The sequence below is a fragment of the Saccharothrix sp. 6-C genome (genome assembly GCF_016695385.1).
GTDB classification, from domain to species: domain Bacteria; phylum Actinomycetota; class Actinomycetes; order Mycobacteriales; family Pseudonocardiaceae; genus Actinosynnema; species Actinosynnema texasense.
Map to the genome: position 1 here is coordinate 8697110 of NZ_CP064192.1, position 229326 is coordinate 8926435.

At 72.2% G+C, this 229326-nt stretch carries 217 protein-coding genes, 3 tRNA genes and 1 riboswitch (2 of these 221 only partly in view); of the genes, 117 read left to right on the plus strand and 103 right to left on the minus strand.

Annotation, left to right across the window (positions count from 1 at the left end):
• On the plus strand, positions 1-1673 hold the 3' portion of the coding sequence (locus IOD16_RS38120) for an AIPR family protein (protein ID WP_201438182.1). 112 nt of this gene lie to the left of the window's left edge; only the last 1673 of its 1785 coding nucleotides appear in the window; the start codon falls outside the window, past its left edge; it ends in the stop codon at positions 1671-1673.
• A gap of 766 nt (positions 1674-2439) precedes the next feature.
• Here IOD16_RS38120 and IOD16_RS38125 read toward each other — a convergent pair.
• Positions 2440-2513: transfer RNA gene (locus tag IOD16_RS38125), tRNA-Pro, on the minus strand.
• Positions 2514-2537: 24 nt separating this feature from the next.
• Complete coding sequence (locus IOD16_RS38130; protein WP_201438183.1) at positions 2538-3497, minus strand: metallophosphoesterase; 960 nt, start codon at positions 3495-3497, stop codon at positions 2538-2540.
• 64 nt (positions 3498-3561) lie between these two features.
• Here IOD16_RS38130 and IOD16_RS38135 point away from each other — a divergent pair, with 64 nt between their 5' ends.
• Positions 3562-4029, plus strand: a complete 468-nt coding sequence (locus IOD16_RS38135; RefSeq protein WP_201438184.1) for a GatB/YqeY domain-containing protein — start codon at positions 3562-3564, stop codon at positions 4027-4029.
• 222 nt (positions 4030-4251) lie between these two features.
• Here the strand turns inward: IOD16_RS38135 and IOD16_RS38140 are convergent, their stop codons facing one another.
• The gene (locus IOD16_RS38140; RefSeq protein ID WP_201438185.1) at positions 4252-6723 is read right to left on the minus strand and encodes a penicillin-binding protein; all 2472 of its coding nucleotides are present in this window, start codon (positions 6721-6723) and stop codon (positions 4252-4254) included.
• 256 nt (positions 6724-6979) lie between these two features.
• Here IOD16_RS38140 and IOD16_RS38145 point away from each other — a divergent pair, with 256 nt between their 5' ends.
• Together IOD16_RS38145 and IOD16_RS38150 are read left to right on the plus strand one after the other, a co-directional pair.
• Positions 6980-7276, plus strand: a complete 297-nt coding sequence (locus IOD16_RS38145) for a WhiB family transcriptional regulator (protein ID WP_123744590.1) — start codon at positions 6980-6982, stop codon at positions 7274-7276.
• Between the two features lie 119 nt (positions 7277-7395).
• Entirely contained in the window at positions 7396-8394 is a 999-nt protein-coding gene (locus IOD16_RS38150) for an IS481 family transposase (protein ID WP_201438186.1), read from the plus strand.
• A gap of 14 nt (positions 8395-8408) precedes the next feature.
• On the opposite strand, the gene IOD16_RS38155 is transcribed toward IOD16_RS38150, so the two are convergent.
• The 4 genes from IOD16_RS38155 to IOD16_RS38170 are packed head-to-tail and all read right to left on the minus strand — an operon-like array spanning position 8409 to position 11122.
• Positions 8409-9524, minus strand: coding sequence for an ArsA family ATPase (locus tag IOD16_RS38155; RefSeq protein WP_123744589.1), 1116 nt, complete (start codon positions 9522-9524; stop codon positions 8409-8411).
• The gene (locus IOD16_RS38160) at positions 9521-10513 is read right to left on the minus strand and encodes an ArsA-related P-loop ATPase (protein WP_201438187.1); all 993 of its coding nucleotides are present in this window, start codon (positions 10511-10513) and stop codon (positions 9521-9523) included. The genes IOD16_RS38155 and IOD16_RS38160 overlap by 4 nt, the downstream gene beginning before the upstream one ends.
• Before the next feature lie 55 nt (positions 10514-10568).
• The gene (locus IOD16_RS38165; protein ID WP_123744587.1) at positions 10569-10820 is read right to left on the minus strand and encodes a hypothetical protein; all 252 of its coding nucleotides are present in this window, start codon (positions 10818-10820) and stop codon (positions 10569-10571) included.
• A gap of 32 nt (positions 10821-10852) precedes the next feature.
• On the minus strand, positions 10853-11122 hold the full coding sequence (locus tag IOD16_RS38170; protein ID WP_148088873.1) for a hypothetical protein: 270 nt from the start codon (positions 11120-11122) through the stop codon (positions 10853-10855).
• 95 nt (positions 11123-11217) lie between these two features.
• Between IOD16_RS38170 and IOD16_RS38175 the strand changes: the two genes are divergently transcribed.
• The 6 genes from IOD16_RS38175 to IOD16_RS38200 all read left to right on the plus strand — a co-directional run bounded on the left by IOD16_RS38175 (position 11218) and on the right by IOD16_RS38200 (position 14920).
• On the plus strand, positions 11218-12072 hold the full coding sequence (locus IOD16_RS38175) for a helix-turn-helix domain-containing protein (RefSeq protein ID WP_201438188.1): 855 nt from the start codon (positions 11218-11220) through the stop codon (positions 12070-12072).
• Positions 12072-12254, plus strand: coding sequence for a DUF397 domain-containing protein (locus IOD16_RS38180; protein WP_201438189.1), 183 nt, complete (start codon positions 12072-12074; stop codon positions 12252-12254). Before IOD16_RS38175 ends, IOD16_RS38180 begins: the two co-directional genes overlap by 1 nt.
• Before the next feature lie 69 nt (positions 12255-12323).
• Positions 12324-12479 (plus strand): hypothetical protein, encoded by a 156-nt coding sequence (locus IOD16_RS38185; protein WP_106616451.1) that lies wholly within the window; start codon positions 12324-12326, stop codon positions 12477-12479.
• A complete protein-coding gene (locus IOD16_RS38190; RefSeq protein ID WP_123744584.1) occupies positions 12476-12934 on the plus strand; it encodes a RidA family protein in 459 nt (152 codons plus the stop codon). The genes IOD16_RS38185 and IOD16_RS38190 overlap by 4 nt, the downstream gene beginning before the upstream one ends.
• A gap of 1 nt (position 12935) precedes the next feature.
• The gene (locus tag IOD16_RS38195) at positions 12936-13538 is read left to right on the plus strand and encodes a hypothetical protein (RefSeq protein ID WP_123744583.1); all 603 of its coding nucleotides are present in this window, start codon (positions 12936-12938) and stop codon (positions 13536-13538) included.
• A gap of 38 nt (positions 13539-13576) precedes the next feature.
• Positions 13577-14920, plus strand: coding sequence for a hypothetical protein (locus IOD16_RS38200; protein WP_201438190.1), 1344 nt, complete (start codon positions 13577-13579; stop codon positions 14918-14920).
• A gap of 58 nt (positions 14921-14978) precedes the next feature.
• On the opposite strand, the gene IOD16_RS38205 is transcribed toward IOD16_RS38200, so the two are convergent.
• Together IOD16_RS38205 and IOD16_RS38210 are read right to left on the minus strand one after the other, a co-directional pair.
• Positions 14979-15878: a Gfo/Idh/MocA family protein gene (locus IOD16_RS38205; RefSeq protein WP_201438191.1), complete on the minus strand. Its 900-nt coding sequence runs from the start codon at positions 15876-15878 to the stop codon at positions 14979-14981.
• Between the two features lie 8 nt (positions 15879-15886).
• Positions 15887-16243, minus strand: a complete 357-nt coding sequence (locus IOD16_RS38210; RefSeq protein WP_201438192.1) for a hypothetical protein — start codon at positions 16241-16243, stop codon at positions 15887-15889.
• Positions 16244-16310: 67 nt separating this feature from the next.
• On the opposite strand from IOD16_RS38210, the gene IOD16_RS38215 reads away from it, so the two are divergent.
• Positions 16311-17075: an NUDIX hydrolase gene (locus tag IOD16_RS38215; RefSeq protein ID WP_201441745.1), complete on the plus strand. Its 765-nt coding sequence runs from the start codon at positions 16311-16313 to the stop codon at positions 17073-17075.
• Positions 17072-17845 carry an MBL fold metallo-hydrolase gene (locus IOD16_RS38220; protein ID WP_201438193.1) on the plus strand — a complete coding sequence of 258 codons (774 nt, stop codon included), beginning with the start codon at positions 17072-17074 and terminating at the stop codon, positions 17843-17845. The genes IOD16_RS38215 and IOD16_RS38220 overlap by 4 nt, the downstream gene beginning before the upstream one ends.
• On the opposite strand, the gene IOD16_RS38225 is transcribed toward IOD16_RS38220, so the two are convergent.
• Positions 17831-18127: a hypothetical protein gene (locus tag IOD16_RS38225; protein WP_201438194.1), complete on the minus strand. Its 297-nt coding sequence runs from the start codon at positions 18125-18127 to the stop codon at positions 17831-17833. The two genes, IOD16_RS38220 and IOD16_RS38225, sit on opposite strands and share 15 nt — an antisense overlap.
• Before the next feature lie 25 nt (positions 18128-18152).
• On the opposite strand from IOD16_RS38225, the gene IOD16_RS38230 reads away from it, so the two are divergent.
• Positions 18153-18716: a winged helix-turn-helix transcriptional regulator gene (locus IOD16_RS38230; RefSeq protein ID WP_236594618.1), complete on the plus strand. Its 564-nt coding sequence runs from the start codon at positions 18153-18155 to the stop codon at positions 18714-18716.
• Positions 18717-18878: 162 nt separating this feature from the next.
• On the opposite strand, the gene dnaN is transcribed toward IOD16_RS38230, so the two are convergent.
• From dnaN to IOD16_RS38250, 4 genes are all read right to left on the minus strand, one after another.
• Entirely contained in the window at positions 18879-19985 is a 1107-nt protein-coding gene (dnaN, locus tag IOD16_RS38235; protein WP_201438195.1) for a DNA polymerase III subunit beta, read from the minus strand.
• 67 nt (positions 19986-20052) lie between these two features.
• Positions 20053-21288, minus strand: a complete 1236-nt coding sequence (locus IOD16_RS38240) for an MFS transporter (protein ID WP_201438196.1) — start codon at positions 21286-21288, stop codon at positions 20053-20055.
• Between the two features lie 440 nt (positions 21289-21728).
• Positions 21729-22403, minus strand: a complete 675-nt coding sequence (locus IOD16_RS38245) for a Crp/Fnr family transcriptional regulator (protein WP_033441932.1) — start codon at positions 22401-22403, stop codon at positions 21729-21731.
• A 199-nt stretch (positions 22404-22602) separates the two neighbouring features.
• Positions 22603-22854 carry a hypothetical protein gene (locus IOD16_RS38250; RefSeq protein WP_015097743.1) on the minus strand — a complete coding sequence of 84 codons (252 nt, stop codon included), beginning with the start codon at positions 22852-22854 and terminating at the stop codon, positions 22603-22605.
• Between the two features lie 279 nt (positions 22855-23133).
• Between IOD16_RS38250 and nth the strand changes: the two genes are divergently transcribed.
• Genes nth through IOD16_RS38270 form a run of 4 tightly spaced genes read left to right on the plus strand, consistent with a single transcriptional unit; the run spans position 23134 to position 26352 of the window.
• Entirely contained in the window at positions 23134-23901 is a 768-nt protein-coding gene (nth, locus tag IOD16_RS38255) for an endonuclease III (protein ID WP_201438197.1), read from the plus strand.
• Positions 23898-24500, plus strand: a complete 603-nt coding sequence (locus IOD16_RS38260; RefSeq protein ID WP_201438198.1) for a TlpA family protein disulfide reductase — start codon at positions 23898-23900, stop codon at positions 24498-24500. Before nth ends, IOD16_RS38260 begins: the two co-directional genes overlap by 4 nt.
• The gene (locus tag IOD16_RS38265) at positions 24497-25168 is read left to right on the plus strand and encodes an NUDIX hydrolase (RefSeq protein WP_201438199.1); all 672 of its coding nucleotides are present in this window, start codon (positions 24497-24499) and stop codon (positions 25166-25168) included. Before IOD16_RS38260 ends, IOD16_RS38265 begins: the two co-directional genes overlap by 4 nt.
• Positions 25165-26352 (plus strand): MarP family serine protease, encoded by a 1188-nt coding sequence (locus IOD16_RS38270; RefSeq protein ID WP_123744573.1) that lies wholly within the window; start codon positions 25165-25167, stop codon positions 26350-26352. Before IOD16_RS38265 ends, IOD16_RS38270 begins: the two co-directional genes overlap by 4 nt.
• 39 nt (positions 26353-26391) lie before the next feature.
• On the opposite strand, the gene IOD16_RS38275 is transcribed toward IOD16_RS38270, so the two are convergent.
• From IOD16_RS38275 to IOD16_RS38300, 6 genes are all read right to left on the minus strand, one after another.
• Positions 26392-27390, minus strand: coding sequence for an IS481 family transposase (locus tag IOD16_RS38275; RefSeq protein WP_201438200.1), 999 nt, complete (start codon positions 27388-27390; stop codon positions 26392-26394).
• Between the two features lie 119 nt (positions 27391-27509).
• Positions 27510-28436, minus strand: coding sequence for an alpha/beta fold hydrolase (locus IOD16_RS38280; protein ID WP_201438201.1), 927 nt, complete (start codon positions 28434-28436; stop codon positions 27510-27512).
• Positions 28437-28444: 8 nt separating this feature from the next.
• Positions 28445-28915 (minus strand): phage holin family protein, encoded by a 471-nt coding sequence (locus tag IOD16_RS38285; protein WP_201438202.1) that lies wholly within the window; start codon positions 28913-28915, stop codon positions 28445-28447.
• A 59-nt stretch (positions 28916-28974) separates the two neighbouring features.
• A complete protein-coding gene (nhaA, locus tag IOD16_RS38290; protein WP_201438203.1) occupies positions 28975-30174 on the minus strand; it encodes a Na+/H+ antiporter NhaA in 1200 nt (399 codons plus the stop codon).
• Positions 30175-30314: 140 nt separating this feature from the next.
• On the minus strand, positions 30315-32294 hold the full coding sequence (acs, locus tag IOD16_RS38295) for an acetate--CoA ligase (RefSeq protein WP_201438204.1): 1980 nt from the start codon (positions 32292-32294) through the stop codon (positions 30315-30317).
• A 202-nt stretch (positions 32295-32496) separates the two neighbouring features.
• Positions 32497-33066: a GNAT family N-acetyltransferase gene (locus tag IOD16_RS38300; RefSeq protein WP_201438205.1), complete on the minus strand. Its 570-nt coding sequence runs from the start codon at positions 33064-33066 to the stop codon at positions 32497-32499.
• Between the two features lie 91 nt (positions 33067-33157).
• Between IOD16_RS38300 and IOD16_RS38305 the strand changes: the two genes are divergently transcribed.
• Complete coding sequence (locus tag IOD16_RS38305; protein ID WP_201438206.1) at positions 33158-33883, plus strand: oxidoreductase; 726 nt, start codon at positions 33158-33160, stop codon at positions 33881-33883.
• A gap of 147 nt (positions 33884-34030) precedes the next feature.
• On the opposite strand, the gene kynU is transcribed toward IOD16_RS38305, so the two are convergent.
• Complete coding sequence (gene kynU / locus IOD16_RS38310; RefSeq protein WP_123744567.1) at positions 34031-35152, minus strand: kynureninase; 1122 nt, start codon at positions 35150-35152, stop codon at positions 34031-34033.
• Positions 35149-35964 carry a tryptophan 2,3-dioxygenase gene (locus IOD16_RS38315; protein WP_201438207.1) on the minus strand — a complete coding sequence of 272 codons (816 nt, stop codon included), beginning with the start codon at positions 35962-35964 and terminating at the stop codon, positions 35149-35151. Before IOD16_RS38315 ends, kynU begins: the two co-directional genes overlap by 4 nt.
• Positions 35965-36071: 107 nt before the next feature.
• Between IOD16_RS38315 and IOD16_RS38320 the strand changes: the two genes are divergently transcribed.
• Positions 36072-36521: an Lrp/AsnC family transcriptional regulator gene (locus tag IOD16_RS38320; RefSeq protein ID WP_201438208.1), complete on the plus strand. Its 450-nt coding sequence runs from the start codon at positions 36072-36074 to the stop codon at positions 36519-36521.
• On the opposite strand, the gene murQ is transcribed toward IOD16_RS38320, so the two are convergent.
• From murQ to IOD16_RS38350, 6 genes are all read right to left on the minus strand, one after another.
• Positions 36490-37425, minus strand: coding sequence for an N-acetylmuramic acid 6-phosphate etherase (gene murQ / locus IOD16_RS38325; RefSeq protein ID WP_201438209.1), 936 nt, complete (start codon positions 37423-37425; stop codon positions 36490-36492). The genes IOD16_RS38320 and murQ overlap by 32 nt on opposite strands.
• Positions 37422-38339 carry a MurR/RpiR family transcriptional regulator gene (locus IOD16_RS38330; RefSeq protein ID WP_123744564.1) on the minus strand — a complete coding sequence of 306 codons (918 nt, stop codon included), beginning with the start codon at positions 38337-38339 and terminating at the stop codon, positions 37422-37424. The genes murQ and IOD16_RS38330 overlap by 4 nt, the downstream gene beginning before the upstream one ends.
• A 109-nt stretch (positions 38340-38448) precedes the next feature.
• On the minus strand, positions 38449-40101 hold the full coding sequence (locus IOD16_RS38335) for a serine hydrolase domain-containing protein (RefSeq protein ID WP_201438210.1): 1653 nt from the start codon (positions 40099-40101) through the stop codon (positions 38449-38451).
• A 12-nt stretch (positions 40102-40113) separates the two neighbouring features.
• Entirely contained in the window at positions 40114-41361 is a 1248-nt protein-coding gene (locus IOD16_RS38340) for an exo-beta-N-acetylmuramidase NamZ family protein (RefSeq protein WP_201438211.1), read from the minus strand.
• Between the two features lie 5 nt (positions 41362-41366).
• Positions 41367-43094 (minus strand): glycoside hydrolase family 3 protein, encoded by a 1728-nt coding sequence (locus IOD16_RS38345; RefSeq protein ID WP_236594619.1) that lies wholly within the window; start codon positions 43092-43094, stop codon positions 41367-41369.
• A 590-nt stretch (positions 43095-43684) separates the two neighbouring features.
• Positions 43685-44497, minus strand: a complete 813-nt coding sequence (locus IOD16_RS38350; protein ID WP_201438212.1) for an HAD-IB family hydrolase — start codon at positions 44495-44497, stop codon at positions 43685-43687.
• A gap of 475 nt (positions 44498-44972) precedes the next feature.
• Here IOD16_RS38350 and ssd point away from each other — a divergent pair, with 475 nt between their 5' ends.
• The 8 genes from ssd (at position 44973) to IOD16_RS38390 (ending at position 51724) form a co-directional block, all read left to right on the plus strand.
• Positions 44973-46025, plus strand: a complete 1053-nt coding sequence (gene ssd, locus IOD16_RS38355) for a septum site-determining protein Ssd (protein ID WP_328809393.1) — start codon at positions 44973-44975, stop codon at positions 46023-46025.
• Positions 46026-46904: 879 nt separating this feature from the next.
• Positions 46905-48035 (plus strand): TadA family conjugal transfer-associated ATPase, encoded by a 1131-nt coding sequence (locus IOD16_RS38360; RefSeq protein ID WP_201438213.1) that lies wholly within the window; start codon positions 46905-46907, stop codon positions 48033-48035.
• Positions 48032-48793, plus strand: coding sequence for a type II secretion system F family protein (locus tag IOD16_RS38365; RefSeq protein WP_201438214.1), 762 nt, complete (start codon positions 48032-48034; stop codon positions 48791-48793). The genes IOD16_RS38360 and IOD16_RS38365 overlap by 4 nt, the downstream gene beginning before the upstream one ends.
• The gene (locus IOD16_RS38370; protein WP_201438215.1) at positions 48790-49359 is read left to right on the plus strand and encodes a type II secretion system F family protein; all 570 of its coding nucleotides are present in this window, start codon (positions 48790-48792) and stop codon (positions 49357-49359) included. The genes IOD16_RS38365 and IOD16_RS38370 overlap by 4 nt, the downstream gene beginning before the upstream one ends.
• Positions 49360-49390: 31 nt before the next feature.
• Positions 49391-49546, plus strand: a complete 156-nt coding sequence (locus tag IOD16_RS38375; protein ID WP_201438216.1) for a DUF4244 domain-containing protein — start codon at positions 49391-49393, stop codon at positions 49544-49546.
• Positions 49543-49893 carry a TadE family type IV pilus minor pilin gene (locus IOD16_RS38380; RefSeq protein ID WP_236594620.1) on the plus strand — a complete coding sequence of 117 codons (351 nt, stop codon included), beginning with the start codon at positions 49543-49545 and terminating at the stop codon, positions 49891-49893. Before IOD16_RS38375 ends, IOD16_RS38380 begins: the two co-directional genes overlap by 4 nt.
• Positions 49894-50518: 625 nt before the next feature.
• On the plus strand, positions 50519-50854 hold the full coding sequence (locus IOD16_RS38385; RefSeq protein WP_201438217.1) for an Rv3654c family TadE-like protein: 336 nt from the start codon (positions 50519-50521) through the stop codon (positions 50852-50854).
• Positions 50855-51121: 267 nt separating this feature from the next.
• Positions 51122-51724 carry a bifunctional DNA primase/polymerase gene (locus tag IOD16_RS38390; protein ID WP_201438218.1) on the plus strand — a complete coding sequence of 201 codons (603 nt, stop codon included), beginning with the start codon at positions 51122-51124 and terminating at the stop codon, positions 51722-51724.
• Here IOD16_RS38390 and IOD16_RS38395 read toward each other — a convergent pair.
• Positions 51694-54105, minus strand: a complete 2412-nt coding sequence (locus IOD16_RS38395) for a DEAD/DEAH box helicase (RefSeq protein ID WP_201438219.1) — start codon at positions 54103-54105, stop codon at positions 51694-51696. The genes IOD16_RS38390 and IOD16_RS38395 overlap by 31 nt on opposite strands.
• Positions 54106-54340: 235 nt before the next feature.
• Here IOD16_RS38395 and IOD16_RS38400 point away from each other — a divergent pair, with 235 nt between their 5' ends.
• From IOD16_RS38400 to IOD16_RS38440, 9 genes are all read left to right on the plus strand, one after another.
• A complete protein-coding gene (locus IOD16_RS38400; protein ID WP_123744521.1) occupies positions 54341-56644 on the plus strand; it encodes a sodium-translocating pyrophosphatase in 2304 nt (767 codons plus the stop codon).
• Positions 56645-56787: 143 nt separating this feature from the next.
• The gene (locus tag IOD16_RS38405) at positions 56788-57372 is read left to right on the plus strand and encodes a hypothetical protein (RefSeq protein WP_201438220.1); all 585 of its coding nucleotides are present in this window, start codon (positions 56788-56790) and stop codon (positions 57370-57372) included.
• A 40-nt stretch (positions 57373-57412) separates the two neighbouring features.
• Positions 57413-58024 carry a hypothetical protein gene (locus IOD16_RS38410; RefSeq protein WP_201438221.1) on the plus strand — a complete coding sequence of 204 codons (612 nt, stop codon included), beginning with the start codon at positions 57413-57415 and terminating at the stop codon, positions 58022-58024.
• Between the two features lie 90 nt (positions 58025-58114).
• Positions 58115-59125 carry a hypothetical protein gene (locus IOD16_RS38415; protein WP_201438222.1) on the plus strand — a complete coding sequence of 337 codons (1011 nt, stop codon included), beginning with the start codon at positions 58115-58117 and terminating at the stop codon, positions 59123-59125.
• 126 nt (positions 59126-59251) lie between these two features.
• Entirely contained in the window at positions 59252-62017 is a 2766-nt protein-coding gene (topA, locus tag IOD16_RS38420) for a type I DNA topoisomerase (protein WP_201438223.1), read from the plus strand.
• A 13-nt stretch (positions 62018-62030) separates the two neighbouring features.
• The gene (locus tag IOD16_RS38425; protein ID WP_201438224.1) at positions 62031-62537 is read left to right on the plus strand and encodes a hypothetical protein; all 507 of its coding nucleotides are present in this window, start codon (positions 62031-62033) and stop codon (positions 62535-62537) included.
• A gap of 85 nt (positions 62538-62622) precedes the next feature.
• Positions 62623-64650 carry a bifunctional MFS transporter/dTMP kinase gene (locus tag IOD16_RS38430; protein ID WP_236594621.1) on the plus strand — a complete coding sequence of 676 codons (2028 nt, stop codon included), beginning with the start codon at positions 62623-62625 and terminating at the stop codon, positions 64648-64650.
• Between the two features lie 20 nt (positions 64651-64670).
• Complete coding sequence (locus IOD16_RS38435) at positions 64671-65870, plus strand: DNA polymerase III subunit delta' (protein WP_201438225.1); 1200 nt, start codon at positions 64671-64673, stop codon at positions 65868-65870.
• Between the two features lie 187 nt (positions 65871-66057).
• A complete protein-coding gene (locus IOD16_RS38440; RefSeq protein ID WP_201438226.1) occupies positions 66058-67179 on the plus strand; it encodes a patatin-like phospholipase family protein in 1122 nt (373 codons plus the stop codon).
• A gap of 15 nt (positions 67180-67194) precedes the next feature.
• Here IOD16_RS38440 and IOD16_RS38445 read toward each other — a convergent pair whose 3' ends face one another.
• Complete coding sequence (locus IOD16_RS38445) at positions 67195-68790, minus strand: hypothetical protein (RefSeq protein WP_201438227.1); 1596 nt, start codon at positions 68788-68790, stop codon at positions 67195-67197.
• A 126-nt stretch (positions 68791-68916) separates the two neighbouring features.
• On the opposite strand from IOD16_RS38445, the gene IOD16_RS38450 reads away from it, so the two are divergent.
• From IOD16_RS38450 to IOD16_RS38460, 3 genes are all read left to right on the plus strand, one after another.
• A tRNA-Thr gene (locus tag IOD16_RS38450) sits at positions 68917-68990 on the plus strand.
• 102 nt (positions 68991-69092) lie between these two features.
• Complete coding sequence (locus IOD16_RS38455) at positions 69093-69986, plus strand: hypothetical protein (RefSeq protein ID WP_201438228.1); 894 nt, start codon at positions 69093-69095, stop codon at positions 69984-69986.
• Between the two features lie 153 nt (positions 69987-70139).
• A complete protein-coding gene (locus IOD16_RS38460; RefSeq protein ID WP_148088852.1) occupies positions 70140-70319 on the plus strand; it encodes a hypothetical protein in 180 nt (59 codons plus the stop codon).
• Here IOD16_RS38460 and IOD16_RS38465 read toward each other — a convergent pair.
• Complete coding sequence (locus tag IOD16_RS38465) at positions 70306-71256, minus strand: TIGR03617 family F420-dependent LLM class oxidoreductase (RefSeq protein ID WP_236594622.1); 951 nt, start codon at positions 71254-71256, stop codon at positions 70306-70308. The genes IOD16_RS38460 and IOD16_RS38465 overlap by 14 nt on opposite strands.
• 11 nt (positions 71257-71267) lie before the next feature.
• The gene (locus IOD16_RS38470) at positions 71268-71957 is read right to left on the minus strand and encodes a thermonuclease family protein (RefSeq protein ID WP_236594623.1); all 690 of its coding nucleotides are present in this window, start codon (positions 71955-71957) and stop codon (positions 71268-71270) included.
• A 291-nt stretch (positions 71958-72248) separates the two neighbouring features.
• On the opposite strand from IOD16_RS38470, the gene IOD16_RS38475 reads away from it, so the two are divergent.
• Positions 72249-72764, plus strand: coding sequence for a MarR family winged helix-turn-helix transcriptional regulator (locus tag IOD16_RS38475; protein WP_123744508.1), 516 nt, complete (start codon positions 72249-72251; stop codon positions 72762-72764).
• Positions 72764-74440, plus strand: coding sequence for an MDR family MFS transporter (locus tag IOD16_RS38480; protein ID WP_201438230.1), 1677 nt, complete (start codon positions 72764-72766; stop codon positions 74438-74440). The genes IOD16_RS38475 and IOD16_RS38480 overlap by 1 nt, the downstream gene beginning before the upstream one ends.
• A 105-nt stretch (positions 74441-74545) precedes the next feature.
• Here IOD16_RS38480 and IOD16_RS38485 read toward each other — a convergent pair whose 3' ends face one another.
• A complete protein-coding gene (locus IOD16_RS38485; protein ID WP_201438231.1) occupies positions 74546-75049 on the minus strand; it encodes an inorganic diphosphatase in 504 nt (167 codons plus the stop codon).
• Positions 75050-75163: 114 nt separating this feature from the next.
• On the opposite strand from IOD16_RS38485, the gene dacB reads away from it, so the two are divergent.
• From dacB to hpt, 4 genes are all read left to right on the plus strand, one after another.
• Complete coding sequence (gene dacB, locus IOD16_RS38490; protein WP_201438232.1) at positions 75164-76786, plus strand: D-alanyl-D-alanine carboxypeptidase/D-alanyl-D-alanine endopeptidase; 1623 nt, start codon at positions 75164-75166, stop codon at positions 76784-76786.
• Positions 76787-77014: 228 nt separating this feature from the next.
• Positions 77015-78028, plus strand: coding sequence for a zinc-dependent metalloprotease (locus IOD16_RS38495; protein WP_201438233.1), 1014 nt, complete (start codon positions 77015-77017; stop codon positions 78026-78028).
• On the plus strand, positions 78025-78936 hold the full coding sequence (gene tilS / locus IOD16_RS38500; RefSeq protein ID WP_201438234.1) for a tRNA lysidine(34) synthetase TilS: 912 nt from the start codon (positions 78025-78027) through the stop codon (positions 78934-78936). The genes IOD16_RS38495 and tilS overlap by 4 nt, the downstream gene beginning before the upstream one ends.
• A gap of 17 nt (positions 78937-78953) precedes the next feature.
• Positions 78954-79505, plus strand: a complete 552-nt coding sequence (hpt, locus tag IOD16_RS38505) for a hypoxanthine phosphoribosyltransferase (protein ID WP_123744502.1) — start codon at positions 78954-78956, stop codon at positions 79503-79505.
• Between the two features lie 70 nt (positions 79506-79575).
• Here the strand turns inward: hpt and IOD16_RS38510 are convergent, their stop codons facing one another.
• Positions 79576-81279, minus strand: a complete 1704-nt coding sequence (locus IOD16_RS38510) for a substrate-binding and VWA domain-containing protein (protein ID WP_201438235.1) — start codon at positions 81277-81279, stop codon at positions 79576-79578.
• A gap of 421 nt (positions 81280-81700) precedes the next feature.
• Between IOD16_RS38510 and ftsH the strand changes: the two genes are divergently transcribed.
• From ftsH to IOD16_RS38550, 8 genes are all read left to right on the plus strand, one after another.
• A complete protein-coding gene (ftsH, locus tag IOD16_RS38515) occupies positions 81701-83950 on the plus strand; it encodes an ATP-dependent zinc metalloprotease FtsH (RefSeq protein WP_201438236.1) in 2250 nt (749 codons plus the stop codon).
• A 17-nt stretch (positions 83951-83967) separates the two neighbouring features.
• Complete coding sequence (gene folE, locus IOD16_RS38520; protein ID WP_123748186.1) at positions 83968-84591, plus strand: GTP cyclohydrolase I FolE; 624 nt, start codon at positions 83968-83970, stop codon at positions 84589-84591.
• Positions 84588-85409, plus strand: a complete 822-nt coding sequence (folP, locus tag IOD16_RS38525) for a dihydropteroate synthase (protein WP_236594624.1) — start codon at positions 84588-84590, stop codon at positions 85407-85409. The genes folE and folP overlap by 4 nt, the downstream gene beginning before the upstream one ends.
• A 28-nt stretch (positions 85410-85437) precedes the next feature.
• Positions 85438-85800, plus strand: coding sequence for a dihydroneopterin aldolase (folB, locus tag IOD16_RS38530; RefSeq protein ID WP_201441753.1), 363 nt, complete (start codon positions 85438-85440; stop codon positions 85798-85800).
• Positions 85793-86275, plus strand: a complete 483-nt coding sequence (folK, locus tag IOD16_RS38535) for a 2-amino-4-hydroxy-6-hydroxymethyldihydropteridine diphosphokinase (RefSeq protein WP_201438237.1) — start codon at positions 85793-85795, stop codon at positions 86273-86275. Before folB ends, folK begins: the two co-directional genes overlap by 8 nt.
• 69 nt (positions 86276-86344) lie before the next feature.
• Positions 86345-87001, plus strand: coding sequence for a maleylpyruvate isomerase family mycothiol-dependent enzyme (locus IOD16_RS38540; RefSeq protein WP_201438238.1), 657 nt, complete (start codon positions 86345-86347; stop codon positions 86999-87001).
• Between the two features lie 17 nt (positions 87002-87018).
• Positions 87019-87471 carry a DUF3180 domain-containing protein gene (locus IOD16_RS38545; RefSeq protein ID WP_201438239.1) on the plus strand — a complete coding sequence of 151 codons (453 nt, stop codon included), beginning with the start codon at positions 87019-87021 and terminating at the stop codon, positions 87469-87471.
• 50 nt (positions 87472-87521) lie between these two features.
• Positions 87522-89219 (plus strand): DUF6779 domain-containing protein, encoded by a 1698-nt coding sequence (locus tag IOD16_RS38550; RefSeq protein WP_201438240.1) that lies wholly within the window; start codon positions 87522-87524, stop codon positions 89217-89219.
• A 3-nt stretch (positions 89220-89222) separates the two neighbouring features.
• On the opposite strand, the gene IOD16_RS38555 is transcribed toward IOD16_RS38550, so the two are convergent.
• From IOD16_RS38555 to IOD16_RS38565, 3 genes are all read right to left on the minus strand, one after another.
• Positions 89223-90287, minus strand: coding sequence for an NADH-quinone oxidoreductase subunit D (locus IOD16_RS38555; protein WP_201438241.1), 1065 nt, complete (start codon positions 90285-90287; stop codon positions 89223-89225).
• 44 nt (positions 90288-90331) lie between these two features.
• Positions 90332-90778: a DUF1203 domain-containing protein gene (locus IOD16_RS38560; protein ID WP_201438242.1), complete on the minus strand. Its 447-nt coding sequence runs from the start codon at positions 90776-90778 to the stop codon at positions 90332-90334.
• Between the two features lie 62 nt (positions 90779-90840).
• Positions 90841-91269 carry a MarR family winged helix-turn-helix transcriptional regulator gene (locus IOD16_RS38565; protein ID WP_201441754.1) on the minus strand — a complete coding sequence of 143 codons (429 nt, stop codon included), beginning with the start codon at positions 91267-91269 and terminating at the stop codon, positions 90841-90843.
• A gap of 64 nt (positions 91270-91333) precedes the next feature.
• Between IOD16_RS38565 and IOD16_RS38570 the strand changes: the two genes are divergently transcribed.
• Positions 91334-91657, plus strand: a complete 324-nt coding sequence (locus IOD16_RS38570; protein ID WP_123744492.1) for a cupin domain-containing protein — start codon at positions 91334-91336, stop codon at positions 91655-91657.
• A 3-nt stretch (positions 91658-91660) separates the two neighbouring features.
• On the opposite strand, the gene IOD16_RS38575 is transcribed toward IOD16_RS38570, so the two are convergent.
• On the minus strand, positions 91661-92572 hold the full coding sequence (locus IOD16_RS38575; protein ID WP_201438243.1) for an SAM-dependent methyltransferase: 912 nt from the start codon (positions 92570-92572) through the stop codon (positions 91661-91663).
• 30 nt (positions 92573-92602) lie between these two features.
• Between IOD16_RS38575 and IOD16_RS38580 the strand changes: the two genes are divergently transcribed.
• From IOD16_RS38580 to IOD16_RS38600, 5 genes are all read left to right on the plus strand, one after another.
• Complete coding sequence (locus IOD16_RS38580) at positions 92603-93775, plus strand: PrsW family intramembrane metalloprotease (protein ID WP_201438244.1); 1173 nt, start codon at positions 92603-92605, stop codon at positions 93773-93775.
• A gap of 90 nt (positions 93776-93865) precedes the next feature.
• On the plus strand, positions 93866-94756 hold the full coding sequence (locus tag IOD16_RS38585) for a Rossmann-like and DUF2520 domain-containing protein (protein WP_201438245.1): 891 nt from the start codon (positions 93866-93868) through the stop codon (positions 94754-94756).
• Positions 94753-95643, plus strand: coding sequence for a pantoate--beta-alanine ligase (panC, locus tag IOD16_RS38590; protein WP_201438246.1), 891 nt, complete (start codon positions 94753-94755; stop codon positions 95641-95643). The genes IOD16_RS38585 and panC overlap by 4 nt, the downstream gene beginning before the upstream one ends.
• 10 nt (positions 95644-95653) lie before the next feature.
• On the plus strand, positions 95654-96136 hold the full coding sequence (gene panD / locus IOD16_RS38595) for an aspartate 1-decarboxylase (protein ID WP_201438247.1): 483 nt from the start codon (positions 95654-95656) through the stop codon (positions 96134-96136).
• 28 nt (positions 96137-96164) lie between these two features.
• The gene (locus tag IOD16_RS38600) at positions 96165-96950 is read left to right on the plus strand and encodes a type III pantothenate kinase (protein WP_201438248.1); all 786 of its coding nucleotides are present in this window, start codon (positions 96165-96167) and stop codon (positions 96948-96950) included.
• 57 nt (positions 96951-97007) lie between these two features.
• On the opposite strand, the gene IOD16_RS38605 is transcribed toward IOD16_RS38600, so the two are convergent.
• Entirely contained in the window at positions 97008-97769 is a 762-nt protein-coding gene (locus IOD16_RS38605) for a class I SAM-dependent methyltransferase (protein WP_236594625.1), read from the minus strand.
• A gap of 62 nt (positions 97770-97831) precedes the next feature.
• Here IOD16_RS38605 and lysS point away from each other — a divergent pair, with 62 nt between their 5' ends.
• From lysS to IOD16_RS38630, 5 genes are all read left to right on the plus strand, one after another.
• Positions 97832-99343: a lysine--tRNA ligase gene (gene lysS, locus IOD16_RS38610; RefSeq protein ID WP_201438249.1), complete on the plus strand. Its 1512-nt coding sequence runs from the start codon at positions 97832-97834 to the stop codon at positions 99341-99343.
• A gap of 114 nt (positions 99344-99457) precedes the next feature.
• Positions 99458-99805: a histone-like nucleoid-structuring protein Lsr2 gene (locus IOD16_RS38615; RefSeq protein ID WP_033443198.1), complete on the plus strand. Its 348-nt coding sequence runs from the start codon at positions 99458-99460 to the stop codon at positions 99803-99805.
• Between the two features lie 261 nt (positions 99806-100066).
• Complete coding sequence (locus tag IOD16_RS38620; protein WP_328809394.1) at positions 100067-101056, plus strand: FecCD family ABC transporter permease; 990 nt, start codon at positions 100067-100069, stop codon at positions 101054-101056.
• On the plus strand, positions 101053-102102 hold the full coding sequence (locus tag IOD16_RS38625; RefSeq protein WP_201438250.1) for a FecCD family ABC transporter permease: 1050 nt from the start codon (positions 101053-101055) through the stop codon (positions 102100-102102). The genes IOD16_RS38620 and IOD16_RS38625 overlap by 4 nt, the downstream gene beginning before the upstream one ends.
• The gene (locus tag IOD16_RS38630; protein WP_201438251.1) at positions 102099-102905 is read left to right on the plus strand and encodes an ABC transporter ATP-binding protein; all 807 of its coding nucleotides are present in this window, start codon (positions 102099-102101) and stop codon (positions 102903-102905) included. The genes IOD16_RS38625 and IOD16_RS38630 overlap by 4 nt, the downstream gene beginning before the upstream one ends.
• Positions 102906-103045: 140 nt before the next feature.
• On the opposite strand, the gene IOD16_RS38635 is transcribed toward IOD16_RS38630, so the two are convergent.
• Positions 103046-103846 (minus strand): (2Fe-2S)-binding protein, encoded by an 801-nt coding sequence (locus IOD16_RS38635; protein ID WP_123744480.1) that lies wholly within the window; start codon positions 103844-103846, stop codon positions 103046-103048.
• Positions 103847-104207: 361 nt separating this feature from the next.
• On the opposite strand from IOD16_RS38635, the gene IOD16_RS38640 reads away from it, so the two are divergent.
• Complete coding sequence (locus tag IOD16_RS38640) at positions 104208-106766, plus strand: ATP-dependent Clp protease ATP-binding subunit (protein WP_123744479.1); 2559 nt, start codon at positions 104208-104210, stop codon at positions 106764-106766.
• Positions 106767-106829: 63 nt separating this feature from the next.
• Here the strand turns inward: IOD16_RS38640 and pcp are convergent, their stop codons facing one another.
• Positions 106830-107462, minus strand: a complete 633-nt coding sequence (gene pcp / locus IOD16_RS38645) for a pyroglutamyl-peptidase I (protein ID WP_201438252.1) — start codon at positions 107460-107462, stop codon at positions 106830-106832.
• Positions 107463-107480: 18 nt separating this feature from the next.
• On the opposite strand from pcp, the gene IOD16_RS38650 reads away from it, so the two are divergent.
• Entirely contained in the window at positions 107481-108452 is a 972-nt protein-coding gene (locus tag IOD16_RS38650) for an endonuclease/exonuclease/phosphatase family protein (protein ID WP_201438253.1), read from the plus strand.
• On the opposite strand, the gene IOD16_RS38655 is transcribed toward IOD16_RS38650, so the two are convergent.
• The 4 genes from IOD16_RS38655 to IOD16_RS38670 form a co-directional block, all read right to left on the minus strand.
• Positions 108424-109221 carry an SIR2 family NAD-dependent protein deacylase gene (locus IOD16_RS38655; protein ID WP_201438254.1) on the minus strand — a complete coding sequence of 266 codons (798 nt, stop codon included), beginning with the start codon at positions 109219-109221 and terminating at the stop codon, positions 108424-108426. The two genes, IOD16_RS38650 and IOD16_RS38655, sit on opposite strands and share 29 nt — an antisense overlap.
• A 10-nt stretch (positions 109222-109231) precedes the next feature.
• Positions 109232-109540, minus strand: coding sequence for an antibiotic biosynthesis monooxygenase family protein (locus tag IOD16_RS38660; protein WP_123744476.1), 309 nt, complete (start codon positions 109538-109540; stop codon positions 109232-109234).
• 10 nt (positions 109541-109550) lie between these two features.
• Complete coding sequence (locus IOD16_RS38665) at positions 109551-110162, minus strand: CGNR zinc finger domain-containing protein (RefSeq protein WP_201438255.1); 612 nt, start codon at positions 110160-110162, stop codon at positions 109551-109553.
• 87 nt (positions 110163-110249) lie between these two features.
• A complete protein-coding gene (locus IOD16_RS38670; RefSeq protein ID WP_201438256.1) occupies positions 110250-111725 on the minus strand; it encodes a M1 family metallopeptidase in 1476 nt (491 codons plus the stop codon).
• A gap of 17 nt (positions 111726-111742) precedes the next feature.
• Here IOD16_RS38670 and IOD16_RS38675 point away from each other — a divergent pair, with 17 nt between their 5' ends.
• Positions 111743-112489, plus strand: a complete 747-nt coding sequence (locus IOD16_RS38675) for an alpha/beta fold hydrolase (protein WP_123744473.1) — start codon at positions 111743-111745, stop codon at positions 112487-112489.
• Here the strand turns inward: IOD16_RS38675 and IOD16_RS38680 are convergent.
• The 3 genes from IOD16_RS38680 to IOD16_RS38690 all read right to left on the minus strand — a co-directional run bounded on the left by IOD16_RS38680 (position 112438) and on the right by IOD16_RS38690 (position 114445).
• Positions 112438-112935, minus strand: a complete 498-nt coding sequence (locus IOD16_RS38680) for a 2'-5' RNA ligase family protein (RefSeq protein ID WP_201438257.1) — start codon at positions 112933-112935, stop codon at positions 112438-112440. The two genes, IOD16_RS38675 and IOD16_RS38680, sit on opposite strands and share 52 nt — an antisense overlap.
• Positions 112936-112937: 2 nt before the next feature.
• On the minus strand, positions 112938-113813 hold the full coding sequence (locus IOD16_RS38685) for an A/G-specific adenine glycosylase (protein ID WP_201438258.1): 876 nt from the start codon (positions 113811-113813) through the stop codon (positions 112938-112940).
• A gap of 140 nt (positions 113814-113953) precedes the next feature.
• A complete protein-coding gene (locus tag IOD16_RS38690; protein ID WP_123744470.1) occupies positions 113954-114445 on the minus strand; it encodes a beta-class carbonic anhydrase in 492 nt (163 codons plus the stop codon).
• 140 nt (positions 114446-114585) lie between these two features.
• Here IOD16_RS38690 and IOD16_RS38695 point away from each other — a divergent pair, with 140 nt between their 5' ends.
• Positions 114586-115236, plus strand: a complete 651-nt coding sequence (locus IOD16_RS38695; RefSeq protein WP_201438259.1) for a hypothetical protein — start codon at positions 114586-114588, stop codon at positions 115234-115236.
• A gap of 773 nt (positions 115237-116009) precedes the next feature.
• On the opposite strand, the gene IOD16_RS38700 is transcribed toward IOD16_RS38695, so the two are convergent.
• Together IOD16_RS38700 and IOD16_RS38705 are read right to left on the minus strand one after the other, a co-directional pair.
• Positions 116010-117113 (minus strand): LacI family DNA-binding transcriptional regulator, encoded by a 1104-nt coding sequence (locus IOD16_RS38700; protein ID WP_123744468.1) that lies wholly within the window; start codon positions 117111-117113, stop codon positions 116010-116012.
• A 107-nt stretch (positions 117114-117220) separates the two neighbouring features.
• Positions 117221-118270, minus strand: a complete 1050-nt coding sequence (locus IOD16_RS38705; RefSeq protein ID WP_201438260.1) for a LacI family DNA-binding transcriptional regulator — start codon at positions 118268-118270, stop codon at positions 117221-117223.
• Positions 118271-118496: 226 nt separating this feature from the next.
• On the opposite strand from IOD16_RS38705, the gene IOD16_RS38710 reads away from it, so the two are divergent.
• The 3 genes from IOD16_RS38710 (at position 118497) to IOD16_RS38720 (ending at position 121632) form a co-directional block, all read left to right on the plus strand.
• Positions 118497-119753, plus strand: a complete 1257-nt coding sequence (locus tag IOD16_RS38710) for an extracellular solute-binding protein (RefSeq protein WP_123744466.1) — start codon at positions 118497-118499, stop codon at positions 119751-119753.
• Positions 119754-119818: 65 nt separating this feature from the next.
• The gene (locus IOD16_RS38715; RefSeq protein WP_425471235.1) at positions 119819-120739 is read left to right on the plus strand and encodes a carbohydrate ABC transporter permease; all 921 of its coding nucleotides are present in this window, start codon (positions 119819-119821) and stop codon (positions 120737-120739) included.
• Positions 120739-121632: a sugar ABC transporter permease gene (locus IOD16_RS38720; RefSeq protein WP_201438261.1), complete on the plus strand. Its 894-nt coding sequence runs from the start codon at positions 120739-120741 to the stop codon at positions 121630-121632. Before IOD16_RS38715 ends, IOD16_RS38720 begins: the two co-directional genes overlap by 1 nt.
• A gap of 40 nt (positions 121633-121672) precedes the next feature.
• Here IOD16_RS38720 and IOD16_RS38725 read toward each other — a convergent pair whose 3' ends face one another.
• Both IOD16_RS38725 and IOD16_RS38730 read right to left on the minus strand, forming a co-directional pair.
• Positions 121673-122077, minus strand: coding sequence for a type II toxin-antitoxin system VapC family toxin (locus tag IOD16_RS38725; protein ID WP_236594627.1), 405 nt, complete (start codon positions 122075-122077; stop codon positions 121673-121675).
• Entirely contained in the window at positions 122070-122348 is a 279-nt protein-coding gene (locus IOD16_RS38730) for a PhdYeFM domain-containing protein (protein WP_201438262.1), read from the minus strand. Before IOD16_RS38730 ends, IOD16_RS38725 begins: the two co-directional genes overlap by 8 nt.
• A gap of 251 nt (positions 122349-122599) precedes the next feature.
• Between IOD16_RS38730 and IOD16_RS38735 the strand changes: the two genes are divergently transcribed.
• The 4 genes from IOD16_RS38735 to IOD16_RS38750 all read left to right on the plus strand — a co-directional run bounded on the left by IOD16_RS38735 (position 122600) and on the right by IOD16_RS38750 (position 126468).
• A complete protein-coding gene (locus IOD16_RS38735) occupies positions 122600-123700 on the plus strand; it encodes an ABC transporter ATP-binding protein (protein ID WP_123744462.1) in 1101 nt (366 codons plus the stop codon).
• A gap of 161 nt (positions 123701-123861) precedes the next feature.
• On the plus strand, positions 123862-124806 hold the full coding sequence (locus IOD16_RS38740; RefSeq protein WP_201438263.1) for a metal ABC transporter solute-binding protein, Zn/Mn family: 945 nt from the start codon (positions 123862-123864) through the stop codon (positions 124804-124806).
• Positions 124803-125630 carry a metal ABC transporter ATP-binding protein gene (locus IOD16_RS38745; protein ID WP_123744460.1) on the plus strand — a complete coding sequence of 276 codons (828 nt, stop codon included), beginning with the start codon at positions 124803-124805 and terminating at the stop codon, positions 125628-125630. Before IOD16_RS38740 ends, IOD16_RS38745 begins: the two co-directional genes overlap by 4 nt.
• Before the next feature lie 7 nt (positions 125631-125637).
• Entirely contained in the window at positions 125638-126468 is an 831-nt protein-coding gene (locus tag IOD16_RS38750; protein WP_123744459.1) for a metal ABC transporter permease, read from the plus strand.
• 235 nt (positions 126469-126703) lie between these two features.
• Here IOD16_RS38750 and IOD16_RS38755 read toward each other — a convergent pair whose 3' ends face one another.
• The 10 genes from IOD16_RS38755 to IOD16_RS38800 all read right to left on the minus strand — a co-directional run bounded on the left by IOD16_RS38755 (position 126704) and on the right by IOD16_RS38800 (position 137215).
• Positions 126704-128182 carry a GGDEF domain-containing protein gene (locus IOD16_RS38755; RefSeq protein ID WP_236594628.1) on the minus strand — a complete coding sequence of 493 codons (1479 nt, stop codon included), beginning with the start codon at positions 128180-128182 and terminating at the stop codon, positions 126704-126706.
• Between the two features lie 236 nt (positions 128183-128418).
• Complete coding sequence (locus IOD16_RS38760) at positions 128419-129642, minus strand: MFS transporter (protein ID WP_123744457.1); 1224 nt, start codon at positions 129640-129642, stop codon at positions 128419-128421.
• Between the two features lie 361 nt (positions 129643-130003).
• On the minus strand, positions 130004-131425 hold the full coding sequence (locus tag IOD16_RS38765; protein WP_201438265.1) for an MBOAT family O-acyltransferase: 1422 nt from the start codon (positions 131423-131425) through the stop codon (positions 130004-130006).
• A 573-nt stretch (positions 131426-131998) separates the two neighbouring features.
• Positions 131999-132967 carry a 23S rRNA (guanosine(2251)-2'-O)-methyltransferase RlmB gene (gene rlmB / locus IOD16_RS38770; RefSeq protein WP_201438266.1) on the minus strand — a complete coding sequence of 323 codons (969 nt, stop codon included), beginning with the start codon at positions 132965-132967 and terminating at the stop codon, positions 131999-132001.
• A 4-nt stretch (positions 132968-132971) separates the two neighbouring features.
• Positions 132972-134363 (minus strand): cysteine--tRNA ligase, encoded by a 1392-nt coding sequence (cysS, locus tag IOD16_RS38775; protein ID WP_201438267.1) that lies wholly within the window; start codon positions 134361-134363, stop codon positions 132972-132974.
• Between the two features lie 45 nt (positions 134364-134408).
• A complete protein-coding gene (locus IOD16_RS38780; protein ID WP_123744453.1) occupies positions 134409-135020 on the minus strand; it encodes an HAD family hydrolase in 612 nt (203 codons plus the stop codon).
• A gap of 92 nt (positions 135021-135112) precedes the next feature.
• Positions 135113-135508, minus strand: a complete 396-nt coding sequence (locus IOD16_RS38785; RefSeq protein WP_201438268.1) for a PPOX class F420-dependent oxidoreductase — start codon at positions 135506-135508, stop codon at positions 135113-135115.
• A 5-nt stretch (positions 135509-135513) separates the two neighbouring features.
• Positions 135514-135987 (minus strand): 2-C-methyl-D-erythritol 2,4-cyclodiphosphate synthase, encoded by a 474-nt coding sequence (gene ispF, locus IOD16_RS38790; protein ID WP_236594629.1) that lies wholly within the window; start codon positions 135985-135987, stop codon positions 135514-135516.
• Positions 135984-136694 carry a 2-C-methyl-D-erythritol 4-phosphate cytidylyltransferase gene (gene ispD / locus IOD16_RS38795; protein WP_123744451.1) on the minus strand — a complete coding sequence of 237 codons (711 nt, stop codon included), beginning with the start codon at positions 136692-136694 and terminating at the stop codon, positions 135984-135986. Before ispD ends, ispF begins: the two co-directional genes overlap by 4 nt.
• 32 nt (positions 136695-136726) lie before the next feature.
• Entirely contained in the window at positions 136727-137215 is a 489-nt protein-coding gene (locus IOD16_RS38800) for a CarD family transcriptional regulator (RefSeq protein WP_012782996.1), read from the minus strand.
• A gap of 303 nt (positions 137216-137518) precedes the next feature.
• Here IOD16_RS38800 and IOD16_RS38805 point away from each other — a divergent pair, with 303 nt between their 5' ends.
• Together IOD16_RS38805 and radA are read left to right on the plus strand one after the other, a co-directional pair.
• A complete protein-coding gene (locus IOD16_RS38805) occupies positions 137519-138301 on the plus strand; it encodes a hypothetical protein (protein ID WP_201438269.1) in 783 nt (260 codons plus the stop codon).
• 255 nt (positions 138302-138556) lie between these two features.
• Positions 138557-139921, plus strand: a complete 1365-nt coding sequence (radA, locus tag IOD16_RS38810; protein ID WP_201438270.1) for a DNA repair protein RadA — start codon at positions 138557-138559, stop codon at positions 139919-139921.
• Positions 139922-139972: 51 nt separating this feature from the next.
• Here radA and otsB read toward each other — a convergent pair whose 3' ends face one another.
• From otsB to IOD16_RS38825, 3 genes are all read right to left on the minus strand, one after another.
• Positions 139973-142507, minus strand: a complete 2535-nt coding sequence (otsB, locus tag IOD16_RS38815; protein ID WP_201438271.1) for a trehalose-phosphatase — start codon at positions 142505-142507, stop codon at positions 139973-139975.
• Between the two features lie 56 nt (positions 142508-142563).
• On the minus strand, positions 142564-144000 hold the full coding sequence (locus IOD16_RS38820) for an alpha,alpha-trehalose-phosphate synthase (UDP-forming) (protein WP_123744447.1): 1437 nt from the start codon (positions 143998-144000) through the stop codon (positions 142564-142566).
• A 154-nt stretch (positions 144001-144154) separates the two neighbouring features.
• Positions 144155-145492, minus strand: a complete 1338-nt coding sequence (locus tag IOD16_RS38825) for a threonine/serine ThrE exporter family protein (RefSeq protein ID WP_201438272.1) — start codon at positions 145490-145492, stop codon at positions 144155-144157.
• Positions 145493-145774: 282 nt separating this feature from the next.
• On the opposite strand from IOD16_RS38825, the gene IOD16_RS38830 reads away from it, so the two are divergent.
• Positions 145775-145850 (plus strand) — tRNA-Thr (locus IOD16_RS38830).
• Positions 145851-146066: 216 nt separating this feature from the next.
• Here IOD16_RS38830 and IOD16_RS38835 read toward each other — a convergent pair.
• The gene (locus IOD16_RS38835) at positions 146067-147659 is read right to left on the minus strand and encodes a vWA domain-containing protein (RefSeq protein WP_201438273.1); all 1593 of its coding nucleotides are present in this window, start codon (positions 147657-147659) and stop codon (positions 146067-146069) included.
• Positions 147660-147829: 170 nt separating this feature from the next.
• On the opposite strand from IOD16_RS38835, the gene mgrA reads away from it, so the two are divergent.
• Positions 147830-148858, plus strand: a complete 1029-nt coding sequence (gene mgrA, locus IOD16_RS38840; RefSeq protein WP_201438274.1) for an L-glyceraldehyde 3-phosphate reductase — start codon at positions 147830-147832, stop codon at positions 148856-148858.
• Here mgrA and IOD16_RS38845 read toward each other — a convergent pair.
• The 3 genes from IOD16_RS38845 to IOD16_RS38855 form a co-directional block, all read right to left on the minus strand.
• The gene (locus IOD16_RS38845; RefSeq protein WP_236594630.1) at positions 148855-150252 is read right to left on the minus strand and encodes a sensor histidine kinase; all 1398 of its coding nucleotides are present in this window, start codon (positions 150250-150252) and stop codon (positions 148855-148857) included. The two genes, mgrA and IOD16_RS38845, sit on opposite strands and share 4 nt — an antisense overlap.
• Entirely contained in the window at positions 150249-150950 is a 702-nt protein-coding gene (locus IOD16_RS38850; protein ID WP_201438275.1) for a response regulator transcription factor, read from the minus strand. Before IOD16_RS38850 ends, IOD16_RS38845 begins: the two co-directional genes overlap by 4 nt.
• Before the next feature lie 299 nt (positions 150951-151249).
• Positions 151250-152302 carry an ADP-ribosylglycohydrolase family protein gene (locus tag IOD16_RS38855; RefSeq protein ID WP_123744442.1) on the minus strand — a complete coding sequence of 351 codons (1053 nt, stop codon included), beginning with the start codon at positions 152300-152302 and terminating at the stop codon, positions 151250-151252.
• Positions 152303-152488: 186 nt separating this feature from the next.
• On the opposite strand from IOD16_RS38855, the gene IOD16_RS38860 reads away from it, so the two are divergent.
• Positions 152489-155281: an AfsR/SARP family transcriptional regulator gene (locus IOD16_RS38860; protein WP_201438276.1), complete on the plus strand. Its 2793-nt coding sequence runs from the start codon at positions 152489-152491 to the stop codon at positions 155279-155281.
• Positions 155282-155754: 473 nt separating this feature from the next.
• Here the strand turns inward: IOD16_RS38860 and IOD16_RS38865 are convergent, their stop codons facing one another.
• The 7 genes from IOD16_RS38865 to IOD16_RS38895 form a co-directional block, all read right to left on the minus strand.
• On the minus strand, positions 155755-156519 hold the full coding sequence (locus tag IOD16_RS38865) for an SGNH/GDSL hydrolase family protein (protein WP_201438277.1): 765 nt from the start codon (positions 156517-156519) through the stop codon (positions 155755-155757).
• Between the two features lie 210 nt (positions 156520-156729).
• Entirely contained in the window at positions 156730-157719 is a 990-nt protein-coding gene (locus tag IOD16_RS38870) for an N-acetylglucosamine kinase (protein WP_201438278.1), read from the minus strand.
• Positions 157716-158987: a 6-phospho-beta-glucosidase gene (locus IOD16_RS38875; RefSeq protein WP_201438279.1), complete on the minus strand. Its 1272-nt coding sequence runs from the start codon at positions 158985-158987 to the stop codon at positions 157716-157718. Before IOD16_RS38875 ends, IOD16_RS38870 begins: the two co-directional genes overlap by 4 nt.
• On the minus strand, positions 158984-159844 hold the full coding sequence (locus IOD16_RS38880) for a carbohydrate ABC transporter permease (protein ID WP_236594631.1): 861 nt from the start codon (positions 159842-159844) through the stop codon (positions 158984-158986). The genes IOD16_RS38875 and IOD16_RS38880 overlap by 4 nt, the downstream gene beginning before the upstream one ends.
• The gene (locus tag IOD16_RS38885) at positions 159841-160821 is read right to left on the minus strand and encodes a carbohydrate ABC transporter permease (protein ID WP_201438280.1); all 981 of its coding nucleotides are present in this window, start codon (positions 160819-160821) and stop codon (positions 159841-159843) included. The genes IOD16_RS38880 and IOD16_RS38885 overlap by 4 nt, the downstream gene beginning before the upstream one ends.
• A 2-nt stretch (positions 160822-160823) precedes the next feature.
• Positions 160824-162152: an extracellular solute-binding protein gene (locus tag IOD16_RS38890; protein WP_201438281.1), complete on the minus strand. Its 1329-nt coding sequence runs from the start codon at positions 162150-162152 to the stop codon at positions 160824-160826.
• Between the two features lie 10 nt (positions 162153-162162).
• The gene (locus IOD16_RS38895; RefSeq protein WP_201438282.1) at positions 162163-163386 is read right to left on the minus strand and encodes an ROK family transcriptional regulator; all 1224 of its coding nucleotides are present in this window, start codon (positions 163384-163386) and stop codon (positions 162163-162165) included.
• Positions 163387-163544: 158 nt separating this feature from the next.
• Between IOD16_RS38895 and IOD16_RS38900 the strand changes: the two genes are divergently transcribed.
• Positions 163545-164180 carry a DUF3159 domain-containing protein gene (locus tag IOD16_RS38900; RefSeq protein WP_201438283.1) on the plus strand — a complete coding sequence of 212 codons (636 nt, stop codon included), beginning with the start codon at positions 163545-163547 and terminating at the stop codon, positions 164178-164180.
• Between the two features lie 171 nt (positions 164181-164351).
• On the opposite strand, the gene IOD16_RS38905 is transcribed toward IOD16_RS38900, so the two are convergent.
• Positions 164352-165293 (minus strand): N-acetylglucosamine kinase, encoded by a 942-nt coding sequence (locus IOD16_RS38905; RefSeq protein WP_123744434.1) that lies wholly within the window; start codon positions 165291-165293, stop codon positions 164352-164354.
• A gap of 91 nt (positions 165294-165384) precedes the next feature.
• Positions 165385-168606 (minus strand): S8 family peptidase, encoded by a 3222-nt coding sequence (locus IOD16_RS38910; RefSeq protein WP_201438284.1) that lies wholly within the window; start codon positions 168604-168606, stop codon positions 165385-165387.
• Between the two features lie 115 nt (positions 168607-168721).
• On the opposite strand from IOD16_RS38910, the gene IOD16_RS38915 reads away from it, so the two are divergent.
• From IOD16_RS38915 to IOD16_RS38925, 3 genes are read left to right on the plus strand one after another with little or no spacing between them, the layout of a single operon-like run.
• Positions 168722-169576 carry a fumarylacetoacetate hydrolase family protein gene (locus IOD16_RS38915; RefSeq protein ID WP_201438285.1) on the plus strand — a complete coding sequence of 285 codons (855 nt, stop codon included), beginning with the start codon at positions 168722-168724 and terminating at the stop codon, positions 169574-169576.
• Position 169577: 1 nt separating this feature from the next.
• Positions 169578-170897, plus strand: coding sequence for an enolase C-terminal domain-like protein (locus tag IOD16_RS38920; RefSeq protein ID WP_123744431.1), 1320 nt, complete (start codon positions 169578-169580; stop codon positions 170895-170897).
• Positions 170894-171643 (plus strand): SDR family NAD(P)-dependent oxidoreductase, encoded by a 750-nt coding sequence (locus IOD16_RS38925; protein WP_123744430.1) that lies wholly within the window; start codon positions 170894-170896, stop codon positions 171641-171643. The genes IOD16_RS38920 and IOD16_RS38925 overlap by 4 nt, the downstream gene beginning before the upstream one ends.
• Before the next feature lie 151 nt (positions 171644-171794).
• Here the strand turns inward: IOD16_RS38925 and IOD16_RS38930 are convergent, their stop codons facing one another.
• Complete coding sequence (locus tag IOD16_RS38930; protein WP_123744429.1) at positions 171795-172469, minus strand: FadR/GntR family transcriptional regulator; 675 nt, start codon at positions 172467-172469, stop codon at positions 171795-171797.
• 193 nt (positions 172470-172662) lie between these two features.
• Between IOD16_RS38930 and nagA the strand changes: the two genes are divergently transcribed.
• Positions 172663-173862, plus strand: coding sequence for an N-acetylglucosamine-6-phosphate deacetylase (nagA, locus tag IOD16_RS38935; RefSeq protein ID WP_201438286.1), 1200 nt, complete (start codon positions 172663-172665; stop codon positions 173860-173862).
• A gap of 194 nt (positions 173863-174056) precedes the next feature.
• Here nagA and IOD16_RS38940 read toward each other — a convergent pair whose 3' ends face one another.
• Genes IOD16_RS38940 through IOD16_RS38960 form a run of 5 tightly spaced genes read right to left on the minus strand, consistent with a single transcriptional unit; the run spans position 174057 to position 179667 of the window.
• Entirely contained in the window at positions 174057-175100 is a 1044-nt protein-coding gene (locus IOD16_RS38940; protein ID WP_201438287.1) for an SIS domain-containing protein, read from the minus strand.
• A gap of 43 nt (positions 175101-175143) precedes the next feature.
• Complete coding sequence (locus IOD16_RS38945) at positions 175144-176565, minus strand: glycoside hydrolase family 3 protein (RefSeq protein ID WP_201438288.1); 1422 nt, start codon at positions 176563-176565, stop codon at positions 175144-175146.
• Between the two features lie 6 nt (positions 176566-176571).
• A complete protein-coding gene (locus tag IOD16_RS38950) occupies positions 176572-177393 on the minus strand; it encodes a carbohydrate ABC transporter permease (RefSeq protein WP_201438289.1) in 822 nt (273 codons plus the stop codon).
• Entirely contained in the window at positions 177390-178376 is a 987-nt protein-coding gene (locus IOD16_RS38955) for a carbohydrate ABC transporter permease (protein ID WP_201438290.1), read from the minus strand. Before IOD16_RS38955 ends, IOD16_RS38950 begins: the two co-directional genes overlap by 4 nt.
• Before the next feature lie 7 nt (positions 178377-178383).
• Positions 178384-179667 carry a sugar ABC transporter substrate-binding protein gene (locus IOD16_RS38960; RefSeq protein WP_123744424.1) on the minus strand — a complete coding sequence of 428 codons (1284 nt, stop codon included), beginning with the start codon at positions 179665-179667 and terminating at the stop codon, positions 178384-178386.
• A gap of 241 nt (positions 179668-179908) precedes the next feature.
• Here IOD16_RS38960 and IOD16_RS38965 point away from each other — a divergent pair, with 241 nt between their 5' ends.
• Positions 179909-180667 (plus strand): GntR family transcriptional regulator, encoded by a 759-nt coding sequence (locus IOD16_RS38965; protein ID WP_123744423.1) that lies wholly within the window; start codon positions 179909-179911, stop codon positions 180665-180667.
• A 262-nt stretch (positions 180668-180929) separates the two neighbouring features.
• Here IOD16_RS38965 and IOD16_RS38970 read toward each other — a convergent pair whose 3' ends face one another.
• Positions 180930-181103, minus strand: a complete 174-nt coding sequence (locus tag IOD16_RS38970) for a hypothetical protein (RefSeq protein ID WP_201438291.1) — start codon at positions 181101-181103, stop codon at positions 180930-180932.
• Between the two features lie 143 nt (positions 181104-181246).
• Between IOD16_RS38970 and IOD16_RS38975 the strand changes: the two genes are divergently transcribed.
• On the plus strand, positions 181247-182671 hold the full coding sequence (locus tag IOD16_RS38975; protein WP_268957668.1) for an MFS transporter: 1425 nt from the start codon (positions 181247-181249) through the stop codon (positions 182669-182671).
• Positions 182672-182692: 21 nt separating this feature from the next.
• On the opposite strand, the gene IOD16_RS38980 is transcribed toward IOD16_RS38975, so the two are convergent.
• On the minus strand, positions 182693-183613 hold the full coding sequence (locus IOD16_RS38980; protein ID WP_201438292.1) for a threonine ammonia-lyase: 921 nt from the start codon (positions 183611-183613) through the stop codon (positions 182693-182695).
• A 529-nt stretch (positions 183614-184142) separates the two neighbouring features.
• On the opposite strand from IOD16_RS38980, the gene IOD16_RS38985 reads away from it, so the two are divergent.
• The gene (locus IOD16_RS38985; RefSeq protein ID WP_123744421.1) at positions 184143-185306 is read left to right on the plus strand and encodes a S1 family peptidase; all 1164 of its coding nucleotides are present in this window, start codon (positions 184143-184145) and stop codon (positions 185304-185306) included.
• Between the two features lie 99 nt (positions 185307-185405).
• On the opposite strand, the gene IOD16_RS38990 is transcribed toward IOD16_RS38985, so the two are convergent.
• A complete protein-coding gene (locus IOD16_RS38990; RefSeq protein WP_201441763.1) occupies positions 185406-186161 on the minus strand; it encodes a dioxygenase family protein in 756 nt (251 codons plus the stop codon).
• Positions 186161-186820, minus strand: a complete 660-nt coding sequence (gene thiE, locus IOD16_RS38995; RefSeq protein ID WP_201438293.1) for a thiamine phosphate synthase — start codon at positions 186818-186820, stop codon at positions 186161-186163. The genes IOD16_RS38990 and thiE overlap by 1 nt, the downstream gene beginning before the upstream one ends.
• A 44-nt stretch (positions 186821-186864) precedes the next feature.
• A riboswitch (TPP riboswitch) is annotated at positions 186865-186975 on the plus strand.
• Between thiE and thiO the strand changes: the two genes are divergently transcribed.
• The 4 genes from thiO to IOD16_RS39015 are packed head-to-tail and all read left to right on the plus strand — an operon-like array spanning position 186976 to position 189418.
• A complete protein-coding gene (gene thiO / locus IOD16_RS39000; protein ID WP_201441764.1) occupies positions 186976-187974 on the plus strand; it encodes a glycine oxidase ThiO in 999 nt (332 codons plus the stop codon).
• Positions 187971-188171 carry a sulfur carrier protein ThiS gene (gene thiS, locus IOD16_RS39005; RefSeq protein WP_123744417.1) on the plus strand — a complete coding sequence of 67 codons (201 nt, stop codon included), beginning with the start codon at positions 187971-187973 and terminating at the stop codon, positions 188169-188171. Before thiO ends, thiS begins: the two co-directional genes overlap by 4 nt.
• A 1-nt stretch (position 188172) precedes the next feature.
• Positions 188173-188928 carry a thiazole synthase gene (locus IOD16_RS39010; RefSeq protein WP_123744416.1) on the plus strand — a complete coding sequence of 252 codons (756 nt, stop codon included), beginning with the start codon at positions 188173-188175 and terminating at the stop codon, positions 188926-188928.
• 58 nt (positions 188929-188986) lie between these two features.
• Positions 188987-189418 carry a MarR family winged helix-turn-helix transcriptional regulator gene (locus tag IOD16_RS39015; RefSeq protein WP_123744415.1) on the plus strand — a complete coding sequence of 144 codons (432 nt, stop codon included), beginning with the start codon at positions 188987-188989 and terminating at the stop codon, positions 189416-189418.
• Between the two features lie 142 nt (positions 189419-189560).
• On the opposite strand, the gene IOD16_RS39020 is transcribed toward IOD16_RS39015, so the two are convergent.
• The 4 genes from IOD16_RS39020 to thiC are packed head-to-tail and all read right to left on the minus strand — an operon-like array spanning position 189561 to position 193075.
• Entirely contained in the window at positions 189561-190127 is a 567-nt protein-coding gene (locus IOD16_RS39020; RefSeq protein WP_201438294.1) for a VanZ family protein, read from the minus strand.
• Positions 190128-190161: 34 nt separating this feature from the next.
• Positions 190162-190590: a hypothetical protein gene (locus IOD16_RS39025; RefSeq protein WP_201438295.1), complete on the minus strand. Its 429-nt coding sequence runs from the start codon at positions 190588-190590 to the stop codon at positions 190162-190164.
• A gap of 17 nt (positions 190591-190607) precedes the next feature.
• Positions 190608-191411 (minus strand): bifunctional hydroxymethylpyrimidine kinase/phosphomethylpyrimidine kinase, encoded by an 804-nt coding sequence (gene thiD / locus IOD16_RS39030; protein WP_123748175.1) that lies wholly within the window; start codon positions 191409-191411, stop codon positions 190608-190610.
• A gap of 14 nt (positions 191412-191425) precedes the next feature.
• Positions 191426-193075, minus strand: a complete 1650-nt coding sequence (thiC, locus tag IOD16_RS39035; protein ID WP_201438296.1) for a phosphomethylpyrimidine synthase ThiC — start codon at positions 193073-193075, stop codon at positions 191426-191428.
• Positions 193076-193295: 220 nt separating this feature from the next.
• On the opposite strand from thiC, the gene IOD16_RS39040 reads away from it, so the two are divergent.
• Positions 193296-194057, plus strand: coding sequence for a hypothetical protein (locus tag IOD16_RS39040; RefSeq protein ID WP_236594632.1), 762 nt, complete (start codon positions 193296-193298; stop codon positions 194055-194057).
• Between the two features lie 345 nt (positions 194058-194402).
• Entirely contained in the window at positions 194403-196667 is a 2265-nt protein-coding gene (locus IOD16_RS39045) for an AAA family ATPase (RefSeq protein WP_201438297.1), read from the plus strand.
• 81 nt (positions 196668-196748) lie between these two features.
• On the opposite strand, the gene IOD16_RS39050 is transcribed toward IOD16_RS39045, so the two are convergent.
• Both IOD16_RS39050 and IOD16_RS39055 read right to left on the minus strand, forming a co-directional pair.
• Entirely contained in the window at positions 196749-197393 is a 645-nt protein-coding gene (locus tag IOD16_RS39050; protein WP_201438298.1) for a LytR C-terminal domain-containing protein, read from the minus strand.
• A complete protein-coding gene (locus IOD16_RS39055) occupies positions 197390-197686 on the minus strand; it encodes a DUF3263 domain-containing protein (RefSeq protein ID WP_053715184.1) in 297 nt (98 codons plus the stop codon). Before IOD16_RS39055 ends, IOD16_RS39050 begins: the two co-directional genes overlap by 4 nt.
• Positions 197687-197797: 111 nt before the next feature.
• On the opposite strand from IOD16_RS39055, the gene IOD16_RS39060 reads away from it, so the two are divergent.
• Positions 197798-198379, plus strand: a complete 582-nt coding sequence (locus IOD16_RS39060; protein WP_201438299.1) for a peptide deformylase — start codon at positions 197798-197800, stop codon at positions 198377-198379.
• A 258-nt stretch (positions 198380-198637) separates the two neighbouring features.
• Here the strand turns inward: IOD16_RS39060 and pssA are convergent, their stop codons facing one another.
• From pssA to moeA, 3 genes are all read right to left on the minus strand, one after another.
• Positions 198638-199609 carry a CDP-diacylglycerol--serine O-phosphatidyltransferase gene (pssA, locus tag IOD16_RS39065; RefSeq protein WP_123744406.1) on the minus strand — a complete coding sequence of 324 codons (972 nt, stop codon included), beginning with the start codon at positions 199607-199609 and terminating at the stop codon, positions 198638-198640.
• A gap of 4 nt (positions 199610-199613) precedes the next feature.
• On the minus strand, positions 199614-200327 hold the full coding sequence (locus IOD16_RS39070) for a phosphatidylserine decarboxylase (RefSeq protein WP_201438300.1): 714 nt from the start codon (positions 200325-200327) through the stop codon (positions 199614-199616).
• A 176-nt stretch (positions 200328-200503) separates the two neighbouring features.
• Positions 200504-201718 (minus strand): molybdopterin molybdotransferase MoeA, encoded by a 1215-nt coding sequence (gene moeA / locus IOD16_RS39075; RefSeq protein ID WP_201438301.1) that lies wholly within the window; start codon positions 201716-201718, stop codon positions 200504-200506.
• 54 nt (positions 201719-201772) lie between these two features.
• On the opposite strand from moeA, the gene IOD16_RS39080 reads away from it, so the two are divergent.
• The 4 genes from IOD16_RS39080 (at position 201773) to groL (ending at position 205968) form a co-directional block, all read left to right on the plus strand.
• Positions 201773-202417, plus strand: a complete 645-nt coding sequence (locus tag IOD16_RS39080; protein WP_123744403.1) for an AIM24 family protein — start codon at positions 201773-201775, stop codon at positions 202415-202417.
• 80 nt (positions 202418-202497) lie between these two features.
• Positions 202498-202704 (plus strand): cold-shock protein, encoded by a 207-nt coding sequence (locus tag IOD16_RS39085; protein WP_033443686.1) that lies wholly within the window; start codon positions 202498-202500, stop codon positions 202702-202704.
• A gap of 171 nt (positions 202705-202875) precedes the next feature.
• Positions 202876-204129 carry a serine/threonine-protein kinase gene (locus IOD16_RS39090; RefSeq protein WP_201438302.1) on the plus strand — a complete coding sequence of 418 codons (1254 nt, stop codon included), beginning with the start codon at positions 202876-202878 and terminating at the stop codon, positions 204127-204129.
• A 216-nt stretch (positions 204130-204345) separates the two neighbouring features.
• The gene (groL, locus tag IOD16_RS39095; RefSeq protein WP_123744400.1) at positions 204346-205968 is read left to right on the plus strand and encodes a chaperonin GroEL; all 1623 of its coding nucleotides are present in this window, start codon (positions 204346-204348) and stop codon (positions 205966-205968) included.
• A 997-nt stretch (positions 205969-206965) separates the two neighbouring features.
• On the opposite strand, the gene IOD16_RS39100 is transcribed toward groL, so the two are convergent.
• The 4 genes from IOD16_RS39100 to IOD16_RS39115 all read right to left on the minus strand — a co-directional run bounded on the left by IOD16_RS39100 (position 206966) and on the right by IOD16_RS39115 (position 211234).
• Complete coding sequence (locus IOD16_RS39100; RefSeq protein ID WP_236594633.1) at positions 206966-209566, minus strand: CHAT domain-containing protein; 2601 nt, start codon at positions 209564-209566, stop codon at positions 206966-206968.
• Between the two features lie 199 nt (positions 209567-209765).
• Complete coding sequence (locus IOD16_RS39105; protein ID WP_268997141.1) at positions 209766-210188, minus strand: carboxypeptidase regulatory-like domain-containing protein; 423 nt, start codon at positions 210186-210188, stop codon at positions 209766-209768.
• A gap of 59 nt (positions 210189-210247) precedes the next feature.
• A complete protein-coding gene (locus IOD16_RS39110) occupies positions 210248-210853 on the minus strand; it encodes an RNA polymerase sigma factor (protein WP_201438303.1) in 606 nt (201 codons plus the stop codon).
• A 183-nt stretch (positions 210854-211036) separates the two neighbouring features.
• Positions 211037-211234, minus strand: a complete 198-nt coding sequence (locus tag IOD16_RS39115; protein ID WP_123744396.1) for a hypothetical protein — start codon at positions 211232-211234, stop codon at positions 211037-211039.
• Positions 211235-211364: 130 nt separating this feature from the next.
• On the opposite strand from IOD16_RS39115, the gene IOD16_RS39120 reads away from it, so the two are divergent.
• From IOD16_RS39120 to IOD16_RS39140, 5 genes are all read left to right on the plus strand, one after another.
• Entirely contained in the window at positions 211365-212018 is a 654-nt protein-coding gene (locus IOD16_RS39120) for a copper homeostasis protein CutC (protein WP_236594634.1), read from the plus strand.
• Positions 212019-212114: 96 nt separating this feature from the next.
• Complete coding sequence (locus IOD16_RS39125; RefSeq protein ID WP_201438304.1) at positions 212115-213389, plus strand: extracellular solute-binding protein; 1275 nt, start codon at positions 212115-212117, stop codon at positions 213387-213389.
• Positions 213390-213391: 2 nt separating this feature from the next.
• Complete coding sequence (locus IOD16_RS39130; RefSeq protein ID WP_201441767.1) at positions 213392-214279, plus strand: carbohydrate ABC transporter permease; 888 nt, start codon at positions 213392-213394, stop codon at positions 214277-214279.
• A complete protein-coding gene (locus IOD16_RS39135) occupies positions 214276-215121 on the plus strand; it encodes a carbohydrate ABC transporter permease (RefSeq protein WP_201438305.1) in 846 nt (281 codons plus the stop codon). The genes IOD16_RS39130 and IOD16_RS39135 overlap by 4 nt, the downstream gene beginning before the upstream one ends.
• A complete protein-coding gene (locus IOD16_RS39140; protein WP_201438306.1) occupies positions 215118-216467 on the plus strand; it encodes a beta-N-acetylhexosaminidase in 1350 nt (449 codons plus the stop codon). The genes IOD16_RS39135 and IOD16_RS39140 overlap by 4 nt, the downstream gene beginning before the upstream one ends.
• Here the strand turns inward: IOD16_RS39140 and IOD16_RS39145 are convergent, their stop codons facing one another.
• Positions 216468-216689 (minus strand): PspC domain-containing protein, encoded by a 222-nt coding sequence (locus IOD16_RS39145; protein WP_123744392.1) that lies wholly within the window; start codon positions 216687-216689, stop codon positions 216468-216470.
• A 71-nt stretch (positions 216690-216760) separates the two neighbouring features.
• On the minus strand, positions 216761-217567 hold the full coding sequence (locus IOD16_RS39150; protein WP_201438307.1) for an NADP-dependent oxidoreductase: 807 nt from the start codon (positions 217565-217567) through the stop codon (positions 216761-216763).
• A 73-nt stretch (positions 217568-217640) separates the two neighbouring features.
• Between IOD16_RS39150 and IOD16_RS41165 the strand changes: the two genes are divergently transcribed.
• From IOD16_RS41165 to IOD16_RS39215, 13 genes are all read left to right on the plus strand, one after another.
• Positions 217641-218525: an AraC family transcriptional regulator gene (locus tag IOD16_RS41165; protein ID WP_201438308.1), complete on the plus strand. Its 885-nt coding sequence runs from the start codon at positions 217641-217643 to the stop codon at positions 218523-218525.
• Between the two features lie 37 nt (positions 218526-218562).
• Positions 218563-219441 (plus strand): AAA family ATPase, encoded by an 879-nt coding sequence (locus IOD16_RS39160; RefSeq protein ID WP_201438309.1) that lies wholly within the window; start codon positions 218563-218565, stop codon positions 219439-219441.
• Positions 219438-220523, plus strand: a complete 1086-nt coding sequence (locus IOD16_RS39165; protein WP_201438310.1) for a vWA domain-containing protein — start codon at positions 219438-219440, stop codon at positions 220521-220523. The genes IOD16_RS39160 and IOD16_RS39165 overlap by 4 nt, the downstream gene beginning before the upstream one ends.
• The gene (locus IOD16_RS39170) at positions 220516-221622 is read left to right on the plus strand and encodes an XdhC family protein (protein WP_201438311.1); all 1107 of its coding nucleotides are present in this window, start codon (positions 220516-220518) and stop codon (positions 221620-221622) included. Before IOD16_RS39165 ends, IOD16_RS39170 begins: the two co-directional genes overlap by 8 nt.
• Before the next feature lie 72 nt (positions 221623-221694).
• Complete coding sequence (locus IOD16_RS39175; protein WP_201438312.1) at positions 221695-222174, plus strand: (2Fe-2S)-binding protein; 480 nt, start codon at positions 221695-221697, stop codon at positions 222172-222174.
• Positions 222171-224618, plus strand: a complete 2448-nt coding sequence (locus IOD16_RS39180; RefSeq protein ID WP_201438313.1) for a xanthine dehydrogenase family protein molybdopterin-binding subunit — start codon at positions 222171-222173, stop codon at positions 224616-224618. The genes IOD16_RS39175 and IOD16_RS39180 overlap by 4 nt, the downstream gene beginning before the upstream one ends.
• Positions 224615-225469 (plus strand): FAD binding domain-containing protein, encoded by an 855-nt coding sequence (locus IOD16_RS39185; RefSeq protein WP_201438314.1) that lies wholly within the window; start codon positions 224615-224617, stop codon positions 225467-225469. Before IOD16_RS39180 ends, IOD16_RS39185 begins: the two co-directional genes overlap by 4 nt.
• Entirely contained in the window at positions 225466-226092 is a 627-nt protein-coding gene (locus tag IOD16_RS39190; protein ID WP_201438315.1) for an SRPBCC family protein, read from the plus strand. Before IOD16_RS39185 ends, IOD16_RS39190 begins: the two co-directional genes overlap by 4 nt.
• 74 nt (positions 226093-226166) lie before the next feature.
• Positions 226167-227189 carry a CapA family protein gene (locus IOD16_RS39195; RefSeq protein ID WP_236594636.1) on the plus strand — a complete coding sequence of 341 codons (1023 nt, stop codon included), beginning with the start codon at positions 226167-226169 and terminating at the stop codon, positions 227187-227189.
• 201 nt (positions 227190-227390) lie between these two features.
• Positions 227391-227579: a hypothetical protein gene (locus tag IOD16_RS39200; protein ID WP_123744381.1), complete on the plus strand. Its 189-nt coding sequence runs from the start codon at positions 227391-227393 to the stop codon at positions 227577-227579.
• 126 nt (positions 227580-227705) lie between these two features.
• Positions 227706-228320: a hypothetical protein gene (locus tag IOD16_RS39205; RefSeq protein ID WP_201438316.1), complete on the plus strand. Its 615-nt coding sequence runs from the start codon at positions 227706-227708 to the stop codon at positions 228318-228320.
• Entirely contained in the window at positions 228317-229219 is a 903-nt protein-coding gene (locus IOD16_RS39210) for a DUF6895 family protein (RefSeq protein ID WP_201438317.1), read from the plus strand. Before IOD16_RS39205 ends, IOD16_RS39210 begins: the two co-directional genes overlap by 4 nt.
• Positions 229216-229326, plus strand: partial view of a serine hydrolase domain-containing protein gene (locus IOD16_RS39215; RefSeq protein ID WP_201438318.1) — the start only. Its footprint extends 924 nt past the window's final position; only the first 111 of its 1035 coding nucleotides appear in the window; the start codon lies at positions 229216-229218; its stop codon lies off the right edge, out of view. Before IOD16_RS39210 ends, IOD16_RS39215 begins: the two co-directional genes overlap by 4 nt.

Genomic DNA, 229326 nt, shown 5'->3' on the forward strand with positions numbered 1-229326 from the left:
TCAGCTCTGTCGATACCCTGTTAAGGGTCAAGGGTTTGTCGAGTCGTCAGATCGAAGATGGCATCGTTGAAGGTGGTAACGATGGCGGAATCGACGCGGTGTACGTTTTTATCGATGGTCATTTGGTCGAGGATACTACCGACATAATCGCGAACGAGTCGCCACAAATCGAGCTCGAAGTAATTCAGGCCAAGGCCGAGAGAGGGTTCAAGGAAGTCGCTATTCAACGACTATTGGATCATCTTCCCTTGTTACTGCAGCTCGATGCAGATCCCGAACTGGGGATCGAAATAAACCCGCAAGTGCTTGAACGGTTCGAGTCGTTCCGGGCGACGTACCTTGCCGTCGCCGACAAGATGCCGGATTTGACTATTACGGTCCGGTATGCGACTAAGTCGGTGGAACCTCCACATGAAAAGGTACAGGCCAAGGTCGATCGACTGGAGAGAAAGATAAAGACGGACTATCCGAACGCGGCAGTATTCGTGGATCTTGTCGGTGCGTCTGTACTGAACGCGAGGACTCGTGACCGTAAGTCGGCGACGCTCAATCTGAGGCTGACCGAAGGGCCAATTTCATCTGAAAAGGGTGGTCTTATCTGCTTGGTGAGTTTGGCGGACTACTACCAATTCATCACCAATGGGCAGAATCGACTGCGTGACGAGATATTCGAGGAGAACGTCAGGGACTTCGAGGGTAACACTCTGATCAACCGTGGCATAGCGGACTCGCTGAAGCAAGGCGACAGCGCTAATCCTGATTTTTGGTGGTTGAACAATGGCGTGACTATCCTGGGTAGACGTGTGCAACCTTCGGGTAAGCGGCTTGATATAGAAGATCCGCAGATCGTCAACGGGCTTCAGACGTCAAGGAGTGTTTACCAGTACTTTCACAATCTCATCCGTCAGGGTGTGACTGTTGATGGCAACTCGGCAGAAGGTCGAGTGCGTCAGCTACTGGTCCGTGTCATCGAAACAACGGACGATGCCGTAGCTGCTCAAATTATCAAGGCTACAAACAGTCAAAATCGAGTTTCGGCTGCCAATCTGCGGTCTGCAGAACCCTTCCAGCGCGACATCGAAGAGTACTTCAAGCAGAGGGCACTCTTCTATGAGCGAAAAAAGAATCACTACAAGAATCTTGGCAAGTCGAGGCGCCAGATCGTGGAAGTGCTCGAGCTTGCTCAAGCGGTCGGATCGATCCTTCGGCAACAGCCCAATATTGCCCGAAGGATGCCTTCCGCTCTCCTGCGGGACCCCGAATACGGTCGTGTCTTCAGTACTAGCACGCCGCTCGAGGCCTATTACAACTGCTTGCAGATTGTACGTATCACTGACAAGTACCTTTCACTCCAGGGTGGAGTGACTGGTCGGCATGATCGGTCGAATATTCGGTTCCATCTGGCCCGTTCAGCGGCCTCTTTTGCACTCGTGTCATCACGGCCAAAAGCTTCGGCGGTCGCGAAACTTGACCTCTCTATCCTGGATGATGCTTTCCTGAAGAGGGTGCAAGAGTGGGTCTTGGTTGCCAGAAATGCTACGGAGAAGGCAACCGGGATAAGTGACGCAAGTATCCTGGCCAAAGGGTCGGAGTGGGCTTCGGAAATCGACCGGCGACTGAGTCGGTATACGCAGAAAGTTCGATGGCCGAAGGCGCTCATCGCTCCGAGATGACCACGCTGTTGCCTCGTTCGGCTCTCGTCATCAGACGACCGCTTGCCGATATGTTCTTCGGGCTGGTGAGCCGGCGCGTCAGCAGCGCTTGATGCATGGCGGATATGAGGTCGCGGTTGCGGGCATCGGTATGGAACATCGACGTCGGCTGGTCGGCAGCAGTCGACTGGCTCAGTTTCGGGGATGCTCACCCGGTCGGAACTGCGGTATATGAAATACAGAGTCGTTGTGGAAGCCGTTGTCGGCTCGCTATTTGTCTCGCTTGGTATACCGAGTTCCTGTGGCTAACCGACCTCAGAACGGGTCCCGCGTGCCCTTTCAAGCGGTTGTCGCCGGCACACTCGGGTGCCGGTGTTCGACAACCCGCAGCTTGGCATCCGGTTCGAGGACGGAACGCCGCAGGCAGGATGACGCGCTTGGTGGAAATCACCGGAGGTCTGACACCAGCAAGAGGTGTGGCCGGCGCAGGCCGCTTCTGCGGACCTGAGAGCGTCGATGCGACAGTTCCGGCTGCGTGGGGTCCGAGCCCGCGACGGTCTTCTTGCGGGGCGGCTTGGGAGGACCTGATGAGCCCGTGGGAGACGGCTCTCGATGCCCATGGATGAGGTGCGTGCCTTCGCCCGTTCGAGCCCAGGTCGGCTCCTCAGGGTCGCGCAGGAGCGAGCCTGAGGAGCCGACCGCGGTCTGTCGCGCCGGCTTGGGCCGCACACGAGTCAGGCCCCGTCCGCATCTTCTGCGGACGGGGCCTGAGCTGCACTTACCGGTGTCGGGGTGACAGGATTTGAACCTGCGACCTCTTCGTCCCGAACGAAGCGCGCTACCAAACTGCGCCACACCCCGGCTTGCTCTCGAACGAGGAGAACTCTACCTGACGTTCCCACCCACTCCGAACCGGGTATCCCTTTTCCCCTCGGGCAGGGCCTGACCTGCGTCGACGGGTCGCGGCACCAGGGTCAGCAGGCTGGCTTCCGGCGGGCACGCGAAGCGGACCGGGGCGTAGGGCGACGTGCCCAGGCCGGCCGACACGTTCAGCCACATGTGCGAGCCCCACCGCGAGACGCCGCGCGCCCGCGACCGGTCCAGTTCGCAGTTCGTCACGATCGCGCCGTAGCCCGGGATGCGCAGCTGGCCGCCGTGCGTGTGACCGGCCAGCACCAGGTCGTAGCCCTCGGCGGCGAACGGGTCCAGCACCCGCGGCTCGGGGGAGTGCGTCACGCCCAGGCGCAGCGGGACGTCCGGCACCGGGCCGCTGATCTCGTCGAACCGGTCCCGCTTGAGGTGCGGGTCGTCCAGGCCCGCGGCGAAGACCTCCAGGCCGTTCACCTCGAACCGGCGCCGCGCGTGCGTCAGGTCCAGCCAGCCGCGTTCGATCATCGCCGCGCGCAGGTCCTTCCACGGCAGCGGGATGCCGTGGATGCGCCGCGTCTTCGCCGACGGCAGCAGGTAGCGGGCCGGGTTCTTCGGGCGCGGCGCGTAGTAGTCGTTGCTGCCGAACACGAACACGCCGGGACGGCTCAGCAGCGGACCGAGCGCGCGCACGACCGCCGGCACGGCCTGCTTGTGCGCCAGGTTGTCGCCGGTGTTCACGACGAGGTCCGGCTCCAGCTCGTCCAGCGCGGCGACCCACCGCTGCTTGGACTTCTGGCCCGGCATCATGTGCAGGTCCGAGAGGTGCAGCACCCGCAGCGGCGACGAGCCGGGCGCGAGCACCGGCACCGTCGCCTCGCGCAACGTCCACCGCCTCCGCTCGATGCCCGCCGCGTACGCGAGCGTGGCGGTGCCGAGGGCGGTCGTGGCAAGCAGCGTTCGGCCGAGCGTGTTCACGTGGTCGAGGGTAGGGGGTTGACCGATTCGGGGTGAGACGGGCTTCCCGGTACCGTTCCGGCTCATGGCGGAGTTGAAGGCGCGGTTGCAGGCGGACCTGACGGCGGCGATCAAGGGCCGGGAGACGGTCCGGGCGGGCGCGCTGCGGATGACGTTGGCCGCCCTGACCACCGAAGAGGTCTCCGGCAAGAGCGCTCGCGAGCTCAGTGACGACGAGGTGCTGAAGGTCATCACCCGCGAGGTGAAGAAGCGCAAGGAGGCGTCGGAGGCGTTCGCCGGCGCGGGCCGCACCGAGCAGGCCGAGCTGGAGCAGGCCGAGTCGAAGGTCCTGGAGGCCTACCTGCCCGCGCAGCTGGACGACGCCGGGCTGGCCGCCCTGGTCGACGCCGCGGTCGCGCAGGTGGCCGAGCAGCTCGGCGAGAAGCCCGGCCAGCGGCAGATGGGCCAGGTCATGAAGGTCGTCAACGCCCAGGTCGCGGGCCGCGCGGACGGCGGCCGAGTCGCCGCTGCGGTCAAAGCCAAGTTGATCTAAGGTCGCGGGCAGGTCGTGGGGTGCTGCGGCTCAGCACTCCACGACTCCAGGGGTCGAGGACGGTCAGGTCGACACGATCGGGTGAACATCGCCCGAGAATGTACGGAAACACTGTTCTCGTACCTCGGTTGAAAACCAGCGGAGCCCCGAAACCACCCGACGACCCCCACCCCGAGGCCGACACGGTGGTGGCTTGGACAGGGCCGGGCCGGGTGGGACGGGTCAGCGGCGCGGTGGGTCGGTGGGAATGGTGATCTGCGGTGGCCCGGTCGGGTTGCCGGGATCGCCGGGGCGGCCCGGTTGACCTTGGCCCGGGTTCTGCGGTTCGGTGGTCGGCGGCGGCTCGGTCGCCTGCGGTGGCGGGACGTAGCCCGTGGAGACCAGCAGGGTGATCACGGTGCCCTTCAGGGCGCTGCCGCGGGGGGTTTGGCCGACCACTTGCCCCTTGGCCTGCTCCGAGTTGCGGTTCTGCGCGGAGACCTTGTAGCCGGCCTGTTCGAGGACCCGGGTGGCGTCGTTGACGTTCCGGCCGACCACGTCGGGGACGCGGATCTCGTTGCCGCCCTTGAGGTAGCGCTCCTCGACGGCCGGCATGCCGCGCACCGGCAGCCCGTCGTGGACCCTGGTCATCGTGTCGAACCACGTGCGCGCGGGCACCGTGCCGCCGTAGATGTCGCCCTTGCCGCACAAGCGCGGCGGGCCGCCGTTGACGCAGATGCCGCGTGGTTCGACGCCGTCGTTGAAGGTCTGCACGGCGCCGGCGAAGTCGGGGGTCGCGCCGATGAACGCGGCCGACTTGTAGTCCTCGGTCGTCCCCGTCTTGCCCAGCATCGGCCGGGTCCACTTGAACTGGCGGGCCGCGGCGGCGGCGGTGCCGCCGCCTTGGTCGTCCTTCGACATGCCCACGGCCAGGCCGTTCGCCAGGGGCTCGGCCACGACCTGCTCGCACGGCGCCTCGTTGACCGGCACGGGCTGGCCGGCGCGGTCCACGACCTGGGCGATCGGGGACGGCGGGCACCACACGCCGCCGCTCATGATCGTCGCCGCGACGTTCGCCAGCTCCAACGTGCTCACCGGCGCCGGGCTCAACGTGAACGAGGCGTTGCCGCCGTTGGACTTGTAGAACTCGGTTTGCGAGACCCGCAGCTCCTTGCTCTTCGCCTTCGCGTCCGGGCGCACGCCCGCGATGTTCGTCGCCATCGTCTCGCGCATCCCCAACCGGGACGCCATGTCCACCACCGGGTCCATGCCCAGCTGCTCTTCCAGGATCACGAACCCGGTGTTCGGCGAGGTCTGCAACGCCGTCTGCAACGACATCTGCGCCGGGTACGTCGACGACGCGTTGCCCAGGCAGTACCACCGCGTGTTCGGCTCGGGCGCCGGCGGGCACTTGTCGCCGCCTCCCTTGAACACCCGCGACACGTACGAGTTCGGCGTGGCCATCGTGTTCTCGATGCCCATGCCCTTCTCCAACGCCGCCGCGGCCGTGAACACCTTGTAGACCGACCCGGCCCCGAACTTGTTCTCCACCCCGGACGGCAGGTCGAACTGCGTCTGGAACTGGTCGGCCTTCAACCCGTAGTCGCGGTTCGCCACCAGCGCCACGACCTCGTGCCGCTCCTTGCCCGGCCGCACGACCGCCATCGTGTTCGCGATCCCGTCGGTCGACTTCGCGACCTGAGCCTCCGCCGCCCGCTTCGCGTGATCGGTGATCGCACGGTCCAAAGTGGTCCGGATCGTGTAACCGCCGGTCTTCAGCTGCTCCTGGCTGAAACCGTTGCGCGCCAAGTAGTTCAGCACGTACGAGCAGAAGAACCCGTGCTCCGGCCCGGCTCCGACGCACCCGCTGGGCGGCGTCCGCACCGGTGTCGCCAGACCGAGCGGTTCGGCTTTCGCGGCCGCGGCGGCGTCACGCGACAGCTTGTCGTTCTCGACCATCTTGTCGATCACCTGGTTGCGCCGCTCCAACGCCTTCTCCGGGAACACCTCCGGGTCCAGCGCCGACGGGCTGTTGACCATGCCCGCGAGCATCGCCGCCTGCGGCACGGTCAGCTTGTCCGCCGTGGTGTTGAAGTACGCCTGCGACGCCGCCGCGATGCCGTAGATCGTCGAGCCGAACGGCACCACGTTCAGGTACCGGGCGAGGATCTCCTCCTTGCCGAGCTGGCTCTCCAGCTGCAACGAGATGCGCCACTCGCGCGCCTTGCGCGCGACCGTCTGCTCCTGCGCCTTCTGCTGCTCGACCTGGTTGTTGCGCGCGACGACGTGCACGAGGTAGTTCTTCACGTACTGCTGCGTGAGCGTGGACGCGCCCTGCGTGACGGAGCCGCTGAACTGGTTCGTCAGCCCGGCCCGGATCGTGCCCCGCCAGTCCACGCCCTGGTGCTCGTAGAACCGCCGGTCCTCGACGGAGACCAGCGCGGCCTTCATCGTCGGCGAGATCATCTCGGGTGTGACGAGCACCCGGTACTGGTCGTAGAGGTAGGCGATCGGCGCGCCGTCCTTGTCCGTGATCGTGGAGATCAACGGCGGGTCGGTGGTGACCAGGTCGGCCGAGATGCTGTCGACCGTGTCGCTGGCGCTGTTCGACACGACTCCCAGCGAGCCGACGACAGGGAACAACATGCCTGCCAGCAGCACTCCGGCTAGCAGACACAGGCCGAGCAGTTTCAGCACGCCGTTCCTGGCTCGCATGCAGGTCAGCGTACGCGGCACCTGAAGGGGTGATCGGATTCGCGCACAGTTGATTACGCAGGATGAGTACTCGTACTCAAGACAGGTAACAGGTGGGCAACCCAGGGTTGGAGGTGGAACCGGAAGGCTCTACAGTCCGTCACTGTCCAAGACAGCAGCCGACGGCGCTACCACTCGATGGTGAGCCTACGGCATCCGCGGCAGGGGTGTGGCGGATTTAGAAGCTCTGGGCACTGTGTGAACTGAGGTGGGGGATATGCAGCAGGTGCAGGGGGATTGGCGGATCAAGGCCTCGTGCCGTGATGAAGAGCCGGACCAGCTCTTCGTGCGCGGGGCGGAGCAGCGCAAGGCGAAGGTGGTGTGCCTGGGATGCCCGGTGCGCACCGAGTGCCTCGCCGAGGCCCTGGACAACCGGATCGAGTTCGGTGTGTGGGGCGGCATGACGGAGCGTGAACGGCGGGCGTTGCTGCGGCGTCGCCCGGACGTCACCTCATGGCACGAGCTCCTCGACACGGCACGTCAGGAGCACCACGAGGAGTCCGCGGTCGGCTAGTTGTACTGCCCTGGGAGGTTGTGGGCGGTCCGACACGTAGTCGGATGATGTTGGAATGAGGGAGGGCCTCCGGGTTCGGTGTGGATTGCGACGTCTGCGCCTGACCGACGGAGGCCCTCGTGACCCACGCTAACGCACCCCTGACCCCGGCGGGCCGGCTGCGCCTGGCCCGGTGTGTCGTGCAGGACGGGTGGCCGCTGCGACGCGCGGCCGAGCGGTTCCAGGTCTCGCCGACCACCGCCGCCCGTTGGGCCTCCCGCTACCGCGAACTGGGCGAGGCGGGTCTGGTCGACCGTTCCAGCCGCCCGCACCACAGCCCGCGCCGCCTGCCCACCCGCCGTGAACGCCGGATCGTGAAGGTCCGCCTGGCCCGCCGCTGGGGTCCGGCCCGCATCGCCTACCTGCTCGGCCTGAACCCCTCCACCGTGCACCGGGTGCTGCGCCGCTTCGGCCTGGCCCGCCTGGCGCATCTGGACCGGGCCACCGCCGCCCCGGTGCGCCGCTACGAACACGCCGCACCCGGCGCCCTGGTCCACGTCGACATCAAGAAGCTGGGCAACATCCCCGACGGCGGCGGCCACAAGGTCCACGGACGTGCCGCCAGCGGCCGCAACAGCTCCGCCCACCGCGACCCGGACAGGCCCCGCAGGGTCCACGGCCGCCCCAACCTCGGCTACGCCTACCTGCACAACGCCGTGGACGACCACAGCAGGCTGGCCTACACCGAGATCCTGCCCGACGAGACCAGGGAAACCGCCGCCGCGTTCTGGACCAGGGCCAACGCGTTCTTCCGGGCCGCCGGGGTGACGGTGAAGCGGGTGCTGACCGACAACGGCTCCTGCTACCGCTCACACCTGTGGCGCGACACCCTCACCCACACCGGCATCACCCACAAACGCACCCGCCCCTACCGACCCCAGACCAACGGCAAGGTCGAACGCTTCAACCGCACCCTGCTCGACGAATGGGCCTACGCCGAGGCATACCTCAGCGAGACCGAACGACGAGCCGCGCTGCCGCGATGGCTGCACACCTACAATCACCACCGCGGCCACACCGCACTGGGCGGCCAACCACCCGCCACCCGCGTCCCCAACCTCACAGGACAGAACAGCTAGTCGGCCGGGCTTCCCTACTCGCCCGCCAACCGCCGACCGATCTCGTGCAGGCCGTCCAGGTCGTGCACGTCGGTGGGCAGCGCGGGCACCCCGATCAGCGGAACACCGGGGTGCGCACGGGTGAACCGCGCGAGCAGTCGCTTCTCCCGATCGGCGACGGCCACGCGATCCGCGTGCACCCGCAACACCGCGGCAGCCAGCGGAGCGTCCCCAGTGCGCTCGAGCCGGTCCGCCGCCGCCAACGCGCCTGGTGCCGGCAAGGGGGCCAGCACCGGGTGCGTCCGGTTCGCGACCAGGCCGGTCAACGGCATCCGTTCCGCGCTCAACCGCTCCACGAAGTAGCTGGCTTCGCGCAACGCGTCCGGTTCGGCCGCCGCGACCACCAGGAATCCGGTTCCGGGTGATCGCAGCAGCTCGTAGGTGGCCTGGGCGCGTTGCCGGAAGCCACCGAACATGCTGTCGAACGCCTGCACGAACGTCGACGCGTCCTGCAGGAGTTGGCCGCCGACGATGGTGGACACGGCTTTGGTGAACAGGCCGAAGCCCGCGCCCACGATCTTGCGGATGCCGCGCCCGCCCGCCCGGGCGGGCGCCGACAGCATCCGGATCAGCTTGCCGTCCAGCACCGTCGACAGCCGCTGCGGCGCGTCCAGGAAGTCCAGCGCCGACCGGCTCGGCGGGGTGTCCACGACGACCAGGTCCCACTCGTCGCGTTCGACCAGCTGGCCCAGCTTCTCCATCGCCATGTACTCCTGCGTGCCGGAGAACGACGTGGAGATCGTCTGGTAGAACGGGTTCGCCAGGATCTGCTCGGCCCGTTCCCGGCCGGCGTGCTGCCACACCATGTCGTCGAACGTGCGGCGCATGTCCAGCATCATCGCGTGCAGCTCGCCCTTGACCCCGTCCACGTCGACGCGCCGCGGCTGGTTGTCCAGCTCACCGAGGCCCAGCGACTGCGCCAGCCGGCGCGCCGGGTCGATGGTCAGCACGACGGCGCGCCTGCCGCGTTCGGCTGCCCGCACGGCGAGCGCCGCCGCCGTGGTCGTCTTGCCGACGCCACCGGACCCGCAGCACACCAGCACCCGGGTCGCCGGGTCGTCCAGCAACGCGTCCACGTCGAGCCGGTTCACCGGACACCCCGCCCGACCAGCACCTCGGCCAGCTCGTAGAGCGCGGCCACGTCCACCCCGTCGGTCACCTCCGGCAGTTGCAGCGTCGGCAGGTCCGCCTCGGCCAGCTTCTCCTTCGCCCGTTCCTCCATGCGCACGCGCAACGCGTGTTCGACGGTCTGCTCGACCAGCCCGTCGAGCACGTCGCCGTCCACGTCGAGGCCCGCCGCTTCCAGCCCGGCACGCACCCGGCCGAGGTCGACCCGCCCCTCGGAGGCCGACGCGACCGACCGCGCGGGCAGCCGCGGCTGGCTGACCCGGTTCACGAACACCGCGCCCGGACGCAGGTCCGCGGCGTCCAGGTCGGCCACCGCGTCCAACGTCTCCCGCACCGGCATCTCCTCGAGCAGCGCCACCAGGTGCACCGCCGTGTCACCGGAGTGCAGCAGCTTGACCACGCCGTCGCTCTGGCCCTTGATCGGCCCGACCTTGGCGAGGTCGGCCATGGCCCTGGTGACGTCCAGGAACCGCACCACCCGGCCGGTCGGCGGCGCGTCGAGCACGACGGCGTCGTACTCGTGCCGACCGGTCTTGCCCGCGCGGCGCACGCATTCCTTGACCTTGCCCGTGAGCAGCACGTCCCGCAGGCCGGGGGCCAACGTGGTGGCGAACTCGATCGCGCCCATCTTCTTCAACGTCCGGCCGGCGAAGCCGAGGTTGTAGAACATGTCGAGGTATTCGAGCAGCGCCGCCTCGGGGTCCACCGCGAGCGCGCGCACCTCGCCGCCGCCGGGCGCGGACGCGATCCGCTCCTCGGAGTACGGCAGCGGCGCGCGGTCGAACAACTGCGCGATGCCCTGCCGGTTCTCCACCTCCACCAGCAGCACGCGCCGTCCGCCGGTGGCCAGCGCCAGCGCGAGCGCGGCGGCGACCGTGGTCTTGCCGGTCCCGCCCTTGCCCGTCACCACGTGCAGCCGCGCCCGGGTGAGTTCGTCGGTCCAGCCGTTCACCGGATCAGCCTATGCGCGCTGCCCTGAGAACCGCTGGCCACGCCGCCCGCCACGGTCAGTCCCACATGGTGACGAACACCACCCCGATGGCGGTCGCCGCGACGACGCCCCAGGCCAGGACCGACGGCAGCACGTACGCGATCAGCACCGCCACGACCGCGACGGTCACCGCCCCGACCAGCAGGGCCCGCATCACGTCGGACCGCCTGGCGCCCTTGCGATCCCGCGCCTGCGCCATGCCGACCAGGATCATCACCAGCCCGCCCAGCAGGAACGCGCTGGTGGCGACGATCCGCCACGTTTCCACGTGATCAACGCTAGCGCCGTGTGATCGCCCAGTCACGTCACGCTTTGGGGCTCCCGCACCACCTCCTCCCGCTCCACCCACACCAGGCGCGCCCGCGCCGTCCGGTCGATCGCGAAGTACCAGAGCGCCCGCTCCGCGCTCGTGGTCGAGATCCGCAGGCCCGGACCGCCGTCGGGCCCCGTCACCTCCGCCGTGCCGTTCCCGAAGTCCAGGCCCCACGCCGCGACCCACCCGTCCTCGGCGGCCTCCTGGACGATCGCGAACAGCTTCGGTGCCTCCGCGACCACTTCTGCGTCTTCCATGGCTGAATGCTACCGTTCGAGCAGTTCAAATCTCTGAAATCGAACGAGTGAAGTTCGAGGTACGTCCCGTCACGCTGAGTGGTTAGGGTGATCCAATGGCTATCGGCTCGACGCGCGGCAAGCGACGCCTCGGACGGCACATCCGCCCGATCCTGGACAGGTCCGGCCTCAAGGTGGACGAGGTGGTCAAGCGGTCGCGCGTGTCCCGCCCGACGATCACCCGGATGCTGTCCGGCGAGGCACTGGCGCGCTGGCCCGCGCTGTCGATGGTGCTCGACGTGATCGGCGCGACCCCGGAGGAGAAGACCCGGGCGCTCCAGCTCTGGGAGGTCGCCGACGTCGACCCGTCCGCGATCGAGCACGCCCGCGACCTGCCCGCCGGCTACAAGCGGTTCCGGATGGACGAGCTGGAGGCGGTGCGCGAGCGGACCCTCGACTCGGCCCTGGTCCCCGGCCTCCTCCAGACCGCCGGTTACGCCGAGGCGGTCGCGAGGTCCACTCACCGGCAGATCGTCGGCGAGAGTTGGGATTCCCGCGCGGCGGCCGAGCGCCACGACCGCCAGGCGGCGCTGACCAAGGAGAACCCGGTCGAGTACCACGCGTTGATCGACGAGGCCGCGCTCCGCCGCCTGGTCGGCGGCCCCGAGGTGATGAGGGGGCAACTGGACCACCTCGTGGCCGTGGGAGGGCGGCCGAACGTGACGATCCGGGTCCTGCCGTACTCGGTGGGGGCGTACGGCGCGCAGGTCGGGGCGATGTTCCTGCTCGACTTCGACCAGTCGGACGAGCCGCGTGCCGCCTATGTGGAAGCCCTGACCGGGATGGTCCCCGTAGAAGATGAGGAAGCCGAGGTGCTGTCGGCGGTCTGGGAGGACGCGGCGCGCCTGGCGCTCACGGTGCAGGACTCCGTGAGCCTCATCAGGGCAGTACGGGACGCGCTAGGAGACTGATGATCAACCGGACTTGGCGGAAGAGCAGCCGAAGTGGTTCTGCGGCGCAGTGCGTCGAGTTGGCGATCGGTGGGCAGGTCGCCGGGGTGCGGGACACCAAGAACCGGGACGGCGGGACGTTGGAGTTCGGCGTGCGGGCCTTCTCCGCGTTCCTGGCTGATGTGAAGCGGTCTCGGGTCTGAGCACGGCGTGACACGAATGGGGGTACTCGGACGGGTGCCCCCCTTCGACGTCCCGCTAGGCTGCGGCCCATGCAGAAGTGGGAGTACGCGACCGTCCCGCTGTTGATCCACGCCACCAAGGCGATCCTGGACCAGTGGGGTGACGACGGCTGGGAGCTGGTCACCGTGCTGCCGAACCCGAGCGGTGAGCAGCACGTCGCCTACCTGAAGCGGCCCAAGGCATGAGCTGGACGGCACGCCTGGCCGAGCTGGGTGTCGAACTGCCCGAGGTCGCGGCCCCGGTCGCGGCCTACGTCCCCGCCGCCCGCACCGGGCAGCTGGTCTTCACGTCCGGGCAGCTGCCGTTCGTCAAGGGCTCGCTCGCGGCCACCGGCAAGGTCGGCGGCGACGTCAGCCCCGAGGAGGCCAAGGCGCACGCCCGTACCTGCGCGCTGAACGCGCTGGCCGCCATCGACGCGCTCGTCGGCCTGGACAAGGTCGTGCGCGTCGTCAAGCTCGTCGGCTTCGTCGCCTCCGCCGAGGGCTTCACCGGCCAGCCCGCCGTCATCAACGGCGCCTCCGACCTGCTCGGCGAGGTGTTCGGTGAGGCCGGGCGGCACGCGCGGGCCGCGGTCGGCGTGGCCGAGCTGCCGCTGGGCGCGCCGGTCGAGGTGGAACTGATCGTCGAGATCGGGGAGTGAGATGTCGGACACGTGCCACGAGCTGTTGCTGAGGCTCGCCGGGCGGCTGCCGGACGACCTCATGTGGAGGTTCCGCGACTGGGCCGCCACGGACGCCGTCCCGGTGCTCGCGCGAGTCCTCCCGCGCACGTTGCTGCACGACAGGATCGGTCTGACGGACTACGAGCAGCGCCTGCTGGCGGACGCCCTCGTGCCGCACGGGGCCGACCGGTCCACGATCAGTTCTGTCAAAGGGCTGGACGAACTCCCCGAATCCGGCTACACCTTCTCCCCGGAATCACCCGATCGGGTGTCGATGGGTGATTCCGCGACCGTGGTGCTCGGAGCGACCTTGCGCGGTCGCCTCGGGGTCGGCGAAGTCCGGTCCTCGTGGCGACTGGGCGAAGGCGAACCCAGGAGGCTGATCCTGGTCACCGCCACGACCGGCGAAGCCCGGTTGACCGGTGAGCTCCAGCGGGTGCTGCGGGCGCTCGGCGAGCACGACCCGTGCGTTGAGGTCCTGCCCGCCGGACTGGACCTGCCGCCCTACCACAGGGCGGCGTTGGCGGCATCGGAGCTGGTGTGCGCCGGCGCCGACGCCGACGGGCACCTGGTGCCCGTATAGAGCTCGGCGCTCCCGCGCGGGCCGGAAGGAGAACAGGCGTGACGAACGACGGAGTGGGACTCCCCGTCCGTTTACACGACCTCCTGTTGGCGTTGGCCGGACGTGTCGACGACGACGCGTTGACACAGGCTCGGGAGCTGCTGGCGGTCGCTGAGCTGGACAGAGCCGTGGAGCTGGTCGTCGGCTGCCTGCTGGCCGGCCGCATCCCGGTGTCACCGGAGGAACGCCACGAGATCGGCTGGCTGCTCGGCGAGGTCCGCTCGGACCGGTCGCTGGCGGACCGGCTGTTCGCGGTCGAGCGCGTGCCGGTGGTCAAGCACCGGTTCAGCGTGGAGTCCGACCCGGCCGAAGGCCTCGGCGACGTGCTGGGCAAGACCGTGTCGGTGCTGCCGGACGTGCGCGGCGTGCGCGCCACGTGGCGGTCCAGCCCGGCCGGCGCGACGCCCGGACCGCTGCCGCAGCGGGTCGTCCTGGTCGACATCGGCCCGGCGGGATTCGCGCCGGCCACCGCCTACCGGGTGGACACCGTGCTGCGCAAGGCGGGCATCCGCGCGGCGGTCGAGGTGCTGACCGCGGGCACGCAGCTCGGCGAGTACCACGCGGCGGCCGTCACCACGGCGCGCGAGGTGTTCTTCCCGTCGGGGTCGACGAGCCCGCAGCCACCACCGGACCCGACCACGTGGTTCGACGGTGAACCGCGGGACCAGGCACCGGTGATCGAGCCGGAACCGGTGCCTGCCGAACCCCAGAACGGCTCCAAGTCACGTCGGGCGCGCGTCGAGTCCTACGAAGGCGTGCAGCCGTTCCCGCCCAAACCGGTGAAGCGGTTGCCGGTGCGCGAGCCGGTCGAGGACGTCCACGTCGAGCAAGAGCGCGTCGAGGACGTCCACGTCGAGGACATGCGGGTGGAGGACGCCCGGGTGGAGGACATCCGCGCGGAGGACATCCGCGTGGACGGCGTTCGCGTGGACGGCGTTCACGTCGAGGAAGTCCGCGTCGAGGAAGTCCGCCCGGACCAGGCGCGCGTCGAGGAGGCCCCGGTGGTCCGGGAAGCGGTTCCCGAACCGCCTCCCGTGATCGAGCAGCCGCGGCCCGCGCCGATGTTCGCGTTCCCGGACGACCACCCGCTGTCGCGGGCCGAGGTCACCACGGAACTCGGACCCGACGACCTGGCCGCGTTGCAGGCCGCGCTGGCGGAGGGGCAGCCGCCCGCCGCCGTGCAGCTGCCGCCGACCGTGGACGCCAAGCTCAGCGACCGGGAACGGGCGTTGTTGCAGCAGCTGCACGAAGAGCTGGCGCAGCGGGAGCAGCAGTCGTGGCCGGGCGGCCCCGAGTACGTCAACGGGGCGCCCAAGCCGACGAACGGCAAGTACCCCGGCTAGCAGTTCTCCGACTCGGCCCTGTCGTCCCCGGTGAGGGGACGGCAGGGCCGAACTGCCCTCACGCGCCGGCTTTCCGCCGAGCCAGGTCGATGACCCGCTGAAGGTGCAGGCCGCGGCGGACGTCCAGCGGGTGCTCCGTCGTGCCGCTGTCGACCATGGCCACGAAGTCGTCCAGCAGGTTGGTGAACGCCTGCTGCGCGGTCGTGCCCCGGTCGGCCAGCACCCGGTGGCCGTGCTCGCCGTAGACGATCACCTCGGCGATGCTCGGTTCGAGCGGCAACTTCATGGTCATCGTGGCCACGCTCGTCGCGCCGCCCTCGTGCCGGAACACGATCTGCCACAGGCCGTGCTCGGACTCGTCCGCCGCGATGACGTCGGTGATCGTGCCCAGGGTGGCGTCCAGCAGGTCGAACGCGTGCGGCCTGATGTCGTCCAACGGGCCGCGTTCGTGCCGCCACGGCGACTGGGAGAACGGACCGCCCAGCAACGCCCCGGTCAGCCAGCGCGCGCTGCCACCCACCCAGCCGCCTTGCTGCTCGAGCTGCGCCAACTGCTCGCGGGTCTCGGGGGCGTAGCGCTTGGTGAGGACGACCAGGGAGGCGACGTCGTTCGCCTTGACGGCGTCGGCGAGACGTTCCGCGTCCTGCAAGGTGGCCGCGATCGGCTTCTCCAGGATCAGGTGCTTGCCCTGCTCGGCGGCCCTGACGGCGATCTCCGCCTGCACCTCGGGCGGCACGGCGAACGCGACCGCGTCCACGTCGGCGATCAGCTCGTCCGGGGACCCGGCGGTGGTCGCGTCGTGAGCCTCGGCCAGCTCGGCCGCCGCCTCCGCGCGACGGGCCCAGATCGTGGTCAGGCGGGTGCCGGGGTGCTCGGCGATGACCGGTGCGTGCACCGTGGTCGCCCACGGGCCGGCACCGATGAGTCCTACGCGCAGCTGTTCGTCCACTCGGCCCATCCTGCCTTTCATCGGCCACCGACGTAGCTCGCCTCGGGCACGAAGATCCGGCCGCCGTTGTCGAACCTCAGCTCCACGCCCTCCGGGCGGCGGTCGACCTCGGGCGTGGTGTCCCAGCCGTTCGGGATCACGACGACGTGGCCGTAGTCGGCGGTCCGGCCGAGCCACACCTCGTGCCGCGTGCCGCCGACCAGGCTCGACCGCTCCTTCACGTACACGTTCGGCGAGCCCTCGTCCGTGCTGGTCGTCGTGCTGCCGGGGAGGAAGAGGATCACGGCGGCCGTCGCCGTCAGGGCCGTGCCGAGGATCGCGCCCCCGACGAACAGCAGGACGTTGAGGAGGCAGCCTTTGCGCGTGGTGTCCACACGCGGATGATCCTCGTAGGCTCGGGTCGTGCGCGAACTCCCCGATGAACTCGTGTTGCCCGCCTCGATGGTGACCCAGGACCTCACCGGGCCGCCGGTGGAACCCCGTGACGCGGCGACCGTGGTGCTGGTGCGTGACGGCGCGGCGGGCCTGGAGGCGTTCCTGCTGCGGCGGGTGGCCGGGATGGCGTTCGCGGGCGGCATGACGGTGTTCCCCGGCGGCGGGGTCGACCGGCGCGACGCGGACACGTCGGTGGCGTGGAGCGGACCGCCGCCGTCCTGGTGGGCCGCGCGGTTCGGGTGCTCGGTCGAGCTGGCCACGGCGCTGGTGTGCGCGGCGGTGCGGGAGACGTTCGAGGAGTCCGGGGTGCTGCTGGCCGGGCCCTCCTCGTCAACGGTGGTGGCCGACACGGCCGCTTACGCCTCGGCGCGGGCGGCGTTGGTGGCGCGGGAGCTGTCGTTGGCGCAGTTCCTGGCCTCGGAAGGGCTGGTGCTGCGGGCCGACCTGCTGCGACCGTGGGCGAACTGGTTGACACCGGCGGAAGAGCCCCGGCGGTACGACACGTACTTCTTCGTGGCCGTGCTGCCCGAGGGGCAGAGCGCCGACGGGGTGACCACCGAAGCCTCCGACGCGGCGTGGCAGCGGCCCGCGGAGGCCATGGCGGACTGGAAGGACGGGCGGCGGGCCTTGATGCCGCCCACCTGGGTGACGTTGGCGGAGTTGGACGAGCTGGGATCGGTGTCGGCGGTGCTGGACGCGCCCCGGACCGTGTCGAAGGTGATCCCGAAGCTGGTGCGGGAAGGCTCGGTGTTCCGGGTGGTCGTGCCGTGAGCGGGCCGGCTTACGGGGTGCTGCGGCAGGTCACGCCCACGGCGGCGGTGCTGCTCGCGGAGAACCCCGGGATGATGACGCTGGAGGGGACGAACACCTGGGTGCTGCGCGCGCCCGGGTCGGCGTCCTGCGTCGTGGTCGACCCGGGGCCGGCGGATGCCGTGCACCTGGGGCGGATCGCGCTGGAAGCCCCCGTCGAAGTCGTGCTGCTGACGCACGGTCACCCTGACCATTCGGATGGGGCACGTTCGTTCGGGCGACAGGTGGACGCGCCCGTGCGGTCGGTGGATCCGGCGTTCCGGCTGGGCGGGGAGGGGTTGGCGGAAGGGGACGTGATCTCGGCGGCCGGGTTGTCGCTCCGGGTGCTGCCCACGCCGGGGCACACGGCTGATTCGGTGTGCTTCCTGCTGGACGACGCGGTGCTGACCGGGGACACGGTGCTGGGGCGGGGAACGACCGTGGTCGCCCACCCGGACGGGCGGCTCGGTGACTACCTGGCGTCGTTGCGGCTGTTGACCACACTTCCGGCGGGCACGATCGGGTTGCCGGGGCATGGGCCGGAACTGCCGGACGTGGTGGCCGCCGCCGGCGGGTACCTCGTGCACCGGGAACAGCGGTTGGCGCAGGTCAAAGCGGCGGTGGCGGCGTTGGGCGGTGCGCCTTCGGCACGTCAGGTGGTGGAGGCCGTGTACGCCGACGTCGACCGGTCGTTGTGGCCGGCGGCGGAGTGGTCGGTGCGGGCGCAGTTGGAGTACCTACGCGACGCCTGACGGGTTGTCGATCGCGTACAACCAACCGCCGTCCGGGCTCCATCGGGCGACATCGGTCGCCGTGCCGGTGACGTCGCCGACGCGCCAGTCGACGATGAGCAGAGCCAGATCACCCCTCGTGATCACCTTTCGGGTGACGACGGTCATCGGTTGGGTGAGAGCGAGGTGGTCGGCGAGCTCGGCAGGCTGCCGGGCGCCGGGCTCGTAGAGGCCGCTGGGGTCGCCGGCGTTGAAGGCCTGGGCGAACAGCACGGGCAACTCTTCAGGAGTACGGGCGATCATGCGGGTGACGCTAGGAGGACGCTGCGTGACCAACCAAACGGTTCGTACCGTGCCGCACCCCGAGCCTGTCGAGGCCGCCGCCACCAGTGCCGACGCCGCCGCCCGCGACGCCGCCGCTCGCGACGTCACCGCTCGCGACGTCACCGCTCGCGACGCCGCCGCGCTTGCCGCCGGTGATCCCCTTGACGCCGCCCAAGCCGCGGGGGCCTCCGTCATGGCCTGCGCCCCGTCCAGCGCCTGGGCGGGCGACCCGCACGGCGAGGTCGACCACCCGGTGCCCGACTGCCCGGTGGAGATCACGTTGCGGGCGTTGCGCGGCCGGTGGACGACGTTGGTGGTGCGGGAGCTGTTCGCGGGCGAGCGGGCGTTCGGCGACTTGGCCGCTGCCCTGCCGGCGTTGTCGGACAAGGTGCTCGGCGATCGGCTGGCTCAGCTCGTCGCGTGCGGCGTCGTGGTGCGGGTGCGTGAGCCGGGGTGGCCCAGCCGGGTGCGGTACTCGCTCACGGGTCGTGGGCGTGCGCTGCGTGGTGTGCTGGATGCGATGTGGGCTTGGGGTGCCGATGTGAGGCAGGTGGCCGGGCCCGAGTGAGGGGTGGGGTTCGGGTGGGTGGCTTGGTGGGCGGCTCCGGGGTGGTGGAGGTGGGTGGTGGTCGAGGCGTTCCGCTGGTTTTCAACCGAGGTGCGGTAACGGTGTTTCCGTACATTTTCGGGCAATGATCACCCGATCGTGTCGGCGGTCGGCGGTCGGTGGCTAGGAGACGGTTCGGAGGGGGACTACCAGGTAGGTCAGTTCTACTCCGTCCGGACCTGCCTGGCTCGTCAGAACGGTGGAGCGCAGGCCGTCCTGGATCCGGAGTTCGACCCGGCGGCCGCTGAAGGCGCGCAGGGCGTCGGACAGGTACTTGGCCTGGAAGGTCTTGGTCACGCGGTTGCCGTCGATGGTGGCTTTGACCGACTCCTCGGACTCGCCGCTCTGGGGATCGCTGCCGCGCACCCGCAGCTCGCCGTCGTCCACCTGGATGGTGACCGAGCCGTGCGGACCGGCGTACGGGACCGCGCGTCGCACCGCGCCGGCCAGCACGTCGGCCTCCACCACCACCATGCTGTCGATGACCGCCTCCAGCAGCTTCCGCACTCGATCGTCGGGGAAGGGCGCCGCCAACAGCGCCGTGCTCACGCTCCCGCCCGGCCAGGACAGGGCGATGCGGTCGGCGTCGGCGTGCACCGTCACCTCCGCCTCGCGGTCCGGTTGCCTGGACGCCTCGGCCAGCACCACCGCCGGCGCCAGGACGTCCAGCTCACCCGTCGGCGACCACGGCAGTGAAGCGAACGCCATGCGGTAGCGGTCGGTGGCGATCAGCTCCAGCCGGCCGCCCGGCGCGCTGTGCATCCGCACGCCCGTGAACATCGGCAGCGCGTCGTCCTTCGACGCGGCCGACGACACCGGGGTCAGGGCGGCGGTCAGGGTCCGGGCGGGGAGCGCGCCCACGGCCGGGGGCAGCGGGGGGATGCCGGGGTGGGAGGCGAGGTCCAGCAGGGGCAGGGCGAAGCGGGCGGTCGACGTGCGGATGGCCAGGCGGGACCCTTCGACGACCAGCCTGACCTGGGGGTCTTCCAGGCCGCGGAGGGTGTCGGCCAGGGGGCGGGCGGGGACCACCACGGCGCCGTCGGTGTGCACGGTCGCCGCACGGGTCAGGCGGACGGCGTGTTCGCGGTCGCTGCCCGCCAGCTCGACCCCGCCGGCGGACGCGCGCAGCACCAGACCCGCCAGCACCGGGTCGTACACCCTGGTCGGCAGGAGGCGGGCGACGTCGGCGGCGGCGGCGGCGAGGTCGGCGGTGGTGGCGGTCAGGTCCATGCCGGTGAAGGTAGACCCGACCACCGACAATTCCCGGTCGGTGGCCACTCGCCGACGAGAGACCGGGTCAGCGGGAGACGAGGGCGAGCTCGTCCCGCCGCACGGGGACGCCGGCGGCGACCGTGCGGCGGAAGAGCCAGACCAGGACCGCGATCACCAGGCCGGAGCCGGCGGCGGCGAGGAAGGCCGCGCTGGTGCCGTGGGACTCGACCAGCTGACCGCTCGCCGACTGGCCGATCGCCAACCCGACCGTCACCGCCGTCACCACCCAGCCGAACGCCTCGGTGGCCGTCCCGGCGGGCGCGACCTGCTCGATCGCGGCCGAGTGGGTGGTGGCCTGCGGGGTGATCAGGGTGCCGACCACGAACAGCGCCGCACCCAGGCCGATCAACGTCGTCGGCACGGCGAGCAGCAGCGACAGCACCGCGAAGCCGCCCAGCAGCACGGGCAGCCGCAGGTGCATCGGCCGCGGGAACGGGCGCATCGAGTACAGGATGCCGAACAGCACCGAGCTGACCGACCACAGGCTCAGCAGCAGCCCGCCCACGCCGACGTGACCGGCCTGCGCGGCGGCGGCGGGGACGGCCACCTCGATGAACCCGATCGTCACGCCGAAGCCCAGCGCGGCCAACGCGACCGTGCGCATGCCGGGTGACGCCAACGCGCCGAGCAGGTTCCGCCTCATGGGCTCCGGCCGGACACCGCGCACGGTCGGGTTCAACGCGAACCACAGCGCGCCGACCGCCATCGACACCGCGCCGATGACCACGCCGGTCCCCGCCCACGGCGCCGTGACCAGCAGTCCGGCCAGACCGGGGCCGAGGATGAAGAAGACCTCCATGCTGATCGCCTCGTAGGCGTACCCGGCCAGCCGCGCCGGCCCGGCGGGCAGCACCTGCGACCACAGGGCGCGGGACGCGGAGCCGACCATCGGCTCGGTGATCCCGACCAGGAACGCCACCGGCACCAGCACGGCCAGCGCGGCGCCGGCCTCGACCGCGCCGATCGCCAACGCCACGAAACCCGCGAACAGCGCCACCGCGCCGAGCAGCGGGCGGGTCGGCCCGTGCCGGTCCATCAGCCTGCCCTGCACGATCGACCCGACCGCGACACCCACCAACGACGACGCCGACACCAGACCCGCCGCGGCGAACGAGCCGGTCTCGCGCTGCACGTAGAGCAGCAGCGACAACCCGACCATCGCGATCGGCAGGCGGGCGAGCAGGGACGCGACCACGGGGCCGCGCATGCCGGGGGTGGTGAGGGCGGTGCGGTAGTCGGAGAGGCGGGCAGAGTGGGACATGCGTACCAGTATGCCTCGCACTGGTACGCGCGTACCAGTCACTGCGCGGTGTGATCCGTCACCGGGCCGGAAAACGGTCTTGGACCGCCCATCGGCCGGCGGTGGGTTGCAGTTCGATTACAACACTGGGATGACCGGGTGAAACCACCTGGAGAAACCGCTGAACAGAGGGTCCTTGAGGGTGAACGGGCTTGAGTTGCGGGGGAGGTGGCGTGCGATCGTGGAAGAAGCCACCGCCACGTCGCCGCCGGTCCCGCCGGCCGTTTCGAGCGCGGTAGCAGCGGGTAACCAAGCCTCCTTCCGGTGCCACGAGGGTCGGGGCCTGCGGGTGCCGGAGGTGTGGAAGGCGCGGTCTGTCGGGGGATGGGCCGTGCGGCAACAAGACCGGTGCGCCGCGTCGGGGGCGGCGCCCGGTCTTGTTGTTCTCTCCGGCGGTGCTGTCAGCGGGCGCGGCGGGCCAGGCGCTCCGGGTCCAGGATCAGCACGCTCTTGCCCTCCAGTCGCAGCCAACCGCGGTGGGCGAAGTCGGCCAGGGCCTTGTTCACCGTCTCGCGCGAAGCGCCGACGAACTGGGCGATCTCCTCCTGCGTCAGGTCGTGGGTGACCCGCAGCAGACCGGCCTCCTGGCTGCCGAAGCGCTGCGCGAGCTGCAGCAACGCCTTGGCGACCCGGCCGGGCACGTCGGTGAAGATCAGGTCGGCCAGCATGGAGTTCGTCCGGCGCAGCCTGCGGGCCAAGGCCCTCAGCAGCTGCTCGGCGATCTCCGGCCGGTTGGTGATCCACTGCCGCAGCGCTGGGCGGTCCATGCTGACCGCGCGCACTTCGGTCACCGTGGTCGCGGTGGACGTGCGCGGACCGGGGTCGAAGATCGACAGCTCGCCGAACATGTCCGACGGTCCGAAGATCCCCAAGAGGTTCTCCCGGCCGTCCGGCGACTTGCGGCCGATCTTCACCTTGCCGGACTGGATGATGTAGAGCCGGTCGCCCGGCTCGCCTTCCGCGAAGATCACGTGGCCACGCGGGAATTCAACAGACTCCAGCGTCTGCGCCAGCGCCTCCGCTGCGGCCTGTTCAACCCCCTGGAAAATGCCCGCGCGGGCCAGGGTCTCGTCCACCTCGTCCCTCCTGTCGAGACGCGGCGGCATGGTTGAGCGCGTTCCGCCTTCTGGCGGATCAGCGCCTGCCGCCGATCACTGAGTGCAGTCTAAGGGCTGTGGTCGGGATCGCCTTTCGGCGCGCCGCCGACCTCAGCCCGGACAGCCCGATAAGGCCCTCGGGGGTTTGACCCCTTGGGCCTCGCCGGTCCTTCCCCGCTTAGCGGCGGGTGCGCCGCTGACGCAGGTTCCTGGCACGACCGCCCAGCCTGCGCAGCCGGAACAGTTCCAGCGCGCGGCCGATGCCGTGCCCGTAGAGCGCCCTGACCTCGTCGGGGCGCGCCGACTCCAGGAACTCCTCGACCTCGTCCTCCTGCACGGCGACGTGCCGGAGACGAGCTTCAACGCGCTCCATGAAGAGCGCGAAGAACATGATCACGATCGGAACGGCGATGACGAACCAGGCAGTCATGATGGCTCCGATCCTTGCGCATCCGGTTCGGCGCGCGGTCAAGGGGGGTCACTCCGGCGTGTCGGTTCGAGGTCGTTCGACCGTTCCAAGGACGCGTGCGGTCGGCCGGTGGTTGCCTGCCCACGATCGTCGTGGCTCAAACCGACGGCCGCCCGCCGACCCGTATCCCCCGCGAGGGTGGGACTTCCGGCGAAGCGGGTGAGACGACGCCGGACCCCACGGGACTTCGCGCACGACCGAGCCGCCGTGCGCACGGCGGTGGCCAGTAATCTCGTGCGCATGGCGAAGAGCGCGGTGAAGCAGCCGGAGACGCGGCTGGGGCTGGTCCGCCGGGCGCGCCGCATGGTGCGGGTCCTCGGCCAGGGCTACCCCGACGCGCACTGCGAGCTGGACTTCACCGAGCCGCTGGAACTGCTGGTGGCCGTCGTGCTCTCGGCGCAGACGACGGACGTGCGCGTGAACCTCGTCACGCCCGCGTTGTTCAAGCGCTACCGCACGGCCGCCGACTACGCCTCCGCCGACCGCGCCGAGCTCGAAGAGCTGATCAAGTCGACCGGGTTCTACCGCAACAAGGCGACGTCCCTGATCGGCCTCGGTTCCGCGTTGGTCGAGCGGTTCGGCGGCGAGGTGCCCGGCCGGTTGGCGGACCTGGTGACGTTGCCCGGGGTGGGCCGCAAGACCGCGAACGTGGTGCTGGGCGACGCTTTCGGTGTGCCGGGGATCACCGTCGACACCCACTTCGGCCGGCTCGTGCGCCGCTGGGGCTGGACCGAGGAGGAGGACCCGGTCAAGGTCGAGCACGCGATCGGCGCGCTGGTCGAGCGCAAGGAGTGGACCTTGCTCTCGCACCGCACGATCTTCCACGGCCGCCGCGTCTGCCACGCCCGCACACCCGCGTGCGGCGCGTGCCTGCTGGCGCCGCAGTGCCCGTCCTACGGCATCGGCCAGGTCGACCCGGTCAAGGCGCAGAAGCTGGTCAAGGGTGAGGAAGCGCCGCACCTGATCGACCTCGCCGAACGCGTGCGAGCGGGGGAGAAGCCGGCGTGAGCACGGCCGCGCGGTGGACCGTCGTCGTCTTGGTGCTGGCGGTGGCGGGCGCTGTCGCGCTGTGGCCCCGCTCACCCGACTCGCCCGAGCAAAGCGCGATCCCGACCCGGACCGAGCCGACGACCGACCTGGCAGCGGCGCGCGGGCGGGCCGCGCTCCCGCCGTGCCCGCGAGGTGCGGCGGACGCCCGAGGACCGCAGGCGCTGCGCGGTGTGGTGGTGACGTGCCTCGGCGACGGGCAGCCCGTCGACGTGGCGTCCACCGTCACGGGCCGGGCTGTGGTGAACTTCTGGGCCACCTGGTGCGTTCCCTGTCACGAGGAGCTCAAGGTCCTCGACGCCTACGCGCGGGAGCCCGGCGCGGTGCCGGTGGTCGCGGTCCTGGTGGAGAGCAAGGAGGCTGACGGTCTGGAGCTGCTGGCGAAACTCGGCGTGCGCCTGCCGTCCGCGGCCGACCCGGCCGACGGGGTGCGCAAGGCCGCCCGCGTGCCCCGGACGCTGCCGACGAGCTACGTCGTCGGCGCGGACGGCTCGCTGACCCAGGTGACCGATCCCACCGTCTTCACGTCGGTCGAGCAGGTGCGCGAGGTGGTCGGATGACGGCCCTGGTCGATCCCGACGACGTGCCCGAGTGGATGGGCGGGCTGGTCAAGGCCACCGCCGAGATCGACGCCCGGGCGTTCACCCGGATCACGCCGCCGCCCGACGGCACCGGACGTCCCGCCGCGGTGCTGATGCTGTTCGGCGACGGTCCGAACGGTCCCGACGTGCTGCTGCTGCGGCGGGCCGACACGCTCGGCTCGCACCCCGGCCAGGTCGCGTTCCCCGGCGGCGCGGCCGACCCCACCGACGACGGCCCGGTGGACACGGCGTTGCGCGAGGCGTTCGAGGAGACCGGTGTGCTGCGCGAGGGCGTGCGGCCGGTGGCCACGCTGCCGCGGCTGTACGTGCCGGTGTCCGGGTTCGTCGTCACGCCGGTCCTGGCGCACTGGGACGAGCCGTCGCCGGTCGCGCCCGTCGACCCGGGCGAGACCGCCGCCGTCGCGCGGGTCCCCGTCTCGCACCTGGCCGACCCGGCGAACCGGTTCCGGGTCAGCCACCCGTCCGGGTACATCGGTCCGGCGTTCTCCGCGCCCGGCATGCTGGTGTGGGGCTTCACCGCCGGCCTGATCGACGGCCTGCTCTCGCTGGGCGGGTGGGAGCGGTCGTGGGACCGCGCGGACGTGCGCGACCTCGACCGGGCCCTGCGAGCGGTGGAGGTGTCGTGAACTGGGTCGACCTGCTCGTGCTGGCGCTGGCCGCCTTCGCCGCGGTCTCCGGCGCGCGGCAGGGCATGGTCGTGGCGCTGCCCGCGTTCGTCGGGGTGCTCGTCGGCCTGGTCCTGGGCACGCAGCTCGCGCCGCTGGTCGTCTCCCAGTTCGACAACGTGGTGACCAAGGTCGTGTTCGCGGTCGGCATCGTGGTGCTGCTGGTGGCGCTGGGCGAGACGCTGGGCGTCTACATCGGGCGCAGCATCAAGTCCAAGGTCAACGCCACCCCGTTGCGCGGCGTGGACAACGCGCTGGGCGCGATCGTGCAGGGCGCGGTGGTGTTCGTGGTGGCGTGGATGATCGCGCTGCCGCTGACCATGGTCGCGGGCCTGCCGTCGCTGGCGAAGTCGCTCAACCAGTCGGTGATCCTGTCCACGGTCGACGACACCATGCCGCAGGCCGCGCGGACGTTGGCCGACGACCTGCAGAACCTGTTCGACGTGTCCGGCTTCCCGGCCGCGATGGACCCGTTCGACCGGACGCCGCTGCGGGAGGTGGGTCCGCCGGACCCGGCGTTGAGCGGCAACCCGGTCGTGGAAGCCCTGAGGCCCAGCGTGCTGAAGGTGCGCGGGCGCGCACCGTCGTGCTCGCGGGCGTTGGAGGGCACGGGGTTCGTCATCTCGCCGGAGCGGGTCATGACGAACGCCCACGTGGTCGCGGGCACGACGGACGTGACCGTGGAGGTCGGCATCGGCCAGTTCGACGCCACCGTCGTGCACTACGACGCGCAGACCGACATCGCGATCCTGGCCGTGCCGGACCTGGAGGCGGCGCCGCTGCCGTTCCGCACCGACGAGATCGCGCCGGGCGAGGACGGCATCGTGCTCGGCTACCCGCTGGACGGGCCGTACACGGCGTCCGAGGCGCGGGTGCGGGAGCGGATCAAGATGCTGCGCGGGCCCGACATCTACGACGCGCAGACCGTGACGCGGGACGTGTACACGGTGCGGGCGAAGGTGCGCAGCGGCAACTCCGGCGGGCCGCTGGTCGACCCGCAGGGGCGCGTGATGGGCGTGGTGTTCGGCGCGGCCGTGGACGACCAGGAGACCGGGTTCGTGCTGACGGCGGACGAGGTCGCCGAGGAAGTGGCGAAGGCGCCGACGATGGTGCGCCGGGCGTCCACCCAGACCTGCGCGTCCTGACCGGTCACCGCCGCCGGGCCGCCGGGCCGGTCGCCGCGGCTAGATGTTCTGTCCTGTGAGGTTGGGGACGCGGGTGGCGGGTGGTTGGCCGCCCAGTGCGGTGTGGCCGCGGTGGTGATTGTAGGTGTGCAGCCATCGCGGCAGCGCGGCTCGTCGTTCGGTCTCGCTGAGGTATGCCTCGGCGTAGGCCCATTCGTCGAGCAGGGTGCGGTTGAAGCGTTCGACCTTGCCGTTGGTCTGGGGTCGGTAGGGGCGGGTGCGTTTGTGGGTGATGCCGGTGTGGGTGAGGGTGTCGCGCCACAGGTGTGAGCGGTAGCAGGAGCCGTTGTCGGTCAGCACCCGCTTCACCGTCACCCCGGCGGCCCGGAAGAACGCGTTGGCCCTGGTCCAGAACGCGGCGGCGGTTTCCCTGGTCTCGTCGGGCAGGATCTCGGTGTAGGCCAGCCTGCTGTGGTCGTCCACGGCGTTGTGCAGGTAGGCGTAGCCGAGGTTGGGGCGGCCGTGGACCCTGCGGGGCCTGTCCGGGTCGCGGTGGGCGGAGCTGTTGCGGCCGCTGGCGGCACGTCCGTGGACCTTGTGGCCGCCGCCGTCGGGGATGTTGCCCAGCTTCTTGATGTCGACGTGGACCAGGGCGCCGGGTGCGGCGTGTTCGTAGCGGCGCACCGGGGCGGCGGTGGCCCGGTCCAGATGCGCCAGGCGGGCCAGGCCGAAGCGGCGCAGCACCCGGTGCACGGTGGAGGGGTTCAGGCCGAGCAGGTAGGCGATGCGGGCCGGACCCCAGCGGCGGGCCAGGCGGACCTTCACGATCCGGCGTTCACGGCGGGTGGGCAGGCGGCGCGGGCTGTGGTGCGGGCGGCTGGAACGGTCGACCAGACCCGCCTCGCCCAGTTCGCGGTAGCGGGAGGCCCAACGGGCGGCGGTGGTCGGCGAGACCTGGAACCGCTCGGCCGCGCGTCGCAGCGGCCACCCGTCCTGCACGACACACCGGGCCAGGCGCAGCCGGCCCGCCGGGGTCAGGGGTGCGTTAGCGTGGGTCACGAGGGCCTCCGTCGGTTTGGTGTAGACGTCGCAATCCACACCGAACCCGGAGGCCCTCCCTCATTCCAACATCATCCGACTACGTGTCGGACCGCCCACAACCTCCCAGGGCAGTACAGCTAGACCTTGGCCAGGAAGTCGGTGATGTGCCGGCTCGTCGTGCCCGGCGCCTCCTGGTGCGGGAAGTGGCCCACCTCGGGCAGCACGCGGTAGGCGGAGCGGGCGCCCGTCCACAGCGCCGAGTCGGCCGCGGTCTGCTCCAGCACCACCGGGTCGAGGGCGCCGTGGAGCTGCAACACGGGGACGTCCAGCCTGCGGTCCACCGCCTCGGCGAAGCGGCGGCCGTCGCTTCGCAGCTGGGACCGCACGGCCCAGCGGTGGTACTCCATGGAGCTGTGGGCGACGCCCGGCACCAGCACCGCCTCGCGGTTGCGGCGCGCCACCTCGTCGAACTCGGGCGACACCCTCCACTTCGGACCGCCCCACGCGTCGAGCATCCCGGCCACCGCCGCGCCGCGGTCCTTGGTCAGCCACCGCTCCGGGTACATGGGGAGCTGGAAGCGGAACAGGTGCGCGCTGGCCCGGCCCTGCCGGCGCGGGTGGCGGCGGATCGCGCGGCGCAGCGCCAGCGGGTGCGGCGCGGACACCGCGGTCACCGAGTAGACCAGCCGGGAGTGCATGGCGGCGACCGTCCACGCCAGCATGCCGCCCCAGGCGTGGCCGACGAGGTGCGCCCGCGGTTCGCCGAGCGCCTTCACCAGGCCCGCGACGTCGCCGGCGAGCGTGAACCCGTCGTAGCCGCGCGGTGGTTTGTCGGAGTCGCCGTAGCCGCGCAGGTCGACGGCCACCGCGCGGTAGCCCGCCTCGGCGATCGAGACGAGCTGGTGCCGCCACGTCCACCAGAACTCGGGGAAGCCGTGCAGCAGCAGCACGAGAGGGCCCTCGCCCAGCTCGGCGACGTGCAGGCGGATGCCGTTCGCGGACACGTCGCGGTGCGCCCACGGGCCGGGCACCCGAGCCGTCGACGGGTCCGGAGGCAGCCGCACGGCGCGGCTCAGTTGCCCTCGCCGCGGTGCCGGAGTGCCGCGACGGTGTCCTTGGCCGAGTCGATGGTCCGCTGCGGCGCGCGCAGCTTCTTCACCTTCCGGTAGCCCAGCAGCGCGAACAGCACCGCCGTGACGAGCATCAGCCCGAAGACGATGAGGAACGCCGACCAGCGGGGCAGCCACACGTCGAGCAGTTCCGCGCCGAAGAAGAAAAAGAAGAACGAGCTGAACAGCAGCACGGTCAGCGCGACGATGAAGTAGACGCTGCCCTTGACGCCCTTCTTGATCTCGCCGGCGACCTCGGACTTGGCGAGCTCGACCTCGGCCCTGACCAACGTGGACAGGTGGGCCGTCGCGTCGCGCACCAGCCCGCCGATGGACGTTTCCTCCGCGATCTTCACCGCGCTCTCCGCGGTCAACGGGATCGACGGAACAGGTGGCAGTCCGCTGCCGTTGGTGTTCTCCCGAGCGCTGGTCACCGGCTCATCGTGCCATGCACGACGGACCGGGGCCGCTCGACCGGCCCAACGGCTGCGGTTTACTCCTCCTCGTCGTCGGCGCGCCGGTGCGCCCGACTGCGCCGGACCAGCAGGACCGCGGCGAGCGACGACGCCGTCATCGAGGCCAGCAGCACCGCCGCCTTGGCCCGCTCGGCGGCCGCGCCCTCCAGCGAGAGGTCCGCGATCAGCAGGCTCACGGTGAACCCGACCCCGCCGAGCATGGCCACCGCGACGATGTCCCGCGGTCCCGCGCCGCTGGGCCACTTGGCGGCCTTGACCAGCACCGCCAGCGCGGACGCGCCGACGATGCCGACCACCTTGCCCACCACCAGGCCGAGCATCACGCCCAACGCCAACCGGTCGGCGAACAACGAGCCCAACGCCTCGCCGCTCACCGGCACGCCCGCCGCGAACAGCGCGAACACGGGCACCGCCACGGCCGCCGACCACGGCTGCAACCGGTGCTCCAGCCGCAACGCCGGCGCTTCGTGCTCGTAGCGGTCCTTGCGCACGCGGGTCAACAAGGCCAGGGCGACGCCCGCGATGGTGGCGTGCACGCCCATCGCGTGCACCGCGACCCACGTGCCCACCGCGATCGGGACGTACAGCCACGGCGTCGTCACGCGCTTGTGCTGCAGGAACGCGTACAGCGCCAGCAAGGCCACCGCGACCACCGCCGCGACCAGGTTGAACGACTCGGTGAACAGCACCGCGATCAGGAAGATCGCGCCGAGGTCGTCCACCACGGCCAGGCTGAGCAGGAACAGCCGCAGGCCGTTCGGCAGCCCCGACGCGGTGATCGCCAGCACGCCGAGCGCGAACGCGATGTCCGTGGCCACCGGGATGGCCCACGCCCGCTCGACGCCCGGCTCGCCCCAGCCGACGCCCAGCGCGATCACCGCGGGCACCACCATGCCGCCGATCGCGGCGACCACCGGCAGGATCGCCGACTTGACGTCGTTCAGCTCGCCGATCACCAGCTCGCGCTTGAGCTCCAGCCCGGCGACGAAGAAGAAGATCGCGAGCAGGCCGTCCTTGGCCCAGTCGCCGACGCTCAGGCTCAGGTGCAGCGACTCGGGGCCGAGGTGGAAGTCGCGCACCGCGGTGTAGGCGCCGGAGATCGGCGAGTTCGCCCAGATCAACGCCACGGCGGTGGCGGCCAGGAGGATCATGCCGCCGACCGTCTCGGTGCGCAGGTAGCGCGCGAACTCGGCGGCGGCGGGGCGAATGCGGTTCAAGATCGACTCCGGTGGTTCGGCAACGGCTCATCCTCGTGCCGACCAGGCTTCCCGGCTCACCGGGAACGACCCTAACCCAGGCAGGGGCCCGCCGACGAACGGCGGACCCCTGCCGACCCGGTGCTCTCAGGCCTCGGTGCTCATTCCTCCCTGGCGTCGCCCGACTTCAGCCCGCTGGAGATCAGGTCCATCACCGACGAGTCCGCCAACGTGGTCACGTCGCCCACCTGCCGGTTCTCCGCCACGTCGCGCAGCAGGCGGCGCATGATCTTGCCCGAGCGGGTCTTCGGCAGCTCCGGCACGACCATGATCTGCCGCGGCTTCGCGATCGGGCCGATCTCCTTCGCCACGTGGTCGCGCAGCGCCTTGATCGCCTCGGCGCCGTCGGAGCCCTCGGCCACGCCGCCGCGCAGGATCACGAACGCCACGATGCCCTGGCCCGTGGTCGGGTCGGTCGCGCCGACCACCGCCGCCTCGGCCACCGTCGGGTGCGAGACCAGCGCGGACTCGACCTCGGTGGTGGAGATGCGGTGCCCGGACACGTTCATCACGTCGTCCACCCGGCCCAGCAGCCAGATGTCGCCGTCGGCGTCGTACTTCGCGCCGTCGCCGGCGAAGTAGTAGCCCTGCTCGGCGAACCGCGACCAGTACGTGTCGCGGTAGCGCTCCTCGTCGCCCCAGATGCCGCGCAGCATCCCCGGCCACGGCTGGTCGAGCACCAGGTAGCCGCCGCCACCGCGCGGCACCTCGTTGCCCTGGTCGTCGACGACCTTCGCGCCGATGCCGGGCAGCGGGCGCTGCGCCGAACCCGGCTTGGCGGACGTCGCGCCCGGCAGCGGCGAGATCATGATCCCGCCGGTCTCGGTCTGCCACCAGGTGTCCACCACGGGCGTCTGACCCGCGCCGATGGTCTCCCGGTACCAGATCCACGCCTCGGGGTTGATCGGCTCGCCCACGCTGCCCAGCACGCGGAGGCTGGACAGGTCGTACTTCGCGGGGATGTCCGCGCCCCACTTCATGAACGTGCGGATCAGCGTCGGCGCGGTGTAGTAGATCGACACGCCGTACTTCTGCACGATCTCCCAGTGGCGGCCCTCGTGCGGGGTGTTGGGCGTGCCCTCGTAGACGACCTGCGTGACGCGGTTGGACAGCGGGCCGTACACGATGTAGCTGTGCCCGGTGACCCAGCCGATGTCGGCGGTGCACCAGTAGACGTCGGTGTCCGGCTTGAGGTCGAACACGTTGTAGTGCGTGTACGACGCCTGGGTCAGGTAGCCGCCGGAGGTGTGCAGGATGCCCTTGGGGCGGCCCGTGGTGCCCGACGTGTAGAGGATGAACAGCGGGTGCTCGGAGTCGAACGCCTCCGGCGTGTGCTGGTCGGACTGGCGGTCGACCACGTCGTGCCACCACACGTCGCGGCCCTCGGTCCAGTCGACCTCGGTGTCCGTGCGCTTGACCACCAGCACGTGCTCGACGCTCGCGGCCTTGGCCACGGCCTCGTCCACGGCGGGCTTGAGCGCCGCCGGGTTGCCGCGCCGGTACTGGCCGTCGGTGGTGATCACCAGCTTGGCCCGCGAGTCCTCGATGCGGGTGCGCAGCGCCTCGGCGGAGAAGCCGCCGAACACCACGCTGTGCATCGCGCCGAGCCGCGCGCAGGCGAGCATGGCGAAGATGGCCTCGGGGACCATCGGCATGTAGATGGCGACCCGGTCCTCCGCGCCGACACCCAGCTCGATGAGCGCGTTGGCCGCCTTGGAGACCTCCCGCTGCAGGTCGGCGTAGGTGATGGCGCGGCTGTCGCCGGGCTCGCCCTCCCAGTGGATGGCGACCTGGTCGCCGTGGCCGGACTCGACGTGCCGGTCGACGCAGTTGTAGGCGACGTTGAGCTTGCCGCCGACGAACCACTTCGCGAACGGGGCGTCGGACCAGTCGAGGACCCGGTCCCACTTCGTGTCCCAGGACAGCCGCTCGGCCTGAGCCGCCCAGAACGCCTCCCGGTCGGCGTCCGCCTCCTCGTACAGGGCGGCGGTGGCGTTCGCCTGGGCGGCGAACTCCTCGCCGGGCGGGAACGTCCTGGTCTCCGTCGACAGGTTGTCCAGGGCGACTTGCGGCTCTGTCATGGCGGGCGGACCTCCTGAAATCCGTGGGGGTGCGCACTGACGGTAGTGCGATTCAGCTCACTGCGCACCAAAAGGTTCAGACCAATTTCGGCCGGGTTCGAAACGCGTGGGTAACTGTGTAACCCGTGGCACGGCCCGTGACCACCGCGATTCCGCCGAACGACACCTAGGTTGCGACCAGTGGCACCTGTCGTGACTCACGTCACGTCGTGAGCTTGGCCTTCAACGCCGGCCACTCGTTCGAGGTCATCGAGTACACCACCGTGTCGCGCAGCGTGCCGTCCGGCCTGATGCGGTGCACGCGCAGCACGCCCTCGCGGGTCGCGCCGAGGCGTTCGATGGCCCGCTGCGAGCGCTCGTTGCGCAGGTCGGTGTGCCAGCCGACGCGGAGCGCGCCCAGGTCCTCGAAGGCGCGGCGCAGGAGCAGGAACTTGGCGTTGGTGTTGAGGGCGGTGCGCTGCCAGCGGGTGCCGATCCAGGTGTGGCCGATGTAGAGGCCGCGGTTGACCGGGTCGATCTCGTAGTACGACGTCGTGCCGGCGACCTCGTTCGTCCGCGGGTCGATCTGCGCCCAGGCCAGCCGGGTGGGGTCGGCGAGGCTGCGCTCGACGTAGGCGCGGGTGTCCTCGACCGCGGCGGGTTGGGTGGTGCTGAGCCACGTCCAGACGTCCGGGTCCTTGCCCGCCTCGTGCAGGCCTTCGGCGTGGTCGGGGGCGAGGGGTTCGAGGCGGACGTGGTCGCCGGTCAGGACGGGGCGGTCGTACCAGTTCATGCTTCGACGATAAATCGATCAGTGGCTATCTTGCAGAGCCATTTTCGATCCATTTCAGATAGCCACTTACCGGCGGGTAGTGTGCTGCGGCGTGACCGATCCGATTGCTCCGCTGCTGGACCTGCCCGGGGTGGCCGACGCCGTCGCCGCGGCCCGTGACGCCGTGTTCCAGGTGCACCGGCACCGGGTGAACCTGCGTGGCTGGGCGACCACCGCGGCCGAGGCGTCCGTGCGCGCCGCCCGCGCGTCGGCGGCGCTGGACGGCGGGCCGACCGCCATCCCGGCGGACGGGACCGTGACCGACCCCGTGCTGGCGGGCGCGTTGCGGGTGGCCGAGTCGCTGGGCGTGGTGTTCCCGACGTGGCAGCGGGCGCCGTTGCAGGCGCTGGCGCGGCTGCACGTGCTGGCGGGCGCGGACCTCGGCGGCGAGCTGGGGCGTCCCCGGTCGGCGCCGGGGGTCTCCGAACGCCTCGGCCTGGTGTCGCAGCTCGTCACCGGCGGCACGTCCGCCCCCGGTCCGCTGCTGGTCGCCGTGGTGCACGCGGAGCTGATGTCGCTGGCGCCGTTCGACACGGCCAACGGCGTGGTCGCGCGGGCGGCGTCCCGGCTGGCGTCCATCGCGACGGGCCTGGACCCGAAGTCGCTCGGCGTGCCCGAGGTGCTGTGCCTGCGTCGGCAGAACGACTACGCCGCCGCCCTGCACGGCTTCTCCACCGGCGACCCCGAGGGCATCGCCCGCTGGCTCCTCTTCTACTGCGAGGCCCTCCAGGCCGGCGCCCGCGAAGCCCGCAGCATCGCCGACACCGCCACCCCCTGACCCGCGCGTGTCCTACCTTCGGAACGCGCGTGTCCTACGTTCGGAACACCCGAGTTGAACACTCAGGACGACCGGCTGGCGTTCTGAACGTTCAACTCGGGGTACGGGAACGTAGGACACGCGCGTTCCGGATGTAGGACACGCGGGTCAGAGGAGTTCTTTCAGGGTGGCGGCGGCGCGGTCGGCTTCGGCGAAGGTGTTGTAGAGCGGGGCGAAGCCGAAGCGCAGCAGGTCCGGCGAGCGGTGGTCGCCGATGACCTGGCGCTCGACCAGCTCGCCCATGATCCGCTCGGCCTCGGGGTGGCGCAGGGTGATCTGGTGGCCGCGCCACTCGTCCGCCGGGGTGATCACCTCGACGCCCGGCAGGTCCTCGACCAACGACCGGAAGTGCGCGGTCAGGGCCAGGCCCTTGGCCCGCACGTCGGCCAGGTCCACGTGGTCCCAGACGTCCAGCGCGGCGTCCAGGGCGAGCATGGAGATGATGTCCGGCGTGCCGACGCGCGCCCGGGACACACCCGGGTCCGGCGTGTACTCCGGCGACATCGCGAACGGCACCTCGTGCCCCGTCCACCCCGTCAACGGCTGGTCGAACGTCGACTGGGCGTGTTTCGGCACGTACAGGAACGCGGGCGAGCCCGGCCCGCCGTTGAGGAACTTGTACGTGCACCCCACGGCGAGGTCGACGCCGATGTCGTCCAGCTCGATCGGCAGCACGCCCGCGCTGTGGCACAGGTCCCACACGACCTTCGCGCCCACCTCGTGGGCCTGCGCGGTCAGCTTCGCCATGTCCAGCAGCCGGCCGGTGCGGAAGTCGACGTGGTTGAGCAGCACGACCGCCGTGGTGTCCCGCAGGTCCAGCGCCTCCGGCGGCGCGGGCCGCAGCGCCAAGCCGGTCAGCTCCGCCACCGAACGGGCGATGTACCCGTCGGTCGGGAACGTCCCCTGGTCCACCACGATCTCCATGCGGTCGGTGTTGCGCACCGCCGCCATCAGCGCCTTGAACAGGTTCACGCTGGTCGAGTCCGCGACCACGACCTGTCCCGGCTTGGCCCCGATCAGCCGGCCGACGCGGTTGCCGACCCGTTCCGGCGCCTCCCACCAGCCTTCGGACCAGCTGCGGATCAGCCGTCGGCCCCACTGCTCGCGCACGACCTGCTGCACGCGTTCGGCGACGGCCTTCGGCGGCGCGCCCAGGGAGTTCCCGTCCAGGTACACGACGTCGTCGTCGAGGTCGAACAGGTCGCGGATGTGCGCCAACCGGTCGTTCATACGTAGCTCCTGGCCGTCCACAGTTCGGGGAAGACGGAGCGTTGCGTGCGCTTCTCCAACCACGCAACCCCCGCGGAGCCGCCGGTTCCGGTTTTCGCGCCCATCGAACGACGGGTGGCGAGCAGGTGGTCGTACCGCCAGCGGGCGAACTCCTCCGCGATGTCGGTCAACGCCTCGCCCAGTTCGAGCAGGTCACGTGACCCGCCGCGGTAGATGTCGGCCCACACGGCCTCCACCTCGGCGTTCGGCTCGTACGGTTGGCTGACGTCCCGCTCCAGCACGACCGGCGGGATCGGCAGGCCTTGGCGCTGGAGGGCGGCGAGCACGTCGTCGTACAGGCTCGGCTCGTTCAGCAGCTGCTCGAGCGCGTCGTGCTGCTGCGGCACGGCCCGGTGCGGCACGAGCATCGACCGCGACTTCTCGCCGAGCAGGAACTCCACCTCGCGGTACCGGCCCGACTGGAAGCCGGAGCCCTCGCCGAGGGCGTCGCGGAAGGAGTTGAACTCGGCGGGCGTCATCCGGGCGATCGGCCGCCACGCCGCGTTGAGCGCCTGCATGTGCAGGTCGCTGCGGCGCAGGGTGCGGACCGCCGCACGCAGGTCGTCGGCGCGCAGCTCGGACTTGGCCTGCCGCCACTCGAAGCACAGCAGGCCGAAGTACAGCTCCATGACCTGCGTGATCACCAGGAACGACATCTCACGCGGGTCCTTGGACCACTGCTGTTGCAGCGAGTGCAGCACGGAGGCGTGCACGTAGTCCTCGTAGGGCGTCGTGCCGCCGAAGTCGAGTTTGGGTGAGACGGGGCAAGTCATGCCTTCCATCATGACCGGGCTTTCGGGGTAGTTGAATGGGCGACGGACGGGATTCAGTCGAAAGTTCTCACGAATGGAAAGAACATCAGCGGAGTAGCTTTGCGGTCGTGAGCATCGAACTGGACGGCGTGGACTGGGCCCTGCTGGAGGCCTTGCAGGAGGACGCGCGGCTCTCGTACAACGAGCTGGCACGGCGCGTGCACGTGTCGCCGCCGACGGTCGCGCAACGGGTGCGGCGGCTGGAGAACGCGGGCGTCATCACGGGTTACCGCGCGACCGTGGACCCGACGGCGGTGGGGCGGTCGGTGGTGGCCCTGGTGCGGATGAAGTGCTACGGGCCCCGGTGCATCACGGTGCACCCGGAGCTGCTCGACGACTGCCCCGAGGTGGTGGAGGTGGTGCGGCTGACCGGCGACATCTGCTCGGTGGTGAAGGTGGTGACCACGTCGATCAGCGAGCTGGAGCGGTTGCTGGTGCGGCTGGGCGGCTACGGCGAGACGTCCAGCGCGATGGTGCTGTCGACGCCTATCCCGTGGCGCCCGGTGCTAGCTGGCTGAGCGCCGACCGGACGTGCCCCTGGGTGCGTTCCAACGCCTCGGCGGCCAGCGCCGCGGGCGCCCCGGACAGCAGGTGCACCAGCGCGACCTTCAGGTCGCCGCCCGAGTCGGCCAGCGCCGTCGTGCACTCCTGCTCGCCCAGGCCCGTCGCCTCGCGCAGGATGCGCACCGTGCGGCCGCGCAGCTTGGCGTTGGTCGCGCGCATCGACACCATCAGGTTCGAGTAGGTGCGGCCGAGCCGGACCATCACGGCGGTCGAGAACGACGTCAGCACCAGCTTCTGCGACGTGCCCGCCTTCATCCTGGTGGATCCGGCGATGGCCTCCGGGCCGGTGTCGACCGCGATCAGCACGTCCACCTCGACCGGCGCGGGCGCGGTCGGGTTGTTGGACACCAGCACGGTGTGCGCGCCGAGCGAGCGCGCCTCTTCCAGCGCCGCCATGACGAACGGCGTGCGGCCGGACGCCGTGACGCCGACGACCAGGTCGCCCGCCGCCGCGTGCTTGCGGATCTCGGCGGCGCCGTCGGAACCCTGGTCCTCGACGTTCTCCACGGCGTTGACCAGGGCGTCCCGGCCTCCCGCGTGGTGGGCGAGGAACCAGTCCGGGGGCGTGTTGAAGGTGGGCACCAGCTCGGCGGCGTCGAGCGTGGCCAGCCGGCCCGAGGTGCCCGCGCCGACGTAGTGCACGCGGCCACCGCCGCGCAGGGCGCTCACGGCCAGGTCCGCCGCGCGCGCCAGCTCGGGCAGCACGGCGGCCACCGCGTCGGGGACGAGGTGGTCCTCGGTGTTGATCAGGCGGAGCACGTCCAGCGTGGAGAGCCGGTCGATGTCCTGCGTCCGCGGGTTCCTGGCCTCCGTGGGTGAGTCCACGCGGACCGCGACACCGTCCGGCGGCGGGGTCATTTACCGGACTCCCGACGTCGCCTGCCGTCCGGCCGGGCGCCGAGCCGGTGCCCCGACACCGCGTCGTAGGTCGCCTCGAGCGCGGTCTTGGCGCTGTCCACGTGCTGTTGCGCGACCCCGATGAACAGGCAGTCGATCACGGTGAGCTGGGCGATCCGGCTGGCCATGGCGCCCGAGCGGAACGTGGTCTCGCGCGCCGCCGTGGTCAGCACGTGGTCGGCGACCTCGCTGATCGGCGAGCGCGGGAAGTTCGTCAGCGCCACCGTGGTCGCGCCGTGGTCCTTGGCGACCCGCAGCGCCTCGACGGTCTCGGACGTGGAGCCGGTGTGCGATATCCCGACCGCCACGTCCGCCTCGGTGAGCACGGCGGCCGACGTGAGCGCGATGTGCGTGTCGTTCCAGGCGAAGCAGGTCCGCCCGATCCGGTGGAGCTTCTGCTGGAGGTCGAACGCGACGAACGCGCTGGCCCCGAACCCGTAGACGTCGACCCGGCCCGCGCCCGCGACCGCCTCGACCACCGCTTCGAGCGTCTCCACGTTCAGCTGCTCGGCGGTCTCCTCGACCGCGCGGGCGTCCGCGAACGCCACCTTGCCCACGACCTGGCGCAGGTCGTCGCCGGGGCCGATGTCGCCGCCGAGGTCCCGGTCGGGGCGCATGGACGTGCGGGCCGTGTCGGCGGCCAGCGCTATGCGCAGCTCCGGGTACCCGCCGACGCCGATCGCCTTGCAGAACCGGGTCACCGTCGTCTCGCTGGTGCCCGCGGCCTCGGCGACCTCGGTGATGCTGCGGTGGGCGACGGTCGCCGGGTTGTCCAGCACGACCTTGGCGACCCGTTGCTCGGCCCGGGCCAGACCGGGCAGGAGCGAACGGATCTTGACCAGGGGACTGGAGTCGGCGGAACTTTCGGTGGACACGTGGGAAACTTACTAACCGCTCAACTCATGGTCAACGCGGGGTCGGGGTAACTCACCCCAACCGTGACCCAATCGCACCGCTTGGCGGGATCGGCCGGACCGAATGTCACTAACGGTCCGCGGCCCGCCACCCTTCGGGGTGCATTCCCGCTGGTTCGCGCTCCGCGTCCAGCGCCACGCCCCGCTCGTCGGTCACGCGGACGGCGTCCACGTACACGCCGCGGCCGCCGTAGCCCGTGCCGCGCACGTACCGCCAGCGGAACTTCGTCGCCGACTCCGTGTCGACCTCGACCTTCGTCCAACGCCGCTCCCCGTAACCGGCCAACACCCGGACCTCGCGCCAGGTGGACCCGTCGCCGGTCGCCTCGACCACGACCCGGTCGCCCGGGTCGAGGTCGACGAAGGCCCAGAACGACAGCCTCTGCCGCTCGGCGCGCTGCGGGAGCTCACGCGTGGTCAACGTGCCGCCGGCCGTTTCCGGCGTCCACGCCGTGCCGTGCCGCGGGCGCACCGCCAGGGCCTTCGCCAGGCCGTCGGCCGCCACGCGCCGCGCCGGGTTGATCGAGCCCCAGTTCCGGCTCGGGTGCACGCGGTTGGTCAGCAGGATCGCGATCGACCTCGACAACGGGTCCAGCACCAGCGTGGTGCCCGTGTAGCCGGTGTGCCCGGCGGCCCTCGGCGACGTCAGCGCGCCCATGTACCAGCGCTGGTCCAGCTCGAAGCCGAGGCCGTGCGAGTTGCCCGGGAACGCCTGGTTGAAGTCGGTGAGCATCAGCTCGACGGTGTCCTCGCGCAGGATCCGGGCGCCCGCGTACGCGCCGCCGTTGAGGATCGCCTGGCCGAGCACGGCCAGCTCCCGCGCGGTGGAGAACACGCCGGCGTGGCCCGCGACGCCGCCCAGCGACCAGGCGTTCTCGTCGTGCACGGTGCCGCGGATGATGCCCCGGCCCGCCTGGTACTCGGTGGCCGCGATCCGGTCCAGCTTGGCCGCCGGCGGGTTGTAGCCGGTGTCCACCAGGCCCAGCGGTTGCGTGATGTCCTCGCGGACGAGCTGGTCGAGGGTCTTGCCCGACCACTTCTGGACCAGCACGCCGAGCGTGATCAGGTTCAGGTCCGAGTACAGGTACTTCGTGCCGGGCGGGCTGCTCGGCGTCGTGTCCATCACGGCCTTGAGCCGCGACGGGACGTCCGGGTACTGCGACCACAGCGGCAGCCACGCCACCAGGCCCGAGGTGTGGGTGAGCAGCTGCCGGACGGTGATGGACTCCTTGCCGTTGACGCCGAACTCCGGCAGGTGGCGGGCCACCGGGTCGTCCAGCCCGAACCGGCCCAGCTCGTGCTGCCGCATCACCACGACCGAGGTGAACAGCTTGGAGATCGACGCCAGGTCGAAGATCGTGTCGGGCGCCATCGGCACGCGCTGGTCCTCGGGCAGCTCGGTGCCGGCGGCGTCGCCGTAGCGGACCGCCCAGCCCGTCGGCTCGTGGGTGACCACGACGCCGTCGTGCGCGAACAGCGTGACGGCGCCCGCGAACAGCGGGTGGCCGGTCGCGTCCGGCACGGTGTACCGCTCGATCTGCGCCAGTGCGGCGTCCAGCGGCGCCGGGTCGAGTCCCACGTGCTGCGGGGTACCCGTTCGCAGCACGCTGTGCGACCAGTCGTCGTGCGGCTGGTCGAAGCGGGCCTCCCGGCCGCCGGCGTGCGCCGGCGCGGTGACGCCGAGGGTCATGGTGGTCGCGATCAGCAGGGCAGGGATGCGCATCGCTGTCTCCCTCTACCGGTAGCGCAGGTACGGCCGGCGGGTGGCGTCGAACGCGGCCAGCTCATCGGCCCAGGCGCCGACGACCTCGTCGGTGCCGGCGCCCGCGTCGACCATGCGGCGCAGCCGGTCCGAGCCGCTGAGCTTGTCGATGTAGAGGTCCGGCCGCCACGCGAAGACCTCGGGGTAGCGGGACCTCGCCGTGACGATCATGGCGACGGCCGTGCGGGGCGCGTCGAAGCCGTGCGGGTCGGTGAGGTGCAGGGCGACACCGCCGCACAGCTTGTTGGCGAACTTGTTGAACGTGGGCGTGAAGTAGGTCTCGCGGAACCGGACGCCCGGCAGCCCCAGCGCGTTGAGGTCCTCGGCCCACCGCCAGTCCAGGCCCGGCGCGCCGATGGTCTCGAACGGGCGGGTGGTGCCGCGGCCCTCGGAGAACACGAGCCCCTCGAACAGGCACGTGCCGGGGTAGACCAGGGCGGTGTCGTGCGTGGGGACGTTCGGGCTCGGCGGCACCCACGGCACGCCGGAGTGCAGGTCGTCCCGCTTCCAGCCCTTCACGTCGACCACTTCGAGGCTCGACACCCGGCCGCCGTCGGTGGGCAGGAACTCGCCGTCGAACAGCCGCGCCAGCTCGCCGATCGTCATGCCGTGCTGCTGGGCGATCGGCTTGCGGCCGACGAACGTCGCGTAGGCCGGGTCGAGCTGCGGGCCGCGGGCCGTGCCGCCGACCGGGTTGGGCCGGTCGAGCACGACGAACCGCACGCCGGTCGCGGCGGCGGCCTGCATGACCGCGTACATCGTCCAGATGTAGGTGTAGAAGCGCGCGCCGATGTCGGCGATGTCGAACACGAGCGTGTCGACACCCGCCTTGGTGATCATCTCGGCGATCTTGGCGGTGCTCGCGCCGTAGGTGTCGTAGACCGGGATGCCGGTGCGCGGGTCGAGGTAGCTCCCCTCCGAGCCGCCCGCCTGCGCCGTGCCGCGGAAGCCGTGCTCCGGGCCGAACGCGGCCAGCGGCCTCACCCCGGCGGCCACCATCGAGTCGACGATGTGGGTGTGGTCGCGCAGCACACCGGTCGGGTTGGTGACCACGCCGAGCCGGCTGCCGGCGAAGCGCCGCCAGCCGTCCTCGGCCAGCTGCTCGGCCCCGGTCCTGACCGGGCGCGGCCGGTCGGGGTGCTCGGGGGCGAGGTCGAAGGCGCCGAGCGCGGGCACGGCGAGGGCGCCCGCGCCGGCGGCGAGGAAGTGCCTGCGGTCCATGTCGCTCACCACTCCAAGCCGTGGCCGAAGGGGTACGGGGTCGGTCCGGGCACCTCGACCGGCAGCTTGCCGACGGGGCCCACCTCACCGGTGATCACCCTGGCCAGCGCCTCCATCGACACCGCGCCGTAGGAGTAGGTCGCCAGCCACGTCGGCGCGGCCGTGTGCGCCACGTCGTACGGGTTCTGCACGGCGACCGCGATCACCGGCTTGCCGGTGGCCAGCAGGCTGGTCAGCAGGGTCTGCTGCGCGGGTTGGCGCGACAGCCCGTTGGTGAGCACGACGACCACGTCGGCGTTGCCCGCGGCCTGGACGGCGGCCGTGACCTGGGCCTGGGTCGGCGCGCTGCCGGTGGGCAGCGCGGTGCCGCCGAGCACGCCCGCCAGGGTGCGGGTCGTCGTCTCGCCCCAGCCCGTGACCAGGGCGGCGGTCGGCTTCGCGGCCAGGGGCAGGACGCCCGCGTCGTTGCGCACGGCGGTGACCGTGCGGTCGGTGATCGCCTCGGCGGCGGCGAGGTGCTCGGCCGGGCCGACCGCCGAGTCGACCGCGTCCACGTCCGCGGGCGGGCTCGTGATCATGCCGCGCAGGACCTTCATCCGCAGGATCCGCAGCACGCTCCGGTCGACGCGCCGCTCGCTGAGCTCACCGCTGCGCACGGCCGCCAGCACGCTGTTCACCGCCAGTTCGAGGTTCACCGGCATGAGGAGCTGGTCGACGCCCGCCTTGAGTGCCAGCACGGGGATCTCGGCGTCGCTGTGCAGCTGCCGCACCCCCGCCATGGCCAGCGAGTCGGTGATGACCACGCCGTCGTAGCCCAGGTTCTCGCGCAGCAGGTCGAGCGCGGGCTTGGACAACGTCGCCGGCTCGCCCGACGGGTCGATCTTCGGCATCTGGATGTGCGCGGTCATCACCGAGTCCACGCCCGCCGCGATGGCGGCCCGGAACGGCGGCGCGTCCACCTCGCTCCACTCCGCCTCGGTGCGGTCGACCGTCGGCAGCGTCGAGTGGCTGTCGGTGTCGGTGTCGCCGTGGCCGGGGAAGTGCTTGGCGGTCGCGCTGACGGTGTGCCGGGCCAGGAACCGGCCCTGGTAGCCGCGCACCTGGGCGGCGGTCAGCTCCGCCGTGAGCGCCGGGTCGCTGGAGTAGGAGCGCACGCCGATGACCGGGTTCGCCGGGTTGGAGTTGACGTCCGCGTCCGGCGCGAAGTTCTGGGTGATGCCCATGGCGCGCAGCTCGCGGGCGGTGATGCGGGCGGCGCGCTCGGCGTTCTCCGCGCTGCGGCCCGCGCCGAGGGCCATGTTCCCGGGGAACTGGGTGGCGGGCGCGCCGATGCGGGTGACGATGCCCATCTCCTGGTCCGTGGCGATCGCGGGAGGGATGCGGCTCGCCCGGCGCAGGCCGTTGGAGAGCGCGGCGATCTGCCGCGGGGTGTCGATGTTGTCGTAGCTGGAGTTGTTGAAGTAGACGACACCGCCCGGCTGGAACTTGGCCACCACCTCGGCCGGGGTGGCGACGCCGAAGTCGCGCAGGTTGCCGGGGTGGGCCTCGTCCGGGGACTGGCCGTGCAGGTAGGTGACGAACAGCTGGCCGACCTTCTGCTCCAGCGACATGCCGCGGACCAGGGCGGTGAGGTGCTGCGCCTGGTCCGGGGCGGTGTGCGCCGGTGCGGCCGTGGCCGGGGACGTCACTGCGGAAGCCGCGGCCACGGCGACGGCGACGAGCGGACGGAGCACTGCGGCCTCCCCACTGGGAATCTCTCACCACAACGTGGTGCAATCGGCAAGTTACCCACGTCACAGAGGCGGGTCAACGGGTCGCGTTGTGTGGCCATTGTGGGTAGGGGCACCGACAGATTCAGGGGTTTGCCGCGTCACTCGTTCGGGCACTTGTTCGGGGAGTCGCGCTTTCGGGGCAGGAAGCAGCGGTGCAGAAAGACGGTGGGGCCCCTCGGGCGAGGGGCCCCACCGTCGTCAGCGCGGGCTTCTGAGTTACCAAGCGTGCAACTCGTGTCGTACCGACCTGGCCTCGGCGTCCGGCGTCCCGGTACGCAGGCCCTAGACGACAAGCCTCCCGCGGCGTGCTGCGCGTGGGTGTCTCGAAGTCCGCGCACGGAGCTCTGCCGGGGTGGACGCCGCTTCTCTTCCGCTTCGTCCCTGGCCGACCCGAGGTCCGCACTTCCTTTGTAGTGCGTGTCCGGCGTCACAGCAAGGGCTCGATGGGGTGCACCGGTCAAGCGACGTTCAGTAGCGGAAAGGCTTTCGTGACAGTGATTCCGACGTGCTCGGGGCCACTGGTACCGCTGTCCGGGGCACGTCGGGGTGAACTAGCTCCGGCGCCGCCTGCGCAGGCCGTACCAAGCCACGCCCGCGGCCGTCGCGGCGCCCAACCCGATCGCGGTCACGGCGACCGCGGCGCCGGACGGGCGGGGGATGCGGGCCCGCAGCGACACGGGGTCGGAGAACGTCAGCACCGGCCAGCCGCGCTGGGCGGCGATCCGGCGCAGCGCGCGGTCCGGGTTCACCACCGTGGGGTGGCCGACGGCCTCCAGCAGCGGCAGGTCGGTGATCGAGTCGGAGTAGGCGTAGCAACTGCTCAGGTCGTAGTCGTGCTGCTCGGCGAGCTGCTTGACGGCGATCGCCTTGTTCTCGCCGGCGCAGTAGAAGTCGACCTCGCCGGAGTAGCGGCCCTCCGCGACCACCATCCGCGTGCCGACGCTGTGCGTCGCGCCGACCATGGTGGAGATGGGCGCGACCAGTTCCTCGCCCGAAGCGGACACGACGACCACGTCGTGCCCTTCACCCTTGTGGTCGGTGATGAGCTGCGTGGCCTCCTTGTAGACGAGGGGGTCGACGATGTCGTGCAGCGTCTCGTCGACGATCGAGCGCACCTGCTCGACGTCCCAGCCCTCGCAGAGCGCGGTGATGTGCGAGCGCATCCGGTCCATCTGGTCGGCGTCCGCGCCGGCCAGCATGAAGACGAACTGCGCGTAGGCGCTCTTGAGCACCGCACGCCGGTTGATCAGGCCTTCTTGGAAGAACGGCCGGCTGAACGCCAGCGTGCTCGACTTGGCGATGACGGTCTTGTCCAAGTCGAAGAACGCGGCGACCCGACTGCCTTCGGTGGCGTGCTCGGTCACCGCTCAAGCTTAAGCGGGGCGGACTCGTCCGGCCGTCACACCTGATTCGCCACTTTACGAAGCAGGTGTGCCGGTTATCGAAATTTGGTCTCCCTCTAACGAGAAGACACGCAAGACCTTGTCCTGTGGGGATACAGTAGACGGGTCCGGCTCGACCGGACGGGTTCAGTCCGACCCCCCGGGACTGAACCAATGACGACCCCCGTCCCTCCCCCCTGGCGGGGGTCGTCCCATGTCCGGGGTCGGTTCTGCCGGGCCTGCGCGCTGGACCTCCGCGCCCTCGCGCCCCTTCTTGCATCAGACCCCGATCTTCCTGCGCGGCACCGTTCGCGGCCGCCGTTCGCGGGTGCCCGGCACGCCCGGTTGTCCACAGGCCGGCCGGTTGTCCACATGTTGATCATGTGCCGTTGTGTCCTTCCTCACCGCTCGAGACCGTGGAACCCACAGCCCCACCACGGAGAACGAGGAGAGCGGCATGAAGCGAACGGTGGCACTGGTGACCGACGCGGCCCTGGTCGACGAGGTGCTGAACGCGGCGGCGGTCGTCGGCTGCGAGGTGGAGCGCGTGGTCGACGTGACGGCGTTGCGCGGGCGCTGGCAGGGCGCGGCGGCGGTGGTGCTGGACTTCGAGGCCGTCGTCGCCTGCGCGGGTTTCCCGCGCAGATCAGGGGTCCACGTCGTCGGCGCCGGCCCGCCCGGCGCGGAGGTGTGGCGGCGGGCCCTGGCACTGGGCGCGGAGCACGTGTTGGAGCTGCCCGCCGACCAGGAGCGGCTGCGGGCGGTGCTGGCCGACGCCGCCGAGGGCGCGCCGGTCGGCGGGGGCCGGGTGCTGGCGGTCCTCGGCGCCCGCGGCGGGGCCGGGGCGTCGGTGCTGGCGGTGGCGGTGGGCCAGGCCGTGTCCGCGGCGGGTGGTCACGGCCTGCTGGTCGACTGCGACCCGTTGGGCGGCGGCCTGGACCTGACGTTGGGCGCCGAGCGGCAGGAAGGGCTGCGGTGGCCCACTTTGCGGCTGACGGGCGGTCGCGTGCCGGCGGCGGCGCTGCGCACGGCGCTGCCGGGCCGTTCGGGCGGGCGCGGCAGCCTGACCGTGCTGTCCTGCGGCCGGACGGGGCCCGGCCCGGAGCCGGACGCCGTGGTGGCGGTGGTCGAGGCCGGCAGGCGAGCCGGTGGCACGGTCGTGTGCGACGTGCCGCGCCAGCTGACCGACGCCGCCTGCGCCGCCCTGGACCGGGCCGACCTGGCGGTGCTGGTGGTGCCGGCGGACGTGAAGGCGTGCATGGCGGCCAAGACCTTGGTCGATCAGGCGAGCGCGCGGGGCGTGCGGCTGAAGGCGGTGGTCCGCGGCCCGGCACCGGGCGGCCTCACCACGGCACAGGTGGTGGAGGCGATCGACCTCCCGTTGCTGGCCACCATGCGCCCGGAGCCGAGGCTGGCCAGGGCCCTGGACCACGGCCGGTTCCCCCGACCAACCCGAGGCCCGCTCGCCAAAGCCGCCCGCAAAGTCCTGGCAGCCCTGCATGCCGACTGACCACCCCCGCCCACCCCAACGACACCCGTGCCCGTGGCAGGCGACTTACCGTCCTGGCGCCCCACCCAGGCCCGCCCCACCGGGACCTGGGTGCATCGGATCCGCAACCTGCCCGCCGCCGGAACACCCTGGCTCGTACGGCGATCCGGACTCCGCCGCCCGTTGCGGCGGGTCGCCCTCGCGCCTGGTGGCGGGCTGTCCGGTCGCCGGTCTGTTGTGGGTCCTCGTGCTCAGCAACCGGGCGTGTTCCTTCTGGGCACCTGGAACACGCCCACTCAACCTGTTCGCCCGCCCCGCCCGCCGAACGCGTCCTGGCTCGTACGGCGGTTCGCGCCCCACCGTCCTCTGCGAAGGCCGGGCGATGGGCATGGAAACCGTGATGCCCCAGTGGCCGTTGCGGTGCGACGAACCCTGACGGCGTGCCATGACCACTGACAGCAGTGCCGCGTTCCCGGACCTCGACCACCCATCTCGCTCGCCGAGGTGATGTGGCGGGGTGCGGGGTGCCATCACTGCTGGTGGCAGTGACTGTTCTTGACCTCAACCAACCTACCTCGCCCGCGCGATTCGGCTGCTTCTCCTTGCCCTCGGGGCAGAGGAGCGCCGGCCGTCGTGCGGAAGGTGGTTGGGACACAAGTGTTTTCGCGATGGATAGGAGGCGGGTCGTGAGTTGTGATCGTGGACCGGTCGTGCGGCGGCATCCCGGGTTCCGGCCGCCGGCCGGGTTTCGGAGTTGCCGGCCTGTGCCGCTTTCGGAGCTGGTGCTCGCCGAGTTGGCCGCGCCGTTACTCGCCGATCCGGGCGGCGGCCGGCAGGGGTTGGTCGAGGCGGCTCGGGAGGTTCTGGTCGGGCGTCGACGGATCGCGGGGGAGGGTGGCTGTGAACGACCTGGTTGAGCGCGTTCGCCTTCGGCTGGCCAGTGGGCGCGGTGACCTCACGTCCGCTGCGGTCGCGGCGGCTGTGCGCGGTGAGGCCGGCGGGGTGCTCGGCGACGAGGACGTCCAGCGGGCACTCGCCGTGCTGCGGCAGGAGTTCGTCGGGGCCGGGCCGCTCGAACCGTTGTTGCGGGACCCGGACACGACCGACGTCCTCGTCACCCGGCCGGATCAGGTGTGGGTCGACGGCGTCGGCGGGTTGCGGCGGGTCGACGTCGCCTTCCCGGACGAGGCGGCCGTCCGCCGGCTCGCGCAGCGCCTCGCGGTGGCGGCCGGGCGTCGGCTGGACGACGCCGCGCCCTACGTCGACGGGTGGTTGCCCGGCTCGGTGCGGTTGCACGCGGTGTTACCGCCGATCTCGCCGTTCACCTGCCTGTCGTTGCGGGTCCTGCGCCCGGCGGCGCACGACTTGATGACGTTGGAGGCCTGCGGCACGTTCGACCGCTCGGCGGCCGACCTGCTGCGGGCGATCGTGGTCGCCCGGCAGGCCTTCCTGGTCGTCGGCGGCACGGGCTCGGGCAAGACGACCCTCCTGGCCGCCTTACTGGGGTGCGTGCCGCACGACGAACGGGTCGTCTGCGTGGAAGACGCGGGGGAGTTGCAGCCCGACCACCCGCAGGTCGTCCGGCTGCTGGCCCGCGGTCCGAACGTCGAGGGCGCGGGCGAGGTGACCATGCGCGACCTCGTCCGGCAGGCGTTGCGGATGCGGCCCGACCGGATCGTGGTCGGCGAGGTCCGGGGCGCGGAGGTGTGCGAGCTGCTGTCTTCGCTGAACACCGGGCACGACGGTGGCGCGGGGACGTTGCACGCCAACTCGCCGGCCGAGGTACCCGCCCGGCTGGAGGCCCTGGCCGCGCTCGGCGGGCTCGACCGGCACGCCTTGCACAGCCAACTGGCGGCGGCGGTGAAAGTCGTGCTGCACATGCGCCGCGCGGGCGACGGCACGCGGCACCTGGCGGAGATCGGTGTGCTGGAACGGCGGTCCGGTCACCTCGTCGTCCGGCCCGCGTGGCGACGCGACGGCGGTTGGCAAGAAGCCGGCGCGGTCCTCAAAGGCCTGGTGGGTGCCGCATGAGCCTGCTGTTGCTGGCCGCCGCGTTGCTGGTGTTGCCCTCGGCCGAGGCGCGACGGCGGCTTGCCGGACCTCGGCGTCCAAGCCGGTGGAAGTCGGTGAAACCCGATCGGGTGTCGGCGGTCGTGGTGGGACTCGTGCTCGGCTTGCCGGTCGGCGTCGGCGGGGCGCTCGCGGGCGCGTTGCTGGCCGCGACCGTGTGGCGGACTTACCGGGAGACGATCCGACAACGCGACCGGGTGGCGGCGTCCGTCGCGCTCGCCGACGGGTTGAAGGCGTTCGTCGCGGAACTGCGGTCGGGCGCTCACCCGGCCAAGGCGGCGATCGGCGCGGCGGAGGACGCGGAGCCGCCCGCGACCGACGTGCTGCGGGCCGTCGCGGAGGCATCGGCCCGTGGCGGCGACGTCGAGGTGGCGCTCGCCGACTTCCCCGACGCGCACCACCTGGCCAGGGCGTGGCGGCTGTCCGCGGTGCACGGCGTGCCGTTGGCCGACGTGCTGGACGCCGTCCGCCGGGACCTCGACCGGCGCACCGCGTTCGCCGGGCAGGTCCACGCCCGGATGGCCGGTCCGCGGGCCGGCGCGGCGGTGCTCGCCGGGCTGCCGCTCTTCGGCGTGGTGCTCGGCGAACTCGGCGGCGCGGGGCCGTTGGCCGTCCTGTCCGGCACCGCGCCGGGACAGGTGCTGCTGGTCGCCGGCGTGGTCCTGATCTGTGCCGGGTTGCGGTGGAGCGGTCGGCTGACCAGGCAGGTGATCGCATGAACCCGCTGCCGCCGAGCCTGCTGCTGCTCGCCCTGGCGGTCATCGCCTGCCCGGTCCCGACGAGAGCCTCGGCGCGGCTGCGCCCGAGAACCAGGCGAAAACCCGTGCCGAAGGCGGAACCTCCGGACCCGTTCGCCGCGGCGGCGACCTGGGACCTGCTGGCCGCCGCCTTGCGGGCGGGTCTGCCGGTGGCCGGCGCGGTGCGCGCCGTGCTGCCGGGCGTCCCGCCGGGGCCGGCCGAACGCCTCCGCGAGGTGGTCGACCTGCTCACGCTGGGCGCGGACCCGGTGCACGCGTGGGCCAAGGCGCTCGTTCACCCCGACACCGCGCCGCTGGCCAGGGCGGCGCGTCGGACCGCCCGGTCGGGCGCGGCGCTGGCAGGGGCGGCGGCGGACCTGGCCGCGGAGGCGCGGGCCCGGGTGTCCGACCAGGCCGAAGTCCGGGCGCAACGGGCCTCGGTGCTGGTGGCGGGGCCGCTGGCGCTGTGCTTCCTGCCCGCGTTCCTGTGCCTGGGCGTCGTGCCGGTGGTGATCGGCGTCGTCGCCGGCGTGAGCGACAACTGGTAACCGTCCACAATAGACACAAGGAGAGTGGGAGATGTTGGGCGACAGTGGGATGTCGACGGTGGAGTACGCGATCGGCACGCTCGCCGCCGCGGCGCTGGGTCTGCTCCTGTACTCGCTGTTGAGCGGCGACTGGGTGGAAGGCCTCATCCGGGCGCTGCTGGTGCGGGCGTTCACGGTGGACGGGTGAAGCGGCGGGTGCTGGGCGACGACCGGGGCGGGGTGACGGTCGAGGCGGCGGTCGCGGTGTGCGGGCTGGTCGCGGTGCTGGTGCTCGGCGTCGGCGCGGTGATGGCGGTCGTGGCGCAGCTCCGGTGCACGGACGCGGCCCGGGAGGCGGCTCGGCTGGTCGCCCGGGGTGATCCGGGGCGGGTCGACGGCGTGGTCGGGGCGATCGCGCCGGAAGGGGCGCGGTGGGCGGTGCGGAGGGAGGGGGACACGGCGTCGGTGGAGGTCGCCGTTTCGCGGCTGGGTGTCGAGCTGCGGGCACGGGCCTACGCCGTGGTGGAGCCGGGAGTGGGGGTGATCGATAGCTGACGGGTGAGAGGACCGCGGCGACACCGCAGGCGCGGAAAGCACCGCCGGTCCTGGTGGCCGGTGGACGGCCGCGGGGATCGGCATCGGCGGCGGGTCGGTCGACGGCCGCGGCCGGCTGAGCGGACCGCGGGCGGCATCGGCGGGCGCGGGCCGTGGTCGGCGGGCGCTGGTCGGTGGTCGGTGGGCGCTGGCCGGTCGGCCGTGGACGGAGGCCCGTGCGGGGACGGTCTGCGGGCCGTGGACGGCCGAGGTCGCGCGAGGCGGCCGGGCGGACCGCAGTGGTCGACGTCGGTCCCGGCGGTGCGGCGACTGCTGGGCCCGGTGCCGGTCGTGGTGGCCGGTCGGACGCAAGGGCCGCGGCCGTTGCGTGGCGGCCGGGTTCGCTCGGGATTGCCGATGGACTGCCGTGATGGGCGCGGCCGGTGGCCGGCTGCGGTCGGGGCCGGCTGGGGTCGGTGCGGGCGGCGGTTGGAGCGGCGGCGGTCGAGAACCGTGGTCGGCCGCCGGCTGTGGTGGCTGCGGCGGGTCGGCGGCGGTCCCGGTGGTTCAGCGGCGGCTGGGTGGTCGGTAGGTGGCCGTCCAGCGTGGGCGGTGTCGGGTCGGGGACGGGAAGGGGTGGTGATCGGTGGGTGATCGGGGATCGGCGTCCGTCGTGGCGGTGGCGGTGGCGGCGGTGTGGTTCGGGCTGGTGGCGGTCGGTGTGCACGTCGGCGAGGTGGTCGTGGCCAGGCACCGGGTGGGTGCGGCGGCCGATCTCGGGGCGTTGGCGGCGGCCGGGCAGTTGGTCGGTGGGGTCGCGCACGCCTGCGACCGGGCCGAGTGGGTCGTCGAACGGATGGGTGGCCGGCTGGCCTCGTGCCACGTGGAGGGTTGGGAGGTGAGCGTCCACGTCATCGGCGAGGCCGTCACGGTGTTCGGCGCGCCCAGCGCGCGGGCCCGCGCAGGTCCGGCCGAACCGTGACCCCTACCCCACACGACGAACGGTCGTCCGCCGGCGGTGAGCGGACTCACACGACCGCAGATTCGCGGCTTCGCGGTGGGCGGGCGGCCGGCACGCCGTTCTGCCCCCCGCCCCCGGCCCCCGCGCTCGCCGTGCCACAACGACCAGTTGTCGACAAGCGGTTACCAAAACCCCCGGTCATGGCGTTAGTTCAAGTGGTGGCACCGACACGGTGTCGAACAACACGCGACACGGTGTCGTGACCGGAACGCAGGAGGCGAACGAAAGATGGAGTGGTCGGATAGCTGGCGCGGGGCCTTCCGCATCGAGCTGCGCGCTGAGGCGGTCAACCTCGCGTGGCACGGGTGGCCTGTGCTGCCGGGCACCTATCCGGCCGGTGAGCGGTGGGCCGGGCGCGACGGTGTCGAGGACAGCGGGCCGGTCCCGGTGCACGGCGACTGGCAGGAGCGCATCGGCACCGAGGCGGAGCAGGTCGCCACCTGGTGGACGGGCCACTCCTACAGCATCCTGCTGGCCACCGGCCACGGCGTGGACGCCGTCGAGGTGAGCGCCGACCTCGGCCGCCGGGCCGCGGTGGAGCTGCGCGCCGCCGGTGTCCCGGTGCCGATCGTGGCCACCCCGGAGGGCCGCTGGATGTTCCTGGTCGCCTCCGGCGGCACGCCGGTCACCGACCCGGACGTCAAGCACTACGGCCAGGGCGAGTACGTCCCGCTGCCGCCGAGCACGGGCCACGTCGGCGTCGTGCACTGGCGGGTCAAGCCGCAGATCTGCGCGTGGCACCTGCCGCACGTGGACGTGGTCCGGGACGCCCTGCTGCAGGCCGCCGACCGCACCACCGCCTACGGCCTGGTCGCCGCCGACCGGTCCTGACCGACCCGGCCGTGCCGGACGTCGTGGCGTCGTCTCTCCCCGACCACCCCGAGCACGACGTCCAGCACGGCCACCCCACCCGCCTTGTCCAGCGGATCGTTGCCGTTCCCGCACTTCGGCGACTGCACGCAGGACGGGCACCCGGCCGGACACGCGCAAGCCGCGATGGCCTCCCTAGTAGCGACCAACCACGGGACTACCGCGTCGAACCCGCGGTCGGCGAACCCGGCTCCTCCGGGATGACCGTCGTGCACGAACACCGTCGCCTCCCCGGTGTCCTGGTGCAGCGCGGTCGACACTCCGCCGATGTCCCACCGGTCACAGGTCGCGAACAGCGGTAGCAGGCCGATCGCCGCGTGTTCGGCGGCGTGCAGTGCGCCGGGGACGCGCGCCGGATCCAGACCGGCGCCCCCCGGCGCACTGCCGCCACCCGCGTCGCGCGGCAACGCGACGCCCAGCAGCTCCGCCGACACCGTGTACCAGACCGCCCGCGTCACCAGCGTCTGCGCGGGCAGCGACAGCGGCACCGAGTCGACCACCTGCCCGGACGGCAGTTTCCGCAGGTAGCCGACCACCTGCGAGGTCACCTCGACCTCGCCGAGGCACACGGTCACGCCGTCGAACTCGCGCTTCTCCAGCACCCGCACCACCGAGATGTCCTTGGTGTCACGGGCGGTCGTCGACCAGTCCGGCTTCTCCGCGTGCACCATCGCCAGACCGCTGTCCAGGTCCAGGTGGTCCACCACGTACGACTCGCCCTGGTGCAGGTAGACGGCGCCGGAGTGCACCTGCCAGCACGCCGAACCGGGGTCGACCGTGCCGAGCATCCGCCCCGAGTCGGCCTCCACCACGACGACCTGCTCGCCGCCGGACCCGCGGATGTCCACCGACGAGTGCGGCCGGTCGTGCGAGGTCCAGTACCAGCCGTTCGGCCGCCGCCGCAGCACCCGCCGCGCCACCATGTCCTCCACCACGGCCAGCGCCGCGTCACCGCCGAACGAGTCCAGCGACTCCGGCGTCAGCGGCAGCTCGGCGGCGGCGCACGCCAACTGCGGCTCCAGCACGTACGGGTTCGCGGGGTCCAGCACCGTCGCCTCGACCGGCTTGTCCAGCACCGCCGACGGGTTGTGCACCAGGTAGGTGTCCAGCGGGTCGTCCCGCGCCACGAACACCACCAGCGCGTCGCTGTCCTCGGTCCGCCCCGCCCGCCCGGCCTGCTGCCAGAACGACGCCAGCGTGCCCGGGAAACCGGCGACCACCACGGCGTCCAACCCGACGATGTCCACGCCGAGCTCCAACGCGTTCGTCGTCGCCACGCCCAGCAGCTCGCCCGACGACACCGCCCGCTCCAACGCCCGCCGCTCCTCCGGCAGGTACCCGCCCCGGTAGGCGGCCACCCGCGCCGCCAACGACGGGTCGACCTCCGACAGCACCCTCCGCGCGCCCAACGCGGTCAGCTCCGCGCCCACCCGCGACCGCACGAACGCCAACGACCGCGCGCCCTCCACCACCAGGTCGGCCAGGATGCGCGCCGTCTCCGCGCCCGCCGACCGCCGCACCGGCGCGCCGTTCTCGCCTTCCAGGTCGTCCAGCAGCGGCGGCTCCCACAGCGCCACCGTCCGCCCCGCGCGCGGCGACCCGTCCTCCGTCACCGCCTCGCACGGCGCGCCGATCAGCGCCTCCGCCGACGCCGCCGGGTCGGCCACCGTCGCCGACGCCAGCACGAACACCGGGTCCGCGCCGTACCGCTGCGCGACCCGCCGCAGCCGCCGCAGCAGCAGCGCCACGTGCGAGCCGAAAACACCCCTGTACGTGTGACATTCGTCGACCACCACGTACGACAGCCGGCGCAGGAACCTGATCCACCGGGCGTGGTTGGGCAGCACGCCCCGGTGCAGCATGTCCGGGTTGCTGAACACCCAGTTGGCGTGCGCCCGCACCCAATCGCGTTCGGCCATCGGCGTGTCCCCGTCGAACGACGCCGCGCGGACGCCCGACACGCCCAAACCGCTCACCGATCTCAACTGGTCCGCGCCCAGCGCCTTCGTGGGCGAGAGGTACAGGGCTGTTGCCTTCGGATCAACTGTCAACGCGCTCAGGACCGGCAATTGGTACGCCAGCGATTTCCCGGACGCGGTGCCCGTCGCCACCACGACGTGTGATCCGGACCACGCATGGGTCGCCGCTTCGGCCTGGTGCCGCCACGGCTGCGTCACACCCCGATCCACCAGCGCGGACACCACTTCCGGTGGCGTCCACGACGGCCACGGGACGGGCTGCGCGGGGCGCGGCGGCTGCTCCTCGGTGTGCGTCAACGGCGATTCGCCCGCCGGAACCCCGGCGAGGACCCGGTCCAGCAAACGACGTCCCTGGTTCGCCACGGGGCGCAGCTTCGCACATCCGACGGACTTCCGGACCGTACCTCTGCAGATAACGGTGTGTGTACGGATCGGGACGCGTTGTTGCCTGGTTGCGCACTATGAATAGACTCCGCCGCTATCGCATCCAATGAGGGGTGCATCACGTTGTGTCGGGGCTGACAGTCGCGTGAGTGACCCGCCTCACATCAGCGGGGTGGCCCTGACATTGGGCTTGGAAAACTCACCAGGAGGACGGATGTCCCGGCAATTCCTCGCGGAGGGCCTAGAGCTCTCCGGAGGTGATCGCGGCCTCGTGGCCGTGGTCGCCGTGGTCGCCCTGGCTGCCCTGGCCGTGGGCTACGTGCTGCTCCGGGAGGTGCTGGCCGCGGGCCAGGGCACCTCCAAGATGCAGGACATCGCCAAGGCGGTCCAAGAGGGCGCAGCGGCCTACCTCAACCGGCAGTTCCGAACGCTCGGCATCTTCGTCGTCATCGTGTTCGTGCTGCTGTTCGCGCTTCCCGCCGAGGACATCGGCGAACGGATCGGCAGGTCGCTGTTCTTCCTCGTCGGCGCCGGCTTCTCCGCCGTCATCGGCTACCTCGGCATGTGGCTGTCGACCCGCGCGAACGTGCGCGTCGCCGCCGCCGCCAAGGAGGCGGGCGGCCGGGAGAAGGCCATGCGGATCGCGTTCCGCACCGGCGGCGTGGTCGGCATGTTCACCGTCGGCCTGGGCCTGTTCGGCGCGGCGCTGGTCGTGTTCGTCTACGTCGGCCAGGCGCCCCGCGTGCTGGAGGGCTTCGGCTTCGGCGCGGCCCTGCTCGCCATGTTCATGCGGGTCGGCGGCGGCATCTTCACCAAGGCCGCCGACGTCGGCGCGGACCTGGTCGGCAAGGTCGAGCAGGGCATCCCCGAGGACGACCCGCGCAACGCCGCGACCATCGCGGACAACGTGGGCGACAACGTCGGCGACTGCGCCGGCATGGCGGCGGACCTGTTCGAGTCCTACGCCGTCACCCTGGTCGCGTCGCTGATCCTGGGCACGGCCGCGTTCGGCGCGAAGGGCCTGCTGTTCCCGCTGATCGTGCCCGCGATCGGCGTGCTCACGGCGGTCATCGGCGTCTACATCACCAGCGCCCGCACCGGCGAGAACGGCCTCACCGCGATCAACCGCTCGTTCTACATCTCGGCGGTCATCTCGGCGGTGCTGTGCACGGTCGCGGCGTTCCTGTTCCTGCCCAGCTCGTTCGCGGGCCTCGCCGGCGTGTCCGAGGAGATCGCGGGCACGCCGGGCAACCCGGCCCTGATCGCGGCCGTCGCGGTGATCATCGGCATCGTGCTGGCGGGCGTCATCCTGTGGCTGACCGGCTACTTCACCGGCACCGAGCACAAGCCGGTCAAGGAGGTCGGCCGCACCTCGCTCACCGGCGCGGCGACCGTCATCCTGTCCGGCATCTCGGTCGGCTTCGAGTCGGCGGTCTACACCGCGCTGGTCATCGGCGGCGCGGTCTACGGCGCGTTCCTGCTGTCCGGCTCGGTGGTCGTGGCGCTGTTCGCGGTCGCGCTGGCCGGCTGCGGCCTGCTGACCACGGTCGGCGTCATCGTGGCCATGGACACCTTCGGCCCCGTCTCCGACAACGCGCAGGGCATCGCTGAGATGTCCGGCGACGTGGACGGCGAGGGCGCGCAGATCCTCACCGAGCTCGACGCGGTGGGCAACACGACCAAGGCCATCACCAAGGGCATCGCGATCGCCACCGCCGTGCTGGCGGCGACCGCGCTGTTCGGCTCCTACAAGGACGCGATCGAGCAGGCGCTGCGGGACGTGCAGGTGGGCATCGGCGAGGTGCCGATCTCGTTCACCAACGTGGTGTTCAGCCCGAACGTGCTGGTCGGCCTCATCATCGGCGCGGCCGTCGTGTTCATGTTCTCCGGTCTCGCGGTGAACGCGGTGACCCGCGCGGCGGGCGCGATCGTGTTCGAGGTGCGCCGCCAGTTCCGCGACAACCCCGGGATCATGGACGGCACGGTGAAGCCGGAGTACGGCCGGGTCGTCGACATCTGCACGAGGGACTCGCTGCGCGAGTTGGCCACCCCCGGCCTCCTCGCGGTGCTGGCGCCGATCGCGGTCGGCTTCGGCCTCGGCGTCGGCCCGCTGGCCGGCTACCTGGCGGGCGCGATCGCCACCGGCACGCTGATGGCGGTGTTCCTGGCCAACTCCGGTGGCGCCTGGGACAACGCGAAGAAGCTGGTCGAGGACGGCAACCACGGCGGCAAGGGCTCCGACGCCCACGCCGCCACCGTCATCGGCGACACCGTCGGCGACCCGTTCAAGGACACCGCCGGTCCGGCCATCAACCCGCTGATCAAGGTGATGAACCTGGTCTCGGTGCTGATCGCGCCCGCGATCGTCGGGTTCTCCGTCGGCTCCGGCGAGTCGGCGGGCATCCGGTACGCGATCGCGATCGTGGCGGTCGTGGTCATCGTGGGCGCCGTGGTCGTGTCCAAGCGGCGCGGCACGGCGATCTCGGACACCCCGGCGGAGGTCACCACCTCCGCGTGACGGTCGGACGGGGCGGGGCGCCGGCGGTTCGCGGCGCCCCGCCCTTCCACGTCCGGGTGGGCCGGGTGGGCGCGCCCGGATGGGGGCACACTGTCCGGTATCGCCGAGAACCGCGGTCGCGCACAACGAGGGGGAACACCCTGATGAGACTTCTGCCGCTGGTCGCCGCGACCGCCCTGGTCGTGGCGGTCGCCGGGTGCGGGTCCGGGGGCGACTCCGCCACACCCACGTCGTCGTCCGAGTCGCCGTCCGACACGGCGGCGGTGGCGTACATGGACAAGGTGTGCACGGCGGCGTCCTCGTTCGCCACGGTGCAGAAGACACCGCCGCAGCTGGACGCGAACGACCCGGCGAAGCTGAAGGCCGACATGGGCGCGTACATGGGCCAGATGGCCGACGCGTTCACCCAGACCGCGACCAAGCTGCGCGGCGTTGGTCCGTCGCCGGTGGCGGGCGGTGACGAGCAGGTGGAGCAGATGGCGGTGACGTTCACCGGCATCGCGAAGAACTTCACCGACGCCAAGGCGGCCATCGAGGCGGCGGACGCCAACGACCCGGTCGGCGGGTTGCAGGCCGCCGGCGAGGCCATCACCAGGCTGGACGACTTCGTCGCGCCGCTGAAGCAGCTGGAGGCGTCGCCGGAGCTGTCGGCGGCGGCCGAGAAGGCGGCGGCCTGCCAGGACCTGCGGACGCTGAGGCCGTCGGAACCCGTCACACCGACTTCGTAGTAGGTTGCCCCCTCACCTTTTTCCGATTTGGGGGCATTCTGTGAAGCACCGTGTCGCGCTCGCCGGCGTGTTCGCCGCTGTTCTGGTCACGTCCGCGTGCGGTGGTGGCGGCTCGTCGGCGTCCTCCACGTCAGGGTCGACGGCGACCACCACGACCACCACCGCCGCCGCGGACGCCGACCCGGTCAAGTGGACCGGGACGTTCTGCGAGGGCATCTCGCCCACCATCGAGGGCGTGCTGACCCTGCTGAAGACGATGTTCGAGGGCGGCGCGGAGGACCCGGCCGTGCAGAAGACCGCGCTGCTCGACTACAGCTCCAAGGCGGGCAAGTCGCTGAGCGAGGCGGGCGAGAAGCTGGACGACCTCGGCGCGCCGTCGCCCGAGAGCCAGGAGCTGCACGACGAGCTGGTCAAGTTCTTCACCGACTCGGGCAAGACGCTGACCCAGGTCAACACCGAGCTGGCGGCGCTGGACCCGGCCGACCCCGAGTTCGCCACCAAGCTGGAGCAGCTCGGCGGCGACCAGGCGGACCCGTCCAAGCTCCAGGAGCAGATCAAGAAGCTCCAGGACGACCCGAAGCTCGGCCCGGCGTTCAAGCAGGCGCCCGAGTGCGTCGCGATGTCGGAGACGCTGAAGAGCCTCGGCAGCTGACACCGCTGGGACGGGTGGGACCGTTGGGGTAGGTGGTTCAGCCCTTCGGAGACTGGCCGTGGTCGAACGTGTGTTCTACGCTGCCTGTCCGTGGGGCAATTGTCCTTCTACTCGGCCGAGGCGAGACAGCCTTGCGTCGGTGACCTGGCGGGCCTGCTGTGCGGGCCCGGCCGGGCGCTGGGCTTCGCCCGTGGGCGCGCGGCCCGGGTGTCGGTGGGTCTCGACACCCGGGACCGGGCCGCCGCGGTTGAGGCGGCGCTGGCCGAGCGGGGCGTGCAGGCCCGGGTCGAGCAGGTCCGGGCGGAGCGGCCCCGGGTCGCCGAGGACGGACCCGCCGAGGCCGGGTCGGAGCCGGCGGGGCCCGCCGGGATCGAGGTCGTCCCGGACGAGCCCGCGACCCGGCCCGCCGACGACGAGCCGGTGGCCGAGTCACCCGGCGAACCGCCCGACGAGCCGCTGGACGAACCCCCGGACGACCTGGACGAGCCCTTGCACGACCTGGATGACCTGGACGACCTCGACGACCTGGGGGAACCCCTGGACGAGCCGGTGGACGACGACCCGGACGGGTTCGCCCCGGTGGTGATCGGGTCGGGCCGGCGTGGGCCGGCCGCCGCCGAACCCGAGACCGAGCCCGAGCCGCGGACCGAGGCCGAGCCGGGGGCCGTCGAGGCGGGGACCGGGACCGAGGCGGGGGCCGTCGAGGCGGCCGAACCGGTGGTCACCGAGTCGTGGCAGGTCACGACGGCGTTCCGCACCGACCTGGCCGGGTTGGCGGCGCAGTGGTTCGACGGCGACCGCAAGGTCGTCCCACCCGACTTCACCCTCGACGGCGCGGCCCTGCGGCTGTGGGCGCTCGCGTCCGGCCGGTGGGTCGAGTCCGGCTCCGGGTACCTCCTGGGCCTCGACCCCGAGGCGCCCGACACGCACGAAGCGTTGCGAAAAGCATTGGCCACGTCGGGTCTGCCCTCGACACTCTTGATCGGCAAGACCGGGGGACCCGCGCTGCGCGTCGTCGGCAGACGGCGGCTCGAACGGCTCGCCGAGCTGGTCGGACGCGCGCCGAGGGGCGTCGCGGAACGCACCTGGCCGGCCGCGTAGCGCGTCCTCCTGGCGGAGGATCCGCCACAGTTGTGTCACCCTGTCCCGACCAGGGCTGCCCAGCGGCGACAAAGGACAGTGCACACTGGCGGGTCGGGACACAGTGTTCGAAGAGAGCGGGACGGCGTGGCTGGATCGACACGGGCGAGGAAGACAAACGGGGGATCAGCGAGCGGCAACCGGCGGTTGGTGATCGTCGAGTCGCCCACGAAGGCGCGGAAGATCGCGTCCTACCTCGGCAGCGACTTCGTCGTGGAGTCATCCAAGGGGCACATCCGGGACCTGCCCCGCGGCGCGGCCGACGTGCCCGCGAAGTACAAGGGCATGCCGTGGGCCCGGCTCGGGGTCGACGTCGACCACGGCTTCGAACCGCTGTACGTCGTCACGCCGGACAAGAAGGCGACCGTCGCCGAGCTGAAAGAGCTGCTCAAGGACGTCGACGAGCTGTACCTCGCGACAGACGGCGACCGCGAGGGCGAGGCCATCGCCTGGCACCTGCTCGACACGCTGAAGCCGAAGGTCCCGGTTCGGCGGATGGTGTTCCACGAGATCACCGAGCCCGCGATCCTCGCCGCCGCCGCGAACCCCCGCGACCTGGACCAGGACCTGGTCGACGCCCAGGAGACCCGCCGCATCCTCGACCGCCTCTACGGCTACGAGGTCAGCCCGGTGCTCTGGAAGAAGGTCATGCCGAAGCTCTCGGCGGGCCGCGTGCAGTCCGTGGCGACCCGGATCGTGGTCGAGCGGGAGCGCGAGCGGATGAAGTTCGTGACCGCCTCCTACTGGGACGTCTCGGCGACCATGGACGCGGGCGAGGACGCCGCGCCGCGCACGTTCGGCGCCCGGCTGGTCGCGGTCGACGGCACGCGCCTGGCCACGGGCCGCGACTTCGGCCCCGACGGCAGGCTCAAGGCCGGGCCGACCGAGGTGCGCATGCTGGACGAGGCGCAGGCCAGGGCCATCGCGGACGGCCTGGTCAACGCCTCGATGACGGTCTCCTCGGTCGAGGAGAAGCCGTACACGCGCAAGCCGTACGCGCCGTTCATGACCTCCACGTTGCAGCAGGAGGCGGGCCGCAAGCTGCGCTTCTCCGCGGACCGCGCCATGCGCACCGCGCAGAAGCTGTACGAGAACGGCTACATCACCTACATGCGCACCGACAGCACGACGCTGTCGGAGACCGCGATCGCGGCGGCGCGGGCGCAGGCCACCGAGCTGTACGGCTCGCAGTTCGTGTCCAAGGAGCCCCGCCAGTACACCCGCAAGGTCAAGAACGCGCAGGAGGCCCACGAGGCGATCCGCCCCGCCGGCGAGGTGTTCCGCACCCCCGGCCAGGTGGCCCGCGAGCTGGAGTCGGACGAGTTCAAGCTCTACGAGCTGATCTGGCAGCGCACGATCGCCTCCCAGATGGCCGACGCGCGCGGCAACACGACGTCGGTCCGCATCTCCGGCACGACGACCGGCGGGGAGAACGTCACCTTCGCCGCGTCCGGCCGCACGATCACCTTCGCGGGCTTCCTGAAGGCCTACGTGGAGACGGTCGACTCGGAGGCGGGCGGCGAGTCCGACGACGCCGAGTCGCGGCTGCCGCAGCTGGTCAAGGACCAGGCGCTGCTGGCCGCCGAGCTGTCCGCGGACGGCCACTCGACCAGCCCGCCGCCGCGCTTCACCGAAGCGAGCCTGATCAAGACGATGGAGGAGCTGGGCATCGGCCGGCCCTCCACCTACGCCTCGATCATCAGCACCGTCCAGGACCGCGGCTACGTGTGGAAGAAGGGCTCCGCCCTGGTCCCGTCGTGGGTGGCGTTCGCCGTGGTCGGGCTGCTGGAGCAGCACTTCGGCCGGCTCGTCGACTACGACTTCACCGCCGCGCTGGAGGACGAGCTGGACGGCATCGCCGCCGGCCGCCAGGAGCGGACCACGTGGCTGTCCGGGTTCTACTTCGGCGGCAACGTCGGCCCCGAGTCGTCGGTCGGCCGCTCCGGCGGGCTGAAGAAGCTGGTCGGGTCGAGCGTCGAGGCGATCGACGCCCGCGAGGTCAACTCGATCCCGCTGTTCCCCGACGTGGAGGGCCGCACGGTCTACGTCCGGGTCGGCCGTTACGGGCCCTACCTGGAGCGCGAGGTCGAGGGCGAGGACGGCACGACCAGCGCGCAGCGGGCGAACCTGCCCGACGACCTGCCGCCGGACGAGCTGAACCGCGAGATCGCGGACAGGCTGTTCGCCACGCCGCAGGAGGGCCGCTCGCTGGGCAACGACCCGGTGACCGGGCACGAGATCGTGGCCAAGGAGGGCCGGTTCGGCCCGTACGTGACCGAGGTGCTGCCCGAGGCGCCGGAGGGCGCGAAGAAGGCGCCGAAGCCGCGCACCGGCTCGCTGTTCAAGTCGATGTCGCTGGACGCCGTCACGCTGGACGACGCGCTGAAGCTGCTCTCGCTGCCGCGCGTGGTCGGCAAGGACCCGGAGACCGGCGCGGAGATCACCGCGCAGAACGGCCGCTACGGGCCCTACCTGAAGAAGGGCACCGACTCGCGGTCGCTGACCAGCGAGGACCAGCTGTTCTCGGTCACCCTCGACGAGGCGCTCAAGATCTACGCCGAGCCGAAGAAGCGGGGTCGGGCCGCGGCCGCGCCGCCGTTGAAGGAGCTGGGCGCGGACCCGGTCTCCGGCAAGCCGATGGTGGTCAAGGAGGGCCGGTTCGGCCCGTACGTGACCGACGGCGAGGTCAACGCGTCGCTGCGCAAGTCGGACAGCGTCGAGGGCCTGTCCGACGAGCGGGCGGCCGAGCTGCTGGCCGAGAAGCGGGCCAAGGGTCCGACGACGAAGAAGAAGGCGCCCGCGGCCAAGAAGGCGCCCGCGCGGAAGAAGGCTCCGGCGAAGACGAAGAGCTAGGGGAGGCGGGGCGGTGGACGGCTTAGGCGAAGGTCGTTCCGGCGCGGGTCGGTCCGGCGCGGGCCGGTTCGCGCCCGACGGAACGCAGCCCCCACCGCCCCCTCCGGTGTTCCCGGACGCCCTCGCCGGCCTGGTCACGGGCGAGCGGTTCGTGACGAAGGCCGTGCCGCCGATCGCGCCGCCGCCGCCGGTGCCCGCGCCGCGGCCCGGACCGGCGTACGTCCCGCAGACCCGGCGCGCGTCCTCCCGCGAGCCCGTGCGCGCTGCGGCGCGGCAGGTGACGGGCGAGCCCGCGGCGCACGTGCCGCACCCCGGACTGGCACGTCGGCAGCCGGGCACGGCGTCCCCGCCGCAGGCCGGACCGGCCCGGCGCGAGCCGGGGCACGCGGTCGCCGAGCCGGTGCCGAAGAAGGGCAAGGGCGGCCTGATCGGCTGCCTGGTCCTGCTGGCGGCGCTCAGCGGGCTGCTGTTCAACGTGGTGCGTGAGATCATCGAAGCCGTGGTCGACCTGGTGCGCTGAACTCACTCAGGTCACCCGAACGGCGGATGTGGTCAGACGGGTGAATCGGTCCGGCTACCCTTACTGCCTGCACCATCGGCGGGGGGTGAGCACCATCCAAGACGGCGGCACAGCGGCCTCGACCAGCCACCGGATTCGCAGCGTGTTGGCGATCCGGCCGTTCCGCAGGCTCTGGGGCGTCACCTATCTGTGCAGTGTCGGTGACTGGTTGTCATTGTTGGCCCTGACGGGCCTGGTCACCAAGATGATGGACAGCTACCAGTGGCAGAGCTTCTCGCTCAGCCTGGTCGTGCTGACCCAGCTGCTGCCCGGCATCCTGTTCGCGCCGCTCGGCGGCGTGCTCGCGGACCGGTTCGACCGCCGCAAGATCATGGTGGTCTGCGACCTGCTGCGCGGCGGCCTGTTCATCTCCATCGCGCTGGTCGGCACGGCGTGGTGGCTGTTCATCGCGAACTTCCTGGTCGGCTGCTGCGCGATGCTGTGGATCCCGGCCAAGGACTCGGCCGTGCCGAACCTGCTGCGCCGGCCCGATCAGGTGGAAACGGCCAACCAGCTCGGCCTGGTGATGACCTACGGCATCTCGGTCATCTCCGGCGCGGGCCTGTACTCGATCATCTCCGGCATCCCCGGCTACCTCGGCCTGCAGAACAGCGACCTCGAGTTCCGCATCGCGACCATCGCGGTCATGGTCAACGGCGCGCTGTACGTCACCTCGGCCATCATCGTGGCGACCCGCATCCCGGAGCTGTCCGGCCGGATCGCCGCGGTCAAGCGGACCCGCGAGAACGGCGAGGCGCCCGGCTTCTTCGCCATGCTGCGCGACGGCATGAGGTACGCGGCCCGCACGCCGCTGGTCCGCGGCCTGGTCATCGGCATGATCGGCGCGTTCGCCGCGGCCGGCGCGGTGATCGGCACCGCCACCCCGTACTCCCTGTCGCTGCTGGGCGGCGACTCCGCGTTCGGCCTGCTGTTCGTGGCCGTGTTCGCCGGCCTGGCGCTGGGCATGGCGACCGCGCCCCGGATGGCCCGCCGGCTGCCCTACGACCGGCTGTTCGGCGTGACGATCCTGGTCGCGGGCGTGAGCCTGCTGTTCGTGGCGTTCGCGCCGCACCTGTGGGTGGCGCTGATCGCGGTGGCGTGCGTCGGCGCGTCGGCGGGCATGGCGTTCCTCACCGGTCTGACCATCGTCGGCTCGCAGGTCGAGGACGCGATGCGCGGCCGGACCGTGGCGCTGCTCCAGTCGTTGCTCAAGGTGGTGCTGTTCGCCGCGTCGGCCGCCGCTCCGCTGCTGGTCACGCTGGTGCAGAAGCGCACGGTCACGGTCTTCGGTCACCCGATGGTGGTGGACGGGACGCGGCCGGTGCTGTTCGGCGCGGGCGTGATCGCCGCCCTGCTCGGGCTGATCGCCTACCGCCAGATGGACAACCGGCGCTCCGAGCCGTTCCTGTCGGACCTGCTCGCGGCGCTGCGGGGACGGGCGCGGCGCACCGGCGGCGTGCTGATCGCGGTCGAGGGCGACACCCGCCAGGACACGTCCGTGCAGGCCAGGAGGCTGGCCGAGGCGTTGCGCGAGACCGGCCGCGAGGTCGTGCTGGCCTCCGACCCGGACCTGGACGAGCAGCGGTTGCGCAACCTGCTGTCCACCGCCGACCTGGCCGGGGTGCGCGCGCACGCCCTGGTGGCCGCCGCCGTGCGGGCCGACGTGGTGGAGCGCGAGGTGCGGCCCGCGCTGGACAACGGCGCGCTGGTCGTCATGGAGCGGTACGTCGACAGCCCGTTGGCGCACTTCAGCGCGGCGGGCAGCGTGGAGCCGCGCGAGGTGGAGGGCCTGGTCGACTGGGCCACCGGCAGGCTGCGGCCGGACATGACCGTGCTGCTGGACCGGACGCCGTCGCAGGTCCGGGCCTCCGGCGGCACGCTGGACACCGTCGAGCACCACTGGCGGGTGCAGAAGCTGCTGACCGACATGGCCTCGGCCGACCCGGAGCGGTACGTCGTGGTCGACGCCGACGGCACCGAGGACGAGGTGGCCCACCGGGTGCGGACCGCCGTGCTGCCGCTGCTGGCGCGGCGGACCAGGATGCCGGTCAAGCCGGTGGCGGAGACGCCCTGACGGATCGGTACGGTCGCCGCGTGAACCGTGGTGTGTGGGGCGACGTCGTCGGCCAGCCGGAGGCGGTCGAGGTGCTGTCGGCGGCGGCGGAAGCGGCCGCGTCGATCGTGGCGGGCGGCACGCCGGCCCCGGGCGCGATGACGCACGCGTGGCTGTTCACCGGGCCGCCCGGCTCGGGGCGCTCGGTCGCGGCCAGGGCGTTCGCCGCCGCGTTGCAGTGCGGTGCCGTGGACGACCGGCCGGGCTGCGGCGAGTGCGCCGGGTGCCACACCACGTTGGCCGGCACGCACGCCGACGTGCGGGTCGTCGCGCCCGAGGGCCTGTCGATCTCGGTGGCCGAGATGCGGTCGCTGGTGCAGGTGTCGGCCCGGCGGCCGACGTCCGGGCGGTGGCAGGTGGTGATCATCGCCGACGCCGACCGGCTCACCGAGGGCGCGGCGAACGCGCTGCTCAAGGCGGTGGAGGAACCCCCGGCCCGGACCGTGTTCCTGCTGTGCGCGCCGTCGGACCACCCCGAGGACGTGTCGGTGACCATCCGGTCGCGGTGCCGGATCGTCTCGTTGGCGACCCCGCGCGTCGCGGCCATCGCGTCGGCGCTGGAGCACGAGGGCGTGGCGCCGGAGGTGGCGTCGTGGGCGGCCTCGGTGTGCGGCGGGCACGTGGGCCGGGCGCGGCGGTTGGCCACCGACGAGCAGTCGCGGGCCCGGCGCGAGGCGGTGCTGCGGATCCCGACCGCGTTGCGGCGGCCCGCGGACGTCTTCACGTGCGCCGACCAGCTCGTCTCGGCCGCCGAGGGCGACGCGCAGACCGCGAACGAGGGCCGGGACGTGGCCGAGCGCGAGGCGCTGGAGACCGCCATGGGCGCCGGCGGCACGGGCAAGGGCACGGCCGCCGCGACCCGGGGGGCCAAGGGCGCGCTGAAGGACCTGGAGAAGCGGCAGAAGTCGCGGGCCACCCGGACCCAGCGCGACTCGCTGGACCAGGCGCTGGTCGACCTGGCCGCGTTCTACCGGGACGTGCTGGTGACCTCGACGGGCGCGGCCGCCGTGCTCAACCACCCGGACCGGGCCGAGGACGCGCGCGCGGCGGCGGCGGAGTGGACGCCGGAGTCGACGTTGCGCCGGCTCGAGGCCGTGCTGAGCTGCCGGACCGCGCTGGAGCTGAACGTGAAGCCGCGGATCGCCATCGAGGCCATGCTCACCACCCTCCAGCGGGGCTGACCGGACCGTCCGCCGGGGAAGACGACGGCAGATCCGCGGGGTCGTGGGCGGGCGGCAACGGTGGCATGTGGTCGGCGAATCGCCGGATTCATACGTTCGGGTGATGAAGATCAGACTCGAACCGGAGTCGGTCACCGGCCACTACCGTTGATCGCACAGCCGCGCTCTCGGGAGAGGTCGTCGCCGCATGTCCTGGAACAACGGCCGACGCCGCCACCGGCCGCCGCTGTCGGGCTCGCGCCCGATCGCGTCGCCGGCGCACTCGGACGCCGGGCTGCCGTGGTCGCCCGCGCACCCCGTCCTGGAGGTGCTGCGCGCCCGCCGCGCCGCGGGCAGCAAACCCGGCGCGCGGGACGACGGTCTCAAGGTCGGGCTGGCCATCGAGGGCGGTGGTCTGCGCGGCGTCGTCTCCGGCGCGATGCTCACCGCGGTGGAGGACCTCGGGTTCGCCGACGCGTTCGACGACGTCTACGCGTGCTCGTCCGGCGCGGTCAACGGCGCGTACTTCATCGCCAGGCGCACCTGGTTCCCGCTGTCCATCTACTTCGACGACCTCACCGATCCGGCTTTCCTCGACTTCCGCCGGGTGCTGCGGCGCGAAGGGCCGATGAACCTCGCGTACGTGTTCGAGGAAGTGCTCGTCCGCCGCAAACCGCTGGACTACGCGGCGATCATCGCCGCCGCCCAGCGGCTGCACGTGATGGTGACCGACGTCGACGCGCTCAAGACGCTCGACGTCAGCGATTTCTCCACACCGGACGACGTGCGGGAGGCGCTGCGGGCGAGCACCTGGTTGCCGCTGGCGATCAAGGGCACGACCACGTTCCGGGGACACCGCGCCATCGACGGCGGCGTGCTGCGGTTCCACCCCTTCCGGGCCGCCGTCGAGGACCGCTGCACGCACGTGCTGTCGTTGAGCACCAGGCCGATCGCGCCGCCGAGGACCGGGGTGTCGGTGGTCGACCGGCTGGCCGCGCGCCACCTGGAGCGGATGCGGCCGGGCCTCGGCTCCGGGTTCACCGCCTCGATGGTGCAGTACCTGGCCGAGGACCGGCCGTACCTGGCGCGGAGCCGGCAGTCCCCGGACGCGTCGCCGGCGGTGCTCGACCTCGCGCCGCTGCCCGGCACGCCCGAGGTGAAGCGGCACGAGGTCGACCGGGGCAAGCTGCTCGACGGCGCGCGCTCGGCGTACCGGATGGCCCACCTGGCGTTGGAGGGCGTCGACGCGCAGGTGGTGCCGAGGCTGACGGTGGTGCGATCCGGCGTCGTCCCCGACCCGGGCCCGGCGGCCGGGGAGCCGATGCCGTGAGCGCGGGGTGAGGCGCTACGACGCCGGCGTGCCGCCGTCCGTCACCGGGCGGGCGCGGGTGCGGGGGCGGCGGGTCGGCAGGGCGGCCACCAGGACGACGCCGACCAGCAGCAGGGCGGTGCCCGTCCAGAAGATCGGGACCGTCCGGTACGCCGCGTTCGTGTAGGCGAGCGGCTCGCCCTTCTTCGGCGGCGCGGCCTGCCCGCCGCCACCCGGAGGCGCCTGCGCCGGAGCGCAGACCACGCCGCCGTTCGGGGCCGCCGCGCGCACGACCTGCTCACCCAGGGACACCTGTGCCAGCGCCGACGGCAGGTTCGGCAGACCGAGGGCGTCGGTCGGCAGCAGCTGGAGGTCGAGCAGGCGCGCGGTGGCCCCGAGCATGAAACCCGTGATGGCGGGACCGCCCTGCTGCAACGGGCCGTCGATCACCACGTCCTTCTGGTTGAGCTGGGCGATCTGCAACCGCAGCACACCGATGTCGAGCCTCGGCAGGCCCTCGGCCAGCGCGCCGACCAGCGGCAGCCGCTGCCCCGGCGTGACACCGATCGGGACGTCCAGCTTCGGGTGGGCCGCGTCGAGCGTGCCCAGCTCCCTGCCGCCCTGGCTGACCCGCAGCACGGGCGCGGTGTAGGTGATGCCCGAGGTGGCCCGGTCGCCGGTGGACAGCGCGACCAGCGTCGGCCGGCCGACCACGTCGACGCGGATCTCCGCCGGCGTGCCGGCCAGGAGGCGCACGCTCGCGGCCTGGAGCGTGGACGTCGACCGCACGGCCTTGTTCGGGCTGCCGGGCAGGTCGACCAGCTCCACGGTGGAGTGGGCGCTGAGCGTGTCGGGGAGGCTGAGCAGCGAGCCCTCCGCGCCGGTGTCGGGTGTGCCGGAGAGCAGGCCGCCGAGCCGGCTCAGCGGCGCGGCGAGCTGCTTGACGCCGTCGATCAGGGCCTGCCGGGCGGCGGCGTCGAGCTTCGGCGCGTCCCCGGTGAGCAGGCCGGTGAGGTCGGGCGTGCCGGGCAGGGTCGGGATGGCGTTGAGGACGCTCAGGGACGCGACGGAGGTCTTGGCGTCGGCGAGGGGCCGCACGCACGGGCCCAGCTCGTCGTGCCAGCGGGCGTGCACGCTGCCGTCGAGCAGGCCGACCTTGAGCAGCGCGTCCAGCGGGGTGGCGGGCGGCGTGAGGCCGCCGGTGACGGGCGCGGCGTTGTCCGGCGAGGCGGTCTGCACCAGCGTGCCCGGCGTCTGCGGCGCCCGACCGCCGATCGCGAAGCCGAGCGGTGACGCCTGCGCCACCGACCGCTCGTAGGACAGGAACGCCTCGGTGTTGGCCTGCGCGGAGGCGAGCCCGACGCCGATCTCGGCCGCCGACTGCGCGGGGAGCTGCTCGCCGAAGCCCGGCAGGATCGTGTTCGTCGGCGTCGAGCCGGGCGCGAGCCTGACCACGGCCAGTCCGGTGCCCGCGTCGCCGACCGCGTGCGTCCGGGGCGCCGGTCCGGCGGACACCGGCGGCTGGCCCGGGTCGCGCGGACCGGGCACCGGCGTCGTCACCGGCTGGGCGAGGGCGGGGGCGGCGCAGAGCGTGACCAGCACGACGGCGGCGGGCAGGGCCATCAGGCGCATCTGGTCGGACCTCCAGGACAGCGGCGGTCATCGTGCGGCGCCCGCGTGAGCGACGTCACTTGTTGCTCTAACGACCATCCCCCGGTTCGGTGACGGCGGGGAGGTCGGCTATAGTTGTCGCGTCTCGCCGCCTTAGCTCAGTCGGCCAGAGCGGCTCACTCGTAATGAGCAGGTCATCGGTTCGATTCCGATAGGCGGCTCGGTGGGATGCAGATCAGGCCCGGTCCGGTGTCATCGGACCGGGCCTGACTGCTTGCCCGGGGTGGTCCCGCACCCCGCCGTGGTACTGCGGAGGGTGGATCATGCGAGTCGATCCGTCGCGATTAGCCGAGCGGGACAGGGTCGTCCTCGCGGCGATCGTGGAGTTGCGGGCGGGTGGGACCGACGCGCTGTCCGGTGCCGAGATCGCCGAGCGCGCCGGGCTCGACCCGGCCGCCGCCAAGGCGTCCGCCGGGGCGCTCAGGAGTGCCGGCCTGCTGCGCATGAGGATCACGCGCGGGAGCGCCGGGCTCATCACGTGGCAGGTGTCGGACGTCGACTCGACCGCGGCCGACGAGTGGGCCCTGCCGGAGAAGCTGCCTGGCGTCACGGCGGCAGACCGAGCCGCACCTGATTCGTCGACGGCCGGTGCCGACAAGCCGTTCAAGAAGGTTTGGACGGCCTTCGGGAGTCTCCTCGCCGCCCTCGCCGTCATCGGCGGCGTCTTCGGCCTGCAGAAGGACGTCCGTGAGGAGTTCTTCGGCGAGGAAGCCGTGACCACCCCTTCGTCGGAAGGGGTGCGCGGCCCGCTGGTGACGCCCGGAACCGATGTCACGACTACCACCACCATGACCACGACCCACTCCACGACCTCGTCTCCGCCGCCCAGCCCGGTCGTCGAGGAACTGCTCGTCAGCCCGTTGGGCAGCGCCCGGACGACCGACAGATCCGTGCTGGTCGGCGTGTCGAACGTGTACCACGCGCCGAACTTCGTCAGCGTGCAGATCGGCTTCGGCGACGTCGGGTGCCAGGACACCCTGCGGGCGGGGGAATCCACGGTGCTCGCGCTCGGGTCCGCTGCCTCACCCGGTGCGTGGGTGAAGGTGACGCTGTTGGAGATGCCGCCGGAGCACGCGAACGGCGGCCTGGTGAGGTTCGAGGTGGTCCGATCCGCCGGCCCGGTCCCCGAGGTGCGCAGGTGCTACCGGGGCAGTTGAGCGGCTGCGGTCCTCGGGCGCGGCCACCCGGGTGGCGCCCGCAGGACGGTTACCGCCCGGACGCGTTCTCGTCCGTGGCGTTGCTCCATCGGGGTGACCTTTTCACCATTGGCGTCAGGGGTGGGTCACCGTGTCGTTGCCACCGTGGAGGTGATGGCGATGGTCACGATGGTCGTGCTGACGGTGCTGGCCCTGCCGCTGGCCGTGCTCGCGGCGCGCGTCGGGCGCCGGCGCTGGGTCCGGAGGCGGACCGCGGCGCGGGTCCGGGCCGAGCTGTTCCGGCACTGGGTGATGCTGGACGAGCCGAGCGGACGGCACCTCATCCGGTCCTGACGACCGGCGCCGCGATCCGGGTGATCACGTCGCCGTAGCGGCGGGTCAGCTCGGCCTTCGCCGCCGCGGGCGTGCCCACGACGGCGAAGGCGGCCAGTACCTCGTCGGTGACCGCGGCGGCCATGTCGTCCCACCGCCGCCGCCGGGACAGCTGGTGCAGCTCCTCGTGCAGGTCGCCCCAGCCGTGCAGGTCCAACACCTTGCGGTAGGCGGGCGTCGAGCCGTAGAACGCGATCTGCCGCCGCACCTCCGCCACCCCTTCCTCGTCGCACGCCACCAGCGACGGCCCGCTGATCCCCAGGCCCGCGAGCGGCTTCCCGGCCTTCGCCCGGCCGCGCGCCAGCGCGGGCAGCGTCACCTCCCGCAAGTACCGCTCGGTGGTGAACGAGTGGCACAGGAACCCGTCCGCCACCTCGCCCGCGACCTCGGTCATCAGCTCGCCGACGCCCGCCAGCCACACCTTCGGCGGACCGTGCGGGTTGGGGCCCGGGTCGAAGAACGGCGTCATCAGCGTGTGCGTGTAGAACTCGCCGCGGAACTTCAGCCGCTCCCCGGTGGCCCAGGTGTGCCAGACGGCCCGCAGCGCCAGCACGAACTCGCGCATCCGCGCGGCGGGCCGTGACCACGGCATGCCGAACCTCTTGGTGACGTGCGGTTCCACCTGCGAGCCGAGGCCGAGGTGGAACCGGCCGCCCGACAGCAGTTGCAGGTCGTTGGCCTGCACCGCGGTGCTCATCGGGTTGCGCGCGAACGCCACCGCGATGGCCGTGCCGAGCTCGACGCCGTCGACCAGCCCGGCCACGCGGCCCAGCGCCAGGAACGGGTCGTGCCTGGTCTCGGCCACCCAGAAGCCGTCGCAGCCCTGCTCCCGGGCCGACCGGGCCGCGTCCACCACGGTCAGCGGGTCGTAGTCGATCTCCAGCCGGTCCACCTTCACGGCGCTCGAACCTACTCGCAGGCCACGCCGTCCTTGTCGCGGTCCAGGGCTGCCCGGTAGCCGGGCTGGCCGGCGTAGAGCGGCGCGGCGCCCGCGGCGCGGACGGCGTCGCAGTTCGCGTAGTACGCGCTCGCCGGCTGTTCCGGCCGGGGCGCGGGTGGCGGCGGCTCGTACGTCGGCGCCGGTGCGGGCGGCGGGGGTGGCGGAGGCGGCGGCGCGACGGTGTCCGCGCCGGCGCAGGGCGCGCCCCACAGGCCGAGACCGGCGGCCTTCGCCGCGTCCTGGGCCGAGAGGAGGGCGGCGGAGGCGCCCTGCCCGGCACGGGCCATGCCGCTGCTCACCGCGTGCACGGCCAGGTCGACGCCGTCGGGCAGCAGCACGGTCGCCCCGACGACCCGCAGGTCCTTGCCCGCCAACGCGGTTCTCAGGAAGTCCACCGCGGCCGCGGACCAGCACTCGCCGGGCTGCGCGAGCCCGGTCAGCAGCACGCGCCCGCCGCCGGACAGGGTGATCGTGCGCCCGTCGACCACTTCCGCGACCTTCACGGGAGGAGGCGTGGTCGTCGTGGTCGTCGTCCGCGACGACGTGGTGGTCGTAGTGGTGGTGGGGGTGGTCGTGGTCTCCGCCGCGGTAAGCGCACGCGGGGTGACCTCTCCGCCTCCCAGGTTCGCGATGCCGATGATGAACAAGAGCAGCAACACGACACCGACGGTGATGAGGAAGCGGCGCTCGCGGGGGAGCGCGCGCCAGGAAGCTAACGGGCCCGAATCCGCCGGGCCTGCGGGTCTACCTGCCATGCACGCCTCATCGTCAACTCGACGACCGGGTGTTACCCACGTCACTTGGCATGCTCGGTCGGTCACGCAGAGTCAACTGCTAAATCCGGCGACCGTGAGGCCGGCGTCACCGGTAATCGGTTTGCCATGTCACCCGGATGAGCGCATGCTTGTACCCAGCAACTAGTTGGTTGATGCAAGCAAACGGAGTGTGTGATGGCGACCCCGGTAGGTGACGAAGTGCGGGCCGAGGAGCTCGCCATGGCCGACCGGATGGGCATGGCGTTGGTACGGATGAACAAGATGCACGCCTGCGTCGCCTCGCACATGAGCAAGGCGGGCCTGGACAAGGCGTCCTTCGTCCTGCTGGCCAACCTCAACCAGATGGGCCCGTCGCGGTCCAGCGCACTGGCCGAGGCGGTGTTCTCCGACCCGTCCACGGTCAGCCGCCAGGTGGCGACGCTGGTCAAGGACGGCCTGGTGGAACGCCGGGCCGACCCGGAGGACGGCCGGGCGAGCGTGCTGGCGGTGACCGAAGCGGGCGCGCAGCTGCTCGCCGAACGCCGCACGCAGCGCAACGTCGCGCTGGCCCGCCTGTTCGCGGACTGGTCCCCACAGCAGTGGACCCAGTTCATCGAGTACTTCGAGCGCTTCGTGGGGGACTACGAGAAGGCGCTACCGGATTTCATCGCTGAGAGCGGACTGGGGCCGCGCTCAGAAGGGGAGAAGTGATGTCGGAAACGACAACCCGAGCGGACGCGCCGCCACCCGGCGCCGCCCTGCTCACCCACCGGCAGATCCTGACGATCCTGTCGGGTCTGCTGCTCGGGCTCTTCCTGGCCGCGCTCGACCAGATGATCGTGGCCACGGCCATGAAGACCATCGCGGACGAGCTGCACGGCCAGACGCTCCAGGCGTGGGCGACCACCGCCTACCTGATCACCGCGACGGTCTCCACGCCGCTGTACGGCAAGCTGTCCGACATCTACGGCCGCAAGCCGATGTACCTGACCGCGATCTCGCTGTTCCTCGCGGGCTCGCTGCTGTCCGGCATCGCCAACTCGATGTACGAGCTGGCCGCGTTCCGCGCGGTGCAGGGCCTCGGCGCCGGCGGTCTGATGTCGCTGGCCATGGCGATCCTGGCGGACATCACCTCGCCGCGTGAGCGCAGCCGCTACACCGGCTACTTCATGGCGGTCTTCGGCATCTCCAGCGTGGCGGGCCCCGTGGTCGGCGGCCTGTTCGCGGGCATGGAGACGTTCCTCGGCACGGCCGGCTGGCGCTGGGTGTTCCTGATCAACGTGCCGATCGCGCTGGTCGCGCTCGTCGTGGTGGCCAAGGTGCTCAACATCCCGCACCAGCGGGTGAACCACCGGATCGACTTCGTCGGCGCGGGCCTGCTGACCACCGGCCTGGTGCCGTTGCTGATCGTGGCCGAGCAGGGCCGCGGCTGGGGTTGGGCGTCGGGCACCTCGATCGCCATGTACGTCATCGGCGTGCTCGGCCTGGTCGGGTTCGTGCTCGTGGAGAGGCGGATGGGCGACGAGGCGCTGCTCCCGCTGCGGCTGTTCAAGCGGCAGACGTTCGCGCTGGGCAACGTCATCAACTTCCTGCTCGGCGTCGGGATGTTCGGCGGCATGGTCTCGCTGCCGCTGTACCTGCAGATCGTGAAGGGCTACTCGGCCACCGAGTCCGGCCTGATGATGCTGCCGCTGACGTTCGGCATCATGATGGCGGCGGGCACGAGCGGCAACATCACCGCGAAGACCGGCCGCTACAAGGTGTTCCCGGTGATCGGGTTCGGCCTGATGACGGTCGCGCTGTTCGCCTTCAGCACGGTCGGCACGGACACGCCGATCTACCAGCCGCTGGCGCTGATGTTCTTCCTGGGCGCCGGTCTCGGCCTGTGCATGCAGACCCTGCTGGTGGCCATCCAGAACGACGCCGAGCCGCGCGACATGGGCGTGGCGACCTCGTCGGCCACGTTCTTCCGCCAGATCGGCGGCACGGTCGGCACCGCGGTGTTCCTGTCGATCCTGTTCAGCACGGTCGGCGACAAGATCGGCAACGCGCTGCGCGCGGCGGCCGGCACGCCCGACTTCCAGGCGGCGCTGGCCCGGCCGGAGAACCGCGAGTTCGCGGCCGGCCTGCAGGGCGGCGGTTCGGGCTTCGACCTGGACAACACCGAGTTCCTGACCAAGCTCGACCCGGTGCTGGCCAGGCCGTTCCTGGACGGCTTCTCCTCGTCGATCGACCTGGTGTTCCTGGTCGGCGGCGTGGTGACGGCGATCGGCTTCGCGGTCATCTGGTTCCTGCGCGAGGTCCCGCTGTCCAACCGGTCCGGCCTGGAGCGGGTGCAGGACCAGAACGCGGAGGGCGAGAAGCCCGCGCCCATCGCGATGCACTGACCCGTCGATCGCGGCGCGCCGACGGCTCGGCGCACCGGCCGGCGGAAGCCGGACAGCGGAAGAGGCCCGCTCCCCGGAAGGGGGGCGGGCCTCTCGCGGGTCAGCTCAGTGGTCCTCGCCGCGCGCCACGGCGTCCTTCAGCCGCTGGTACGAGCGGACGATCTCGGCCTCGGCCTCGGTGCGACCGACCCACGTCGCGCCCTCGACGCTCTTGCCCGGCTCCAGGTCCTTGTAGACCTCGAAGAAGTGCTGGATCTCCAGCCGGTAGAACTCGTTCAGGTGGTGGATGTCGCGCAGGTGCTCGGAGCGCGGGTCCTCCGCCGGGACGCAGAGCAGCTTGTCGTCGCCGCCCTTCTCGTCGGTCATCCGGAACATGCCGATCGCGCGCGACTTGATCAGGCAACCCGGGAACGTCGGCTCCTGGACGATCACGAGCGCGTCGAGCGGGTCGCCGTCCTCGCCGAGCGTGTTGTCCACGAACCCGTAGTCCGCCGGGTACTGAGTGGCCGTGAACAGGGTCCGGTCCAGCCGGATGCGCCCCGTCTTGTGGTCCATCTCGTACTTGTTGCGGACCCCCTTGGGGATCTCGATGGTGACGTCGAACTCCACTGCGCGGTCCTCGCTCGTCTTCGCCGTTCGTTACGCCACTAGTGTGGACTACGTCGTCTCGTCAACCCCTGGCAGAGGGTGTGACGTTGCCCGTACTCGACCGCGGAGGACTGCGTGCCCGACGAGCCATCGTGGCCGACTTTCGACGGTGACGAGGTCGACCGCGAGCCGCCGACGGTGCAGGTCAGGCGGCCTGACCCGCCCACCATGCGGATACCGGCGCCGGTGCCGGCCACACCCCTGAGGGTGCCGCCGAAGCCCGCCGCGCCGACCCCGCCCGCGCCGCCGACCGAGATCAAGTCGGAACCTGAACCGGTCCCTGAACCGATCACGGAACGTGAAGAGCCGTCGCCTCCGACGCGGCGGCGCAAGCGCCCGTTCGTGGTCGCCGCGGTCGTGCTGGTGGTGATCGCCCTCGCCGGCACGGCGGTGGTCGGCACGCAGCGCGGGTGGTTCGACGCCACGCCCGTGCCGACGACCGCCGCGCCGCTGCCGCCCGCGCCCGTGTCGTTGTCGGTGAAGGGCGTCGGCGCGGACGGCAAGCAGGCCACGGCGGCGGGCGTGCGGGCGGTGCTCGCCGGCCCGGCCGCGAACGGGCTGCTGGCGCCGCTGGCGGGCCTCGTGGTGGACCCGGCGACCGGCGCGGCGCTGTGGAACCAGGGCGAGACGACGCCGCAGACACCCGCGTCCACGATCAAGGTCCTGACCGCGGCGGCGGCGCTGCTGGCCCTCGACCACTCGGCCCAGTTCTCGACGAAGGTCGTGCGCGGCGCGCAGCCGGGCGTGGTCGTGCTGGTGGGCGGCGGCGACCCGACGCTGTCGTCCCGGCCCGCCGGCGAGACGACGGTGTACCCCGGCGCGCCCACGGTCGACGACCTGGCCGCGCAGGTCCGCGCGTCCGGCGGCCCGGTGACGCAGGTGCAGTACGACGTGTCGCGGTACGTGGGGCCGGGCACCGCGCCCGGCTGGGACCCCAGCGACGTGCCGAACGGGTACGTGGCGCCGATCGAGCCGGTGATGCTGGACGGCGGGCGCGGCGACCCGTCCAAGTACGACACGCCGCGCACGGCCACGCCCGCGGCGGCGGCGGCCCTGGCGTTGGCGCAGCGGCTGGGCGTGCCGTCGTCGGCCACGCCGGTCGTGGCGTCGCCGGGCGCGGAGGTGCTCGGCGAGGTGAAGTCCGCGACGGTCGAGCAGCTGGTCGAGAACCTGATGCAGATCTCGGACAACGTGCTGGCCGAGACGATGGCGCGCGAGGTGGCCAAGGCGCGCGGGCTGGAGCCCTCGTTCGCGGGGGCGGCGCAGGCGGTGCGGCAGGTGCTCACCGAGCACGGGTTCGACCTGTCGACGTCGACGGTCGTGGACGGCAGCGGGCTGTCGCCGAACGACAAGGTGCCCGCGAAGCTGCTGGCGGACGTGCTCGTGGCGGCGGCGAAACCGGACGCGGCCGACCCGAAGACTGCCGAGCTGCGGCCGCTGCTGACGGCCCTGCCGGTGGCGGGCGGCAGCGGCACGCTGGCGACCCGCTACGAGCAGTGGGGCGCGGGCGGCCGGGGCTGGGTGCGGGCCAAGACGGGCACGTTGACCTCGGTGAACACGCTCGCGGGCGTGGTGGTGGACGTGGACGGCCGGCTGCTGGTGTTCACGTTCATGTCGTCGAGCCCCGAGCAGAACAACTCCCTGGTGCGCGGCGCGCTGGACGAGATGGCCGCCGCGCTCCGGACCTGCGGCTGCTGACCCCGCCCCGAACGCTCGACTCACCTGTTCCGAACGCTCAACTCGCCTGTTCTGAACGTAGGACTCGCCTGTTCCGAACGTAGGACACGCGCGGCGTGAACGTAGGACTCTCGCGCGTGTCCTACGTTCGGAACGCGCGTGTCCTGCGTTCGGAACAGGCGAAGTGAGCGTTCAGGACGTGGACGCGGGAGTGTTGTGCGGGCGGTCCGCGCAGGTAGCGTCAGGAGGGTGAACCCGGCGACGCAGGACCGCAGTGCCCCGGTCGATTGGGCCCTGGCCGTCACCACGGCGACCAAGCTCGTCCGCCCCGGCCCGATCGTGCCCAGAGCCGAGGCCGACATCGCCGTGCACCGCCTGCGGGAACTCGCCGTCGACGCCGAGGTGCACGTCCGCGAGCTCACCGGCCTCGGTCACGGCACGCCGCTCGAGCAGGGCGAGGTGGTCGACCGGCCCGCCTGGGTGCGGGCCGCCGTGCAGGGTCTCGCCGCCCTCACCGACGGCGCCCTGCCCAAGCAGTCCGGCGCGTTCGGCGGCGTCCTCGCGGGCACGGCGGGCGTGCAGGCGGGCGTCGTCATCGCCTTCCTCAGCGGCCGGGTGCTCGGCCAGTACGACCCGTTCTCCGAGGGCGGCAGGCTGCTGCTGGTCGCGCCGAACATCGTCGGCGCGCAACGCGCCCTCGACGTCTCCGGCGAGGACTTCAGCATGTGGGTCTGCCTGCACGAGGGCACCCACCGCCTCCAGTTCACCGCCGTGCCGTGGCTCGCCGGGCACTTCGCGGGCCTGGTCGCCACCCTGCTCGGCAGCATGGACGAGAGCTCCGCGCCGCGCCTGCGCGACCTGCCGAAGCGGCTGCGCGAGTCGGGCGGCCTGGTGGAGCTGCTGCAGAGCCCCGGTCAGCGCGAGGTGCTCGACCGGCTCATCGCCCTGTCGACGCTGCTGGAGGGCCACGCCGACCACGTGATGGACGCCGTCGGCCCGGACGTCGTGCCGTCGGTCCGCACGATCCGCGAGCGCTTCACCGCCCGCCGCCAGGGCGGTGGCGTGCTGGACCGGGTGCTGCGCACGCTCCTCGGCGTCGAGGCGAAGGTCCGCCAGTACGCGGAGGGCGCGGCGTTCACCGGGCACGTGGTCGACGCGGTCGGCATGGAGCGCTTCAACACCGTCTGGACCAGCGCCGAGACCCTGCCCACGCGCGCGGAGATCGCCGACCCGGCCGGATGGCTGCGTCGCGTCCAACCGTGAACGGACCGCTCGCCGAGGTGCGCACGGCCGTCAAGCGCTTCCTCGCCGACCACCGGCCCGACCGGGTGACGGTCGCCGTCAGCGGCGGTGCGGACTCGCTCGCCCTGGCCGCCGTCACGGCCAAGCTGACCGAGGCGGCCGCGGTCGTCGTGGACCACGGTCTGCAAGCCGACTCGGCGCGGGTCGCCGAACGGGCCGCGCGCACGTGCCGCGAGTTGGGCCTGACCGCCGAGGTGCGCCGGGTGGAGGTCACCGGATCGGGTGGACCTGAGGCCGCCGCCCGCAAGGCCAGGTACGCGGCGCTGAGACCGGAGCGAGGCCTGGTCCTGCTCGGCCACACCAGGGACGACCAGGCCGAGACCGTCCTGCTCGGCCTGGGCCGCGGTTCCGGGCCGCGCAGCATCGCGGGCATGCGCGCGCACGACCCGCCGTGGGGTCGTCCGCTGCTGCGGGTGCCCCGCGCCGTGACGGAGGCCGCATGTGACGAACTCGGCCTCACGCCCTGGCAAGACCCGCACAACGAGGACCCGCGCTACACCAGGGTCCGCTTGCGCCGTGAGGTCCTGCCGCTGCTGGAGGACGTGCTCCAGGGCGGTGTGGCCGACGCGCTCGCCCGCACCGCCGCCCACCTGCGCGAGGACAACGACGCGCTGGACGAGCTGGCCGAGGCGTTCGACGGCGACCGCCGCTCGGTGGCCGAGGTGGGCCGCCTGCCGACCGCGCTGCGCCGCCGCGTCCTGCGCCGCTGGCTGCTGGCGGAGAACGTGCCCGAGTTGTCCGACTCGCACCTGCGCCGGGTGGACGCGCTGGTGAGCGAGTGGCGCGGGCAGGGTGGCGTGTGGCTGCCCGGTGGCTTTGTGGCGCGGCGTGCTCATGGCAGGCTGCGAGTGGAACCAGTGCAGTCATGACAAAAGGGGAACCGTCCGTGTACGACGGCGACATCAGCTCCGTGCTCATCAGCGAGCAGGAGATCAGCGACAAGGTCACCGAGCTGGCCAACAAGGTCGCGGCTGACTACCCGGCCGACGGCGGGAACGACCTGGTGCTGATCACCGTGCTCAAGGGCGCGGTGATGTTCATGACCGACCTGGCCAGGGCGTTGCCGGTGCCGGTGCAGCTGGAGTTCATGGCGGTGAGCTCCTACGGCTCGTCGACCTCGTCCTCCGGCGTGGTGCGCATCCTCAAGGACCTCGACCGCGACATCGCGGACCGCGACGTGATCATCGTCGAGGACATCATCGACTCGGGCCTCACGCTGTCGTGGCTGCTCAAGAACCTGGCGTCGCGCAAGCCGCGGTCGCTGGAGGTCTGCACGCTGCTGCGCAAGCCGGACGCGGTGAAGGTCGAGGTGCCGGTGAAGTACGTCGGCTTCGAGATCCCGAACGAGTTCGTGGTGGGCTACGGCCTGGACTACGCCGAGCGCTACCGCGACCTGCCCTACATCGGCGCGCTGGACCCCAAGGTCTACTCGGGCTGAACGCGGTGGCCGGGGCGGCCCCGTGGAGGGGCCGCCCCCGTTCCCGTGCTCGTTCGGCGGTCGGGCCGGCTCAGCAGTTGGGCCGGCAGCGCCTCTGCGAGATGCCGTCCAGCAGCACGCCGCGGATGTCCTCGGGCTCCATCGCCTGGTAGGCCTTGCCGCCGGTGGCCTCGGCGATCTGCCGCAACGCGTCCATGTCGGCGTCCGCGCCCAGCCCCACCATGATCATCGGCACCGGCCGCGACGGGTCGGCCTCCTGCCTCAGCGTGGCCAGCAGGCCGGGCAGGTCGATGCTGGAGATGTCGTCGTTGCTGCCGTCGGTGATCAGCGTGACCGAGTTGATCTTCGACGGGTCGTAGGTCCGCTGCACGTGCCGGAACGCGGCCAGCGCCGTCTCGTTCAGCGCCGTGCCGCCGCCGACCAGGGCGGGCAGGTTGCCCGCGCCCTTCTGCAGCTGCACCCGCCGCGGCGCGCCGCCGATCGGCTCGCCGAGCGGACCGACCGGCACCAGCTCGATCCAGTCGTTCGGCGGCTTCTTGTTCGTCGAGAACGCCCACAGGCCGATCTCCGAGGTGTCGGGCAGCATGCCCAGCGCGGTCAGCGCCGCCTCGCGGGCCGCCTCGACCCGGGTCTGGCCGTTGCTCATCTTCTCGGCCATGGAGCCGGACACGTCCAGCACCGCGAGCAGCCGGGTGTCCAGGCTGACCGCGCCCCACGTGCGCAGCAGCTCGGAGACCTGGTCGGGGTCCGGCGTCTTGAGCACGGCCACGTCGTCGCCGCGCACGCCCTGCTCCTCGTTCGTCCAGCCGCCGGGCGCCTTGCCGTCCGGCGTGCGGAAACCGGCCTCGGCGAACCGCTGGGCGGTCCGGCCGGTGCGCAACGCCTGCTCGAAGCCGGTCGCGGCCTGCGCGGTGCCCGCCTGCTCGCTCGACCGGCTCACCCGCACCAGGGGGTAGTCGAACGAGACCGTGCCCTCCTTGGGGTAGGAGGCGACGACCCGGCGCGACCCGGCCGTGCGGTTGGCGGCCAGCACGGACTGCTCCGACGCGGTGAACACGGGCGCGTTGTCCGCGCCCTGCACGACCTTGCCGAACGCGTCGCGCACGGACGGCAGCGCGTTGCGGCCCACCCGCAGCAGCGCGCCGATCAGCTCCGGCTTCGGCGTGCCGTCCGGGTTGCCCAGCTGGGCCCGGATGACCGCGAGCGTGGCCAGGCCCTCGGTGGAGGTGGTCGGGTCGCTCAGCGTCACCGGCACCCTCGGGTCGACGACCTTCGCCCAGCTCACGGGCGTGATCGGCCAGCCGAGCGCGGTCATGGCGCCCTCCGAGCCCGCGATCACCAGCGGGGAGCCCGCCAGCGGGTCGTGGATCTCCAGCCGCGGCGCGTCCTCGCCGCCCTCGTCACCGGCCTGCCGCTGGGTCTCCGCCGCCCACATGGACGAGTCCGGCACCCACAGCGCGGGCGGGTTGATCTGCGCGGTCGGCAGGTCGTTGGCCACGTCGGCCGCGCCGCGCGCCTCGACCTGCACCTGCACGCACTTGCCGTCCACGATCGGCTGGGTCGCCTGGTAGTCGTCGGCCGCGCCGCGCACCACTTCCTCGATCGCCGGGGTCACCGCGATCTTGAGCGGCAGGGTGCCCTTGCACTCGGGTCCGCTGGTGGCTCGCAGGGCCACCACGGTGACGCCGGCGGCGGCGATGACGCCGAGCAGCGCGCCCAGCGGCAGGATGACGCGGCGCAGGCGGCCGGGACGGTCCGGGTTGCGAGCTGACATGACTTCGTACCTTCGGTCGGTGTTCACCCTTTCGGGTGTGTGAGGAACACTCGGTTGGTTGCCGAGGATGACACGGCTCACTCACCTGACAAACTCTCGTGTTCTACGTCACCCGAGTGGCCCTCAAGTTGTCGCTACCTGCTAGTAGGGGATAACCCCTCGTGAGTGGTTACGGGCTCGGACCCCCGTCGGTTCACCCCCGATCAGCCGACCGGGGGAACCTCGTTGACCTGCGATCGGTGTCCGCGGTCACCACGGGAACACGGGGGGCTCCTCGCCCGTTGGTCCGGCAAGACGCGACAGGGCCCGCACGCGGAGCGCTTCGCCCGAGCCACGGGCGGTAGTCTGGTCGGACGGGTGTGCCCGTCTGCGCCCGTCGACAAGTCAGGGAGGGTCGAGGCCGCCCGTCGGCCGTAAGTGCATGGACCGCAAGCGCCTGCTTCGCAACCCGCTGCTGTGGATCGTGGCGGTGTTGTTGCTCTTTTACGCCTTCAACGTGCTCTTCGACGACAACCGGGGCTATGCCCCGATCAAGACGTCCCAGGCACTGCAACAGATCCGGGACGGCCAGGTCAAGGAAGCCACGATCGAGGACAAGGAGCAGCTCCTCAAGCTCACCCTCAACGACGGGGTGACCGTCGAGGGCAGCAACCGCGTGCGCGCCCAGTTCCCGGCGAGCTCGACGGACGAGGTCTTCACCATCCTCGATCAAGCGGGCAACAAGCCCGTCGTGGAGACCAAGGTCACGCAGGACTCGTTCCTGATGCAGATGCTGCTGTACATGATCCCGCTGGGTCTGCTGCTGCTCCTGCTGATGTGGATGATGAACAACTCCCAGGGCGGCGGGAACCGCGTCCTGAACTTCGGCAAGTCGAAGGCCAAGCAGCTCTCGAAGGACATGCCCAAGACGACGTTCGGCGACGTCGCGGGCGCCGAGGAGGCCGTCGAGGAGCTCTACGAGATCAAGGACTTCCTGCAGAACCCGGGCCGCTACCAGGCCCTGGGCGCGAAGATCCCCAAGGGCGTGCTGCTGTACGGCCCGCCCGGCACCGGCAAGACGCTCCTCGCGCGCGCCGTGGCCGGCGAGGCGGGCGTGCCGTTCTACTCGATCTCCGGCTCGGACTTCGTCGAGATGTTCGTCGGCGTGGGCGCCTCGCGCGTGCGCGACCTGTTCGAGCAGGCCAAGCAGAACGCGCCGTGCATCATCTTCGTCGACGAGATCGACGCGGTCGGCCGCCACCGCGGCGCGGGCCTCGGCGGCGGGCACGACGAGCGCGAGCAGACGCTCAACCAGCTGCTGGTGGAGATGGACGGCTTCGACTCGCGCGGCGGGATCATCCTGATCGCGGCGACGAACCGGCCCGACATCCTCGACCCGGCGCTGCTGCGCCCCGGCCGGTTCGACCGGCAGATCCCGGTGTCCGCGCCGGACCTGAAGGGTCGCAAGCAGATCCTGCGCGTGCACGCCAAGGGCAAGCCGTTGGCCCCGGAGACGGACCTCGACGGCCTGGCCAAGCGCACCGTGGGCTTCTCCGGCGCCGACCTGGCCAACGTGATCAACGAGGCCGCCCTGCTCACCGCGCGCAAGAACGGCACGGTGATCAGCGGGGTCGAGCTGGAAGAGTCGGTGGACCGCGTGATCGGCGGTCCGGCCCGCAAGAGCCGGATCATCTCCGAGAAGGAGAAGAAGATCACCGCCTACCACGAGGCCGGGCACGCCCTGGCCGCGTGGGCGATGCCGGACATCGACCCGGTCTACAAGGTCACGATCCTCGCCCGCGGCCGGACGGGTGGTCACACCCTCTCCGTGCCCGAGGAGGACAAGGACCTGATGACCAGGTCCGAGATGATCGCCCGGCTGGTGTTCGCGCTGGGCGGCCGCTCCGCCGAGGAGCTGGTCTTCCACGAGCCGACCACGGGCGCGTCCAACGACATCGAGCAGGCGACCAAGATCGCCCGCGCGATGGTCACCGAGTACGGCATGTCCGCCCGGCTCGGCGCGGTCAAGTACGGCCAGGAGCAGGGCGAGCCGTTCCTCGGCCGCACGGCGGGCCGGCAGGCCGACTACTCGCTCGAGGTCGCGCACGAGATCGACGAGGAAGTCCGCGAGCTGATCGAGGCCGCGCACACCGAGGCCTACGAGGTGCTCAACACCTACCGCGACGTGCTCGACGCGCTGACGCTGGAGCTGATCGAGAAGGAGACGCTGCACCAGAAGGACCTGGAGCGGATCTTCGCCGAGGTCGAGAAGCGCCCGCGGATCACGAAGTTCAACGACTTCGGCCACCGCACCCCGTCGGACAAGCCGCCGGTCAAGACGCCGGCGGAACTGGCCAAGGAGCGCGGCGAGCCGTGGCCGCCGGCGATCGAGGACACCCTGGACGCCGAACCACCGGCCCTGGACCCGACGCCCACGCCGCCGAACGGCCAGAACGGCGTGCTCCCTCCGGGCCCGCACCCGCAGGCCTACCCGCAGCAGCAACCGCAGCAGTCGCAGCCCTACCCGCCGCAGCACCCGTCGTCCGGTCCGCCGAACTACGGCGCCCCGCCCGGGTGGACCCCCGCGACGGCGCCCGGCGGCGCTCCGCAGCCACCGCAGTGGCGGCCGGAGCCGACGGACGCGGAAGCGGGGAAGCGGTCCTTCGACACGGACCCGGACAACCGCACGTGACCGAGCACGGCACCGCGATCGACCAGACCGGCCTCTCCGCGAACGGGGGGGCCGGTCTCGCGCGCCGGCCCTTCGACCAGAAGCGCGCCGAGACCGCGGTGCGCGAGCTGCTGCTCGCGTGCGGTGAGGACCCGGAGCGCGAGGGGCTGCGTGACACGCCCGGCCGGGTGGCGCGGGCGTACCGGGAGCTGTTCGCCGGGCTGCACACCGACCCGGACAGCGTGCTGGCCAAGACGTTCGACGAGAGCCACGAGGAGCTGGTGCTGGTCACCGACATCCCGATGTTCTCGTTCTGCGAGCACCACCTGCTGCCGTTCCACGGCGTCGCGCACGTCGGGTACATCCCGAACGAGCACGGCCGGGTCACCGGGCTGTCGAAGCTGGCCCGGCTGGTCGACCTGTACGCCAAGCGGCCCCAGGTGCAGGAGCGGCTGACGTCGCAGGTGGCGGACGCGCTGATGCGCCGGCTCGACCCGCGCGGCGTGATCGTGGTGGTCGAGGCCGAGCACCTGTGCATGGCCATGCGCGGCGTGCGCAAGCCGGGCTCGCGGACCACGACGTCGGCGGTGCGCGGGCTGCTGCGCGACTCGGCGTCGTCGCGGGCCGAGGCGATCGACCTGATCAAGGGGCGGTTGCGGTGAGCGTGCCCAGGCCGGGGCACTGCGTGGTGGTGGGCGTCCTCAACGTCACCCCGGACTCGTTCTCCGACGGCGGCCGGTACCTCGACGTGGACGACGCGGTGGCGCACGGCGTGGCCCTGTTCCGCCGCGGCGCGGACCTGGTCGACGTGGGCGGCGAGTCGACGCGCCCCGGCGCGGACCGGGTGTCGCCGGAGGTCGAGGCAGCGCGGGTCGCGCCGGTGATCCGGGCGCTGGTCGCGGAGGGCGTGCCGGTCAGCGTGGACACCACGCGGGCCGAGGTGGCGCGGGCGGCGCTGGAAGCGGGCGCGTCGATCGTCAACGACGTGTCCGGCGGGCTGGCCGACCCGGCGATGGCGCCCCTGGTGGCGTCGGCGGGCGTGCCGTACGTGCTGATGCACTGGCGCGGGCACAGCCGGGGGATGGACCGGCTGGCCGTGTACGACGACGTGGTGCGCGACGTGCGCGACGAGCTGTGCCGCCAGGTGGACGCCGCCCTGGCCGCCGGTGTGGCCCAGGACGACATCATCCTCGACCCCGGGCTGGGGTTCGCGAAGGACGCCACGCACAACTGGCAGCTGCTGCACGGGCTCGGCTCGCTGCTGGAGCTGGGTTTCCCGGTGCTGGTGGGCGCGTCGCGCAAGCGGTTCCTCGGCTCGCTGCTCGGCGACCGGGCGCCGGACGGCCGGGAGGACGCGACCGCGGCGGTGTCGGCGCTGGCGGCGTTCCTCGGCGCGTGGGGCGTGCGGGTGCACGACGTCGACCGGTCGTTGGACGCGGTGGCCGTGGCGCGGGCGTGGAAGGACGGACATGCCCCCTGACCTGGGAGGCTCGCCGGAGGTGGCCGGGATCTCGGATCGGATCTCGCTGCGCGGCCTGCGGGTGCGCGGGTTCCACGGCGTGTTCGAGCACGAGAAGCGCGACGGCCAGGACTTCCTGGTCGACGTCACCGCGTGGCTGGACCTGTCGCGCGCGGCGGCCACCGACGACCTGCGGGAGACGCTGCACTACGGCGAGCTGGCCGAGCGGACCGCGGCGATCGTGGCCGGCGGGCCGTACGACCTGATCGAGACGGTGGCGGGCAAGGTCGCCGACGAGGTGATGACCGACCTGCGGGTGCGGGCGGTCGAGGTGACCGTGCACAAGCCGTCGGCCCCGATCCCGCTGGCGTTCGCGGACGTCTCGGTGACCATCCGGCGCACGCGTGACTAGGGCGGTGCTGTCGCTCGGCTCGAACCTGGGCGACCGGCTGGGCCACCTGCGGCTCGCGGTGGCCGGGTTCGCCGACGTGCTGGTGGCCGCGTCGCCGGTGTACGAGACGGCGCCGTGGGGCGTCACGGACCAGGGCGACTTCCTCAACGCGGTGCTGATCGTGTCCGGCGACGTGGACGAATGGGGCTGGCTGCGCCGCGGCCAGGCGCTGGAGCAGGCGGCCGGGCGGGTCCGGGAGCTGCGCTGGGGTCCCCGCACGCTCGACGTGGACGTCGTGGTGGTGGACGGCGTGCGGTCGTCGGACCCGGAGCTGCTGCTGCCGCACCCCGGCGCGCACGACCGCGCGTCCGTGCTGGCGCCGTGGCTGGACGTGGAGCCGGACGCGGTCGTGCCGGGGCACGGCCCGGTGCGCGAGCTGCTCGCGGGCCTCGACCTCGCCGGCGTCACCCGGCGGGACGATCTCCGCCTGACGTGATCCCCGCCTGAGGTGAGCGGCGCTGCGAGGCCCGTGCGGCGGGGTTAGCGTGGGCGCGGAGGTGGCGCGATGAGCAACGCGGTCACTTACGACGCCGCACGGCGGCGGATCATCAGCCTGGTCACCGGCGGCGATCCCGACGCGCCGGTCGGGGCGTGTCCCGGGTGGACGGTCCGGGACGTGGTCGCGCACCTGGCGGGTGGCCTCGGCGACTTCACCGAGCGGCGCTTCGAGGGCGTCGACGACGGCTCGTGGGGCGAGCGGCAGGTGCACGCCCGGCGCGGTCGGCCCCTCGGCGAGCTGCTGGTCGAGTGGGAGCGGAACTTCCAGGTCGCCGAAGGGCTGTTCGACTCGCCGGCGGGCGCGCTGCTGATCGCCGAGATCATCTCGCACGAGCACGACATCCGGGCCGCGCTGGGGCAGCCAGGCGAGCGGGACACCGCGGCCGTGCGGGCGGCGCTGACCCGGCCGTTGCAGGACCTGGACAAGCGGCTGCGGGCCAAGCACCTGCCCGCGCTGCGGGTCACCCTGGAGCACGGCGACCGCGTCATCGGCGAGGGCGAGCCGGCGGGCGCGTTGCGGACGTCGTCGTTCGAGCTGCTGCGCGTGCTCGGCGGGCGGCGTGACGACGACCAGGTGCGCGCGCTGGACTGGGACACCGACCCCGGCCCGTGGCTGCCCGAGCTGTCGCTGTTCGGCAGGCGCGGCACCGCGCTGGTCGAGTAGTCGGGGACGATGGTGGGGTGAGGTTCACCAAACCCCGTGACCTGCTCGCCGCCGGACTCGTCGCGGGCCTGCTCGCGCACCTGCTGACCAGGCTCGCCTACGACACGCTGCCGCCGCTGCCGACGTTCGCCGGTTTCACCCTGCTGGTGATCGCGGCGGTGAACCTCTGGCTGGCGGTCTCGCTGCGCGCCCGCATCCTGCGCAAGCCGGGCGCGCGGCCCGTCGAGCCGCTGGCCGCGGCTCGGGCGGTCGCGTTCGCCAAGGCGTCGTCGATGCTCGGCGCGATCATGCTGGGCGCGTGGGCGGGCGTGCTGGTCTACGTGCTGCCGGCGCGCGGCGAGTTCGAGGCGGCGGGTCACGACGTGCTCAGCGCGAGCGTCGGCGCGGTCTGCGCGGGCCTGCTCATCGCCGCCGCGTTGTGGCTGGAACGGAGCTGCAGGACACCCGACGACCCGCACCTCGATCAATAGATACGGACGCCGAGGTCTCAATCGGGTAACTGACCGGTACGGTAGACGCCATGACCGGGCGAGGCGCGTCGGACGATGACGAGCAGCAAGATCACGGTCGTGGCCCAGGGCGCCTACTGCTGGTAGCGGCGTTGACGCTCGCCCTCGGCGCCGCGGCGGTGCTGGTGCTGAGCGACAACGCCCGCTGGCTGCGGCTGGCGGTCGTCGCCGCGCTGTGGGCGGCGCTGGTCGGCGCGTTCCTCGCGGCCCGCTACCGCAAGCAGGTCTCCGACCGCGAGGACGAGGTGGCCGACCTCCAGTCGGTCTACGAGCTCGAGCTGGAGCGCGAGATCGCCGCACGGCGCGAGTACGAGCTCGAGGTCGAGGCCGAGACCCGCAAGCGGGTGCAGGAGGAGGCCAAGGACGACCTGGACGCGCTGCGCGGCGAGCTGCGCGCCCTGCGGGAGAACCTGGAGGCCCTGCTCGGCGGCGAGGTGCTGGTCGAGCGGGTGGCGCTGCGGGCCGAGTCGACCCGGATGCGCTCCCTGTCCGACCAGTCGCGGTTGATGGCGGTGGGCGACCAGCGGATCATCAACGCCGGCCCCGCCGTGCCGGTGACGAAGAAGGCCGCGGAGACGCCGCAGGTTGAGCGGGTCGAGCGGACCGAGCTGATCGAGCGGGTCTCCGTCGACACCTCGCGCAAGGACCAGGTTCGGCGTCCCGAACCGACCCGCCCCGAGCCCGCGCGGCGCGAGCAGGCCCAGCCGGTGCGCCGCGAGCCCGCCCGCGCGACGGCCCAGCCCCGGTCGACGCCGCCGGTGGTGGTGCGGCGGGAGGCGCCCAAGCAGGAGCCGACGGAGCGGGTCGGCCGGGACGCGGCGGCGCGGCCGACCCCGCCGACGGCCCCGGCCGGGCGGCCCGCCGAGCCGTCGAAGACCGAGCACACCGTGCAGCGGCGCAGCCGGGTGGCCGACCGGACCGAGATGATCAGCCGGGAGGCGTTGGCCGAGGAACCCGCGCGCCGGCCGGAGGGCGCGGGCGCCGCCGTGCGGCGGACGGGCGAGCAGCGGGCCGTGCCGAGGGCCGAGTCGGCCGGCGAGCAGCGCGCCGCGGCCGCGGAGCCGCGCCGGCCGTCGACCACGCGGGCGGAGCTGACCGGCGAGCACCGCCCGGTCGAGCCGACCCGTCGACCGACCGCCCGGCCGGACCTGACCGGCGAGCACCGGCCCGTGGGCCGTCCCGAGCAGACCGGTGAGCAGCGGTCCGCCGGTCGCCCCGACCCGGGTGGCGAGGCCGGTCGGCGGACCGGCACGACCGGTGAGCAGCGGCCGGCGGGCCGCCCCGACCCGGCGCGCCGACCCGCGACGCGGGCCGAGCTGACCGGTGAGCACGTCCCGGTGCCGGACCCCGCGCGCCGGGCGCAGGTCGAGGAGGACGCGCGCCGGTCGCGCCGCGCGGCCGAGCAGGCCGGGGGGCGCCGACCGGTGGCCGAGCCGGAGTCGATCGGCGGTCGTTCGGCCGATTCCGCGTCGGCCTCCGTCACGCCGGAAGGCCGTCGCCGGGCGACCGAGCCCGAGGCCGGTGGTCGTCGTCGCGCCGACGAGCGCTGGGAGTCGTGGGAGGACACCCCGAAGCCGGCCGGCAGGCGCAGCGCGCCGGAGCCCGTCGAGCCCGCCGGGGCGCACGCGGACGGCAAGTCGGTCAGCGAGCTGCTGGCCGCGTTCGGCGGCGGCGACTCGCCGCGCCGCCGTCGCCGCCGCGAGGACTAGGGCCTACTTGTCGATGTCGCCGACGACCACGGCGAACGACCCGAGCACCGCGGGCAGGTCGGCCACCTTCGTGCCGGGCAGCAGCGCGGACAGGGCCTGCACGTTGTTGAACGACGGCGTGCGCAGCTTCAACCGCCACGGCGTCTTCTCGCCCCGGGACGCGAGGTGCACGCCGGAGGTGCCCAGCGGCGCCTCGACCCACGTGTAGACGGAGCCCTCGGGCGCCTTGACCGCCTTGGGCAGCCGCAGGTTCACCGGGCCCGCCGGCAGCCGGTCCAGGCACTGGCCGGCGAGCGCGACGGACTGGCGGACCTCGTCCACGAGGCAGCGGACGCGGGCCAGCGCGTCGCCCTCGGCGCGGACCACGGGCCGCACGTCCAGGTCCCGGTAGCCGGGCAGCGGGTCGTCGCGGCGCAGGTCGAAGTCCACTCCGGACGCCCGGCCGACCGGGCCGGTGACGCCGAACGCGAGGGCGGCGTCCCGGTGCAGGACCCCGAGGCCCGCCAGCCCTTCCGGCGCCTCGCCCGGGTCCACGGTGGACAGCACTTCGCGCACCCGGCCGGTCCAGCCGGCGGGCACGTCCTCGCGCAGGCCGCCGATCCGGTTGGCCATGAAGTGGATCCGGCCGCCGGTCGCCTCCTCCAGCACGGCCTGCACGGCGTCGCGGTCGCGCGTGCCGGTGAGCGGCGCGAGGAACACCAGGTGCGCCATGATCCGGTTCAGCTCGCACAGCAGGACCCGCAGCGCCTGGGCGCGCGGCGGGACGTCCATGCCGGTCATGCGCTCCACGGCCAGCGCGACGGCCAGCTCGTTGCAGAAGGCGGCGAGCCAGTCGTGCCGGTTGGCGAGGGTGAGGACCTGCCGGTAGTCGCGGACCTCGAACAGCTTCTCCGCGCCCCGGTGCAGGTGGCCGACGAGGGGGGTGGCGGCGGTGATGACCTCGTCGTCGCGGACGGTCAGCCGCAGCCGGTACGCGCCGTGCGCCGACGGGTGCAGGGGGCCGAGGTCGACCACCCGGTCCACGCCGAGGTGGCGTGCACCGGCGCCCACGCCAACGGTGATCTCCACCCGGTCATCGTCGCACGGCCGGACCGCCGTCCCGGTGCCGCGGGCTAGTCGCGGGTGATCGCGAACAGGAAGCACCCGTGCGACGCGCTGCGGACCTGGATGGCGGCGACGTCCGGGTCGTCGAGCAGCGCGGTGACGCGGTCGGCGAGGCGCTCCGGGTCGGCGACCTCACCGCCGTGGATGCGGCCTCCGGCGGTGTAGGCGCGCAGGGTCCGGGGCGCGTGGCGCAGCGCTTCGGGGAACGCCGCCGTGGTCGCCGGCCCGGCGCACGGCTCGGCGTGCGCGAACACCGGCCCCGACTCCTCGTACGGTCCCGCGCCCGAGGTGGGGGTGTGGCGGAAGAGGACCAGCGGCTCACCCGGCCCGGCCTTGCGCAGGCAGCAGCGCAGCGGCGCGCCGGGCGACTCGGCGTGCCACTCGTGGTGCTCGTCCGCGCCGGCGAGCCCGCGGGCGCGGTCCAGCACGTCGTCCGGCAGGGCGTGGATTCTCATGCGCTCGACCCTCGCCCACCCCGCCCGCCGCCGCCGGCGGTCTTCGGTCGTCGCGCCGGCGGTCACCAGACCGGGCGCAGGCCGCCGGGGTCGGCGTCGGCCAGGTAGGTCTCCAGGGCTTCGCGCAGGACGGCCAGCTGCCCGGCCCCGACGACGGCCGCGAACTCGGCCTCCAGCTCCGCCCAGAGGGCGTCGGCGAGGCGGAGGTAGGCGCGGCCCTTGCCGGTGAGGGTCAGGGCGTGGGCGCGGCGGTCGGTCGGGTGGGGCGACCGGTGGACGTAGCCCCAGTCGACCAGTTCCGCCACGGTCTTGGTGGCGGCCTGCTTGGAGACACCCAGGTGGGCGGCGAGGTCGACGGCGGTGGCCGAGGGTTGGGCGGCCAGGTAGCGGAAGGCGAAGCCGTGGGCCGGGCGCAGCGGTTCGAGGTCTTGACCGGCCAGTCGTTCGTGGAAGCGGTCGGTCATCAGCCGGAACGACCTGGCGAACAGCATCGACACGGGTTCCACGGTCGCCTAGTCTGCAACTAGACAACTTGGTTGACTAGTTTGGAGAGCGATGTTCGAGCGCCACGGCTTCGTGTTCCACCCCCACGCCTCCCCCTCCAACGGCGGCAGCACGCAGATCGCCCTGTGGACCGTCGAGGTGCCGGCGGACGCGGAGGGCGAACGGCACCAGGTCGACAAGGAGGAGGTCTTCCACGTCCTGGAGGGCCGGGTGACCGTCAACGACGTCGACGCGGGCGCCGGCGACACCGTCGTCGTCCCGCCGCACGTGGAGTTCCAGCTGGTCGGCGGCCCGGCGAAGGTCCTGGTCGCCACGTCGGTCGGCATCACGGGCCTGGTCGGGGACCAGCCGATCACCCCGCCCTGGGCGTTGTAGGCCTCAGGGCCGCCACGGGGGCAGGGGCGGGAGCAACGACGACACCGGCACGCCGACGCCGTGCAGCAGCCAGCCGAACGACCCCAACCCGCCCTCGGCCCGCAGCTCCGCGATCCGCGACGCCCGCCCGGCCGCCGCCAGCCAGTCCGGCTCACCGGGCGACACCGCGCCGACCAGCCCCAACGCGCCCAGCGCGGCCCGCTGCGAGACCAGCACCCAGTCGCCGCCGGCCGCCTCGGCGCACGCGTCCAGCGCCACGTGCGCCGTCAGGTCGCACGTCCCGTCGAACACCGGCTCCACCCGGCGCCCGCCCCGGTACGCGGCGAACGTGCCCGCCGCGTACCGGCCCGCCACCCGGTCGGCCCGCACGTGCCCGTAGTCCACCGCCAACGCCGCCCCGCGGGCCACCCGCGACACGGCGTCCGCCCACGCCACGTCCCGCGGCTCGCCGATCTCCGCCCGCTCGCCCTCGCCGACCGGCCACCACCGGGCCGCCCAGGGGTGGGACGACGGCCCCGTGACCAGCGGGCAGGGCACCGCGTCCAGCCACTCGTGCCCCACCAGCAGGCCGCACACCGACGTCGGCAGCGTCGAGCGCCACCGCACCCCCGGCACCGACCGCGCCGGCCCGAGGTCCACCGCCGTCACCACCAGCCGCGCGGCCAGCGAACCCGACGCCGAGGACCGCACCGCCTCCGCCAGCTCACCGCCGCCCGCGCCCACGTCCACGAAATCCAGCCGGGACGGCCCACCGAGCGCGAAGTCCACCCGATCGAGCAGCACGAGCAGCGCTTCGGCCAGCTCAGGACCCACCAGCGGCGCGGTGCGGAAGTGGTCGGCGGGGACCTCGCCGCGCGTGAAGAACCCCGACGGCCCGTACAACGCCTCCCGCCACAGGGCTTCCGACTCCACCACCGGTCAAGTGTCCCTTTAAGGTCTCCCACCGTGACCACTCCCGCCCGCAAGCGCGTCGACCAGCAGCGCTGGACCGTCCTGCTCCCGGTCCTGGGCCTGATCGCGCTGGGCGTGTGCGGGCTGGTCCTGTTCGGCCTGGGCACCTCGCGGACCGGCCTGCTGCCGATCCTGGTCGGCGCGGTGGCCGCGCTGCTGCCCGTCCTCGCCGTGATCGGCGCCTACCTGTGGATCGACCGCTGGGAGCCGGAGCCCGCGAAGATCCTGCTGCTGGCGTTCCTGTGGGGCGCGTGCGGCGCGACGATCACCTCCCTGGTGTTCAACCAGAGCGCGCACGTGCTCGGCCAGCTCATCGACGGCGGCGACGGCAGCACGTTCGCCGCCGTGATCGGCGCGCCGATCACCGAGGAGGCCGCGAAGGCCGCGTTCATCGTGGTGCTGTTCCTGCGCCGCCGCCAGGAGTTCGACGGCGTGGTGGACGGCGTGGTGTACGCGGGCGTGACGGCCGCCGGCTTCGCGTTCACCGAGAACATCTGGTACTTCGCCCGCGTCTTCTCCGACAGCGGCTTCGGCGACCTGAGCAGCGGCGTGATCGCGTTGTTCGTCCTGCGCGGCGTGCTCTCGCCGTTCGCGCACCCGCTGTTCACGTCGATGACCGGCATCGGGATCGGCATCGCGGCCATGACCGCGAGCCGGAAGGTGCGGGTCGTCGCGCCGCTGCTGGGCTACCTCGGCGCGGCCGGCCTGCACTCGCTGTGGAACTTCTCCACCACCGTCGGCACCGGCTCCACCTTCATCAACCTGTACTTCCTGATCATGGTGCCGATCTTCGCCGGCATGGTGCTGATGGTCGTCTGGCAGCGCCGCCGCGAGCAGCGGATCGTCGCGGGCCAGCTGCCGACGATGGCCGCCAACAAGTGGATCGCCTCCAGCGAGGTGACCCTGCTGGCCAGCCTCCAGGGTCGCAGCCGGTGGCGGCGCACGGTCAAGCGCAAGGTCGGCGACCAGGCGGCCAAGGCGGTCGCGGGCTACCAGGTCGCCGCCACCGAACTGGCGTTCCTGCGCCACCGCATGGCCAACGGCACGGCGGGCCACGACGCGGAGGAACGTCACGCCAAGCTGCTCGCCGCGCTCGTCGCCGCACGTCAGGCCGCCGTGGACGCGCCGGGCGCGCTGAAGGCCGCAGGTGGCGTTCGTCGCAGTTGACGGCCCCTGGCAGCACACCGGATTACGCTCGCGGCCGTCGTCCGGTACCCGAGCATCGGGACTGGAACGCCGCGGTAAGGAGTACGTCGCATGGACGCGACCCCCCGCCCCGCGCGGTTGGCCGTGGGAGTGATCTCGGCCGGCCGGGTGGGTTCGGTGCTGGGCGCCGCGCTGTCCCGGGCGGGACACGTCGTGAGCGCCGTCGCCGCCGTTTCCCGCGACTCGCTGCGCCGCGCCGAAGAGCTGCTGCCCGACGCGCCCGTGCTGTCGCCGCCCGAGGTGGCCGCCTCCGCCGACCTGGTGCTGCTGGCCGTGCCCGACGACGAGCTGCCCGGCCTGGTGCGCGGCCTCGTCGCCACCGGTTCGCTGCGCGCCGGGCAGATCGTCGTGCACACCAGCGGCGCGCAGGGCGTGGACGTGCTGCGGCCCGCCGCCGACCTCGGCGCGCTGTGCGTGGCCCTGCACCCCGTGATGACGTTCACCGGCCGGGTCGAGGACGTGCAGCGGATGAACGCCTGCTCCGTCGGCGTCACGGCGGCCGACGACGACGAGATCGCGTGGCACGTCGGCGAGGCGCTGGTGGTGGAGATGTCCGCCGAGCCGGTGCGCGTGCCCGAGGCCGCCCGCCCGCTCTACCACGCCGCCCTCGCGCACGGCGCCAACCACCTGATCACGCTGGTCGCCGACTGCGCGGACCTGCTGCGCGGCGCGGGCATCCAGGACGCCGAGCGGATGCTGGGCCCGCTGCTGTCCGCCGCCCTGGACAACGCCCTGCGGCACGGCGACCGCGCCCTCACCGGCCCCGTCGCGCGCGGCGACGCGGGCACCGTGGCCAAGCACCTGGCGGTGCTCTCCGACACCGGGACGCTCCCCGCGTACCGAATCCTCGCGCTCCGCACCGCGGCCCGCGCCCAGGCCGCCGGCCTGCTCAAGCCCGAACTCGCGTCCGACGTCCGCACCACCCTCGAGGGACAAGCATGACCAAGCCGCTCACCAAGGACGACTACACGCCCAACGACGTGACGGTGCACCGCGACCCGGAACGGCTGCGTCGCGTCACCAGGGCGTTGAAGGCGGCCGGCCGCAACATCGCCCTGGTGCCGACCATGGGCGCGCTGCACGAGGGCCACCGCAAGCTGATCCGCGAGGCGCAGGTCATGCAGAACACCGTGGTCGTCGTCTCCGTCTTCGTGAACCCCACCCAGTTCGGCCCGAACGAGGACTTCGACCGCTACCCGCGCAGCTTCGAGTCCGATGTGGACATCTGCCGCGAGGAGCGCGTCGGCCTGGTGTTCGCGCCGTCGGTGGACGACATGTACCTGCCGGGCAGCACGGTCACCGTGAGCCCGGGCCCGCTCGGCGACGAGCTGGAGGGCCGGACCCGCCCCGGCCACTTCGCCGGCGTGCTGTCCGTGGTCGCCAAGCTGTTCAACATCGTGCAGCCGACCTACGCGGTGTTCGGCGAGAAGGACTACCAGCAGCTCACGCTCATCCACCGGATGGCGCGGGACCTGAACTTCCCGCTGGACGTGGTCGGCGTGCCGACCGTGCGCGAGCCCGACGGCCTGGCGCTGTCCTCGCGCAACCGCTACCTGTCCGAGGAGGAGCGCTCCGCCGCGACCGCGCTGTCCGCCGCGCTGGTGGCGGGCGCGTACGTCAGCGGGCAGGGCGCGGACGCCGTGCTGAAGGCCGCGGGCGACACCCTCGCCGCCGTGCCCGGCGTCGACCTCGACTACCTGGAGCTGCGCGCGCCGGACCTCGGCCCCGCGCCGGAGAACGGCGACGCCCGCCTGCTGGTCGCCGCCCGGGTCGGCTCCACCCGACTGATCGACAACGCCGCCGTGCTGCTCGGCGCCGGCGACGAGTGAGGGGACCGCCATGTTCCGCACCATGCTCAAGTCGAAGATCCACCGGGCCACCGTCACCCAGGCCGACCTGCACTACGTCGGCTCGGTCACGGTGGACGAGGACCTGATGGAGGCCGCCGACCTGCTGGCCGGCGAGCAGGTCGCGATCGTCGACGTCACCAACGGCGCACGCCTGGAGACCTACGTCATCCCGGGCGCCCGCGGCAGCGGCGTGATCGGCATCAACGGCGCGGCGGCGCACCTCGTCAAGCCGGGCGACCTGGTGATCCTCATCGCCTACGGGCAGATGGACGACGCCGAGGCGCGGGTGTACGAACCGAAGGTGGTCTTCGTCGACGCCGACAACAAGGTGGTCGAACTGGGCGCGGACCCGGCGCACGCCCCGGAGGGCTCGGGACTCGTGAACGGGTCCACGACCGCGCAGCCGGAGCCGGTGGCGGCGGAGACCGAGGACGCCGCGGCGCTGGACGCGTTGATCCAGGCCGAGGACTAGTAGGCCGAGACCTAGGGGGAGACCCGCTGTGCTGCTAGCCATCGACGTCGGCAACACCAACATCGTGCTCGGCCTCTACGACGGCACGGGTGACTCCGCCGAGCTGGTCCGGGACTGGCGGATGCGCACCGACGCCCGGATGACCGCCGACGAGCTGGCGCTGACCATGCGCGGGCTGCTCGGCGAGTACGCGGACAAGATCACCGGCATCTCGGCGCTGTCCACCGTGCCCGCGGTGCTGCGCGAGCTGCGCGTGATGCTCGGCCGGTACTACGGCGGCGTGCCGAAGGTGCTGGTGGAACCGGGCGTGCGGACGGGTGTGCCGCTGCTGGTGGACAACCCCAAGGAGGTCGGCTCCGACCGGGTGATCAACACGCTGGCCGCGCACCACCTGCACAGCACGGCGTGCGTCGTGGTCGACTTCGGCACGTCCACGAACCTGGACGTGATCTCGGCCAAGGGCGAGTTCCTCGGCGGCGCGCTGGCGCCGGGCATCGAGATCTCCGTGGACGCGCTGGCCGCCCGCGCCGCGCAGCTGCGCAAGGTCGAGCTGGTGCGGCCGCGGTCGGTGATCGGCAAGAACACCGTCGAGTGCCTGCAGTCCGGCATCGTCTACGGGTTCGTCGGCCAGGTGGACGGCCTGGTGCGCCGGATCGTGGACGAGCTGCAGCTCAGCGAGCCCGGCCCGGTCACCGTCATCGCGACCGGCGGCCTCGCGCCGCTCGTGGTGACCGAGTCGGCCACCATCCACGCGCACGTGCCGGACCTGACGCTGCTGGGCCTGCGCCTGGTGTTCGAGCGCAACCGTGTTTGACGGCCGCTGCTCCGCCGACGGCGGCGGGGTCGCGTCGGATCGCCCGCGACCTCGCGGTCAGTGGGCCACCCGGCGGGTGCGCTTGACGTAGGTGGTCAACGGGAGGTCGAACTCGCCCTCGGCGGTTTCGGGGCGGGACTTGAGGAACGCGAGCATCCTCGCGTTCATCGCGGCCCGCTCCTCCTCCGGGACGACCAAGGCGTGCGAGTGGGTGTTGACCATCGCGACCAGGGACTCGGCGGTGCGCCGGTGCGCGTGCGGGAAGACCCGGGTCTCCTCGTCGCCGAACAGCTCGTGCTCGGTCATCGGGTCGAAGGCCAACTCGTCCTGCGCGCTGACGCTGGACTGGGCGGTCCGGACGAACTCCGCCAGCCACGGCGCCGAGTCGTCGTAGTCGTTCCACATCGACGCCAGCACGCCGCGCGGCCGCAGCACGCGGGCGATCTCCGGCATCGCGCGCGCCGGGTCGAACCAGTGGAACGCCTGGCCGACCACGACGGCGTCCACCGTGCCGTCCGGCAGCGGGATCCGCTCCGCGCTGCCGGGCAACGCGCGCGCCGCGCCGTGGTGGCGCACCAACTCGGACAGCATCGCCTCGTTCGGCTCCACCGACGTCACGTGGTGGCCCTGGGCGAGCAGCCCGCCGGTCAGCTTGCCCGTGCCGGCGCCGAGGTCGAGCACCTGGCGCGGCCCTTCGCCCAGCGGCTCCAGCACCCAGCGGATGGCCTCGGCGGGGTAGTCCGGTCGGTGTTCCGCGTACGCCGAGGCGCGCGCTCCGAAGGAGTTCGCCCGCCTGGCCCGCAAGTCATCTCCCGTCACCAGGAAGAGCCTAGTGAGATCCGGTTCGATTTCCCGAGTGGTCTTTCCGTACTCTTCGTCCTGTGAGTGAGCAGCCAGCGACCGGTTCCGCGACCAGCGACGACGATCTCCCCGAGCAGCTGAGGGTGCGCCGGGAGAAGCGGGCGCGACTGCTGGAACGCGGTGTCGACCCGTATCCGGTCGAAGTTCCGCGCACGCACACGTTGCGCGAGGTCCGCGAAGCGCATCAGGACCTGGAACCGGACACGGCGACCGGTGATGTGGTGGGTGTGACGGGCCGGGTGATGTTCATCCGCAACACCGGCAAGTTGTGCTTCGCCACGCTGCGCGAGGGCGACGGCACCGAACTGCAGGCGATGCTGAGCCTGAACGGCGTCGGCGAGCAGTCGCTCGGCGAATGGAAGTCCGACGTCGACTTGGGCGACCACGTATTCGTGCACGGCGAGGTCATCACGTCCCGCCGCGGCGAACTGTCGGTGATGGCCGACCGGTGGTCCATGACGGCGAAGGCGTTGCGCCCGTTGCCGGTCGCGCACAAGGAACTCGCCGAGGAAACCCGCATTCGCCAGCGGTACGTGGATCTGATCCTGCGCGAGCAGGCGCGGAACACGGTGCGCAACCGGGCCGCCGTGGTGCGCTCGTTGCGGGAGTCGTTCCACCGGCGCGGTTTCATCGAAGTCGAGACCCCGATGTTGCAGACGTTGCAGGGCGGCGCGACCGCCCGGCCGTTCGTGACCCGGTCGAACGCGCTCGACATCGACCTGTTCCTGCGGATCGCGCCCGAGCTGTACCTGAAGCGGTGCGTGGTGGGCGGTATCGAGAAGGTCTTCGAGATCAACCGCAACTTCCGCAACGAGGGCATGGACTCGTCTCATTCGCCCGAGTTCTCGATGCTGGAGTACTACGAGGCGTACGCCACGTACGACTCGAACGCGGTGCTGACCCGGGAGCTGATCCAGGAAGCCGCGTTGGCGATCGCCGGTTCGCACGTGGTGACGTTGGTCGACGGCACGGAGTACGACCTCGGTGGCGAGTGGACGACGATGGGCATGTACGACTCGTTGTCCGAAACGGCGGGCGAAGAAGTCACGCCCGAAACTTCTCCGGAGCGGTTGCGCGAGCTGGCCGACAAGCACGGCCTGGAGACGGACCCGAAGACCGGGCACGGCAAGCTGGTCGAGGAGCTGTGGGAGCACCTGGTCGGTGACGCGCTGCACGCGCCCACGTTTGTGCGCGATTTCCCGGTGGAGACCTCGCCGCTCACCCGTCAGCACCGCACCCGGCCGGGTGTGGCCGAAAAGTGGGACCTGTACGTGCGCGGTTTCGAGTTGGCCACGGGATACTCGGAACTGGTGGACCCGGTGGTCGAGCGGGAGCGGTTGGAAGCCCAGGCCCGGCTGGCGGCGACCGGTGACGCCGAGGCGATGCCGGTCGACGAAGACTTTCTGCGATCACTGGAGTACGGAATGCCACCGAGCGGTGGTGTGGGAATGGGCATCGACCGCCTGCTGATGGCGCTCACCGGTCTCGGTATCCGGGAGACGATCCTGTTCCCCCTCGTGCGCCCGGAATGAGTAACTTCTCGGACTCCAGGCGGCGCATTCCTCCAGTTGTGCGCTAACCTGCACTCGCCAATGCTTTAGGTCGCGGTCGGGGAACACCGCGCATTCGAGTCCAGGAGGATACGCATGGCGCAGAAGGTCACCGTGACCCTGGTCGATGACCTGGACGGTGGGAAGGCAGAGGAGACGGTCGGCTTCGGATTGGACGGTGTGTCCTACGAGATCGACCTTTCTGCGGGCAATGCGGGCAGGCTCCGCGACGCTCTCGCCGACTTCGTCGCCAGTGCCCGCAAGGCGGGCGGTCGCAAGCGCGGCCCGGGTCGTCCGGCCGGTGTGAAGGCAGCTCGTCCGGCTTCGGCGGATCGTGAGCAGAACCAGGCCATTCGGGAGTGGGCGCGCAAGCAGGGGATGAAGGTCTCCGACCGCGGTCGCATCCCGGCCGAGGTGCTGGAGGCTTACCACCAGCAGGGCTGACGCCGGTTGTGCACGTGGCCCAGGCCACGGCAATTACGTCAATCGACGAAGGGGCGCCGGAATCCTCCGGCGCCCCTTCGGTTGTTTTCCAGGACTTGCCGGCGCGGTTGTGAAGATCGATTGTGCGGAACGGCGCCGGCCCACCCAGGTGATCTTCGACTCGACCGTTCGGCGGCACGGAGCGTGCTCGGCGGTGGCCGCACCGTGTTCGGTTAGGCTCACCTCACCGAAGGTCGGATCGCCGGGGGAGGAGCACGCGCGTTGGCCCTCCGCACCACCCGACTGGCCCTGCTCGTCGGCCTCCTCGCCCTCGTCGCGCTCGCCAGCGTCGCCATCGGCGCGAAGGACATCCCGATCGTCGACGTCTGGCACGCGCTGACCGCGCCGACAGGGCTGGAGAACGACCTCGTCGTCCGCGAGCTGCGGGTGCCGCGCACCCTGCTCGGCATCGCGGTCGGGGTCGCGCTGGGCGTCGGCGGCGCGCTGATGCAGGGCCACACCCGCAACCCGCTGGCCGACCCGGGCATCCTCGGCGTCACCCAGGGCGCGGCGTTCGCGGTCGTGCTGTCGATCTTCACGCTGGGTGTGACCAGCCTCTACGGGTACGTGTGGTTCGCGTTCGGCGGCGCCCTCGTGGCCAGCGTCGCGGTGTTCCTGCTGGGGTCCGGGCGCAGCGGGCCGACACCGGTGACGTTGGCGTTGGCCGGCGCGGCGGTCAGCGCGCTCATGCAGGGGCTGGTGTCCGCCATCGTGCTGCTGGACCGGCAGAGCCTCGACGCGTTCCGGTTCTGGCAGGTCGGCGGCATCGCCGGGCGCGACCTCGTCGTGCTGTGGCAGGTGCTGCCGTTCCTGGTGCTCGGGCTCGCGCTGGCGGCGGCCAACGCGCCCGGGTTGAACGCGCTGTCGCTGGGCGACGACGTGGCCAGGTCGCTGGGGCAGCGGGTGGCGGCGACCAGGGTCGTCGGCGTGGCCGCGACCACGCTGCTGGTGGGCGGCGCGGTGGCGGTGTGCGGGCCGATCGGGTTCCTCGGGCTCGTCGTGCCCCACGCGGCGCGGGCGCTGACCGGACCCGACTACCGGTGGCTGCTGCCGTTCGCCGGGGTGATCGGCGCGATCGTGCTGCTGGTCGCGGACGTCGTCGGACGGGTCGTGACCAGGCCGGGAGAGCTGGAGGTCGGCGTGGTGATGGCGCTGGTCGGCGCGCCGTTCTTCATCGCCCTGGTGCGGCGGCGGAAGCTGGTGAAGCTGTGACGGGGTTCCGGGTCGGGCCCGTGTCCGGACCGCTGCGGTGGCGGCCGTTCGCCGTGGTGGTCGTGGGGCTGGCGCTGGTGGTGCTCGCGGGCGCGGTGAGCGTGGCCCGCGGCGACTTCCCGATCCCGCTGGCGCAGGTGTTCGACGTGCTGCTCGGCGGCGGGCAACGCGGGCAGCGGTTCATCGTGCTCGACCTGCGGCTGCCGCGGGCGCTGACCGGGGTGCTCGTCGGCGCGGCGCTCGGGGTCGCGGGCGCGATCTTCCAGTCGATCGCGCGCAACCCGCTGGCGAGCCCGGACATCCTCGGCGTGACGTGGGGCGCGGGGGCCGGCGCGGTCACCGTGATCACGTTCGCCGGGTCGATGGGCGCGGTCGGCGGGACCTTGGCGACGGTCGGCGTGCCGCTGGCCGCGCTGGGCGGCGGGCTGCTGGCCGGGCTGCTCGTCCACGGGCTGGCGTGGCGGCGGGGGATCGAGGGGTTCCGGCTCGTGCTCGTCGGCATCGGCGTCTCCGCCGTGACCGGCAACTTCACCCACTACCTGCTGACCGTCGGCGACGTGACCGACGCGGCGCGGGTGATGGTGTGGATCACCGGCAGCCTGAACGGGCGCGGGTGGGAGCACGTCGTGCCGGTCGGGCTGGCGCTGGCGGCGCTGATCCCGGCGGCGCTGGTCGGCTCGCGGCTGCTGGGCGCGTTGCAGCTCGACGACGACACCGTGCGCGGGCTCGGCGTGCGGCTCAACGGCGCGCGGAGCGTGCTCCTGCTGCTCGCGGTCGTGCTGGCGGCCGTGGCCACGGCGTCGGCCGGACCGGTGGCGTTCGTGGCGCTGGCGTCACCGCAGATCGCGCTGCGGGTGGCCGGGACCGCCACGCCGCCGCTGCTCGGGTCGGCCGTGGTCGGCGGGCTGCTGGTGGTGGTGTCGGACCTGGTCGCGCGGCTGGCGTTCGGCGGGTTCGAGCTGCCGGTCGGCGTGGTGACGGCGGTGCTCGGCGCCCCCTACCTGATGTACCTGCTCGTCCGCAGTCGCCGGGAGGCACGGGTATGACCGCTGTTCGGCTGCAGGCGCAGTCGCTGTCCGTGGGGTACGGGGAGCGGCTGGTGGTGTCCGCGCTGGACCTGGACGTGCTGTCCGGTTCGGTGACGGCGGTGATCGGGCCCAACGGGTGCGGCAAGTCGACGTTGCTGCGGGCGCTGGGCCGGCTGCTGCCCGCCCGGTCCGGCGCGGTGGTGCTGGACGGCAAGCGGATCGACCGGACGCCCACGCGCGAGGTGGCGAAGGTGCTGGCGATGCTGCCGCAGTCGCCGCAGGCGCCCGAGGGGCTGACCGTGGCCGAGCTGGTCGCGCGCGGCCGGCACCCGCACCAGGCGTGGTACCGGCAGTGGTCGCCGGAGGACGAGGCGGCGGTGACGTCGGCCCTGGCGATGACGGGCATGGCGGAGCTGGCCGACCGGACCGTGGACGAGCTGTCCGGCGGGCAGCGGCAGCGGGCGTGGATCTCGATGGCGCTGGCCCAGGGCACGGACCTGCTGCTGCTCGACGAGCCGACGACGTACCTGGACCTGGCGCACCAGATCGACGTGCTGGACCTCGTGCAGCGGCTGCACCGGGACTTCGGCCGGACCGTCGTGATGGTGCTGCACGACCTGAACCTCGCCGCCCGCTACGCCGACCGCCTGGTCGCGATGAAGGAAGGGCGGATCGTGGTGGCCGGCGCGCCGGCCGACGTGCTGACCGAGCCGAACCTGCTGGAGGTCTTCGGCCTGGAGGCCCGCGTCGTCCCCGACCCGGTCACCGGCACCCCGCTGGTGGTCCCGATCGGCCATCGCCAGCGCACGCCCGAACGTTGAACTCACCTGTTCCGAACGTAGGACACGCCTGTTCCGAACGTAGGACACGCGCGGCGCGAAGGTAGGACTCTCGCGCGTGTCCTACGTTCCGAACGCGCGTGTCCTGCGTTCCGGACAGGCGAAGTGAGCGTTGCGGAGGGTCAGCGGACGCGGGGGCAGGTGGCGCAGGCCTCGGCGTTCGGCAGCACGAAGTGGAAGCAGCAGCTCTCGCGGCGGCGGGTCCAGCCCGTGTCGGTCGCCTTCAGGGTCGACGCCGAGGTGAACGGGTCGAGCTTGGCCGGCAGCAGCAGCGCCGAGTCCATCACGCCCGCCGTCTCGTCGCCGCACAGCTGGCCCACCGTCCACGCCGCGCTGTCCAGCGCGTCCGTGGCCGCCGCCCACAGCATCCGCCGCCCCAGCCGCACGGTCGGCCCGTACGCGCCCACGAACTGCGCGCTGTGCGCCGCGAACCGGGCCCTGAGCAGCGCCGCCAACGCGGTCTCGTCGGCCACCACCGTCGCCGCCGGGTGGTCGCCCTCCGGGTCGTCCGGCAGGCACGCGAACTCGTCGCTCAGCAGCGCCACGCCGACCACGTGCGGCCGGCCCGCGGGCGCGACCTTGATCGCCACGTCGGCGGGCCGCAGCGACGGCACCCGCCGCGCGGTGTGGAACAGCAGCCCGCCCAGCACGCCCACGACGTTGAGGTACCAGCTCATGACGTACCCGGCCGTGGTGCGCTCGGGCGCCTCGCCGTGCTGCTCCAGCAGCCACCGCGACAACGTCTCGCGCCACGCGTCGAACCGCTCCGGCTCGCCCATGAGCTCCGAGCACAGGACCCACTCGCCGCGCTCGGCCGGCAGCCCGAACCGGGTCTCGAAGCCCTCGTACAGCGAGGCCCGCCCGAGGGACCGGGCGACGGGTGTCGTCACGTCGCACACGGTCGTCCGCGCCGGTACGGTCATGTCCAGGAGTTCCTCGTCGGTCCGGGGTGGGCGAGTGGTCCAGTGAAGCGTGAGGCTTGCCTAACCTTAGCGAGGTTGCCCTAACTCGCACCACTTCGGTGACCCCGATCACCCCCGAGGTCGCCGAACGGTTGAATGTTCGCGCTCAGCGGACAACCCCCGTTCCGTGGAATCCCGCTGGCAGATCACGCGTTGATACCGATGTCAGAGATCCCCGAAGACGGCTGCCTGCGATCGGGAACTGAGAGTGTCGGGGCTGACGACTACAGTGGTCCCACGGTGCCGCGCTCTCCAACGGTCAGCCAGACGGTCGGCCAGGGGTGAGCCCGAGGACCGCCGGCGCAGCAGTCAGGGAGTGCGAATGTTCGAAAGGTTCACCGACCGCGCGAGGCGGGTGGTTGTCCTGGCCCAAGAAGAGGCCCGGATGCTCAACCACAACTACATCGGCACCGAGCACATCCTCCTGGGGTTGATCCACGAGGGTGAAGGTGTCGCCGCCAAGGCGCTGGAGTCGTTGGGGATCGCGCTGGAGGGCGTCCGCCAGCAGGTCGAAGAGATCATCGGCCAGGGTCAGCAGGCCCCATCCGGCCACATCCCCTTCACCCCGCGCGCCAAGAAGGTGCTCGAGCTGTCACTGCGCGAAGCGCTGCAGCTGGGGCACAACTACATCGGCACGGAGCACATCCTGCTCGGCCTGATCCGCGAGGGCGAGGGCGTCGCCGCCCAGGTGCTGGTCAAGCTCGGCGCGGACCTCAACCGGGTGCGCCAGCAGGTCCTGCAGCTCCTGTCCGGCTACTCCGGCGGCAAGGAGCCGGCGGAGTCCGGCGGCCGCGGCGAGGGCACCCCGTCCTCCTCCCTGGTCCTCGACCAGTTCGGGCGCAACCTGACCGCCAGCGCGCGGGAGGGCAAGCTCGACCCGGTGATCGGGCGCACCAAGGAGATCGAGCGGGTCATGCAGGTGCTGTCCCGCCGCACCAAGAACAACCCGGTCCTGATCGGCGAGCCCGGCGTGGGCAAGACCGCCGTGGTCGAGGGCTTGGCCCAGATGGTGGTCAAGGGCGAGGTGCCCGAGACGCTGAAGGACAAGCAGCTCTACACGCTGGACCTGGGTTCGCTGGTCGCGGGCTCGCGCTACCGCGGTGACTTCGAGGAGCGCCTCAAGAAGGTGCTCAAGGAGATCCGCACGCGCGGCGACATCATCCTGTTCATCGACGAGATCCACACCCTGGTGGGCGCCGGCGCGGCCGAGGGCGCGATCGACGCCGCGTCGATCCTCAAGCCCATGCTGGCCCGGGGCGAGCTCCAGACCATCGGCGCGACCACCCTCGACGAGTACCGCAAGTACGTCGAGAAGGACCCCGCCCTGGAGCGCCGGTTCCAGCCGATCCAGGTCGGCGAGCCGTCGCTGGAGCACACCATCGAGATCCTCAAGGGTCTGCGGGACCGGTACGAGGCGCACCACCGCGTCTCGATCACCGACTCCGCGCTGGTCGCCGCCGCGACGCTGGCCGACCGGTACATCAACGACCGGTTCCTGCCGGACAAGGCGATCGACCTCATCGACGAGGCGGGCGCGCGGATGCGCATCCGCCGGATGACCGCGCCGCCGGACCTGCGCGAGTTCGACGAGAAGATCGCCGACGTGCGCCGGGACAAGGAGTCCGCGATCGACGCGCAGGACTTCGAGCGCGCGGCGAAGCTCCGTGACGCGGAGAAGACGCTGCTGGGCCAGAAGGCCGAGCGGGAGAAGCAGTGGAAGGACGGCGACCTCGACGTCGTCGCCGAGGTGGACGACGAGCAGATCGCCGAGGTGCTGGCGAACTGGACCGGCATCCCCGTGTTCAAGCTCACCGAGGAGGAGACCACGCGTCTGCTCCGCATGGAGGACGAGCTGCACAAGCGGATCATCGGCCAGGTCGACGCGGTCAAGGCCGTGTCGCAGGCGATCCGCCGCACGAGGGCCGGCCTGAAGGACCCGAAGCGCCCGTCCGGCTCGTTCATCTTCGCCGGCCCGTCCGGCGTGGGCAAGACCGAGCTGTCGAAGGCGCTGGCGAACTTCCTGTTCGGCGAGGACGACGCCCTGATCCAGATCGACATGGGCGAGTTCCACGACCGCTACACGGCGTCGCGCCTGTTCGGTGCCCCTCCCGGCTACGTCGGCTACGAAGAGGGCGGCCAGCTCACCGAGAAGGTGCGTCGCAAGCCGTTCTCCGTGGTGCTGTTCGACGAGATCGAGAAGGCGCACCAGGAGGTCTACAACACGCTGTTGCAGGTGTTGGAGGACGGCCGCCTGACCGACGGTCAGGGCCGGACGGTGGACTTCAAGAACACCGTCATCATCTTCACGTCCAACCTGGGCACGTCGGACATCAGCAAGGCCGTCGGCCTCGGCTTCACCTCGGGTCAGGACACCGCGTCCAACTACGAGCGCATGAAGAACAAGGTCAACGACGAGCTGAAGAAGCACTTCCGGCCCGAGTTCCTCAACCGCATCGACGACATCATCGTCTTCCACCAGCTCACGCAGGACGAGATCATCAAGATGGTGGACCTGATGATCGCCCGCGTCGAGCAGCAGTTGAAGAACAAGGACATGGCGATCGAGCTCACGGATCGCGCGAAGATGCTGCTGGCCAAGCGCGGGTTCGACCCGGTGCTCGGCGCGCGGCCGCTGCGTCGCACGATCCAGCGCGAGATCGAGGACCAGCTGTCGGAGAAGATCCTGTTCGGGGAGATCCAGCCCGGCCAGATCATCATCACCGACGTCGAGGGCTGGGACGGCGAGTCCGAGGCCGACGACAAGGCGCACTTCACCTTCCGCGGCGAGACCAAGCCGCTGCAGGTGCCGGACGCCCCGCCGGTCGACCTGGCCGCCTCCGGTGGCGACTCGGGCGGCGACTCGGACTCCGAGTCCGCCTGATGTGACCGACGTGAACGCCCCCCGGGTTCGCCCGGGGGGCGTTTTCGCGTCCTCAGGCCGCCGTCAGTGCAGGGTGCCGGCGGTGGCGCGCAGGTCGACGGACGTGCTCAGCGACGTGCGCACGATCAGCTCCAGCGCCCGGGCGGTGGTGGCGACGGGCAGGCTGGGGTGGCCGCCCGCCTCGGCCTGCTCCGGCGAGAACGGCACGTGCACGAACCCGCCGCGCACGCCCGGGTGCTCGGTCGCGACCAGGTGCATCAGGCCGTAGAACACGTGGTTGCACACGAACGTGCCCGCGGAGTGCGACACCGACGCCGGGATGCCCTCGGCCGCCAACGCCGCCACGCACGCCTTCACCGGCAGCCCGGTGAAGTACGCCGCCGGACCGCCGGGCACCACCGGCTCGTCGATGGGCTGCCCGCCCGCGTTGTCGGGGATGCGGGCGTCGTCCAGGTTCACCGCGACGCGCTCCGGTGTGACCCCGTCCCGGCCACCTGCCTGCCCCACGCACACGACCAGGTCGTACCGGCGGGCGGCGAGGGCCTCGCGCACCGCGGCGACCGACTCGCCGAACACGCACGGCAGGCGCAGCTTCGTCAGCCGGTGACCGTCCGACCGCACCGCTTGGACCGCGTCCCAGGACGGGTTGGTGAGCTCCCCGCCGAACGGTTCGAAACCCGTCAGCAAAACATCCACTCGGGCAGACTAGAACGCGTGGTCGACATCGAGGAACGCCGCACCAGGCGCAAGGGGACGACATTCCTGCTGGTAGTGGCGGCCATCACGTTCCTGCTCGCCGCCTTCACCCGGTTGCTGGGCATCGACGGCACCCGCCACATGGTGGCCACGACGGCCCTGACGCCCTACTTCACGGCGGCCGGCGTGGTGCTGGGCGCGTTGGCGCTGCTGCTGCGGCGCTGGGCGGTCGGCACGCTGACGACGCTGGTCGCGGTGGTGCTGGTGGCGGCCGTCGCGCCGCGCGCGTTCCCCGACTCGCGGCCGGTCGGCGTGGGCCGGGAGGTGACCGTGATGGCGGCGAACGTGCTGGTCGGCAAGGCCGACGCGGGGGCGGTCGTGGCGGCGGTGAAGGCGCACGACGTCGACGTGCTCACGGTGCAGGAGCTGACCCCGGCGATGGTGCTCGACCTCGAACGGGCGGGCCTGGACGAGGTGCTGCCCTTCCGGCACTTCCTGGACGAGCCGGGCGGCTCCGGGTCCGGCGTCGCGTCCCGCTACCCGGTGTTCCCGCGCACGCTCACGCCGCCCAGCACGCTGCGCCAGGCCGGCGCGTTGGTCGACCTGCCCGGCGAGGACCTGGAGGTGCTGTCCGTGCACCCGTTGCCGCCGGTGGAGGCCGTCGGGCCGGAGAGCTGGCAGCGCGACCTGGCGGGCCTGCCGGACCGGGAGTTGGACGGTCCGGTGCGGGTGCTCGCGGGCGACTTCAACGCCACCCTGGACCACGTCGGCCTGCGCCGGCTCCTCAACAGCGGCTACGTCGACGCCGCCGACCAGGTGGGCGCGGGCCTGGACCCGACCTGGCCGTCGGGCGCGCTGTGGCCGCCGCCGGTGACGCTCGACCACGTGCTGGTGGACGGGCGGTGCCCGGTCGACACGTTCACCGTGGTCGACATCCCCGGCTCGGACCACCGGGCCGTGGTCAGCCGATTCGTCGTGCCAGCTCGGTGATCGCCGCCAAGGCGCCCATCGGCAGGGACACCCCGCGCCCGTGCCGCACCTCCGGCTCGCGCGGGTTGACGCGGACCAACGCGCCCGACGCGGCGCTGGCCAGCTCCGCCTGACGCCGCACGGTCGGCACCGCGACCCCCGCGCCGAGCTCCAGCACGACGATGTCGCGGTGCGCCCGGCGCCACTGCGCCAAGGCGTCCAACGCCTTCTGCGACGGCCCGCCGAGCCACGCCCAGTCGCCGAACATGAGGATGTTCGGCCGCGCCAGCCCTCCGCAGTTGCGGCACGACGGCAGCGGCCCGGTGGCGCGCATCGTCGCGGGGTCCACGTCCACCACGACGTCGTCGGCCGGCCACACGTCGTCCGTGCACGGCTGCACGCACTGGAGGTGGTGGATCGACCCGTGCACCTCGGCCACGTGGTCGAACCCGGCCCGCTGGAACTGGCCGTCCACGTTCGACGTGAACACCCGCGCGCCCCACTCGCGCAGCACGCGGAACCCGTCGTGCGGGAGCGTGCGCCGGTACAGGTCGAGCCGGTGCCCGTAGAAGCCCCACGCGAGCGCCGGGTCCTCCACGAAGTGCACCGGGTCGGCCAGCTCCTCGAACCGCAGGCCCAGCCGCTCGTAGGGCGGGTAGGCCTGCCAGAAGCCGGTCGCGCCGCGGAAGTCGGGCAGGCCGGAGTCGACGCCCATCCCCGCGCCCGCGCACACCAGCACCGCGTCGGCGGAGGAGATCAGCTCCGCCGCGCGGTCGAGCGCCTCGTTCACCCTCTGGGGGTCACTTCTTCGCTTGGGAGCTGAGCACGACCTCGAACTCCAGCAGGTCCGACCCGGTGCCGACGGGCTTGGCGCGCTCGCCCGAGTGCGCCTCCTTGGCCCGGCCGCCCATCCAGTTCTGGAAGTCCTCCTCGGTCTCCCACTGGGTGACCACGAAGTACCGCTCGTCGCCCTTGACCGGCCGCAGGAGCTGGAACCCGAGGAAACCGGGCTCGGAGTCGACCGCGCCCAGGCGCGCGGCGAACCGCTTCTCCAGCTCGGGGCCCGAGCCGTCGGGCACGTGGATCGCATTGATCTTCACAACCGCCATGCCCCCGACGTTACTGCGCCCCGGCCGGTTCCGTCTCGTGGCGTGCCCGGTGGGCGCGGACCTTGTGCCGGTTGCCGCAGCGCTCCATCGAGCACCAGCGGCGGTTGCCCGCCCGGGAGGCGTCCACGAACAGCAGGCCGCAGTTGTCCGCCGAGCACTCCCGCACGCCGCCGTGCGCGACGAGCTCGACCGCGTCCCGCGCCGCCGCGCCCAGCACCTGCGTGCCGGTGATCGGCCGTGCCCACGTGAGCGCTCGCGTGCGCGGGTCGACGACCGGACGCGGTGTCTCGGCGGTGGCCGCGTTCAGCACCGCCAGGTCGTCGGCCGGGAGGTCGGCGTCCCGGACCATCGCCCGCGCGACCCGCCAGAACGCGTCGCGCAGCCGCTTCACCGCGGCCAGCTCGGCTTCGGTGACGCGCACGTCGGCCGCGGTGAAGGGCGCGGTCGCGGCGAGGCGCGAGTCGACCAGCCAGGCGGCCAGGTCGTCGGGCCGGTGCAGCTCCTCGAACACCCGCAGCTCACCAGGTCCGCCGCTGACCAGCAGTTCCATCGCGAAGCTGCCGGGGTCGAAGCGGAAGCTCTGCCCGTCCGGCCGGGTCAGCGTCCTCGCCCACGTCGCCATGTAACCACTGTAGCCAGTTTCACCGACCGGCCCGGGGAGTCGGCGGCCCGGGAGTCAGCGGCCGGGGGAGTCGGCGGCGCAGGGGAGTCAGCGGCGCAGCGGGCCCGGGTAGAGGAACTCGTCGGCGGGCGCCTGGTCGCCGCGGAACCACGCGGTGAAGAACGCGTCCAGGTCCTGGCCCGACACCTGCTCCGCGTGCGCCTCGAACTCCGGCCACGACGCGTTGCCGCCCCGGTTCGCGGCCACCCAGTCCTTGAGCACGCGGTCGAACGCCGGGTCGCCGATCTGGCGGCGCAACGCGTGCAGCGCGAGCTGACCCTTGTCGTAGACGCCCCGGAACTCGTTGCCCCGGCCCATGTCGTAGAGCTTGCGACCCCAGTACGTCTCGCGCTCGCCCACCCGCTCGACCTCGGCGCGGTACCGGTCGTCCAGGTCGACGCCCTGCTTCGCCTCGGCCCACAACCACTGGGCGTAGGAGGCGAAGCACTCGTTCAGGCAGATGTCGGCCCAGTTCTCCAGGCTCACCGAGTCGCCGAACCACTGGTGCGCGTTCTCGTGCACCACGGTGTCGAGGTCGGCCCAGCCCGCGTAGATCGGCCGGGTCTGCGTCTCCAGCGAGAAACCGATGTCGTCGGCCAGGAAGATGCCGCCCGCCGAGGAGAACGGGTAGGGCCCGAACTTCTCCGCCAGGAACGCGAGCACCTCCGGCAGCCGCTGCTCGTGCTGCCTGCCGGCCTCCGCGCCCGGCGCGTAGGCGTCCACCACCGGCGTGCCGTCGGGCAGCGCGGACCGCTCGACGGTCCACCGGTCGATCGCGATCGTGGTCAGGTAGGTGGCCATCGGCTGCTCGGCGACCCAGCGGAACGACGTCCAGCCGTCGGCGGTGGTGGAACCGCCCTCGACACCGTTGGAGATCACCGACCAGCCCTCCGGCACGCGCGCGGTCAACGCGAACGACGCCTTGTCGCGCGGGGTGTCGTTGGCGGGGAACCAGGTGGTCGCCGAGTGCGGCTCGCCCGCCGCGAACGCGCCGCCGGAGGAGGAGATCTGCCAGCCGCTGCGACCCAGGGCACGGTCCTCGAACAGGGTCGGCTCGCCGCCGTACCGGACGGTGGTGGTGAACTCCTCACCGCTCGCCAGGGGGGTCGCGGGCGTCACGACCAGCTCGTGGTCGCCCTCCTGCCGGAAGTCGGCGGCCTGCCCGCGCACGTCGACGCCGGTGACCTCCAGCGAGTACAGGTCCAGGTTGAACCGGGCCAGGTCGGCGGTGGCCGTGGCGGTGATCTTCGCGACCCCGTCCAGCCGCTTGGTCGCCGGGTCGTAGCCGACCGACACGTCGTAGGCGCCGACGTCGTAGCCGGTGTTGCCGTCCTGCGGGTAGTACGCGTCGCCGGCGCCGTCGCCGCCCTCGGCGTCCACCACGGGCGCGGTGGTGGCCGGCGCGGACGCGGTCGGCGTCGCGGTCGGCTCGTCCCTCGGCATCCTGGCCACCACGATCCCGGCCACCACCAGCACCACGATGACGACGATCAGGTACGGGCGCGCCTTGGGACTGATGGCCATGCCGACATGATGCACGCATGAGCGTTGCGGAGTTCGGGGGATCGGGGCAGGGCATCCTGCTGCTCCACGGCCTGATGAGCCGGGCGAGCACGTGGTGGACGGTGGCGCAGTGGCTCAAGCCGTACGGGCGGGTGGTCGCGCCGGACGCGCGCGGCCACGGCCGCAACCCGGTGCGGGGGCCGTACCGGACGGAGGACTTCGTCGCCGACGCGGCCGCCGTGATCGAGCGGCACGACCTCGCGCCCGCCGTGGTCATCGGGCACTCGATGGGCGGGCTGCACGCGTGGGCGCTCGCCGCGACCCGGCCAGACCTGGTGCGCGCGGTCGTGGCGGAGGACGTGGTGCCGGACAACCGGGGCCGCACGGTCGAGGAGTGGAAGTGGTACTTCGACGCGTGGCCGCCCGCGTTCGAGTCCCTCGCGCACGTGCGGCAGGTCGTGGACGTGCCGCGGGTGGAGGAGATGTTCGAGGAGCGCGAGGACGGCTGGCACCTCATCGCGCACCTGCCCGACCTGTACGAGATCGCCTCCGAGTGGGGCGAGCGGGCGTACTGGGACCACGTCGACGCCATCCGGTGCCCGATGCTGGTGATCGAGGCGGGCCTCGGCGGGCTGCGCGCCGGGCAGATGGCCGAGGTGGCGCGGCGGACCGGGGCGACGCACCTGGTGGTGCCGGAGTCGGGGCACGTCGTGCACGACGAGGCGCCGGAGGTCTACCGGGGCGCGGTGGAGGCGTTCCTGAGCGGGTCGATCGACCCGGTCTGAGTGTCCACGATCGCCATCTCGCGGGTCTTGGCGCGGATCGGCGTGATCGGGTGCAGCTCGGCGAACGCGACCCTCACCTCGTCGTCCTCGCCGTCGACCAGCGTGCAGTGGGGCACCCACGTGCCCGGCAGGTGCCTGCCGTGGGGGTTCTTCACCCGGCCCGCCAGGACGTCGTGCACGGCCGAGTGCACGGCCAGCAGCTCGGCGTCCACGACCGCGCCGAGCTGCAACGTGCTGCCGGTGGCGCTGAGGGTCTGCAACCACACGTCGGGCAGCCACAGCCGGGACAGGTCCTCGCGCAGCTCGGCGCGCACCTTCGGCCCGATCGTGCCCGCCGCCGCGTAGGTCAGGTGCGGCGGCAGCTCCGACCGCGCGCCGATCCGCCGCCACAACGACCGCACGGCCTGGTCGGCCTCGGCGTCGAAGAACACCACCAGCGCGTGCACGGTCAGTGCTCGCCGGGCAGCGCGAACAGACCCGCGGCCGTCTGCTCGACCAGGCCGTCGACGAGCAGCGAGTGCAGGCACCGGTCCCGCTGGCCCGCGTCCGACCACACCACGTCGAGCCGGGACTTCGCCACCGGCTCGCTGGTGCCGCGCAGCACGTCCAGCAGCAGGCCGCGCACCTGCCGGTCGGTGCCCGCGAACTTCTGCGCGACCTTCGCCGGGCCGTCGTACGCGGGACGGCCGTTGAGCTGCCACGCGCACCCGTCGAACACCGGGCAGTCCGCGCACTTGGGCGCGCGGGCCGTGCAGACCAGGGCGCCCAGCTCCATCAAGGCGGCCGAGTAGACGGCGGCGCGCTTCTCCTCTTCGGGGAGGAGGGCTTCGACGTCCTTCATGTCCTTGGTCGTGGCCGGCGGACCCGCGTCACCCGCGCCGTGCACGGCCCGTGCCACGACGCGCCGGACGTTCGTGTCGACCACCGGGCACCGCTGCCCGTAGGCGAACGCCGCGACGGCCCGTGCCGTGTACGCGCCGATGCCCGGCAGGGCCAGGAGGGTGTCGACGTCGCTCGGGACGACGTCGTCGTGCTGCTCGGCGATGGCCTGCGCGGCGGCGTGCAGCCGGAGGGCGCGGCGCGGGTAGCCAAGCTTGCCCCAGGCGCGCACCACCTCGCCCTGGCTCGCCTCCGCCATCGCCGACGGCGTCGGCCAGCGGGCCAGCCACTCGTGCCAGATGGGCTCGACCCGAGCCACAGGGGTCTGCTGCAACATGATCTCGCTGACCAGCACGCCCCACGCCGTGCACTCCGGCCGTCGCCAGGGCAGGTCGCGGGCGGTGTCGGCGAACCAGTCGAGGAGGAGCTCGGCGTCCAGGCTCATAGCGACGCACAGTCTTCCACGACCGGTCCGCCGACCACTTCCGGCCGGCCGTCCGGCCGGACCACTCCGGCCGGACCACTCCGGCCGAACGGCTCCGGTCAGACGTCTCGGGTCGGACGACTCCGGTCAGGCGTCCCCGGTCAGACGACTTCGGTCAGCTCGCCTGTGTGCACGTCGTAGACGAAGCCGCGCACGTTGTCCCGGTGCGGGAGGAAGGCGCTGTGCCGGACCCGGTTCACCGAGCCGCGCACGCTGTCCTTCACCTCGCGGAACGCCTCCACCGACCACGGCGGGCGCAGGCCGGACGCCTGCTCCAGCTCGTCCTTGAAGTCGTCTTCCGTGACCAGCTCCAGGCCGCAGTTCGTGTGGTGCACCAGCAGCACCTCACGGGTGCCGAGCTTGCGCTGGCTCAACGCCAGCGAGCGGATCATGTCGTCCGTCACGACACCGCCCGCGTTGCGCAGCACGTGCGCCTCACCCTGCTTGAGGCCGAAGATCTCGAACACCCGGATGCGGGAGTCCATGCAGGTCAGGATGGCCACTTGCATCGAAGGCCGCGGCGAGGAACGGTCGCCGGGAACGATGTTGCCCAATTCGGCGTTGCGGTGGAGCAGCTCGTCGATCGCGGTCATCGCACACCTCCCGTTGTTCCCTCGGATTGGAACCTGCCTCCCGCATGGCGGGCAAGCGAATCGGGCCAACCTCACGTTCACCTCATCGGGTGGCCGATGCTTCCCGGTCAATTCCACGTGACCCGGCTACCTTCGACGGCGTGACCGAGCCCACAGGCCCGCACCCGCGGTCGGTGTACTGGCGGCGCCGCGCGCTGGCCGTCGCCGGGTCGGTGGTCGCGCTGGTCCTCGCGGTCTGGCTCGTCGGGGCGCTGATCGGGCACGGCGACGCGGCGCCCGTGGCCACGCAGCCCTCATCCCGCCCGCCGGAGCCGCCCGCCACCCCCGTGGTCACGTCCTCCTCCTCGACCACGCCACCCGCTCCGCCCCCGCCACCACCGACCCTGCCGCCGGGCCCGCCTCCGCCGTGCGAGGACGCGCAGGTCGCCGTGGTGGCCGAGGTCGACAAGCCCACGACCCCCGCCGGTCAGCCCGTGCGGTTCACCATCGTCATCTCCAACACCGGCCCCCTGCCGTGCGCGAAGGAGATCGGGCGACGGGTGCGCGAGCTGGTCGTGACGAGCGTGGACGGCGTGACGCGGCTGTGGTCGAGCAACGACTGCTTCGTCACCGAGGGGTCCGAGGTGCGCGTGATGCAGCCGGGGGAGCGGTTCACCTACGGGTTGCAGTGGACGGGCGGCACGTCGGAACCGGGCTGCCGCAAGCATTCCAGGCTGGGCGCGGGCGACTACCTCCTCACCGCTCTCGTGGCGGGCAAGGCGAGCAACCCGGTGATCTTCCGTGTGACGTGAGGTGGGGGTTGAGGTTGAGGTCGAGGGTTGGAAAAGCTTGAAAAGCATGTCCTCGCCGGACGGGCAGATCAGCAGGATGACCGGGGGGTTGGGTGGTTGTGTTGCGGGTCCGTTGTGGTCCGGGGTGCGTGTCATCCCACCGACCTCCCTCCGGGCTACCACACGTATCAAGGGGGCGCCCCCAGTCGAAGCCGCGGTCAGTGCTGGACAACGCCCCCTTGACACGCGCGGTAGGGCAAAGCCAGGTCGGCGGGATGACACGAACCCCTTCATTGAGCAAACCGCCCTGGCACTGACAGCGGGTCGGGTGACGGTCGACGGGGGATGAGCCGGGTCCGTCGCCGCGGGCCGGTCGTTGTCGGTCCACTGGCGGGCTCTTCTCCCTAGAGGAGGGGTTCGTGTCATCCCGCCGACCTGGCGCAGCCCTGCCACGCGTGTCAAGGGGGGCGTGGTCCAGTGCGGTCGCGGCGTCTACTGGGGGCGCCCCCCTTGATACGTGTGGTAGCCCTTGTGGAGGTCGGCGGGATGGCACGTACCCCGGACCAACGACGGACCCGGCAGACAACCACCCAACCCCCCGGTCATCCTGCTGATCTGCCCGTCCGGCGAGGACATGCTTTCAAGCTTTTGATCTTTTCCGCACTAAAGCAGGGGTCCTCTGACCGAGGACCCCTGCGGAGCGTTCAAGAGCAACGGGCGGGGAGTGGAGAGCGAACGGGCGGGAGTGGAGAACGGGAGTGGGCCGGTCGATGGCAGTCGGACCGGACCGGGGATCACGGGCCGAACCAGCGCTCCTCGGCCGTTCCGCGAGGCGGAGCGGCGGTGGTGCCGTGGATCAGTTCGGTGGACAGGGTGACGGCCCGGGGACGGGTGCGCTCGGCCGAGTCCAGGAGCAGCTTGCCGGCCGCGCGGCCCTTCTCCAGGACGGGCTGGCGGACCGTGGTCAGGCCGGCCTGCTCCGCTTCGCGGATGCCGTCGAAACCGGTGATGGTGATGTCGGCGGGCACGCGCAGACCGCGCCGCTGGACCTCCGCCATCGCGCCGAGAGCCAGTATGTCCGACGTGCAGATCAGCGCGGTGATCTGCGGGTCGCGCTCCAGCACCTGCGCCGCCGCCGCCGCGCCGGAGGCCATGGTGTGGTCGAACCGCTCCGCCACCGGCACGGTCTCCCAGTCCACGCCGACCGACGCGAACGCTTGCGCCAACCCCGCCAACCGGGCCCGCTGCACGTGGAAGTGCGCCGCCTGCTGCCGCTCCGGCACGACGAAGTCGTCGTTGCGGTCACGGGCCAGGCGCATGCACACCACGCCGACCCGCCGGTGCCCCAGCGAGATCAGGTGCTGCGCCAACGAGTGCATGGCCGCCTGGTCGTCGATGCCGACGCGGTCGACGTTGCCGAGGTCGGGCTGGTCGCACACCACCGTCGGCACCGGCCGCTCCAGCACCGCCGCCAGGTGGGGATCGTCGTCGGGCACCGAATACACCACGAAGCCGTCCACCCCAGCCCGGTGGACCGCCGCCACGTCCTCGCGCTCGGGGTTCGCCGGCACGAGCAGCAGCCCGGTCCCGGCGTCCTCGCACGCGAGCGCCAACCCCTCCAGGAACCCGATCGCCGCCGGGTCGCGGAACGCGTAGGACAGGTTCTCGGTGAGCAGCAAGCCCACCGCGCCGGCCTTCCTCGTCCGCAGGGAACGGGCCACCGGGTCGGGCCCCGGGTACCCGAGTCGTCTCGCTGTCTCCAACACCCGGCGTCGCAGCTCTGGCGAGAGCTGGTCGGGACGGTTGTACGCGTTGGACACCGTTGTCCGGGAAACACCCAGCTCCGCCGCCAGTGAGGCGAGCGTCGCGGGGCGTCGCACATGCATCGACCGCGCCATGAAGTGACCGTAACGGTTCAGAACCAATTACAGAAGTGGGGGTGACCGGCGTCCCTCTATAACGTCATCTCCGCAGATGAGGATGGGTTACCTCAGGGTACAATGGTCTAAACCAATGGGGCTTCAGTGGACGACTCGCGCACCACCAACCGCGGTCGGAAAACGCGCGTGTAATTCCCCGCCGGACGTCGTCGCCGATCGGGGTCGAGCCGGTGCACCAACTCGTCCACGGCCGCCGCCGCCATCTCCTCGATCGGCTGCGCCAGCGTGGTCAACGACGGCGAGCAGTACGACGCGAGCGGGATGTCGTCGAACCCCACCACGGACAGGTCGCGCGGCACGGTCAGCCCGCGCCGGTGCGCCTCCCGCAGCACGCCGATCGCCATGTGGTCGGACGAGCAGATCACCGCCGTCGGCCGCACGGTGTCCAGCAGCGTCGACACCGCCGCCGCCCCGCCCTCCGGCCCGAACGGCGCGTGCGCCACGAAGTCGGACGTCGCGGGCAGCCCGTCCTCCTCCAGCGCCGCCGCCCACCCGGCCCGCTTGAGCCGCGACGGCAGCGACCGCGCCGGCCCCGACACGAACCCGATCCGCCGGTGGCCCAGCTCGACCAGGTGCCGGGTCGCCGCGTAGCCCGCGTGCTGCTCGTCCACGGTCACGTCCGGCACGTCCAGCGACGGCGTCGCCCCGTTGAGGAACACCATGTGCACGCCGTCGGCCAGCAGCTTCGCGTAGTACGACGGGCGCGGCGCCTGGCCGAGCGGCACCTCGACGTTGGTGATCTCCGGCGACACGAACACCATGCCCTCGACGCCGCGCGCCAGGAGCATCCGCACGTACTCCTCCTCGCCCATCGCGCCCGCGCCGGTGGCCCGCGTGTTGCACAGCAGCGACGAGTACCCCAGCCGTGCGGCCCGCACCTCCAGCGCCTCGGCGAACGCCGGGAACACGGGGTTCGACAGCTCGGGCACGAGCAGCCCGATCACGCCGGTCCGCTGCAACGCGCCCAGCCCGCGCGGTGTGTAAGGCATTTCCGCAAGCACCGCGAGCACGCGCTGGCGCGTCTCGTCGTTCACGCCCGCCCGGCGGTTGAGCACCCGGCTGACCGTGGAGATGCTCACCCCGGCTGCCCTGGCGATCTCGGACAGACCGGACACCGTGCCTCCTCGCAGACTCTTGGGTGAGGTGCAGCCTGCCGTCAGCGGCAAATTTTTGCAACGCCCACCTTGGTTTCTCCCAGTCAGACGCCGCCGTTACGGCTTGGTTACGTCAAGACCCTTGACCCGGCCCTGGTCGGCGGGATGAAATCCGCGTCAACCTTTTCGCAAGTTCTTGCAAGCGCCTTCATCACGGTGGAGGCCCGCAGGAGGGACGACAGCAACGATGCGACGTACCACCCTCGTGACCGCAGTGGCGGCCGTCTCCGCCCTCGTCCTCACCGCGTGCGGTGGTGGCGACGGCGGATCGGCGTCCGGCGACTCCGGCGAGATCACCTTCTGGGACACCAGCGGCCCGAACGAGGGGCCCGTGTTCACCGCGATCGCGCAGGAGTGCGCGACCAAGGGCGGCTACAAGGTCAAGACCGAGACCGTGCCCTTCGACGCGGCCCTGAACAACTACCGCACCGCCGCGCAGGGCGGCCAGGGCCCGGACGTCTTCCGGGCAGAGGTCGCGTGGGTGTCGCAGCTGGCCAAGCTGGGCTACATCGCCGACCTGGCCGGCACCGAGCTGGCGAACGACACGTCGGACTTCCTGGACACGCCGCTGGGCTCCACCAAGTACGACGGCAAGACCTACGGCGTCCCCCAGGTCACCGACTCGCTGGCGCTGTTCTACAACAAGAAGCTGCTGGCCGACGCCGGTGTCGAGCCGCCGAAGACGTGGGACGAGGTCAAGACCGCCGCGGCCAAGCTCGGCGGCGAGAAGACGATCTTCATCAACAACGACGCGTACTACGCGCTGCCGTTCATCTACGGCGAGGGCGGCGACCTGGTCGACGCCGACGCCAAGAAGATCGTGGTCAACTCGGCGGAGAACGTGAAGGCGCTGGAGACCGCCAAGGGCCTGCTCGACGCCAAGGCCGCGTCCACCGCGCTGGACCCGTCGAACTCCTACAACAACATGCAGGCCGCGTTCACCTCGGGCGAGGTCGCCATGGTGGTCAACGGCCCGTGGTCGGTCGCCGACTACCTCAAGGGCGCCGCGTTCACCGACGCCGCCAACCTGGGCATCGCGCCCGTGCCCGGCGCTACCGCGGGCAAGGGCTCCGCGCCGGTCGGCGGCCACGACTACGTGATCCGGCAGGGCACCAAGGCCAAGGACTCGTCGGTCAAGTTCATCGCCTGCATGAGCAGCACCGAGTCGCAGGTGCGCATCGCCAAGGAGCTGGGCGTGCTGCCCACTCGCAAGTCCGCCTACGAGAACGCCGACGTGAAGGCCAACGCGGTCGTGTCCGCGTTCGAGCCGGTCGTCACCGCCGCCCACCCGCGCGCGTGGATCCCCGAGGGCGGCCAGCTGTTCGACCCGCTGAAGATCGCCTACGCCGACGTGCTGGCGGGCAAGAAGGACGCCAAGACGGCGCTGGACGAGGTGGCCAAGTCGTACAAGGACACCGTCGTCCCCGAGTACACCGTCGGCTGACCATCCCCCGTGGCGCCCGGTCCGACCACGGGCCGGGCGCCGCGGGGCGGCGAAGGGAGACTTCGGTGCGCAGGTTCCTGGACCGGCACTGGTACGCGTACGCGATGGTGCTGCCGGTCGTGGTGGTCATCGCGGTGTTGGTGCTGTTCCCGCTCGCCCAGGGCGTGTTCTTCACCTTCACCGACATCAACGAGGGCAACATCGCCAACCCGATCCTCGACCGGCCGGCGACCTACGTCTCCGTTGGCCTCGACAACTACCTGAACGTGCTGTCCGGCGACGCCAGCTACGGCGCGTTCTGGTCGACGCTGGTGCGGACGCTGATCTGGACGTTCGGCTGCGTGTTCTTCCACTACACGATCGGCCTGGGCCTCGCGCTGCTGCTCAACCGGGAGGTGCGAGGCCGGGCGGTGTACCGGGTGCTGCTGATCCTGCCGTGGGCCGTGCCCGCGTTCATCAGCGCGTTCGCGTGGAAGTACATGTTCAACGCGCAGTACGGGATCATCAACCAGTTCCTGCGCTTCCTCGGCCTGGACGACCCGCCGGTGTGGCTCGGCCAGTCGGACTGGGCGCTCGTCGCGGTGATCATCGTCAACGTGTGGCTCGGCGTGCCGTTCATGATGGTGGCGCTGCTCGGCGGCCTCCAGTCGATCCCCGGCGACCTCTACGAGGCGGCCGAGGTGGACGGCGCGACGCCGTGGCAGCGGTTCCGCAACGTGACGCTGCCCGGCCTGCGGTCGGTGTCCAGCACGGTGGTGCTGCTCGGCATCATCTGGACGTTCAACATGTTCGCGATCATCTACCTGATCACCGGGCCGAACCCGAACACCCGCATCCTGGTGACCTACGCGTTCGAGCGGTTCTTCTCCGGCGCGTCCCGCGACTTCGCGGTGGCGTCGACCTACGGCGTGCTGATCCTGTCCGTGCTGCTCGTGTTCGCGGGTGTGTACCGGCGGGCGCTGCGCAAGCAAGGCGAGGTGTGGTGATGACGGTCGAAGCCGCTTCGTTGAAGGCGGTCCCGCAGGCCCGCGTGCGTCCGCGCTCGCGACGGTCGCCGCTGGCCAGCGCAGGGCTGCACGGCGCGCTGGTCGTGGCGTCGCTGATCGCGGTGTTCCCGGTGTTCTGGGTGCTGGTGACGTCGTTCAAGCCGGACGCCAAGGCCGTGGAGACCACGCCGAAGCTGGTCAACGACTCCAGCCTGGACAACTACGGGCGGATCCTGGCCGGCGAGAAGGGCGACTTCCTGGCGTGGTTCGGGAACTCGGTCCTGATCGCGCTGATGACCACGGTGCTCGCGGTGTTCCTGTCCGCGACGACCGGGTACGCGGCGTCGCGGTTCCGGTTCCCGGGCAAGCGGTCGCTGATGCTGTCGTTCCTGGTCGTGCAGATGTTCCCGTTCGCGGTGCTGATCGTGCCGCTGTACAACATCCTGCTGGCCCTCGGGCTGCAGGGCACGTCGCTCGGCCTGGTGCTGGTCTACTGCACCACCGCCGTGCCGTTCTGCACGTACATGCTGAAGGGCTACTTCGACACCATCCCGAACGACATCGACGAGGCCGGGCGGGTGGACGGCCTGACGCCGTTCGGCGTGTTCTGGCGGCTGGTGCTGCCCCTGGCCCGGCCGGGCCTGGCCGTGACGGCGTTCTACGCGTTCCTGACGGCGTGGGGCGAGGTGGCGTTCGCGTCCGCGTTCCTGTCGGCGGCGGACGAGTCGAAGACGCTGGCCGTGGGGCTGCAGGTGTTCGTGCAGCAGAACCGGACCGAGTGGGGTCACCTGGCGGCGGCCTCGATCCTGGTCGCGATCCCGGCGATCGTCGTGTTCTACCTGGTGCAGCGCTTCCTGGTGACGGGCTTGTCGTCGGGCGCGGTGAAGGGCTGAGCCGCGGGGGCCTCCGCCTCGTCGCGGAGGCCCTTCCCGCTCAGACCTCGATGACCTCGACCAACTGCTCGAGCCCGACGAAGTCCTTCGGGTTGCGGGTGTAGAGCGGCAGGTCGTGGCACGAAGCGATGGCCGCGATCATCAGGTCGAACCTGCGCGACCGGGGATCGCGGTCGGCCGCGATCGTCAGCCCGATGAGGCTGCCGTACCGGGTGGACGCCCGCCGGTCGAAGGGCAGCGGGGCGTAGCCGACGATCGCCACGCCCAGCCGCTTGGTGCGCACGTCGCGGGTCGTCGAGTCCTTCGCCGCCGCAACGCCGTGCTGCAGTTCCGCCAGGGTGATGGTGGTCAGCGCGGCGACTTCCGGGAGCGCGGCCCGGTCCAGCGTCGCCAGGTCGATGAAGACGTTGGTGTCGAGCACGCCGGTCGGCCGGTGGTCAGCCACGACGGCGCTCCGAGGGGTCGTCGTCGCCGATGCGGTCCTCGTTGCCGAAGAACTCGTCCGCTTCCGCGCGCATCTGGGCGTAGTCGATCTCGGGCAGGTCCTTGACCAGTTCGATGACCTCATCGGTGGTCAAGGTCTGCCCGTGCCCCGGTGGGCGGAGTTCGACGACCTCCGCGTCCTCGCCCATGACGCGGTACGCCTCGCCTGCTTCGAGCGCTTCCAGGACTTGCGCGGGGTTCCGGTCGAACTCCCGTTGGCTGATGACCTTCATGGCGGAGAGGCTAGGGAGCCGGCACCGGGCGCGCCAGCAGTAAGACCGCTGGTCAAAGGCCTGGCCCGCGCGTCTCGATCGGGTGATCGCCGCCCCTCCGGACCTGGTGGCGGGCGGGCGGCGGGCGCCAGGGGAGCGGCCGGGCGGGCCCCGGCGCTGAACCGATCCGGAACTAGACCAATTCACCCGTTCCCGTAAGCGCTTGCAATCCCTAGCGTTGCGGCAAAGCTTGGTAGTGAAAGGTGCGTGGCATGGCTGAGGTCGCCTACGTCAAGGCTTCGCGGATCTTCTCCGGCAACCCGCCGGTCCGCGCGGTCGACGAGCTGTCGTTGGACGTCACCGACGGCGAGTTCCTGGTACTGGTCGGTCCGTCCGGCTCCGGCAAGTCCACCGCGCTGCGGATGCTCGCGGGTCTGGAGGACATCGACGAGGGCGCCATCCACATCGGCGGCAAGGACGTCACCAACGTCCCGCCCAAGGGCCGCGACATCGCGATGGTGTTCCAGTCCTACGCGCTGTACCCGCACATGACGGTCGCGGAGAACATGGGCTTCGCGCTGAAGCTGCGCGGCGTCAACAAGACCGAGATCCGGGAGAAGGTCGCCGAGGCGGCCAGGATGCTGGACCTCGAGAAGTACCTGGACCGCAAGCCGAAGGCGCTGTCCGGCGGTCAGCGGCAGCGCGTCGCGATGGGCCGCGCGATCGTCCGCGAGCCTTCCGTGTTCCTCATGGACGAGCCGCTGTCGAACCTGGACGCGAAGCTCCGCGTGGAGACCCGCGCGAACATCGCCGCCCTCCAGGCCCGCCTGGACACGACCACGATCTACGTCACGCACGACCAGGTCGAGGCCATGACCATGGGCCACCGGGTCGCCGTGCTCAAGGACGGCCTGCTCCAGCAGTGCGACACCCCGCGCGCGCTGTACGACAAGCCGGCCAACGCGTTCGTCGCCGGCTTCATGGGCTCGCCCGCGATGAACCTGAAGACCGTGCCGCTGACGTCGGAGGGCGCGAAGCTCGACGGCATCGTGGTGCCGCTGGAGCGCCGCGCGCTGGACAAGGCGGCGGGCGAGGGCCTGTCCGAGGTCACGTTCGGCATCCGGCCCGAGTCGCTGGCGCTGGTCAGCTCCTCGGAGCAGGGCATGGACATGACCGTCGAGCTGGTCGAGGAGCTGGGCGCGGACGCGCTCATGCACGGCTCGGTCCGCATCGGCGACGTGCCCGAGCGGTTCGTGGTCCGCGTCGACGGCCGGACGCCGCCGACCCTGGGCCAGACCGTCAAGGTCGCCGTGCGCGACGCCAGCGAGGTCCACCTGTTCCACCCCGAGTCGGGCCACCGCCTGACCGACTGACGATCGTCGAGCCCGCAGGGGCCGCCTCCCGCGCCGCGGTGAGGTGGCCCCTGTGGCGTGTAAAACACCCGGTCGGTGGACATGTCGGTCGCGGAGCGTTCTAAACTGAACTCGACAACGGTTTCCATTGCCTATGTGTCAGCCTGTCGAGGAGTGCTCTGATGACCGTCCGCAACGCGTTGCTCGGCGCGGTGGCCGCCGCGACCGCCGTCGTCCTCACCGCCTGCGGTGCCCAGGACACCCCCGCCGCGAACGACGGCACGATCAAGGTCGTCGCCTCCACCAACGTGTGGGGCAGCGTGGTGAAGGCCGTCGGCGGGGACGCCGTGCAGGTCAGCGCCATCATCGACGACCCGTCCGGCGACCCGCACTCCTACGAGAGCAAGCCGTCCGACCTGGCCGCGGTGCGCGACGCCAAGCTCGTCATCTTCAACGGCGGCGGCTACGACGACTTCTTCGCCACCCTGCTCGGCCCCGAGACCGAGGGCGCCAAGAAGATCGAGGCGTTCCCGGTGTCCGGCAAGGCCTCCGAGCACGAGGAACCCGAGGCGTCCGCCGAGCCGGAGGGCGAGGAGCACCACGACCACGCCGTCAACGAGCACGTCTGGTACGACTTCGAGACCGTCCGCAAGGTCGCCGACCAGGCCGCCGCCGACCTCGGCGCCATCGCGCCGGACAAGAAGGCGACCTTCGACGCCAACGCGAAGGACTTCACCGCCGAGCTGACCGACCTGGAGCAGCGCGTCGAGGGCAAGGGCGCGGGCAAGAAGGTGGTGGCGACCGAGCCGGTGGCCCACTACCTGCTCGACACCGCGGGCGTCGAGGACGTCACGCCGGAGTCGTTCAGCGAGGCCGTGGAGAACGAGACCGACATCCCCGCCGCCGCGCTCGCCGACGTCACCCGCCTGATCGAGCAGAAGCAGGTCGCCGCGCTGGTCAACAACGCGCAGACGGAGAACGCGGGCACGCAGCGGGTCGTCGAGCAGGCCAAGGCGGCGGGCGTGCCCATCGCCGAGGTGACCGAGACGTTGCCCGAGGGCGTCACGGGTTACCTTGATTGGATGACGAAGCAGGTCGACTCGCTGGTGGGAGCGCTCGGCGCATGACGCTTTCGGGCAGGACGGCCCAGGTGGCGGACCAGTCGACGCGCGCGGCGGTCGCGTTGCGCGGCGCGCGGCTGTCCTACGGCGACCGCGTGCTGTGGGACGGGCTGGACCTGGACGTCGCCCCCGGCGAGTTCGTGGCCGTGCTCGGGCCCAACGGCTCGGGCAAGACCAGCCTCATCCGGGTGCTGCTCGGCCTGCAGCCGCTGTCCGCGGGCACGGTCCGGGTCGCGGGCGGCAACCGGCGCATCGGCTACATCCCGCAGCAGCGGGCGATCGACTCCAGCCTCGCGCTGCGCGGCCGCGACCTGGTCGGGTTCGGCCTGGACGGGCACCGCTGGGGCATCGGCTGGGGTGGCCGCCGCGAGCGCCGGGCCAGGGTGGACGCGGCGCTGGAGTCGGTCGGCGCGACGAGGTACGCCGACGAGCCCGTCGGCCTGCTCTCCGGCGGCGAGCAGCAGCGGCTGCGGGTGGCGCAGGCCCTGGTCGGCGACCCCGAGGTGCTGCTGTGCGACGAGCCGCTGCTCTCGCTCGACCTCGCGCACCAGCGCGTGGTCAGCGACCTGATCGACGCCCGGCGCCGGGCCGAGGGCACGGCCGTGCTGTTCGTGACCCACGAGATCAACCCGATCCTGCCGCTGGTCGACCGGGTGCTGTACCTGGTCGAGGGCCGGTTCCGGATCGGCCCGCCCGCCGAGGTGATGACCTCGCGGACGTTGACCGAGCTGTACCGCACGAACGTCGAAGTGGTCCGCGTGCGCGACCAGATCCACGTGGTCGGCGCGCAGCACGTGTGCGAGGACGAGCCGCACCACGTGGCGGGATGAAGGGCTGATGGAGAACTTCTTCGACCTCGGGCAGACGCTCGACCTGCTGCGCTACGTCCAGCCGATGCTCATCGCGGGCGCCGTGCTCGGGCTGGTGGCGGGGCTGCTCGGCCCGCTCGTGGTGACCCGCAAGATGGCGTTCGCCGTGCACGGCACGAGCGAGCTGGCGTTCACCGGCGGCGCGGCGGCCCTGCTGCTCGGGGTCGGCGTCGGGTACGGCGCGCTGGCCGGGTCGGTCGTCGCCGCGCTGCTCCTCGGCCTGCTCAGCACGCGCGACTCGGACCGCGACTCGGTGATCGGCGCGATCCTGGCGTTCGGCCTGGGCCTGGGCGTGCTGTTCCTGGCCCTCTACAACGGCCGTGCGGCGAACAAGTTCGGCCTGCTGACCGGTCAGGTGGTCAGCGTCGGCTCGACCGACCTGTGGCTGCTCATCGGCGCGTCGGTCGCCGTGCTGGCCGTGCTGGCGGTCATCTACCGGCCGCTGCACTTCGCCAGCGTGGACGCCGCGGTGGCGGTGGCGCGCGGCGTGCCGGTGCGGACCCTGTCGGTGGTGTTCGCGGTGCTGGTGGGCGTGGCGACGGCGTTGAGCGTGCAGCTGGTGGGCGCGCTGCTCGTGCTGTCGCTGATGATCACGCCGGCGGCGGCGGCCACCAGGGTCACCGCGAGCCCGGTGCGGGCCACCGTGCTGGCCGTGGTGTTCGCCGAGGTGTCCGTGCTCGGCGGGATGCTCCTGTCGCTCGCTCCCGGCATGCCGGTGAGCGCGTTCGTCACCGCGGTCTCGTTCCTGATCTACCTGGTCTGCCGGCTGATGAGCGGCAAACGGGAAAGAGTCCAGTAATACGTTTAGGACCGGCCGCCAGTGGGTACTCGCGGCTGTAGGGGGCACCAGAGGCCCGGTCGCGGGACGCGGGCCGCGCGGAGACACGGGTGCCATGCGCAGCATGAGGACCACGTCGGCGGACCACCGCGGTCGCGGTGGCGGGCTCGGTCGCGCCTCGCGCGTTTCCGCGCCACGCCGGCAAGCCCGCCGCACCCCCGCCCCGGACGCCGGTCGCGCCGGGGACCTCGAGGACTTACGCGGTGCGGGTGACCTCGGCGGACGCCGCCTGGTCGGGCGCGGCCGCGCCCTCCGCCACCGGCTGGTCGCCTCGCGGCGCGGGCAGCAGCCGGATCTCGCCGCCGGCCACCCGCACCTGGTTGCGCCCGTTCTCCTTGGCCGCGTAGAGCGCCGCGTCGGCGAAGTGCTGCGCGTCCTGGAGGCACTCGCCGTTGTCCGGCAGCACGGCCACGCCGATGGACGCCGAGATGGCGCGCACCTCCGGCCCGTCCGGCGTCAACGGCAGGTTCCGGCCCCGCAGGGTCACGGTGTTGCGGTGCTTGTCGGTGGTCATCACGGACATCTCGCCGATCGCCTCGCGCACCCGTTCGGCGATGGCCGTGCCCTGGGCCAGGCCCGTGTCGGCGAGCACCACGACGAACTCCTCGCCGCCGTCGCGCCCGGCCACGTCGCCCGGCCGCAGCTTCTCCCGCAGGATCCGGCCGACCTCGGCCAGCACGGCGTTGCCCGCCGGGTGGCCCCAGGTGTCGTTGATCCGCTTGAAGTGGTCCAGGTCGATGGCCAGCACGGTCACCGGCTGGTTGTCGTGGCGGCACCGGTCGGTGAGCCTGCCGCCGTACTCGGCCAGGCCGTTGGTGTTGAGCAGCCCGGTCCGGTAGTCGGTGTGCGCGTCCTCGGCCAGCCGCGCCTGCAGCTGCTCCTGCTCGCGCAGCAGCCGCTCGAGGTGCGCCCGCCGCTGCGCGGCGTGGTAGAGCAGCGAGTTCACCAGGATCACCGGGAAGACCAGCAGCAGCGGACCCACCCAGTGGGTGGTCATCAGCATGCCGAGCATGGCGCCCGCGCCGAGCGTGCTCAGCTCCAGCATGTTGTCCGCGCGCGAGCCCAGGAACTCCTGGATGCGGGTGTGCGGGGTGACGATCTTCAACGCGACGGCGATGTTCATGCCCTGCGCGCCCCAGTTGACCAGGGCGGCCGCGATGAGCACGAGCACCAGGCCCAGGTCGGTCGGGATGACGCCGGTGGCCAGCAGGGACAGCCCGGACAGGTGCACCACGGCCCAGGCCAGCATGGTGCCGCCGAGGATGCTCGCGGAGCTGAACACGAACCGGTACGGCTGGCGGCGGGCGATCGGCTGGATCAGGATCCGCATCCAGATCGTGACGAGCACGGCCAGCGCCCCCGGCAGCGCGATGGCGGCGGCGAACGTCCAGACCGACGTCAGGTCGATGTGCGGACCGGCCGACTCGTTGCGGCGCGACTCCTCGGCCCGGCGGACGATCATGAGGTGGACGGTGACCGCGAACATCACCGCGCCGAATCGGAGCCAGTCGGCGTTCGAGATCGAGCCGAGGCCGGTGAGCAGCCAAATGGCGGCAGCCGCTACCGCCGATTCGATGAAGAAGAAGTACACCAGCGCGGCCGGTCGCAACGTCCACAGATCCCAGTTGCGAATCGAGGGCCGGCCGACTGCCCCAGAGGCCTTCTGGTCAGTCAAACTGTTCTCCACCACGACCCCCTACCCTCTGCCCGGCGCCGCGTGGCGAACGCCGTTCGCAGCGGCACGTCCGTGCCCGAGATGCGCACTGAGGAGGTGTTCGCCATGCGCAACCGCGACATGTGAGCCGCTCCCTCCATCCCGGACCGAATGTTCACCGTACGTGCCCGCGGGCTAGCGGGCCGCAGCCGAGGGGTCCTTCATGTTTGACAATCGCGATATGTGATGAGTCCGTTTCAGATCGCCACCGCTTTCGGGTCGTCCCGGGTGCGGGCCCGTCGCCAGGCTACGGTCGCCTGCGTGGCCAGCAACAGCCCGATGCCGCCTGCACCCGCGATCGTCGCGGTGACCGAGCCGACCGTGTGCGCCACGACACCGGCCAACGCCATCCCGCCGCCCTGCGACGAGCGCAGAGCGGCACGGCCGATGCCGTACGCGCGACCGCGGTAGGCGTCGGGCAGGATGCGCATCCACGCCGAGCGCGCGGGCGTGTGGTACGCACCGGCCATGCCGGCGATCACCAGCAGGGCGATGGTCCAGGTCAGGTTCGGGTTCAGCGCGAACATGACCAGAGGGGCCAAGGACAGTATGGCGAGCGGGCCGATGAGCCGCTCGCGCTTCGCGGGATCGCGCACCACCCGGAACAGCACGGCCACGCCGAGGACGTTGGCGGCGGGCTCGATGGCCAGGATCAGGCCGACGGCCCACACCGCGTCCAGACTCGCCGCCAGGGGCACGGCGAGTCCCTCCGGGACCATCGCGAGACCGGCCAGCAGGCGCATGCCCATCAGGCTCCGCAGCCGCGGCTCGGTCACCAGGAGCGTGAACGCGCCCTTGGGGCCTTCGGGGTCCCGCTTCGTGCCGCGCGGGTCCGCGGCCGGCCGGTGCTTCACCGACAGCTGCACCAGGATCGCCACCCACACGAACGAGGCCGCGTCGATGGCCAGCGCGACGTTGGCGCCGGCGTTCGTGACGAGGAACCCGGCGGCGGCCAGGCCGACCATCTGGGCGACGTCCACCGACGTGCCGAACAGGGCCACGCCGTCGTCGTAGCGCTTGTCCGGCAGGACGTGCGGCAGGCTCGCCTCCTGCGCCGCCAGGAACGGCGACGAGATCATCAGCACGACCACCAGCAGCACGATCATCAGCCACAGCGGCGAGCCGGGAATGGCCATCAGGCCCACCAGGACGGCCTGCAACCACGCGCACCACACCATCACCGTGCGGCGGGGGAACCGGTCCGCGAGCCAGCCCAGCAGCGGGCCGGAGACCAGCGGCGGGAACAGCGTCAACGACCACGTGAGGGCGGTCCACGCGGCGGACTGGGTGCGCTCGAACACCAAGAGGGAGAGCGCGACCGCGGCGAGTTGATCGCCGACGGTGGACACCGTCGAGCCGATCCACATGCCGCGGAACTCGCGGTTGCCCACGAGCGCGCGGATGGTCCCCCCGGAAGTCACAACTCCCCCAGGTTGGTCGGCCCCGATGAGTGAGTCACGTTACCCCCACCCGAAGTAACAATTCCCTCGGTTAGCACGGTAGAAGCTGCCGGATGTGCAATCTCTGTCCTACCACACTGTGTACCCGAACGGAGCAGGTCGGTTACATAAAGTAGTTGCAACAGCGAAAAATCGCCCACTTATTCTTGACAGTTGACGGTAGGTGACCCGGCGTGAGCAATCCTCGCCTACCCTACGTCGACCACGGCCGCCATTGGGTACCGAGGGGCTGGTCCGACCGGGCCAGCGCGTTCCTGCGGTCGCCGACCGCCCGTCCGCCGGCGGCTCCGTCAATTGTTGAACATCGCCCGCGTGTCGATCTTCAGAACTGGTAGTAGAGGAACGGGCTGAACGTGCCGCTGGCCACCAGGATCGCCGCGTAGCCCACGCCCACCGTCATCAGCGAGATCCTGGCCGCGGTGGCGACCTTGTCCCGGGAAGACTCCAGGTACGGCCCGCTCACCGGATGATCGGGCATTGCGACAATCGCCAGCGCGAGCACCAGCAGCACAATGCGCTGATTGGTCGCCGCGGCCGCGACCGCGTCGGTCAACCCGCCGAAATCCGGCAACAGCATGTGGCCGATGATTGTGAACGCCGTACCGAGATCGGCGGATCTGAAGAACACCCAGCCGATTACCACCAGCAGCATGGTCAAGACCCGCCGGGCAATTCGGGTACGCGTAGTGACCAGCGCCGAATCCCAGCCGAATCGGCGTTCCAGCACGAGCAGTCCGCCGTGGAACACACCCCACACGAGGAACGTCCAGTTGGCCCCGTGCCAGAAACCGGTGAGCACGAAAACGATCGACAGGTTGCGGTAGGTCTGGAGCACGCCGCCGCGGTTGCCGCCCAGCGGGATGTAGACGTAGTCGCGGAACCAGCGCGACAGCGACATGTGCCAGCGGCGCCAGAACTCGGTGATCGTGACCGACGAGTACGGGCGGGCGAAGTTCTCCGGCAGCCGGAAGCCCAGCATCCGGCCCAGGCCGATGGCCATGTCGGAGTAGCCGGAGAAGTCGAAGTAGAGCTGGAGCGTGTAGCCGATCGCCCCGAGCCAGGCGATGGACGTGGTCATCTCGTCGGCCGGGGTGGCGAAGCAGGCGTCGACCATCGGCGCGAGCGAGTCGGCGATGATCACCTTCTTGCACAGGCCGAGGGCGAACCGGGGGAAGCCGGCCGCGACGTCGTCCCAGCGGTGCAGGCGCGGCTGCGGGAGCTGGTCGGCGATCTCGCGGAACCGCACGATCGGGCCCGCCACGAGCTGCGGGAACATCGCGATGTAGGTGACGAACGCGACCGGTTCCCGCAGGGCCGGGCGCTCACCCCGGTACACGTCGACCACGTACGAGATGTGGTGGAAGGTGTAGAAGGAGATGCCGATCGGCAGCGCGAGCTCGACCACCGGCAGGTCGGCGCCGACGACGGCGGCGATGTCGTGCAGCTGCCCGGTGGCGAACCCGGCGTACTTCCAGACCAGCAGCACACCCAGGTTCAGCGCGATCGAGCCGACCAGCACCAGCCTGCGGTCACCCGGCGCACCCGGCTCCAGCCGCCGCCCGGCCAGGTAGTTGACCACCATGCAGCCGAGCAGCAACAACGTCGTGCCGCCCGCGCCCGAGACGTAGAACAGCAGGCTCGCCACGGCGACCACGCCGTTGCGCCAGTTCCTGGGCGTGACGAGGACGGTCGCGAGCACGACCGGGAGGAAGAACCACAGGAACAACGGGCTGGCGAAGGACATCGCCGCAGACCTTATCCGCCGCTCACACCCCACCGGTCCCGATCTCCCACAAACAGCCCCACCTCACACCGCCCCACCCTCGACCGCCCACCGCACAGGCCTCGACCGTTCGACTCGCAGGCCCCGGCCCTCGCCGCACGGCCCTCTGCCGTTCGACTCGCGGGACCTCGAACGCCCGGCCCACAAACCATGATCACCCGACTCGCGGGGCCGGACATCCACCGCCGGAGTTGTCCACAGGCCGCCCCCGACCGCCCGACATCGTCGGTCCGACCTGGCAGGATCAAAAACAGGGGTCCCCTTGGCGGGGACCCCTGCGCAGCCGATGGTGTGACCGGTCAGCGTGAACGTCGAGGCGGTGCCGGCCGGCAACCGCAGGTGTCCCGGTCGGGTCCGCGTCCCCGGACCGGTGCTCCGGCGAGGATCACCCGAACGGTCCGAGGAGCACACCGGCGGACGTGGCCGACCTCAGGTGCCCGATCCCACCCGGTCGACACCGGCCAGGTGACGACCTTGGCGGGACCAGAGCAGAGGTCCCTTGGTGGGGACCCCTGCGCAGCCGTATGTGGCTGGTCAGCCGCGGAGCTCGAGGCGGCGGCGGCGGGCGATCTCGGCCAGGACGACGCCGGCGGCGACGGAGGCGTTCAGCGACTCCACGCCGGCGGACATGGGGATGGAGACCGTCTGGTCGCACGTCTCCTTGACCAGGCGGGAGAGGCCGCGGCCCTCGGAGCCGACCACGACGACCAGCGGGCCGGTGGCCAGGTCCAGGCCGTCCACGTCGACGTCGCCGTCCGCGTCCAGACCGATGATCATCAGGCCGGCGTCGGCCCACTCCTTGAGCTGGCGGGTCAGGTTGGTCGCCACCGCGATCGGCATCCGGGCCGCGGTGCCCGCGCTGGTCCGCCACGCGACGGCGGTGATCCCCGCCGACCGGCGCTGCGGCAGCACGACCCCGTGCGCGCCGAACGCCGCCGCCGACCGCACCACGGCGCCCAGGTTGCGGGGATCGGTCACCCCGTCCAGCGCCACCAGCAACGGCGGCCGGCCGGACTGGTTCGCGATCTTGAGCAGGTCGCGCGGCTCGGCGTACTCGTACGGCGGCACCTGGAGACCCAGCCCCTGGTGCATCGCGCCGCCGGTGATCCGGTCCAGCTCGCCGCGCTGCACCTCCAGCACGGAGATGCCGCGCGTCGCCGCGAGCTGCACCGCCTCGGCGACCCGGTCGTCCGCGTCGATGCCCAGCGCCACGTACAGCGCCGTCGCCGGGATGCCGGCGCGCAGGCACTCGACCACCGGGTTGCGCCCGGCCACGGTCTCCGGGCCGTTCTCGGCGGCCTTGCGCCGCTGCGAACGCACCTGCTCGGCCTTCGCCGCCGCGTTCGCCCGCTTGTAGGCGGGGTGGTTCGGCCGTTCGGTCGCCTTCGGCGTGGGGCCCTTGCCCTGCAGGCCCTTCGACTTCTGCCCGCCGGAACCGACGACCGCGCCCTTCTTGGAGCCGGGGTTGCGCATGGCGCCCCGGCGCTTGGAGTTACCAGCCACGAGCTCAGTCGTCCTTCAACGTCCACAACGGACCGTCGGGGGTGTCCTCGACGGCGATACCGGCCAGCAGCAGGTGATCGCGCAGCGCGTCCGCGCGCGCGAAGTCCCTGTCCTTGCGGGCCTGCGACCGCTCTTCCAACAGCCGCTCCACGAGCACGCCCAGCGCCCGCCCGCCCGCGCCACCGGCCGCGGCGTCGTGCCACAGCGGCGACAGCGGGTCCAACCCGAGCAGGCCGGTCATCGCCCGCACCGACTCGGCGGCGGCACGCGCGCCCAGGTCGTCCCCGGACTCCAGGGCCGTGTTGCCCTCGCGCACCCGCTTGTGGATCGCGGCCAACGCGCCGGGCGTGCCCATGTCGTCGTCCATCGACGTCACGAACGCGGGCGACAGCTCGCCGTCCGCGCCGACGGCGCCCGTGCGCTCGACCACGCGCCGCAGGAACGACTCGATCCGGCGGTACGCCGACACCGACTCGTCCAACGCCTCGGGCGAGTACTCGATCGTCGACCGGTAGTGCGGGCCGACGAGGTAGTAGCGCAGCTCGGGCGCGCGGACCCGCTCCAGCATCGCCGGGATCGTCACCGTGTTGCCCAGCGACTTCGACATCTTCTCGCCGCTGAGCGTCACCCAGGCGTTGTGCATCCAGTAGCGGGAGAACCCGTCGCCGGCCGCGCGCGACTGCGCCTGCTCGTTCTCGTGGTGCGGGAAGATCAGGTCGATGCCGCCGCCGTGGATGTCGAACGTCCCGCCCAGGTACGCGGTCGCCATCGCCGAGCACTCCAGGTGCCAGCCCGGCCGGCCCGGACCCCACGGCGTCGGCCACGACGGCTCGCCCGGCTTCGCCGCCTTCCACAGCGTGAAGTCGCGCGGGTCGCGCTTGCCCGTCGCCGCCGACTCGCCCTGGTGCACCTCGTCCAGCTTCTGCCCGGACAGCGCCCCGTACTCGGGGAACGACGTCACCGAGAAGTACACGTCGCCGTCGGAGGCGTACGCATGACCCTTCCCGATCAGCCGGTCCATCAGCTCGACCATCTGCGTGACGTGGCCCGTCGCGCGCGGCGAGTAGGACGCGGGCAGGCAGCCCAGCACGTCGTAGGCGTCGTCGAACGCCCTTTCGTGCTGGTAGGCCCACTCCCACCACTCGGCGTCGTGCTCGGCGGCCTTGGTGAGGATCTTGTCGTCGATGTCCGTGACGTTGCGCACCAGCCGCACGGTCGAGCCGTCACGGCCCAGCCAGCGCCGCAGCACGTCGAAGTTGAGGCCGCTGCGCACGTGGCCGATGTGCGGAACGCCCTGCACCGTGGCCCCACAGACGTAGATCGACGCCGTTCCGCTGACCTGCGGGACGAACTCCCGCATCGACCGGGTCGCGGTGTCGAAAAGGTGGAGGCTCACGTGAAGATGGTACGGGCGTTGACCAGCCGGGGTTGAATCGCCCGGTCAAATGTGCTTGCGGAGCACCTGCAGCAGAGCTTCCGGGCGGCTCCCGGTCGGCAGCGGGTCGACGAACTCGACCTGGCACCCGATCGCCGCCGCGCCGCCGTCGGCCTCGGGGCTGTCGCCGATCATGAGGGCCTCGGTGGGGTGCACGCCGAGGCGGTCGCAGGCGATCCGGAACAGCTTCGGGTCCGGCTTGACGAAGCCCTCCTGGTAGGAGAGCACGAACTCGTCCACCCGGTTCTCGACGCCGTGCCGGGCGAAGACGGCGGAGATGTCCCACGCGATGTTGCTGACCACGGCGGTCGGCAGCTCGGTGCCCAGCGCCTGCGCGGTGTCCGGGTACGGCTGCCAGAACGGCGGGCTGCACAGGTCGGCGTAGAACTTGGCCGGGTCCTTCGCGCCCGCCTTCGTCAGCACGGCGAGGTGCATGTCGCGGTGCGCGTCGGGGTCGAGGTCGCGGCGTTCCCACTGCGCCTCGTCGAGGTCCAGCCCCTCCGCCAGGCCGACGGGCGCGGTGAGCGCCCGCAACAGCTCCGCGTGGGCGGCCAGCGAGTCGTGCTCCAAGCGGAACAGGGTGCCGGAGAAGTCGAAGAGCACGGCGCGGATCGTCACATAACGCACGTTACGTGGTCCGGACATCGGAGGTCTCGGGTATCCCGCAGACCGAGAGCAGCCTCACCGGACCGGCGTAGGCGCCGCCGCCGTCAAGCGGCGTTGCCGGTGACCCTGGTGGGGGTCAGGCGGAGCACCACGCGGACCCCGCCCGGCGCGTCGGCCGGGAAGTCCTCGCCCGTGTACTTGCGCGACAGGGAGTCCGCCAGGGCGCGGCCCCCGTCCTCGACGATCGTCACGGTGCCGCGGACCTCCGCGCACACCTCCGGGTCGTCGTTGCTCCACACGCTGGCGCCGGCCCGCGCGTCACGGCGGAGGTTGCGCTCCTTCGCCCGGTCGCGCAACGTCGAGAACAGCAGGTCGTCACCGTCACGGGTGACCCACACCACCGATGTCTGCGGGCTGCCGTCCGCGTTGAGCGTGGCCAGGACGCAGTAGTTGCGCCCGTCGACCAGGGCCCGCGTCGCCGCGCTGAGGGTGACCGCCATGCGGGTCAGGCTAGTGGGACCAGCAGCGCGGTCGCCACGGCGGCGATGCCCTCGCCGCGCCCGGTCAGGCCCAGGCCGTCGGTGGTCGTGCCGCTGACCGACACCGGGCCGCCCACCGCCTCGGACAGCACCCGCTGCGCCTCGTCGCGGCGCTTGCCGATCTTCGGCGCGTTGCCGATGACCTGCACGGCCGCGTTGCCGACCCGGAAGCCGGCCTCCTCGACCAGGCGGCGCGCCTCGGCCAGGAACTCCACGCCGTGCCGCCCGGACCAGCGCGGGTCGCTCGTGCCGAACACGGCGCCGAGGTCGCCGAGCCCGGCGGCGGACAGCAGCGCGTCGCACAGCGCGTGCGCGGCGACGTCTCCGTCCGAGTGGCCGGCGCAGCCGTCCGCGTCGTCCCAGCGCAGGCCGGCCAGCCAGCACTCACGGCCGCGTTCCACTTGGTGGACGTCCGTGCCGATGCCCACTCTGGGGATCACGGTGCTCCTCGGGTGCCGACCAGCAGCGCCTCGGCCACGGCCAGGTCGAACTTCGTGGTGATCTTCATGGCGTCGGGGTGCCCGGGCACGGTGACGACCGGCACACCGAGCCGTTCGACCAGCCCCGCGTCGTCCGTGGCGCCCAGGCCGGCGTGGTGCGCCACCTCGTGGGCGCGCAGCAGCACGGCCGCGTCGAAGCCCTGCGGGGTCTGCACGACGCGCAGCGCCGCCCGGTCCGGTGTGGCGACCACCACGCCGTCCGCGTCGACCTGCTTGACCGTGTCCGCGACCGGCAGCACGGGGATGACGGCCGCGTGACCCGCGGCGACGGCGTCGACCACCGCGCCGACCACGGCGGGCGGCGTGAAGGCGCGGGCCGCGTCGTGGACGAGCACGATGGAAGTGTCGGGGATCTCACGCAGCGCGTACGTTAAGGCCAGGCGCACCGAGTCCGACCGCTCGGCGCCGCCGGCCACGACGTGCACCGCCCCGTCGGCTGGGGCCAACGGGGCGGTGACGGTACTCACAATGTCCACATCGGACGGCGGAGCGGCGATCACGACGTGCCGCACGCGACCGGAGTCGAACAGGCCGCGCACCGCGCGCACGAGCAGTGGAACGCCGTCGACCGGCACGAGCGCTTTGGGCATGCCATAGCCCAACCGCTCACCCCGGCCCGCCGCGGGCACGAGCGCGACCACACCCATGTTCGCGATGTCCGAGGTGGTGGGTGGAACGATCAGGACGCGGTAGCCAGGACCTCGTCGAGGAGCACTTCGGCCTTGTCCTCGTCGGTGCCCTCGGCCAGCGCCAGTTCGCTAACCAGTATCTGTCGAGCCTTCGCCAGCATCCGCTTCTCACCAGCGGACAGTCCGCGATCCTTCTCGCGCCGCCAGAGGTCGCGCACCACTTCGGCCACCTTGTTCACGTCACCGGACGCGAGCTTCTCCAGGTTGGCCTTGTACCGCCGGGACCAGTTGGTCGGCTCCTCCGTGTGGGGAGCACGCAAGACCTCGAAGACCTTGTCAAGACCCTCCTGGCCGACGACGTCACGAACGCCCACGATCTCGGCGTTGTCGGCGGGGACGCGAACCGTGAGGTCGCCCTGGGCGACCTTGAGGACGAGGTACTTCTTCTCCTCGCCCTTGATCACACGGGTCTCGATTGCTTCGATGAGAGCGGCACCGTGGTGCGGGTAGACGACGGTCTCTCCGACCTTGAAAACCATGTGTCCTCTGCCCCTTTCGCTAACCCCATCCTAACACGACGGGCAATCCCCTCATCGGCCTGTTGAGATCAGTTAGCGCTGGTCAGGGCCGCGTGGGGGGTTGACAAATCACCCGGTCGCATGCAACGCCCGTGGTCGATCTTGCTCCACTGTGGACGGGCGCGGCGGGGTCCCGGCCCGCTGTGGGGCACCACATGCCGCAGGTCCGGGGGCACCCGGTTAGGCTCCTGGACTGGTGGTCGGACCCGCTACTACCGGGTACGACCCGCCTCGTCAGCACACCGGGAAGGGATCCGAGCAGCCGTGGGTCGCGCACTCCAGAAGTCACCAGCGCCGCGCCGCCTGGCCGTCGTGGCCGCCCTGGCGACCGGCCTCGGCTTGGTCGCCGCAGGTTGCAGCGCAGGTCAGATCACGCAGACGGACACCCAGGTGGCCGTCGTCAACGGGGCCAACGGGCAGGTCGGCGACATCGCCGTCCGCGACGCCCAGTTCCTGTTCCCGTCGGCGCACGGGTTCTACGAGGAGGGCGACGACGCGCCGATCGTGGTCGTGATCGCCAACAACGGCACCGCGGTGGACAAGCTGCTGGGTGTGACCAGCGAGTTCTCCGCGCCGGCCGAGATCACCGGCGACACCCGGCTGGAGCCGTCGTCGGCCATCGTCAGCGGCGCCGACCAGGACGACGCGGGCAGCCACGCCACGACGACGTCCAAGTCGGCGTCCTCGTCCGCGACCTCGGGCTCGCACGCGCCGTCGGACTCGCACGCCGCGACCACGACCACCACGACCACGCCGTCCGGCGCGGCCTCGGCGACGACCACCACGACCGGCACGACGGGCACGACCACGTCGGGCAGCGGCACCTCCGTGTCGAGCCCGCCGACGACGGGCACGAAGCTGCCGTCGTCCGTCGACCCGACCGAGCCGGGCGTGGTGAAGATCGTGCTGAAGCGCCTGGCGAAGCCGCTGCGGCCGGGCCAGACGATCAAGGTCACGTTCCTGTTCGAGCAGGCCGGCGAAGTGACCCTGGAACTGCCGATCGGCGCCTCCCCGGAACCGCGCGCGGACGCGCCCTCGGAGCACTGACCGCACCACCGCACCGCAAGCCACGCAGGGGTCCCCGCCCAGGGGACCCCTGCTTTTATTCTGCCCGCCGCCGCCGGGAAGGCCCAGGGGCGATCGGCGATCTGTGGACAGGAGGCGTGCGGCGCGCTTGCGTTCCGGGTGACGCGGGTCCACGTGGGACTGGCGGGCCCGCCGTCGCCGGAGGCCGGCACGTCCCGCGCCGGGCGGGCACGAGCCGGCGATGGGGTGTCGGGGGTGCCGGATAGCCTCCGTGTCGTGGCGAAGACAGCACGGGTGGCCAGGGCGACGTACCGGTGCGCCGAGTGCGGGCACGAGGTGGCCAAGTGGGTCGGGCGGTGCCCGGAGTGCCAGGCGTGGGGCACGGTGGAGGAGCGGGGCGCCTCGGCCGCCCCCCGGTTCCTCGCGGGCACGCCGAGCAGCGAGGCCCGGCCCATCGCGCAGGTCGACATCGAGTCCGCGCGGGCCGTCTCGACCGGTGTCCTGGAGCTGGACCGGGTCCTCGGCGGCGGCCTCGTGCCGGGCGCCGTGGTGCTGCTGGCGGGCGAGCCGGGCGTCGGCAAGTCGACGCTGCTGCTGGAGGTCGCCCACCAGTGGGCGCTGTCGGTCGGCCGCTGCCTCTACGTCACCGGCGAGGAGTCGGCGGGGCAGGTGCGGTTGCGGGCGGACCGGACCGGCAACCTGCACGACGAGATCTACCTGGCCGCCGAGAGCGACATCTCCGCCGTCCTCGGCCAGGTCGACGCGGTCAAGCCGAGCATGCTCATCGTCGACTCCGTGCAGACCATGTCCTCGCCGGCGGTGGACGGCGCGCCCGGCGGGGTCAGCCAGGTCCGCGCCGTCACGGCTGGCCTGATCGCGGTCGCCAAGGAACGCGGGCTGCCCGTCGTGCTGGTCGGCCACGTGACCAAGGAGGGCTCGGTCGCCGGGCCGCGCGTGCTGGAGCACCTGGTGGACGTGGTGCTGCAGTTCGAGGGCGACCGGCACTCGTCGCTGCGCCTGCTGCGCGGCGTGAAGAACCGGTTCGGGCCCGCCGACGAGGTCGGCTGCTTCGAGCTGCGCGACGACGGCATCGCGGGCGTCCCCGACCCGTCGGGCCTGTTCCTGCACCGCCGCGACCAGGCGGTGTCCGGCACCGCCGTCACGGTCGTCGTGGAGGGCAAGCGGCCCATGCTGGGCGAGGTGCAGGCGCTGGTCACCCCGACCGCGCTGCCCGCGCCGCGACGAGCGGTGAGCGGGCTCGACTCGGCCCGCCTCGCCATGGTCCTCGCGGTGCTGGAGAAGCGCGGCCGGGTCGGGCTGGGCAACAAGGACGTGTTCACCGCCACCGTCGGCGGGATGCGGCTCGTCGAACCCGCGGTGGACCTCGCGGTGGCGCTGGCGGTCGCCTCGGCGGCCACCGACCTGCCCCTGCCTCACGACCTGGTCGTGGTCGGCGAGGTCGGCCTGTCGGGGGAGCTGCGCCGCGTCAACGGCGTCGGCCGCCGCCTCACCGAGGCCGCCCGGCTCGGCTTCACCAAGGCCCTCGTGCCGCCGGACGCCGGCCCGCTGCCGCAGGGCACGCGCGCGCTCGTCGCCACCGACCTGCACGAGGCCCTGAACCTGCTCAAGCTCCTGAAATAGCGGAAACGGCGCCCCCGCGGCCCGGGGACGCCGTTTCCGGTGGGCCGACGCCTACTTGCCTGCCGCCAGCAGCTGCGCGCAGCGGATCAGGCCGAGGTGGCTGTAGGCCTGCGGGTGGTTGCCCAGGGAGCGCTCCGCGATCGGGTCGTACTCCTCGGGCAGCAGACCGGTGGGCCCGGCCGCGTCCACCATCTGCGCGAACAGCTCCTCGGCCTCGGTGCGCCGACCGGTGAGCAGGTAGGACTCGATCATCCACGCCGCGCACAGGTGGAAGCCGCCCTCGTCGCCGGGCAGGCCGTCGTCACGCCGGTACCGGTACACCGTGGAACCGGACCGCAGCTCGGCCTCGATCGCGGTCACGGTGGCCTGGAACCGGTCGTCCGTCGGGTCGATCAACCCGGACAGGCCGACGTGCAGCGACGCCGCGTCCAGGTCGTCGCCGTCGTAGGCGGTGGTGAACGACTGCGCTTCCTCGCTCCACCCGTGCTTGAGCACGTCGTTGGAGATGGTGTCGCGCAGCACCGGCCACGACGGGTCGATCTCCCGGCCGTAGGTCTCGGCGAGCCGCACCGCCCGGTCCAGCGTCACCCAGCACATGACCTTGGAGTACACGTGGTGGCGCGGCGCGTGCCGCTCCTCCCAGATGCCGTGGTCGGGCTCGTGCCAGCGGCGGGCGACCGCCTCGGCCATCGCCTGCACCATCAGCCAGTCCTGGTCGGTCAACGAGCCGCGCGCGGCGGCCAGCTGCACGACCAGGTCCACCACCGGGCCGAACACGTCGAGCTGCACCTGCTGGTTGGCGAGGTTGCCGACGCGCACCGGCCGCGACCCGGCGTACCCGGGCAGCGTGTCGATGACGGCCTCGGCGCCGAGCATGGTGCCCTGCAACGTGTACAGCGGGTGCAGCCGCTCCGGGCCGGGCAGGGTCGACAGCACCCCGTGCACCCACCCCAGGAACGCCTCCGCCTCGCCGATCGACCCGACCGACACCAGGGCCTGCGCGGTCAGCGCCGCGTCGCGCAGCCAGCAGTACCGGTAGTCCCAGTTCCGGATGCCGCCCAGCTCCTCGGGCAGCGAGGTGGTGGCGGCGGCCATGATCGCGCCGGTGTCGTGGTGCACCAGGCCCTTCAACGTCAACGCCGACCTCAGCACCAGGTCCGACTCGACCTGGGGCAGCTTCAGCGTCGCCGCCCAGTCCGACCAGAACGCGCCGGCCCGCGCCCGCCGCTCCGGCTCGCCGAGCGTGGCCTCGGACAGGTCGTCCGTGCCGCAGCGCAGCTCCAGCAGGATCGGCGCGCCCTCGCGGGGCCGCACGACCGCCGTGGCGGTCTCCTGGATGCCGTCGGAGGTGATCTGCCAGTCGACGCCGGGGGAGCGCAGCACCATCGGGTCCGAGGTGCCGACGACCCGCAGGCCGTCGCGCTCGCGCAGCAGCCGCACCGGCACCTGGCCGAACTCGGGCCGCGGCGCGAACGTGATCAGCGCGTTGGTCGAGCCGGAGACGCGCCGCACCAGGTCGGTGCGGTGCGAGGCCAGGTCGTGGTCGAGGTAGTCGGTGACGAGCAGCCGCGACCAGCGGGTCTCCACGATCATCGTGCCCGGCACGTACCGCTGGCCCAGGGGCAGCGAGCCGTGCTCGGGCTTGATCGAGAAGTGGCCCGCGGCGGGCCCGCCGAGCAGGTCGGCGAACACCGCCGCCGAGTCCGGCTCCGGGTGGCACAGCCAGTTCAGCCGCGCGTCGGGGGTGAGCAGCGCGACGGACCGCTCGTTGGCGAGCATGGTCAGCCGCTCGATCGGCACGGCCTGGTCGCCGTGCAGCCAGGCCCGCCGCTCTTCCAGCAGGAACGCCAGCACGGTGGCCACGTCGACGCTGTCGGCGACGCAGTACTCGGCCAGCGACTCGCCGTCGCCGACCTTGATGCCGACGTCGGGTCCGCTCAGCCGGGCAAACGCTTTCTCGTCGGTCACGTCGTCGCCGACGAACACGGCCGCGGTCGCCGACGCGCGGTGCCGCAGGACGTCCAGGGCGTGGCCCTTGTCCGTCTGCACCACGGCCAGCTCGATCACGGCCTTGCCCTCGGTGACCTGCACACCGTCCCACGTGGCCGGTCCGGTGCGCACGGCGTGGAGAACCCGCTCCCCCACGGCGGGGTCGGCACGGCGAACGTGCACCGCGATGCTCGCGGGTTTCACTTCCAGGCCGACGCCTTCGTGGCCGGCGACGACCCCTTCCAGTTCTGTTTCCAGGCGACGGTGCAGTTGCTTCGCGTCAGCGTCCAGCGCGTGCACGAAACCGACGTCGAACTCGGATCCGTGCGAACCCACCAGGTGCACCTCGGACGGCAGGCGCGACAGGGTCGCCAGGTCGCGCAGAGCGCGCCCGGAGATCACCGCGGCCGTCGTCTCGTGCAGACCGGCCAGGGAGCGCAACGCGCCCACCGACTCGGGCAGCGGGCGGGCGTCCTCTGGGTTGGCCACGATCGGAGCCAATGTCCCGTCGTAGTCGCAGGCGACCAGCAGGCGCGGTGTGCGTGCCAACTGCACGATCGCACGACGAAGTTCGGCGGGGAGGGCCTCGGCGGTCAACGCCCCTCCTCAATGCTCGGTGGGACAAGGGTCGGTAAAAGTCGGTCTGAACTGATTCAGATCGTGGACTGCGTGCCCAAGGCATCAAGAAACGATCGAGCCCAGCGGTCGACGTCGTGCGTGAGGACTTGGCGGCGCAGCGCGCGCATCCTACGGCGACCTTCGGCCGGATCGAGCGTGAGGGCGGCTTCCAGGGCGTTCTTCACGCCGTCAAGGTCGTGCGGGTTGACGAGGAACGCGCTCGTGAGCTCGGCCGCCGCACCGGCGAATTCGGAGAGCACCAGCGCGCCGCCGAGGTCGTAGCGCGTGGCGACGTACTCCTTGCAGACCAGGTTCATGCCGTCGCGCACCGGGGTCACGACCATGACGTCGGCGGCGGTCATGAACGCGGTCAGCTCACGCCGGTTGACCGATTGGTGCAGGTAGTGGACCACGGGGTGGCCCACGGTGGAGAACTCGCCGTTGATCCGGCCGACCGCCTGCTCGATCTCGCCCCGCATCTGCTTGTAGTGCTCGACGCGTTCGCGGCTGGGCGTGGCGAGCTGCACCATGGTCACCTCGCCGGGGTCGACCCGGCCGTCGGCGAGGAGTTCGTGCAACGCGCGCAGCCGCACGTCGATGCCCTTGGTGTAGTCGAGGCGGTCCACACCGAGCAGGATCTTCTTCGGATTCCCGAGGTCTTCGCGGATTTGTTTCGCGTGTTTTTGGACTTCTTTGTCGCGGGCGAGCGCGTCGAGACCCGCCGAGTCGATGGAGATCGGAAATGCCCCGACCCGCACGGTGCGGTCCCCGACCTGGACGACACCGGGCCTCGTGCGCACGCCGACCGCGCCCCGGCTGGGCTCCAGGCCGACCAGGCGGCGGGCCAGCCAGAGGAAGTTCTGCGCGCCGCCGGGCCGGTGGAAGCCGACCAGGTCCGCGCCCAGCAGGCCGCGGATGATCTCCGTGCGCCACGGCAGCTGCATGAACAGCTCCACCGGCGGGAACGGGATGTGCAGGAAGAAGCCGATGCGCAGGTCCGGGCGCAGCTCCCGCAGCATGGCCGGCACGAGCTGGAGCTGGTAGTCCTGCACCCAGACGGTGGCGCCCTGGGCGGCGACCTTCGCGGTCACGTCGGCGAACCGCTGGTTGACCCGCACGTAGGCGTTCCACCAGCGCCGGTGGAACGCGGGCGGCGCGACCACGTCGTGGTAGAGCGGCCACAGCGTGCCGTTGGAGAAGCCCTCGTAGTAGTCGGCGACCTCGGTGGAGCTCAACGCCACCGGGTGCAGTTGGAGGCCGTCCTCCTCGAACGCGTCCACGTCGGCGTCGGCGACGCCGGGCCAGCCGACCCAGGCGCCGCTGTGCGTGCGCAGGAACGGCTCCAGGGCGGTGACCAGGCCACCGGGGCTGTGCTTCCAGCGTTGCGTGCCATCGGGCAGGCGCTCCAGGTCAACCGGCAGGCGGTTGGCCACGACCAGGAAATCCGCGCCGTTCTCGCCAATGCTGCTCACCGGGTAGCGCCTCCTAAGGATTCGTCTCGCCCACCGTCGAGGTTAGTGGGAACGTGCAGGTTGGATGCCCTGTCGTCAGCCCCGTCACACTGTGTTGACTTGACGAAAGTCCGTCAGGTGGGCGATCTCACGTGGAAATGCGGTGTTCAGCCGCTCAGCGCCGGGAACGGGCCGCCAGCCGGCCGAGACCGGTGCGCACCGGTCGACCCAGATGTTCACCCAGGACGACGCCGCTCGCGAGCGCGAGGGCGGTGCCGGCGGCCAGCACGAGGGTCGACAGGCCGGCCGAGTCACCCTCGGCGGTGAACTGGTACAGGCCCCGGTAGGTGGTCCAGCCGGGCAGCAGCGGCACCATGCCGGCCGTCGCGACGAGCAGGGGCGGCGTGCGCAGCCGGCGGGAGACGATCTTGCCGAGGAAGCCGACCGCGGTGGCCGCGGCGACGGCGGAGGTGATGGTGTTCGTGCCGATGAGGACGAGCAGGCCGTAACCGGTCGTGCCCACCGCGCCCGCGAGGGCGGCCATCGGCAGCGCCCGGACCGGCGCGTAGCCGGCCAGGGCGAAGCACGCGGAGGTCGCCGCGCCCGCCGCGAACTGCGTCGGCACCTCGGAGATCAGCGGCGGCAGCGGGTCGGCGATGCTCGTCCGCACGCCGAACTGCACACCGGCGCGCAGCGTCAGCGTGATGCCCGCGATGAGCCCCGCGGTGAGCAGCGTGATCTCCACCGTGCGGCCGGCGGCGGTGACGTGGTAGCCGGTGATGGCGTCCTGCACGGTGCCGACCAGCGACAACCCCGACAGCAGCACCACGATCCCGGTGGCGATCAACAACGACGGCCGCGCGGTCGGCAGCAGGTCCGTCGCGTACATCGCCACCGCCACCGAGGTGGCCAGGGCCCCGCCCACCACCTGCTGGAAGAAGAACGGCAGCCCGCGCCGGTTCAGGACCCGGCCCACCCGGTCGATCAGCGCCGTGACGACGGCCGCCGTCGCCGCCAACGACGGCCCGCCGCCGACCAGGAACGCCACCGCCGCCGCCATGCCCGCCCACGCCGCCGTGGCCACCCAACGGGGGTACGGGTGGTCGGCCCGGCTGATCCGCTCGATCTCGGCGGACGCGTCCCCGGCCGTGACGCCGCCGGAGGTGATCCGCCGGATCAGGTCCTCCACGGCGGCGAGCCGGGTGTAGTCGACGCTGCGACCGCGCACCACGCGCATGGTCGTCACGGGCGCGGTCTCCGTGCCCCGGTGGCACGAGACGGTGATCGACGTGTAGATCACGTCGACCTCGGTGTTCGGCAGGCCGTACGCGGTGGTGACCGCGAGGATCGTGGCCGTCACGTCGGCCACCCCCGCCCCGCCGGCCATCTGCGCCTCGCCGACGCGCAACGCCAGGTCGAGCACCAGGTGCACGGTCGAGTCGTCCGGAGGGGACGGACCCTCGACCGGTCGTGCCCGATCGGTGTGCTGGAACCGCCCGCGCCACCGGCGCACCCGGCGTCACCTCCCTCGCTCACCCGACCGCCACGCCCGACCGTGTCACATTCGAGGCTGTGTCCTGCGCCACCCCTGGACGGGGGACCTGGACCAGGTGAGTCGATCACTGTGCGTTCATTACTGTTGATGGCCCTGGCCAGCGGTTTTACGGGTCGCCAGGTCCACCCGGACGGTACCGGGGACCTCCGGACGGACCAACGCGGGGCCACCGTGAGCAGACCGTTCGCCGCAGGTGGCACCCCCTGCGGGCGCTTACGATGTTCCAGGCCTCCGGGCCGCGCCGGTGTAGCTCAATTGGCAGAGCACTCGCCTTGTAAGCGAAAGGTTAGGGGTTCAAGTCCCCTCACCGGCTCCACGCAGCTCGGCCCTGACCGGGAAAAGCCTGGTCAGGCCGTTGGTTCATGATCATACCGCCTCTCCGGCCCCTCGCGCGCGGGCCGAGGGCTCGTGGGCCACCGTCCGGGATGCCGCCGCGGAGACGTGGTCACCGGCGGCGTCCCGCCGAAGCCGTCCGGACGTGGTCGCGGCCCGTGCCGGGCAGGCACGGGCCGCGACCCGCTCAGGCGCGGTGCTACTCCCGGTCGGTGATGACCTGGTAGGCGACGCCGCCGTGGTCCTCGCCCTCGACGAACTGGACGAGGTTCGTCAGGTACTCGCCCGGCGCCTCCGGGGTGAAGGTGAGCTCCGCGGTGAACCGCTCACCCGGCAGGAGCGGCACGCCGAACAGCGCCGCCCGCTTCGGGTCGAGCTGGAACGCGGTCTCGCCGACCTGCTTCACGCCCTCGGCCTGGCCGCCGCCGGCGCGCCAGCGCTCGAACAGGCGCGGGCCGAGGTCGATCACCACGGTGCCCGCCACCGGCTTCTCACCGGTCAGCACGAGGTCGGTCCTGACCTCCCGCTCGGTCCCGTTGCCCAGCGCGAACCAGCCCTTCACCGGCTGGAACACCTTGCCCCGCACGGTGACCAGGTTCTTCCACGCGATGTTGTTGTTGTTCTTGGTGTTCAGCGCGGTGTTGGAGCCCTCGGCGAAGGTCATCGGGTCCGTCGCCGACACCCAGCGCGCCAGCAGGCAGAAGTGGCCGGGCCCCGGGACGCTCGTCCACGGGATCTTCGCCACCGTGCCGCCGGTGGGCACGGTCAGCGACTGCTGGCCGATGGAGACCCAGTCGCCGTTGGTGACGTTGTTCCACGTCGTGCCGCCACCGGTGGGCGTGCGGTAGACCTTCAGCGTGCCGGTGCTCGCGGCGGAGGCGTTGTTCAGCCGCACGTGGATGATGTTCGTCGCGCCGACGACCGGCTGGATGCCCGCGCAGTCCGCGGTGGTCGGGCAGACCTTGATGTCCGGGCTGTTCCACACCGTCCCGTTCGGGTTCGGCTCGGCGCCCGTGTCGGTCACCTGGTCGCGGATGACCACGTCGGTCTGCCGGCAGTCCGACAGGAGCTTGCGGATCGCGTCCGCCGTGCCCGCGCCCGCGGCCGTCGTCTGCGTGAACACGCCGCCGGTCGTGGAGGCGTAGTTCTGCATGATCGGCGTGATCACCGGCGTGTAGGTGGCCGACGTCGGCACGTACACCGGCGAGATCTTGATGCCCTTGCCGAGGGCGTCGTTCGCCCGCTGCGCGGCGTTCGCGACGTCCACCGCCGCGTGCACGTTGTCGAACCCGCCGGGACGGGCGTCGGTCACCAGCACCACGAACTTCATGGCGTTCGACCGCCACAGGCCGCCGAAGTCGACGTTCTGCGGCCGGCCGGCCGCGGGCAGGTTGTTCACGACCGTGTTCAACGCCTCGTCGGACGCCTCCGGCTCGCTGCCGCCCGCGCTCGCGGCGAGGGTGTTGGTGACGTAGCTCGTCACGGCCGCCGCGTTGCCGGGCGCGAGGGTGTTATGGACGGTGATGTTGTCCTTGAACGTGACCAGGCCGAGCCGGTAGTCCCCGCCGGACGCCGAGACGACGTCGCCCACGATGGCGTTGATGCCGGTCTTGAGGTTCGCGATGGCCCCGCCCATGCTGCCGGTGTCGTCGAGGACGAACGCGACGTCGAGGGGGCCGCACGGTGCGGCCGCGGGGGCAGGGGCGGCCACCGCGGGGGAGGTGAGCTGGACGGCTGAGGCGGTCAGGGCGGCGACGGCTAACAGCGTGCCGCGTCTGAGTGAGCGACGCATGTGATCTTCTTCCGCTCGCGCGTCCGGACGCAGGGGTCCGGGAGCCTGGACACCGATGTCCGGGCACACCAGGCGGATGATCGGGAGATCGGCGGAATACCGTCCGATGGGAGCAACTTCGCCGCTGGTCCCGGGCGGCAAACGGCAGCCGGGCGTGCCAGGGTGGGGAGGTGGACCACCTTCCAGACGCTTCGCGGTACGACCGGATGACCTACCGGCGGTGCGGGCGCAGCGGGCTGGACTTGCCCGCCGTGTCGCTCGGGCTGTGGCACAACTTCGGCGACGACCGGCCGTACGGGACGAGCCGGGCGATCGTGCGGCGGGCGTTCGACCTCGGGGTCACGCACTTCGACCTGGCCGACAACTACGGCCCGCCCTACGGGTCGGCCGAGGTCAACTTCGGCCGGATGGTGGCCGACGACCTGCGGCCGCACCGCGACGAGCTGGTGATCTCCACCAAGGCGGGCTACGACATGTGGCCCGGGCCGTACGGCGAGTGGGGCTCCCGCAAGCACCTGCTGTCCTCGTTGGACCAGTCGCTGTCCCGGCTCGGCCTGGACCACGTCGACGTCTTCTACTCGCACCGCTTCGACCCCGACACGCCGCTGGAGGAGACGATCGGCGCGCTGGTCACCGCGGTGCAGCGGGGCAAGGCGCTCTACGTCGGCGTCTCGTCCTACTCGGCGGCGAAGACCCGCGAGGCGGCCGAGCTGCTGCGCTCGGCGGGCGTGCCGCTGCTGATCCACCAGCCGTCCTACTCGATGCTCAACCGCTGGATCGAGACCGACCTGCTCGACGCGCTGGGCGGGCTGGGCGTCGGCTGCATCGCGTTCTCGCCGCTGGCGCAGGGGATGCTGACCGACAAGTACCTGCACGGCGTGCCGGCCGGCTCGCGCGCCACCCAGGGCAAGTCGCTGTCCGAGGACCTGCTGAGCGAGGCGAACCTGGCGCACGTGCGGGCGTTGAACGAGATCGCGGCCTCCCGCGGCCAGTCGCTGGCGCAGCTCGCGCTCTCCTGGGCGTTGCGCGACGAGCGGGTCACGTCGGTGCTCGTCGGCGCGAGCAGCGTCGAGCAGCTGGAGGCGAACGTGGCCGCGCTGGACGGCCCGCCGCTCACCGACGACGAGCTGGCCCGGATCGACGTGCACGCGGTCGACTCGGGCATCGACCTGTGGGCCGAGTCGTCCAACGCCGGTTAGCGCGGCAACGTCACGGTGAACTCCGTGGAGCCCGGCCGGCTGGTCAGCTCCACCGTGCCGCCGTGCGCGGCGACCAGGGAGTGCACCACCGCCAGCCCCAGCCCGCTGCCGCCCCGGTCACGCGTGCGCGAGTCGTCCACGCGGTAGAACCGGTCGAAGATCCGCGACCGGTCGGCGGCCGGGATGCCGGGGCCGGTGTCACCCACCCGCAGCACGGCCGACGCGTCCCGCGCGGACACCGAGACCGAGATGGACGTGCCCGCCGGGGTGTGCACGGCGGCGTTGGTGAGCAGGTTGTCCACCACCTGCCGCAGCCGCAGCGGGTCGAACGCCATCCGCACCGGCTCGTCCGGCGCGGTCAGCGTCAGCGGGTGGGTCGGCCGGGCCGCCCGGAACGCGTCCGCCGCCTCCCGGGCCAGCGCCGCCAGGTCGCCGTCGGCCAACCGCAGCGGCGTCTCCACCTCCGCCGAGTCCAGCCGGGCGAGCAGCAGCAGGTCGTCCAGCAGCACGGTCATCCGCGCCGCCTCCGACCGCAGCTTCTCCAGGTGCGCCTCGCGTTCCTCCGGCGCGTTCGCCGCCGCGTACCGGAACAGGTCCGCGTAACCCCGGATCGACGTCAACGGCGTGCGCAGCTCGTGCGACGCGTCCGCGATGAACCGCCGCAACCGCTGCTCGGCGGCCGTGCGCGCGGCCAGTGACGTGTCGATGTGGTCCAGCATCGTGTTGAACGCGGTGCGCAGCTCCTCGACCTCCGCGCCGACGGCGCCGCCCTCCGCGCGCACCGGCAGCCGGGCGGAGTCGGTCAGGTCGTGCGACGTGATGTCGTGCGCGGTCCGGGCCATGTCGCTCAACGGCTGCAACCCGCGCCGCAGCACCGCCCGGCCGATCACCACGAGCGCGACCAGCGCGAGCAGGAACGTGGCCACCTCCACGATCACCAGCTGCCGCACGGTCGTGGTGATGTCGTTCATCGGCGCCGCGCTGACCAGCACCACGCCCTTGGACACCCCGCACCCGCGCAGCCGGTACGTCCCGTCGCCGTGCAGGTACTCCGTCCGGTACACCGGTGTGCGGCCGTCGACCTGCAACGCCACCTCGGTCAGCTCGGCGTCGTCGGCGGGCAGGTCGTCGCGGTTCCTCGGCGTGGCCGTGCCGTCCCGCACGTCGTAGATGACCGAGTACCAGCCGTAGGCCGCGCCCTTGAGCGTGCCGTCCTTGGCGTAGTCCTTCTTCAGCGAGATCTGGGTCGTCTCCATCTGCGCGTCGAGCCGGTGCTCCAGGTACTCCTGCATGCTCCGCGCCATCACCGTGCCGACGACCGCGAACACCGCCAGCGCCAGCGCGCCCAGGCCCAGTGCCAGCCGCGTGCCCAGGCGCAGGCGGCGTCGGGTCACTCCGCGGCTCGCCGCAGCACGTAGCCCACGCCGCGCACGGTGTGGATCAGCGGCTCGCCGGCGCTGTCGTCCAGCTTGCGCCGCAGGTGCGAGACGACCAGCTCGACCACGTTGGACCGGCCGCCGAAGTCGTACTCCCACACGTGGTCGAGGATCTGCGCCTTGGTCAGCACGGCGGGGGAGCGGCGCATCAGGTAGCGCAGCAGCTCGTACTCGGTGGGCGTGAGCGTGACGAGCTTCCCGGCGCGGCGCACCTCGCGGGTGTCCTCGTCCATGACCAGGTCGGACACCTTCAGCACGGACCGCTTCCACGTCGGCCCGGTCGACCGCCGCAGCACGGCCCGCAGCCGGGCCATCAGCTCCTCCACGGAGAACGGCTTGACGAGGTAGTCGTCGCCGCCGCGGGTCAGGCCCGCGACCCGGTCCGCGGTGCCGTCCCGCGCGGTCAGGAACACCACCGGCACCATCGCGCCCGTCGAGCGCAGGCGGTCCAGCACGGTGAAGCCGTCGAGGTCGGGCAGCATCAGGTCGAGCACCACGATGTCGGGGCGGAAGTCGGCGGCGGTCCGCAACGCGGCCTCGCCGCTGCCGGCGGTCACCGCCTGCCAGCCCTCGTACCGCGCCACCGTCGCCACGAGGTCCGCGATGTGCGGCTCGTCGTCCACCACGAGCAGCCGAACCGAAGTGCCCTTGTCCACCCGCCCATGGTGCGGCACCGCCCACCCGGCGGGCGAGGGCGTCGGCCGGCCGGCGGGCCGATCAACAGCCAGTCGACAGGTTCGCGACAGGGTGTGCCGGGAAGTGGGGCGGTTCACAGGATCGCGGAGGTGGGCCGCCTGTGATTGCCCACACGCTCTCTGCTACGGTTCCGCCACGGGTTTTCCCGCTCCACGGCCAGGTCAGCCGGGTTCCGCGCTCGGGGCGTGTCCCTGCGCAGACCGCGTGGAGAGCCGGCCTCGGTCGCACGCTTTCGGGAACGTGCGTGCCGAGGCCGGCTTCATTCTTCTCCGGCCCCGTAGCGGGCGTAGTCGAACTCCTCGCCGATCACCGAGCGGCCCAGGTCCGAGCCGAGCCGGGTCAGCAGGTCCACCAGTTCCAGGCCCGCGAGCCAGTCGCGCGGCAACGCCGAGGTGCCGTGCAGCGCGCCCAGGACGTTGCCGGTGAGCGCGGCCGTGGCGTCGCTGCCTCCGGAGTGGTTGGCCGCCGCGCGCAGAGCGTCCACGAACTGCGACCGCTTCGGGTACACCAGGACCGTGTGCACGGCGATGGCCAGCGCCTCCGGGCCCGTCCAGCCGCTGCCCAGGCGGTCGACGCGGACGGAGTCGAAGCCGAGCGCCTTGTGCTCGTCGGCGAAGACGACGGCCCGGTTGAGCGTGTTCGCCGTGTACGGGTCGTCGCGCAGCACCCGGCCGATGACCTGGTCCACGGCCTCCCGGATCGGCCGGCCGCGCACCGCCAGCAGGTGGATGAGCAGCGCGAACGCCCCGCCGGACACCCAGCCGCCGGTGCCGCCGTGGGTCAGCGCGGCGAACCGGCAGCCCAGGTCGTAGGCGATCTCGGCGCTCGGCGCGAACCCGGCCGGCGCGGTGCGGGTGACGCCGTTGCAGCCGGACGACTCGTTGTGCGGCTCCTCGGGGGTGGGCGGTGTGTCCGCGGCCAGCGCGCGCAGGCACGTCAGGCCCGGCGACCGGCTGGAGTACAGCCGCTCGTCGCCCACCAGCCCCACCGCGCCCGGCTCGGGCGCGGCCACCTGCTGGGTGATCAACCAGCGGCGGTAGCTGCGCCAGACGACCTCGATGGGGTCCCACTCGCCGGTGGTCCGGCCGCGCACCCACGCCCGCAGGTAGCCGTCGGCGGTGAAGAGGGTGAGCTGGGTGTCGTCGGTGACCAGCGCGGGACGCGGTGGCGCCAGCACGCCTTCCGGGCCGTGGTCGCGCTGGATGTCCGCCCACCCGAGGTACTGGATGGGTGCGCCGAGGGCGTCGCCCAGCGCGCCGCCCAGCAGGCACGCCGCGCCGCGGTCGACCACGTTCATCGGCTCGCGCGGCACTTGCCCTCCTGCACTCGCCCAGAACTCGGCCGGGACGTCCGGGGCCAGAACCCTAGCCGTCGGGACGCCCGTCCGGTCATGGGAGCACGACTAGTTGAGCAAGCAACATTTACTCACAGGTATCCAACGGCCCGCCCGGCGCACCTGATCCAGTGACCGAGCCGTGGCGCAGAGGCGGGGGAGGGCATGGTCGACCGGAGCAAGAGCGGGCTGGAGTTCGGCGTTCTCGGACCGTTGCAGGTGCTCGCGGACGGCCGGCAGCTCGTCATCGGCCGCAAGGGGATGCGCGGCCTGCTCGCGATGCTGGTGCTGGAGGCCAACCGGGTCGTCCCGATCGACGAGATCGTGGACAGCCTCTGGGCCGACGAGCCGCCCGCGACGGCCAGGACGATCGTGCACGGCTACGTGTCGCGGCTGCGCCGGATGCTGGAGCAGGCCGACCCGGCGGGCTCGGCCCGGATCCTCACCACCCCGCCCGGCTACCAGCTCTCGGTCGACCCGTGGCGACTGGACTTCCACCGCGCCCGGCAGCTCGTGTCGAGCGCGCGCGGCAAACCCGCCCCGATCCGCGCGCAGCTGCTGCGCGAATCGCTCGGCCTGTGGCGCGGCCAGGTGCTGGCGGACGTGCCCGGCGACCCGGTCACCTCCGACCTGGAGGAGCTTCGGCTTGCCGCAGTGGAAGAGCGCATCGAGGCCGAGCTGGAACTGGGCCGCCACCTCGAACTCGTCGGCGAGCTGCGGCAGCTGGTCAACGACCACCCGTTCCGGGAACGGCTCGTCGGCCACATGATGCGCGCCCTGTACCGGTCGGGTCAGCGCGCCGACGCGTTGGAGGCCTACCAGCGCTTCCACCGGCGCGTGGTGGACGAGCTGGGCATCGACCCCGGCCCCGGCCTGCGCGTGCTGCACGAGCAGGTGCTCCGCGACGACCCGGCGCTCAGCTCACCCGGCCTGGCGGAACCCGCCCTCGTGCCACCGCGGCCGGGCGTGGTCGTGCCGGCCCAGCTGCCCGCCGCGGCCAGCGGCTTCATCGGCCGCGACGAGGAACTGGCCTGGCTGGACCGCCTGTGCGACTCGCGCGACCTGGCCGCCACCACCATCGCCGTGGTCAACGGGGCGGCGGGCATCGGCAAGAGCGAGCTCGCCGTCACCTGGGGGCACCGCCGGGCCGAGCAGTTCCCGGACGGCCTCCTCTTCGCCTCCCTGAACGGCTTCGCCCCCGACCGCGACCCGGTCGAGCCCGCCGAGGTCCTGGCCCGCTTCCTGCTCGCGCTCGGCGTGCCCGCCGACGGCGTCCCCCGCGACCTGGACGACCGCGTCGGCCTGTACCGCTCGGTGCTGGCCAAGCGGCGCGTGCTGGTCGTCCTGGACGACGCCTGGGACCCCGAGCACGTGCGCCTGCTGCTGCCGCCCGGCGCCGGGTCCGTCGTCCTCGTGACCAGCCGCAGGCGCCTGGAGTCCCTGGTCGTCAGCAACGGCGCCCGGATGCTCACGCTGGACACGCTGTCCGACGAGGAGGCCGTCCGCCTGGTCGACGAGGTCGTCGGCAAACCGCTGTCCGACCAGGAACCGGCGGCCACCCGCATGCTGGTGGAGCTGTGCGGCAACCTGCCCTTGGCGCTGCGCGTCGCCGCCGCCAAGCTCGTCTTCAGTCCCGAGTGGACAGTGGAAGCCCTGGTGGCCCAGCTCTCCGACGACGCCGCGCGCCTGCGCACCCTCGACCTCGCCGACACCGGTGTCGGCGTGGAACGCGCCTTGGCGGTGTCCTACCGCAACCTCCCGCCGGAACTGGCCGAGACCTTCCGCGCCGCGGGCCTCGTCCCCGGCCGCTGGGTGAGCCCGCACGCCATCGCCGCCGTCTGCGACATCGACCTGGGCACCGCCGCCGCCCGCCTGGCCGACCTCGCCGACGCCCACCTGCTCGTGGAGCAGTGGCGGGGCGGCTTCGTCCTGCACGACCTGGTCCGCCTCTACGCCCGCGGCGTGGTCGAGCACCGGGAACGCGGCCTGCGCCGCCTGATGGACCACTACCTGTGCGCCTGCGACCACGCCCGACGCCTGATCAGACCGGCGTCGGACGGCCTCGACTTCACCTGCGTCTCCACCACCCCCAAGCCCGCCACCTCGTCACAGGCGCTGTCCTGGTTCGACAAGGAGTGGTCCAACCTCATCGCGCTCGTGCACGCGGGCTCGGAGGCAGGCCTCCACGTGCGGGTCTGGCAGCTCGTGCGCCTCGTCCACACCTACTGCGTGACCAGGCTCGTCAGCCGGGAGTGGCAGGGCGTGGCCGAGTTCGGCCTCGCCTCGGCCCGCGTGATCGGCGACCGTCGCGGCGAGATGCTCGTGCTCAACGCCATGCACGACGTCAACAACCGCGCCGGAACCCTGCGCGGCACCCTCGACCAGGCCCGGCTGGCCCACCGGCTGGCCGTGGAGTCCGCCGAACCCCGCTACCTGGTCATGACGCTGGACCAGCTCGCCCTGGCCCTCCTCGCCGAGGACCGGGTGGACGAAGCCCTCGGCCACTACCGGGAAGCCGTCGACCTGGCCCGCCGCGACGGTGACGCCCTCGGCGAAGCCACGGTGCTGAACAACCTGGCCCAGGTGGAGCAACGACTCGGCCACCGCGAATCGGCGGCCCGACACCAATACCAGGCAATGGAGATCTACCACCGAAACGGCGACGAGCGGGCTTATGCCGTGGCGATGAACAACCTGGCCGAGCTCTACGCCGAACTGGACCTCTTGTCGGAAGCCGAAGAACACGCCCGGCAAGGGGTGGAACTGGCGCGGGGCGGCTCGATGCAGTTCGAGGAGGCGTTCGGCCGCCAGGTGCTGGGCACGGTGCTGGCAAGACGGGGAGAACGCGTCGCCGCGCAAGCGGAGCTCGCGGAATCGCTTCGGTTGTTCGTACGCCTCGGCTCCCCGCGCGCGATGTTGGTCCGAACGGCTCTTGAAGCGTTGACCTCCGAGGTTTAGCCGCTGTTTAGCTGCACCGGGCGAAGTCGTGGGAACTTGGAGACGCGCCGATCCGTCGAGTCGCGGTCGGCGCCGGGTGGCTCTTGGTAGGGGGAACCAGGGGGGAAGCCACCCAACCCCGACTGGCCGGCGTTCGGGGGAGAGCGCCGGCCAGTCGGCTTTCAGCGAATCGCATCCCCCGACTCGCGGCCCGCCACTCAACGGCCACCAAGAACCCGCCCCAATGGACCCGCCCCCAATGGACCCGCCACCACCCCACCCAGGCCCGATTTGACCTGGGTTCGGGTGCTTTAGGCTGGTCGAAGCCGGGCAGGCTTGGCGGGCGCTTCATCCGCCAGGCCTGCCCGGCTTTGGCCTGCCTGGAGTGCCCGTAAGGGCCCCATGTCAAATCGAGCCGTCCCGGACCTCCCGGCAATTGCACAGCACTGCCGAACTCGGACGGAGAATCCGCTCATCGACCGCGAATCACATCGTCAATCGCAGACCGGCAGCAACTCCGGCCGCTTCGGCACCACCCCGTCACCCATCGACTCGCCCCGCAACTGCCGCCCGATCCACGGCACCACGTGTTCCCGCGCCCACTTCAGGTCGTGCCGCCGCTGCGTCATCCAGTCCTCGTCCACCAGCGGCGGCCAAGGGGTGTTCCACGCGTCGTCCGTCTCGACCCCCAGCACCTCGGCCGCCCGCAGCGCCACCCGCCGATGCCCTTCGGGTGACAGGTGCAGCCGGTCGGCGCTCCACGCGCGCCGGTCGTGCAGCACGTTCATCGACCACAGGTCGACCACCTTGCAGTGGTAGCGATCGGCCACCGACCACAGGTGGCTGTTGTAGATCGCGATCTTCCCGCGCAACGACCGCAGCAGCGGGGTGTGCTTCGGGTCGAACCCGGTGAAGATGACCACCTCCGCGCCGGCCGCCCGCAGGTCGGCCACCGCGATCTCGTACACCTCGGCCAACGCGTCCGCGTCGCTGCCGGGCACCAGGATGTCGTTCCCGCCGCCGCACAGCGTCACCAGCTTCGGCTTCAACGCCGTCGCCAACGGGATCTGCTCGTCCACGATCTCCTGCAGCATCTTGCCCCGGACGGCGAGGTTGGCGTACCGGAAACCCTGCTGCTCGGCCGACATCATCGCGGCCAGCCGGTCGGCCCACCCGACGTACGTCCCGTTCGGCGCCGGGTCGTCCATCCCCTCGGTGAAGCTGTCCCCCACCGCGACAAAACTGTCCAGGCCCTCCATGCGTCCCTCCACTCCGCGCGGCACCCCCATGACCGCGCAGAACAGCATGCAACGCCAAGTCCGCTCCACGCCACCGCCTCTTGGCGACGCTGTTACCAAGGTGTCACTCGGTGGTGTGAACGCGTGTCGGCAATGGGTGATTCATCAGGTTCGCCCACCCGAGTGCGGCAGAAATCACCGACCCGACCCGACCCGACCCACCCGCTCCTCCTACCCGACCCGCACCTCCGACTCGTACGCCGCGCGCAACCTCGACTCCGCCCCCGGCGACGCGCCCACCGCGTCCAACCCCAGCAACGCCGCACCCACCACCGGCGGCACGTCCACCACCCGCACCCGGGCCACCGGCGCGACCGCCCCCAACCGGGCCGCCACCGCGTCGACCACCACCCCGCCCGTCCCGGTCAGGACCCCGCCGCCGAGCACCACGTCCACCGGCTCCGCGAGCAGCTCCAACCGCGTCAAGGACACCCGTGCCAGCAGCACGACCTCCTCCACCAGCCGGTCCACCACCGACCGCGCCACCGCGTCACCGCCGGCCGCCACCTCGAACAGCACCGGGCACAGCGCGTTCGGGTCGAACTCCACCTCGCCGAGGTGCAGTCGCCGCACCGCCTCGGCGACCGTCGCCGTCCCGTAGTGCGCGACCACCGCGTCCAGCAGCGCCGTCGGCTCGCCCCGGCCGTCCTCGGCCCGCACGGCCAGCCACAACGCCTCCGACCCGAGGTGGCCGCCACCGCCCCAGTCGCCCGAGATGTGCCCGAGCGCCGGGAACCGGTGCGTCCGCCCGTCCGGCGCGACCGCGACGCAGTTGATGCCCGCCCCGCACACCACGGCCACGCCGATCCCGTCCGCCGTGCCGGCCCTGAGCAGCGCGAACGTGTCGTTGCCGACCGCGGACGTCCCGGACCACCCCTGCGCCTCGACCGCCGCGCGCAGCTCACGTTCTTCCTCGGGCAGATCCGCGCCGGCCAGGTAGGCCGCCGTGTGGGCGGCGATCAACCCCCCACCGGCCACCCCGGCGAGGCCCGCCGCCTCCCGCACCAACCGGTCGAACACCTCCAAGCTCCGCGCCACCCCCAGGTGCTGCGGTGACGCCCCCGGCCCGCGCACCCGGGCGAGCACCCGCCCGTCCACGTCCACGAGCGCCACGGCCGTCTTGCTGTTCCCGCCGTCGATGGCGAGCACCCGGTCGGTCACACCGATCCCCTCGCCCACGGCAGGAAGCCGGCGTTGCGCGCCACGAGCTCGTCGGCCAGCTTCTCGGCCGTCGCGTACTGCCCGATCAGCGGGTGGGCGAGCAGCGCGTCCGCCACCCGGTCGCGCCCTCCGCGCAGCGCCGCCTCCAGCGCCAGGTGCTCGTAGCCCGTCACGTGCGCGATCAGCCCCGCCACCGACGGCGGCACGGGCGGCACGGGCAGCGGCTTCGCGCCGTCGCCGTCGACCACCGCGGGCACCTCGATCACCGCGTCCTCGGGGAGGAACGGCAGCGTGCCGCCGTTGCGGACGTTCACCACGTGCTGCTCCGGCCCCGAGCCGCCGGTCAACGCGTGCACCAGCTGCACGGCCGCCTCCGAGTAGTACGCGCCCCCGCGTTGCGAGAGCTGCGCCGGTTTCGTCACCACCGCCACGTCCCCGTACAAGTCCAGCAGCTCCTTCTCCACCGCCGCGACCACCTCGGCGCGCGGCGGCTCGGTCCGCTGCTCGCGCACCACCTCGTCGTGCTCGTAGAAGTACTTCAGGTAGTACGAGGGGGCCATGCCCATGCGCCGCATCAGCGGCGCGGGCAGCCCGAGGTGCTCGGCCATCGCGTCACCGTGCCGGGCCAGCAGCTCCGGCAGCCGGTCGACGCCGTCCACGAACACGCCCGTCTCCCAGCTCAGGTGGTTGAGGCCGACGTGCTCCAGCCGCACCGACTCCGGTTCGACCCCGAGCAGCGCCGCCGTCCACCGCTGGAACGTGATCGCCACGTTGCACAGCCCGACCGCCCGGTGCCCTTCGGCCAGCAACGCCCGCGTCACGATCCCCACCGGGTTGGTGAAGTTCACGATCCACGTGTCCTCGCCGGCGACCTCGCGCACCCGCCGGGCGATGTCCAGCACCACCGGCACGGTCCGCAGCGCCTTGGCGAGCCCGCCCGCCCCGGTCGTCTCCTGCCCGACGCAGCCGCACACCAGCGGGAACGTCTCGTCGGACGCCCGGGCCGCCTGCCCGCCCACTCTGAGCTGCAACAACACCGCCGACGCCCCGTCGACTCCGCGTTGCAGGTCGGTGGTCGTGGTGACCCGCGCGGGATGCCCGGCGTGCTCCAGCAGCCGCTGCGAGAACGCCCCGACCACCTCCAGTCGCGACCGGTCCGGGTCCACGAGCACGATCTCGTCCACGTCGAGGCTGGTCCGCCGCCCCGCGATCCCGTCGACCAGCTCCGGCGTGTAGGTCGACCCGCCACCGACAACGGTGAGCTTCACCCCTTGACCCCCGTGAATGTGATGCCCTTGACGAAGGAGCGCTGCGCGAACGCGAACAGCACCACCGCCGGGACCATGATCAGCAACGTGACGGCCATGGCCAGGTTCCACTGCACGTGGTGCATGCCCTTGAAGGTCGACAGCGCCAACGACAGCGTCCACTGGTCCGGCTTCTCGCTCGTGTAGAGCAGCGGTCCGAAGTAGTCGTTCCAGGTGTAGAGGAAGCAGAACAGGGCGGTCGCCGCGATGCCCGGCCGCGCCATCGGCACGACGACCCGCAGCAGCGCCTGGAGCTCCGTGCAACCGTCCACCCGCGCCGCGTCCACATAGGACTGGGGGATGGTCAGGATGAACTGGCGCAGCAGGAAGATGCTGAAGGCGTCGAACAGGAAGTACGGCGCGATCAACGGCCACAGCGTGCCCGTCAGCCCGAGGCTCGACCACGTGTCGTACAGCGGCACGGCCACGACCTGCGGCGGCAGCATCATCGCGCCCACCACCAGCAGGAACACCACGTTGCGCCCACGCCACCGCAGCTTCGCCAGCGCGTAGGCCGCCGGCACCGAGCTGAGCACCATCCCGGCCGTGGCCAGCAGCGAGTACATCATGCTGTTGCCGAAGTACCTCAGCAGCGGGGCCTGCTCGAACACCTCCCCGAAGTTGCCCCAGTGCCACTCGCGGGGCCACAGCTCGCTGGTGAACGCCTGGCTGTCCGACATGACCGCGGTCAGGAAGACGAAGACGATCGGCAGCGTGAACATCAACCCGAGCGCGAGGCCGAGGCTGTGCACCGCCACCCAGTCCAGCGCCCTGCGCCACGCGAAGGGCCTGCGCCGCGCACCGACGGCCGCCGTCACGACTCCTCCTGGTAGGACGCCTTGCGCATCCGCTGCACCAACAACGCCGTCGCCGCGAACGAGACCACGAACAACACCGTCGCCATCGCCGCCGCGTAACCCATGTCGAAGTACCGGAACCCCTGCGTGTACAGCCACACCGGGAACGTGAGCGTCGAGTTCTCCGGGAACCCGAGCACCTTCGTCGAGCCCGTCACGTCCGCCGACCCGCTCGCCGCCGACCCCGCCACCACGGCCTGCGTGAACAGCTGCAACGCCAGGATGATCGAGTTCACCACGCCGAACGCCAGCACCGGCGAGATCGTCGGCAGGGTGATGTGCCACCACCGCCGCACGGGTCCCGCGCCGTCCAGCGAGGCCGCCTCGTACTGCTCCCGCGGCACGTCCAGGACCGCCGCCAAGAAGATGATCATCAGGTCGCCGGACACCCACAGCATGACCGCCGCGATCCCGGGCTTGGCCCACACCGGGTCGGCGAACCACAGCGGCCCCTCGATCCCGAACCGGCCCAGCAACGCGTCCAGCGGGCCCTCGTTCGGGCGCAGGACGAGGAAGAACACCAACGTCGCCGCGACCGGCGGCGCCAACGACGGCAGGTAGCACAACGTGCGCACCAGCCCCACGCCCGACTTCAGCCGGGCGATCACCGACGCCACGCCCAGCGCGAACACCACGCGTGCGACGGTCAGCACCACCACGAACCACAAGGTGTTCCACACCGCGGTGTGGAACAGCTCGTCGGAGAACATGTAGGCGTAGTTCTCCCAGCCGACCCACTCCGGCGGGTTGATCAGGTCGTACCTGGTGAACGAGAACCCGATCGTGGCGACCAGCGGGTAGCCGAAGAACAGCGCGAACCCGAGGATCGCGGGCGCCAGGAACGCCAGCACGGTCAGGCGGTGGCGGGCGCGGGCCCGTGACCGCCCCTTGGCGGGGGCGGTCCGCGCCACGTCCACGCGCTCCAGCGTGGCCGTCACCCCTACCTGCCGCTCTTCGCGATCCGGTCGTCGATCTGCTGGTCGACTTCCGCCAACCCGGCCATCCGGTCGGGCACCGCGCCCGCCTGCCACGACGTGGCGAAGTCGCCGATCGCCTTGATGTGCGCGTCGCCGATGGGCGTCACCGGGTTGCCCTGGAGCTTGCCCGAGGTGGCCAGGTCGATGAACGTCCTGAAGTTCTCGTCCACTTCGAGGCGCGGGTCGGCCAGCGCGGCCTTCGTGCTCGGGATGTTCTTGATCCCGTTGGCCAGGTCGACGACGGTCGTGGTGTCGAACGACAGGTGCTTGATCAGCTCCCACGCCGCGCCGGGGTTCTTCGCGCCCTTCGGGATGCCCATGATGGTGCCGGTGGTGAAGCCGGTGCCGTACAGCTCGGGCGTGATCGTCGGGAACGGCGCGGTGCCGAACCGGACGTCCGGCGCCTGGTCCTCGAGGAACGCCGTGCGGTACTCGCCGTCGATCATCATGGCGATCTTCTTCTGGTGGAACGCGTGGTCGTTCGAGTACTCCTGGCCCAGCCCGGCCCGGAACCGCTCCAGGTTGTCGTAGCCGTAGAAGTCGACGAGCTGCTTCTGGAACTTCAGCATCTCCGCCCACTCCGGGCGGGCGAGACCGGACTTGCCGTCCGGGGTCTCCCACTTCGCGCCGAAGTTCGGCGCCCAGATCGGCGGGCGGTTGGCGTAGAACAGCATGGTCGGCAGGAAGCCCGCGACCTCGATGGAGCCGTCCGCCGCCTTCTTCGTCGTCCGCTTGGCGAAGTCGAGCAGCTCCGCCGTCGTCTTCGGCGGCGCGCTGATGCCCGCCTCGGCGAGCATGTCCTTGTTGTAGTACAGCCCGTACACGTCGCTGAGCAGCGGCATCGCGCAGCGGTTGCCCTTGTACTCGGTGTAGGAGCGGACCGCGTCGGGGATCTGGCCGAGGTCCACGCCGTCGCGCTCCACGTAGGGCTTGAGCTCCTGGAACGAGCCGCTGGTGCAGAACTGGCCGAGGTTGTCGGTGGTGAACGACATGGCCACGTCCGGCGGGTTGCCGCTGCGGATGCCCGCAGTGATCTTGTCGTCGTCCTGGCTGCCCTCGTGCCTGATCTCGGCGTTGGGGAACTTCTGCCTGAAGCTCTCCAGGGCCTTGGTGACCTCGGCCTGCTCGCGACCGGAGTAGTTGCTCCAGACGGTCAACGAGAACTTGTCGTCCTTGCCGGGAGCCGCCGCCGGTCCCGACTCGTCCGCCTGCCGGCCGGAGCCCGCCGCGCAAGCGGTCAGGGATACCGCCGCGGCCACGCACAGCAACGCCGCGCGGTGGAGCTTGCGCATGTGCTCTCCTTCATGTCGACGTGCCCGGTGCGGTCGCGCCCTGCTGGTTCGGACCGCGGAAGGGTTCGGTCGTGGCGGCGGGCAGACCGAACACCTGTTCCCTGACGACGGACAGCGCGGAGTGCAGTGCGCCGGAGCGCACCGGTTTCCCGGTCACCAGGGCGAGTTCGACGGGGGTGCGGGGCACCACCAGGCGGCGCAGCTCGGCGGCGACGAGGTCGGCGAGCGTCGTGCCGCCCGCCTGCGCGATCTCACCGGAGAGCAGCACCAGTTCGGGGTCGAGCACGGCGACCACGTTCGCCACGCCGGTCGCGACGCGGCGGGCCAGGTCGACCAGGAACTCCCGGCCGGCCGGTCCCTCGCTCAACGCCTTCTCCACCGCGACCTGCCCGCTGCGCGCGGACACGCCGTGCGCGCGGGCGAGGCGGGCGACGCCGGCGCTGTCGAGCAGGTCGCCGTAACGGCTCCCGGCGCGGTCGGTGCCCGTCTCGGCGTGCGCGTGGTCGGGGACGCGCATGGCGTCGATCTCGCCCGCGCCGCCGGTCGCGCCGCGCAGCAGCACGCCGTTGACCACGACGGCCGCGCCCACCGCGTCGGCGGGCCAGAGCAGCACGAAGTTCCGCACGCCCACGGCCCGGCCGGCGATCATCTCCTCCAGCGCGACGAGGTTGACGTCGTTCTCGACCGTGACGGGCGTGTCGAGGAGGGCTTCCAGCTCCTCGGGGATGTTCTTGTTCTCCCAGTCCGGCATGTGCGGCGCGTAGTTGAGGCGACCCGTCGTCGGGTCCACCGCGCCGGGGCTGCCCACGACCACGTGGTGCAGGGCGTCGGTGGTGAGCCCGGCCTGGGCGGCGGCCTTCGTGACCGCGTGGTGGAACGCCTCCAGCACACCGGTCCTCGGCATGGGCGCGCGGTGCTCGGTGATCGTGGCGCCGGAGATGTCGGCGATGACCACGTCGACCGCGTCGGGGGTGAGGGCGATGGCGGCGACGTGGGCCAGCGCGCCGTTGACCGTCCACAGCTGCGCGCGCGGGCCGCGTCCGCCACCGCGCAGGCCGTCGCGCAGGACCGTGCCTTCTTCTTCGAGGCGGGTGAGGAGCTGCGCGGTGGCCGGTTTGGACAGGCCGATGATCCCTTCCAGCTCCGCCCTGGTGAGCGGGCCGTTGCGGAGCAGCGCCTCGATGGCCGCGCGGTCGTTGATCTCGCGCAGCAGCCTCGGGCTCCCGGCTCGCATCGGGTCTCCTGTCCGTTTCAGGCGTTCCTGTCTGGTAACTTTCCAGACGATTTCCTGAGACGGTAGTGACGGGCCTCACGGGGGTCAACGGCCCGAGACGGGTCTGTTACCTGGGTTAGGTTGGCCTAAGGCACCCTGGACGTATGCACCCTGGAGGTATGACCGACACGCGTCAGGAGTCGTTGGCCTCACTGCTGGGCGGGCGGGGCGGTGCGCTGGACGCGTCGCTGCCGCCGTTGGCGTTCGTCCTGGGGTGGCTGCTGGGCGGGAGCTCCATCGCCGTCGGCGCGCTGGCGGCGGTCGCGTGCGGCGTCGTCGTCGGTCTGGTCCGGGTCGTCCGGGGCGGCCGACCGCGCGCGCTGCTGGTCTCCGTGGCGCTGGTGGTCCTGGCCGCCTACATCGCCCTGCAGACGGGCCGGGCCGAGGACTTCTTCCTCGTGCAGATCTTCCTCAACGCCGCGTCGGCCCTGCTCTGGGCCGTGTCGATCGTGCTGCGGTGGCCGCTGCTGGGCGTGGTGGTCGGCCTGGTCACCGGCCAGAAGCTCCGGTGGCGACGCGACCCCGACCTGCTCCGCGCGTACCGCTACGCGTCCTGGCCGTGGGTGGGCCAGTACGTCCTCCGCGTGCTCGTCTTCGGCGCCTTGTGGCTGGCGGGCGAGGTCGTCCTGCTGGGCGTCATGCGTGCCGCCCTGACCTGGCCCCTTCAGGTCGCGTGCATCGCCGTGAGCTGGTGGGTCCTGCGCCGCACCCTGCCCGCCGACCACCCGGGCCTCCGCCACCCCCGCACCCCCTGACCCCCGCGCGTGTCCTACGTTCAGAACATGCGTGTCCTACATTCCGGACAGCCGAGTTGAACACTCAGAACGACCTTCTCGGCCGCTGAGAGGCGGGCGATCTGTTCTGAATGTTCAACTCGAGGTACCGGAACGTAGGACACGCGCGTTCGGAACGTAGGACACGCGGGGTCAGGTGGGGCGGGGGGCGGAGTCGCCCAGGATCTTGACGGCGGCCAGCCAGGCGGCGCCGGCGGCGCCCTCGGTGGCGACGGTCACGGGAGCCGAGGTGCGGGTGGCCAGCTCGCGCTTGAGGCGGGAACCCAGCGGGTGCGCGTGGACCAGGCTGCCCATCAGCACGATGGGGGAGCGGTCGTCGGCCGGACGGGCGGCCTCCGCCAGGTCGGCCAGGGTGCGCACGGCGGCGGTGACGATCCGGTCGGCCGACGGGGCCGAGGCGTGCGCCGTCACGAGCGGCGCGTAGGTCGCCAACGCGATCGGCGCGGCGCCGTTGGCCGCGGTGATCAACCGCCGCCACCGCTCACGCCGGGGCACGTCCGGCTCGTCGGGGATGCCGGCCCGCGCCAGCACGGCGTTCGACAGGTCGTCCGGCTCGTCGCGCTCCAACGCCGCCAGGGTCGCCCGCACCGCCTCACGCCCCAGCCAGAACGCCGAACCCTCGTCACCCAGCAGCCACCCGTACCCGCCGGCCGTCGACACCAGCTCGTGGTGCTCGATCCGGGCCGCGATCGACCCCGTCCCGGCGACCAGCACGGTCCCGTCGGGCGACGCGGAACCGGTCGCGAACGCCGCCTCGCAGTCCGTGACCACCCGCATCGGGCACCGCAGCCCCGCGCCCGCCCACGCCGCCTCGAACAGCGCCGCCACCGCCGGGTCGCTGAGCAGCTTGCTCGACCCGGCCATGCCGAGCACACCCGACTCGACCTTCGCCGGGTCCACCCCGTCCAGCGCCGCCGTCAACGCCTGCCGCACGTGCGCGGCGGCCAGCTCCGGCGGGTGGGAGTTGGGGTTCGCGCCGCCGGCCACCCCGGCGCCCAGCCGCGCGCCGTCCAGGTCGAGCACCAGCGCCCGGGTGCTCGTGCCGCCCGCGTCCACACCCACCACGAAACCCATTCGCCCGAGTATGCCCAGCACGGACAAGGTCCGGCACACCCAACCGGGTTGTGCCGGACCTGCCTCTCCGTGACAGCCCAGCGGGGAACGGTCAGCGCACCGCGAGCACCTGCGCGCGGTCGCCGGACGCGTTGTGGTGGTGCAGGAGGAGCAGGCTGTCGTCCACCCCGGACCCGTCCCGCCGCACCCGCAGCACCGCGCCCGGTCCCGCCACGAACGTCACCCCGTCCTCGACGCCGAGCCCCGGCCGCAGCGGGTCGAACGCCATCGGCGTGGCGATCCGGTCCACCAGCCCGTCCGCGTTGCCCGGCGCCGGGTAGCTCCCGGACATCACGACCGTGTACGTCAGTGGCGCGCTGCCCGCCGCCGGGTCGATCCCCAGCGCCGTCAACGCCACCGGCAGCACCACCACGTCGCTGTCCATCACGTTGGTGTCCACGTCGCCGTACCGGCCGTTGAGCGGTTGCTCGTCCACGACCTCGCCGTCCGCCAAGCGCACGGTCCGCGCCAGCCACACGTCGGCCGTCACGACCTCGCCCACGCTCGGCTTCCCGGCGCGCACGGCGTAGTCGGGCACGCCGTCGCCGGTGGTGTCGATCCGGACCTCCGGGCTGTTGGTCAGGCCGAGCGTGACCCAGTCGTGCCAGGTCACGACGCCGAACGCGAGCATCCCGGCGCCGACGCCCGCCCCGACGTACCGCAGGTCGCCGCCCTTGGCCGAGCCGTTGACCGCGCAGTCGGCCTGCACCTCGTCCGCGCAGTCGGGCAGCTCCGGGCTGGAGCCCTGCAACCGCACCACGCTCACCAACGACCGGTAGGCCTCGTCACCCTCGCCCTGGTCCAGCGCGTGGCCGCCCAGCTCCACCGTGCCGTCGCCGCGGTCGACCGCCGCCACGTCCGCCACGGGTTTCGGGGCCGCGTACACCGGCACCCGGAGGGTGCGGTCGCCGGACCGCACGAGCAGCCGCCCGGACGCCTCCGCCAGGAACTGCCGCGCCGCGTCCGCCTGCACCTTCTCGACCGTCGGGTCGGCGACCTTCCGCAGCTCCCCGGGTGTGACGGTCAGCGCCACCTCGACCGACGCGGTCCCGCCCGGCGGCACGACGACCGCCGGCGGCCACACGCCGAACGTCGCGCCGGGCACGGTGGTCGCGGGCTGGTAGGACAAGAACGCGGTGCGCGGCCGGTCCGACTTGTTGACCACCTCGACCGCCTTGCGCACCGTCAGCGTCGACGCCGCCTCGACCGGCCCGAACGACACGCCCACCGTGCCGGGGTCGTCGGCGACCATGGCCAGCAGGTCGACGCCGACCGCGTCCAGCGCGTCCACCCGGCCCGCGCCGACCCGCATCGGCGCCTCGGGCGTGCCGGTGGTGTGGTCGTCGCCGTCGGTCACGTCGCCGGTCGCGGTGTTCACGATCGCGGCCTTGACCTCCTCGACCGTCCACTCCGGACGGGCTTCGCGCACCAGCGCGGCGATGCCCGCCACGTGCGGTGCGGCCATCGAGGTGCCGCCCATGCTCACCGCGTCGGAGCCGGTGCCGACCGACGCGGAGAGGATCGTGTCGCCGGGCGCGGCGACGTCCGGTTTGGCCGCCGTCGCGCCGCGCGACCCGCGCGAGGACGACGGCGTGATCGTGTCGGCCAGGGTCGGTGTCGTCGTCGGCACGGCGTTGCGCAGCGAGCCGAGCATCCGCACCTGGAGCGTGCCGCCGGTCAACGCGGGCCGCACGGCGTCGGTCGCGGCCCGGGTGAACTGGAACACCGGGATGCCCGCGTTGCCCGCGATGGCCGCTGTGAAGTGGGCGCTGGTGGCGGGCAGCAGCACGCCTTCCGCGCCCGCTGCCTCGGCGTTGTCGGTCCGCACGCCCGAGCCGCACTCGCGCGTCGCGTCGTCCTCGTCCCACTCCAGCCACACGAACCGGCCGTTCAGGTCCTCGGTGATCGGCGCGCACCCGTCGAGGTTCTCCGGGTCGGCGACCGGCACGACGGGCAGCGTCACGTCCAGCGCCGCATACCCGGTGTAGCTCTTGCTGTACTGCCCGGCCTGCCGCGCGCCCGCCACCTCGACGCCGTCCAGCAGCGCGAACGCGTCCCGCGTGTTGGCCACCGCCAACGCCTCGGGCGTGTTCGCGGGCGAGCCGCCGACGTCGTAGAGGTCGCCGCCGTTGCCCGCCGCCGCGACGACCACCACGCCGTGCTCGACGACCTTGCGCACGAACAGGCTGTCCGGGTCGTCCTGGCCGCCGTAGTCGCCGCCCAGCGACAGGTTCACCACGTCGAGGTGGTCGCCGAAGTCGCCGTCGCCGTTCGGGTCGAGCGACCAGTCGAGGGCCGGCCCGACCAGTTCGGTGGACCCCGTGCAGCCGAACACCTTCAACGCGTACAGCGACGCCTTCGGCGCGGTGCCGGGCCCGATCCGCATGCCGGCCAGGTCCTGCGGCGTCAGCGCCGAGTGGTCGCCGGTGAACGTCGTGCCGTCGGCGTTCTCGCCGTACCCGGCGGCCGTGCCCGCGACGTGCGTGCCGTGGCTCTGGCAGTCCAGGGGGTTCGGGTCGGGCGCGGGCACCGCCTGCTCGGGCTTGGTCGAGTCGTAGGCGTCGCCCGCGAAGTCGTGGCCGCCGACGACCTTCGCCGTGGGCGTCCACGGCGCGGTGCGGTCCACGGCGTCGTAGGCGGCGGCGGTGCCGGGGCCGCCGAAGTCGGCGTGCGTGTAGTCGATGCCGGTGTCGATGATGCCGATGCGCATCCCCTCGCCGTAGCGGCCGGTGTCCCGCCACACCCGGGCGGCGCGCGTCAGCTCGGCCGCGCCCGCGTTCCGCACCGACTTCGGCACGGTCCGCCGCACCGACTTGACCTCGGGCAACGCGGCCAGCCCGCGCAGGCTCGCGGCGTCGGCGGTGACCACGACACCCGGCACCGCGTTGCGGGTCTTGGCGACCTCGCGCGTGCCGGAGTCCCTGCCGCGCAACACGGTCAGCACCCGGTCGGCCTGCACGTCGACGTGCAGCCGGGCCGCCCGTGCCGCCGCCGCGGGGTCCTGCCCGCCGCGTGCCTTCTCGTCGCCGTACGCCCTGCCGGCCGGGGCGGTGCTCAGCTCGACGAACGCGGTGACCGGCCCGGTGGCGCGGGCGAGCGTCGAGCCGACCCGCTCGGAGGAGCCGTGCCCGGTCCCGTGCCCGGTCCCGTGCCCGGTGCGGTCGGGTGGCAGCGGTCTGGCCGCCGGGCCGGCTCCCGAGGCGCTGCCGACGAGGAGCGTGCCGAGCAGTGCGGCGGTGGCGGCGGACGCGCACACCGCGCGGTGGAATGTCATCGCGACCCTTCGTAACCAGAATTCATCGGACCACTAACCGGGCGTCCTCTAGACGGAGCCCCGCAGGAGCGCTATACATCCGATCTGTCGACCGGACTGTTGAGGAGGACCTGCCGTGCGGCTGCTGCGCCTGGGACCGTTGGGCTCCGAACGACCTGCCGTCCTCGCCGACGACGGCGTCACGTACGACCTGACCCCGGTGACCGACGACGTGACCGGCGCGTTCCTCGCGGCCGACGGCATCGCCCGCACCCGGGCCGCCCTGGCCGCCGGCGAACTCCACCCGATCGTGGCCGACGGCGTGCGGATCGGGCCGCCGGTCGCGGGCGTCGGCAAGCTCGTCTGCATCGGCCTCAACTACCGCGACCACGCCGAGGAGACCGGGCTGCCGCTGCCGACCGAGCCGGTGATGTTCCTCAAGACGCCGGACACGATCGTCGGCCCGGACGACGAGGTGCTGGTGCCGCGCCGGTCGGTGAAGACGGACTGGGAGGTCGAGCTGGCCGTCGTCATCGGCCGCACGGCCCGGTACCTCGACTCCGCCGAAGAGGCCCTGGCCTGCGTCGCCGGGTACGCGCTGTCCCACGACGTCAGCGAGCGCGAGTTCCAGCTCGAACGCGGCGGGCAGTGGGACAAGGGCAAGAACTGCGAGACGTTCAACCCGCTCGGCCCCTTCCTCGTGCCCGCGGACGAGGTCGGCGACCCGCAGGCGCTCGGCCTGCGGCTGTGGGTCAACGGCGTGCCGCGGCAGGACTCCTCCACCAAGAACATGATCTTCCCGGTGGCCGAGCTGGTCCGCTACCTGAGCTGGTTCCTCGTCCTCCGACCGGGTGACGTCATCAACACCGGCACGCCGGCCGGGGTGGCGCTCGGGCACCCGGAGCCGAAGCCGTACCTGCGGGCGGGCGACGTGGTGGAGCTGGAGATCGACGGGCTGGGCAGGCAGCGGCAGACGCTCGGGCAGGCGTGAGGTGACCGCCGGGGCGGACCGGGTCGTCGCGCTGGACGTGCTGGACATCCGGTTCCCGACCTCGCGGGAGCTGGACGGGTCGGACGCGATGAACCCCGATCCGGACTACTCCGCCGCCTACGTCGTGCTGCGCACGTCGGGCGGACCGGAGGGCTACGGGTTGGCGTTCACCATCGGGCGCGGCAACGACGTGCAGGCCGCCGCGATCCGGTCGTTGGCGCACCACGTGGTCGGCCGGCCCGTGCCGGAGACCGCCGCCGACCTGGCCGCGTTGTCCTCGGCGCTGGTGGGGGACTCGCAGCTGCGGTGGCTGGGCCCGGAGAAGGGCGTCGCGCACATGGCGCTGGGCGCGGTGGTCAACGCGGCGTGGGACCTGGCGTCGCGGCGCGCCGGGCTGCCGCTGTGGCGGTTCCTGTCGGGCATGACGCCGGAGGAGATCGTCGGCCTGGTCGACTTCCGGTACCTGTCCGACGCGCTCACCCCGGACGAGGCGCTCGACATCCTGCGCCGCGCCGAACCCGGCCGCGCCGAACGGGCGGCGGCGCTGGTCAGGGACGGCTACCCGGCCTACACGACATCGCCCGGTTGGCTCGGCTACGCCGACGACAAGCTCGCCGGGCTCGCCCGCCAGGCCGTCGCGGACGGCTTCGACATGGTCAAGCTGAAGGTCGGCGGCGACCTGGCCGACGACGTGCGGCGGATGAAGCTGGCCCGCGAGGTCCTCGGGCCGGACGTGCGCATCGCCGTCGACGCGAACCAGCGGTGGGACGTCGGCACGGCCATCGCGTGGATGCGCGAGCTGGCGCCGTTCGACCCGTACTGGATCGAGGAGCCGACGTCACCGGACGACGTGCTCGGGCACGCCGCCATCGCCGAGGCGGTGAGCCCGATCAAGGTCGCCACCGGCGAGCACGTGCAGAACCGGGTGGTGTTCAAGCAACTCCTGCAGGCACGGGCGGTGGACGTGGTGCAGCTCGACGCGTGCCGGGTCGGCGGCGTGAACGAGAACATCGCCATCCTGCTGCTGGCGGCGAAGTTCGACGTGCCGGTGTGCCCGCACGCGGGCGGCGTCGGCCTGTGCGAACTGGTCAGGCACCTGGCGATGGTCGACTTCGTGGCGGTGTCCGGGACGGTGGAGAACCGGGTCGTCGAATGGGTCGACCACCTGCACGAGCACTTCACCGACCCGGCCGCGGTGCGCGGCGGCCGGTACCTCGCGCCCACCGAGCCCGGGTTCTCGGCCAGGCTGCGGGAGGAGACCCTGACCGACTACCGGTACCCCGACGGTCCGGTGTGGACGGAGCTGGAGGAGCAGCGGTGAGCGAGTTCGAAGGGCTGGTCGCGGTGGTGACCGGCGGCGCGTCGGGCATCGGCCTGGCCACCGCGCGGTTGCTGGCCGCGCGGGGAGCGACCGCGGTGGCGTTGGACCTGGACCCCCGGGTCGACCCGCCGCTGCACGGGATCAGGGCGGACGTCACCGACGACGGGTCGGTGCGCGCCGCGATCGACGAGGTGGTCGAGCGGTTCGGCCGGCTCGACGTGGTGGTGAACAACGCGGGCGTCGGCGCGCAGGGCGACGTGACCGCGAACCCGGACGACGAGTGGTCGCGGGTGCTGGACGTGAACGTGGTCGGCATGGCCCGCGTCGCCCGCGCCGCGCTGCCGCACCTGCGGAAGTCGCCGTCGGCGGCGATCGTGAACACCGGCTCCATCGCGGCTTGGGCCGGTCTGCCGCAACGCGCGCTGTACTCGGCGAGCAAGGGCGCGGTGCACGCGTTGACGTTGGCGATGGCCGCGGACCACGTGCGCGAGGGCATCCGGGTGAACGCGGTGGCGCCCGGCACGGCGGACACCCCCTGGGTGGGCCGGCTGCTCGACTCGGCGCCGGACCCGGTCGCCGAGCGGGCCGCGTTGGAGGCCAGGCAACCGCACGGGCGGCTGGTGTCGGCGGACGAGGTCGCGGGCGCCGTCGCCTACCTGGCCGGTCCGCTCTCCGGCTCCACCACGGGCACCGTCCTCGCCGTCGACGGCGGCATGCACGGCCTGCGCCTGCGCCCAACCCCCTGACCCTCGCGAGTCCTACGTTCAGAACGCGCGTGTCGTACCTTCAGAACGCGAGTGTCCTACGTTCGGAACGCGTGTGTCCTACGTTCGGAACACCCGAATTCAACGCTCAGGTGTCGGCGGTGGCGGTCGGCGGGCAGGGGCCCGCCCGCCGTCACGTCAGGTCCGACAGCCACTGCTCGACGCCCGCCACGTGCACCGTCGACCACGAACGGGCCAGTTCGGGCTGGTGGGCGGCCAGGGCGTCGACGATGGCGCGGTGCTCGGCGACGGTCCGGTCGACCGCGCCGCCCTGCGTGATGCCGCGCCAGATGCGGACCCGGACGGTCGGGCCGGCGAGGGTGTCCAGCAGCTGGGCCAGGTAGGCGTTGCCCGATCCCTGCGCGACGGCGCGGTGGAACTCCAGGTCGTGCTCGACCAGCTCCTCCACCGACCGGGCGGACTCGGCGGCGTCGCACAACGCCCGCAGCGCCGCGACCTCGTCGGGCCCGACGCGCTGCGCGGCCATCGCCGCCGCCGCCGGTTCGAGGATGCGGCGCACCTGCAGCACTTCCAGCACGGAGTCCTCGCCGCGGTGCAGGTCCAGCACGAACGACAACGCGCCGAGCAGGTCGTCGGCACGCAGGCTGGACACGTACGTGCCGTCACCCTGCCGCACGTCCAGCACCCTGACCAGCGACAACGCCTTGACCGCCTCACGCAGCGAGTTCCGCGACAGGCCGAGGCGCCCCGCGAGGTCCGCTTCCCGCGGCAGTCGGTCGCCCGGCTTCAGCTCGCCCGAGACGATCATCTCCTTGACGCGCAGGATGGCGTCGTCGGTAACTGCCACGGCGGCCCTCGACTCGTCAGCTAGACCTCGGATGTCTGGCGCCAAGTATGGGCCACGCCGGGGCGCCGCGAGGGCGACCGCGCCGTGCGGCGAAGCATTCACCCAACCCTACTCTATTCGGTTATCTTATAACCATGCGTGACGGCGTCCACCACTTCCGGCCATAATGGTCTGGACCATTTGAGGAGGGACCTTGGACACGGTTGTCGCAGCTCCGCGAGCACTGCTCGGTCGGACCATCACCGGTCCCGTCAGCCTGAGGTTGAGGGCGGGCCGGATCGTCGAGGTCGTCGCGGGTTCACCACCCGACGGCGCCGAGGTGCTGACCGACGGCCTGCTCACCCCGGGCCTGGTGGACGTGCAGGTCAACGGGGCGGTCGGGGTCGACTTCGCCGAGGTGGACCCCGAAGGCATGGCCGCAGTGGCGAGAGCGCTCCCACGAACCGGGGTGACCCGCTTCCTGCCGACGCTGATCACCGCGCCGGTGCCGGTGGCGATCCGGCAGGCGCACGCCGTGCTGGCGGCGTCGGCCACCCTGACGAGGCACGCGGGCGCCAAACCGCTCGGCGTGCACCTGGAAGGGCCGTTCCTGTCGCCGAAACGCGCGGGCGTGCACGACCCGGCGCTGATGGTGGCGCCCGGCCCGGCCGAGATCGACCTGCTGCTGGACGACGAGGTGCTGCGCCGGGCGCTGCGCATGGTGACCCTCGCCCCCGAGCAGCCGGGCGGCCTGGACGCCGTGCGCAGGCTGGCGGCGGCGGGCGTGCTGGTCGCGGTCGGGCACAGCGACGCGACCGGCGAGCAGACCAGGGCCGCCGCCGAGGCGGGCGCCCGCATGGTGACGCACCTGTTCAACGCCCAGCGCCCCCTCGGTCACCGCGAGCCGGGCGTGCCGGGCGTGGCGCTGGTGGACGACCGGTTCACGTTGGGGCTGATCGCGGACCTGGCGCACGTCGGCCCGGACGTCTGCCGGCTGGTGTTCAACGCCGCCGGGCACCGGGTCGCCCTGGTCACGGACGCCGTGGCCGCCGCGGGCATGCCGCCCGGCCGCTACCAGCTCGGTGGCGCGGACGTGCTGCTGACGGAGGACGGCGTGCCGCGTTCGCCGGAGGGCACGATCGCGGGCAGCGCGCTGACGCTGGACCTGGCCGTGCGCAACATCGTGTCGGTGGGCGTGGACCCGGCGGCCGCGCTGGCGTCGGCGACCGTCGTCCCGGCCGACGCGATCGGCGAGCCGACGTTGGGCCGGCTGGAGCCCGGGGCCGTGGCCGACCTGGTCTGGTGGGATGACGACCTCCGGCCGCGCAAGGTGTGGGTGGACGGCGAGGTCGTGTTCGACCGTGAGGCGGCGTACGAGAGCGCGGCGGTCGGCGTGGCCGCCGCGGGCCAGTAGCCGCACCGCCGGAGACAGCCGGAGAGGCCCGGGGGACGTGATCCCTCGGGCCTCTCCCGTGTTCCGAGCGTTGAATTCGGGTGTTCTGAACGTTGGACTCACGCGTTCCGAACGTAGGACTCGCGCGTTCTGAACGTTGGACTCACGCGTTCTGAACGTAGGACTCGCGCGGGGTGGAGGTTGGACTCTCGGGGTCAGCGGGTGCGGGTGACCTTGTTCAGGCCGCGCGGGTTGTCCGGGTCGCCGCCCCGGGCCAGGGCCAGGCCGTGGGCCAGGCGCTGGATCGGGAGGATCTCCAGGATCGGGGCCACTTCCTCCGCCGTCTCGGCGACCGGGACGCGCAGGGCGGCCGGGACCTTGTCGGCGGCCGAACCGACCGCCAGCACGTCCGCCCCGCGCCCGTGCACGACGTCCAGCACGTCGTGCAGCGCGTCACCGCCCTTGCCCGAGCTGGTCACCGCCAGCACGGCGGTCTCCGCGTCCACCGCCGCCACCGGCCCGTGCAGCAGGTCCGCCCCGCTGTAGGCCCGTGCCGCCAGGTAGGACGTCTCGGCCAGCTTCAACGCCGACTCCAGCGCCGTCGGCAGCGAGTAGCCGCGCCCGGTGGTCAACACCCGGTCGACGAACCGGTACCGCTGCACCGCCTCGGCCACCGCGTCCGCCGACGAGTCCAGCGTCGCCCGCGCCAGGTCGCCCAGCCCCGCCGCGGCCGAGCCGTCACCACCGCGGATGCCGTCGACCAGCAGGTACAGCGCCAGCAGCGTCGCCGAGTACGTCTTCGTCGCCGCCACGGCCTGCTCCACGCCCGCGCCGACGTCGACCGCCAGCTCGGCCGCCCCGTTCAGCGGCGACGACGCGGTGTTCGTCACCGCCACTGTCAACGCCCCGCGGGCACGGGCCGACTCGGTCACCTCCAGCAGGTCCGGCGACCCGCCGGACTGCGACACCGCGACCAGCAGCACGTCGCGCAGGTCCGGCCGCGCCCCGTACAGCGTGGTCGTGGACGGCGACACCAGCCCGGCGGGCAGCTCCAGCAGCACCTCGGTCAGGTACTTCGCGTACAGGGCCGCGTGGTCGCTCGACCCGCGCGCCGCCAGCAGCACGAACCGCGGCCGGCGCTCGGCGATCACCGAGGCGACCGACGCGATGGCGTCGCGCCGCGCGAACAGGTCGGCGAAGATCCCCGGCTGCTGGTCGATCTCGGCCGCCATGTGCCTGCCGGGCTGGTGGTCGGTCATCGGAGTTCCCCTGTCGGTTCAGGTTCAGGCCCAGGGCCCGGAATCAGGTGCGGATGGCGGCGGCGATGCGCTCGGCCGCGGCCCGCAGGCACACCCGTGATCCGCCGTGGGTGTCCACGCGGGCGCCGGCGCCGAGGTCGGGCCCCGGCACGCCCGTCTCGACGTGCACAAGGTCTAGACCAATAGTACCCAGTGACGTCACCACCTCGCGAGCCCACGCGTGGCGGTGTGCCTCACGCGTCACCACCACGACCGGACGTCCGGCGGCCAGCGACGCGATCTCGTCGGACGACGTGGTCGCCACCACCGAGGTGCCCGGAACCAGCTCCGCCAGGTACGGCCCGAGGCCCCACGGCACGTCGCCGACCGCGATCGACGGCTCCACCGCCAGGTCGACGACCACCGGCGGCCCGGACAGCGCCAGCGTGCCGCGCACCTCCAGCGCCCGCCGTGCCGCGACCAGCCCCAACCCCGGGTCGTGCGCCCGCGTCGAAGCCGGCGGAGCACCCAGCGCGGCCGTCCGCCGGGCCGCCTCCTCCAACCGGGCCAGTGGCAGCGCGCCCGACTCGACGGCCGCCACGATGCTGTCCACGAGCCACCGCAGCCCGTCGTCGTCCAACGGCTCGCCGCCCAGGCACAACGCGTCCACCCCGGCGGCCAGCGACCGCACGGACCCCTCGGCGAGGTCGCCGCCGACGGCCTTCATGTCCAGCCCGTCGGTGATGACCGCGCCGGTGAACCCCAGCTCCTCCCGCAGCACCCGCACCGCCACCGGGTTCAGCGTCGCGGGCGCCGCGCCCCACCCCGGCACGACGAGGTGCCCGGTCATGATCGACCGCACCCCCGCCCGCACGGCCGCCCGGAACGGCACGAACTCGACCGAGGCCAGCTCCTCGGGGGTGCGCGGCAGCACCGGCAGCGCCGCGTGCGAGTCCACAGTGGACGCGCCGTGGCCGGGGAAGTGCTTGGCGCACGCCGCCACCCCGACCGCCTGCAGGCCCTCCACGAACGCCGCCACGTGCGCGCCCGCCGCCACCGGGTCCGACCCGAACGACCGCACGCCGATCACGGGGTCGTCCAGCGTCAGCACCAGGTCCGCGGACGGCGCCAGGTTCAGGCTCACCCCGCACGCCGCCAGCCGCGCCCCGATCGACGCCGCGACCTCCCGCGTCAGGTCCACGTCGTCCGCCGCGCCCAACGCGTGGTTGCCCGGCACCTCCGACCCGTGCCCGGCGTCGAGCCGGGTGACGTCGCCGCCCTCCTCGTCGATCCCGATCACGACTTCCGCCCGCGCGTGCCTGAGCTGCGCGTTCAACGCCGTGACCTGGGCGTCGTCCACGACGTTGCGCCCGAACAGCACGACACCGCCGAGCCCGTCGGCGACCCGCCGCAGCAGCCAGTCCGGCGCGGTGGTCCCGTGGAACCCCGGCAGCAGCACACCCGACGCGAGCCGGTGCAACGACATGCGGTCCTACCCCTTCACCGCACCGGCGGTGACGCCGGTGACCATCTTGCGCTGCACGATCAGGAAGAACACCAGCACCGGCAGGGTGAACAGCGTCGACGCCGCCATCGCGCCACCCCAGTCCGTGCCGAACGCCGTCTGGAACCCCGACAGCCACACCGGCAGGGTCTCCTTCGTCTGGTCCTTGACCAGCGACAACGCGAACAGGAACTCGTTCCACGCGGTGACGAACGCGAACACCGACGTGGCCACCAGGCCCGGGCCGAGCAGCGGCAGCGTGACCCGCCGGAACGCGCCCCACCGGCCGCAGCCGTCGACCATCGCCGCTTCTTCCAGCTCCAGCGGGATGCCGTTGACGAACCCGCGCAGCGTCCACGCGCAGAACGGCAGCGTCACCGCGAAGTAGATCAGCGCCAACGCCGGCAGCCGGTCCAGCAGGTCGAGGTCCCGCATCATCAGGAACATCGGGATCAGCAGCGCCTCGAACGGCGCCATCTGCGCCACCAGCAGCATCATCACGAAACCCTTGCGGCCCTTGAACCGCATCCGCGACAGCGCCAGCGCCGCCAGCAGGCCGATCACGATCGCCGCGAGGACCGCGCTCAGCGTCACGACCAGGCTGTTGCCCAACGCGCTGAGGAAACCGGGCTTGGCCCACGCCGTGGCGAAGTTCGAGCCGGTCACGGAGAACGGGACCAGGTCGTAGCCGCTGGTCAGCAGGTCCTTGCGGGGCTTCAGCGCGGTCGAGACCATCCAGTACGTCGGGAACGCGAAGAACACCGCCACGAGCAGCGCGACGAGGTTCGCGGACACCTTTTTCGCGATCACAGCTCGCCCTCCTGGGACCGGACCAGCCTGCGCAGGTACTGGAACGTGAGCAGCCCCAGCAGCACGACCATCACCACGGACACCGCGGCGGCCACGCCGAAGTGGCTCTTGGAGATGCCCTCCAGGTACTGGTAGACGGGCAGCGTGGTGCTGCCGCCGTCCGGGCCGCCCTTGCGCATCGCCCAGATCTGGGCGAACACCTTGAAGTCCCACAGCAGCGACAGGAACGTCACCATCAGCAGCAGCGGCCGCAGCTCCGGCCACGTCACGGCGCGGAACGTCTGCCACGCGGAGGCGCCGTCGATGCCCGCCGCCTCGTACTGGTCCTTCGGGATCCCGATGGCGCCGGCGTACAGCGAGAACGCCAGGAACGGCACCGCCTGCCACACGATCAGCAGCCCGATCACGGCCAGCGTGGACGTGCCGGTGGAGAACCACGAGAACCCGGCGAAGCCGTCGAAACCCAGCTTGACCAGCGTCTTGTTCAGGATGCCGTACTGCTGGTCGAAGATCCACTGGTAGACCGTGGTGGCCGCGAGCAGCGGCATCGCCCACGCCAGCAGCATCGCGACCTGCAGCACGACCCGCACGACCGGGCTGACCAGCCGCATCAGCAGCGCGATCAGCAGGCCCGCGAGGACCGACACGACGACCACGAGCCCGGTGAACACCACGGTGCGCGCCGCGATGGTCCAGAACTCGGGGTCGCCCAGGATCTCGGCGTAGTTGTCCAGACCCGTCCACACGACCTCGCCGCGGGTCAGCTCGCGCAGGTTCAGCTTGCGGAAGCTGGTCACCAGGACGGAGAGGACGGGCCAACCGATCAGCCAGAGGATGGCGACCACGGCGGGTGCCAGCAGCAGGTAGGGCAGCGCCCGGTCGAAGGCGCTGCCCCGACGGCGCGGCGCGCCGTCCGGAGCGGCACGCCGCGGTGCCGACGAGTTCGTCGGCACCGCGGCGTCGGTCGTGTGCACGGCCGTCATGCGATCGTCATCCGCCCAGGGTCTTCGACAGGGCGGCGTTCGCGTCGGCGGTGGCCTGGTCCAGCGGCTTCGCGCCGGTCAGGTACGCCGTCAGCATGTCCTTCAGCGGGTTCTGGCCCGCCTCGACCGCGGCCCACGACGGCGTGGTCGGGGTGACCTTGCCGTTGGGGGCGGACTCGGCCAGCGCCTTGCCCAGCGGGGTGGTGGCCAGCTTCGAGGTGTCGGTCGAGGTGCCGGGCACCGCGCCGCCCTCGGCCAGCATGCCCTGGTACTTCGCCGAGCTGAGCAGCTTCAGGTACTCCTTGGCCAGGTCGGCGTTCTTGCTGTTGCCCGGGATGGCGAGGTTCGAGCCGCCGAGGAACACCGGGGCCGTCTTGCCCGCGGTCTTCGACGGGATCGCGAACGCCGAGGTCTTCTCCTTCAGGTCGGCGTTGGCCTTGACCGCGCCCGCGAGCTCCCACGGCAGACCGATCATCATGCCGACCTTGCCCGTGGCGAACACCTCCATCTGCTGCGGGGTGGCCTCGTCCGCGTCCTTCGGCGCCTTCGTGCCGGAGGTGTCGACCAGCTTCTTGTAGAACTCCAGGCCGGCCTTGGCCTCCGGGGTGTCGAGCGCGCCCGCCCAGGCGGAGCCCTGCGACTTGGCGACGTCGCCGCCCTCGTCCCAGATGAACGACAGCAGCACGTACCAGGACTGGCCCGGCAGGTAGAGGGGCTGGAAGTCCGGGTCCGCGGCGTTGGCGGTCTTCAGCTTCTCGATCGCGGCGACCCACTCGTCACGCGACTTCGGCGCGGCGGTGATGCCCGCGGCCTCGAACAGGTCGGTCCGGTAGATGACCGTGCGGTTCGCGGCGTAGAAGGGCAGGCCGTACTTCTTGCCGTCCCAGGTCAGCGAGTCCTCGAGACCGCCGAGCCACTGGTCGCCGTTGAGGTCGGCGACGTCCGCGCTGAGGTCGGTCAGAGTCTCCTCGGCCGCGAACTTCGCCGTCTGGGTGTTGCCCAGCTCGATGACGTCCGGCGGGTTGTTGCTGGTCAGAGCGGTGGTCAGCTTCTCCTGGATGCCGTTCCACTTCTGGATCTCGTACTTGACGGTGACGCCGGGGTGCGAGTCCTGGAACTCCTTGTTCAGCGCGTCGGTGAGGGTGGTCGGCGCCGAGCCGTCCATCAACCACACCGTCAGCGTCTTGGGTTCTCCGGAGTTGCCGCTGCCGCCGTCGGAGCTCGTGCCACATCCGGCCACGGCCACCGCGAGTGCGGCGGCACCTACGGCCAGTCCTCTCCAGCCCTTCACGTTGTGCGCCCTTTCCCCATGCCCCGATCCCACGACCGGAACTCCAAAGTGGTGTAGACCAATGCGGCCTAGAGTGTGCCTCGCCACAGGGCATGTCAAGGCCGTTGCTGGACCGTTGCAAAGTCATCGGATCATTTTCTCGGCCCTTGTCGGGGGTTCGGGCGCACGATCCGACGAGGACAAGGCATCCTGTGTCTGGGAGCGCTGGCAAGGTCGGCTGGCAAGGGGCGAGGAGGAAGGCATGCTCGAGACGAGCCCTGCTACTGGCGTGGACGCCAGGACTCGCGCGCAGCGCGAGCCGAAGTACTGGGGACTCAAGCGGCATCTGCTCGACCTCCTGCGCGCGTTGCCGCCCGGATCGCCGATCCCGACGGAACGGTCGCTGGCGGCGGAGTTCGACGTGTCGCGCACGACGGTGCGGCAAGCGCTTGCCGAACTGACCGTGGAAGGTCGGTTGCTGCGCGTGCAGGGCAAGGGCACGTTCGCCGCGGAACCCAAGGTGGCGCAACGGCTCCAGCTGTCGTCGTACACAGAGGACATGAAGGCGCAGGGCAGGCTGCCGTCGTCGCGGCTGATCGAGGCGTCGGAGATGCCCGCGGAGGCCGAGCTGGCCAGGCTGCTCGGCGTGCGGGCGGGCGCGAAGGTGCTCCGCCTGCACCGGCTGCGGCTGGCCGACGGCGAGCCGATGGCGATCGAGACCACCCACCTGGCGCTGGGCCGGTTCCGCGGCCTGCGGCGCTACCTCGCGCCGGGCGCGTCGCTGTACCAGGTGCTGCGGGAGCGGTTCGGCGTCGAGATGGGGCACGCGGAGGAGACCATCGAGACGGCGCTGGCGTCGCCGGAGGAGGCGGAGCTGCTGGGCGCCGACATCGGCCTGCCGATGCTGCTGCTGTCGCGGCACTCGTTCGACACGGAGGGCAACCCGGTGGAGTGGGTGCGCTCGGTGTACCGGGGCGACCGCTACAAGTTCGTGGCGACCCTGAACCGTCCCGCCGGCTAGCCCGCGCGGCGCCGCCCGGCCACGTGGCGGGACCGGGCGGCGGCACGGAGGGCCCGCCGAGGGCCCCGGGTTCCGTGAGGGCTCGGCTTTCGCGCGCGCCGAGCCGGTCGCGCGCGCCGAGCCGGTGTCGGTGTCGGTGTCGGTGTCGGTAAGCCTGCGGCTCACCCACCCGTGCCGGTCTGCCGGACCCCGGCCCGCCGCGGACCACCGACAGCGCTGCCCGCCCCTTCGGCCCTGCGAAGCCGCTCGCGCCGCCCGCACCTCACCGCCGCCCGCACCCGCCCAGGTCGCCGCCGCACCGCGCGTCGTCCGCCGCGCCGTCGTCCGCACCGTCCGCCGCGGTGTCGAGCAACGCGCCGCGCGGGGCGCCGAACGGGCCCTGAGCGGAACCGCCCCGGGCGCCGGGTCGCTGACCAGCGCGTTCGCCATGCTCCACGGTGCTCGACCAGGCTCCTCGTACCGCTCCGCCGGCGTCCCCCGCCCAGGGGGACCCCCTGTTCTTCATCCTGCCGGCCGCCACCGACGGTCCGGGGGTGCTCCGCCTCGGCCTGTGGACAACCGCGGGCGCAGAATGGATCTGTGGCGGAGACTGTGGTGTGGGGCACGGGTCGGGCGAGGGCCGTGCTGGCGACGACCATCCTCGGGTCGGGGATGGCGATGCTGGACGGCACGATCGTCAACGTCGCGCTGCCCCGCATCGGCGCGGAGCTCGAAGCGTCCGTGGCCGGGTTGCAGTGGATCCTCGACGGCTACCTGCTGGCGCTGGCGTCGCTGATCCTGATCGCGGGCTCGCTCGGCGACCGGTACGGCCGCCGCCGCGTCTTCACCTTCGGCGTGCTGTGGTTCGGCGCGGCGTCCTTGCTGTGCGGTCTCGCGCCGACCACGGAGCTGCTCGTCGTCGCACGCGTCCTCCAAGGCGTCGGCGGCGCGCTGCTGACGCCCGGCTCGCTCGCCATCCTCCAGTCGGCGTTCGCCCGCGGCGACCGGGGCCGCGCGATCGGCGCCTGGTCCGGGCTGTCCGGCGTGGCCACGGCGATCGGGCCGCTGCTCGGCGGCCTGCTGGTGCAGGTCTGGTCGTGGCGGCTCGCGTTCCTGATCAACCTGCCGGTCGCGGCGCTGTGCGTGTGGCTGGCCCGCCGCCACGTGCCCGAGTCCCGCGACGAAGCCCTCACCGGCCACCCGAACATCACCGAGTCGGCCGTCGGCGCGGTCGGCCTCGCCGGCATCACCGGCGCGCTGGTCGAGGCGCCGGTCCGGGGCACCGACGCGCTCGTGGTCACGGCGGGGCTGGTCGGCGTGGCCGGCCTGGTGGTGTTCGTCGTGATGCAGCGCCGCGGCGCCGACCCGCTGGTGCCGCCGCAGCTGTTCGCCAACCGGACGTTCGTGCTGTCCAACGCCCTGACGTTCCTGGTCTACGCGGCCCTGGGCGGGGTGTCGGTGCTCATGGTGCTCCAGCTCCAGGTGTCGCTGCACTACTCGCCGACGGCGTCCGGCCTGGCCAGCGTGCCCATCACGATCCTCCTGCTGGTGCTGTCCGCGCGGTCCGGCGCGCTCGCCCAGAAGATCGGGCCGCGCGCCCAACTCGTCGGAGGACCGGTCCTGATCGGCGTCGGCATGCTGATGCTGCGCTGGGTCGAGCCGGGCGCCGGCTACTGGACCGGCGTGCTGCCCGGCCTGGTGGTGTTCGGGCTCGGCCTGGCGGCGGTGGTGGCGCCGGTGACGGCGACCGTGCTGGCCGCCGCCCCGGACCGGTACACGGGGGTCGCCTCGGGCGTGAACAACGCCGTCGCCCGCACCGGCAGCCTGGTCGCGGTGGCCGTGCTGCCGGCCGTGGCGGGCCTGACCGGCGCCCAGTACGCCGACCCGACCGCGCTCACCCGGGGCTGGCAGACGGCCCTGCTGGTGTGCGCGGTCGCGTCGATCATCGGCGGGCTGCTGGCCGTCGGCGTGGACAACCGGGTCCTGGAGCCGACCCCGGAAGCGCCCGCGTCCCTGCCCGACTGACCGGAGTGCCGCCGGGACGGCTCAGAGGTGCCGGGCGAACACCTCGGGGTCGAGGTTCCCGCCCGACAGCACGGCCACGGTCCGCTCGGCCGGCCGCGCGAGGTGGGCGGCCACCGTCACCGCGCCGCTGGGCTCCACCACGAGCCGCGCCCGCCGGGCCAGCACGCCCACCGCCTCGCCGATCTGCTCCTCGGACACGGTCACGATGTCGTCCACGTGGGCCCGCATGTGCTCGAACGTCAGCTCGGACGGCTCGGCGCGCAGCCCGTCGGCGATCGTCCGGGCCCGGTCGGCCGCGGGCCACCGGACCAGCGAGCCGGCCCGCAGCGACTCGGCCGCGTCACCGGCCAGCTCCGGTTCCACCCCGATCACCCGCGTTCCCGGGCTGAGGGCCTTCACGGCCGCGGCCACGCCCGAGATCAGCCCGCCGCCGCTGACCGGCACCAGCACCGCGGCCACGTCCGGCAGGTCGGCCAGCACCTCCAGCCCGATGGTGCCCTGACCCGCGATGACGTCCGGGTGGTCGAACGGCGGGATCAGCGTCGCGCCCCGTTCCGCGACCAGCTCGGCGGCCCGCGCCTCCCGCTGCGCCATCGGCACCTGGACGACCTCGGCGCCGTGCGAGAGGGTCGCCTCGACCTTGACCCGGGGGGTGGTGTCCGGCACGACGATCACGGCGGGGACGCCGAACAGCTTCGCCGCGTACGCGACGGCCTGGGCGTGGTTCCCGCTGGAGTAGGCGACGACCCCGCGCGCCCGGACGTCCTCGGTCAGCCGGGCCATCGCGTTGTACGCGCCGCGGATCTTGAACGCCCCGACCGGTTGCAGGCTCTCCGGCTTGAGCCACAACCGGTCGTCGAACCGCAGCAGCGGAGTGCGGACCGCCGCGCCCTGGATGCGGTCGGAGGCGGCCCGGATGTCGGAGATCGTGACGAGTCCCATGCGTCGATCCTCACCCCTGCGGCGGCGTAGCGAGTACACGGGTCGTCACCGGAACTCCTCCTGGCTCACCCGCTCGGGGCAACAACATTCACGCGTCTGAGGCTTGCTTAACCGAATCGCTTACATCTGGCAAAACCGCCCGAATCGGTGATCGAATCACTACCTTGAGTGAGAGTTAACTGTCAAACGCTACACAGCGCAGTTGTATCGGCGTGTCCTGTGACACACTTCGCCCTCAGATGGCTCGAGCCGTAACAGGTTACGGAGTCATAACGTCGCTCGAACGGGCGAGTACTGGTCGGTAGAGACGGGGAGGAGTGCCATGCGGGACACGCGAACGTCGTCTTGGCGGCGCGCCTCGTCGGGCTCTACGGCGGATTCGACGGCCCGGGCGACGACACGGGCGAGAAGTAAAGGGGTGGGGCGACCCCTGCCGCCGCCCCACCACCCGTCCCCCTAGAGCCCCCGAGAGCGGTCCCTGCAACCAGGCTCTCGGGTTCCCTGCACCCGAAGATGAGGGAGACGCCTAATGAACCGCACGAGTGCGGTCCGCCTTGCCACGGCCGTCCTGCTGGCCGCCGGCACGGCTACAGCTCTCAGCGTACCGGCCTTGGCGGCACCCGCCGCCCCCCAGGGCGCAAGCCCGGCCGACACGGAGAGCTACCCCGCCGGGTTGCTCCAAGCGGCGCAACGTGACCTCGGCCTGACCGCCGAACAGGTCACCGCCCGTTTGGCGAGTGACACCCGGGCGGGTGAGGTCGAGTCCGCGGCGCGGTCCGCGGTCGGCAGCGCCTACGCGGGCTCGTGGATCAACGCGGCGACCGGCAAGCTGGTCGTCGCGGTGACCGACTCGGCGAAGGCCGGCGCGGCGCGTGCCGCGGGCGCCGACGCCAAGTACGTGGCCTTCTCCCACCAGCAGCTGACCGGCGCGAAGGCGACGATCGACACCCTGTCGGCGCCGACCTCGGTCACCGGCTGGCGGGTCGACGAGCAGACGAACTCGGTCGTCGTCGAGGTCAACCGCCTCCAGCGGGACGCGGCGGCGGAGTCGTTCCTGGCCACGGCCAAGTCGATCAGCCCGTCGGTCCGGGTGGTCGAGGTCGACCAGAGCCCGACGACCCTGTACGACACGCGCGGCGGTGACGCCTACTACATCGGCAGCGGCCGGTGCTCGGTCGGCTTCGCGGTGAGCGGCGGTTTCGTCACGGCGGGTCACTGCGGCCGCTCGGGCACCGCGACGACCGGTTTCAACCGCGTCTCGCAGGGCACCTTCGCGGGCTCGTCCTTCCCGGGCAACGACTACGCCTGGGTGCGGACGAACTCCAACTGGACCTCGCGTCCGTGGGTGAACCGCTACAACGGCTCCAACGTCACCGTGACCGGCTCCACCTCGGCGGCGGTCGGCGCGGCGATCTGCCGGTCCGGCTCGACCACCGGCTGGCGCTGCGGCACCGTCCAGGCCAAGAACCAGACGGTGAACTACGCGCAGGGCTCGGTCAGCGGCCTGACCCGCACCAACGCCTGCGCCGAGCCGGGTGACTCGGGCGGCTCGTGGGTCGCGGGCTCCGGCTACAGCCAGGCCCAGGGCGTGACCTCCGGCGGTTCGGGCAACTGCTCCTCCGGCGGCACGACCTACTTCCAGCCGGTCGGCGAGATCCTCAGCGCCTACGGCTTGAGCCTGACCCGCGGCTGACCTCGCGGACACCGGGCGCGCGGTGGGTTCCCCCACGGATCGCGCACCGCTTGAAGAACGCCCCCGGGCCTCGGCCCGGGGGCGTTCTCCGCGCGGGGGTCAGGCGAACTGCACGGACCGCTTGGACAGCCCGTACCAGAAGCCGTCGACGGTGGTCGTCGCCTCCTGCGCGGCGCTCGCGCCCAGCGACACGAACAGCGGCGCGAAGTGCTCGGTGCGCGGGTGCGCGATGCCGGCGGCGGGCGCCTTGCGCCCGAAGTCCAGCAACGCGTCCACGTCGCCGTCGGCCAGCGCGCGGCCCGCCCAGTCGTCGAACTCGACCGACCACGACGGCGGCTCGTAGTCGGGACCGGCGGACATGTCCACGCAGCTCAGGTTGTGCGTCATGAACCCGCTGCCGACGATCAGCACGTCCTGCTCGCGCAGCGGGGCGAGCCTGCGGCCGACGTCGAACAGGTCGCGCGGGTCGAGGCTGGGCAGGGACATCTGCAGCACCGGGACGTCCGCCTCGGGGAACATCTCCTTCAGCGGCACGTACGCGCCGTGGTCCAGGCCCCGCCGCTCGTCGTGCGCGACGGGCCGGTCGAGCAGCGCGGTGACCTCGCGGGCCAGCTCGGGCGCGCCGGGCGCGTCGTAGGTGACCTCGTAGTACCGCTCGGGGAAGCCCCAGAAGTCGTAGGTGAGCGGCACGGTGGTGGTCGCGCCGAGCGTGAGCGGGTCGTTCTCCCAGTGCGCCGAGACGACGAGGATCGACCCGGGGCGCGGCAGCGTCGCGGACCACGACCTCAGCTCGTCGGTCCACCGTTCGTCGTCGGCCAGCGGGGGAGCCCCGTGGCCCAGGTACAGCACAGGCATCACGCCGTCGACTGTACGCCACTTAGTTGAAGTTTCAACCAGGCTGCGGCGGCGCGGGGGTCCTCGGCCTCGGTGACGGCGCGCACGACCACGACCCGCTCCGCGCCCGCCGCCAGCACCCGCGGCAACCGGTCGGCGTCGATGCCGCCGATGGCGAACCACGGCCGGTCGGTCGTGCCCGCCGTGGCGCGCACCAGGTCCAGCCCCGGCGCGGGACGGCCCGGCTTCGTCGGCGTCGGCCAGCACGGCCCGGTGCAGAAGTAGTCCACCCCCGGCTCGACGGCCGCCGCGCGCGCCTGCCCCACGTCGTGCGTCGAACGGCCGATCACCACGTCGTCGCCGAGGACGCGGCGCGCGAGCGGCACCGGCAGGTCGTCCTGCCCCAGGTGCAGCACGTCGGCGTCCACGGCGAGCGCCACGTCCGCCCGGTCGTTGACCGAGAGCAGCGCGCCGTGCCGCGCGCACGCCTCGGCGAGCACCTCCAGCGCGGCGATCTCCTGCTTGGCTTCGAGGCCCTTGTCCCGCAACTGCACGACGTCGACGCCGCCCGCGAGCGCGGCGTCCGCGAACTCGGCGAGGTCGGGTCGCGTCGGCGTGCAGAGGTAGAGCCGTGCGTCGGCGAGCCGCCGCCTGATCTGCGTTCCGTCGAGTCCTGGCACGGGCGGCACGGTAACCGCCGGCGCGTTTCGTGCGCTACGGTGGACGTGGTCCGCACGGGAGCCTGGAAACACCGGGCTGAGAGGGAGCGTGGTTCGCTCCGACCGTCGAACCTGATCCGGGTCATGCCGGCGCAGGGAGCGTGAGTGCCTTGGCAATGCGAGTGACCGTCCTCGGCGGTGGCGTCATCGGGCTGTCCGTCGCCTGGTACGCCGCCCGCGCCGGGTACGCCGTCGCCGTCGTCGACCACGGTTCGCCGCACGGCGGTTCGCGGGTCGCGGGCGGGATGCTCGCGCCGATCACCGAGGCGTGGCCGGGCGACGAGGACGTGCTGGCGCTCGGCGTCGAGTCGTTGGCGCTGTGGCCGGAGTTCGCGCGCTCGCTCGGCGTGCCGCTCAGCCCGGCGGGGACGCTGGCGGTGGCGGTCGACCGGGCCGACGTCGAGGTGCTGGACCAGTTGTGCGCCTACCTCGGGCGGATGGGCCGGTCGGCGTCCCGGTTGACCGGGCGCGAGCTGCGCGCCCTGGAACCCGGCCTCGGTCCGGTCCGAAGTGGACTGTCGGTGCCCGGTGACGTGGCCGTGGACAACCGGGCGTTGCTGCGCGCGCTGCGGGAGGCGTGCGCCGCCGCCGGCGTGGTGTTCGCGCCGGAGCCCGGGTCCGGCGCCGAGCCGGACGTGACGGTGATCGCGGCCGGCGCGTGGAGCCGCGACCTGCACCCCGCGCTGCGCGACGTGATCCGGCCGGTGAAGGGCGAGATCCTGCGGCTGTCCGCCCGGCCCGGCGCGCTGCCGCCGCCCCGGCACACGATCCGCGCCCACGTCTCCGGCCGACCCGTCTACCTGGTGCCGCGCGAAGGCGGGTTCGTCCTCGGCGCCACCCAGTACGACGCCGGTTTCGACGGCGACGTGACCGTCGGCGGCGTGCGCGACCTGCTGCGCGACGCCGAGGTGGTGTGGCCCGGTGTCGCCGAGTACGCGGTGGCGGAGGTCGCCGCCGGGTTCCGCGCGGGCAGCCCCGACAACGCGCCGGTGATCGCCTGGCTGGAACCCGGCGTGCTCGCCGCCACCGGCCACCACCGCAACGGCCTGCTGCTCGCGCCCGTCACGGCCCGGCGGGTGCTCACCTTGCTGCGCGAAGGAGGAAACAGCCGGTGAAGGCGAAGGTCAACGGTCTGGAGCGGGAACTGGCCGACGGGTCGACCGTCGCCACCGTGCTCGCGCTGCTCGACGCGCCACCCCGCGGCGTCGCGGTCGCCGTGGACGGCGAAGTCGTGCCGCGCGCTGCGTGGGACACGACGACGCTGGCCGACGGGGCCGCGGTCGAGGTGCTGACCGCCGTGCAGGGAGGGTGACGTGGACGACCCGTTGGTGATCGCCGGGCGGGAGTTCGGCTCGCGCCTGGTCATGGGCACCGGAGGCGCGGCGAACCTGTCGGTGCTGCAACGGGCGCTGGTGGCGTCCGGCACCGAGTTGACGACCGTCGCGATGCGGCGCCTGGACGCGTCCGGCGGCGGCGTGCTCGACCTGCTGGGCCGGCTGGGCATCTCGGCGCTGCCCAACACGGCCGGCTGCCGCACCGCCGCCGAGGCCGTGCTGACGGCACGGCTGGCACGGGAGGCGTTGGGCACGGACTGGGTGAAGCTGGAGGTCGTCGCCGACGACCAGACCCTGCTGCCCGACCCGGTGGAGCTGCTCGACGCGGCGGAGAAGCTGGTCGACGACGGGTTCGTGGTGCTGCCCTACACGTCCGACGACCCGGTGCTGGCCCTGCGGCTGGAGCAGCTCGGCTGCGCCGCCGTCATGCCGCTGGGATCGCCCATCGGGACGGGCCTCGGCATCCGCAACCCGCACAACATCGAGCTGATCGTGTCCCGCGCGTCCGTGCCGGTGATCCTGGACGCGGGCGTGGGCACGGCGTCCGACGCGGCGTTGGCGATGGAGCTGGGCTGCTCGGCCGTCCTCCTGGCGACCGCCGTGACCAGGGCGCAGGACCCCGAGCGGATGGCGGCGGCGATGCGGGCGGGCGTGGAAGCGGGCCGGCTGGCCAGGCTGGCGGGGCGGATCCCGAAGCGGTTCTGGGCGCACGCGTCGAGTCCGGCAGTGGGGTGATTGCGGGGCACGGCATGATGGATGCTCATCGTGTCCGCCTGCCCGAGGAGGAGTTGCCGTGACGGCCGACCAGGTCGAGGACGCCACCGCCCGGCTGTACCTCGCGATCGGCAGGCTATCCCGGCTGCTGCGGCGCACGGGCTCGCCCGGGCTCGGGCCGGGCGCGGTGTCCGCGCTGGCCACGCTGGCCCGGTGCGGTCCCATGAGGCTGGGCGACCTGGCCGCCAAGGAAGGCGTCGCGCCGCCCACCCTGTCGCGGATCGTCGCGGCGCTGGTCGAAGCCCGGTACGTGCGGCGCGAACCCGACCCGCAGGACGGGCGGGCGTGGCTGGCGACACCCACACCGGAAGGCGTGACCATGGTGTCGGGGGTGCGGTCGGCGCGGGTGCGGGAGCTGCAGCGGCGGATCGAGGACCTCGCGCCGGAACACCGCGACGCCCTGGTCAACGCCCTGCCGGCGCTGGAGGAACTGGTCGGCGAAGTCGGCTGACGGAGTGGTCCACAGCCGGCGCGTACTCGTCGGCCGGCGCCCCAGGGCGAGCAGCCTTCCGGGTTCCACCTGCTCACGACGTCGAGAACGCGGGCGCGCGGCAGTTCATGGGCACGATCGGCCCCTGACGGTCCGCCCGGTCTCAAGGCAAGCGGACCGCGGACACCGAAGACCGCTCCCGGCCGGCCCGCGACGCCGGCCGGGAGTTGCCCGCGACCACCGTCAGCAGCCAGGCCACCAGCACCGCGAAGAACGCGCCCACGGTGTTGTTGATGAAGTCCTGCGCCTCGCACACCCCGATCGCGGTCAAGGCCTGGACGAACTCCACGGCCCCGCTGAACGCCGCCGCCACGCCGAGCACGGCGAACGGCCGCCGCGTGGCCAGGGTGGCGAAGAACGCGAACGGCGCCAGCATCACCAGGTTCAGCCGCGCCAACGACCCGGCCAGCGAGAACTCGTTCGCCACGCACATCCCGATCGGGTCGGTCGTGGCGACCGAGAACGAGCCGCCCGGCCGCGCCAGGGTCACCGCCAGGGCCAGCGCCAACCCGCACCCGGCCAGCACCGCGGGCAGCGCCGCCCACCCCCGCCGCCGCGCCACCACGAACCCGACCGTGCCCAGGAACACCGACCCCGCGAACAACGCCGCCACCGCCTCCGGCTGGCTCAGCACCAGCTCGGCGATGTACGCGTCCTGCCGTGCACTCATGCCTTACAAGACGCACGAGTTCCACACGGGTGGCTTAGAGCAGCCTTAGAACCGGTACCGCAGGACGCGACCGACGTCCCTGACCTTCGGCAACCGCGCCGGCACCCGCATCGGCACGCGTCCCGGCCACGGCTCGGCGGCGATCTGCGGCAGCTCCACCGAGCGCACCGCGTCCACGCACCTCAACCCGCCGGCCCAGCCCTCGACGCACCAGCCCGCGCACCCCGTCCTCGGTCAGGTACATCGTCAGACCCTCGAACACGGCGACCACCGGCCGGTCCGCCGGCACCCCGTCCCACCACCCGTCGTCCGTGACGGACGCGTGCACCAGCCGGTAGTCCCCGGCCGGCACGTCCAGCAGCCGCGCCCGAGCGGCCGGCTCGCACGACAGGTGCAGCACGGTCGCGGACGGGTGCCGGGCCGGGAAGTCGGCGGTCCGGTCGTCCAGCAGCTCCGCGCGCATGGCGACACCCGCCGCCGCTAGCCCTCCAACCGCCACAACGGCGACACGGGACCGACCCCGCCGCCCAACGGGTACGCGGCGGCCACCGAGCGGACGATGAAGTCCTTGCCGAACCGCACCGCCGTCGGCACGTCCGCACCCCGCGCGAGCTGCGAAGAGATCGCCGAGGCGAGCGTGTCCCCGCTGCCGTGCGTGTGCTTCACGTCGTAGCGCGGCCCGAGCAGCTCGATGAACTCCGCGCCGTCGTACAGCACGTCGAGGCACTCCGGGTCGTCCCACAGGTGCCCGCCCTTGACCAGCACCCACTCCGGTCCCATCGCGTGCAGCGCCTCGGCCGCCTTGCGCTGGTCGGCGCGGCTGCGCACCTCGATGCCGGTGAGCAGCCGCACCTCGTCCAGGTTCGGCGTCACCAGCGTCGCCCTGGGGAACAGCAGCGTCCGCAGCGCCTGCAGCGCGTCGTCGGCCAGCAACTGCTGCCCGTGCATCGACGCCGCCACCGGGTCCACCACGAACGGGCCGACGGGCACCCGGTCCACGGCCGCCGCGACCGCCTCGATGATCGCCGCCGACGCCAGCATCCCGGTCTTCGCCGCGTCCACCCCGATGTCGGTGGCGACCGCCTCGATCTGGGCGGCCACCACCTCCGGCGGTATCTCGGTGTACCCGGTGACACCCAGCGAGTTCTGCACGGTCACCGCCGTGACCGCCGTCATCCCGTGCACACCGCACGCGAACAACGTCCGCAGGTCGGCCTGCAGTCCCGCACCACCGCCGGAGTCGGACCCGGCGATGGTGAGGACCCTGGGCGGGGTGACGGCCATCAGCGCGCTCTCCATCAATCGACCACCGGCAGGTACACCTTGGCGCCGTGGTCGGCGAACTCGCCCGACTTCTCCGACATGCCCGCCTCGATCGCCTCCACAGTGGACAGACCGCGTTCCTCCGCGTACCGCCGCACGTCCTGCGTGATCTTCATCGAGCAGAACTTCGGCCCGCACATCGAGCAGAAGTGCGCCGTCTTCGCGGGCGCCGCGGGCAGCGTCTCGTCGTGGTAGGACCGCGCCGTGTCCGGGTCCAGCGACAGGTTGAACTGGTCCTCCCACCGGAACTCGAACCGCGCCTTCGACAGCGCGTCGTCCCAGTCCTGCACGCCCGGGTGGCCCTTGGCCAGGTCCGCGGAGTGCGCCGCGATCTTGTACGTGATCACGCCGGTCTTCACGTCGTCCCGGTTCGGCAGGCCGAGGTGCTCCTTCGGCGTGACGTAGCACAGCATCGCCGTGCCCAGCCAGCCGATCTGCGCCGCCCCGATCGCCGACGTGATGTGGTCGTAGGCGGGCGCGATGTCCGTGGCCAGCGGCCCGAGGGTGTAGAACGGCGCCTCGCCGCACCACTCCTCCTCCAACCGGACGTTCTCCGCGATCTTGTGCATCGGCACGTGACCCGGGCCCTCGATCATCACCTGCACGTCGTGCGACCGGGCGATGTGCGTCAACTCGCCCAACGTCCGCAGCTCCGCGAACTGCGCCTCGTCGTTGGCGTCCGCGATCGACCCCGGCCGCAGCCCGTCACCCAGCGAGAACGTCACGTCGTAGGCGCGCAGGATCTCGCACAGCTCCTCGAAGTGCGTGTAGAGGAAGCTCTCCTTGTGGTGCGCCAGGCACCACGCGGCCATGATCGACCCGCCGCGCGAGACGATGCCCGTCACCCGCTTCGCGGTCAGCGGCACGTACCGCAGCAGCACGCCCGCGTGCACCGTCATGTAGTCGACGCCCTGCTCGGCCTGCTCGACCACCGTGTCGCGGTAGACCTCCCACGACAGCTTCGCCGGGTCGCCGTCCACCTTCTCCAGCGCCTGGTAGATCGGCACCGTGCCGATCGGCACCGGCGAGTTCCGCATGATCCACTCGCGGGTCGCGTGGATCCGCTTGCCCGTGGACAGGTCCATGATCGTGTCGGCGCCCCACCGCGACGCCCACACCATCTTCTCCACCTCCTCCTCGATCGAGGAGGTCACGGCCGAGTTGCCGATGTTCGCGTTGATCTTCACCAGGAACTTCTTGCCGATGATCATCGGCTCGGCCTCGGGGTGGTTGCGGTTGAGCGGGATGACCGCCCGGCCGATCACCACCTCGTCCCGGACGAACTCCGGGCTCATGCTCTCGCGGGCCGCCACGAACCGCATCTCCGGCGTGATGATCCCCGCCTTGGCGTACGCCAGCTGGGTCACCGCCCCGTCGACCGGCTCACGCCGGGCGACCCAGTCCGCGCGCAGCCCGGGAAGTCCACTGTGGACGTCGATGGTCACGTTGTCGTCGGTATACGGACCGGAAGTGTCGTACAGGTCGACGTGCTCGCCGTTGGTCAGCTCCACCCTGCGGAACGGGACCCGCACACCCTCGTCCACCTCGCGGTAGACCTTGTGCGAACCCGAGATGGGCCCCGTGGTGACGCTGGGCTTCACCGAACGGTCGTCAAGTGCCGTCACGACATTCCTCCCTACGCCGGCATTACCCGGTCAGGTTCAGGCGGTCGGCGGCGCCGGAGCCTCGCGCTCCAGCCGCCCTCTCAGCCCGCTGTGGCGCGAGCTCCCGCGTGTGTTGAGTTGTCGGTGCGTGTCGAGCCACCGACCTGACCATAACCAGGGCCCGGTCCGGATGCCAAGGTGCGGATGCCAAGCGCCACCGTTTGCGCGTACCTTTCTCCGCGTGGCTGATCACCGGCCGTTCCCGCCCGGCGCCCGGCGCGTGGCCCGCCCCGCCGCCGTCTCGCCCTGCCCGTCGTGCGGCGACCTGGCCGGTCGCGGCTACCCGGCGTGCCGGTTCTGCGCGGAGCTCGTCGACCAGTACTGGCTGCAGGACTGGCAGGTGCTGCTCGCCGCCGAACAGCTCGCCGAAGGCGGCGCGGGTGAGCGCGAACTCGCCGAGCTCGTGCTCGCCGACGAGGTCGGCAGGCACCCGTGGACCTGCACCGACTGGGCGATGACCCTGCTCGCGTGCAGCCAGTGCGGCGAGGAGCTGGCCACCGGGCCCGCCGACTGCGTCCGCTGCGCCATGGCCGACGGCCTGCGCTGGTCCTGGGACCACGCCGGGTACCCGCGCGCCATCGACGCGGGCGAGCACGCGTTGCGCGTGGCCAGGGCGACGTTGCGCGCACCGCACCGGTCCCGGGTCGCGATCGTCGGCGCGTGGCGGCTGCTGCTGCCGTTCCTGCTGGTGGGGGAGCTGCCGACGGTCGGCCAGGTGCGTCGCATCAGGGCCGCCGTGCTCGCCGGCGCGTACGCCGACCTGGCCCGCTGCGCCACGCACGTCGAGCTCGCGTCGTTCCCGGAACTGCCCTGGCGCCGCCCCGAACGCCCACCGCGCGCCGACCACCAGGCGAAGGCCCACCGCGACCAGCACGCCACCGCGGACCCGGTCCCGGACGCGCCGAACCCCGGCCCGGGCGAACCGGCCGCCGACCCGGTCTAGAACGCCGACCGGTCGCGAACACCCCCGGCTTCGAGTCGGTCAGGTTCGCCGACCGCGCCGACCGCGACAATCACGCCGACCGCGCCCTGACCTGCGAGGACACTCCTCTTCGGTACATCGCGAGCCAACCACGTTCGTCGCCCGTTCGAGTGATCGTGGAAGAGTCATGTACTGAAACGCCGTTATCGCCATCCTGAAACGTCGGTTGAAACAACGAGGACCGCCCCTCAACCCCCGCCCCGACCCACCACCCACCCGCGACCACCGCCAGCCGCCGTCGCCCGCACCGGGCCCGAGCCGGCCGACCACACGCCCCCGGCCGCCCACCCCAACTACGCTCACCCCGTGATCACGCTGACCGCCCGCCTGTCCCCCTCGGCCCTGGACACCCGCCGCGGCGTGGTCCGCCTCCACCCGGAGGTGCTCGACGCGCTGGGCCTGCGCGCGTGGGACGCGGTGCGCCTGACCGGTGCCCGGGTGAGCGCCGCCCTGGCCGCCGCGACCTCCGGCGACGACCCGCCCGGCGTGGTGCTCGTGGACGACGTGACGCTGTCGAACCTCGGCGTGGTGGAAGGCGCGGAGATCGTGGTGGCCCCGGTGGACGTCACCGCCGCACGTTCGGTCACCGTCGCCGGATCGCGGTTGGCCAGCACGTCGCTCACCCCCGAGACCCTGCGCATGGCGCTGACCGGCAAGGTGCTGACCGTCGGCGACGCCGTCTCCCTGCTCCCGCAGGACCTCGCCCCGCCGCCCGGCTCGGACGTGAGCGCCACCCGGCGCAAGCTGTCCAACGCCATCGGCATGACGTGGACCAACGAACTGCTCACCATCACCTCCGCCGACCCGGCCGGGCCGGTGGCCGTGCAGCCGTCGACGGTGGTCGGCTGGCGTGACGGCGCGCGCACGGGCGACGCGCCCGCGGTCGTGGCGGGAGGCGGCGCGACGGTCGGCGTGACCGGCACGACGGGCACGACGGGCACGGCCGCGGGCGTGACCGCGACGACCGGCGCGGGTTCGGGCCCGGCGGAGGTCGAGGTCGTGACGCCCGCCGTGCCGGTGGCGGACCTCGTCGGGCAGCAGGAGGCCGCGAAGCGGTTGGCCGAGTGGTTCGACCTGACGTTCAGCCACCCGGAGCTGCTCGCCCGCCTCGGTGCCGCGGCCCGGCTGGCGGCGCTGGTCAGCGGGCCCGAAGGCGTCGGCAAGGCGACGTTCGTGCGGGCCGTCGCACAAGGCGCCGACGCCACGGTGGTCGAAGTCGCCGCACCCAGCATCGCCGTGCTGGAGGCGAACGCGGCGGCGCAACGGGTCGCCGACGCGCTCAGCCGCGCCGGGTCGCGGGCCCCGGCGGTGCTGGTGCTGACCGACGTCGAGGCGTTGCTGCCCGCCGCCTCGGCCCCGCCCGTCGCGACCGTCGTGCTGGACGCGTTGCGCGCCCGCCCCGACGGCGTCGCGCTCGTCGTCACCAGCGCGCACCCGGAGGCGATCGACCCCCGGCTGAGGGTCCCCGAGCTGGTCGACCGGGAGCTCGTGCTGCCGCTGCCCGACGGCAAGGCCCGCACCGAGCTGCTGCGGGTCCTGCTGCGCGACGTGCCCGTCGAGTCCGATGTGGACCTCGGCGCGATCGCCGACCGGACGCCCGGCTTCGTCGCGGCGGACCTGGTGGCGATGCGGCGTGAAGCGGCACTCCGGGCCGCGCTGCGACAGCGGGACGCGGACGAGCCGCGCGTCGGGCAGGCCGACCTGCTGGGAGCGCTGGAGACCGTCCGACCGATCTCCATGTCCACTTCGGACACCCTGCGCACCGGTGGGCTCACGTTGGCCGACGTCGGCGACATGACCGAGGTCAAGCAGGCCCTCACCGAAGCCGCGCTCTGGCCGTTGCAGTACCCCGACTCCTTCGCCCGGCTGGGTGTCGCGCCACCGCGCGGCCTCCTCCTCTACGGGCCGCCCGGGTGCGGCAAGACGTTCCTGGTGCGGGCGCTGGCGGGCACCGGCCGGTTGAACGTGCTGTCGGTCAAGGGCGCCGAGCTGATGGACAAGTTCGTCGGCGAGTCCGAACGCGCGGTCCGCGAGTTGTTCCGCCGCGCGGCCGAGGCGGCCCCCGCGATGGTGTTCCTGGACGAGGTGGACGCGCTCGCGCCCCGCCGCGGCCAGTCCTCCGACTCGGGCGTGTCGGACCGGGTGGTCGCGGCCCTGCTCACCGAGCTGGACGGGGTCGAGCCGCTGCGCGACGTCATCGTGCTCGGCGCGACGAACCGGCCCGAACTGGTCGACCCCGCGCTGCTGCGGCCGGGACGGTTGGAACGACTCGTCTACGTGCCGCCGCCGGACGCCGAGGCGCGCGCCGAGATCCTGCGGGCGTCGTCGCGGAACACGCCGCTGGGGTCGGACGTGGACCTGGACGCGTTGGCCGAGGAGCTGGACGGGTACTCGGCGGCGGACTGCGCGGCGTTGATCCGCGAGGCCGCGTTGACCGCGATGCGCGAGTCGCTGTCGGCGGCGGAGGTGACGGGCGCCCACCTGGCGTCGGCGCGCGAAGCGGTCCGGCCGTCGTTGGACCCGGCCCAGCTCGAAGCCCTCGCCGCCTACGCCAGGTCACGCGAACGCTAGACGCGGCCCGGGGTCTGTCCGGGCGGCTTGTCCGAGCGGCCTGTCCGGTTGTTCGGGGACCTGTCCGGCGAGGGTGTGGAGCTAGCTGGACACCTTGCCGGACGGGCCCCGGTAGTCGTTGGTGACGATGACGATGATGCCGGGCTGCGCGGCCTGGATGCCGTCGAACCGGGGTTCCACGCGGGCGTTGAGGAGCTGGGCCAGCTCGCGGGCCGAGGCTTCCTCGTCCGTGCCGGGGCGGAAGTAGACCGTGGTGGTCCAGATCGTGCCCTGGGAGTAGTTGCCCTTCTCGGCGACCTGCCAGCCGGCGCGCTCCACCTCGTCCGACGCGCGTTTGGCCAGGCCCTGGGTGGTGCTGTTGTTGTAGATGCGCACCGGCACCTTGGGCGCCGTGGCCACGGGCGGCGGCGGGATGTCCGTGGTGGTCGGGCCGCCGGGAACGGCGGTCGTCGTAGCCGCGGACGTGCCGGCGGGCGGCGACGTCTCCGACGACGGCGGGCTGGTGGTGGTCGGCTCGGTGGGCGCGGCCGAGGTCGCGGAGCCGTCCGGCGTGCCAGAGGTCGCCGACGGCGGGGACGACTGGGCCGCGGGCGGGTTGTCGTCCGGGTCGCCGGTGAACAGGCTGACCAGGCCGACGACCAGGGCGATCACGGCCACGCCGAGCAGCGCGTAACCCGCGGCGCGGGCCGGGTGCGCGGGACCCGTCGACTGTTCCGGGTTCGTCATCGGCGCTCGACGCCCAGCCGCTTCGCCGCGCGGGCGCGTTGCCTGCCGGAACGGGACCGGCGCAATCTCTTGATCAACATCGGATCGGCGGCCAACGCCTCTTCCTTCTCGATCAACGCGTTGAGCAGCTGGTAGTAGCGCGTCGCGGACATGTCGAACAGCTCCTTGACGGCCTGTTCCTTCGCACCCGCGTACTTCCACCACTGGCGTTCGAAGGCCAGGATCTCGCGCTCCCGGTCGTTCAAACCGTCGTCCGGCCCCTCCGCCGGCGCCAGTGCCTCTGCGGCGTCCATCTGGCTCCTCAGCCGTGTCCCGTGCGTGGGTGCCATTACATCACGTGATCTTGGTGGTGGGTCGCTCATCGGTCGGCGCGTCCGATCCGACCCGCCGTTAGGCTGCACGCCATGGCAGTTCACCCGATCCGGATCGCCGGAGAACCCGTGCTCCACAACCCGACCCGCCCGGTCGAGGTGTTCGACGAGTCGCTGCGGACGTTGATCGACGACATGCACGAGACGATGACGGCGGCGCACGGAGTCGGCCTGGCGGCCAACCAGATCGGGATCGACCTGCGGTTGTTCGTCTACGACTGCCCGGACGACGAGGGTGTGCGGCACCGGGGCGTGGTGGTGAACCCGACGTTGGAGACGTCGGACGTGCCGCTGGGGATGCCGGACCCGGACGACGACTTCGAAGGCTGCCTGTCCGCGCCGGGGGAGACGTACCCGACGGGTCGGGCGTCGTGGGCGAAGGTGACCGGGTTCGACGGCGAGGGCAAGCCGGTGGAGGTCGAGGGCACCGGGTTCTTCGCGCGGTGCCTGCAGCACGAGACCGATCACCTCGACGGGATCATCTACCTGGACCGGCTGGTGGGGCGGCACAAGCGCGCGGCGAAGAAGATGATTAAGGCCAACGGGTGGGGCGTGCCCGGGCTGTCGTGGGATCCGGCGACTTCGGAGGACCCGTTCGCGGACGACGAGGACTAGAGCGGGGTCGGGGTCGGGATCGGGGGTGGGGTCGGCCCGGGTTGGCGGTTGAAGAGGGTACGGCTCGATTTGACATGGGGCCCTTACGGGCGCTCCAGGCAGGCCAAAGCCAGCAGGCCCAGCGGGGTAAAGCGTCCCGCCGGGCCTGCCGGCTTCGACCAGCCTAAAGCACCCGAACCCATGTCAAATCGGGCCTTGGTGGTGTGCTGCGGGGCCGTTGTGGTGGCGTGGGGGCCGTTGTGGTGGCGTGGGGGCGGGTCAGGGGCGGTCGTGTCGGCGCAGGCCGAGCTGTCGCCAGCCCCGGCGCTTGCCCGGCCTCGCCTGACCGTTCGTCTCCGCCGCCACCTGCGTCGGGTCGACCGCCCGCCGGGGCCGTCGCACGGCGCGCATCGCGGCGCCGGCCACGCGACCGCCCAGCGGTTGCCGCAGGCCCAGCCGCCGCGCGGCGACGCCGTGGGCCCGCTTGATCGCCCGCCGGTCCGCCGCCGGCACCGACCACGCCTCCGGGTGCTTCGACAGCCACCGGTACCGGCGCACCGAGTACGGCAGGTGCGCGAGGTACACCAGCATCGCCGCGATCAGCGCCACCAGCGGGAACGTGATCACGGCCGCCGCCAGCAGGCCGACCAGCACCAGCAACGGCGCGGCGTAGCGCGGCGGGACCTTGATGGTCTTCACCGACAGCGTCGGGATCCGGCTCACCAGCAGCAGCGCGATGCCCACGGTCCACACGGCCACGACCGCCTGGCTGGACCACCAGCCGGGCCGGCCGAGCTGCTCGTCCAGGATCAGCGGCAGCAGCAGCAGCAAGCCGCCCGCCGGGGCGGGCACGCCGACGAAGAACTCCTTCGCGAACGGCGGCTGCTCCACCTCCAGCAGCGTGTTGAACCGCGCCAGCCGCAGCACCATGCACACCGCGAAGATCAACGCGACGACCCAGCCCTCACGGCCCGGGTCGAACCTCCACACGTAGATCACCAACGCGGGCGCGACGCCGAACGAGATCGCGTCCGCCAGCGAGTCCAGCTCCGCGCCCATCTTGCTGGTCGCGTCGAGCAGCCGGGCGATCCGCCCGTCCAACCCGTCGAACACGGCCGCCGCCGCGATCGAGCCGATCGCCGCCCCGTACATCCCGATGATCGCGAAGTGCACGGCCGACAGCCCCGCGCACATCGCGAGGACCGTGATGGCGTTCGGCAGCAGCCTGATCCCCGGCCCGCTGGGAGCCATCCGCTCAGCCCTCCGCGGGTAGCTCGGCGAGCACGGTCTCGCCGCCGATCGTGCGCTGCCCGGCCTCCACCAGCACGCGGCTGCCGGTCGGCACGTACAGGTCGACCCGCGAGCCGAACCGGATCAGGCCGTAGGTCTGCCCGACCGCCACCTTGTCGCCCTCGGCGACCTCGCACACGATGCGCCGCGCCACGAGCCCGGCGATCTGCACGACCACCACGTCGTGCCCGTCCGGGGTGGTCAGCCACACCGTGTTGCGCTCGTTGTCCTCGCTGGCCTTGTCCAGGTCGGCGCTCAGGAACTTGCCCGGCCGGTACGACACCTGGCGCACCAGGCCCGGCACCGGCACGCGCTGCACGTGCACGTCGAACACCGACAGGAACACGCTGATCCGGGTCATGGGCGTGGCGCCGAGGCCGAGCTCGACCGGCGGCACGGCCTCGACCACGTGCGACACCGTGCCGTCGGCGGGCGCGACCGCCAAGCCGGGTCGGGTGGGCGTGGTCCGCTTGGGTTCGCGGAAGAACCACGCGACCCACGCGGTCAGCAGGCCGCCGACGACGCCGGCGCGCTTGGAGTACCGGCGCAGCAGCAGCGTCGCGACTGCGGCGCCCGCCACGAAGGGACGGCCCGCGGGGTGCATCGGGGGGACGATCCCCCGGGCGAGCTCGAGGAAGTGGGAGACGGCACCACTGTGCTTGTCGCGATCGACGGTCATGGCTCTTCCGTGTCAGGGCAGTGCTTCCGGCCCGCCACACGCTACGCGGCTCCGCCGGCCCGCGTCCGGCCCGCCCGTGCGTCCCCCGACGAAACGCACGGACCGGCCGAAACTTCGATCACCCCCAGTGTAAGCCCCGTCACACGTGTGATCAATAGCGCAGCGTCAGGTCGCCATCACTCTCCGTGCAGGAGGCGCACCGCCACCTCGGCGCCGGCCGCGAGTTCCGTGACCTCCTCCGGCACCTCGATCAGGCAGTTGCTGACCGCCAGCGCCGACAGCAGGTGCGAACCCGGCCCGCCGACCGGCGTCACCACGCGCCCCGACGCCGGGTCGTACGCGCCGCGCCGGAACTGGGTCCGCCCCGCCGGTGACGTGATCGGCGCGCTCAACCGGGCCGCCACCGTCGGCCGCTCCACCCGCGAGAACCCCATCGCGGCCCGCAGCGCCGGCCGCACGAACACCTCGAACGACACCTGCGCGCTCACCGGGTTCCCGGGCAGCGTCGCCACCGCCACCCCCTGGTAGCGGCCCGCGCCCTGCGGTCCGCCCGGCTGCATCGCGACCTTCGTGAACTCCACGCCGCGCCCGGTGAACGCGTCCTTCACCACCTCGTACGCCCCCGCGCTCACGCCACCGGACGTGAGCAGCAGGTCCACCGACGCCAACCGCGGCGCGATCGCCGCGTGGAACCGCTCGACGTCGTCCGGCACGAACCGCAGCAGCTCCGCCTCGCCGCCGGCCTCGCGCACCGCGGCGGCCAGCATCACGCCGTTCGACTCGTAGATCTGCCCCGGCTCCAACGGCACACCGGGCCCCACCAGCTCCGACCCCGTCGACAGCACCAGCACCCGCGGCCTGCGCCGCACCGGCAGCGAGCCGAAGCCCAGCGCCGCCGCCAACCCCAACTGCGCCGGACCGAGCGCCACGCCCGCGCGCAGCACCGTCGTGCCGACGGCCACGTCGTCCGCCATCCGCCGCACGTTCTGCCCCGCCGCCACCGGCCGGTCGACCCGCACCACCGCCGTGCCGCCGTCGGTCCACTCCACCTGCACCACCGCGTCCGCGCCCACCGGCACCGGCGCGCCCGTCATGATCCGGTGCGCGGTGCCCGCCGCCAGCGGCGCCGACGCCGCCCGCCCCGCCGGGATGTCCTCCACCACCGGCAACCGCACCGGGACCGACGCCAGGTCCGCCGCGCGGACCGCGTAGCCGTCCATCGCCGAGTTGTCGAACGGCGGCAACGGCACCGTCGCCACCAGGTCCTCGGCGAGCACCAGGCCGAGGCAGTCCGCCACCGGCGACTCGACCACCGGCATCGCCCCGACCAGCCCGGCGACGTGGGCCTTGTGATCAGCGACTCGGGTCAGCGTGTCAGACACGCGCCCCATCCTGCCGTGCCCGTGGCAGACTGCTCCGACCGGCTGATCACGACAGGGGGAAAGTTGCAGGTCCGGACCCGCCACACCCCCACGTTCGGGGTGGCCCGACTCGTCCTGGCACCCGGTGAACCGGTGGTGGTCGAGCGCTCCTCCGTGCTCGCGACCAGCTACGGCGTGACCGTCGACGGCCGCACCAAGTCACCCGGCGTCAGCGCCGCGCTGTGCACCGCCGGCCCCGAAGGCGGCTGGGTGGACGTCGCGCCGCCCCTGCCCGGCGACCTGCACGTGCTCGAGCTCGACGCCACGACCGGCTGGTGCGTCTCCCGCGACAGCTGGCTCGCCTGCGCCGCCACCGCCCACCTCGACCCGTCCGCGCCGCCCGTGCGCGCGCTGCACGGCGGCGACCAGGGTTTCCTCACCTACGCGTTCGGCACCGGGTCGGTCGTGCTCAGCTGCTACGGCACGCTCGACGTGGTCACCCTCGACCCCGGCGAGCTGGTCACCCTGGCCGGCGGCCACGTGGTCGCGTTCGCCGACACCGTGCAGTGCCGGCTGCGCGCCGTTTCCCCCGGCGCGCCCCAATCCGTGCGGAATGGCGAAGGGCTCGTCCTCGACTTCGCCGGACCCGGTCTCGTGCTCACCCGGACCCGCAGCCCGCGAGGACTCGTCAGTTGGTTGCGCGACAACGGATTCAGCGCACGCTCATGACTCCATAAGGAGGTATCGGCGAACCCCCTCGTGCCTCTAGCGTGGCGGTTTGCTCAGGGTATTTCTCGAAGGAGGACGTCTTGGCTGTCGGCACGGTCAAGTGGTTCAACTCGGAGAAGGGCTACGGATTCATCGCGGCCGACGGCGGGCCCGATGTGTTCGTGCACTACTCGGCGATCCAGATGGAAGGCTTCCGGACGCTGGCCGAGGGCGACCGCGTGGAGTTCGAGATCCAGGCGGGGCGCGACGGCCGCAGCCAGGCATCGGACGTGCGGAAGGCGCCGTGACCTCCGCCCGGCCCGTCACCAGGCGGGTCGGGCGTCCTTCCCGAAACCGGTGCCGGGGTGGTCGCGGAGACGGCCGCCGAGGTCCTCGCCCGGGTCCGCCCGGTGGACCGTCCGCCCCATCTGCCGGGAACCCCGCGCAAGGCCCTGTACGCGGACGTTAGGCTCCGTCGCGTGTCGGAGGACCTGAGCGGGCGACGGCTGGGCCATTACCGGATCGACGGGGTGCTCGGCCGCGGTGGCATGAGCGTGACCTACAAGGCCACGGACGTCAGGCTCGGTCGCAAGGTCGCCCTGAAGGTCATCGGCGAGCACCTCACCGCGGACGCCGAGTTCCGGGAGCGGTTCGTCGACGAGGCGCGCAACACCTCGGCGATCGACCACGCCAACATCGTGCCGCTCTACGACTTCGACGAGGTCGACGGGCTGCTCTACATCGCCATGCGGCTGGTCGACGGGCAGGACCTCGCCAGCCACATCAAGGACGGCCCGCTCTCGCCCGCGCGCACCCTGACGCTGCTCGGCCAGGTCGCCGAAGCGCTCGACATGCTGCACGGCAAGGGCCTGGTCCACCTCGACGTGAAACCGGCCAACGTGCTGGTCACCGCCAAGGAAGCCGCGGGCGAGCACGTCTACCTCGCCGACTTCGGCCTCACCCGGCGCGGCGCCACCGGGCACCGCACCCGCACCGGCGACTTCCTCGGCTCGCCCACCTACGCCGCGCCCGAGCACCTGCGCGGCGAACCCCTCGACGGCCGCACCGACCAGTACGCGCTCGCGTGCATGGTGTTCGCGTGCCTGTCCGGCCGGCCGCCGTTCCAGGGCAGCGTGCAGGACGTCATCCAGGGGCACCTCGGCGCGGAGATCCCGTCGCTGACCTCGATGGTGTCGCTGCCGCCCGCCATCGACGACGTGCTGCGCAAGGGCACCTCCAAGGACCCCAACCAGCGGTACGGCTCGTGCGTCGAGCTGGTCGCCGCCGCGCGGGTCGCGCTGTCGGGCGCCCCGCAAGGCGCGCCGCCGCCACGCCGCACGGACTCCGGCGCGGTGCCGATGGGCCCGCAGACCGGTGGCGTGCCCGTGTCGCAGCAGCCCGGCGGCCCCTACCGGCAGCAGCCCTACCAGCAGCAACAGCCCCCACCGGGATTTTTGCACGAGCCCGTGCGGCTGCGCCCGCCCGCGCAGGTCGGCGCGAGCGCGTTCACCACCACCGCCAAGTCGCGGCCGGCGTGGTTCGCGCCCGTGCTCGCGGGCGCGGTGGCGATCGTGCTCATCGTCATCCTCGTGGTGATCCTCACGCCGAAGGATGAACCTCCGCGCCAGGGCGGCACCGGCGGCAACGGCGGCACGAGCCAATCCATCGAGGTCGGGGGCACGACGAGCAAGAAACCGCTGCCGACCAGCGTGCCCGTTCGCACGTCCCGCTGACCAGCTCTTCTTGCACTCTCCTCCGTCGAGTGCTAAACACGGTATTGGCACTCGGAACACCTGAGTGCCAACACGCAGGCTGGGACGGTGAGGCCCGTCCCCTCTTGGGGGCTGGTCGTCCGTCGCGGGCACCGAGCCTGGCCGAAGCACCGTGTTCCGCTGCGGGCGTGCGCCCGCAGTGGCCCCATTCGTAATCAGGCGGAGGAACACACCGCAATGGCCAAGATGATCGCGTTCGACGAGGATGCCCGCCGCGGTCTCGAGCGTGGCATGAACATTCTCGCCGACGCCGTCAAGGTGACGCTCGGCCCCAAGGGCCGCAACGTCGTGCTCGAGAAGAAGTGGGGCGCGCCGACCATCACCAACGACGGCGTCTCCATCGCCAAGGAGATCGAGCTCGAGGACCCGTGGGAGAAGATCGGGGCCGAGCTCGTCAAGGAAGTGGCGAAGAAGACCGACGACGTCGCGGGTGACGGCACCACGACCGCCACCGTGCTCGCCCAGGCTCTGGTCCGCGAGGGTCTGCGCAACGTGGCCGCGGGTGCGAACCCGCTCGGCCTCAAGCGCGGCATCGAGAAGGCCGTCGAGGCCGTGACCGAGCAGCTGCTGAAGACCGCCAAGGAGGTCGAGACCAAGGAGCAGATCGCCGCCACGGCGTCCATCTCCGCGGGCGACTCGACCATCGGCGAGCTCATCGCGGAGGCGATGGACAAGGTCGGCAAGGAAGGTGTCATCACCGTCGAGGAGAGCAACGCTCTCGGGCTCGAGCTCGAGCTCACCGAGGGCATGCGCTTCGACAAGGGTTACATCTCCGGTTACTTCGTGACCGACCCGGAGCGTCAGGAAGCGGTCCTCGAGGACCCGTACATCCTGCTCTACGGCTCGAAGATCTCGTCGGTGAAGGACCTGCTCCCGCTGCTGGAGAAGGTCATGCAGGGCGGCAAGCCGCTGCTGATCATCTCCGAGGACGTCGAGGGCGAGGCCCTGGCCACGCTGGTCGTCAACAAGATCCGCGGCACGTTCAAGTCCGTCGCCGTGAAGGCGCCCGGCTTCGGCGACCGCCGCAAGGCGATCCTCCAGGACATCGCGACCCTCACCGGTGGCCAGGTCATCACCGAGGACGTCGGCCTCAAGCTGGAGAACGCCGACCTGTCGCTGCTGGGCAAGGCGCGCAAGATCGTCGTGACCAAGGACGAGACCACGGTCGTCGAGGGCGCGGGTGACGCCGAGCAGATCCAGGGCCGCGTCAACCAGATCCGCGCGGAGATCGAGAAGTCGGACTCCGACTACGACCGCGAGAAGCTGCAGGAGCGCCTGGCGAAGCTCGCCGGCGGTGTCGCGGTCATCAAGGCCGGCGCCGCCACCGAGGTGGAGCTCAAGGAGCGCAAGCACCGCATCGAGGACGCCGTTCGCAACGCGAAGGCCGCCGTCGAGGAGGGCATCGTCGCCGGTGGTGGCGTCGCGCTGCTCCAGGCCGCCGAGATCGCGTTCCAGGGCCTGAACCTCGAAGGTGACGAGGCGACCGGCGCGAACATCGTCAAGGTCGCCGTCGAGGCGCCGCTGAAGCAGATCGCCGTCAACGCCGGCCTCGAGGGCGGTGTCGTCGTGGAGAAGGTCAAGGGCCTGCCCGTCGGCCACGGCCTCAACGCCGCGACCGGTGTGTACGAGGACCTGCTGGCGGCCGGCGTGCCGGACCCGACGAAGGTCACGCGCTCGGCGCTGCAGAACGCCGCGTCGATCGCCGCCCTGTTCCTCACCACGGAGGCCGTGGTGGCGGACAAGCCGGAGAAGGCGGGCGCTGCCCCGGCCGTCCCGGACGCCGGCGGCATGGACTTCTGATCGACCAGGTCACCTGACCGAGGTCTGATCGGCTGAAGTCACGAAGGGCCCGGCTCGCCTCTGGCGACCCGGGCCCTTCGCCGTACCCAGGGTTGGGATGCGGCGCTGCGCGGTGGACGCGGTGGACGCGGTAGACGCGGTGGACGCGGCGGGCGGGACGGTGGTGGCGAGCGGGCCGGGAACCGCCGACCAGCAAGTTCGGTACCGCCGGGTCACACCATCGGGTGAGATCGACCCGAAAATGTACGGAAACACCGTTACCGCCCCTCGGTTAAACCAGACCGAACCCCGAACCACCCCACCTGCCCAGCCGGCCAGCCAGCCAGCCCAGCCGGCCAGCCCAAGCCCAGCCGGCCAGCCCAAGCCCAGCCGGCCAGCCCAAGCCCAGCCGGCCCACCGGCCCTCCCGCCCCGACCCCGACCGCTCCACCCCACGTCCCTTGGCCCACGCCCCTCGGCCCAGGCCACCCCGCCGCCTGCCAACCCCGACCCGCCACCCACCGCCTGCCGACCCCGACCGCCACCCCGCCCTCGGCCCCGACACGCCCGACCGGACCGCCTGACATCCTGACCCGACCACCGGCTCCGGCCCCGCCCCGCTCCGGCCCCGCCCCGGACCGCTTCGGCCCCGGACCGGCTCGGCCCGGACCGGCTCGGCCCCGGACCGGCTCGGCCCGCGAATCTCATCCGCTGCCGCGGAAGCTGCCACCCGGCTTGCCGCGCGCGGCGTGGCGAAGCGTTGATCGGATTGCGGATTGCGCCGGTGAATTGCGTCGGCTGCGCGGGCATTGGCCGGCGAGTGCGCCGGAAGGCCGGAATCGCGCCGAGCCTGACCAAGCCTGGCCGGGTCTGAAGGAGCCTGACCGGGCCGTTTGCGCGTCGTCACCGAGCGCGAATTCGCTGCGCAATCGCTTGCGGTTGGTGATGTGGGGGTGGGGATTTTATCTTCCGAAGGGGATGGATTCACTCGGTCGTATTGGGTGGTGGTTGCGGAAAGTTCAGGCTCCGAAACACACGAATGGGCGACGTAGGGGGTCTGCGGCAATGGCTTCGGCAAGGGCGTGGGAGGCCGGTTTGCCGTCCGCCAGCAGTTTGTGGAACGTCCCCATGGTCATCGCGGCGGCGCGGTCGCCCACCTGGTTGACCGCGGCCACGACGGTGTGCGAGCCGCCGGCCAGCAGGGCTCCCGCGAAGCCCAGCGCCTCGTCGCCCGGCCGGATGTGGCTCAGCGCCAGCGAGCACGCCGCGAGGATCACTTGTTCGGGTGTGGTGCGGAGGCGGGCGGCTTCGTGGGCGAACAGCGGGCCGTCGGCCAGTTCCAGGCGCGAGAACAGGGCGTTGTCGGCGACGTGCTCGCCGTGCGCCGCGATGTGCGCCAAGCGGGCGCCGTCCAACGCGGCCAGTACGTCACCCACCGCTTCCGCCATCACCGCATCGGGGTAGGTGCCGTGCAGGGCGCTCACCTCGCCGACCACTTCGGGGAGGTCCGGCCCGGCGACCAGGACGACCCGGCTCGCCGCGGTCCGCGCCGCGGCCGCGTTCAGCCACGCGGTCGCCGAGGGGGCGACCACGATCGGGCGGCCGTGCAGCGACGGCAGGGTGTTCCAGGGCACCGCGTACAGGTCGCCGGTCGGCACGACGACCAGCTCGCGCCCGCCGATCAACCCCGCCAACGGCCCGAACAGCACCTCGTCCAACCGCTCCGCCCGCCGCGCCGCCGACGCCGCCACCGACGCGGCCAGCAGCGGCGGCAGGTGGTCCGGTCCCAGCACGTCGACGTCGGCGTGCAACTGCCGCGCCGACTCGAACACCTGCGCCGCACGTCCCAGCCGCACGAGCGTCGCCTCACCGGCCACCAGCGCCACGGCCGACAGCACGTCGCCGTGCGTCACGAAGCTGATCATCGCCCGGTCGCCCAGAGCGGCGCGCACGTCGGCCACCCCGCACACCGGTCGCGGCCGGCCCCACACGCTCGTGTGCCACCCGAGCCGGGCCACCTCGCGCTGCAACGCGTCCAGCCGGCCCTCCAGCTCCGCCACGGGCCGACCGTCCAACCGCGCCTGCTGCACCGCCCGCGACAACGACCGGGACTGCGCCACCCGCCGCGCCAGCACCGGGTCGTCGATCGCCGGCAACGGCTCGTACCGGTACACCTGCGCCCGCGTCCGCTCCAGCCAGTCGAACGTCGCCTCGGCGTCACCGTCGTGCTCCAGCACCAGCCCGACGGCGAGCTCGCCCAGCTCGCGGCCGTGCACGGCGGTGCCGCAGAGCAGGTCCAGACCACCCATCCGATCGCGGACGCGGCCGAGCTCGGCCAGGCCCTCCTCCGCTTCGCGCAGCGCCAGCCCCGGCTCGCCGACGGCCACGGCCAGCTCGGCGCGGCACAGCCGCAGCAGCATCCGGTGGTCGATCGGGGTGATGGGGCCCGGCGCGGGCACCTGGTCCAGCAGCGTGCGCGCGGCCCGGGTGTCGCCGCGCCGGATCGCCATCCGCACGGCGAGCAGCCGGGCGACGGAGGCCTCGTCGGTCAGCCCGACCGCGGTCAACCGCTCGGCCAGCCGGGTCGCGCGGGCCGGGGTCACCCGCGCCGAGGCACCCGCCGCGCGGATCGAGGTCGTGGACGGGACGACGGCACCCGGCGGGGGAACGGTGTGGGAGGGCGGTGGTTCGGCGGTGGCCGAGGCGAACTCGGCCCGCATGCGCATCAGCGCCGCCAGTTCGGCCCACGACTTGCTGCCACGGCGGCGGAAGCGGCGTTGGGCCTGGTCGGCCAGTTGGCGCGCGGTGGTCGGGTCGCCTTGCAGCAGGGCCGCGGCGGCGCGGGCCAGTTCGGCTTCCGCCAGGTCCTGGCCGACGCGCCGGCGGCGCAGCACGACCAGCGCCTCGTCCAGGTGCCCGGCCGCCTCGTCGGCCAGCCCCGCCGCCAGCATCACGCGCGCCCGGTCGATCTGGGTCCGCGCCACCAGGTCCGGCGCGAGCAGCCGGAACGCCCGCTCGGCCTGCTCGTGGAACGCCAGCGCCCGGGGCACGTCACCCGTCAGGTGGGCGATGTCGCCGAGGTTCCCCAGCGCTTTCGCCTTCAGCAGCGGCAGGTCCTCGGCCTCGGCCAGCTCGATGGCGCGGCGCGCGTCCCGCTCCGCCGCCTCCGGCAGGCCGAACGCGATGTTGGTCAACCCGCGGTTCATCAGCGCGGTCGACAGGGTCGCCGCCCCGACGTCGCCGGCCGCCCACCCGGCCTCCAACTGGCGCACCGACTCGTCGTAGAGCGCGAGGGCCTCGGCGGTCCGGCCGGCCCGGTGGAGGATCAAGGCCTCCTGGTCCTTCACGATCGCCCGCAGGCCGACCGCGCCCGGCCCCTCGGGCAGGCCGGCGATCAGCTCGGCGGCCGTCCGCAGGCGCGCCAGGCCGTCCTCGACCGAGTCCGTCTCCGCCTCGCCGTAGGACAGGGTGATCAGGATCCGGATGCGGACCGTGGTCGCTTCGACGCCCGGTGTCGTCACCGGCAGTGCACGCAGCGCCCGGCGCAGGAGCGTCACCGCCTCCGCAGGACGTCCGGCCGACGCCGCCCGGAACGCCTTCTTGTGCAGGTCAGCCGCCACTTCGACACTGCTCGAAGTGGGGGAGGAGACCGGCAGGGCAGCACGAGACACGGACACGTCCTTAATGCCAGCACACAGAACGTGTCCGAGAAGCCGTCTTGTGGAGGCTATCCGTGAGCCGAACGGGTTACTCTCCGTGAGTACGCGATCGGTCGACCCATCGTGACGCCGCCCCGCGGTCGTCTGGCGGAACCGTTCCCTACAACATGATCGTCGGTGTCACGACCGTGCGCCCCGGCTCGCCGCGCGAGTTCACCAGGTGCACCACGATCTGCGTGGTGCCGGCGGGCACGTCGGACAGCACGAACCGGCCACCGTCGTCGGCTTTGGTGGTGCTCGACTCGTGCTCGGCCACCCGCACCTCGACGGTGTGCTCGCCCGCGGGCACGAGCCAGCCGTCGATGCGGTGCCGGGCGCCGATGGACGTGAAGTTCACCATCAGCGTCAGGTTGTCCACCGTGAACGTGATGGTGCCGGGGCTGCCGCCGCGCACGCCCGCGAACGAGCCGGCGCGTTCCCAGCGGGCGACCTCGACGTCCAGGTTCTCCAGTGCCACCGCGAACTGGATGCGTTCGACGAGCCCCGGTGGGGGCGCGTCCAACTCGTACACCAGGCGGTTCAGTTCAGTGAGGACAGCGGTGTCCTCTTGGCCTCTGCGGTCATCGCGCGGGTCGATGTCGTTCACCGCGATCCTCCTTCCGCGTCGAGATGTGTGCGCAACGTGGTCAGGCACCGACCCCGGGTGGGGCCGATGCTGCCGCGCGGCATGGACAGTGCCTCGGCGACCGCGCGGTACTCCGCCCGGCCGGCCAGCACGGTGAGCCGCAGAAGTTCCTGGCACTTCTGCGACAGGCGGCCGAAGGCCCGCCAGAGCCGGTAGTCCCGGTCGTCGACCAGGGCGGCGTCCTCGGGCAGGCCGTACTCGCTTTCCAGTTGATCCGCCAGCTCGTCGCTCAGCGCCGCTTCACGGCGAGCCGGTGTCCAGGTCCGTTGGGCCTCGCGGCGCGTCGCGACGACGAGCCACCCGGCCAGCGCGCGCGGCTCGACCAGCCGGTCGAGGTGTCGCAGCAGCGCGAGCCAGACCGTCTGCACCACGTCCTCCGCGGTGCTGCGGTCCAGCCCGTGTCCTCGGGCGACGTGCCACACCAGTGGCGTCAGGTCGGCGACCAGCACGTCCAGGGCCCTGCGGTCCCCGTCGCGGGCAGCGACGACACAGGCCGCGTGCCGGTCCGTCCCGTCGAGACCCTCCCACGGTGGGCGCTCACCGGCAGTGCGCAGTTCTCCCACGTCGTCACCTCCTTCTCGGCGTCCCCCAGCCGAAGCTGATCGTCACACACCTTCGCCGCCACCGGCGCGGCGGCGGTCCGCGATGCCCCCCTCGCACCGCGGACCGCCTCCCCCCAATTGCGGGCGACCTCCGATCGGCACCCCTCGAAGCCGACCGACTGCCACCCCTCCTCCCCCAGAGGTCTAGCTACCCGCCACCGGTGCGGTGTCGAGGGCCACCGGCGCGCTGTGCGTCTGGTGGTGGCCCTGCGGCGTCGCCGGTGGCACGTCGTGCAGGTCGTCCTTCGGGTCGAGCCCGTCGACCGACTCCTCGTCGCCCGCGAACTGCTTCTCCAGCTCTGCGGGGTCCAGCTCGTCGACGCCAGGCGGATTGGCGGTCATTCGGCCTCCTCAGTCGGGGTTGAGGACCGGTCATCAGATAAGGAGTGAGTAGTTCTACGGGAGATACACCCGGCCGCTTTAACAGTTCACTGACGACGCCCCCGCCCCCGTGCGGGCTATGGTCCAGACCATGCTTGAGGTCATCGCACTGGACGCCACCGACGCCGAGGCCGCGCAGGCCGGCGGCGCGCACCGGCTGGAACTCACCGTCGACATGGCCGCGGACGGGCTGACGCCGCCGGTCCCCGTGCTGCGGGACGTGCTCTCCGCGACCGACCTGCCGGTCCGGGTCATGCTGCGCGACGCGCCGGGGTTCGCGCCCGGCGACCTGGACGGGCTGCGGCGGGACGCGGCGGCGTTGCGCGAGGCGGGCGCGTCGGAGTTCGTGCTCGGCTTCCTCGACGGGGACGCGTGGGTGGACGAGGCGGCGTGCGCGGCGCTGGTGGCCGAGCTGGACGGTTGCGCGTGGACGTTCCACCGGGCGCTGGACAACTCGGCGGACCCCGAGGCGGCGTGGACCGTCGTCGGTGGACTGGGCTGCGACACCGTGCTCGCGGCGGGCAGCGCGCGCGGGGTCGCCGACGGCTTCGGCGTGCTGGAGCGGTTGGCCGCGCGGCAGGGGTCGGTGCGGCTGCTGGTCGGCGGCGGGCTGAAGGCCGAGCACGTCGCGCCGCTGAAGGCCCTCGGCGTCACGGGGTTCCACGTCGGCGGCGCGGTGCGGCCAGGCGGATGGGACGCCCCGGTGTCCGCCGACGCCGTCCGGACCTGGGCGAATCTGGTCTAGACCGCTTGCCGATGCGGACATTAGCATCGCCGTTGCTTCCCGTGAAATAGCCGTTGCACATCACGCAACACGGGACACACCTGAAGGGTGGGCGAGATGCGGTTCGCAGTAGCAGCGGTCGTGGGCGCCGTCGTGCTGGCCGGGTGCGCCCCGGTCCAGTCCGGCTCGGCGCCGACCGGCGGCGACGAGCAGGCGGGACAGCTGAGGGTCTGGCTGTTCGACGAGGTCAACCGGGGCCCGAAGGAGGCGGTCGTCGAGGAGGCGGTCACCGCGTTCGAGCAGGCGCACCAAGGCGTCACGGTCGACGTCCAGTACATCCAGGTGCAGACCCGCGCCGAGCGGTTCAAGGCCGCGTTCAGCGACCCCGCGAGCGCGCCCGACGTCGCCGAGTTCGGCAACACCGACCTGGCCGGCTACGTCGCGGGCGGCGGGTTCGCCGAGCTCGACCTCGGCGGCTGGTCCGAGGCGAAGGACCTGCTGCCCGCCGTCCTCGACACCGGCGAAGTGGACGACAAGGTCTACGGCGTCCCCTGGTACGTCGGCGTGCGCGCGCTCTACTACCGCACCGACGTGTTCCAGGAGCTGAACCTCCAGCCACCGGCCACCCTGGACGAGATCGCGCCGCTGGCCAGGAAGATCCGCGCCGCCAAGCCGGACCTGCTCGGCATCTCCGCCGGCGGCAAGTACACCTACGGCGCGATGCCGTTCGTCTGGGCCAACGGCGGCGACATCGCCCGCAAGGACGGCGACCGGTACGTCGCCGCCATCGACAGCGCCGAGTCGAAGGCCGGGCTGCGCCAGTACACCGAGCTGATCGCCGACGACATCTGCCCGCCCGCCCAGTGCGCGGGCAACGGCGGCGACGCCAGCGTCGAGGCGTTCCGCGCGGGCAAGGCGGCGATGGTCGTGGGCGGCGACTTCAACCGCAAGTCGGTCGACGCCTCCAGCGCCGCCGGCAAGTACGCGGTCGTGCCGCTGCCGGGCAAGGAGGCCGGCGACATCGCGCCGGCGTTCGCGGGCGGCAACCTGCTCGGCGTGCTGAAGGGCAGCGCGCGCAAGACGCTGGCCAACGAGTTCGTGCGGCTGCTCGGCGGCAAGGAGTACCAGCGCAAGATGTTCGACGCGATGGGGAACCTGCCGACGTTCGGCGACGTGCAGGCCGAGGTGGCGAAGGCCAACCCGGTGCTGGAGCCGTTCATCGAGACCCTGGAGGCGGGCACGCGGTTCGTGCCGGTCACGCCGAACTGGGCCAAGATCGACGCCCAGGCCGTGCTGCCGACGCTGCTCCAGCAGGTCGCCGCCGGCGGCGAGGACCTCGACCGCGCGGCGAAGGACGCGGCCGACCAGATGAACGCCGCCTTCGACTCGTGACGATGCGGACGGCCAAGGGCGACGGGCGGATCGCGTTCGCCTACCTCGCCCCCGCCCTGCTGGTGCTCGTCGGGCTGATGGGCTACCCGATCTACCAGCTCGTGCTGATCTCCCTGTTCGACTACGGCCAGGAGCAGGTCAGCGGTGGGGCGCCGCTGACCTTCCTGGGCCTGGGCAACTACACGGCCCTGCTGTCCGACGCGCGGTTCTGGTCCGTGCTCGGGCAGACGGTCGGGTTCGCCGCGGTCTGCGTGGCGGGCACCCTGCTGGTCGGCGCCGCCCTGGCGGTGCTCGCGACCAGGGTCCGCACGTGGGCGCGGATGACGCTGTTCCTCGCCGCGCTGGGCGCGTGGGCCACGCCGACGGTGGCCGGGTCGACGATCTGGCTGTTCCTGTTCGACGCCAACTTCGGGTTCGTCAACGAGGTCCTGGGCACCACCGGGCTGTCCTGGACCTACGACAAGTGGCTGGCGTTCGGGCTGGTCGCGGCCCAGGTGATCTGGTGCTCGTTCCCGTTCGTCATGGTCACCCTGTACGCGGGGATCAAGTCGATACCGGGCGAGGTGCTGGAAGCCGCCGCGCTGGACGGCGCGAGCACGGTGAAGACGGCGACCAGCGTGATCCTGCCGCTGCTGCGGCCACTGCTGATCGTGGTGACGATCCAGTCGGTCATCTGGGACTTCAAGGTGTTCACCCAGATCTACATCATGACCAACGGCGGCGGCATCGCGGGCCGCAACCTGGTGCTCAACGTCTACGCCTACCAGCAGGCGTTCGCCGCCTCCGAGTACGGGCTCGGCGCGAGCATCGGCGTGGTGATGACGGCGTTGCTGCTGCTCGTCACCCTCGGCTACCTGCGTGCGCTGCGGCGGAGCGGGGAGGTGCTGTGAACCGGCGTGCGTCGCGGGGCCTGGCGGAAGCGGTCACGGTCGTCGTCGCGGCCGTGGTGGCGTTCCCGCTGTACTGGATGGCGCTGACCGCGGTGAAGCCCGAGGCGGAGGTGATCTCCGCCGACCCGCGCCCGTGGACGCTCGCGCCGACGCTCGACAGCTTCACCCGCGCGTTGACCGTGCAGAACTTCGGCCGCTACCTGCTCAACAGCGTGGTGGTGGCGGTCGCGGTGGTGCTGCTGAGCCTGCTGATCTCGTTCCTGGCGGCCACCGCGCTGACCCGGTTCCGGTTCCGCAGCCGCACCACGCTGCTGATCATGCTGCTGGTGGTGCAGATGGTGCCGGTCGAGGCGTTGACCATCCCGCTGTTCTTCCTCATGCGGTCGGTGCGGGACGTGGCGCCGGTGTTCGGCCTGAACCACCTCGGCTCGCTGGTGCTGGTGCACCTGGCGTTCAGCCTGCCGTTCGCGATCTGGATGCTGCGCGGGTTCGTCGCGGCCGTGCCGGTGGAGCTGGAGGAGGCGGCCACGCTGGACGGCGCGTCCCGGTTCCGGTTCCTGTGGCAGGTGCTGTTCCCGCTGGTGGCCCCCGGCCTGGTGGCGACGAGCGTGCTGTCGTTCATCCACGCGTGGAATGATTTCCTCTTCGCCAAGACCTTCATCATCTCGGCGGCGGAGAACCAGACGCTGCCGCTGGCGCTGCAGGTGTTCGTGAAACCCGATCAGAACGACTGGGGGGCGATCATGGCCGGTTCGACGTTGATGACGATCCCGGTGCTGCTGTTCTTCATCCTGGTGCAGCGGCGCCTGGTGGCGGGCCTGGCCGGGGCGGTGAAGTCGTGATCCTGCCGCGCCCGGTGGTGTTCGCCCGCGGCGAGGGCGAGGTGCCGTTCGACGGCACGTTCCAGGTCACCCGGGAAGCCGGCCCCGCCGAGGGGTACCGGCTGTCCGTCTCGGCGGACGGCGTGCGGGTGCGGGCGTCCGACGACGCCGGCGAGTTCTACGCCCGGCAGACGTTGCGGCAGCTCAGCGGGCCGGCGGCGTTCCGGGCCGTGCCGCCGGGCGCGGTCACGCTGCCGGTGTGCGAGGTCGAGGACCACCCCCGGTTCGCGTGGCGCGGCGTGATGCTGGACGTGGCGCGGCACTTCCTGCCCAAGCACGACCTGCTGCGGTACGTCGACCTGCTGGCCGTGCACAAGCTGAACGTGCTGCACCTGCACCTGACCGACGACCAGGGCTGGCGGTTCGAGTCGCGCAGGTTCCCCCGGCTGCACGAGGTCGGCGGGTGGCGGCCCGACTCGCGGTTCGGCGACCGGCGGGCCGGCGGCATGGCCGGGCGGCCCCACGGCGGCTACTACACCCAGGACGACCTGCGGGAAGTCGTCGCGTACGCGGCGCAGCGGCAGATCACCGTGGTGCCGGAGATCGACGTGCCGGGGCACAGCCAGGCGGCCATCGCGGCGTACCCGGAGCTGGGCGCGTCCGGCGGCGGGGTGTGGACGGACTGGGGGATCAACCCGAACGTGCTGCGGGCCGACGAGCCCACCGTGGACTTCTACCGGCAGGTGTTCGACGAGCTGCTGGACGTGTTCCCGTCCGAGGTGATCGGGTTGGGCGGCGACGAGGCCGAGGGCGGTGACGGCCGGTTCGTCCGCCGGCTCGCCCAGCACCTGCACCAGCGCGGGCGGCGGCCGTTCGGCTGGGACGAGGTGCTCGGCGTCGGACCACTGCCGGCCCGCGCGATCGTCGCGTCGTGGCGCGGCGAGGAGCCCGGCCTGACCGCGTTGGACCGGGGCCACGACGTCGTGATGTGCCCGGAAGAGCACCTCTACCTGGACTACCGGCAGTCCGACCACCCCGACGAGCCGATCCCCGTCGGCACCGTCACCGCGGTCGAGGACGTCTACCGGTACGAGCCGGCGGCGGCGGACCGGGTGCTCGGGGCGCAGGCGAACCTGTGGACCGAGCACCTCGACTCGCCGCGGCGCCTCGACTACGCCGCGTTCCCCCGGTTGAGCGCGTTCGCCGAGGTCGTGTGGAGCCCCGCCGAGCGTGACGTGGCGGAGTTCCTGACCCGGCTGGCCGAGCACCACCTGCCGCGGCTCGACGCGCTCGGCGTCGAGTACCGCCCCCTCGACGGCCCCCGGCCGTGGCAGGTGCTCCCGGGCGTGCCCGGTCACCCGCGGTGATCAGTCCTCTTCGGGCATGAGGAGCCAGCAGGCGAGGTAGAGGACCGCGCCCGTGCCGAACCCGAAGAGGGTGGCGGCGACCAGCAGGATGCGGACCAGCGCCGCGTCCACGCCGAGGAGCTTGGCGACGCCGCCGCAGACGCCCGCGACCATCTTGTCGGTCCGGCTGCGGCGGAGCTTCTTGACCTTGGCGGTGGCTTCGGTGAGCACGTCGTTCGTCATGGCTCAAGAGTGCTCCGCCAGGCGTTTCCGGGCATCGGGGACGCACCCTGACTTCCCCCGGACCCCCGTTCTCAGGGTGTCACCAGGACCTTGCCCCTGAGGTCGCCGGCCTCGGCGCGGCGGTGCAGTCCGGGCAGGTCGGCGAGGCCGTGCCGCTCGGAGACGTCGATCCGCACCACGCCTCGGTCGACGAGGGCGACCAGCCCGGTGAGCTGGGCGGCGTCGAAGCGGGTGACGAAGTGGGCGTCGGGTGCGTCGCTCAGGGTCGCCGAGACGACGACGTCGCCCAACCGGGCCACTTCGGCGTCGGCGACGAGGTTGAGCACCACGTCGAACCGGCCGGTGGGGTGGTAGCCGACGACGTGGTCCGCGCCCAGGTCCCGCACGACGTCGGCGCTGCGCGGGGACGCGGTGGCGGTGACGTGCGCGCCCGCGTGCTTGGCCAGCTGCACGGCGAACCCGCCGATGCCGCCGCCCGCGCCGTTGACCAGGACCCGGTGGCCGGGCCGCACGCGCCCGTGCTCGACCACCATCTGCCACGCGGACAGGCCGGCCAGGGGCAGGGCGGCGGCGTCGGGCAGCGGGACGGTGCGGGGCGCGGGGACGAGGCGGTCCGGGGTGGTGACGGCGTACTCGGCGGCGGCGCCGTCGATCCAGCCGACCACCGGGTCGCCGTCGACCGTGCCGGCCACGTCCCAGCCGAGCGTGTGGGGCAGCGGGAGGGTGAACCGGCCTTGCCGCACGGCGACTTCCGTGGGGTTGAACGAGGTCGCGGCCACCTGGACCAGCACCTCACCCGCGCCGGGTCGTGGGATGGGGACGTCGTCGACGACGATCACGTGCGGGCCGCCGTGGGTGTGGACGCGTGCGCTTTTCACCGTGCCGACGGTATGAGGTCATCAGGAGACGATCCATGCCGCGGAATCCTGCGTGCATGTTCAATCGTCTTCCGTGGACGTGCTGAGCGACGTGGTCGCGGTGATGCGGACGGGCCGGCCCGTGGTCGCCCGGGTGGCGTGGGAGGCGCCGTGGGCGCAGCGGTTCGCGCCGGTGCCGGGCGCGTCCGGGTTCCAGGCGGTGCTGGAGGGCACGTGCTGGCTGCTGCGCGACGACGCCGACCCGGTCGAGCTGCGGGCAGGCGACGTCGTGTTCCTGCCCGACGGTCGGGGGCACGTGCTCGCGGACCACCCCACCACCCCCGTGACCGGGGAGGCGTGCGACCCGAACGCCCCGGACTTCGCCGTCGACCACCCCGCGCCCGCGCACCCGACCACCGTCACGCTGTGCGGCGCCTACGAGCTGCGGGACGTGCACCCGCTGCTGCGCGACCTGCCGGACACCGTGCTCGTGTCGGGCCCGGACCTGCGCGCCGCCGTCACCCTCCTGGCCGGCGAGCTCGACCACCCCCGCCTGGGCTCCGACGCCCTCGTCCCGGCCCTGCTCGACACGCTGCTGGTCTACCTGCTGCGCACCTGGTTCACCGGGTCCGACCGGACCACCGGCTGGGCCGCCGCGCTCACCGACCCGGTCATCGCCACCGCGTTGCGCCACCTGCACCGCGACCCCGCCCACCCGTGGACGGTCGCGGAACTGGCCGCGGCGTCCGGCCTGTCCCGCGCACCGTTCGCCAAGCGCTTCACCGCCCTGGTCGGCCGACCGCCGCTGACCTACCTGACGTGGTGGCGCATGACCACCGCCGCACGCCTGCTGAGGGACACGGACGCACCGCTGGCGACCATCGCGCGCCGGGTGGGGTACGCCTCGGAGTTCGCCTTCGCCGCCGCCTTCAAACGCGTCCACGGCACCGCCCCGGGCCGCTTCCGCCGCGCGCGGTAGCGCGCCGCCGTCCGCCGAGCAGCGGCAAGATGACAGGGTGACGCCTGAGGAGCTCGCCGCCGAACTGGACCGGGTCGGCTACCTGCCCGACCGGGGCATCGCGACCGCCGCCTACCTGGCCTGGCGCATGCACCGGCCGTTGTTCTGCGAGGGCGAGCCGGGCACCGGCAAGACGTCGCTGGCCGTCGCGCTCGCCCGAGCCCTCGACCTGCCGCTGATCCGGCTCCAGTGCCACGAGGGCATCGACGCCACCCAGGCCCTCTACGACTGGGACTTCCCCCGCCAGCTGCTGCACCTTCGGGCTCTCGAAGCCGCGGGCCCCGTCGACGCCGACCGAGCCGAGGCCTCCCTCTACACCCGCCGCTTCCTCCTCGCCCGCCCGCTGCTCCAAGCCCTCGAAGACGCGCCGTGCGTCCTGCTCGTGGACGAGGTGGACCGGGCCGACGACGAGTTCGAGGCGTTCCTGCTCGAAGTGCTCGGCGAGAACTCGGTGACGATCCCCGAACTGGGCCGCGTCACCGCCGAGACCCCGCCGCTGGTCGTCCTCACGTCCAACCGCACCAGGGAGGTGCACGACGCCCTCAAGCGCCGCTGCCTCTACCACTGGCTGGAACACCCCGACCTGGCCCGCGAGGTCGCCATCCTCCGCCGCCGGCTGCCGGGCGTCACCGAACGCCTCGCGCACCAGGTGGCGTCAGCCGTGCGGCGGTTGCGCGACCTGGACCTCCTCAAACCGCCGGGCGTCGCCGAGTCCCTGGACTGGGCGGAAGCCCTGCTCACCCTGGGCCGCACCGAACTGGACGCGGACACGGCCGCGACCACGCTCGGTGCCGTCCTCAAGTACCGCGAGGACGCCCAGCGGGCCCTGTCGAGCGGTGTCCTCGGCGCCGCGTCCGGGAGCACAATCGGGGGATGACGGGAGCCGGGGCGTCGACCGGGCTCGTGGGGTTCGCCCGCGCGCTGCGGCACGGCGGGGTGGCGTGCGGGCCCGAGAGGGTGCACGCGTTCGTCGCGGCGGTCGACCACCTCGACGTCGCCAGGCGCGAGGACGTGTACTGGGCCGGTCGCCTGACGTTGTGCGGCGAGCCCGACGACCTGCCCCGGTACGACGTGGCGTTCCAGGCCTGGTTCGGCGGGGTGCCGCCGGCGCCGCCGGGCAGGCGCGCCCGGCAGGGCAGCCACCTGGCCGCGCTCGGCGGCGGCACGATGAGGCGTGACCGGGCGGTGTCCGCGGTGAAGGTCGCGGCCAGCGAGGTGGAAGTGCTGCGGCGCAAGGACATCGCCTCCTTGCGTCCCGCCGAGAAGCGGCACTTGGACGAGTTGCTGGCAGTGCTCAAGCCGGTGCCGCCGACGCGGCGCGCGCTGCGCAGGACACCGGCACGGCGAGGGTCGATCGACCCCCGCCGCACGCTCAGGGACATGCTGGCCACCGGCGAGCCGACCCGGCCGCGCCGCCGCCGCCGCGCCACCCGCGCCCGCAAGGTCGTGCTGCTCGTCGACGTCTCCGGCTCGATGAAGCCCTACGCCGACGCCCTGCTCCGCTTCGCGCACGTCGTCGCCCGCCGCATGCCCGTCGAGGTCTGCACGCTCGGCACCCGCCTGACCCGCGTCACCCGCCAGCTGCGCCACCGCGACCCCGAGCAGGCACTCCGGGCCGCCGCCCGCGCCGTGCCCGATCACGAGGGCGGCACGCGGCTCGGCGAGACGCTCAAGGTGTTCCTCGACCGCTGGGGCCAGCGGGGCGCCGCCCGGGGCGCGGTCGTCGTCATCTGCTCGGACGGCTGGGAGCGCGGCGACCCGGCCCTGCTCGCCGACCAGGTCCGGCGGCTCGCGCGGCTCGCGCACAAGGTCGTCTGGGTCAACCCGCACGCCGGCCACGACGGGTACCGGCCGGTGCAGTCCGGCATCGTCGCCGCCCTCCCGCACCTGGACCGGCTGCTCGCCGGGCACAGCCTCGACACCCTGCAAGAACTGCTGGAGGAGGTCCGACTTGCGTGATGTCCTCGTCGAACTGGCCGAGCGCGTCGACCGGGGCGAGACGGTCGGCGTCGGCACGGTGGTCGCCACGTTCAGCTCCGCACCCCGCCCGCCCGGCGCCGCGATGCTCGTCGGCGCGGACGGCGCCGTCGTCGGCAGCGTCTCCGGCGGCTGCGTCGAAGGCGCGGTCTACGAGCTGGCCCAGGAGGTGGTGCACCACGGCCGGCCGGTGCTGCAGCGGTACGGCGTGACCGACGACGACGCGTTCGCGGTGGGCCTGACCTGCGGCGGGATCATCGACGTCTACGTCGAGCCGGTGAACCGGCACAACTTCCCCGAGCTGCCCGAGGTGCTGGAGGCGGTGCGGGCGCGGGAGCCGGTGGCGATCGCCACGGTCGTGGAACACCCGGAGTGGGTGGGTCGGCGGCTGGTCGTCCGGCCCGACCGCGCCACCGGCGACATCCCCTCGGCCAGGGCGGCGGACGCCGTCGCCGACGACGCCCGCGGCCTGCTCGCCGCCGGCCGCAGCGGCACCCTGCACTACGGGCCCGACGGGCAGCGGCGCGGCGAGGGCATGACGGTGTTCGTGAACTCCTTCGAGCCGCCGCCCCGGATGCTGGTGTTCGGCGCGATCGACTTCGCCGCCGCCGTGGCCAGGCTGGGGGCGTTCCTCGGCTACCGCGTCACGGTGTGCGACGCGCGCCCGGTGTTCGCCACGACGAGCCGGTTCCCCGAAGCAGACGAGGTGGTCGTCGACTGGCCGCACCGCTACCTCGCCGCGCAGGCCGACGCCGGGCAGCTCGACGAGCGCACGGTCGTCGCCGTCCTCACCCACGACCCGAAGTTCGACGTGCCGCTGCTGGAGGCCGCGCTGCGCCTCAAGCTCGGCTACGTCGGCGCGATGGGTTCCCGCCGCACGCACGACGACCGGCTGCGCCGGCTGCGCGAGGCGGGCCTGGCCGAGGACGAGCTGGCCAAGCTGGCGTCCCCGATCGGCCTCGACCTGGGCGCCCGCACGCCCGAGGAGACGGCGGTGTCGATCGCCGCGGAGATCATCGCCCTGCGCTGGGGCGGGGGAGGTGGGCGGCTGGCCCGTGGGGACGGCTCCATCCACAAGTGAGGGGGTTGTTTGACGCGGCAACAACGAGCAGGCTCAGTTGTGACCCCCATCACCACCACTCTTGGAGGGTTCATGCGGATCACGGTCACCGTCGACGGCGTGGCCTACAGCGACGAGGTGGAACCACGCACCTTGCTGGTCCACCACCTGCGCGAACGACTCGGCAAGACCGGCACGGTCGTGGGTTGCGACACCAGCAACTGCGGCGCGTGCACGGTGCACCTCGACGGGCGGAGCGTGAAGTCCTGCGCCGTCCTCGCGGTGCAGGCGAACGGCCGCGAGGTCACCACGGTCGAGGGCCTGGCCCGCGACGGCGAGCTGCACCCCGTGCAGCAGGCGTTCCACGAGAACCACGCGTTGCAGTGCGGTTTCTGCACCCCGGGCATGATCATGCAGGCCATCGACCTGCTCGAGGACAACCCCGACCCCGACGAGGACGAGGTGCGGCACGGCCTGGAGGGCAACCTCTGCCGCTGCACCGGCTACCAGAACATCGTCCGCGCCGTGCGCGACGCCGCGAGCCGGACCACCGCCGCCGGGGGTGCCGCGTGACCGCCACCGCCGAACCCGAAATCGGGAAATCCCGAAGGCGCAAGGAGGACGCCCGGCTGATCACCGGCGCGACCCGCTGGACCGACAACCTCCAGCTCACCGGGATGCTCCACATGGCGTTGCTGCGCAGCCCCGTGGCGCACGCCCGGATCACCTCCGTCGACGTCACCGAGGCCGTGAAGATGCCCGGTGTGCTGGTCGCGCTCACCGGTCGGGACCTGGCCGACGAGCAGGGCAGCCTGCCGTGCGCGTGGCCGATCACCGAGGACATGCTCGCGCCGCCCGCGCCGTCGCTGGCCGTCGACCGGGTCAACTTCGCCGGCGAGGCCGTCGCCCTGGTCGTGGCCCGCAGCGCGGCCGAGGCGCACGACGCGCTGTCCGCGATCGACGTCGACTACGAGGACCTGCCGGTCGTGCTCGACCTGGAGCGGGCGATCGGGGACGACGCCGACCTCGTCCACCCCGACCTGGGCACCAACAAGAGCGCCACCTGGGTGTTCGACTCCGCCGAGGCGGGCACCGGGTCCGACGTCGACCGGGCCGTCGCCGAGTCGGAGGTGGTCGTCGAGCGCACGTTCCGCCAGCAGCGGCTGATCCCGGCGTTCATGGAGCCCCGCTCGGTGGTGGTCGACGCGTCACCCGACTCGGTGACGATGTGGTCGTCCACGCAGGTGCCGCACATCCTGCGGTGGATGCTGTCGGTCGTGCTCGACATCCCGGAGCAGCAGATCCGGGTCATCGCGCCGGACGTCGGCGGCGGCTTCGGCGGCAAGCTCCAGGTCACGCCGGAGGAGGTGCTGACCCTGCTGGTCGCGCGCCGCCTCGGCAAGCCGGTCAAGTGGACCGAGTCGCGCACCGAGTCGATGCTGTCCGGCCACCACGGCCGCGACCAGTTGCAGCGCATCACGATCTCGGCCCGCCGCGACGGCACGGTCACCGGCCTGAAGGTGGACCTGCTCGCCGACATGGGCGCCTACCTGCGGCTGATCACGTCGGGCGTGCCGATCCTCGGCGCGTTCATGTTCAACGCCATCTACAAGTTCCCGGCCTACCGGTTCACCTGCACGAACGTGTTCACCACCAAGGTGCCGACCGACGCCTACCGCGGCGCGGGGCGGCCCGAGGCCACGTTCGCCATCGAGCGGATCATGGACGAGCTGGCCGCCGAGCTGGGCGTCGACCCGCTGGAGCTGCGCGAGCGGAACTGGATCAGGCACGAGGAGTTCCCGTTCACCACGGTCGCGGGCCTGACCTACGACTCGGGCCACTACGAGGCCGCCACCGCCCGCGCCAAGGAGCTGTTCGGGTACGACGCGCTGCGCGCCGAGCAGGCCGCGCGCCGCGCCGACGGCGACCCGGTGCAGCTGGGCATCGGCATCTCCACCTACACCGAGATGTGCGGGCTCGCGCCGTCACGGGTGCTCGGCGCGCTGCGGTACGCGGCGGGCGGCTGGGAGCACGCCGCGCTGCGGATGCTGCCCACCGGCAAGGTCGAGCTGATCACCGGCACCTCGCCGCACGGCCAGGGCCACGTGACGGCGTGGAGCCAGATCGTGGCCGACCGGCTCGGCGTGCCGTTCGAGGACGTCGAGGTGCTGCACGGCGACACGCGCGTCTCGCACCGCGGCATGGACAGCTACGGCTCGCGATCGCTGGCCGTCGGCGGCGTGGCCGTGGTGCTGGCCGCCGACAAGGTGCTGGCCAAGGCCCGCACGGTCGCCGCGCACCTGATGGAGGTCGCGGAGGACGACGTCGAGTTCACCGCCGGCACGTTCTCCGTGCGCGGCACGTCCACGACGATGGCCCTCGGCGACGTGGTGGTGGCGGCGCACGTCGCGCACAACCTGCCCGACGGCGTGGAACCCGGCCTGGACGCCGAGGCCACGTTCGACCCGGACGACTTCTCCTACCCGCACGGCACGCACCTGTGCGCGACCGAGGTCGACACGCGGACCGGCGCGGTGAAGATCCGCTCGTACGTGTGCGTGGACGACGTCGGCACGGTGGTCAACCCGATGATCGTGGAGGGCCAGGTGCACGGCGGCCTGGCGCAGGGCATCGCGCAGGCCCTGTACGAGGAGGCCGTGCACGACGAGAGCGGCACGCTCACCACCGCCACCCTCGCCGACTACCTGCTGCCGTCCGCGGTCGACCTGCCGCACTTCACCACCGACCGCACCGAGACGCCCGCGACCGGCAACCCGCTGGGCGTGAAGGGCGTCGGTGAGGCGGGCACCATCGCGTCCACGCCCGCCGTGGTCAACTCGGTGATCGACGCCGTGCGGCACCTGGGCGTGACCGACGTGGAGATGCCGTGCACCCCGATGCGGGTGTGGAAGGCGATCAACGGCCGCGGTGGGGGCGTGCCGACCACCCCGGGCGCGGGCGGCGGCCTCGGCTCCCTCGACTCGCGGTCCGCCGACGACCGGGGAGGTGCGGCATGATCCCGGCCGCGTTCGACTACGTCGCGCCCGCCACGGTGCAGGAGGCGGTGCGCGCCCTGACCGCCGGCGGCGAGGACGCCAAGGTGATGGCGGGCGGGCAGAGCCTCATCCCGGTGCTGCGGATGCGGCTGGCCGTGCCGACGGTGGTGGTCGACCTGTCCGGGCTCACCGAGCTGATCGGCGTGCACGACGACGGCGACTCGCTGCGCATCGGGGCCATGACCACGCACTACGAGGTGCAGCGCGACCCGCTGGTGCGCGAGCACGCGCGGCTGCTGCGCCTGGCCACGGACACCGTCGCCGACCCGCAGGTGCGGCACCGGGGCACGTTCGGCGGCTCGCTGGCCCACGCCGACCCGGCCGGCGACCTGCTCGCGCCCGCGCTGGCGCTGGACGCGGTGATGGTGTGCGTCGGCCCGGACGGCACGCGGGAGGTCCCGGCGGCGGAGTTCTTCGTCGACTACTTCACCACCGCCCTCGCGCCCGACGAGCTGCTCACCCACGTGAAGGTGCCCAAGCTGACCGGCTGGGGCGCGCACTACGAGAAGTTCAACCGCGTCGCGCAGGCGTGGTCGATCGTGGGGGTGGCCGCCGCGCTGCGGGTGGCCGACGGCCGGATCACCGACGCGCGGGTCGGCCTGACCAACATGGGCCCGACCCCCGTGCGGGCCCGCGGCGTGGAGGAGGCGCTGGTGGGGCAGCCCGCGACGGCCGAGGCGATCACGGCGGCGGCCACCCGCGCCGCCGAGGGGGCCGACCCGCCGACCGACGGCAACGCCGACGCCGAGTACCGGTCCCACCTGGCCCGCGTGCTCACCGAGCGGGCCGTGACGGCCGCGGTGGGCGCATGAAGCTCGAGCACCGGTTCACCGTCCCCGCGCCCGTGCCGGACGTGTGGGCGGCGCTGCTCGACCCGGAGAAGGTGGCGCCGTGCATGCCGGGCGCCACCCTCACCGGGGTCGACGGGCCGAAGTTCACCGGCACGGTCAAGGTCAAGCTCGGCCCCGTGACGCTGCTCTACAAGGGCGCCGGCGAGTTCACGTCCGTGGACGAACGGGTGCACGCGGCCGTGCTGAAGGCGTCCGGCAAGGACACCAGGGGCAACGGCACGGCGTCCGCCTCCGTGTCGGTGGCGCTGACGGCGGGCACGGCGGGCACCGAGGTGTCGGTGGTCACGGACCTGAACGTCACCGGCCGCCCGGCCCAGTTCGGCCGGGGTCTGATCAGCGAGGTCAGCGGCCGGCTCATCGGCGAGTTCGCGCAATGCCTGGCGACGCGCCTCGCGCCGGCGGAAGCTGAGGAGGTGACTGCTACGGAGACCGCCGCCAAGCCGCACCTGCGCGCCGTGCCGGACGAGCCGATCGACCTGGTCGGCACGGCGGGCGTGCCCGTGCTCAAACGGGTGCTGCCGGTGCTGGCCGGGCTGCTGGTGGTGGCGCTGCTGGTGCGCGGGCTCCGCGGGCGGCACCGCTGAACGCGCGCGGCGGGCGACCGGTCCTCGGCCTGGTCGCCTGCCTCGGCCTGCTCGCGGCCTGCACCGGCTCGCCGGTGGTGATCACGACCGCGCGCGCTCCCGCGTCGACCACCTCGTCGGTCGCGCCCGAGCCGCCGTCGTTCACGCTGGCCGCGGGCGGCGACATCCTGATCCACCCGGCGCTGACCGAGCAGGCCGACGCCGACGGCGCCCGGACCTTCGTGCCGCTGCTGGAGGGGCTGCGCGAGGCGATCGACGCCGACGTGTCGATCTGCCACCTGGAGACGCCGCTGTCCGCGCCCGGCGCGCCGACCTACGGCTACCCGGCGTTCAGCGCGCCGCCCGAGGTCGCGTCGGCGTTGAAGGAGATCGGCTACGACAGCTGCTCCACCTCGTCCAACCACACCCTCGACCGGGGCGCGCCGGCCATCAGGACCACGCTGGACGTGATGGACGCGGCCGGGCTCGAGCACACCGGCTCGTTCCGCTCGCCGGAGGAGGCCGCCACCCCGCTGCTGCTGGACGTGGGCGGGGTGAAGGTCGGGCACATCGCGTTCACCTACGGCTTCAACGGCATCCCGCTGCCGCAGCCGTGGATGGCGAACCAGCTCTCCGCGGAGGGCGTGCTGGCGGCGGCGCGCGCGGCGAAGGCGGCCGGCGCCGAGGTCGTGGTCGCCAGCCTGCACTGGGGCGACGAGTACCGGCACGAGGCGACGCCGCAGCAGCGGGAGATGGCCCGGGCCGTGCTCGCCGACCCGGCGGTGGACCTGATCATCGGCACGCACGTGCACGCCGTGCAGCCGATCGAGCAGATCGACGGCAAGTGGGTCGTCTACGGCATGGGCAACGAGGTGGCCCGCCACTCCGAGCCGCGCGGCATCACGGAGGAGGGCATCGTCACCCGGTTCAAGTTCGTGAAGGGCCCGTCAGGCTGGGCGGTGCGGGAGGCGTCCTACGTGCCGACCCTGGTCGAGTTCGGCCCCCCGATCCGGGTGGTCGACCTGACCCGCGTCCCACCCAACCCCCGCCGCACCGAAGCCCTCGCCCGCACGGACGGCGTCGTGCGCAGCCTGGGCGCCGCCATCACCCGCCCCTGACCGTCCCGATGACACGGTGACGCTCTGAAACCGTTGGGGTGACACGGAAAACCACTTGTCACCCACTCAGGTACAACCGGCCGGGATCGGGGTCCAGGACCACACGAACGCGTCCTTCTGTGCTGCACTCGACGGGCAGGACATTTCACGGGCAGCCACAGCGAACGAACGTCGTGACGCCCACTGTGGAGGGAGGCTCTCATGTCTGTTCACACCCTGGCCCGCACGGTCGCCGCACCGGCGGACGTCGAGCTGCTCGGCACCCTGGTCGCCGAGCCGGAGTCGGCGATCACCGACCCGCCGCTGCCCGCGCCGAACGCGGCCGGCGCGGTGCTGCTGGCCGCGCTCCTGCTCCTCTCGGCACCGGACCCGAAGGAGCCTCGCAAGTAGTCCCGGACGCTCGAAGCCCGAACGGAGCAGCGGCCGGTGGGAGGATCTGTGGACGCGTCGTCCTGTGCACGTGACGCCGCGAACCTGGCTGATCGGGTGCTCGGCGCACTGAGTGGAACCGGTGGAGTGGGTCTGGCCGACTTCCTCGACTCGTGCGCCGACCCGACAGCCGGGCTCGGCGCGGTCCGCTTGGTGGGTGCGGACGTCTTCCTGCCGCACGTGGTGCTGAACTGCCCGTTGACCGCGCGGGACGCGGAGGTGGTCGCCGCGTCCTTCGAGGTCTTCCCCCCGATCGCCGAACCGGCCGCGCCGGAGCAGCGGATCATGGCGTGGCACGACTGGTCCACCGCCCGGTTGCTGGCCGCCCTCACCGGCGACCGGGCCGTCACGGTGCCCGACGACGCGGCCGCCGTGCTGGGCTCGCCCGAGCGGTGGGCGGGCTGGTCGGTCGCGGTGGCCCAGCTGTCCTCCCTGGCGCACCCCGGTGCGACCGGACCCGTGGTGGACGCGGTCGCCGCCCAGCCCCTGGCCCTGTGCCGGGGCGTGCTGCGGACCGTGCTGCGCCGGGACTTCGGCACCGCGAGCCGCCTGACCCGGTGGGTCGCCCTCGTGCACGCCGCCGGCGTCCGGCTGCCGGTGGACCCGGTGACGCTGGTCGACCACGTCGCGCTGCGGGTCGGCTCGGAACCGCGCCGGCTGCTCGACCTGACCGTCGCCCGCCACCTGGTGGGTGCGGCATGACCACCGTCGTCCACGTCGCCCACGACGTCGCGGCGGGCGCGCTGGGCTGGTTGCACGCCAACCACGAGCTGGGCGCGTTCGAGGACGACGCCGCCATCGCCGACCTCAACGACCCCGACGAGGCGTACAAGCCGCTGTGCGAGCTGGGGCTGGCGTCGTCGCTGGTGCTGCGCGAGGGAGTGGCCGGCACGGCCGAGCAGCGGGCCGCGAGCGAACTGCTGGACTTCTCGTGGAAGCAGATGCACGAGGGCGACCTGCTCTACGAGCGCCAGCTGCGGCACGCGCTGCTCACCGACCCGCTGGAGACCTACGTCCACTACGCCCGGAGCGGGCTGCGCCACGAGGCACTGGAGCAGGTCCTCGCGCAGTGCTCGGTCGCGGACTCCATGACCGAAGTCCTCCCCAACCGCCGGCTGGCCGTGGCCAACGCCCACCGCGTCTTGGGTGTCCACCGGGACGACGACCTCGTGATGATGCTCCGGCAGACGTGGCTCGGCCGCACGCCGCAGCCCTGGGCGCTGGACTGGTACACCGCCTACTACATGACCCACACCGTCTTCCACCTCACCGACTGGGGCGCGCTGCCCGGGGACCTGCCGCCCGACGTGGTCGAGTACCTGGAGAACTGGCTGCCGGCGTGGATCGACGTGTGGGCCGAGGCCGAGCAGTGGGACCTGCTGGGCGAGCTGCTGATCGTGGGGGCGTGCCTGCCCGAGCCGCGGTGCGAGCGGGCGGAGTGGGAGCTGTTCGCGCGAGCCCAGCACGCTGACGGGTTCCTGCCCCGCGACTCCGGCCCCGTGGACGACGACCCGCGCAAGCGGTACCACGACCACCAGCACACCGCCGTGGTGGCCACGATCGCCGGGACGCTGACCCTGTCCCGGCTGTTCGGCACGTGAAGGACCTCGTCGCGCACCTGCCGGCCGCGGCGCCCGACGCCACGGCCGTGGCGGTCGCGCTCCGCCAGGGCGACCGGGAGGTGGTCCTGGTCGGCGGCACGACCGGT

Excerpts from the sequence above, each read along its gene's own strand:
- IOD16_RS38135 (WP_201438184.1), top strand. The coding sequence starts at position 3,562 with ATGGCGGAGTTGAAGGCGCGGTTGCAGGCGGACCTGACGGCGGCGATC.
- IOD16_RS38140 (WP_201438185.1), bottom strand. The coding sequence starts at position 6,723 with ATGCGAGCCAGGAACGGCGTGCTGAAACTGCTCGGCCTGTGTCTGCTA.
- IOD16_RS38145 (WP_123744590.1), top strand. The coding sequence starts at position 6,980 with ATGCAGCAGGTGCAGGGGGATTGGCGGATCAAGGCCTCGTGCCGTGAT.
- IOD16_RS38170 (WP_148088873.1), bottom strand. The coding sequence starts at position 11,122 with ATGGAAGACGCAGAAGTGGTCGCGGAGGCACCGAAGCTGTTCGCGATC.
- IOD16_RS38175 (WP_201438188.1), top strand. The coding sequence starts at position 11,218 with ATGGCTATCGGCTCGACGCGCGGCAAGCGACGCCTCGGACGGCACATC.
- IOD16_RS38180 (WP_201438189.1), top strand. The coding sequence starts at position 12,072 with ATGATCAACCGGACTTGGCGGAAGAGCAGCCGAAGTGGTTCTGCGGCG.
- IOD16_RS38185 (WP_106616451.1), top strand. The coding sequence starts at position 12,324 with ATGCAGAAGTGGGAGTACGCGACCGTCCCGCTGTTGATCCACGCCACC.
- IOD16_RS38190 (WP_123744584.1), top strand. The coding sequence starts at position 12,476 with ATGAGCTGGACGGCACGCCTGGCCGAGCTGGGTGTCGAACTGCCCGAG.
- IOD16_RS38195 (WP_123744583.1), top strand. The coding sequence starts at position 12,936 with ATGTCGGACACGTGCCACGAGCTGTTGCTGAGGCTCGCCGGGCGGCTG.
- IOD16_RS38205 (WP_201438191.1), bottom strand. The coding sequence starts at position 15,878 with ATGGGCCGAGTGGACGAACAGCTGCGCGTAGGACTCATCGGTGCCGGC.
- IOD16_RS38215 (WP_201441745.1), top strand. The coding sequence starts at position 16,311 with ATGGTGACCCAGGACCTCACCGGGCCGCCGGTGGAACCCCGTGACGCG.
- IOD16_RS38225 (WP_201438194.1), bottom strand. The coding sequence starts at position 18,127 with ATGATCGCCCGTACTCCTGAAGAGTTGCCCGTGCTGTTCGCCCAGGCC.
- dnaN (WP_201438195.1), bottom strand. The coding sequence starts at position 19,985 with ATGGACCTGACCGCCACCACCGCCGACCTCGCCGCCGCCGCCGCCGAC.
- IOD16_RS38240 (WP_201438196.1), bottom strand. The coding sequence starts at position 21,288 with ATGTCCCACTCTGCCCGCCTCTCCGACTACCGCACCGCCCTCACCACC.
- IOD16_RS38250 (WP_015097743.1), bottom strand. The coding sequence starts at position 22,854 with ATGACTGCCTGGTTCGTCATCGCCGTTCCGATCGTGATCATGTTCTTC.
- nth (WP_201438197.1), top strand. The coding sequence starts at position 23,134 with ATGGCGAAGAGCGCGGTGAAGCAGCCGGAGACGCGGCTGGGGCTGGTC.
- IOD16_RS38265 (WP_201438199.1), top strand. The coding sequence starts at position 24,497 with ATGACGGCCCTGGTCGATCCCGACGACGTGCCCGAGTGGATGGGCGGG.
- acs (WP_201438204.1), bottom strand. The coding sequence starts at position 32,294 with ATGACAGAGCCGCAAGTCGCCCTGGACAACCTGTCGACGGAGACCAGG.
- IOD16_RS38300 (WP_201438205.1), bottom strand. The coding sequence starts at position 33,066 with ATGAACTGGTACGACCGCCCCGTCCTGACCGGCGACCACGTCCGCCTC.
- kynU (WP_123744567.1), bottom strand. The coding sequence starts at position 35,152 with ATGAACGACCGGTTGGCGCACATCCGCGACCTGTTCGACCTCGACGAC.
- IOD16_RS38315 (WP_201438207.1), bottom strand. The coding sequence starts at position 35,964 with ATGACTTGCCCCGTCTCACCCAAACTCGACTTCGGCGGCACGACGCCC.
- murQ (WP_201438209.1), bottom strand. The coding sequence starts at position 37,425 with ATGACCCCGCCGCCGGACGGTGTCGCGGTCCGCGTGGACTCACCCACG.
- IOD16_RS38335 (WP_201438210.1), bottom strand. The coding sequence starts at position 40,101 with ATGCGCATCCCTGCCCTGCTGATCGCGACCACCATGACCCTCGGCGTC.
- IOD16_RS38340 (WP_201438211.1), bottom strand. The coding sequence starts at position 41,361 with ATGGACCGCAGGCACTTCCTCGCCGCCGGCGCGGGCGCCCTCGCCGTG.
- ssd (WP_328809393.1), top strand. The coding sequence starts at position 44,973 with ATGAAGCGAACGGTGGCACTGGTGACCGACGCGGCCCTGGTCGACGAG.
- IOD16_RS38365 (WP_201438214.1), top strand. The coding sequence starts at position 48,032 with ATGAGCCTGCTGTTGCTGGCCGCCGCGTTGCTGGTGTTGCCCTCGGCC.
- IOD16_RS38370 (WP_201438215.1), top strand. The coding sequence starts at position 48,790 with ATGAACCCGCTGCCGCCGAGCCTGCTGCTGCTCGCCCTGGCGGTCATC.
- IOD16_RS38375 (WP_201438216.1), top strand. The coding sequence starts at position 49,391 with ATGTTGGGCGACAGTGGGATGTCGACGGTGGAGTACGCGATCGGCACG.
- IOD16_RS38390 (WP_201438218.1), top strand. The coding sequence starts at position 51,122 with ATGGAGTGGTCGGATAGCTGGCGCGGGGCCTTCCGCATCGAGCTGCGC.
- IOD16_RS38400 (WP_123744521.1), top strand. The coding sequence starts at position 54,341 with ATGTCCCGGCAATTCCTCGCGGAGGGCCTAGAGCTCTCCGGAGGTGAT.
- IOD16_RS38405 (WP_201438220.1), top strand. The coding sequence starts at position 56,788 with ATGAGACTTCTGCCGCTGGTCGCCGCGACCGCCCTGGTCGTGGCGGTC.
- IOD16_RS38440 (WP_201438226.1), top strand. The coding sequence starts at position 66,058 with ATGTCCTGGAACAACGGCCGACGCCGCCACCGGCCGCCGCTGTCGGGC.
- IOD16_RS38445 (WP_201438227.1), bottom strand. The coding sequence starts at position 68,790 with ATGCGCCTGATGGCCCTGCCCGCCGCCGTCGTGCTGGTCACGCTCTGC.
- IOD16_RS38455 (WP_201438228.1), top strand. The coding sequence starts at position 69,093 with ATGCGAGTCGATCCGTCGCGATTAGCCGAGCGGGACAGGGTCGTCCTC.
- IOD16_RS38460 (WP_148088852.1), top strand. The coding sequence starts at position 70,140 with ATGGCGATGGTCACGATGGTCGTGCTGACGGTGCTGGCCCTGCCGCTG.
- IOD16_RS38475 (WP_123744508.1), top strand. The coding sequence starts at position 72,249 with ATGGCGACCCCGGTAGGTGACGAAGTGCGGGCCGAGGAGCTCGCCATG.
- IOD16_RS38480 (WP_201438230.1), top strand. The coding sequence starts at position 72,764 with ATGTCGGAAACGACAACCCGAGCGGACGCGCCGCCACCCGGCGCCGCC.
- IOD16_RS38510 (WP_201438235.1), bottom strand. The coding sequence starts at position 81,279 with ATGTCAGCTCGCAACCCGGACCGTCCCGGCCGCCTGCGCCGCGTCATC.
- ftsH (WP_201438236.1), top strand. The coding sequence starts at position 81,701 with ATGGACCGCAAGCGCCTGCTTCGCAACCCGCTGCTGTGGATCGTGGCG.
- IOD16_RS38540 (WP_201438238.1), top strand. The coding sequence starts at position 86,345 with ATGAGCAACGCGGTCACTTACGACGCCGCACGGCGGCGGATCATCAGC.
- IOD16_RS38550 (WP_201438240.1), top strand. The coding sequence starts at position 87,522 with ATGACCGGGCGAGGCGCGTCGGACGATGACGAGCAGCAAGATCACGGT.
- IOD16_RS38560 (WP_201438242.1), bottom strand. The coding sequence starts at position 90,778 with ATGAGAATCCACGCCCTGCCGGACGACGTGCTGGACCGCGCCCGCGGG.
- IOD16_RS38565 (WP_201441754.1), bottom strand. The coding sequence starts at position 91,269 with ATGCTGTTCGCCAGGTCGTTCCGGCTGATGACCGACCGCTTCCACGAA.
- IOD16_RS38570 (WP_123744492.1), top strand. The coding sequence starts at position 91,334 with ATGTTCGAGCGCCACGGCTTCGTGTTCCACCCCCACGCCTCCCCCTCC.
- IOD16_RS38585 (WP_201438245.1), top strand. The coding sequence starts at position 93,866 with ATGGACGCGACCCCCCGCCCCGCGCGGTTGGCCGTGGGAGTGATCTCG.
- panC (WP_201438246.1), top strand. The coding sequence starts at position 94,753 with ATGACCAAGCCGCTCACCAAGGACGACTACACGCCCAACGACGTGACG.
- panD (WP_201438247.1), top strand. The coding sequence starts at position 95,654 with ATGTTCCGCACCATGCTCAAGTCGAAGATCCACCGGGCCACCGTCACC.
- IOD16_RS38615 (WP_033443198.1), top strand. The coding sequence starts at position 99,458 with ATGGCGCAGAAGGTCACCGTGACCCTGGTCGATGACCTGGACGGTGGG.
- IOD16_RS38630 (WP_201438251.1), top strand. The coding sequence starts at position 102,099 with ATGACCGCTGTTCGGCTGCAGGCGCAGTCGCTGTCCGTGGGGTACGGG.
- IOD16_RS38635 (WP_123744480.1), bottom strand. The coding sequence starts at position 103,846 with ATGACCGTACCGGCGCGGACGACCGTGTGCGACGTGACGACACCCGTC.
- IOD16_RS38640 (WP_123744479.1), top strand. The coding sequence starts at position 104,208 with ATGTTCGAAAGGTTCACCGACCGCGCGAGGCGGGTGGTTGTCCTGGCC.
- IOD16_RS38660 (WP_123744476.1), bottom strand. The coding sequence starts at position 109,540 with ATGGCGGTTGTGAAGATCAATGCGATCCACGTGCCCGACGGCTCGGGC.
- IOD16_RS38665 (WP_201438255.1), bottom strand. The coding sequence starts at position 110,162 with ATGGCGACGTGGGCGAGGACGCTGACCCGGCCGGACGGGCAGAGCTTC.
- IOD16_RS38670 (WP_201438256.1), bottom strand. The coding sequence starts at position 111,725 with ATGGCCATCAGTCCCAAGGCGCGCCCGTACCTGATCGTCGTCATCGTG.
- IOD16_RS38675 (WP_123744473.1), top strand. The coding sequence starts at position 111,743 with ATGAGCGTTGCGGAGTTCGGGGGATCGGGGCAGGGCATCCTGCTGCTC.
- IOD16_RS38685 (WP_201438258.1), bottom strand. The coding sequence starts at position 113,813 with ATGAGCCTGGACGCCGAGCTCCTCCTCGACTGGTTCGCCGACACCGCC.
- IOD16_RS38690 (WP_123744470.1), bottom strand. The coding sequence starts at position 114,445 with ATGACCGCGATCGACGAGCTGCTCCACCGCAACGCCGAATTGGGCAAC.
- IOD16_RS38700 (WP_123744468.1), bottom strand. The coding sequence starts at position 117,113 with ATGGCGCGGTCGATGCATGTGCGACGCCCCGCGACGCTCGCCTCACTG.
- IOD16_RS38710 (WP_123744466.1), top strand. The coding sequence starts at position 118,497 with ATGCGACGTACCACCCTCGTGACCGCAGTGGCGGCCGTCTCCGCCCTC.
- IOD16_RS38720 (WP_201438261.1), top strand. The coding sequence starts at position 120,739 with ATGACGGTCGAAGCCGCTTCGTTGAAGGCGGTCCCGCAGGCCCGCGTG.
- IOD16_RS38730 (WP_201438262.1), bottom strand. The coding sequence starts at position 122,348 with ATGAAGGTCATCAGCCAACGGGAGTTCGACCGGAACCCCGCGCAAGTC.
- IOD16_RS38735 (WP_123744462.1), top strand. The coding sequence starts at position 122,600 with ATGGCTGAGGTCGCCTACGTCAAGGCTTCGCGGATCTTCTCCGGCAAC.
- IOD16_RS38740 (WP_201438263.1), top strand. The coding sequence starts at position 123,862 with ATGACCGTCCGCAACGCGTTGCTCGGCGCGGTGGCCGCCGCGACCGCC.
- IOD16_RS38745 (WP_123744460.1), top strand. The coding sequence starts at position 124,803 with ATGACGCTTTCGGGCAGGACGGCCCAGGTGGCGGACCAGTCGACGCGC.
- IOD16_RS38750 (WP_123744459.1), top strand. The coding sequence starts at position 125,638 with ATGGAGAACTTCTTCGACCTCGGGCAGACGCTCGACCTGCTGCGCTAC.
- IOD16_RS38765 (WP_201438265.1), bottom strand. The coding sequence starts at position 131,425 with ATGTCCTTCGCCAGCCCGTTGTTCCTGTGGTTCTTCCTCCCGGTCGTG.
- IOD16_RS38785 (WP_201438268.1), bottom strand. The coding sequence starts at position 135,508 with ATGGCGGTCACCCTCAGCGCGGCGACGCGGGCCCTGGTCGACGGGCGC.
- ispD (WP_123744451.1), bottom strand. The coding sequence starts at position 136,694 with ATGGGTGTGGTCGCGCTCGTGCCCGCGGCGGGCCGGGGTGAGCGGTTG.
- IOD16_RS38800 (WP_012782996.1), bottom strand. The coding sequence starts at position 137,215 with ATGGTTTTCAAGGTCGGAGAGACCGTCGTCTACCCGCACCACGGTGCC.
- IOD16_RS38835 (WP_201438273.1), bottom strand. The coding sequence starts at position 147,659 with ATGCGTCGCTCACTCAGACGCGGCACGCTGTTAGCCGTCGCCGCCCTG.
- IOD16_RS38860 (WP_201438276.1), top strand. The coding sequence starts at position 152,489 with ATGGTCGACCGGAGCAAGAGCGGGCTGGAGTTCGGCGTTCTCGGACCG.
- IOD16_RS38865 (WP_201438277.1), bottom strand. The coding sequence starts at position 156,519 with ATGGAGGGCCTGGACAGTTTTGTCGCGGTGGGGGACAGCTTCACCGAG.
- IOD16_RS38890 (WP_201438281.1), bottom strand. The coding sequence starts at position 162,152 with ATGCGCAAGCTCCACCGCGCGGCGTTGCTGTGCGTGGCCGCGGCGGTA.
- IOD16_RS38895 (WP_201438282.1), bottom strand. The coding sequence starts at position 163,386 with ATGCGAGCCGGGAGCCCGAGGCTGCTGCGCGAGATCAACGACCGCGCG.
- IOD16_RS38900 (WP_201438283.1), top strand. The coding sequence starts at position 163,545 with ATGACCGACACGCGTCAGGAGTCGTTGGCCTCACTGCTGGGCGGGCGG.
- IOD16_RS38905 (WP_123744434.1), bottom strand. The coding sequence starts at position 165,293 with ATGGGTTTCGTGGTGGGTGTGGACGCGGGCGGCACGAGCACCCGGGCG.
- IOD16_RS38910 (WP_201438284.1), bottom strand. The coding sequence starts at position 168,606 with ATGACATTCCACCGCGCGGTGTGCGCGTCCGCCGCCACCGCCGCACTG.
- IOD16_RS38940 (WP_201438287.1), bottom strand. The coding sequence starts at position 175,100 with ATGACCGACCACCAGCCCGGCAGGCACATGGCGGCCGAGATCGACCAG.
- IOD16_RS38945 (WP_201438288.1), bottom strand. The coding sequence starts at position 176,565 with ATGTCGTTGCACCGGCTCGCGTCGGGTGTGCTGCTGCCGGGGTTCCAC.
- IOD16_RS38955 (WP_201438290.1), bottom strand. The coding sequence starts at position 178,376 with ATGACGGCCGTGCACACGACCGACGCCGCGGTGCCGACGAACTCGTCG.
- IOD16_RS38965 (WP_123744423.1), top strand. The coding sequence starts at position 179,909 with ATGCTCGAGACGAGCCCTGCTACTGGCGTGGACGCCAGGACTCGCGCG.
- IOD16_RS38980 (WP_201438292.1), bottom strand. The coding sequence starts at position 183,613 with ATGGGACTCGTCACGATCTCCGACATCCGGGCCGCCTCCGACCGCATC.
- IOD16_RS38985 (WP_123744421.1), top strand. The coding sequence starts at position 184,143 with ATGAACCGCACGAGTGCGGTCCGCCTTGCCACGGCCGTCCTGCTGGCC.
- IOD16_RS38990 (WP_201441763.1), bottom strand. The coding sequence starts at position 186,161 with ATGCCTGTGCTGTACCTGGGCCACGGGGCTCCCCCGCTGGCCGACGAC.
- thiO (WP_201441764.1), top strand. The coding sequence starts at position 186,976 with ATGCGAGTGACCGTCCTCGGCGGTGGCGTCATCGGGCTGTCCGTCGCC.
- IOD16_RS39020 (WP_201438294.1), bottom strand. The coding sequence starts at position 190,127 with ATGAGTGCACGGCAGGACGCGTACATCGCCGAGCTGGTGCTGAGCCAG.
- IOD16_RS39025 (WP_201438295.1), bottom strand. The coding sequence starts at position 190,590 with ATGCGCGCGGAGCTGCTGGACGACCGGACCGCCGACTTCCCGGCCCGG.
- thiD (WP_123748175.1), bottom strand. The coding sequence starts at position 191,411 with ATGGCCGTCACCCCGCCCAGGGTCCTCACCATCGCCGGGTCCGACTCC.
- IOD16_RS39050 (WP_201438298.1), bottom strand. The coding sequence starts at position 197,393 with ATGACGAACCCGGAACAGTCGACGGGTCCCGCGCACCCGGCCCGCGCC.
- IOD16_RS39055 (WP_053715184.1), bottom strand. The coding sequence starts at position 197,686 with ATGGACGCCGCAGAGGCACTGGCGCCGGCGGAGGGGCCGGACGACGGT.
- IOD16_RS39060 (WP_201438299.1), top strand. The coding sequence starts at position 197,798 with ATGGCAGTTCACCCGATCCGGATCGCCGGAGAACCCGTGCTCCACAAC.
- pssA (WP_123744406.1), bottom strand. The coding sequence starts at position 199,609 with ATGGCTCCCAGCGGGCCGGGGATCAGGCTGCTGCCGAACGCCATCACG.
- IOD16_RS39070 (WP_201438300.1), bottom strand. The coding sequence starts at position 200,327 with ATGACCGTCGATCGCGACAAGCACAGTGGTGCCGTCTCCCACTTCCTC.
- moeA (WP_201438301.1), bottom strand. The coding sequence starts at position 201,718 with ATGGGGCGCGTGTCTGACACGCTGACCCGAGTCGCTGATCACAAGGCC.
- groL (WP_123744400.1), top strand. The coding sequence starts at position 204,346 with ATGGCCAAGATGATCGCGTTCGACGAGGATGCCCGCCGCGGTCTCGAG.
- IOD16_RS39115 (WP_123744396.1), bottom strand. The coding sequence starts at position 211,234 with ATGACCGCCAATCCGCCTGGCGTCGACGAGCTGGACCCCGCAGAGCTG.
- IOD16_RS39120 (WP_236594634.1), top strand. The coding sequence starts at position 211,365 with ATGCTTGAGGTCATCGCACTGGACGCCACCGACGCCGAGGCCGCGCAG.
- IOD16_RS39125 (WP_201438304.1), top strand. The coding sequence starts at position 212,115 with ATGCGGTTCGCAGTAGCAGCGGTCGTGGGCGCCGTCGTGCTGGCCGGG.
- IOD16_RS39130 (WP_201441767.1), top strand. The coding sequence starts at position 213,392 with ATGCGGACGGCCAAGGGCGACGGGCGGATCGCGTTCGCCTACCTCGCC.
- IOD16_RS39145 (WP_123744392.1), bottom strand. The coding sequence starts at position 216,689 with ATGACGAACGACGTGCTCACCGAAGCCACCGCCAAGGTCAAGAAGCTC.
- IOD16_RS39165 (WP_201438310.1), top strand. The coding sequence starts at position 219,438 with ATGACGGGAGCCGGGGCGTCGACCGGGCTCGTGGGGTTCGCCCGCGCG.
- IOD16_RS39175 (WP_201438312.1), top strand. The coding sequence starts at position 221,695 with ATGCGGATCACGGTCACCGTCGACGGCGTGGCCTACAGCGACGAGGTG.
- IOD16_RS39185 (WP_201438314.1), top strand. The coding sequence starts at position 224,615 with ATGATCCCGGCCGCGTTCGACTACGTCGCGCCCGCCACGGTGCAGGAG.
- IOD16_RS39190 (WP_201438315.1), top strand. The coding sequence starts at position 225,466 with ATGAAGCTCGAGCACCGGTTCACCGTCCCCGCGCCCGTGCCGGACGTG.
- IOD16_RS39200 (WP_123744381.1), top strand. The coding sequence starts at position 227,391 with ATGTCTGTTCACACCCTGGCCCGCACGGTCGCCGCACCGGCGGACGTC.
- IOD16_RS39210 (WP_201438317.1), top strand. The coding sequence starts at position 228,317 with ATGACCACCGTCGTCCACGTCGCCCACGACGTCGCGGCGGGCGCGCTG.